Origin of the sequence: Streptomyces venezuelae (assembly GCF_008642315.1) — a bacterium.
GTDB lineage: Bacteria > Actinomycetota > Actinomycetes > Streptomycetales > Streptomycetaceae > Streptomyces > Streptomyces venezuelae_D.
This window is the reverse complement of record NZ_CP029192.1, coordinates 167,487-389,965: the sequence shown is the minus strand read 5'-3', so window position 1 is coordinate 389,965 and position 222,479 is coordinate 167,487. Positions and strand designations below refer to the sequence as shown.

208 protein-coding genes and 8 pseudogenes (1 of these 216 only partly in view) are annotated in these 222,479 nt (G+C 71.5%); 110 read left to right on the top strand and 106 right to left on the bottom strand.

Going from position 1 to position 222,479, the window contains the following annotated elements:
• A protein-coding gene (locus tag DEJ48_RS01810) for a hypothetical protein (RefSeq protein WP_150213827.1) crosses the window boundary here: on the top strand, positions 1-328 show its 3' portion. The gene continues 56 nt to the left of window position 1, outside the view; only the last 328 of its 384 coding nucleotides appear in the window; its start codon lies beyond the left edge, outside the window; it ends in the stop codon at positions 326-328.
• Between the two features lie 104 nt (positions 329-432).
• Here DEJ48_RS01810 and DEJ48_RS01805 read toward each other — a convergent pair whose 3' ends face one another.
• From DEJ48_RS01805 to DEJ48_RS01795, 3 genes are all read right to left on the bottom strand, one after another.
• The gene (locus DEJ48_RS01805) at positions 433-1,638 is read right to left on the bottom strand and encodes a cytochrome P450 family protein (protein ID WP_150220885.1); all 1,206 of its coding nucleotides are present in this window, start codon (positions 1,636-1,638) and stop codon (positions 433-435) included.
• Positions 1,639-1,771: 133 nt separating this feature from the next.
• Positions 1,772-3,292, bottom strand: coding sequence for a hypothetical protein (locus DEJ48_RS01800; protein ID WP_223831836.1), 1,521 nt, complete (start codon positions 3,290-3,292; stop codon positions 1,772-1,774).
• A gap of 187 nt (positions 3,293-3,479) precedes the next feature.
• Entirely contained in the window at positions 3,480-4,211 is a 732-nt protein-coding gene (locus DEJ48_RS01795; RefSeq protein WP_150213823.1) for a TetR/AcrR family transcriptional regulator, read from the bottom strand.
• 147 nt (positions 4,212-4,358) lie between these two features.
• Between DEJ48_RS01795 and DEJ48_RS01790 the strand changes: the two genes are divergently transcribed.
• From DEJ48_RS01790 to DEJ48_RS01770, 5 genes are all read left to right on the top strand, one after another.
• Positions 4,359-5,324, top strand: a complete 966-nt coding sequence (locus tag DEJ48_RS01790; protein WP_150213821.1) for an NAD-dependent epimerase/dehydratase family protein — start codon at positions 4,359-4,361, stop codon at positions 5,322-5,324.
• Between the two features lie 149 nt (positions 5,325-5,473).
• Entirely contained in the window at positions 5,474-6,979 is a 1,506-nt protein-coding gene (locus tag DEJ48_RS01785) for a helix-turn-helix domain-containing protein (protein WP_223831835.1), read from the top strand.
• Between the two features lie 135 nt (positions 6,980-7,114).
• Positions 7,115-7,465, top strand: coding sequence for a hypothetical protein (locus tag DEJ48_RS01780; protein WP_150213819.1), 351 nt, complete (start codon positions 7,115-7,117; stop codon positions 7,463-7,465).
• A 61-nt stretch (positions 7,466-7,526) separates the two neighbouring features.
• Positions 7,527-8,588, top strand: coding sequence for a mycofactocin-coupled SDR family oxidoreductase (locus DEJ48_RS01775; RefSeq protein ID WP_317850895.1), 1,062 nt, complete (start codon positions 7,527-7,529; stop codon positions 8,586-8,588).
• A 17-nt stretch (positions 8,589-8,605) separates the two neighbouring features.
• Positions 8,606-10,237: an amidohydrolase gene (locus DEJ48_RS01770; RefSeq protein ID WP_150213817.1), complete on the top strand. Its 1,632-nt coding sequence runs from the start codon at positions 8,606-8,608 to the stop codon at positions 10,235-10,237.
• Between the two features lie 3 nt (positions 10,238-10,240).
• On the opposite strand, the gene DEJ48_RS01765 is transcribed toward DEJ48_RS01770, so the two are convergent.
• From DEJ48_RS01765 to DEJ48_RS01740, 6 genes are all read right to left on the bottom strand, one after another.
• Positions 10,241-10,750, bottom strand: a complete 510-nt coding sequence (locus tag DEJ48_RS01765; protein ID WP_150213815.1) for a hypothetical protein — start codon at positions 10,748-10,750, stop codon at positions 10,241-10,243.
• Between the two features lie 126 nt (positions 10,751-10,876).
• Positions 10,877-11,086, bottom strand: a complete 210-nt coding sequence (locus DEJ48_RS01760) for a hypothetical protein (RefSeq protein ID WP_150213813.1) — start codon at positions 11,084-11,086, stop codon at positions 10,877-10,879.
• Positions 11,087-11,115: 29 nt separating this feature from the next.
• The gene (locus DEJ48_RS01755) at positions 11,116-13,215 is read right to left on the bottom strand and encodes an ATP-binding protein (RefSeq protein WP_150213811.1); all 2,100 of its coding nucleotides are present in this window, start codon (positions 13,213-13,215) and stop codon (positions 11,116-11,118) included.
• 148 nt (positions 13,216-13,363) lie between these two features.
• On the bottom strand, positions 13,364-13,882 hold the full coding sequence (locus DEJ48_RS01750) for a hypothetical protein (RefSeq protein WP_150213810.1): 519 nt from the start codon (positions 13,880-13,882) through the stop codon (positions 13,364-13,366).
• 79 nt (positions 13,883-13,961) lie between these two features.
• Positions 13,962-14,870, bottom strand: coding sequence for a PDR/VanB family oxidoreductase (locus DEJ48_RS01745; RefSeq protein ID WP_150213808.1), 909 nt, complete (start codon positions 14,868-14,870; stop codon positions 13,962-13,964).
• Positions 14,871-14,924: 54 nt separating this feature from the next.
• Positions 14,925-15,554 (bottom strand): MSMEG_1061 family FMN-dependent PPOX-type flavoprotein, encoded by a 630-nt coding sequence (locus DEJ48_RS01740; RefSeq protein ID WP_190537131.1) that lies wholly within the window; start codon positions 15,552-15,554, stop codon positions 14,925-14,927.
• 142 nt (positions 15,555-15,696) lie between these two features.
• Between DEJ48_RS01740 and DEJ48_RS01735 the strand changes: the two genes are divergently transcribed.
• Positions 15,697-16,344 (top strand): TetR/AcrR family transcriptional regulator, encoded by a 648-nt coding sequence (locus tag DEJ48_RS01735; RefSeq protein WP_150213806.1) that lies wholly within the window; start codon positions 15,697-15,699, stop codon positions 16,342-16,344.
• A 7-nt stretch (positions 16,345-16,351) separates the two neighbouring features.
• On the opposite strand, the gene DEJ48_RS01730 is transcribed toward DEJ48_RS01735, so the two are convergent.
• Positions 16,352-17,125, bottom strand: a complete 774-nt coding sequence (locus DEJ48_RS01730) for a response regulator (protein WP_190537129.1) — start codon at positions 17,123-17,125, stop codon at positions 16,352-16,354.
• A gap of 108 nt (positions 17,126-17,233) precedes the next feature.
• Between DEJ48_RS01730 and DEJ48_RS01725 the strand changes: the two genes are divergently transcribed.
• Both DEJ48_RS01725 and DEJ48_RS01720 read left to right on the top strand, forming a co-directional pair.
• Complete coding sequence (locus DEJ48_RS01725) at positions 17,234-18,841, top strand: sensor histidine kinase (protein ID WP_150213804.1); 1,608 nt, start codon at positions 17,234-17,236, stop codon at positions 18,839-18,841.
• Positions 18,838-20,037 (top strand): PP2C family protein-serine/threonine phosphatase, encoded by a 1,200-nt coding sequence (locus tag DEJ48_RS01720; RefSeq protein ID WP_150213802.1) that lies wholly within the window; start codon positions 18,838-18,840, stop codon positions 20,035-20,037. Before DEJ48_RS01725 ends, DEJ48_RS01720 begins: the two co-directional genes overlap by 4 nt.
• 48 nt (positions 20,038-20,085) lie before the next feature.
• Here the strand turns inward: DEJ48_RS01720 and DEJ48_RS01715 are convergent, their stop codons facing one another.
• Complete coding sequence (locus DEJ48_RS01715) at positions 20,086-20,520, bottom strand: ATP-binding protein (RefSeq protein ID WP_150213800.1); 435 nt, start codon at positions 20,518-20,520, stop codon at positions 20,086-20,088.
• 216 nt (positions 20,521-20,736) lie between these two features.
• On the opposite strand from DEJ48_RS01715, the gene DEJ48_RS01710 reads away from it, so the two are divergent.
• A complete protein-coding gene (locus DEJ48_RS01710; RefSeq protein ID WP_223832415.1) occupies positions 20,737-22,068 on the top strand; it encodes an APC family permease in 1,332 nt (443 codons plus the stop codon).
• Between the two features lie 9 nt (positions 22,069-22,077).
• On the opposite strand, the gene DEJ48_RS01705 is transcribed toward DEJ48_RS01710, so the two are convergent.
• Complete coding sequence (locus DEJ48_RS01705; protein ID WP_150213795.1) at positions 22,078-22,521, bottom strand: DUF2000 domain-containing protein; 444 nt, start codon at positions 22,519-22,521, stop codon at positions 22,078-22,080.
• 50 nt (positions 22,522-22,571) lie between these two features.
• Between DEJ48_RS01705 and DEJ48_RS01700 the strand changes: the two genes are divergently transcribed.
• A complete protein-coding gene (locus DEJ48_RS01700) occupies positions 22,572-23,423 on the top strand; it encodes a helix-turn-helix domain-containing protein (protein ID WP_150213794.1) in 852 nt (283 codons plus the stop codon).
• On the opposite strand, the gene DEJ48_RS01695 is transcribed toward DEJ48_RS01700, so the two are convergent.
• Both DEJ48_RS01695 and DEJ48_RS01690 read right to left on the bottom strand, forming a co-directional pair.
• The gene (locus DEJ48_RS01695) at positions 23,348-24,136 is read right to left on the bottom strand and encodes a VOC family protein (RefSeq protein ID WP_150213792.1); all 789 of its coding nucleotides are present in this window, start codon (positions 24,134-24,136) and stop codon (positions 23,348-23,350) included. The genes DEJ48_RS01700 and DEJ48_RS01695 overlap by 76 nt on opposite strands.
• Before the next feature lie 88 nt (positions 24,137-24,224).
• Entirely contained in the window at positions 24,225-24,482 is a 258-nt protein-coding gene (locus tag DEJ48_RS01690) for a DUF6199 family natural product biosynthesis protein (protein WP_150213790.1), read from the bottom strand.
• A 220-nt stretch (positions 24,483-24,702) separates the two neighbouring features.
• Here DEJ48_RS01690 and DEJ48_RS01685 point away from each other — a divergent pair, with 220 nt between their 5' ends.
• The 3 genes from DEJ48_RS01685 (at position 24,703) to DEJ48_RS01675 (ending at position 27,442) form a co-directional block, all read left to right on the top strand.
• On the top strand, positions 24,703-25,302 hold the full coding sequence (locus tag DEJ48_RS01685) for a flavodoxin family protein (protein WP_150213788.1): 600 nt from the start codon (positions 24,703-24,705) through the stop codon (positions 25,300-25,302).
• 4 nt (positions 25,303-25,306) lie between these two features.
• On the top strand, positions 25,307-26,290 hold the full coding sequence (locus tag DEJ48_RS01680; RefSeq protein WP_150213786.1) for an SDR family NAD(P)-dependent oxidoreductase: 984 nt from the start codon (positions 25,307-25,309) through the stop codon (positions 26,288-26,290).
• A 174-nt stretch (positions 26,291-26,464) separates the two neighbouring features.
• Positions 26,465-27,442: a phospholipase gene (locus tag DEJ48_RS01675; protein ID WP_150213784.1), complete on the top strand. Its 978-nt coding sequence runs from the start codon at positions 26,465-26,467 to the stop codon at positions 27,440-27,442.
• Between the two features lie 30 nt (positions 27,443-27,472).
• On the opposite strand, the gene DEJ48_RS01670 is transcribed toward DEJ48_RS01675, so the two are convergent.
• A complete protein-coding gene (locus DEJ48_RS01670; RefSeq protein ID WP_150213782.1) occupies positions 27,473-27,862 on the bottom strand; it encodes a VOC family protein in 390 nt (129 codons plus the stop codon).
• 125 nt (positions 27,863-27,987) lie between these two features.
• Between DEJ48_RS01670 and DEJ48_RS01665 the strand changes: the two genes are divergently transcribed.
• From DEJ48_RS01665 to DEJ48_RS01640, 6 genes are all read left to right on the top strand, one after another.
• Complete coding sequence (locus DEJ48_RS01665; RefSeq protein WP_150213780.1) at positions 27,988-28,860, top strand: LysR family transcriptional regulator; 873 nt, start codon at positions 27,988-27,990, stop codon at positions 28,858-28,860.
• 131 nt (positions 28,861-28,991) lie between these two features.
• Complete coding sequence (locus DEJ48_RS01660) at positions 28,992-29,174, top strand: hypothetical protein (RefSeq protein WP_150213778.1); 183 nt, start codon at positions 28,992-28,994, stop codon at positions 29,172-29,174.
• Complete coding sequence (locus DEJ48_RS01655) at positions 29,171-29,947, top strand: hypothetical protein (protein ID WP_150213776.1); 777 nt, start codon at positions 29,171-29,173, stop codon at positions 29,945-29,947. The genes DEJ48_RS01660 and DEJ48_RS01655 overlap by 4 nt, the downstream gene beginning before the upstream one ends.
• Positions 29,944-30,867, top strand: coding sequence for a DUF6895 family protein (locus DEJ48_RS01650; protein ID WP_150213774.1), 924 nt, complete (start codon positions 29,944-29,946; stop codon positions 30,865-30,867). Before DEJ48_RS01655 ends, DEJ48_RS01650 begins: the two co-directional genes overlap by 4 nt.
• A gap of 80 nt (positions 30,868-30,947) precedes the next feature.
• Positions 30,948-31,997, top strand: a complete 1,050-nt coding sequence (locus DEJ48_RS01645) for a serine hydrolase domain-containing protein (RefSeq protein WP_150213772.1) — start codon at positions 30,948-30,950, stop codon at positions 31,995-31,997.
• Positions 31,994-32,947, top strand: a complete 954-nt coding sequence (locus DEJ48_RS01640; protein WP_150213770.1) for an ATP-dependent DNA ligase — start codon at positions 31,994-31,996, stop codon at positions 32,945-32,947. Before DEJ48_RS01645 ends, DEJ48_RS01640 begins: the two co-directional genes overlap by 4 nt.
• Positions 32,948-33,011: 64 nt before the next feature.
• On the opposite strand, the gene DEJ48_RS01635 is transcribed toward DEJ48_RS01640, so the two are convergent.
• Positions 33,012-33,578, bottom strand: coding sequence for a hypothetical protein (locus tag DEJ48_RS01635; RefSeq protein WP_150213768.1), 567 nt, complete (start codon positions 33,576-33,578; stop codon positions 33,012-33,014).
• 105 nt (positions 33,579-33,683) lie between these two features.
• Here DEJ48_RS01635 and DEJ48_RS01630 point away from each other — a divergent pair, with 105 nt between their 5' ends.
• From DEJ48_RS01630 to DEJ48_RS01620, 3 genes are all read left to right on the top strand, one after another.
• On the top strand, positions 33,684-34,094 hold the full coding sequence (locus tag DEJ48_RS01630; protein ID WP_150213766.1) for a hypothetical protein: 411 nt from the start codon (positions 33,684-33,686) through the stop codon (positions 34,092-34,094).
• Between the two features lie 63 nt (positions 34,095-34,157).
• On the top strand, positions 34,158-35,138 hold the full coding sequence (locus tag DEJ48_RS01625; RefSeq protein ID WP_150213764.1) for a hypothetical protein: 981 nt from the start codon (positions 34,158-34,160) through the stop codon (positions 35,136-35,138).
• A gap of 154 nt (positions 35,139-35,292) precedes the next feature.
• Positions 35,293-36,303, top strand: a complete 1,011-nt coding sequence (locus DEJ48_RS01620) for a Ku protein (RefSeq protein ID WP_150213762.1) — start codon at positions 35,293-35,295, stop codon at positions 36,301-36,303.
• Positions 36,304-36,316: 13 nt separating this feature from the next.
• Here DEJ48_RS01620 and DEJ48_RS01615 read toward each other — a convergent pair whose 3' ends face one another.
• Positions 36,317-37,504, bottom strand: a complete 1,188-nt coding sequence (locus tag DEJ48_RS01615) for an epoxide hydrolase family protein (protein WP_150213760.1) — start codon at positions 37,502-37,504, stop codon at positions 36,317-36,319.
• A gap of 103 nt (positions 37,505-37,607) precedes the next feature.
• Between DEJ48_RS01615 and DEJ48_RS01610 the strand changes: the two genes are divergently transcribed.
• Positions 37,608-38,174 carry a CGNR zinc finger domain-containing protein gene (locus DEJ48_RS01610; RefSeq protein ID WP_150213759.1) on the top strand — a complete coding sequence of 189 codons (567 nt, stop codon included), beginning with the start codon at positions 37,608-37,610 and terminating at the stop codon, positions 38,172-38,174.
• 13 nt (positions 38,175-38,187) lie between these two features.
• Here DEJ48_RS01610 and DEJ48_RS01605 read toward each other — a convergent pair whose 3' ends face one another.
• The 6 genes from DEJ48_RS01605 to hemC form a co-directional block, all read right to left on the bottom strand.
• Positions 38,188-38,742 (bottom strand): GerMN domain-containing protein, encoded by a 555-nt coding sequence (locus DEJ48_RS01605; RefSeq protein ID WP_150213757.1) that lies wholly within the window; start codon positions 38,740-38,742, stop codon positions 38,188-38,190.
• The gene (locus DEJ48_RS01600) at positions 38,739-40,247 is read right to left on the bottom strand and encodes a sensor histidine kinase (protein WP_150213755.1); all 1,509 of its coding nucleotides are present in this window, start codon (positions 40,245-40,247) and stop codon (positions 38,739-38,741) included. The genes DEJ48_RS01605 and DEJ48_RS01600 overlap by 4 nt, the downstream gene beginning before the upstream one ends.
• Positions 40,244-41,008 (bottom strand): response regulator transcription factor, encoded by a 765-nt coding sequence (locus DEJ48_RS01595; RefSeq protein ID WP_150213754.1) that lies wholly within the window; start codon positions 41,006-41,008, stop codon positions 40,244-40,246. The genes DEJ48_RS01600 and DEJ48_RS01595 overlap by 4 nt, the downstream gene beginning before the upstream one ends.
• Positions 41,009-41,081: 73 nt before the next feature.
• Complete coding sequence (locus DEJ48_RS01590) at positions 41,082-42,350, bottom strand: acyltransferase family protein (RefSeq protein ID WP_223831834.1); 1,269 nt, start codon at positions 42,348-42,350, stop codon at positions 41,082-41,084.
• A complete protein-coding gene (locus DEJ48_RS01585) occupies positions 42,347-43,135 on the bottom strand; it encodes an SGNH/GDSL hydrolase family protein (RefSeq protein ID WP_150213752.1) in 789 nt (262 codons plus the stop codon). The genes DEJ48_RS01590 and DEJ48_RS01585 overlap by 4 nt, the downstream gene beginning before the upstream one ends.
• A 103-nt stretch (positions 43,136-43,238) precedes the next feature.
• Positions 43,239-44,174 (bottom strand): hydroxymethylbilane synthase, encoded by a 936-nt coding sequence (gene hemC, locus DEJ48_RS01580; protein WP_150213750.1) that lies wholly within the window; start codon positions 44,172-44,174, stop codon positions 43,239-43,241.
• Between the two features lie 318 nt (positions 44,175-44,492).
• On the opposite strand from hemC, the gene DEJ48_RS01575 reads away from it, so the two are divergent.
• Positions 44,493-44,966, top strand: coding sequence for a GNAT family N-acetyltransferase (locus tag DEJ48_RS01575; RefSeq protein ID WP_150213748.1), 474 nt, complete (start codon positions 44,493-44,495; stop codon positions 44,964-44,966).
• Between the two features lie 131 nt (positions 44,967-45,097).
• Here DEJ48_RS01575 and DEJ48_RS01570 read toward each other — a convergent pair whose 3' ends face one another.
• The 4 genes from DEJ48_RS01570 to DEJ48_RS01555 all read right to left on the bottom strand — a co-directional run bounded on the left by DEJ48_RS01570 (position 45,098) and on the right by DEJ48_RS01555 (position 49,692).
• Positions 45,098-46,621, bottom strand: coding sequence for an MFS transporter (locus DEJ48_RS01570; RefSeq protein ID WP_150213746.1), 1,524 nt, complete (start codon positions 46,619-46,621; stop codon positions 45,098-45,100).
• A gap of 12 nt (positions 46,622-46,633) precedes the next feature.
• A complete protein-coding gene (locus DEJ48_RS01565; RefSeq protein ID WP_411757412.1) occupies positions 46,634-48,166 on the bottom strand; it encodes an MFS transporter in 1,533 nt (510 codons plus the stop codon).
• Positions 48,167-48,286: 120 nt separating this feature from the next.
• The gene (locus DEJ48_RS01560) at positions 48,287-48,880 is read right to left on the bottom strand and encodes a sigma-70 family RNA polymerase sigma factor (RefSeq protein ID WP_150213742.1); all 594 of its coding nucleotides are present in this window, start codon (positions 48,878-48,880) and stop codon (positions 48,287-48,289) included.
• 83 nt (positions 48,881-48,963) lie between these two features.
• Complete coding sequence (locus tag DEJ48_RS01555) at positions 48,964-49,692, bottom strand: hypothetical protein (RefSeq protein WP_150213740.1); 729 nt, start codon at positions 49,690-49,692, stop codon at positions 48,964-48,966.
• A 272-nt stretch (positions 49,693-49,964) separates the two neighbouring features.
• Here DEJ48_RS01555 and DEJ48_RS01550 point away from each other — a divergent pair, with 272 nt between their 5' ends.
• Positions 49,965-50,804 carry an alpha/beta fold hydrolase gene (locus tag DEJ48_RS01550; protein WP_150213738.1) on the top strand — a complete coding sequence of 280 codons (840 nt, stop codon included), beginning with the start codon at positions 49,965-49,967 and terminating at the stop codon, positions 50,802-50,804.
• 97 nt (positions 50,805-50,901) lie between these two features.
• Here DEJ48_RS01550 and DEJ48_RS01545 read toward each other — a convergent pair whose 3' ends face one another.
• From DEJ48_RS01545 to DEJ48_RS01525, 5 genes are all read right to left on the bottom strand, one after another.
• A complete protein-coding gene (locus tag DEJ48_RS01545; RefSeq protein ID WP_150213736.1) occupies positions 50,902-52,161 on the bottom strand; it encodes a cation:proton antiporter in 1,260 nt (419 codons plus the stop codon).
• Between the two features lie 4 nt (positions 52,162-52,165).
• Positions 52,166-52,651 (bottom strand): cation:proton antiporter regulatory subunit, encoded by a 486-nt coding sequence (locus DEJ48_RS01540; RefSeq protein WP_150175229.1) that lies wholly within the window; start codon positions 52,649-52,651, stop codon positions 52,166-52,168.
• A gap of 85 nt (positions 52,652-52,736) precedes the next feature.
• Positions 52,737-53,135 (bottom strand): hypothetical protein, encoded by a 399-nt coding sequence (locus DEJ48_RS01535; RefSeq protein ID WP_150213735.1) that lies wholly within the window; start codon positions 53,133-53,135, stop codon positions 52,737-52,739.
• Between the two features lie 96 nt (positions 53,136-53,231).
• Positions 53,232-54,776: an ATP-dependent DNA ligase gene (locus DEJ48_RS01530; RefSeq protein WP_150213733.1), complete on the bottom strand. Its 1,545-nt coding sequence runs from the start codon at positions 54,774-54,776 to the stop codon at positions 53,232-53,234.
• 106 nt (positions 54,777-54,882) lie between these two features.
• On the bottom strand, positions 54,883-56,622 hold the full coding sequence (locus tag DEJ48_RS01525) for a sigma factor (protein ID WP_150213731.1): 1,740 nt from the start codon (positions 56,620-56,622) through the stop codon (positions 54,883-54,885).
• A gap of 253 nt (positions 56,623-56,875) precedes the next feature.
• Between DEJ48_RS01525 and DEJ48_RS01520 the strand changes: the two genes are divergently transcribed.
• Positions 56,876-57,289 (top strand): SsgA family sporulation/cell division regulator, encoded by a 414-nt coding sequence (locus tag DEJ48_RS01520; protein ID WP_150213729.1) that lies wholly within the window; start codon positions 56,876-56,878, stop codon positions 57,287-57,289.
• A gap of 48 nt (positions 57,290-57,337) precedes the next feature.
• Here DEJ48_RS01520 and DEJ48_RS01515 read toward each other — a convergent pair whose 3' ends face one another.
• The 3 genes from DEJ48_RS01515 to DEJ48_RS01505 form a co-directional block, all read right to left on the bottom strand.
• The gene (locus tag DEJ48_RS01515) at positions 57,338-58,351 is read right to left on the bottom strand and encodes a Gfo/Idh/MocA family protein (RefSeq protein ID WP_150213727.1); all 1,014 of its coding nucleotides are present in this window, start codon (positions 58,349-58,351) and stop codon (positions 57,338-57,340) included.
• Between the two features lie 57 nt (positions 58,352-58,408).
• Positions 58,409-59,608: a D-alanyl-D-alanine carboxypeptidase family protein gene (locus DEJ48_RS01510; protein ID WP_150213725.1), complete on the bottom strand. Its 1,200-nt coding sequence runs from the start codon at positions 59,606-59,608 to the stop codon at positions 58,409-58,411.
• 143 nt (positions 59,609-59,751) lie between these two features.
• Entirely contained in the window at positions 59,752-60,243 is a 492-nt protein-coding gene (locus tag DEJ48_RS01505; RefSeq protein WP_150213723.1) for a glutathione peroxidase, read from the bottom strand.
• A gap of 98 nt (positions 60,244-60,341) precedes the next feature.
• Here DEJ48_RS01505 and DEJ48_RS01500 point away from each other — a divergent pair, with 98 nt between their 5' ends.
• The gene (locus DEJ48_RS01500) at positions 60,342-60,521 is read left to right on the top strand and encodes a hypothetical protein (protein WP_150213721.1); all 180 of its coding nucleotides are present in this window, start codon (positions 60,342-60,344) and stop codon (positions 60,519-60,521) included.
• 141 nt (positions 60,522-60,662) lie between these two features.
• Here DEJ48_RS01500 and DEJ48_RS01495 read toward each other — a convergent pair whose 3' ends face one another.
• Positions 60,663-61,520 carry an ABC transporter permease gene (locus DEJ48_RS01495; RefSeq protein ID WP_150213719.1) on the bottom strand — a complete coding sequence of 286 codons (858 nt, stop codon included), beginning with the start codon at positions 61,518-61,520 and terminating at the stop codon, positions 60,663-60,665.
• A 143-nt stretch (positions 61,521-61,663) separates the two neighbouring features.
• Between DEJ48_RS01495 and DEJ48_RS01490 the strand changes: the two genes are divergently transcribed.
• From DEJ48_RS01490 to DEJ48_RS01480, 3 genes are all read left to right on the top strand, one after another.
• Positions 61,664-62,749, top strand: a complete 1,086-nt coding sequence (locus DEJ48_RS01490; protein WP_150213717.1) for an S-(hydroxymethyl)mycothiol dehydrogenase — start codon at positions 61,664-61,666, stop codon at positions 62,747-62,749.
• Positions 62,749-63,405 (top strand): MBL fold metallo-hydrolase, encoded by a 657-nt coding sequence (locus tag DEJ48_RS01485; RefSeq protein WP_150213715.1) that lies wholly within the window; start codon positions 62,749-62,751, stop codon positions 63,403-63,405. Before DEJ48_RS01490 ends, DEJ48_RS01485 begins: the two co-directional genes overlap by 1 nt.
• A gap of 129 nt (positions 63,406-63,534) precedes the next feature.
• A complete protein-coding gene (locus DEJ48_RS01480; protein WP_150213714.1) occupies positions 63,535-64,248 on the top strand; it encodes a DUF2470 domain-containing protein in 714 nt (237 codons plus the stop codon).
• Here DEJ48_RS01480 and DEJ48_RS01475 read toward each other — a convergent pair.
• Positions 64,213-64,500 carry a DUF1232 domain-containing protein gene (locus DEJ48_RS01475; RefSeq protein ID WP_150213712.1) on the bottom strand — a complete coding sequence of 96 codons (288 nt, stop codon included), beginning with the start codon at positions 64,498-64,500 and terminating at the stop codon, positions 64,213-64,215. The genes DEJ48_RS01480 and DEJ48_RS01475 overlap by 36 nt on opposite strands.
• A 54-nt stretch (positions 64,501-64,554) precedes the next feature.
• On the opposite strand from DEJ48_RS01475, the gene DEJ48_RS01470 reads away from it, so the two are divergent.
• A complete protein-coding gene (locus tag DEJ48_RS01470; protein ID WP_223831833.1) occupies positions 64,555-65,169 on the top strand; it encodes an isochorismatase family protein in 615 nt (204 codons plus the stop codon).
• Here the strand turns inward: DEJ48_RS01470 and DEJ48_RS01465 are convergent.
• On the bottom strand, positions 65,156-66,589 hold the full coding sequence (locus DEJ48_RS01465; RefSeq protein WP_150220878.1) for a HEAT repeat domain-containing protein: 1,434 nt from the start codon (positions 66,587-66,589) through the stop codon (positions 65,156-65,158). The two genes, DEJ48_RS01470 and DEJ48_RS01465, sit on opposite strands and share 14 nt — an antisense overlap.
• 25 nt (positions 66,590-66,614) lie before the next feature.
• Entirely contained in the window at positions 66,615-67,196 is a 582-nt protein-coding gene (locus tag DEJ48_RS01460; RefSeq protein WP_150213710.1) for a snapalysin family zinc-dependent metalloprotease, read from the bottom strand.
• A gap of 236 nt (positions 67,197-67,432) precedes the next feature.
• On the opposite strand from DEJ48_RS01460, the gene DEJ48_RS01455 reads away from it, so the two are divergent.
• Positions 67,433-68,206, top strand: coding sequence for an SDR family NAD(P)-dependent oxidoreductase (locus DEJ48_RS01455; RefSeq protein WP_223831832.1), 774 nt, complete (start codon positions 67,433-67,435; stop codon positions 68,204-68,206).
• 29 nt (positions 68,207-68,235) lie between these two features.
• Here the strand turns inward: DEJ48_RS01455 and DEJ48_RS01450 are convergent, their stop codons facing one another.
• Positions 68,236-69,474 carry a lactonase family protein gene (locus DEJ48_RS01450; RefSeq protein WP_150213708.1) on the bottom strand — a complete coding sequence of 413 codons (1,239 nt, stop codon included), beginning with the start codon at positions 69,472-69,474 and terminating at the stop codon, positions 68,236-68,238.
• 317 nt (positions 69,475-69,791) lie between these two features.
• On the opposite strand from DEJ48_RS01450, the gene DEJ48_RS01445 reads away from it, so the two are divergent.
• The 4 genes from DEJ48_RS01445 to DEJ48_RS01430 all read left to right on the top strand — a co-directional run bounded on the left by DEJ48_RS01445 (position 69,792) and on the right by DEJ48_RS01430 (position 72,991).
• Positions 69,792-70,424, top strand: a complete 633-nt coding sequence (locus DEJ48_RS01445; protein WP_150220876.1) for a TNT domain-containing protein — start codon at positions 69,792-69,794, stop codon at positions 70,422-70,424.
• 16 nt (positions 70,425-70,440) lie between these two features.
• The gene (locus tag DEJ48_RS01440; protein WP_150213706.1) at positions 70,441-70,674 is read left to right on the top strand and encodes a hypothetical protein; all 234 of its coding nucleotides are present in this window, start codon (positions 70,441-70,443) and stop codon (positions 70,672-70,674) included.
• A 149-nt stretch (positions 70,675-70,823) separates the two neighbouring features.
• Entirely contained in the window at positions 70,824-71,402 is a 579-nt protein-coding gene (locus tag DEJ48_RS01435) for a phosphoesterase (protein ID WP_150213704.1), read from the top strand.
• Positions 71,399-72,991, top strand: coding sequence for an alkaline phosphatase D family protein (locus DEJ48_RS01430; RefSeq protein WP_150213702.1), 1,593 nt, complete (start codon positions 71,399-71,401; stop codon positions 72,989-72,991). The genes DEJ48_RS01435 and DEJ48_RS01430 overlap by 4 nt, the downstream gene beginning before the upstream one ends.
• Before the next feature lie 118 nt (positions 72,992-73,109).
• On the opposite strand, the pseudogene DEJ48_RS01425 reads toward DEJ48_RS01430, so the two are convergent.
• Positions 73,110-73,202 (bottom strand): annotated as a pseudogene (locus DEJ48_RS01425) (IS5/IS1182 family transposase); the annotation flags it as partial.
• A 284-nt stretch (positions 73,203-73,486) separates the two neighbouring features.
• On the opposite strand from DEJ48_RS01425, the gene DEJ48_RS40995 reads away from it, so the two are divergent.
• Positions 73,487-73,879: a hypothetical protein gene (locus tag DEJ48_RS40995; RefSeq protein ID WP_411757411.1), complete on the top strand. Its 393-nt coding sequence runs from the start codon at positions 73,487-73,489 to the stop codon at positions 73,877-73,879.
• A gap of 373 nt (positions 73,880-74,252) precedes the next feature.
• Here the strand turns inward: DEJ48_RS40995 and DEJ48_RS01415 are convergent, their stop codons facing one another.
• Positions 74,253-74,945: a DUF4386 domain-containing protein gene (locus DEJ48_RS01415; RefSeq protein ID WP_223831831.1), complete on the bottom strand. Its 693-nt coding sequence runs from the start codon at positions 74,943-74,945 to the stop codon at positions 74,253-74,255.
• A gap of 26 nt (positions 74,946-74,971) precedes the next feature.
• Positions 74,972-75,607, bottom strand: coding sequence for a DUF4386 domain-containing protein (locus DEJ48_RS01410; protein WP_190537125.1), 636 nt, complete (start codon positions 75,605-75,607; stop codon positions 74,972-74,974).
• Between the two features lie 1,264 nt (positions 75,608-76,871).
• On the opposite strand from DEJ48_RS01410, the gene DEJ48_RS01400 reads away from it, so the two are divergent.
• The 8 genes from DEJ48_RS01400 (at position 76,872) to DEJ48_RS01365 (ending at position 87,882) form a co-directional block, all read left to right on the top strand.
• Positions 76,872-79,337 (top strand): hypothetical protein, encoded by a 2,466-nt coding sequence (locus DEJ48_RS01400; RefSeq protein ID WP_150213696.1) that lies wholly within the window; start codon positions 76,872-76,874, stop codon positions 79,335-79,337.
• Positions 79,318-80,589, top strand: coding sequence for a hypothetical protein (locus DEJ48_RS01395; protein WP_150213694.1), 1,272 nt, complete (start codon positions 79,318-79,320; stop codon positions 80,587-80,589). The genes DEJ48_RS01400 and DEJ48_RS01395 overlap by 20 nt, the downstream gene beginning before the upstream one ends.
• A gap of 40 nt (positions 80,590-80,629) precedes the next feature.
• Positions 80,630-80,947, top strand: coding sequence for a hypothetical protein (locus DEJ48_RS01390; RefSeq protein ID WP_150213692.1), 318 nt, complete (start codon positions 80,630-80,632; stop codon positions 80,945-80,947).
• Positions 80,948-80,960: 13 nt separating this feature from the next.
• Positions 80,961-82,049, top strand: a complete 1,089-nt coding sequence (locus DEJ48_RS01385) for a hypothetical protein (RefSeq protein WP_150213690.1) — start codon at positions 80,961-80,963, stop codon at positions 82,047-82,049.
• Positions 82,050-82,062: 13 nt separating this feature from the next.
• Positions 82,063-84,354, top strand: coding sequence for a DUF2272 domain-containing protein (locus DEJ48_RS01380; protein ID WP_150213688.1), 2,292 nt, complete (start codon positions 82,063-82,065; stop codon positions 84,352-84,354).
• 466 nt (positions 84,355-84,820) lie between these two features.
• Positions 84,821-85,048 carry a hypothetical protein gene (locus tag DEJ48_RS01375; RefSeq protein WP_150213686.1) on the top strand — a complete coding sequence of 76 codons (228 nt, stop codon included), beginning with the start codon at positions 84,821-84,823 and terminating at the stop codon, positions 85,046-85,048.
• Positions 85,049-85,198: 150 nt separating this feature from the next.
• Positions 85,199-85,465: a hypothetical protein gene (locus DEJ48_RS01370; protein WP_150213684.1), complete on the top strand. Its 267-nt coding sequence runs from the start codon at positions 85,199-85,201 to the stop codon at positions 85,463-85,465.
• A 266-nt stretch (positions 85,466-85,731) separates the two neighbouring features.
• Positions 85,732-87,882 (top strand): NACHT domain-containing protein, encoded by a 2,151-nt coding sequence (locus DEJ48_RS01365; protein WP_150213682.1) that lies wholly within the window; start codon positions 85,732-85,734, stop codon positions 87,880-87,882.
• A gap of 55 nt (positions 87,883-87,937) precedes the next feature.
• On the opposite strand, the gene DEJ48_RS39565 is transcribed toward DEJ48_RS01365, so the two are convergent.
• Together DEJ48_RS39565 and DEJ48_RS01360 are read right to left on the bottom strand one after the other, a co-directional pair.
• A complete protein-coding gene (locus tag DEJ48_RS39565) occupies positions 87,938-88,099 on the bottom strand; it encodes a hypothetical protein (RefSeq protein WP_190537123.1) in 162 nt (53 codons plus the stop codon).
• A 145-nt stretch (positions 88,100-88,244) separates the two neighbouring features.
• Positions 88,245-88,457, bottom strand: coding sequence for a hypothetical protein (locus tag DEJ48_RS01360; protein ID WP_150213680.1), 213 nt, complete (start codon positions 88,455-88,457; stop codon positions 88,245-88,247).
• Positions 88,458-88,947: 490 nt separating this feature from the next.
• Between DEJ48_RS01360 and DEJ48_RS01355 the strand changes: the two are divergent.
• Both DEJ48_RS01355 and DEJ48_RS01350 read left to right on the top strand, forming a co-directional pair.
• Positions 88,948-89,388: pseudogene (locus DEJ48_RS01355) on the top strand (transposase family protein); the annotation flags it as partial.
• Between the two features lie 139 nt (positions 89,389-89,527).
• The gene (locus DEJ48_RS01350) at positions 89,528-89,758 is read left to right on the top strand and encodes a hypothetical protein (protein WP_190537121.1); all 231 of its coding nucleotides are present in this window, start codon (positions 89,528-89,530) and stop codon (positions 89,756-89,758) included.
• Between the two features lie 7 nt (positions 89,759-89,765).
• Here the strand turns inward: DEJ48_RS01350 and DEJ48_RS01345 are convergent, their stop codons facing one another.
• The 3 genes from DEJ48_RS01345 to DEJ48_RS01335 are packed head-to-tail and all read right to left on the bottom strand — an operon-like array spanning position 89,766 to position 92,672.
• Entirely contained in the window at positions 89,766-90,782 is a 1,017-nt protein-coding gene (locus tag DEJ48_RS01345; protein ID WP_150213676.1) for a glutathione S-transferase family protein, read from the bottom strand.
• Positions 90,779-91,117 carry a hypothetical protein gene (locus tag DEJ48_RS40105; protein ID WP_317850894.1) on the bottom strand — a complete coding sequence of 113 codons (339 nt, stop codon included), beginning with the start codon at positions 91,115-91,117 and terminating at the stop codon, positions 90,779-90,781. The genes DEJ48_RS01345 and DEJ48_RS40105 overlap by 4 nt, the downstream gene beginning before the upstream one ends.
• Before the next feature lie 55 nt (positions 91,118-91,172).
• Positions 91,173-92,672 (bottom strand): cytochrome P450, encoded by a 1,500-nt coding sequence (locus DEJ48_RS01335; RefSeq protein ID WP_150213675.1) that lies wholly within the window; start codon positions 92,670-92,672, stop codon positions 91,173-91,175.
• Between the two features lie 108 nt (positions 92,673-92,780).
• Between DEJ48_RS01335 and DEJ48_RS01330 the strand changes: the two genes are divergently transcribed.
• A complete protein-coding gene (locus tag DEJ48_RS01330) occupies positions 92,781-93,389 on the top strand; it encodes a TetR/AcrR family transcriptional regulator (RefSeq protein WP_150213673.1) in 609 nt (202 codons plus the stop codon).
• Positions 93,390-93,392: 3 nt separating this feature from the next.
• On the opposite strand, the gene DEJ48_RS01325 is transcribed toward DEJ48_RS01330, so the two are convergent.
• Together DEJ48_RS01325 and DEJ48_RS01320 are read right to left on the bottom strand one after the other, a co-directional pair.
• Positions 93,393-94,025, bottom strand: coding sequence for an HAD family hydrolase (locus DEJ48_RS01325; protein WP_150213671.1), 633 nt, complete (start codon positions 94,023-94,025; stop codon positions 93,393-93,395).
• Between the two features lie 5 nt (positions 94,026-94,030).
• Positions 94,031-94,789, bottom strand: a complete 759-nt coding sequence (locus DEJ48_RS01320) for a DeoR/GlpR family DNA-binding transcription regulator (RefSeq protein WP_150213669.1) — start codon at positions 94,787-94,789, stop codon at positions 94,031-94,033.
• A 73-nt stretch (positions 94,790-94,862) separates the two neighbouring features.
• On the opposite strand from DEJ48_RS01320, the gene DEJ48_RS01315 reads away from it, so the two are divergent.
• The gene (locus DEJ48_RS01315) at positions 94,863-96,065 is read left to right on the top strand and encodes an MFS transporter (protein WP_150213667.1); all 1,203 of its coding nucleotides are present in this window, start codon (positions 94,863-94,865) and stop codon (positions 96,063-96,065) included.
• On the opposite strand, the gene DEJ48_RS01310 is transcribed toward DEJ48_RS01315, so the two are convergent.
• Together DEJ48_RS01310 and DEJ48_RS01305 are read right to left on the bottom strand one after the other, a co-directional pair.
• Positions 96,020-96,475, bottom strand: a complete 456-nt coding sequence (locus tag DEJ48_RS01310) for a hypothetical protein (protein WP_150213665.1) — start codon at positions 96,473-96,475, stop codon at positions 96,020-96,022. The genes DEJ48_RS01315 and DEJ48_RS01310 overlap by 46 nt on opposite strands.
• A complete protein-coding gene (locus DEJ48_RS01305; RefSeq protein ID WP_150213662.1) occupies positions 96,472-97,038 on the bottom strand; it encodes a hypothetical protein in 567 nt (188 codons plus the stop codon). The genes DEJ48_RS01310 and DEJ48_RS01305 overlap by 4 nt, the downstream gene beginning before the upstream one ends.
• 45 nt (positions 97,039-97,083) lie before the next feature.
• Between DEJ48_RS01305 and murJ the strand changes: the two genes are divergently transcribed.
• Positions 97,084-98,835, top strand: coding sequence for a murein biosynthesis integral membrane protein MurJ (murJ, locus tag DEJ48_RS01300; protein WP_150220875.1), 1,752 nt, complete (start codon positions 97,084-97,086; stop codon positions 98,833-98,835).
• 14 nt (positions 98,836-98,849) lie between these two features.
• Here murJ and DEJ48_RS01295 read toward each other — a convergent pair whose 3' ends face one another.
• From DEJ48_RS01295 to DEJ48_RS01280, 4 genes are read right to left on the bottom strand one after another with little or no spacing between them, the layout of a single operon-like run.
• On the bottom strand, positions 98,850-100,235 hold the full coding sequence (locus DEJ48_RS01295) for a GH1 family beta-glucosidase (protein WP_150213661.1): 1,386 nt from the start codon (positions 100,233-100,235) through the stop codon (positions 98,850-98,852).
• A gap of 29 nt (positions 100,236-100,264) precedes the next feature.
• Positions 100,265-101,104 (bottom strand): carbohydrate ABC transporter permease, encoded by an 840-nt coding sequence (locus DEJ48_RS01290; protein ID WP_150220874.1) that lies wholly within the window; start codon positions 101,102-101,104, stop codon positions 100,265-100,267.
• Between the two features lie 28 nt (positions 101,105-101,132).
• Positions 101,133-102,128: a carbohydrate ABC transporter permease gene (locus DEJ48_RS01285; protein WP_150213659.1), complete on the bottom strand. Its 996-nt coding sequence runs from the start codon at positions 102,126-102,128 to the stop codon at positions 101,133-101,135.
• 24 nt (positions 102,129-102,152) lie between these two features.
• Positions 102,153-103,475 (bottom strand): ABC transporter substrate-binding protein, encoded by a 1,323-nt coding sequence (locus DEJ48_RS01280; RefSeq protein WP_150213657.1) that lies wholly within the window; start codon positions 103,473-103,475, stop codon positions 102,153-102,155.
• Positions 103,476-103,670: 195 nt separating this feature from the next.
• Between DEJ48_RS01280 and DEJ48_RS01275 the strand changes: the two genes are divergently transcribed.
• A complete protein-coding gene (locus tag DEJ48_RS01275) occupies positions 103,671-105,080 on the top strand; it encodes an ROK family protein (RefSeq protein ID WP_150213655.1) in 1,410 nt (469 codons plus the stop codon).
• Between the two features lie 83 nt (positions 105,081-105,163).
• Here DEJ48_RS01275 and DEJ48_RS01270 read toward each other — a convergent pair whose 3' ends face one another.
• Positions 105,164-107,632: an ATP-binding protein gene (locus tag DEJ48_RS01270; RefSeq protein WP_150213653.1), complete on the bottom strand. Its 2,469-nt coding sequence runs from the start codon at positions 107,630-107,632 to the stop codon at positions 105,164-105,166.
• Between the two features lie 381 nt (positions 107,633-108,013).
• On the opposite strand from DEJ48_RS01270, the gene DEJ48_RS01265 reads away from it, so the two are divergent.
• The 4 genes from DEJ48_RS01265 (at position 108,014) to DEJ48_RS01250 (ending at position 112,229) form a co-directional block, all read left to right on the top strand.
• A complete protein-coding gene (locus tag DEJ48_RS01265) occupies positions 108,014-109,870 on the top strand; it encodes an ABC transporter ATP-binding protein (RefSeq protein WP_223832413.1) in 1,857 nt (618 codons plus the stop codon).
• A 113-nt stretch (positions 109,871-109,983) separates the two neighbouring features.
• Positions 109,984-110,796 carry a maleylpyruvate isomerase family mycothiol-dependent enzyme gene (locus DEJ48_RS01260; protein WP_150213649.1) on the top strand — a complete coding sequence of 271 codons (813 nt, stop codon included), beginning with the start codon at positions 109,984-109,986 and terminating at the stop codon, positions 110,794-110,796.
• Positions 110,797-110,844: 48 nt separating this feature from the next.
• On the top strand, positions 110,845-111,201 hold the full coding sequence (locus DEJ48_RS01255) for a hypothetical protein (protein ID WP_150213647.1): 357 nt from the start codon (positions 110,845-110,847) through the stop codon (positions 111,199-111,201).
• A gap of 107 nt (positions 111,202-111,308) precedes the next feature.
• A complete protein-coding gene (locus DEJ48_RS01250) occupies positions 111,309-112,229 on the top strand; it encodes an aminoglycoside phosphotransferase family protein (RefSeq protein ID WP_150213645.1) in 921 nt (306 codons plus the stop codon).
• 37 nt (positions 112,230-112,266) lie between these two features.
• Here DEJ48_RS01250 and DEJ48_RS01245 read toward each other — a convergent pair whose 3' ends face one another.
• Positions 112,267-112,884: an NADPH-dependent FMN reductase gene (locus DEJ48_RS01245; RefSeq protein ID WP_150213643.1), complete on the bottom strand. Its 618-nt coding sequence runs from the start codon at positions 112,882-112,884 to the stop codon at positions 112,267-112,269.
• 233 nt (positions 112,885-113,117) lie between these two features.
• Between DEJ48_RS01245 and DEJ48_RS01240 the strand changes: the two genes are divergently transcribed.
• Positions 113,118-113,981 carry an ABC transporter substrate-binding protein gene (locus tag DEJ48_RS01240; RefSeq protein WP_150213641.1) on the top strand — a complete coding sequence of 288 codons (864 nt, stop codon included), beginning with the start codon at positions 113,118-113,120 and terminating at the stop codon, positions 113,979-113,981.
• A gap of 35 nt (positions 113,982-114,016) precedes the next feature.
• Complete coding sequence (locus tag DEJ48_RS01235) at positions 114,017-114,346, top strand: DUF952 domain-containing protein (protein WP_150213640.1); 330 nt, start codon at positions 114,017-114,019, stop codon at positions 114,344-114,346.
• A 24-nt stretch (positions 114,347-114,370) separates the two neighbouring features.
• Here DEJ48_RS01235 and DEJ48_RS01230 read toward each other — a convergent pair whose 3' ends face one another.
• The 3 genes from DEJ48_RS01230 to DEJ48_RS01220 are packed head-to-tail and all read right to left on the bottom strand — an operon-like array spanning position 114,371 to position 116,275.
• Complete coding sequence (locus DEJ48_RS01230; RefSeq protein ID WP_150213638.1) at positions 114,371-114,895, bottom strand: hypothetical protein; 525 nt, start codon at positions 114,893-114,895, stop codon at positions 114,371-114,373.
• A 55-nt stretch (positions 114,896-114,950) separates the two neighbouring features.
• A complete protein-coding gene (locus tag DEJ48_RS01225) occupies positions 114,951-115,679 on the bottom strand; it encodes a MerR family transcriptional regulator (RefSeq protein ID WP_150213636.1) in 729 nt (242 codons plus the stop codon).
• Positions 115,679-116,275, bottom strand: a complete 597-nt coding sequence (locus DEJ48_RS01220; protein WP_150213634.1) for a CGNR zinc finger domain-containing protein — start codon at positions 116,273-116,275, stop codon at positions 115,679-115,681. The genes DEJ48_RS01225 and DEJ48_RS01220 overlap by 1 nt, the downstream gene beginning before the upstream one ends.
• Before the next feature lie 55 nt (positions 116,276-116,330).
• On the opposite strand from DEJ48_RS01220, the gene DEJ48_RS01215 reads away from it, so the two are divergent.
• Positions 116,331-116,717 (top strand): PPOX class F420-dependent oxidoreductase, encoded by a 387-nt coding sequence (locus DEJ48_RS01215; protein WP_150213632.1) that lies wholly within the window; start codon positions 116,331-116,333, stop codon positions 116,715-116,717.
• Here DEJ48_RS01215 and DEJ48_RS01210 read toward each other — a convergent pair.
• Together DEJ48_RS01210 and DEJ48_RS01205 are read right to left on the bottom strand one after the other, a co-directional pair.
• Positions 116,707-117,732, bottom strand: coding sequence for a tetratricopeptide repeat protein (locus DEJ48_RS01210; protein WP_150213629.1), 1,026 nt, complete (start codon positions 117,730-117,732; stop codon positions 116,707-116,709). The genes DEJ48_RS01215 and DEJ48_RS01210 overlap by 11 nt on opposite strands.
• A 110-nt stretch (positions 117,733-117,842) precedes the next feature.
• Positions 117,843-118,919 (bottom strand): hypothetical protein, encoded by a 1,077-nt coding sequence (locus DEJ48_RS01205; protein WP_150213627.1) that lies wholly within the window; start codon positions 118,917-118,919, stop codon positions 117,843-117,845.
• A gap of 184 nt (positions 118,920-119,103) precedes the next feature.
• Between DEJ48_RS01205 and DEJ48_RS01200 the strand changes: the two genes are divergently transcribed.
• Positions 119,104-121,071, top strand: coding sequence for a M13 family metallopeptidase (locus DEJ48_RS01200; protein ID WP_150213625.1), 1,968 nt, complete (start codon positions 119,104-119,106; stop codon positions 121,069-121,071).
• 18 nt (positions 121,072-121,089) lie between these two features.
• On the opposite strand, the gene DEJ48_RS01195 is transcribed toward DEJ48_RS01200, so the two are convergent.
• On the bottom strand, positions 121,090-121,935 hold the full coding sequence (locus DEJ48_RS01195) for an alpha/beta fold hydrolase (protein ID WP_150213623.1): 846 nt from the start codon (positions 121,933-121,935) through the stop codon (positions 121,090-121,092).
• Positions 121,936-122,124: 189 nt separating this feature from the next.
• Here DEJ48_RS01195 and DEJ48_RS01190 point away from each other — a divergent pair, with 189 nt between their 5' ends.
• From DEJ48_RS01190 to DEJ48_RS01180, 3 genes are all read left to right on the top strand, one after another.
• Positions 122,125-123,063 carry a VOC family protein gene (locus DEJ48_RS01190; protein ID WP_150213621.1) on the top strand — a complete coding sequence of 313 codons (939 nt, stop codon included), beginning with the start codon at positions 122,125-122,127 and terminating at the stop codon, positions 123,061-123,063.
• A 32-nt stretch (positions 123,064-123,095) separates the two neighbouring features.
• Positions 123,096-124,025 carry a SigB/SigF/SigG family RNA polymerase sigma factor gene (locus DEJ48_RS01185; protein ID WP_223831829.1) on the top strand — a complete coding sequence of 310 codons (930 nt, stop codon included), beginning with the start codon at positions 123,096-123,098 and terminating at the stop codon, positions 124,023-124,025.
• 198 nt (positions 124,026-124,223) lie between these two features.
• Positions 124,224-125,870, top strand: a complete 1,647-nt coding sequence (locus DEJ48_RS01180; RefSeq protein ID WP_223831828.1) for a metallophosphoesterase — start codon at positions 124,224-124,226, stop codon at positions 125,868-125,870.
• A gap of 62 nt (positions 125,871-125,932) precedes the next feature.
• On the opposite strand, the gene DEJ48_RS01175 is transcribed toward DEJ48_RS01180, so the two are convergent.
• Both DEJ48_RS01175 and DEJ48_RS01170 read right to left on the bottom strand, forming a co-directional pair.
• Positions 125,933-126,337 (bottom strand): rodlin, encoded by a 405-nt coding sequence (locus tag DEJ48_RS01175; protein ID WP_150213619.1) that lies wholly within the window; start codon positions 126,335-126,337, stop codon positions 125,933-125,935.
• 86 nt (positions 126,338-126,423) lie between these two features.
• Entirely contained in the window at positions 126,424-128,718 is a 2,295-nt protein-coding gene (locus DEJ48_RS01170) for an FUSC family protein (protein ID WP_223831827.1), read from the bottom strand.
• A 195-nt stretch (positions 128,719-128,913) separates the two neighbouring features.
• Here DEJ48_RS01170 and DEJ48_RS01165 point away from each other — a divergent pair, with 195 nt between their 5' ends.
• Positions 128,914-129,384 carry a peroxiredoxin gene (locus tag DEJ48_RS01165; protein ID WP_150213617.1) on the top strand — a complete coding sequence of 157 codons (471 nt, stop codon included), beginning with the start codon at positions 128,914-128,916 and terminating at the stop codon, positions 129,382-129,384.
• 9 nt (positions 129,385-129,393) lie between these two features.
• Here DEJ48_RS01165 and DEJ48_RS01160 read toward each other — a convergent pair whose 3' ends face one another.
• Entirely contained in the window at positions 129,394-130,134 is a 741-nt protein-coding gene (locus tag DEJ48_RS01160) for an SDR family oxidoreductase (RefSeq protein WP_150213616.1), read from the bottom strand.
• 127 nt (positions 130,135-130,261) lie between these two features.
• Between DEJ48_RS01160 and DEJ48_RS01155 the strand changes: the two genes are divergently transcribed.
• From DEJ48_RS01155 to DEJ48_RS01145, 3 genes are all read left to right on the top strand, one after another.
• Positions 130,262-130,753 (top strand): RrF2 family transcriptional regulator, encoded by a 492-nt coding sequence (locus DEJ48_RS01155; RefSeq protein WP_150213614.1) that lies wholly within the window; start codon positions 130,262-130,264, stop codon positions 130,751-130,753.
• Positions 130,754-130,828: 75 nt separating this feature from the next.
• The gene (locus tag DEJ48_RS01150) at positions 130,829-131,440 is read left to right on the top strand and encodes a PadR family transcriptional regulator (RefSeq protein WP_150213612.1); all 612 of its coding nucleotides are present in this window, start codon (positions 130,829-130,831) and stop codon (positions 131,438-131,440) included.
• Positions 131,441-131,499: 59 nt separating this feature from the next.
• Positions 131,500-133,224 (top strand): acyl-CoA dehydrogenase family protein, encoded by a 1,725-nt coding sequence (locus DEJ48_RS01145; protein WP_150213610.1) that lies wholly within the window; start codon positions 131,500-131,502, stop codon positions 133,222-133,224.
• A 10-nt stretch (positions 133,225-133,234) separates the two neighbouring features.
• Here the strand turns inward: DEJ48_RS01145 and DEJ48_RS01140 are convergent, their stop codons facing one another.
• Positions 133,235-134,125, bottom strand: coding sequence for a hypothetical protein (locus DEJ48_RS01140; protein ID WP_150213608.1), 891 nt, complete (start codon positions 134,123-134,125; stop codon positions 133,235-133,237).
• Between the two features lie 201 nt (positions 134,126-134,326).
• Between DEJ48_RS01140 and DEJ48_RS01135 the strand changes: the two genes are divergently transcribed.
• Positions 134,327-135,274, top strand: a complete 948-nt coding sequence (locus DEJ48_RS01135) for an SDR family NAD(P)-dependent oxidoreductase (RefSeq protein ID WP_150213606.1) — start codon at positions 134,327-134,329, stop codon at positions 135,272-135,274.
• A gap of 24 nt (positions 135,275-135,298) precedes the next feature.
• Here DEJ48_RS01135 and DEJ48_RS01130 read toward each other — a convergent pair whose 3' ends face one another.
• Genes DEJ48_RS01130 through DEJ48_RS01120 form a run of 3 tightly spaced genes read right to left on the bottom strand, consistent with a single transcriptional unit; the run spans position 135,299 to position 139,485 of the window.
• Positions 135,299-136,828 (bottom strand): aldehyde dehydrogenase family protein, encoded by a 1,530-nt coding sequence (locus DEJ48_RS01130; RefSeq protein ID WP_150213604.1) that lies wholly within the window; start codon positions 136,826-136,828, stop codon positions 135,299-135,301.
• Entirely contained in the window at positions 136,825-138,243 is a 1,419-nt protein-coding gene (locus DEJ48_RS01125) for a 2-oxoadipate dioxygenase/decarboxylase family protein (RefSeq protein ID WP_150220870.1), read from the bottom strand. Before DEJ48_RS01125 ends, DEJ48_RS01130 begins: the two co-directional genes overlap by 4 nt.
• A gap of 33 nt (positions 138,244-138,276) precedes the next feature.
• Positions 138,277-139,485 (bottom strand): NAD(P)/FAD-dependent oxidoreductase, encoded by a 1,209-nt coding sequence (locus DEJ48_RS01120; protein WP_223831826.1) that lies wholly within the window; start codon positions 139,483-139,485, stop codon positions 138,277-138,279.
• Between the two features lie 492 nt (positions 139,486-139,977).
• Here DEJ48_RS01120 and DEJ48_RS40100 point away from each other — a divergent pair, with 492 nt between their 5' ends.
• Positions 139,978-140,163 (top strand): hypothetical protein, encoded by a 186-nt coding sequence (locus DEJ48_RS40100; protein ID WP_223831825.1) that lies wholly within the window; start codon positions 139,978-139,980, stop codon positions 140,161-140,163.
• A gap of 18 nt (positions 140,164-140,181) precedes the next feature.
• On the opposite strand, the gene DEJ48_RS01110 is transcribed toward DEJ48_RS40100, so the two are convergent.
• Entirely contained in the window at positions 140,182-141,087 is a 906-nt protein-coding gene (locus tag DEJ48_RS01110; RefSeq protein ID WP_150213600.1) for a hypothetical protein, read from the bottom strand.
• A 163-nt stretch (positions 141,088-141,250) separates the two neighbouring features.
• Entirely contained in the window at positions 141,251-142,645 is a 1,395-nt protein-coding gene (locus DEJ48_RS01105) for a helix-turn-helix domain-containing protein (RefSeq protein ID WP_150213598.1), read from the bottom strand.
• 197 nt (positions 142,646-142,842) lie between these two features.
• Between DEJ48_RS01105 and DEJ48_RS01100 the strand changes: the two genes are divergently transcribed.
• On the top strand, positions 142,843-144,186 hold the full coding sequence (locus DEJ48_RS01100; protein ID WP_150213596.1) for a M64 family metallopeptidase: 1,344 nt from the start codon (positions 142,843-142,845) through the stop codon (positions 144,184-144,186).
• Positions 144,187-144,264: 78 nt separating this feature from the next.
• Here the strand turns inward: DEJ48_RS01100 and DEJ48_RS40095 are convergent, their stop codons facing one another.
• Positions 144,265-144,624, bottom strand: a complete 360-nt coding sequence (locus tag DEJ48_RS40095; RefSeq protein ID WP_223831824.1) for a hypothetical protein — start codon at positions 144,622-144,624, stop codon at positions 144,265-144,267.
• A 272-nt stretch (positions 144,625-144,896) separates the two neighbouring features.
• The gene (locus tag DEJ48_RS01090) at positions 144,897-145,634 is read right to left on the bottom strand and encodes a phosphotransferase (RefSeq protein ID WP_150213594.1); all 738 of its coding nucleotides are present in this window, start codon (positions 145,632-145,634) and stop codon (positions 144,897-144,899) included.
• Between the two features lie 170 nt (positions 145,635-145,804).
• On the opposite strand from DEJ48_RS01090, the gene DEJ48_RS39560 reads away from it, so the two are divergent.
• Together DEJ48_RS39560 and DEJ48_RS01085 are read left to right on the top strand one after the other, a co-directional pair.
• Positions 145,805-147,268, top strand: a complete 1,464-nt coding sequence (locus DEJ48_RS39560; RefSeq protein ID WP_190537119.1) for a glutamate--cysteine ligase — start codon at positions 145,805-145,807, stop codon at positions 147,266-147,268.
• Between the two features lie 112 nt (positions 147,269-147,380).
• Complete coding sequence (locus DEJ48_RS01085; protein ID WP_150213592.1) at positions 147,381-147,947, top strand: dihydrofolate reductase family protein; 567 nt, start codon at positions 147,381-147,383, stop codon at positions 147,945-147,947.
• Here the strand turns inward: DEJ48_RS01085 and DEJ48_RS01080 are convergent.
• The gene (locus tag DEJ48_RS01080) at positions 147,909-148,958 is read right to left on the bottom strand and encodes a LacI family DNA-binding transcriptional regulator (RefSeq protein ID WP_150213590.1); all 1,050 of its coding nucleotides are present in this window, start codon (positions 148,956-148,958) and stop codon (positions 147,909-147,911) included. The genes DEJ48_RS01085 and DEJ48_RS01080 overlap by 39 nt on opposite strands.
• 268 nt (positions 148,959-149,226) lie before the next feature.
• Here DEJ48_RS01080 and DEJ48_RS01075 point away from each other — a divergent pair, with 268 nt between their 5' ends.
• From DEJ48_RS01075 to DEJ48_RS01065, 3 genes are all read left to right on the top strand, one after another.
• Complete coding sequence (locus DEJ48_RS01075; RefSeq protein WP_150213588.1) at positions 149,227-150,174, top strand: nucleoside hydrolase; 948 nt, start codon at positions 149,227-149,229, stop codon at positions 150,172-150,174.
• Positions 150,171-151,628 (top strand): MFS transporter, encoded by a 1,458-nt coding sequence (locus DEJ48_RS01070; protein ID WP_150213586.1) that lies wholly within the window; start codon positions 150,171-150,173, stop codon positions 151,626-151,628. Before DEJ48_RS01075 ends, DEJ48_RS01070 begins: the two co-directional genes overlap by 4 nt.
• A gap of 173 nt (positions 151,629-151,801) precedes the next feature.
• Positions 151,802-152,392: a lytic polysaccharide monooxygenase gene (locus tag DEJ48_RS01065; RefSeq protein WP_150213584.1), complete on the top strand. Its 591-nt coding sequence runs from the start codon at positions 151,802-151,804 to the stop codon at positions 152,390-152,392.
• 3 nt (positions 152,393-152,395) lie between these two features.
• Here the strand turns inward: DEJ48_RS01065 and DEJ48_RS01060 are convergent, their stop codons facing one another.
• Positions 152,396-153,322, bottom strand: coding sequence for an SMP-30/gluconolactonase/LRE family protein (locus DEJ48_RS01060; protein ID WP_150213582.1), 927 nt, complete (start codon positions 153,320-153,322; stop codon positions 152,396-152,398).
• Between the two features lie 86 nt (positions 153,323-153,408).
• Here DEJ48_RS01060 and DEJ48_RS01055 point away from each other — a divergent pair, with 86 nt between their 5' ends.
• From DEJ48_RS01055 to DEJ48_RS01040, 4 genes are all read left to right on the top strand, one after another.
• Positions 153,409-153,852, top strand: coding sequence for an Lrp/AsnC family transcriptional regulator (locus DEJ48_RS01055; protein ID WP_150188709.1), 444 nt, complete (start codon positions 153,409-153,411; stop codon positions 153,850-153,852).
• A gap of 116 nt (positions 153,853-153,968) precedes the next feature.
• Positions 153,969-155,609, top strand: a complete 1,641-nt coding sequence (locus DEJ48_RS01050) for a PP2C family protein-serine/threonine phosphatase (protein WP_150213581.1) — start codon at positions 153,969-153,971, stop codon at positions 155,607-155,609.
• Positions 155,606-156,724, top strand: coding sequence for a B12-binding domain-containing protein (locus tag DEJ48_RS01045; RefSeq protein ID WP_150213579.1), 1,119 nt, complete (start codon positions 155,606-155,608; stop codon positions 156,722-156,724). Before DEJ48_RS01050 ends, DEJ48_RS01045 begins: the two co-directional genes overlap by 4 nt.
• Positions 156,721-157,089: an STAS domain-containing protein gene (locus DEJ48_RS01040; protein WP_150213577.1), complete on the top strand. Its 369-nt coding sequence runs from the start codon at positions 156,721-156,723 to the stop codon at positions 157,087-157,089. The genes DEJ48_RS01045 and DEJ48_RS01040 overlap by 4 nt, the downstream gene beginning before the upstream one ends.
• A gap of 161 nt (positions 157,090-157,250) precedes the next feature.
• Here DEJ48_RS01040 and DEJ48_RS40090 read toward each other — a convergent pair whose 3' ends face one another.
• Both DEJ48_RS40090 and DEJ48_RS40085 read right to left on the bottom strand, forming a co-directional pair.
• Entirely contained in the window at positions 157,251-157,697 is a 447-nt protein-coding gene (locus tag DEJ48_RS40090) for a hypothetical protein (RefSeq protein WP_223832566.1), read from the bottom strand.
• Positions 157,698-157,956: 259 nt separating this feature from the next.
• Positions 157,957-158,067, bottom strand: a pseudogene (locus tag DEJ48_RS40085) (SDR family oxidoreductase); the annotation flags it as partial.
• 1,451 nt (positions 158,068-159,518) lie between these two features.
• On the opposite strand from DEJ48_RS40085, the gene DEJ48_RS01025 reads away from it, so the two are divergent.
• Positions 159,519-160,448 (top strand): serine protease, encoded by a 930-nt coding sequence (locus DEJ48_RS01025; protein ID WP_150213573.1) that lies wholly within the window; start codon positions 159,519-159,521, stop codon positions 160,446-160,448.
• Positions 160,449-160,641: 193 nt separating this feature from the next.
• On the opposite strand, the gene DEJ48_RS01020 is transcribed toward DEJ48_RS01025, so the two are convergent.
• The 7 genes from DEJ48_RS01020 to DEJ48_RS00990 form a co-directional block, all read right to left on the bottom strand.
• Positions 160,642-160,884, bottom strand: a complete 243-nt coding sequence (locus DEJ48_RS01020; RefSeq protein ID WP_150213571.1) for a hypothetical protein — start codon at positions 160,882-160,884, stop codon at positions 160,642-160,644.
• Positions 160,885-161,284: 400 nt separating this feature from the next.
• Positions 161,285-162,049, bottom strand: a complete 765-nt coding sequence (locus tag DEJ48_RS01015) for an SDR family NAD(P)-dependent oxidoreductase (protein ID WP_150213569.1) — start codon at positions 162,047-162,049, stop codon at positions 161,285-161,287.
• A complete protein-coding gene (locus DEJ48_RS01010; RefSeq protein ID WP_150213567.1) occupies positions 162,046-163,032 on the bottom strand; it encodes an ornithine carbamoyltransferase in 987 nt (328 codons plus the stop codon). Before DEJ48_RS01010 ends, DEJ48_RS01015 begins: the two co-directional genes overlap by 4 nt.
• Positions 163,029-164,357, bottom strand: coding sequence for an APC family permease (locus tag DEJ48_RS01005; RefSeq protein ID WP_150213565.1), 1,329 nt, complete (start codon positions 164,355-164,357; stop codon positions 163,029-163,031). Before DEJ48_RS01005 ends, DEJ48_RS01010 begins: the two co-directional genes overlap by 4 nt.
• Positions 164,354-165,160: a hypothetical protein gene (locus tag DEJ48_RS01000; RefSeq protein ID WP_150213564.1), complete on the bottom strand. Its 807-nt coding sequence runs from the start codon at positions 165,158-165,160 to the stop codon at positions 164,354-164,356. Before DEJ48_RS01000 ends, DEJ48_RS01005 begins: the two co-directional genes overlap by 4 nt.
• A gap of 206 nt (positions 165,161-165,366) precedes the next feature.
• The gene (locus DEJ48_RS00995) at positions 165,367-165,633 is read right to left on the bottom strand and encodes a hypothetical protein (RefSeq protein ID WP_150213562.1); all 267 of its coding nucleotides are present in this window, start codon (positions 165,631-165,633) and stop codon (positions 165,367-165,369) included.
• A 76-nt stretch (positions 165,634-165,709) separates the two neighbouring features.
• Positions 165,710-166,696, bottom strand: a complete 987-nt coding sequence (locus DEJ48_RS00990) for a LysR family transcriptional regulator ArgP (RefSeq protein WP_150213560.1) — start codon at positions 166,694-166,696, stop codon at positions 165,710-165,712.
• 70 nt (positions 166,697-166,766) lie between these two features.
• On the opposite strand from DEJ48_RS00990, the gene DEJ48_RS00985 reads away from it, so the two are divergent.
• Positions 166,767-167,381 (top strand): LysE/ArgO family amino acid transporter, encoded by a 615-nt coding sequence (locus tag DEJ48_RS00985; RefSeq protein WP_150213558.1) that lies wholly within the window; start codon positions 166,767-166,769, stop codon positions 167,379-167,381.
• Positions 167,382-167,415: 34 nt separating this feature from the next.
• On the opposite strand, the gene thrS is transcribed toward DEJ48_RS00985, so the two are convergent.
• From thrS to DEJ48_RS00970, 3 genes are all read right to left on the bottom strand, one after another.
• Positions 167,416-168,684, bottom strand: coding sequence for a threonine--tRNA ligase (gene thrS, locus DEJ48_RS00980; protein ID WP_223831823.1), 1,269 nt, complete (start codon positions 168,682-168,684; stop codon positions 167,416-167,418).
• A 187-nt stretch (positions 168,685-168,871) separates the two neighbouring features.
• Positions 168,872-169,063 carry a DUF4236 domain-containing protein gene (locus DEJ48_RS00975; RefSeq protein WP_150175295.1) on the bottom strand — a complete coding sequence of 64 codons (192 nt, stop codon included), beginning with the start codon at positions 169,061-169,063 and terminating at the stop codon, positions 168,872-168,874.
• 77 nt (positions 169,064-169,140) lie between these two features.
• Positions 169,141-170,145 (bottom strand): aminoglycoside phosphotransferase family protein, encoded by a 1,005-nt coding sequence (locus tag DEJ48_RS00970; protein ID WP_150213556.1) that lies wholly within the window; start codon positions 170,143-170,145, stop codon positions 169,141-169,143.
• A gap of 175 nt (positions 170,146-170,320) precedes the next feature.
• Here DEJ48_RS00970 and DEJ48_RS39555 point away from each other — a divergent pair, with 175 nt between their 5' ends.
• The gene (locus tag DEJ48_RS39555; protein WP_157869117.1) at positions 170,321-170,494 is read left to right on the top strand and encodes a hypothetical protein; all 174 of its coding nucleotides are present in this window, start codon (positions 170,321-170,323) and stop codon (positions 170,492-170,494) included.
• 182 nt (positions 170,495-170,676) lie between these two features.
• Positions 170,677-170,964, top strand: a complete 288-nt coding sequence (locus DEJ48_RS00965) for a hypothetical protein (protein ID WP_150213554.1) — start codon at positions 170,677-170,679, stop codon at positions 170,962-170,964.
• Positions 170,965-171,078: 114 nt separating this feature from the next.
• Here DEJ48_RS00965 and DEJ48_RS00960 read toward each other — a convergent pair whose 3' ends face one another.
• Positions 171,079-174,081 carry a BTAD domain-containing putative transcriptional regulator gene (locus DEJ48_RS00960; RefSeq protein WP_150213552.1) on the bottom strand — a complete coding sequence of 1,001 codons (3,003 nt, stop codon included), beginning with the start codon at positions 174,079-174,081 and terminating at the stop codon, positions 171,079-171,081.
• Between the two features lie 134 nt (positions 174,082-174,215).
• On the opposite strand from DEJ48_RS00960, the pseudogene DEJ48_RS00955 reads away from it, so the two are divergent.
• The 6 genes and pseudogenes from DEJ48_RS00955 (at position 174,216) to DEJ48_RS00930 (ending at position 179,861) form a co-directional block, all read left to right on the top strand.
• Positions 174,216-174,868 (top strand): annotated as a pseudogene (locus tag DEJ48_RS00955) (class I SAM-dependent methyltransferase).
• A gap of 65 nt (positions 174,869-174,933) precedes the next feature.
• Positions 174,934-175,239 (top strand): helix-turn-helix domain-containing protein, encoded by a 306-nt coding sequence (locus DEJ48_RS00950; protein ID WP_150213549.1) that lies wholly within the window; start codon positions 174,934-174,936, stop codon positions 175,237-175,239.
• The gene (locus DEJ48_RS00945; RefSeq protein ID WP_150213547.1) at positions 175,236-176,729 is read left to right on the top strand and encodes a helix-turn-helix domain-containing protein; all 1,494 of its coding nucleotides are present in this window, start codon (positions 175,236-175,238) and stop codon (positions 176,727-176,729) included. The genes DEJ48_RS00950 and DEJ48_RS00945 overlap by 4 nt, the downstream gene beginning before the upstream one ends.
• Positions 176,730-176,861: 132 nt before the next feature.
• Entirely contained in the window at positions 176,862-177,959 is a 1,098-nt protein-coding gene (locus tag DEJ48_RS00940; protein ID WP_150213545.1) for a GNAT family N-acetyltransferase, read from the top strand.
• A 64-nt stretch (positions 177,960-178,023) separates the two neighbouring features.
• Positions 178,024-179,253, top strand: coding sequence for a DegT/DnrJ/EryC1/StrS family aminotransferase (locus DEJ48_RS00935; RefSeq protein WP_150213543.1), 1,230 nt, complete (start codon positions 178,024-178,026; stop codon positions 179,251-179,253).
• A 29-nt stretch (positions 179,254-179,282) separates the two neighbouring features.
• Positions 179,283-179,861, top strand: coding sequence for an SRPBCC family protein (locus DEJ48_RS00930; protein ID WP_150213541.1), 579 nt, complete (start codon positions 179,283-179,285; stop codon positions 179,859-179,861).
• On the opposite strand, the gene DEJ48_RS00925 is transcribed toward DEJ48_RS00930, so the two are convergent.
• Complete coding sequence (locus DEJ48_RS00925) at positions 179,785-180,639, bottom strand: alpha/beta fold hydrolase (protein ID WP_150213539.1); 855 nt, start codon at positions 180,637-180,639, stop codon at positions 179,785-179,787. The two genes, DEJ48_RS00930 and DEJ48_RS00925, sit on opposite strands and share 77 nt — an antisense overlap.
• Before the next feature lie 76 nt (positions 180,640-180,715).
• On the opposite strand from DEJ48_RS00925, the gene DEJ48_RS00920 reads away from it, so the two are divergent.
• Complete coding sequence (locus tag DEJ48_RS00920; protein ID WP_190537116.1) at positions 180,716-181,303, top strand: CGNR zinc finger domain-containing protein; 588 nt, start codon at positions 180,716-180,718, stop codon at positions 181,301-181,303.
• A 75-nt stretch (positions 181,304-181,378) separates the two neighbouring features.
• A pseudogene (locus DEJ48_RS40080) lies at positions 181,379-182,248 on the top strand (BTAD domain-containing putative transcriptional regulator); the annotation flags it as partial.
• On the opposite strand, the gene DEJ48_RS00910 reads toward DEJ48_RS40080, so the two are convergent.
• Positions 182,136-183,044 carry an ATP-binding cassette domain-containing protein gene (locus DEJ48_RS00910; RefSeq protein WP_223831822.1) on the bottom strand — a complete coding sequence of 303 codons (909 nt, stop codon included), beginning with the start codon at positions 183,042-183,044 and terminating at the stop codon, positions 182,136-182,138. The pseudogene DEJ48_RS40080 and the gene DEJ48_RS00910 sit on opposite strands and share 113 nt — an antisense overlap.
• Positions 183,045-183,382: 338 nt before the next feature.
• Between DEJ48_RS00910 and DEJ48_RS00905 the strand changes: the two genes are divergently transcribed.
• Positions 183,383-183,967 carry a TetR/AcrR family transcriptional regulator gene (locus DEJ48_RS00905; protein ID WP_150213535.1) on the top strand — a complete coding sequence of 195 codons (585 nt, stop codon included), beginning with the start codon at positions 183,383-183,385 and terminating at the stop codon, positions 183,965-183,967.
• Between the two features lie 11 nt (positions 183,968-183,978).
• Here the strand turns inward: DEJ48_RS00905 and DEJ48_RS00900 are convergent, their stop codons facing one another.
• Positions 183,979-184,425, bottom strand: a complete 447-nt coding sequence (locus DEJ48_RS00900) for a MarR family winged helix-turn-helix transcriptional regulator (protein WP_150213533.1) — start codon at positions 184,423-184,425, stop codon at positions 183,979-183,981.
• A 170-nt stretch (positions 184,426-184,595) separates the two neighbouring features.
• Here DEJ48_RS00900 and DEJ48_RS00895 point away from each other — a divergent pair, with 170 nt between their 5' ends.
• The 3 genes from DEJ48_RS00895 to DEJ48_RS00885 all read left to right on the top strand — a co-directional run bounded on the left by DEJ48_RS00895 (position 184,596) and on the right by DEJ48_RS00885 (position 188,040).
• The gene (locus DEJ48_RS00895) at positions 184,596-186,083 is read left to right on the top strand and encodes an MFS transporter (protein ID WP_190537114.1); all 1,488 of its coding nucleotides are present in this window, start codon (positions 184,596-184,598) and stop codon (positions 186,081-186,083) included.
• A gap of 121 nt (positions 186,084-186,204) precedes the next feature.
• Positions 186,205-186,564 (top strand): ArsR/SmtB family transcription factor, encoded by a 360-nt coding sequence (locus tag DEJ48_RS00890; protein ID WP_150213529.1) that lies wholly within the window; start codon positions 186,205-186,207, stop codon positions 186,562-186,564.
• A 96-nt stretch (positions 186,565-186,660) separates the two neighbouring features.
• Positions 186,661-188,040, top strand: a complete 1,380-nt coding sequence (locus tag DEJ48_RS00885) for an MFS transporter (RefSeq protein WP_150213527.1) — start codon at positions 186,661-186,663, stop codon at positions 188,038-188,040.
• On the opposite strand, the gene DEJ48_RS00880 is transcribed toward DEJ48_RS00885, so the two are convergent.
• A complete protein-coding gene (locus DEJ48_RS00880; protein ID WP_223831821.1) occupies positions 187,961-190,024 on the bottom strand; it encodes a hypothetical protein in 2,064 nt (687 codons plus the stop codon). The genes DEJ48_RS00885 and DEJ48_RS00880 overlap by 80 nt on opposite strands.
• A gap of 159 nt (positions 190,025-190,183) precedes the next feature.
• On the opposite strand from DEJ48_RS00880, the pseudogene DEJ48_RS00875 reads away from it, so the two are divergent.
• The 8 genes and pseudogenes from DEJ48_RS00875 to DEJ48_RS00840 all read left to right on the top strand — a co-directional run.
• Positions 190,184-190,396, top strand: a pseudogene (locus DEJ48_RS00875) (hypothetical protein); the annotation flags it as partial.
• Positions 190,397-190,577: 181 nt separating this feature from the next.
• Complete coding sequence (locus tag DEJ48_RS00870) at positions 190,578-191,189, top strand: hypothetical protein (RefSeq protein WP_150213525.1); 612 nt, start codon at positions 190,578-190,580, stop codon at positions 191,187-191,189.
• Between the two features lie 153 nt (positions 191,190-191,342).
• A complete protein-coding gene (locus DEJ48_RS00865; RefSeq protein ID WP_317850893.1) occupies positions 191,343-191,702 on the top strand; it encodes a hypothetical protein in 360 nt (119 codons plus the stop codon).
• Positions 191,703-191,777: 75 nt separating this feature from the next.
• Positions 191,778-193,232, top strand: a complete 1,455-nt coding sequence (gene argG, locus DEJ48_RS00860; RefSeq protein ID WP_150213523.1) for an argininosuccinate synthase — start codon at positions 191,778-191,780, stop codon at positions 193,230-193,232.
• Positions 193,233-193,603: 371 nt separating this feature from the next.
• Positions 193,604-194,743 carry an acyltransferase family protein gene (locus tag DEJ48_RS00855; protein WP_150213521.1) on the top strand — a complete coding sequence of 380 codons (1,140 nt, stop codon included), beginning with the start codon at positions 193,604-193,606 and terminating at the stop codon, positions 194,741-194,743.
• Positions 194,740-195,222: a GNAT family N-acetyltransferase gene (locus tag DEJ48_RS00850; protein ID WP_150213519.1), complete on the top strand. Its 483-nt coding sequence runs from the start codon at positions 194,740-194,742 to the stop codon at positions 195,220-195,222. The genes DEJ48_RS00855 and DEJ48_RS00850 overlap by 4 nt, the downstream gene beginning before the upstream one ends.
• Positions 195,223-195,287: 65 nt before the next feature.
• Positions 195,288-196,658: a hemolysin family protein gene (locus tag DEJ48_RS00845; protein ID WP_150213517.1), complete on the top strand. Its 1,371-nt coding sequence runs from the start codon at positions 195,288-195,290 to the stop codon at positions 196,656-196,658.
• A pseudogene (locus DEJ48_RS00840) lies at positions 196,655-197,707 on the top strand (hemolysin family protein). The gene DEJ48_RS00845 and the pseudogene DEJ48_RS00840 overlap by 4 nt, the downstream one beginning before the upstream one ends.
• Positions 197,708-197,739: 32 nt before the next feature.
• Here DEJ48_RS00840 and DEJ48_RS00835 read toward each other — a convergent pair.
• From DEJ48_RS00835 to DEJ48_RS00825, 3 genes are read right to left on the bottom strand one after another with little or no spacing between them, the layout of a single operon-like run.
• A complete protein-coding gene (locus tag DEJ48_RS00835) occupies positions 197,740-198,588 on the bottom strand; it encodes a hypothetical protein (protein ID WP_150213515.1) in 849 nt (282 codons plus the stop codon).
• Between the two features lie 9 nt (positions 198,589-198,597).
• Positions 198,598-202,740 carry a hypothetical protein gene (locus DEJ48_RS00830; RefSeq protein ID WP_150213513.1) on the bottom strand — a complete coding sequence of 1,381 codons (4,143 nt, stop codon included), beginning with the start codon at positions 202,738-202,740 and terminating at the stop codon, positions 198,598-198,600.
• A 2-nt stretch (positions 202,741-202,742) separates the two neighbouring features.
• Complete coding sequence (locus DEJ48_RS00825) at positions 202,743-206,501, bottom strand: hypothetical protein (RefSeq protein WP_150213511.1); 3,759 nt, start codon at positions 206,499-206,501, stop codon at positions 202,743-202,745.
• A 273-nt stretch (positions 206,502-206,774) separates the two neighbouring features.
• Between DEJ48_RS00825 and DEJ48_RS00820 the strand changes: the two genes are divergently transcribed.
• Positions 206,775-207,200, top strand: a complete 426-nt coding sequence (locus tag DEJ48_RS00820; RefSeq protein ID WP_150213509.1) for a pyridoxamine 5'-phosphate oxidase family protein — start codon at positions 206,775-206,777, stop codon at positions 207,198-207,200.
• Positions 207,201-207,219: 19 nt separating this feature from the next.
• On the opposite strand, the gene DEJ48_RS00815 is transcribed toward DEJ48_RS00820, so the two are convergent.
• Positions 207,220-208,035, bottom strand: coding sequence for an SAM-dependent methyltransferase (locus DEJ48_RS00815; RefSeq protein ID WP_150213507.1), 816 nt, complete (start codon positions 208,033-208,035; stop codon positions 207,220-207,222).
• A gap of 152 nt (positions 208,036-208,187) precedes the next feature.
• Positions 208,188-208,922 carry an SDR family NAD(P)-dependent oxidoreductase gene (locus DEJ48_RS00810; RefSeq protein WP_150213505.1) on the bottom strand — a complete coding sequence of 245 codons (735 nt, stop codon included), beginning with the start codon at positions 208,920-208,922 and terminating at the stop codon, positions 208,188-208,190.
• Between the two features lie 196 nt (positions 208,923-209,118).
• Between DEJ48_RS00810 and DEJ48_RS00805 the strand changes: the two genes are divergently transcribed.
• A complete protein-coding gene (locus DEJ48_RS00805) occupies positions 209,119-209,625 on the top strand; it encodes a MarR family winged helix-turn-helix transcriptional regulator (RefSeq protein ID WP_223832410.1) in 507 nt (168 codons plus the stop codon).
• 349 nt (positions 209,626-209,974) lie between these two features.
• Here the strand turns inward: DEJ48_RS00805 and DEJ48_RS00800 are convergent, their stop codons facing one another.
• The 4 genes and pseudogenes from DEJ48_RS00800 to DEJ48_RS00785 form a co-directional block, all read right to left on the bottom strand.
• Positions 209,975-210,445, bottom strand: a complete 471-nt coding sequence (locus tag DEJ48_RS00800) for a DIP1984 family protein (protein ID WP_150213502.1) — start codon at positions 210,443-210,445, stop codon at positions 209,975-209,977.
• 88 nt (positions 210,446-210,533) lie between these two features.
• Positions 210,534-211,091, bottom strand: coding sequence for a hypothetical protein (locus DEJ48_RS00795; RefSeq protein ID WP_150213500.1), 558 nt, complete (start codon positions 211,089-211,091; stop codon positions 210,534-210,536).
• Between the two features lie 259 nt (positions 211,092-211,350).
• Complete coding sequence (locus DEJ48_RS00790) at positions 211,351-212,517, bottom strand: hypothetical protein (RefSeq protein WP_150213499.1); 1,167 nt, start codon at positions 212,515-212,517, stop codon at positions 211,351-211,353.
• Positions 212,518-212,908: 391 nt separating this feature from the next.
• Positions 212,909-213,277, bottom strand: a pseudogene (locus tag DEJ48_RS00785) (VOC family protein); the annotation flags it as partial.
• A 169-nt stretch (positions 213,278-213,446) separates the two neighbouring features.
• Here DEJ48_RS00785 and DEJ48_RS00780 point away from each other — a divergent pair.
• On the top strand, positions 213,447-214,178 hold the full coding sequence (locus DEJ48_RS00780; protein ID WP_411757410.1) for a 2-phosphosulfolactate phosphatase: 732 nt from the start codon (positions 213,447-213,449) through the stop codon (positions 214,176-214,178).
• 628 nt (positions 214,179-214,806) lie between these two features.
• Entirely contained in the window at positions 214,807-215,232 is a 426-nt protein-coding gene (locus DEJ48_RS00775; RefSeq protein WP_150220866.1) for a cupin domain-containing protein, read from the top strand.
• 345 nt (positions 215,233-215,577) lie between these two features.
• Here DEJ48_RS00775 and DEJ48_RS00770 read toward each other — a convergent pair whose 3' ends face one another.
• Complete coding sequence (locus DEJ48_RS00770; protein WP_150213495.1) at positions 215,578-216,789, bottom strand: ScbA/BarX family gamma-butyrolactone biosynthesis protein; 1,212 nt, start codon at positions 216,787-216,789, stop codon at positions 215,578-215,580.
• A 657-nt stretch (positions 216,790-217,446) separates the two neighbouring features.
• Here DEJ48_RS00770 and DEJ48_RS00765 point away from each other — a divergent pair.
• Together DEJ48_RS00765 and DEJ48_RS00760 are read left to right on the top strand one after the other, a co-directional pair.
• Positions 217,447-218,097: an HAD family hydrolase gene (locus DEJ48_RS00765; RefSeq protein WP_223831820.1), complete on the top strand. Its 651-nt coding sequence runs from the start codon at positions 217,447-217,449 to the stop codon at positions 218,095-218,097.
• Between the two features lie 527 nt (positions 218,098-218,624).
• Complete coding sequence (locus tag DEJ48_RS00760; RefSeq protein ID WP_150213493.1) at positions 218,625-219,287, top strand: ScbR family autoregulator-binding transcription factor; 663 nt, start codon at positions 218,625-218,627, stop codon at positions 219,285-219,287.
• A 170-nt stretch (positions 219,288-219,457) separates the two neighbouring features.
• Here DEJ48_RS00760 and DEJ48_RS00755 read toward each other — a convergent pair whose 3' ends face one another.
• Positions 219,458-220,228, bottom strand: coding sequence for a glucose 1-dehydrogenase (locus tag DEJ48_RS00755; RefSeq protein WP_150213491.1), 771 nt, complete (start codon positions 220,226-220,228; stop codon positions 219,458-219,460).
• Between the two features lie 420 nt (positions 220,229-220,648).
• Positions 220,649-221,269, bottom strand: a complete 621-nt coding sequence (locus tag DEJ48_RS00750) for a ScbR family autoregulator-binding transcription factor (protein WP_150213489.1) — start codon at positions 221,267-221,269, stop codon at positions 220,649-220,651.
• A gap of 579 nt (positions 221,270-221,848) precedes the next feature.
• On the opposite strand from DEJ48_RS00750, the gene DEJ48_RS00745 reads away from it, so the two are divergent.
• A complete protein-coding gene (locus DEJ48_RS00745; protein WP_223831819.1) occupies positions 221,849-222,058 on the top strand; it encodes an acyl-CoA carboxylase subunit epsilon in 210 nt (69 codons plus the stop codon).
• The last annotated feature ends 421 nt before the right edge of the window (positions 222,059-222,479 follow it).

Here is a 222,479-nt window from a genome sequence, read left to right as displayed (position 1 = left end):
TTGCGTATGGCTGCTGGGGCGGCGGGCGAAGGTCGCCCACTGGATGCTCGCTGTGTTCGTGCTCGCCGGGTGGCTGACAGTGTTCGCCGGCTGGTTCCTCTGGCAGCGTGCGCAGCCGGGCCTGATGCCCGATACGTCGCCCTGCCATGGCATCAGCGCCGCCCCGGTCTCGCGATACTTCCCGCCCGACTCGTTCTGTCGCCACGCTGACGGGGAGTTGCGGACCGTCAACGGACCGGACGCCAGGTTCGTGTTCTGGACTGCCGCGGGCACCACCGTTGCGATGCCGATCGCTGCCGCCGTCGCGCGACGGCGTCGACAAGCCTGATCGCGCATGTCTCGTCACAGGCAGCCTGGATCGCAACGGCCTGCCGGAGCGCGGCTCGTCTCCGTCACGCCCGACGCCGTCCGGCTGAGCGCGTCCATGTCTCCTCAGCCGTGCGGCCGTACGGGCAGCCTCCGCACGCTGTTGCCCACGAAAGAGGCGTGGCGCGGCAGTTCGCCGTCCGGTTCGGCGAGGTCCAATCGCGGGAAGCGGGCGAAGAGCTGTTCGAGGGCGACGGTGGCCTCCAGGCGGGCCAGCGGGGCGCCCAGGCAGTAGTGCGCGCCGTGGCCGAGGGAGAGATGGCGGGCGGAACCGGTGCGGGTGAGGACGAATCTGTCGGCGTCGGGGCCGTGGGCCTTGGGGTCGCGGCCCGCGGCGGAGTATCCGGCGAGCACGGGGGTGCCCTTGGGGATGACCGTGCCGTCCAGCGTCAGGTCCCGGGTCGGATAGCGGAACGGGAAGTAGCTGACGGGGCTGTCCCAGCGCAGCGTCTCCTCGACCACGTCCGCCCAGGTCGCCCGGCCCGACGTGACCAGGTCGAGCTGGTCGCGGTGCGTGCACAGGGCGCGTACCGCGTTCGTGATCAGGTTCAGCGTCGTCTCGTGGCCCGCGACGATCATGAGCATCAGGGTGCCCAGCAGCTCGTGCGGGCCCAGCCGGTCGCCGTCCTCCTCGCGGGCGGCGATCAGGGCGGACGTGAGGTCGTCGCCGGGGTTCTCCATGCGGGCGGCCACGACGTCGCCCAGCACGTCCACCATCTCCCGGTTCGCGGCCAGCGCCTGTTGCGGGCCGATGTCCGTGGCGACGATCTGGTTGGAGAGGCGGTGGAGGCGGTCGTGGTGTTGGGCCTCCACGCCGAGCAGTTCGCAGATGACGCCCATCGGCAGCGGCAGCGCGAAGTGGGCGCGCAGGTCCACGACTCCGTCACTCCCGGCGGCCCGCCGGTCGAGGTCGTCGAGCAACCGGGACGTCAATCCGGCTATGCGCGGCGCGAGTTGCTCCACGCGGCGCGGGGTGAACGCCCGGCTCACCAGCGACCGCAGGCGCCGGTGGTCGGCCCCGTCCGCCGTGGTCATGCCGTGCACCGTGGCGAAGGTCCTGAGCGGCCAGCCGTCCGGTATCCCGCCGGACCGCAACGCGGTGAAGTGCGCCGCGTTCTTGGCGACGTCGGGGTGGGCGAGGAAATCCCGGAGCGCGTCGTGCCCGAGCACCGCCATGCCCGCCACCTCACCGGGCAGGACCACGGGAGCGACCGCGCCCCGCGCGAGCAGCCGGGCGTTGTCCGCGTGCGGACAGCCGCCGGAGGGGTCCATGCGGTGCGCGGGTGGCGCGGGCCGCTGGGAGAAGGGGGCGTCGCTCGGCGGTGTGGTGTCCAACGGGGCTCTCCAAAGAGGGGGAGTGGAGGTACGTCGTCCGTCCGGATCGTGGCCCAACCCTGGGCCCCATTCAGAAGCCGGTCAAGACGCGCCGGAACAAGTCCAAGGCCTCGTCGGCCCAGCCGATGACGCGCAGCGTCGAGTCCAGGTTCCCCGGCGGCCGGTCGACCAGGGTGTCGTGGCGGATAAGGCGCTCGAAGTCGACGTGCACCGGGTCGTCGCGGAGGGTCTCCCCGTCGGGGCGGAAGAACTGGACGCCGGCCAGCCGCATCACGTTGATCACCTCCTGGGCGAGGATGCCGTAGCCGACGGTCGTCGGGTGGACGCCGTCGAGCGAGAACAGCCCGCCGTCGGTACGACGCTCCGCCTCACCGGCGAGGAAGTGGGAGTTCGGGGGAGGCGTCAGGGCTTGCAAGGCGGGCGGCAGGTCGTACGGCCGCCACCACGACGGTTGAGCCGCCGGGTCCTCCGCGAACCGACGGGACGCGAGGCGGTCGAGCAGCCCGCAGGTCTCCAGCAGGTACCAGTCCTTGCCCGACCGCCGGGCGTCGCGGACCTCAGCCGTGATCGCGTCGTTGTAGTCGTCGATGGCGTCGTCGACCTGCCGCGCCTCGTCAGCGGTGATCTTCGGGTCCCGGCGGGGGTCGAAGTCGTCGTTGCCGATCCACGGACGGGTGTAGTAGGGGTAGTACCGCGAACCCCTCGCGACCTTGTCGTCGACGCCGCGCGCTATCGGCGCGATGGTGACGTGCGGAACCGTGCACCATATGACGTGCCGTGCCCTGATCCCGGCGACCCTCGCGGCCACCTCGCGCAGTTCCGCAACGAAGTGCTGCGGCTGCCAGACGGTGAAGCGTCCCTTGCGGGACAGGTCGGCGTACCCGCTCCCGCTCCATACGACCTTCAGCTCGGTCACCGCCTTCAGCGCGTTGTTCGCGCCGAGGAAGACGACCAGGGTCTCGATCCCGTGCTCCGAGCCGGTCCCGTCGGTCTCCTCCCCGAGCCGGGCCGCGGCGCCCAGTTGGGTCAGGGCCTTCGCCGCCGGGGGCCGCGTGGGCAGCACCCGCAGGGCGGCGCGCTCGCCCGCGTTCTGGACGAGCTGCTTGATCAGGTCGTCCTCGGGGGCCTCGATCAGGTCCTCGCACTCGGCCGCCGACTTCGAGAGCGCGTCCCTCAAGTCCCATCCGAAGACGGCGAGGTTGTGCATGATGGCGGTCGTGGACGGCACGGACCGCCCGGGCCCCCGCTCCCAGTAGTCCTCCACCCGGTCCATGAGGCTCCGGGCCCGGAACAGCGCGAACGGCGCCTCGCGCAGGTCCACGGTCCGCCCGTAGCGGGCGTCCAGGTCGCGCAGGAGGAGCTCGATGTTGAACGGCAGCCCGCCCATTCCCTCGTAGCGGGGATACCTGAACCGTTCGGCGCAGCCCAGCTCGTGGGCGACGATCGCCGGATACGACAGTGCGGTGTTGAAGATCGCCAGGCTCTGGAACCCCTGCGTCAGGGAGTCGCCGATCGCGACGAGCCGGTGCCTCGGCTCTCCCCGCCGGTCGGGGCTCACGTCGACCCCCACGGTGGGGTCGGCCTCGGGCACTCGTGGCTCCCGGCGGCGTGCGGAACCCTCCATGATGTCCCCCTGGCCCGCCACGGCGCACCGACTGTGCCCTCGTGGGGCCAGTTCCTGCATAGCGCAGCCCGGGTCGGGGCGGGACCTCGCGAACGGGGGATACGTAAAACTCGGTGCTCCTGGGGAGGGGCACCAGTGTTCAGGTCACCGGTGTTCAGGTCAGCCGGAACGAGTCCGCCAGCATGTCGACCTGTGCGGTGAGCAGTGACGCCGGCTGGTGTCCCATGCCACCGAACTGACCGGCCGCCTCCAGGCTGACGGTGCCGTGCAGCAGGGGCCAGGCGGTGATGGCGCCGGTCAGCGCGACGGCCGCCGCGGATTCTTCGGGCGGAAGCTCGGTCCACTGCTCGACCCACGCCGCCACCGCCGCGTCGTCCCGCAGCCAGCGGCCGAACTCGTCCACGAGCGGTTCCAAAAAGCCTGACGGCCGCCCCTCGGCGAAGACGCCGAGGAACGGGCCCAGGACTCCGCGGGCCTGCGCCACGGTCTCGTCCGGCGCGCGGAAGCCGGGGACCGGGGTGCCCTGGATGAGCAGGTAGAGGTGCGGCTGCGCCACGGCCCAGTCGCGGAGGGCGGTGGCCAGCGCGTGCAGCGCCGTTCGCCCGCCGGCCGCGGTGTCGACGGCGCGAATGCGGTCCGCGACCGCCTGATAGGCGTCGACGATCAGTTCGGTGAGCAGGTCGTCGCGGCTGGCGAAGTACCGGTAGAGAGCCGGTCCGGACATGCCGATTTCCTTGGCGATACGCAGCAGCGCCACGCCCTCCACGCCGCCCGCGGCGAGCTGGCCCACGGCGATCTGCTTGATCTCCGCGCGCGTCTGATCCCGGTACCGCTCCCGTGGGGTGCGGGCTCGGGGGGCCGGATTCGGTGTCGAGCTCGATGTCATGCGGTCTACCTCCTCTAACGAAGGTTACAGCGCATTACCTTCGCTACTCACCATTGCGTCACACCATCGCGATAGTTATGGTGTGTAACAGAAGGAACGGCTGCTTGAGCCGACTCCTGACTCCTGACTCCTGAAGGGATGTGGATCATGACCACCACGAACGCCACAGCATCCGAAGGCCTGCACACAGTCCTCGGCGCCGGCCCCGCGGGGTCGACGCTGGCCGGTGAGCTGGCCCGCCGCGGGCACGAGGTCCGCCTCGTCGACCGCTCCGGCGACGGCCCTGTGCCCGAGGGCGTCACCCGAATCACGGGCGACGTGGGCACGATCGACGGCGCCCGGGCTGCCATCAAGGGCGCCGCCGTCGTCTACCACTGCGTCAACGTGGCCTATCACCTTCAGGTCGAGGTCATGCCCGGCATCCAGGACGCGGTGCTCGGTGCCGTCGAGGCCGAGGGCGCCCGCCTGGTCGTGCTCGACACCCTCTACCCGTACGGCGAGACCCACGGGCAGGTGATGACCGAGGACACCGCCTGGCGGGCCACGGGTGCCAAGGGCAGGATGCGTGCCGAGCTGGACGAGAAGTACCTGATCGCGCATCAGGAGGGCCGTGCGCGCGTCGTCCTGGGCCGCTCGGCCGACTTCGTCGGCCCGCACGTCCTCAACTCCACCCTCGGCGGCGCCGTCTTCCCCGGCGCCCTGACGGGCACCGAGGTGTACGGCATAGGCGACATCGACCTGCCGCACAGCTACACCGACATCCGCAACGTGGCCGCCGGCCTCGCCACCCTCGGCGAGCACCCGGACGGCGACGGACGTGTCTGGCACCTGCCCACCGCGCCCGCCCTCACCACCCGCGAGGTCTTCCGGCTGATCGAGAAGAAGGTCGGGCAGCCGCTGAACACGGTCATCAAGCCGGAGCCCGTGCCCTTCGGCCCGTTCGACCAGGTCTTCATGGACTCCTATGCCGAGCTGTTCTACCAGCACACAGAACCGCAGGTCATGGACTCGTCGGCGATCCAGGAAGCGTTCGGCCTCAAGCCCATCGCCCTCGACACCACGCTCGACGACACGATCGCCTGGTACCGGAACTTCCTCGCCGCGCAGCGCTGACCGGCGTGGCTGTGTACGGCAGCTGCCGCCGATCTCTACTGCTCACTGACCCGGCACGGTCTGCGCCGAGGAGGCGAGGTCAATTACGACCGGTAGACGGCCCCGTGCCGGGGCAGCCTGCCGGTGGAACTGTGCAAGGAAGGGGGCCCGTGGAGAGCACGCGGACGCAGGTGGAGCGGCAGAGCGAGCAGCTGGACCGGCTGATGTGCGAGGTGCGGCGTCAACTGGCGCGCGGGACGGCCCCGGACGTGCGGAGAATTCTGGACTGGTTGCGTCGGCAGACCCATGCGCACGTCGCCCTCGTCGCGCATGACGTCCACGTCGTGGAAGCGGCCACTCCGGACTTCCCCCGGGCCGTGCTGCGGCCGCTGGCCGAGCTGCTCGCGCGCCTGTCCGACGGCCGGTTGGCGACGGCCGTCACCCACACCGGAGGCCTGCACGTGCGCTGCGAGGCGCTTGGCTTCCAGCGGCCACATCCGGTGCTGGTGGCGGCCGGGCGCCAAGAGCCGTCCCCGGAGACGGTCGCACTCCTCGCCCATACGGGAAGCGTCCTGACCCTGCTGCGCCAGGCCGGGGAGAGCGACCGGATCCGGCGGAACTACCAGGCCAAGGCACGGCAACTGCGCTTCGCCGTGCTCCAGGCGCTGCTGACGGGTCAGCCGACGCTGGCGCGCCGGATGACGGTCGGCGCGGTCCCGCCGCTGCTGGAGGCCGGCCGGCTGCGGCTGTATCTGTTGCACTGCCCGCCCGGGGAGCGCGACCGGATCGCACTGGCGCATCAGGACCCCTCCGGATACCACGGAGCGGACCTCCTGGTGCACTGCCCGGTGTTCCACGAGCACTTGATCTGCCTGCTCGCGGAGGAGTCGGAGGAGACGGAGATTGCGGTGGAGGCGCAGGGCGGGCTGGCGGCAACCTTGCGGCGTCTGGTGCACAGCGACCCCCGCTTCGCACTGGGCATCAGCGGAGCCCACCCCCTCGAGTCGACAGCGGGGGCTTACGGCCAGGCCACCCATGCCCTCGCTGCCGCCCGCCCCACGCCCGAGCGCATGGCGTTCTATCACGGCAGGACTCCGCTGGAGGGAATCCTGCTGCCCAGGGAGTCCGCCCTCGTGTGGGCCCACGGACTCCTCCACCCCCTGCGTTCGATTCCCGCCACCAGCGCCGAAGTGACGCGCTTGGCCGTGAACCTCTCCCGCTCGGCCGTCGCGCGGCTGCTGGGTCTGAGCCGCAATACCGTCTCCGCCCATCTGCGAAAGGCGGAACAGGCACTGGACGAGGATCTCCTGGACGTACAGGTCCGCGCCGATGTCCACTTGGCTCTCGCCCTGACCGGCTGCGGCGCCGCGCCCGTACCGCAGACCGGCGACCTGCCGCCGCACCTGGACGACCTGCTGGGCAACGAGCGCGCGGCCGCCTGGGCGCGCACCGTTCTGCGACCACTCGACGACCGGCATCGCCGCACCCTCCAGGCGTGGATCGAGGCCAATACCGACGCCCAGCGGGCGGCCCGCCGGGCCGGCGTCAGCCGCAACACGGTCCGGGCGCACCTGCGCGCGGCCGAAGGCGTCCTGGGCCTCGACCTCCTGACCGGCGGCACCGGCGTCCACGACGTCGTGCACGCGCTCCGCATCGCCGATATGCACGGCATCTGAGCGCTGCGCACCATTTGCTCAGAAATTCGCGCACCGTGCACATGGGCCGATCCGCGCGCCCTCTTCTACCGTTTCGGCATGTTCTCCCGGCCGACCAGAAGCACGGGAGAAAACGACACCGGATACGGGGAAAGCATGTTCACCAAAGCACGCGGACTGACCGTCCTGACCACCGCCACCACGGCGCTGCTCCTCGCGGTCTCCCATGCGGGAGCCACCGCGCAGTACTCGGACTTCGTCCAGTGGCAGCGGAGTTGCGGCACCGACTACGCCGGATCGGTCTCCAAGAAGAAGGCGGTCACCGGCAAGGCCGACAACGGCAACTGCGCTGGCTACGCCTGGGTCGGAGTCAAGTACAAGAACGGCAACTGGAGCAACTGGAAGCACGGAAAGCACGAGGCAGTCATCAAGAGCTCCGGAGGCAACATCGTCAAGGCCGTCCACAAGGGATGTGCCGACTGCAAGAAGTACTACACCAAGCCGTAGACGGCGCTGGCGGATGACCGGAGGGGCCGTGTGCAGTCCCGCAGGATCACCGCGGCGGGCTGTGCCGGTTCCCGGGCTCACCGCGTCGGCCGCACCCGGCAGCCCCCTGGAGCCGGCCCGCCACGACCCGGCCCCCGGCAACGAGCCGGAGGCCAGTGATTGGCTCCCGCCCGCCGAACCCTCGGCCGACGTCTACCACACCGATTCCTCCGCCCCGACGACCCCGCCCACTCCGTCCGATCCTGGACCCCAGTGCCCCCTGGCCAGGCCGACGACCGCGCGGTACACCACGAACATGACCCACGGAACGGGGCGTCTTGAGGGCAAGGTGGCCTTCGTGACCGGCGCGGCCGGCGGCCTGGGCCGCAGTTGTGTCCAGCGGATGGCGGAGGAGGGCGCCGACCTGGTCATTGTGGACATCTGCCGGTCGGTGGACACCGTGCCCTACCCGCAGTCGACCCCGGAAGAGCTGGCCGAAGTGGTCGCGGAGGTGCGGGAGTCGGGCCGCCGTGTCGTCGCCCGACAGGCGGACGTCCGCGACCGTGCCGCGCTCCAGGAGGCGTACGACGCCGGGCTCGCCGAGTTCGGACAGATCGACGTCGTCGTCGCCAACGCCGGAATCGCCCCGCTCCTGGTGAACGACCGGGTCCAGGCGTGGCACGACGCCATCGACATCAACCTCACCGGCACCTTCCACACCGTAGAGGCGGCCGTCCCTTCGATGGTCGACGCGGACCGGGGCGGCTCGATCGTCATCGTCAGCTCCACCGCCGGACTGGTCGGCATCGGCGGTGCCAGCAACGGCGGCCTCGGCTACGCCGCTTCGAAGCACGGTGTGGTCGGGCTGATGCGGACGTACGCCAACAACCTCGCCGCGCACAGCATCAGGGTGAACTCCGTGCACCCCACCGGCGTCGCCACCCGCATGGTCGCCGATCCGGCCATGGTCGAGTTCGTCGCCCAGGACCCGATCCTGTCCGAGGGCTCCCCCAACGCCCTGCCCGTGGCCACCGTCGAACCGGAGGACGTGGCCAACGCGGTCCTGTGGCTCGCCTCGGACGAAGCCCGTTATGTCACCGGCGTCACGCTGCCCGTGGACGCCGGATTCATCAACCGCCGCTGAGCCGGAGGTGGGGCGCCATGCCCGAGCCGTACGCGGATCTGATCCTCGTGGGCGGACACGTCAAGACGCCGTCGGGCTGGGCCGAGGGGCTCGCCGTGCGCGCCGGTGTCATCGAGACGGTCGGCACCCGCGCGGACGTACTGGGCCGGCGCGGGCCGAAGACGCGGGTGCGGGACCTGGCGGGCGACACCGTGCTGCCCGGCCTGCACGACCTGCACGTCCACCCGATCTACGCCGGGGTCCGCGAACGGCGCTGCAAGATCCCGCAGGGCTCCGACCTCGCAGCCACCCTCCGCATCGTCGCCGAGCACGTCTCCCGCGCCGCACCCGGCGCGTGGATCCTCGGCGGGCAGTGGGACGCGTACGCCCTCGGCGGCACCCCGGACCGTACGATGCTCGACGCCGTCGCACCCGGCCACCCGGTCCTCCTGGAGGACACCAGCGGACACAGCTCGTGGGCGAACAGCGCGGCGCTCCGGATCGCGGGCGTAGGCCCCGGCACACCCGACCCGGCGGGCGGCATCTTCGAGCGGGACGCGGCGGGCGCGCCGAGCGGTATACAGCGCGAGGCGGCCGTCGACCTGCTCGCCGCCGCGGCTCCCACGCCGGACGACGACGAGGTCGAGGCGGCGCTCGAGTGGGCGCTCGGGGAGATGTTGTCGTACGGGATCACCTCGTTCACCGAAGCCGCGGTCGGCTTCACCGCGGGGCCGCGGGCCGAACTGCGTGCCTACACGCGGCTCGCCGCGCGGGGCGCGGTCCGGCAGCGCGTACGTCTCAGCCTGGTGTGGTCGCCGTACGACCCGGCCTGCGAAGACGTGATCGCGTACCGCAATCTCCACGCGAGCGCCCGCATCAAGCCCGACTGCGTGAAGATCTTCCTCGACGGCGTACCGACCGACAGTCACACGGCCGCCATGCTCGAACCGTACGCGGACACCGTGGAGGGGCGCGGGGACGAGGCGGGCCGGCACGGCATGCTCGTGGTGGCGCCCGCCGTGCTCGACCAGGCGGTGACCCGGTTCGACCGGATGGGCCTGACGGTCAAGTTCCACGCGGCCGGTGACGCGGCGGCCAGGGCGGCGCTCGACGCCATCGAGGCCGCCCGCACGGCCAACGGCCCCAGCTCCTGCATGCACAACGTCGGCCACTGCTCGTTCGTGTCGAAGCCGGACATCGAACGGGCGACCCGCATCGGCGCGACCTTCGAGGTCTCGCCCTACCTGTGGCGGCCCTCGCCGATCTGCTCCGACATCGAGGCCGCCGTCGGCCGGGAAGCCGTCGAACGCGCCTGGCCGGTCCGCGAGATGCTCGATGCCCGCGCGCTGGTCGTGGCGGGTTCGGACTGGTGCGTCGTGCCCTCGGTGAGCCCGTGGGCGGCCATGGAGACGCTCGTCACCCGGCAGGAACCTGGAGGAAGCGCCGAACGCCTCGGCCCCTCCCAGGCCATCGGCCTGACGGAGGCCTTCGACCTGTTCACGGTCAACGCCGCCCGGCAGGAGGGCATGGCGCACCGCGTCGGACGCATCGAGCCCGGCATGCTCGCCGACGTCATCGTCGTCGACCGGAACCCCTTCGAAGTACCGATCACGCAGGTCCACGCCACCGAGGTCAGGATGACGTTCATCGAAGGGGTACAGGTCGCGTAGGGGTCAGCAGCCGCCGCAGTTGTAGTACAGGACGTCCCAGTGGTTGCCCTCGTCGGCGTAGATGTTGCCGGAGCCCGACTTGTACTGCGGGGCGCCGTCACCGCGCGGGCCGATGTAGGTGAAGGTGTTCTTGACGTAGTTCGTGATGCAGGTGTTCTTGCCGTAGTCGAGCTTGTATCCGTTCCAGTGCGAATACGTTCCGCTCGCGTGGCCGGTCTCCGTGCCGCCGGTGATGTTGAGACCGCACCCGCTGGCGCTCTTGAGGGTCTGGGCGCCCTGCGCGGTGGCGAGGTTGAGCTGCTCGAAGGACGTGCACGTCGGGTTGGAGCGGTCCGAGCACCCGCCGGACGACGACCAGGTGACACCGGCCGAGCGGAACATCGAGGTCGCGGTGGCATGACTGATCTTGGTGGCGGCGAGGGCGTCCGTCGCCGAGGTGAGGACGCCGAAGCCGGGGGCGATCAGGGCGCCGGTGATGAGCGCGAGCGCGGTGAGCGCGGAACGCGTGCGCATGGGGGTTCCTCCCTGCTGGTGACCGTGCTGACGGTGGGTCGGCTGTGGTGCAGGTGGAGCAAGGAGAGATGGTGCCCGCATCCGCGCTCCCGGGCCAGAGGACAAAGCGGAAGGAGCGGCGGGCGGCTACTTGCCGCGGTGGAGCAGGTCGTCCGCCTGCTTGTCGAGAGCGGGCGCGACGCTGTCGTTGAAGACGCCGAGCAGGTCCTTCGCCACGTCGCCCACCGGCAGCGGGTTCTGCCGGTCCGGAGTCTGGGCCTGCGCCACGCCGGAGAAGGACAGGGCGGCGGCGCCGGTGAGGGCGACGGCGGTCAGTACACGCGTCGTATTGTTCATGGTTTGCCAACGATCGCCCGGTTCGTGGGTCACGCGAGGAGGTAGGGCTGTCGCAGGTGCACCGGGACCTCGCCCGGTGCGGTGTCCAGAGTGAAACCGGCCCGGTGGTGATGCTCGTACACCGACGGGGGCAATGCGTCGCGGGTCCGCTGTTCGCAGGTCCTGCGCCGCTCAACCATGTCGGGGGAGCCCAGCTGGGGCACGCCGACCTTCCGCCACACCTGATCGCCCAGCCCCAGCAGCCACGCCGCCCACTCCACCTGCCCGTCGTCGACGGCCGCGAGAGCGAGGGTGTCGAGGGTTATGGCGATGCCGTAGGCGTCATCGAGGAGCCACTTCGCCTCCAGTGCCGTGCGCAGGGAGGGGATCGCGCGGGCGGGGTGTCCGTCGACCGTGTCGAGCGTGCCGATCACGTAGTGGCCGAAGGAGCGGGCCCAGATGTCCTCGGTGGGCGCGGCGCGGGCGATGACCCGCTCGGCGAGGGCCCGGGCCCGGTCGAGTTCGCCGAGCGCCATGAGGAGATAGCTGTGGGAGGCCATGCAGAGCAGCCCGGCGATCTCCTCGCCCGCGGTCTCGGCGAGGGGGAGGGCCACGGCGAACCGTTCCTGGGCGGGGCCGGTGTCCCCCTGGAGGGTGAGTGCCAGTCCCTGTGCGTAGGTGGCCCACGCCCGGGCGGGCTCGTCGTCGGTGCGCGTGGCCAGCTCCAGGGCCTCGGTGGCCCGCTCAAGCGCGACGCGGTGTTCGCCCTGGCAGGAGGAGACGACGGCGCACACCCACAAGGCCCGCGCTCTGCCGGGCTCGTGCTCCGGGTCCAGGTCCAGGGCGGCGTCGAGGAAGTGCCGTCCTTCGCGGAGGTTGCCGCACGCGAACCAGAAGTAGAACAGGTCGGCCGTCATGTGCAGTGCGGCCGACGTGTCGGTGAGCAGGCAGTGCTGCAGGGCCGCGCGCAGATTGGTGTGCTCGGCGGCCGCCTGCCGGTACACCTCGGGCTGTCGGGGGCCCAGCCAGCTCTCTCCGCCGGTCAGGGCCAGGTGACGGTAGAAGTCCCGGTGCCGCAGCCGCAGTTCGTCCTGCCCGCCGCAGCGTTTCAGCCACTCGGCGCCGTACTCGCGGATCGTGTCCAGCATGCGGTAGCGCCGGGCGCCCGGCGGCCCTTCGCGCAGCACGACGGACTTGTTCACCAGGGAGGCGAGGGTATCGGTCAGGTCGTACCCGAAGAGCGGCTTGATCGTGCAGACGAACTCCATCGCCGTCATCGTGAAGCTGCCCGGGAACACCGAGAGGCGGGCCCACAGCAGCCGTTCGTGCGGGGTGCACCACTCGTGGCTCCAGCCGATGCTGGTGCGCAGTCCCGCATGCCGCGGACGTAGGGCTGTCAGGTCGGTGTCGGACGGGGTGTCCGGCGACAGGAGGTCCAGGCGCTGGGCGAGTTGCCGGTTCAGCTGCCGTGCCGAGGCGGACCGCAGCAGCGGGGCGGCCAGCTCGATGGCGAGGGGGATGCCCTCCAACGCGTCGCAGAGAACGACGAGTTCGTCCGGCTCGTCGTGTGCGGGCACCCGGTTCGGCGAGGGCTCCGCCCGCCCCGCCTGCTCCAGACGTGCCGTGAGCAGGGCGAGCGCGTCGCCGTCGGGGCCGGTCGACATGGGCCCGACCGGCACGACGCTCTCCTGGCGCACCTCCAGCGGAGCCCGGCTCGTGGCCAGGATCCGCAGCCCGGGCAGCGCCGCCAGCAGCGCGCCCGCCAAGGACGCGCACTCGTCCAGCAGGTGCTCGCACGTGTCGAGTACGAGGAGTACGTCCTGGCCCGCGAGGCTCTCGGTCAGGACCGCCACCGAGGAGCGACCGGTCTGGTCCTGCAGCCCGAGCGCGGTGATGACCGCCTGCCCGACGAGCGCACCGTCGCGCACCGACGCCAGATCGACCCACCGGCTCCCGTGCGCCAGACCGGCCCGCGCGGCGACCTGCCACGCCATGCGCGTCTTGCCGACTCCGCCGGGGCCGTGCAGCGTGACCATCCGGTGGGACGCCAACCGGGTACGGGCGGCCTCCACTTCGCGCACGCGCCCCACGAACCCCGAGGGCTCCGCCGGCAACGACCCGCCCGTGTCCAGCCCCTGCACGTCTCGCATCGGTGGCGGAACCCCTCCCGTCCTCGTCACGGGCAGCGTCGCCCGTCACGAGGATGCCTCATGTCGGCGATCAAGACTCGGAAAGCGCGTGGAGACATCCGTTGGTGGGAGGGTTCAGGCCAGGACGGCCGACCGAGGACGGGGCGCCTCACGGGTGCGCCTCGTGGCCGTAGGGCCCGCGGACGGCGTCGGTGGAGGTGTCGCCGCTCCTCGGCCCGAGGAGGGAGGCCAGATGGGCCGCGTTGAGGTAGTGCCGGGGTCGCCAGCGCTCGTGGTCCGGGTGCGCCCGCCACTGCTGGGCGGCCCAGACCAACTGGTTGAAGTCGTGCCCGATGTCGCGCCGCAGGGTCTGGAGCAGGCCGGGCTCCTCGCCGCGTCCCTCGGCGAGTGCCTGGCGCCAGGTCGTGATCTCCTCGGTGAGCCGCATGGCCGTGGACAGCATCGCGCTGGTCAGGGCACGGGCGGCGAAGCGCTCGTCGCTGCCCATCGGCCACCGGCCCTCCAGCTCCGCCAGGCGGGCGCGCAGGAACTCCTGGAGCGGCAGCACGTCGGCCTCGACCAGGTCGTCGGAGTACAAGGGCGTCGGCCTCGGCGTGCGTTCGGCGAGTTCCAGCGCGCGACGGATGTCGTCCTCGGTCGGTTCGTCCTCGGTCGGCTCTCGGGACACGTTCCCGACCTCCTCCCCGGCCCTCCTGGGCAACGTACGCCCGTGCGCCCGCCCCGGCCAGGCACGCGCCGACCTGTCCTCAGAGGTCGAGGACGAGGCGGGGCGAGACGGCGCGGGACACGCAGGGGAACATCCGGCCCTCGGGCGCGCCGATGTCGTCGCGGTGCTCGGGCGTGCCGTCCAGCACGGTGATCTCGCAGCTGCCGCAGATGCCCTCGCGGCAGCCCGCGGGCAGGGGGCGCCCCGACAGGGCGAGGGCATCGAGCAGCGACTCGTCGGCCGGTACGGTGACGGTGTCCCCGGACCGGGCGCAGACCGCCTCGAACGCCGTGTCGGGCCCGAAGGTCCTGGCCACCGGCTGGAAGCGTTCGGCGTGCAGCCGTTCGGCGGGGAACGCCGCCTCGGCCGCCGCCAGCATCGTCGCGGGCCCGCAGCAGTAGACCAGCGCGTCGGCCGGCAGCGTGGCAGCGAGGGCATGGAGGTCCGGCCTGCCGTGCCGCCCGGTCTCCACGATCCGCACCCGGTCCCCGTAGGAGCGGAGCAGGTCGTCGGCGAAGGGCATGGTGGCCGGCGAGGGACCCACGTAGACCAGCGTCGCGGGGGCCCCGGCGGCCGCCGCCGCACGCATCATGGGAAGCAGGGGCGTGATGCCTATGCCGCCGGCGAGGAACAGGTAGCGCGGGGCGGGGACGAGCGGGAAGTGGTTGCGGGGGAGGGAGACCCCGAGGGCGCGGCCCGGGCGCAGGAAGCGGTGGACGTACTCCGAGCCGCCCCGGCTGAGCGGGTCGTACCGGACGGCGACGCGGTAGGCGTCCCGCTCGGCGGGATCCCCGCACAACGAGTACTGCCGGTCCAGCCAGTTGGGCAGGGACAGGTCGATGTGGGCGCCGGGGTCCCACGGGGCGAGGTCACCCGCGGTGGCACGCAGGGTGAGGGCGACGACGTCCTCGGCGACCCGGTCCATGTGCTCGACGACGGTCTGTTGCATCGGTGGTTCCTCTGTGGCTGTGGGGGCGGGTGTCGGTGCGGGCGGGCGGCGCGGTCAGTAGAGCTTGCGGTAGGCGTCCTCCAGGGACGCCTCCAGGAGCTTCGGGTCCACGTCGACACCGAACTGCGCGGCCGCCATCTCGCCCATCGACGGCAGGCCCTCGGCGAGCGCCTGGCTCGCCGGATCCCACAACCGGGAGCGGACCAGCGCCCGCCCGCAGTGGAAGTACACCTCGGCCACCTCGACGACGATCGCCAGGTCCGGCCGCTTGGCCTCGATGCGCATCCGGGCCAGCACGTCGGGCTCGTCTGTGACGTAACCGCTGCCGTTGACGCGCAGCACCTCACGGATGCCGGGGACGAAGAAGCACAGCCCGACGCCGTCGTTCTCCGCGAGGTTGCGGAAGGAGTCGGCGATCTTGTTGCCGGGGCGGTCGGGGAGCGCGAGGGTGCGCTCGTCGAGGACCTTCGCGAAGCCGGGGTAGTCGCCGCGCGGCGAGCAGTCGGCGCGTCCGGCCGCGTCCGCGGTGGCCATCGTCAGGAACGGCGAGTGGGCTATGAAGTGCCGTACATAGTCATCGATACGGTCCTTCACCTTCTCCTTGATCATGGCGTCGGGTTGCCCGAGCCGAGCCAGCACCTCGTGCGGAGAGACCCGTCGGGGGCGTGCGGGGGCATGCGTCATGGTGGCTTCCTCGGACGGACGACGACGGACGACGGTGTGCGGCCGCAGGGGCCTCCCCCGCATCGCCGCAGCTCATGCCAGTATTGTGAGCAATTACTCGGGTCCCCGCTACTCGCATTCACGGGCCCTCTCAGGAGGTGTGATGGCGTCCGACCGACGCGGCCTGCAGCCGCGTAAACAGCCTCGTCAGATCCGGGCGGAGCTGACCCGGCAGCGCATCCTCGACGCGGCTGCTCACGTTTTCGCCGAGTACGGGTACGCGGCGGGGACCACCAACCGGATCGCGGAGCGCGCCCGGGTCTCCATCGGATCGCTGTACCAGTACTACCCGAACAAGGACGCGATCCTGGTCGAGCTGCTGATCCGGCACCTGGACGCGGGGATGGCCGCCATCGACGCGGCCCAGCCGGACCTCGACGGACTGCGGACGCAATCCGTCGGGAGCATCATGCGCTCCTACGTCCGGAGCGTGATCGAGAGCCACCGCGACGACCCGCAGCTGCTCCGCGTGATGATGGAACAGGGCCCCCGCGCCCCGGAGCTGCTGGAGCGCGTGGCACAGAACGAGAGGCGCAGCATCGCCTACGCCCACAGGCTGCTGCGGAACCATCCCGAGGTGCGGGTCGCGGACGTCGACGTCGCCGCCCGGCTCGTCGTCTCCACGGTGGAGACGGTGGTGCACAGGGTGATGGCGGGGCCGGGCGACGTCGACCGGGCGCGGTTCGAGGACGAGCTCGTCACGATGCTCACCCGCTATCTGACGGGTGGCCCGGCCGCGTCGGCTCCGTGAACGACGGTCAGGGGCGGGGCCGGGTGGCGGTGTCGAGGTAGAAGGCGTCGATGCTCTGCACGGCCGTCTCGAACTCCTCCAGGTTGACGGGCTTCGTCACATAGGCGTTGGCGTGACTGCTGTACGCACCGGTCACGTCCTCCGGGGCGGTGGACGTGGTGAGGACGACGACGGGGATGGTCTGCAGGTCCTCGTCCGCCTTGAGGACCTTCAGGAGGTCCCGGCCGTTCATGCGCGGCATGTTGAGGTCGAGGACGATGAGGTCGGGCCGCGGGGTGCCCGGGGTGCGCAGGTGCTCGAGGGCGGCGACGCCGTCGGTGACCTGAACCAGGTTGCGGGCCCCGCGCTCGGAGAGTGCCTCCTCGATGAGCATCGCGTCGGCGACGTCGTCTTCGACCAGCAGGACGTCGAAGGGGCGGGCGGGGGTCGTCATCATGGAACGCTCCGTGCGTTTGTCGGGGGAGTGGTGAAAGAGCCCCGGCCAGCGACGCCGTGCGCCCTGGCGGGTCATGCCGCACGCGGCGCCGATCTGCGGGTAGCCGGCGCCCGCTTCGGCGGCGGCCCCGGCGGCCTCCCGCTGGAGCCGCTCGGTGGCCTGCTGCAACTGGTCGAGCACATGGAGCAGGAGCAGCGCCTGCGCCGGGTCGTCCGATGCCGCCGGGTGCTCGGGTCCGTCGAGGAGTTGCCAGGCGAGGCGTTGCGCGACAGCGCCGACCGCCGAGTCGGCGATGGCGGCCGTCTCCTGCGGAGTGGCTCGCAACTCGAAATTCATGCCTGACATGTGAGGCACTCTAGGTCCCCGTGACTGCTGGCGACAACAAGTGTTGTCAGCCTCTAGAGTATGCGGGCCGCAACCTCAATGCGGCTGTCGCAACTAGGAGTCCAGAGGATGACCGGCGAAGAAGGGCGGCCGCGCGTGGGAGCGCTCTCCACGTGGACGACACGGAGATGGCTCCGTGTCGGGGTGGCCTTGTCCCTGGCGATCCTGACGCTGCTCGGGGCCACGGGAGCGTGGGTCCTTTCGCGCACCGCCACCATCAGCAGAGACCTGGTCGATGTCCGTTCACCCGCGCTGACCACCGCGATCCGCCTGGAAACGGCCATCCTCAACCAGGAGACCGGAATTCGGGGGTACGGGCTCACCGGCACGCCGGAGTTCATCGCGCCCTACCGGCGCGGCCTCGTCGAACAGAAGGCGAGCACGGCCCGCCTCGCCGACCTGCTGGAGGACGACTCCGAGGGCAGGAAGAACCTGTCGGCCGTGCGGGAGGCCGTCGCGGGCTGGCAGGAGAGGTTCGCCCGGCCGGTCGCCGCGGCGCCGCCCGGCGCGCCCTCGTCGCTGGCCTCCGAACGGGCCGCGGAGGGCAAGAAGGCCTTCGACCGGGTGCGGGACGCGCTCGACGTCCAGCAGGAGCGGCTGCGCACCGAACGGGCCCGGGCGAGGGACGACCTGATGGCCACGACCACCCTGCGCAACTGGGTGTTCGTCTCCATCGGGGCCCTCATCCTCCTCCTCACCGCTCTTGTATTCGACGGGTTGCGCCGCGGCATCAACCGGCCGCTGGAGCAACTCGGCGCGGAGGCCCGGACCATCGCCGGGGGAGAGTTCGACCACGCCATCACCCCGACGGGCCCCGCCGACCTGCGCCGGCTCAGCGCCGAGATCGACTTCATGCGCCGGCGACTCGTGCGCGAACTGGCCTACAGCGAGGAGGCGCGCCTGCGCCTGGACGCGCAGGCCGCGGAACTGCAGCGCTCCAACGCGGAACTGGAGCAGTTCGCGTACGTCGCCTCCCACGATCTCCAGGAGCCGCTGCGCAAGGTCTCCAGCTTCACCCAGCTCCTCCAGCGGCGTTACGCGGGACAGCTCGACGCCAGGGCGGACCAGTACATCGACTTCGCGGTCGACGGGGCGAACCGCATGCAGGTCCTCATCAACGACCTGCTCGACTTCTCCCGGGTGGGGCGACTGCACAACGCCCAACAGAGCGTCGACCTCGACACGGTGCTGGACCGCACCCTGTCCACGCTGAGCGTCGCCATCGAGGAGTCCGGCGCGACGGTCACCCACGATCCGCTGCCGACGCTGATCGCCGACCCCACCCAGATGGGCATGCTCTGGCAGAACCTCATCGGCAACGCCGTCAAGTTCCGCCGGGCGGGCACACCGCCGGAGATCCGCGTGACGGCGGAGCGGGAGGGCGACCTGTGGCGCTTCACCGTCGCCGACAACGGCATCGGCATCGAACCGGACTACGCCGAGAAGGTCTTCGTCATCTTCCAGCGGCTGCACACCAAGGACGCCTACAGCGGCAGCGGCATCGGCCTCGCGATGTGCAAGAAGATCGTCGAATTCCACGGCGGCACCATCGCAGTGGACCCGGAGTACACCAAGGGCGCCCGTCTCGTCTTCACCCTGGCGCCCGAGCCCCCGGAAGTCATCGGCCCATCCACCCTGCCGGAAGCCACCCGCGCCGGCGCGGAGCACGCACCATGACCTCAATCGTCTCAGCCGTCCCTGACGAGCAGATGTACCGCGTCCTGCTGATCGAGGACGACCAGGGCGACGCCCTGCTCGTCGAGGAGCTCCTCCACGACACGGGACTGCGGTTCGAGCTGACCACGCGTACGACACTGGCCGAGGCGCGCGCCGAACTGTCCGGCAGCCCCATCGACTGTGTCCTGCTCGACCTGCACCTGCCCGACGTCTCCGGCATCGACGCCGTCACGGCGGTCCGGCACCTGGCACCGCACACCGCGGTGATCGTCCTGACCGGGCTCTCCGAGGCCCAGGCGGGCGCGAACGCGATGGCCGCCGGAGCCCAGGACTACCTGGTCAAGGGCAAGGTCGACGGGGACCTGCTGCACCGGACCGTGCGCTACGCGGTCTACCGCAGCAAGACCGAACGTACGAACGCCGAGGCCCAGGCCGCCCGGCTGCGGGCGGAGGAGAACGCACGCCTGGAGCGCGGCCTGCTGCCCCAGCCCATCCTCGACACCTCGACGGTCAGGGTCACCACGCGCTATCTGCCCGGTGCCGCTTGGGCGCTGCTCGGCGGTGACTTCCTCGACGTCGTGGAGGGCGACGACGGGCTGCTGCACGCCGTCGTGGGCGACGTCAGCGGGCACGGCCCCGACGCCGCCGCACTGGGTGTCTTCCTGCGCATCGCCTGGCGGTCGCTCGTGCTCGGCGGGCATCGCGGCAACGACCTGCTGCACCTGATGGAGCGCATCCTGATCGCCGAGCGCGGCAGCCAGCACCTGTTCGCGACGTGCACGCTCCTGACCCTCGACCAGAGCACCGCCACGGCCACGCTCCACCTGGCGGGGCACCACGAACCCCTGCTCACCACCGGGACGGGCACCCAGGAACTGGCGGCCGCGCACGGCATCGCCCTCGGCGTCGTCCCAGGACTGCGCAGGTGGCCCTCCACCGTCGTCCCGCTCCCGGCGTCCGGCGCCCTGACCCTCTACACCGACGGACTCACCGAGGGACACAACGGGGCCACGGGCGAACGGCTCGGCGTGGACGGGCTGCTCGAACTCATCGGGGGCCTGCCGACGGCGGACCCGGCCGAGCACGTCGACCGCCTCATCGAGGAGACGCACGCACTGAACGCCGGACGGCACTCCGACGACCTCGCGGTGCTGCGGCTGGACTGGGGGAGTGGCGGCACACCCGGCCGGGAGTAGTCGGAGGACCCGGTCCCCCGGGCGCAGCCGCGTGCCCGGCCCGGGGCATCAGAGCGGGGAGTTCTCCGCCAGCTCGATCACCGCGGTGATCCGCTTGCCCACCGGTTCGCGGTGCACCGTGAAGCTCCGGCTCAGTGCCATGACGATCTCCAGACCGTGCTGCCCGATGCGGCTCGGGTCCGGCGGCAGGATCGCAGGCAGCGCGGTGCTGCTGTCCCACACGCTGATCTCGACGGCGCCGGACCGCACGTCCAGGGTCAGCAGCGAAGGTCCGGGCGCGTACTTGCGGGCGTTGGTCACCATCTCGCTGACCACCAACTGCACCGTGCCCATCGCCCCGACCGAGACCGGCAGCCCGTGCACGGCCTGCACGTCCGTCAGAAACCTGCGGGCCAGATCACGGGCGGCGCCGATCTCCCCGCTCTCCTCGAAGGCCGCGGACACCGACAGGAACTCGCCCACCGACGATCGCTGGTCGCTCATACCCGCCGTCCGGCCGCGGTCCGCCTTGCCCACCAAACACTCCTGTTTCACAACGCCCGTCTACCCAGAAAAATCCGGAGCATCATCCCCGACACGACCGGATTTTGCCGTGCCCGCGCCCCGCCCGTCGACCGCGGTGCACGCCGGAGCGGGGCCAAACGGTGGCACCGTGGGTGTTTCGGCTGTTCAGGGGGCACACGTTGCGCCATGAACGACATGGCAGACACGTCGACGGAGCCCGGCACCCCGCTCCGGCGGACCCTCACCACCACGCTCCTTTACTTCTTCATCCTCGGCGACGTCCTGGGCGCCGGGGTCTACGTGCTGGTGGGGCAGGTCGCCGCGGAGTCCGGCCCCGCGGTGTGGCTGCCGCTCGCCGTGGCTCTGGGGCTCGCCCTGCTGACCGCCGCGTCCTACGCGGAGCTGGCCACCCGCTTCCCGCGCGCCGGAGGCGCCTCCCACTACGCCACGCTCGCGTACGGGCCCTTCGTGGGGTTCCTCGCCGGCTTCTGCATGCTCGCGGCCGGCGTCGTCTCGGTGGGGGCGCTGGCGCGCGGGTTCGCGGGAGACTATCTGGCCGAATTCGTCTCCCTGCCCGTCGCCCTGGTCGCGGTCGTGTTCCTGGGCGCCCTCGCGCTCCTCAATCTGCGCGGCATCAGCGAATCCACCCGGGCCAACGCCGTCGCCACCGTCATCGAGGTCGGCGGACTCGTCCTCGTCATCGGGCTCGGCGCATGGGTCCTGGCCCGCGGCGACGGTGACATCGGCCGCCTCGCCGACGTCGGTACGGAAGGCAGCGGCCCCACCGCGGCCGTGCTGAGCGGCGCCGTCCTCGCCTACTACTCCTTCGTCGGCTTCGAGACGTCCGTCAACGTGGCGGAGGAGACCCGCGACCCGCGCCGCTCCTACCCCCGCGCCCTGTTCGGCGCCCTGATCACCGCCGGACTGGTGTACGTCCTGGTCGGCTGCGTCGCCGCGGCGGCCGTGCCCACGCAGACCCTGGTGGACAGCAGCGGCCCGCTGCTCGAAGTCGTCAAGGAGGCCGGCGGCGTACCGCCACGCGTGTTCAGCGTCGTGGCCCTGGTCGCCGTGGCCAACGGCGCGCTGCTCACGGGCATCATGACCTCACGCCTCACCTTCGGCATGGCACGCGACGGTCTGCTGCCCCGCGCCCTGACCCGCGTGCTGCCCGGACGCCGCACCCCGTGGGCCGCGATCGCCGCGACGACCGCGCTCTCCCTGCTCCTCGCCCTGACGGGCAGCGTCGCCACGCTCGCCTCCACGCTGGTGCTCCTGCTCTTGGTCGTCTTCTTCATCGTGAACACGGCCGCGCTCGTCCTGCGGCGCACGCACCCCGGCCACGGGGAGACCGGCCGCGACCACTTCCGGGCCCCCGCCGTCGTGCCCGTGCTCGGCGCCCTGTCCTGCGTGGTCCTCGCGACACAGGTCGAGGCGGAGGTGTGGCTTCGGGGGCTGATCGTGTTCGCCGTCGGCTGCGTACTCGCCACCTGTGTCACCCTGCGCCGCCGATCGAGGAAGCAGGAGTAGCGCGCGGTCTCAGCCGTGCATACGGGCGCCCTTCAGCACCTTGTCGACCGCGTTGCGGGGGCCGTACACCGCCATGCCCACCACATCCAGCTGATCCGCGGGCACGGCCCGCACCGCGGCGCGGTTGTCCCGGTCGTTGCCGGTGGCGAAGAGGTCGGAGGTGAAGACCGACCGGGGCAGATCACGGCTCAGCGCACGGCGGTGCGCCGCCGTCACCACCTCCTTCGTTCCTTCGAAGACCATGACCGGCTGGCGGAACATCGGCAGGTACGGGGTGCCGTCGGCGTCCGCGTACGGCTCGCCGACCACCTCCGGGTTCCGGGTGCCCAGGCCGCTGACCAGGAACGCGGTGACGTTCAGCCGCTGCCAGGTCTCCAGGTCGTCGCGCAGCACCACGGCGATCTTGGTGTCGAAACGGACGGGTGCGTTCTGTGTGTCGGTGTTCGTCGTCATGCGGACCAGGCTGCCGACAGCACCGCGCGCGCGTCTTGTACGTTATTAGCGTGCCGTCGTCGCAGCAGGTCACAGCGTGGCGCCCGCGGGTCCCGGGCGTCGTGGAGGTCTTCCACGCCCACTTCACCGAGCACGCGTACCCGATGCACGTGCACGACGTATGGACGCTGCTCATCGTCGACGACGGCGCGGTCCGCTACGACCTGAACCGACGCGAGCGCGGCACCCCGGGCGACACCGTGTCCCTGCTGCCGCCGCAGGTGCCCCACAACGGTTCCCCCGCCACGGCGCACGGCTTCCGCAAACGCGTGGTGTACCTGGACGCGCCCGTTCTCGACGCGAGCCTCATCGGCCCCGCGGTGGACGACCCGGACATCACCGATCCGCTGCTGCGCCGCCGTATCGGCCAGCTGCACGGCGCTCTGGGCCGGCCCGGCGACGAGCTGGAGGCGGAGAGCAGGCTGGCCCTCGTCGGCGAGCGGCTCCGCGGGCACCTGCGGCCCCGTGCCCGGCTCCCCGTCCCGGAGCCGGGCCGGGGAGTGGCGCACAACCTGCGGGAGCTGCTCGACGCGCGCGTACTGGACGGCGTGACGCTGGGGGAGGCCGCGGAGGAAGTGCGGGCGCACCCCACCCACCTGGTGCGCGCGTTCAGCGCGGCCTTCGGCATCGCCCCGCACCAGTACCTGATGGCGCGCAGGGTCGAGCGTGCACGGCGGCTCCTCCTCGACGGCAGGCCGCCCGCGGCGGTGGCGACGGAGGTCGGCTTCTACGACCAGGCCCACCTGAACCGGCACTTCAAACGTGTCGTGGGCGTGCCGCCCGGCCGCTACGCCTCGGCTACGACGAAGCGCGCCCCGTCGGGATCACTGAGGACGGTCTCCGTCGACCCGGGCCCGCCCTGAAGGACCGTCCCGCCGTGCGCCTGCGCCGCCTCGGCGCACGCCGCCACGTCGGCGACCGTGAAGTGGACCTGCCAGTGCGGCCGGATCGCGGGGTCGGGGGCGGACTCCACCGCGCCCGAGTGGATGCGGGCCACCACGTCGCCCTGGTTGCGCAGCACGACCTTCTCGTCCTCGTAGTGGACCTCGCAGCAGCCCGCCTCGGACGCCCAGTCGAGCACTTCCGCGTAGAAGATGGCCGCGTCGAAGGCGTTGCGGGTGTAGAGCTCCACGAAGACCGGGGCCGCACGGCGCCACTGCTCCCAGTTGTTCACGAGCTGGCCCTCCCAGACGCCGAAGGCGGCGCCGTCACGGTCGGCAAGGAGCGCGGCCCGTCCGGGCGGGAAGGAGATGGGGCCCACGGCGGTCGTCCCGCCCCGCTCCTGGCTGCGGGCGACGGTCTCGTTCGCGTCGGCCGTGGCGAAGAAGGGGGTCCACGCCACCGGCGCGAGACCCATGGCCTCCACGACGGAGACGCCCGCCACCGGAAGCCCGTCCACGCTCGCGAACCTGTACTGATCGCCCAGCTTGCCGATGCGCCAGTCCCACCCCAGCACGGCGTGGTAGAACTCCTGCGCGGCGAGCAGATCGCGGGTGGTCAGGCTCACCCAGCAGGGCGCGCCGGCCACCGAGCCGCTGGCGACACGCTCCTCGGCAGGTGTCTCATAGCTGTTCATCTTTGTACCGTTCTGAGGTCGACCGGGCTGGTGTGTCCCTTCGGCTTCATCATCCCCACGGTCGGGCCCCGCGTCGCGCTGTGCCGGGTCAGACCTGCGCGACCAGCATCCACACGACGCCTGCCAGGAAGATCACCCCGATCGCCCGTTCCATCGCGTACCCCTTGGCGGTGGGTTCCGTCGCGTCGGGATCCTTCACCCAGCCCCGCTGGAGGTTCCTGTTGACCTTCCACAAGAGTTGCGGGCGTACCACCTGCACCAATCCCATGATCAGGAAGAGGCACAGCAGCGGGACGACGGCTGGATTTCCATCAGAAGCGGCTTGAACTACCCCATCGTGATTCATGGGGTCCGACTGCCCCGCCATCGACACGGAAAACGGTTCGGCCGGGCGTGCCGGGTGTGTGACGCGGAGGGGCCCTGGGTACCCGGGGACACCGCCGCCCCGAGTCGGTCCCATGGCGGTACGCGCGACAGTGTGCGCAGCCTGGGAGAGAACACGTACTCGATGTCCACCACGTGGCGGCCACCACCTCGTGGTCCGCCTCCTCGTAGAAAGAATCGTGATGCGCGCCCTGTCGTTGGTCTGCACCCTGAACTCGTCCCCCACGCCCTCCAGCAGCCAGCTGCTCTCGGACCAGGTGATGCGCGAGCTCGAAAAGCTCGACGTCACGACGGAGACGGTCCGCGTGGCCGACCACAACGTGCTCACCGGGATGGGCATCGACCTGGGGGACGGCGACGACTGGCCCGCCCTGCGGGAGAAGGTCCTCCAGGCCGACATCCTCCTGATCGCCACCCCCATCTGGCTGGGGCACCCCTCCAGCGTCTGTCAGCTCGTCCTCGAACGGCTCAACATGGAGTCGTCGGAAACCGACGACCAGGGCCGCCCGCTCGTCTTCGGCAAGGTCGCCGCCGTCGCCGTCGTCGGCAACGAGGACGGGGCCCACAAGGTCAGCGCCGACGTGTTCCAAGGACTGAACGACATCGGGTTCTCCCTGGCGCCCAATGCCGTCACCTACTGGGTCGGGGAAGCACAGCACGGCACCGACTACAAGGATCTGGACGAGACCCCCGAGGAAGTCGCGGACACCACGCACAGCCTCGCCGTCAACGCGGTGCACCTCGCCAAGCTGCTCAACGACAGCCCGTACCCGGCCGGCTGACGCCATGCCCACCTTCCTCCACGATAAGGAGCCGGCCGGACTCTCGGCGTGCGTCACGGGCGGCTCACGCGGCCTGGGCCTGCTGATCGCCGACCAGCTCGCCGCGCGCGGCTGCGCCGTCACCCTCGCGGCCCGCGACCGCGAGGAACTGGAACAGGCCCGGAGCAAGCTGCTGCGACGTCATCCACGGGCCGACGTCGACGTCGTGGTCTGCGACGTCAGGGACCAGGACGAGGTGCGGTCCCTGATGCGCGGCACGTACGCGCGGCGCGGCGGTCTCGACGTCGTCATCGCCGACGCGGGCGTCATCCAGGTCGCCCCGGTGGAGTCGATCGGCGCCGAGGAGTTCCGGAGCGCCATGGACACCATGTTCGAGGGGACCCTGCACACGGCCCTGGAAGCCCTCCCGTACCTGCGGAAGAGCCCCCACGGCGGGCGGCTCGGCATCATCTCGTCCGTGGGCGGCCTGCTGGGAGTGCCGCACCTGCTGCCCTACGCCTGCGCCAAGGCGGCGGCGGGCGTGCTCGCCGAGGGGCTGCACGCCGAGGCGGCGGCGGACGGCGTGAGCGTGACGGCGGTCTACCCCGGCCTCATGCGGACGGGCTCCCACCTGCACGCGCAGTTCGGCGGCGACCGAACGGCCGAGTACACCTGGTTCTCCGCGCTCGCCGGTGCGCCGCTCGTCTCCATGAACGCGCAGCGCGCGGCCGCCCGGATCACCCGTGCCGTGCTGCGACGGCGGGTCAGGCTCGTGCTGACTCCCATGGCACGGGCCGCGGACCTCGCCCACGGCGTGGCGCCCGGCCTCACCACGCGCGTCGGTTCGCTGGCCGCCAGGGCGTTGCCCGACGGCACCGGCAGGCGCGAACCGCTGGCCGAGGGCAAGGACACCCCGCCGCCGGCCCACCCCGTCGCGGCCCGGGTGCGGGCCTGGGGCAGCGCCATGAACGACAAGGTGACCCGCTCCTACAACCAGCGTCACCGCTGAGCCGCGCCAACTCTCCGACCAGCGCAAATGTTTCGCATGTGACGGTGTGGGCAGGTGCGGCAGCTGAGGCCGGATGCGAACGTACGTGTCCGGCACGCTCTTTCCCGCGGCGCCGTCACCTTCCCGTGCGGCGCCCGGGTGGAGCGGAGCACAGGAACGGACGGAGAAACAACCGTGAATCGTGGAGCCCGTACCCGCTCGACCGCCCGGGCGGCGACGTTCGCCGCCGCGAGCGGCGCCTTGGTCATGGGTCTGGCCGCCCCGCAGGCCGCCGCCGCCTCCGGCCCGACGGACAAGCGGCCGGTCTGGGCGATCGCGCACCGGGTGCTGACCGTCGACGGCGTCGACAAGGCACTCGACCACGGGGCCAACGCGGTGGAGATCGACGCCACCGCCTGGAAGAAGGGCTGGTGGGCGGATCACGACGGGCTCCCCACGAGCTCCGGCGACACCATGTCGGACATGTTCGACCGGATCGCGGAGCAGCGCCGCGCGGGCAAGAACATCGGGTTCGTCTGGCTGGACCTGAAGAACCCGGACTACTGCGACAGCGGCGACACCAAGTGGCGGCACTGCTCGGTCGCCGCCCTGCGCGACCTGGCCCGTACCAAGTTGGAGAGCGCCGGCGTGCGGGTCCTGTACGGCTTCTACGGCACCGCGGGCGGGTCCGGCTGGAAGGACGTCAGCCGCGACCTCACCGACCTGGAGGGCGTGGACATCAGCGGCGACCACGAGGACGTCCGGCGGCAGTACGACGAGTCCGGCGGGGCCATCGCCCACAATCAACGGGTCATGGACAAGGGCCTGTTCAACCTCAACCTGCCGACCGTCCTCGGGAACGTGAGCAAGCAGGTCCGCCTCGGCTCACAGGCGCGGGACCGCGGCGAACTGGCCCGTGTCTTCGGCTGGACGACGGCGGCCCATGACGGCGACGCCACCAACCGCCTCCTGGACGAGTCCGGCGGCAACGCCGACGGTCTGATCTACGGCCACCGGGCCTCCTGCTACCCCGACGGCGTCTCCGGCACCGGCGGCTGCGGCAAGGACGAGTCGGACGCGAAGCAAGCCCTCGCCCACATCAAGGAGTTCGTCCGGGCCCACGGCGACACCCGCCGCATGGCCACCGCGGACGACGTCCCCTTCGGCAGCTGAGAACGAGCCGGAGCCCGGGAGCGAGTCCCGTCAGGCGTCCTGCGGGTACCACCGCAGCTCCACCGTGTTGCCGTCCGGGTCGTTGACGTAGAGGGAGAGCGCGGTGCCCCGGGCGCCGAACCGCTTGCCGGGCCCGTCCACCACGGTGAACTCTCCGGAATCGATGACCTCTTGCCAGTCGAGGGGCTCGACGACCAGGCAGATGTGGTCGACGTTGGAGCCCGCCGGTGCGCCGTCGGGCCCTTCGATGAGGTCGATGATCGTGGTGGGGCTCACCCGCACGGAGGGGAAGGGGACCTGCCCGGCCCGCCACTCGTCCACCCGCACCGGGTCGAGCCCCAGCGGGCCGGTGTAGAAGGCGAGGGAGCGCTCGATGTCGGCGACGTTCAGTACGAGGTGGTCGAAGGCGATGACGCGCATGGCTGTCTCCGTGGGTCGAGAGGGTTTCCGGACTGTCTTCCGGGCTGACTTCAGGATGTCCGACCGGTGATCCATCGGTCCAACACATGCTTGTCATCCGATCCATCGTGTTTCACGATGGATCGATGGACCTTCAGCAGATGCGGTACGTCCTCGCGGTGGCGGAGACCGCGAGCTTCACGCGTGCGGCGGCGAAATGCCACGTCGTCCAGTCCGCGCTGAGCCACCAAGTGGCGAAGCTGGAGAAGGAGCTGGGCGCCCGGCTGTTCGAGCGGACCAGCCGCAAGGTGTGGCTGACCAGCGCGGGAGAGGCGTTCCTGCCCGCCGCGCGGGAGGCCCTGGAAGCGGCCGAGCGGGCCCGCGCCGAGGTGGCGGCGGCCACCGGTGAGGTGCGGGGGAAGCTGACCGTGGGGTCGATTCCCACCGTGGCGGCCGTCGACCTGCCAGCCGTGCTGAAGGGCTACCGGCTGCGCTACCCGCAAGTACGGATCACTTTGCGGGCCGGTTCCAGCGAACGGCTCGTGGAGCAGGTGCGCGAGGGTGTGGTCGACGCGGCGTTCCTCGGCGTACAGCCCGGTTTCCGGCCCCAAGGGGTCCGGGACCGCGAACTCGCTCACGGGGAGCACGTCGCCGTGGTCGCGCCGGACCACCCGCTGGCCGCGGAGGAGAAGGTCGATCTGCACCGCCTCGCGGACGAGACGTTCGTGGACTTCGCCGAGGGCAGTGCCGCGCGTTCTCAGTCGGACGAGGCGTTCGTGGCCGCAGGGGTGCCGCGTGAGGTCGCCTTCGAGGTGTCCGGCGTCGAGCTCATGTCCCGGATGGTCCGCCACGGCCTCGGCGTGGCCCTGCTGCCGGCGCCGTTCGCCGCGGAACTGCACGGGGTGCGGTGCGTACCGGTCACCGACGGGCCGGTACGGGTGGAGCGCCTCGTCTGGAGCCGCCTCACGCCGTCGCCTCCGGCCGCCGCTTTCCTGGCGCTGCTGGACGAACTCCCGTGAGAAGACGGGGAGTTGCGGTCGCCAGAGGGCGTCACGGTGCGTAAAACAGACATATGGGACTAATGGCCTTAGACTGGTCCGAGGGTGGGCGTCACCGGACTTGGTGACGACGTATCTATGAGGAGGCACTGATGCTTGCTCAGCACACACCGCTTCTTTTCACTCCGACGGACACCGAGGCGCTCAGTACCGCCATGGTGGAGCCAGAGGCGATTCTGAGCGACGCGCCGATCTACTCGCCGCGAGCGGAGGGCGTTCTCCTCGCGCTGATCCTTCTCTCGCCGAAGCAGCCGAAGGAGCCGAAAGGCAAGTGAGCCCCGATCAGTCGCAGACCGCGTACGCCGCGTCAGCGGCTGACCTGGCTCTCCGTGCTCTCGACGCCCTGCGTGGCGTCGGGGGCACCGCCATGTTCGCGGAACACGTCGAACGCGCCGAGGACCCCAAGGCCGCACTGGCCGCCGTCCGCGTCGTCGGAGCCGACGGCTTCGCCCCCTTCCTGCTGGGCGACGCGGTCTTCCACCCCCAGGACGCCGCCGCCGTCACCCAGTCCTTCGCGGTGTTCCCGCCCGCGGTGAGCACGCCGGCCCCGCCGCCCGACGGAGCCGCCGAACCGTGGCTCGTGGCGTGGCGCGACTGGGCGACGGCGACTCTGCTGGCCCGGTTCACCAAGGAGGCCGACGGGCAGCCGGACAGCGAGCTTCTCGCGCCACGGCCCGCGGGCTCTCCGGTCCTCGACGGCCGCCCGTCCGGCGGGCTTGCCGACACCGACTGGCAGCGCTGGTCCGTCCGTATGGGCCAGCTCTCACCGCTCGCACTCCCCGGTCTCGACGGCCCCGTCCATTTCTCTGCCCGCACCGGCGCCGCGCCGCTCGCTCTCGCCCGAGGCGCCACCCGCGCCGTGCTCCGCCGTGACTTCCCCACTGCCGCCCGCATCGCGCGCTGGCTCGTCCTGCTGCACACCGAAGGCGTGCCCCTGCCCCTCGATCCGGCGCCTCTCGTCGACCACCTCGGCCTGTACGGCGCCGGGCCGCGGCTCGCTCTCGACGTCGCGATCGCCCGGCGGCTGCTCGGACTGGAGGACGCATGACCACGCCCGTGACGCGCACCGCCCACGAGGTGAGCGCGCAGGCCCTTGCCTGGCTCCACACACACCGCGAGCGCGGCGCACTGCCCCCCGACACCACCGCCGACCTCGGCGACCCCAACAGCGTCTACAAACCCCTCGGGGAGAGCGCCGTGGCCGCCTCCCTCGTGCTGCGGGAGTCGGTCGCGGGCAGTACCGAGCAGCGCAAGGCGAGCGAGCTCCTGGACTTCTGCTGGGAACAGTTCGGCCGGGGAGACATGCTGTACGAACGGCTGCTGCGCTACCCGATGATGACCGACCCGCTGGAGACGTACGCGCCGTTCGCCCGCTGCGGCCTGCGCCACGAACCCCTGGAGCGGCTGGCCGGCCACACCGGCGCGCTGCGCTCGGTCCGCGGTTCCGAGTACCTTCCCAACCGTCGCCTCGCGGTGGCGAACGCGGCCCGCGTCGTCGGCCTGGACCGTGGGGAACGCGCGTACGACTGGGGCACGTTGACCCGCGCCACCTGGCTGGGCGCGACACCGGAGCCCTGGCTCATCGACTGGATGACCGGCTACTGCCTCACCCACACCGTCTTCCATCTCACCGACTGGGGCGGCACGCCCTCCGGTCTGCCCGCAGGTCTCGCCGCCTACGTGACCACCTGGCTGCCGGTCTGGATCGACATCTGGGCCGAGATCGAGCAGTGGGACCTGGTGGGCGAGCTGATGATCGTGGGCTGCTGTCTGGAGGAGCCGTACTGCGAGCCCGCGGACTGGGAGCGGTTCGCCGCGGCCCAGCATGCCGACGGGCTGATGCCGCGCGACGGGGAGCCCGTGGACGACGACCCCGAGCAGCGGTTCACCGACCACCAGCACACCGCTGTCGTCGCCGCCGTCGCCGGGACGCTGGCGGTGTCGCGGACGCTGGGCGGGGCGGGGTGAAGAGCCCGTGGGGCCTGGCGCAGACCACTGATCGGAGCGAAACAGGGGAGGCGGCGAGTGGGCCCCCTTGGGCGGTACGCATGCTCGACGCCCTGCGCGCCACCGCGCCCGGCGCGAGCGCGGTCACCCTCGCCGTACGACGGGGCCCGGACCACGCCCTGTTGACCACAGGCGCCACCGCGCTCGAAGGCGGCGCACCCGCCGACCCCGACACCCGCTTCGAGATCGGCTCCCTCACCAAGACCTTCACCGCGCTCCTCCTGGCCGAGACGGTGGCGCGCGGCGAGGTCGCGTACGACGACCCGATCACCCGCTTCCTGCCGCGCGCCGCCGCCCCCCGCTCGCGCGGCGCGCCCATCACCCTCCTCCACCTGGCCACCCACACCTCCGGCCTGCCCCGGCTGCCACCCGGCTTCCTGCGCACGGCCGCACCGGCCTGGTACAGCAACCCGTACGAGGGCTACGACACCACGTCCCTGCGTCGCGCCCTGCCCCGCACCCGGCCCCACGCCGCCCCCGGCACCCGCGTGCGCTACTCCAACTTCGGCGTCGGCCTCCTCGGAGACCTGCTCGCCCGCGCCGTCGGCGGGGGAGACTTCGCCCCGCTGCTCGCCGAACGCGTCCTGCGACCGCTCGGCCTCACGCGGACCACCGCCACCATCGACCAGCCCCAGGCCACCGGCTACTGGCACGGCAGGGCACGCCCGGCCTGGCGGATGTCCGCCCTGCCCGCGGCAGGCATGGTCCGGTCGACCGCACGCGACCTCCTGACCACGCTCGACGCTCTCCGCGATCCGGCCTCGGCACCCGCCACCGTCCCCCGCACGTTGCGCACCGCCCTCGCCGACGTCACCCGCCCCCGCATCGCCCTGCCCCGCACCGGCAGGCGTATCGCCCTCGTCTGGAACATCAGACCCCGTTCCGACCGGGACCTCTACCACCACTCCGGAGGCACCCGAGGCTTCACCGCCTTCGCGGGCTTCAGCCCACAGGCGGACGTGGCGCTGGCCGCCTTGGCCAACACCGGCCCCACGCCGTCCGGCGCGTTCATCCAGCGGGCCTACCTCGAACTGTGGGCGCTCGCCCAGCCCTCCGAACACGGCGACCCGGGCGAGGGTGCGGGCTCATGACCGCCCTGCCACGCATCGCCCCCATGCTCGCCACCCCGGGGGCACTGCCGACCCCGGCCGACGAGCACTTGTGGAGCACGGAGACCAAACACGACGGGCAGCGGGCCCTGGTGTACCTGCCCGGCGACCGCACCATGGTCATCCGGTCCCGCTCGGGCGCGGACATCACCGCCGCGTACCCGGAACTACGGGGCCTGGCCGGCGCGTTGGGTGATGCGCCGGCCGTGCTGGACGGGGAGATCGTCGTACTCGACGAGGCGGGCCGTTCGAGCTTCGAACGTCTCCAGCCGCGCATGGGTCTGTCAGGCTCTCCGGCGAAGGCGGCCCGCCTCGCCGCGCAGGCCCCGGCCCACCTGATCCTCTTCGACGTCCTCCACCTGGGCGGCAGGCCCCTGACCCGACTGCCCTACACCCGGCGGCGCGACACCCTGAAGGATCTCGTCGCGGGCGGCCCGGACTGGTCGGTCCCGACGGCGGTGACGGGGCACTGCCGCCAGGCGCTCGAACTCGCCCGGTCCCAGGGCCTGGAGGGGCTCGTGCTGAAGCGGCTCGACTCCGTGTACGAGCCAGGCCGGCGCTCCCCGGCCTGGATCAAGGTCAGGAACGTACAGACCGCGGATGTCGTCGTCGGCGGCTGGATGCCCGGGCAGGGGCGGCTCGGAGGACTGCCGGGAGCGGTGCTCGTGGGCGAGTACGTGGACGGGGTCCTGGTCTACCGCGGGAGCGTGGGCACGGGGTGGAACGAACGCGAGCGGGCCGACATCGCGCGCCTGTTGGATGTCGCCGCCGTCGAGGACTGCCCCTTCACGCCCGCGCCCGCGGTGCCGGGCGCGAGGTGGGTGCTGCCGCGGCTGGTCGCCGAGGTCCGGTACACCACCCGCACGCGGGCCGGTCTGCTGCGTCACCCCGTGTGGCACCGGTTGCGCCCGGACCTGGCCCCCGAGGTGTGACGCACCGGAGGCCGACGGCCGACGCGGGGCCCGCCCTCCCGACTGAGAGCCTGTGACACAGGCTCTAGTCCTCGTCGATCCCGTCGTTCGCACCGGCCGCCTCGTCCGCGCCCGCCAGGGTTTCGGCGACCATCCGGGTGGCGAAGTCGGGGTCGTCGGTGATGCGGTTGATGTGCTCCGCGAGCAGGAAGGCCGTCGCTTCCAGGGGGTTCATCTCGGCCTCGGTCCAGTCCCCGTACTGCTGGCGCCAGAGGTTGGGGCTCAGGCCGGTGCCCGCGGCGATGACCAGACCGGCCATGGTCGGGATCGCCTCGGACGGAATGCTCTTCGGCATCATGCGCATCGTCGCCACGAGCGTGGGCACCACGTACTCGATGACGTCCTTGCCGTGATCCTCATGCGCCTTCCGCAGCCACGACATGAACATGTAGATGAGCGTGCAGGCGCCGTTGAGCAGGTCGTCGGCTCCTCTCGGACCCAGTGACGCCGCGAACTGCCGGACCATCTCCTGCTGTTCGGGGTCGACCTCGGTCCTGCCCGCGTGAATGGTCTTGAGCCGCGAGTCGATCATCATGAGCGCCGTGCCCACATCGCCGACGGGGGCGTGTTCGGGATCGCAGGGCGATGACACAGGATTCCTCCTCAAGTCGCCACGGAGGGCAACAAGTTGTGTCCGTACAGTAGTCGCCCCATGGGGTGGCGGTCTGGCACATGGTCACTCCCGCCCAGGGGCGGATTGGCGTGGACCGAGGCCGACGGCGACGGTCCCGAATACTTCGGCCTGGTCTTCGGCCAGGGCGTGAGCCCCAGGGAGTTGGCGGTACGGCTCGGGGCGCCCGAGGACTCACCGGTCCTCGACCCGGCCACCATCGAGCGGATCGAGCAGGCCTGGCCGACACACCGGTACGACGACCCGAACATCGGGCGGATCGGTGACGCCGGGAACGGCTGGTCGTTCTGCCTGCTGCCGTGCGCCGCCATGGAGACGAGCGGCTCGGACAACCCCTGGGGTGAGGTGACCGGTCGCACGCTGCCGGGCATGGTGTGCGAACCACGCGAGTTCCGGAACGCCCGCCACGCACCCGAAGGACCGACCGAACGCAACCCGACGTGGGACCGCCTCCGGGCCCTCGGCTTCGACCTCTGACACGTCCGCCCGAGCCGACCGCTCGACGTGCGCGGCGGCCGGCCCCGGGGGACGCTGTAGCTGATGCGGCGCAAGGGCGGACGGGACAGCGGCGACGAACGCGACGTGGAGAGTCTCCTGGACGAGCTCTACGCCACGGCGCCGCCCCGGTTCGTCTCCCGCCGCGAGGAACTCGCCGCGCGGGCCAGGACGGGCGGACGCGCGGAGGACGCCCGACGGATCCGTGCCGCCCGCCGCCCCACCCTCGCGGCGTGGGCGGCGAACCTGCTGCTGCACGAGCAGCCCGCGGAGAGCCGCCGGTTCCTGGACCTCGGGCGGGAACTGCGCAAGGCGTACCGGACCCTCGACGCCGCCGAGATCAAGGAACTGTCCAAGCAGCGCACCAGCGTCGTCTCCGCCCTGACCCGGCAGGCCGCCACCCTCGCCAGGGACGCCGGTCACCGGTTGTCGGACGCGGCACAGCAGGACGTCGCATCCACCCTGCGCGCGGTACTCGCGGACGAGGACGCGGCGGACCAATGGGCGACCGGCCGCCTCGAAAGCACGCTCACCCCGCCGTCGGACTTCCCGTCCGCGTCCGGCGCGGGCTCGGGCTCGAACCCGGCATCGAAGGCGCGGGCCGCGGCCCCGGCGGCGAAGCGGGCGCCGCGTGAGAGCGCGGGGCCCAAGGGGCGGAAGGACGAGCTCGCCGAGCGCCGCCGCCAGAAGCAGGAGAGGCGCGCCCGAGAGGCCCGCGAGGCGGCCGAAGCGGCGGACCGGCAGCTCGGAGAGCTGCGCTCCGCACAGGATGACGCCGACGCCTCGCTCCGACAGGCGCACGACCGGCACGACCAGGCCCGCCGACAGGTGTCCGACGCCGAGACGGAGCTGGAGCGGGCACGCGAGGAGCTCCGGCGCGCCCAGCGGGAGCTGAAGGACACCGAGCGGGAGCAGAGAGAGGCCGAGAAGCGGAGCCGGGCGGCGGCGACCGCGACGGCGGAGGCCGAACGAGCGGCGCAGGAGGCCGGTGAGGAGTCGGAACGCCTCCGTAAGGAGCTCGATTAGCCGTGCCGCCCCGGCTCGGTCGCCGTCGTGCCCGGGGTCTCCGCCGCTCGGCCGCCTCCAGCGGGCGCGGTGCGCCCTGCGATGCCAGCGTGGGCAGCGGGGGCCCAGCAGAGGCCATCAGGACCAGTAGGGCTGACGACGGAAGTGGGCGTACATGGCACGCGCGATCTGGACCGGCGTGATCACCTTCGGGCTGGTCAGCGTGCCGGTGGGTCTGTACACCGCCGTCGAGAACCACACGGTCCACTTCCACCAGCTCCAGCGCGGCACCTCCGACCGCATCCGCAACCGGCGCGTCAACGAACGCACCGGGAAGGAGGTGCAGACCGAGGACATCGTCAAGGGGTACGAGGCGGCCGAGGGCGAGTACGTCGTCATCGAGCCCGACGAGCTGGACGAGGTCGCCCCCGGCCGGTCCCGGACCATCGACATCAGCGACTTCGTGGACCTGGACGCGATCGACCCGGTCTACTTCGACCGCACCTACTACATCGCGCCCCGCGGCAAGGACCACATCAAGGTGTACGGGCTGCTGAGGGAGGCGCTCGCGGAGGTCGGCAAGGCGGGCATCGCGACGTTCGTGATGCGCGGCAAGCAGTACCTGACCGCGCTGCGGGCCGACGAGAAGGTGCTCGTGCTGCAGACCCTGCACTGGGCGGACGAGGTCCGCGACCCGGGCCGGGAACTTCCCGAAGTGCCGTCCGCCCGGGCGGTCAAGGGCAAGGAGCGGGACATGGCGATCCAGCTGATCGACGCACTGGACGCTCCGTGGGAGCCCGCCAAGTACCACGACACCTATCAGGAGAAGGTGCGTGAGCTGGTGCGCGCGAAGGCGGAGGGCCAGGAGATCACGGCCGCCGAGGAGGCGCCGGAGGCCACCAACGTCGTCGACCTCATGGAAGTCCTGCAGGGCAGCCTCGACCGCGCTCGGGGCGGGAAGAGCGGCAAGGGCGGCAAGGCCGCAAAGAGAACGAACACGAAAGCGGCGAGCAAGAGCGCCTCGAAGGAGCCGAGCAAGAGCGACCTGAAGGAGCTGAGCAAGTCCGAGCTCTACCAACGCGCCACGGAACAGAACATCGAGGGCCGGTCCAAGATGACCAGGGACGACCTCATCGACGCACTGTCCCGTGCGGGACGCCGCGGCGGCAAGAAGAGCGCGGCCTGACCGCGCGGTGCCTTCACCCGCGCGCGGCCAGCACCGCCGCGAGCCCCTCCCGCAGGTCCTCGACGAAGAACTCGGGCACCTCCAGGGACGGGAAGTGCCCCCCGCGCCGGGGCTCGTTCCACCGGACGATCTGCCGGTACCGCTCCTGAGCCCAGGGGCGCGGCGACTTCTCGATGTCGCGGGGGTACATGGTGATGGCCGACGGGACGTCGACCCGCAGTTCGGGGTCGAGGGAGTTGTGGCTCTCGTAGTAGATGCGGGCCGCCGACGCGCCGGTCCGCGTCAGCCAGTACAGGGTGACGTCGTCGAGGACCCTGTCCATGGAGAGCGTCTCGAACGGGCTGTCCTCGGTGTCCGTCCACTCGGCGAACTTGTCGAGGATCCAGGCGAGCAGGCCGACCGGTGAGTCGACGAGCGCGTAGCCGATGCTCTGCGGCCGGGTCGCCTGCTGCTTCGCGTACGCCGCGCGGTGGCGCCAGAAGTCGCGGGTCTCCTCGGTCCACCGGCGCTCGGTCGCCGTCAGCCCGTCCGTCGTCAGACCGGGGGGCGCCTCGGCGAACAGCGTGTGGATGCCGAGGACGTGCGCGGGGAACCTGCCGCCGAGAACGGTGGTGATGTTGCCGCCCCAGTCGCCGCCGTGGGCCGCGAACTTGTCGTAGCCGAGCCTTCCCATCAGTTCCACCCAGGCGGCCGCGATCCTTTCCGTTCCCCATCCGGTGGCGGTCGGCTTGTCGCTGTAACCGAAGCCCGGGAGCGACGGGGCCACGACATGGAACGCCGGGGCGTCCGCGTCGTCCGGGTCCGTGAGCTCGTCCACCACGTCGACGAACTCGGCGATGCTGCCCGGCCAGCCGTGCGTCAGGAGGAGGGGAGTGGCAGCCGCGCGCGTGGATCGGCGGTGCAGGAAATGGATGCCCAGGCCGTCGACGGTCGTGCGGAACTGGCCGATCCGGTCGAGGCGCTCCTCGAATGCCCGCCAGTCGTACGCGGTGCGCCAGTAGTCCACGACTTCGGTGAGGTCGGCGAGCGGGACGCCCTGATCCCATCGGCGCGGGCCGGTCGAAGCTCCCTGGACCGTCTCGGCCTCCGGGAGGCGCGCCGAGGCCAGTCGTGCGCGCAGGTCGTCGAGGTCGGCGTCGGTCGCGCGGGCCGTGAAGACGTGCACGTCGGCGCGTACGCCGTCGCTGGTGGGGTGGGACATGAGACCTCCTGACCGTCGAGGAACCGGCTGCCATCGATCACGAACCGGCTAAGCCGGTTCTAGCAGGATTCCGAGGCGTGCCGCAACCGGCTAAGCTGGTTCCATGCGTACCGAGTTCCCCGGCTTCCGCCTCGGCAAGGTGCTGGCCACCAGCTTCACGGCGACCCTGACGGAACGTCAGGGAGACCCGGTGGAACGCATTCCCATGCCGTGTCGACTTGTCGACTGGCTGGCGGTGAATGGCCTCGCCGTCGACTCCTGCACCGCCGCCGAGTTCGACCTCGCCCGGGAGCTGAGGGAGTCGATCCACGCCGCCGCGGCAGCGGGCGCGCTCCAGGAGGCTCTTCCCGAGGGCGCTGTCCGAATCATCAACGACCGCAGCGTTCAGGGCCGGGCCGCGGCTGTCCTGACGGCGGAGGGTGAGCGGCGATGGCGGCTCGGCTCGCCCTCCCGCGTGGAGGACGCCCTCAGCGTGATCGCCGCGGACGCGATCGGCATCCTCGCGGGCGAGCGCGACGGAAAGCTGGCCCTGTGCGCGTCACCGACCTGCCGGGCCGCCTTCTTCGACACCAGCCAGAGCCGCAGCCGCAAATGGTGCGACATGAACACGTGCGGCAACCGTCAGAAGAAGGCACGCTTCAACGCCAACCAGCGGAGAAACGCCGACTAGCCGGCGACCGTCGTCACCTCGGCGCGCCCTCCGTGAGCGGGTGGGCGTTGCCGTCGGCGTCGCACCGTACCGTCCACGGTGCGGGGGAGCGGCCGAGGTTCTCGTGGAAGCGGATGTCGACGGTCGTGGGCGGCCTGTCGCCGGGGACGTCGGAGTAAGCGGCGGTGCAGGCGAGTTGGCTGACGGCGGCGATCTGCAGCTCCGCGACGGTCACGGGAAGGTAGATGTCGACGGTGCCCGCGGTCGCCGCGGTGGCCGTCAGGCGGCCGTTCATGGCAGGCACTTCGCTGATCAGGCCCCGTTGGCGTTCCGCTTCGGTGGGGCCCTCCAGGAGGAGGTCGATGGCCTGCTGGGGGAGCAGGGGGCGGTCGGTGGGGCGGGTGGTGGCGCGCAGGCCGTACGGGCCGACGAAGTAGAGGCGGGCGTGGTCCGCGCTGGTGCCGGGGCGCTGGATGCCGGAGGCGGGAGCGCCCGCCTCCTGCGGTGCGGTCGTGCTGACGCCGCAGCCGGTCGCCACCAGCAGCGGTACGAGGGCGAGCAGGGGGACGCACGGGTGCGGTGTCCTCATGGCCCTTCCTCCACTTCGGGTCGGGGGAGTGCGACGGGCAGCGTGAGGGTGAACTCCGCGCCGCCCTCGGGGGAGGTGGCGGCGGTGAGAGTGCCGTGGTGCAGGCGGACGTTCTCGGCGGCGATGGCGAGACCCAGGCCGCTTCCCTCGGATCGGGTGCGGGCCGCGTCGGCCTTGTAGAAACGGTCGAAGACGTGCGGCAGTACGTCATCGGGGATGCCGGGGCCGTGGTCGGTGACCGTGACGACGACCGTGCCGCCTTCGGGGTCCTCGGGACCGGAACCCGGCTCGTGCCGTGCCCGGACGACGACCGGAGGAGCGCCGTGGCGCAGTCCGTTGCCGATGAGGTTGGCCAGGACGACATCGATCCGTCTCGGGTCGACGGACACACGTACGTCGTCGGGCACCTCCACCACGACCCGGCCCGGCGGCACCTGCCAGCCGCGCAGGTGCACCGTCTTCTCGACGAGCGTGCGCAGCGCGACCTCGTCCAGGTGGAGAGTGGCGGCGCCCGCGTCGAAGCGGGACACCTCCATCAGGTCCTCGACCATCCGGGTCAGCTTGCGGGTCTCCTCGCTGACGAGGAGGACGGCGTCGGCGGTGTCCGCGGGCAGGGCCCCGCTGTGCGCGTCCTCGTCGAGCACCTCGGTCACCGCCGCCATCGCGGCGAGCGGCGTCCGCAGCTCGTGAGCCACGTCGGCGGCGAAGCGACGCGCGGTGGCCTCCATGCGGCGCAGCTCCGCGTCGTCCCGTTCCAGGTGCGTGGCCATGGCGTTGAAGGTCCGCGTGAGGTCGGACAGTTCGTCGTGCCCGGTCACCGGGAGCCGGGTCCCGAGGTCGCCCGACGCGAGCTGCTCGGCGCCGTTGCGCAGGCCGCGCACGGGGCGCAGGACGCGGCGCGCCGCGAACAGGGCCGGGGCCAGGGCGATGACGAGCGCGGGGACGGCGCCCGCCTGTGCGGCGGTGACCAGCGCGGCGATGTCGGCCTTGTCGCCGTCCAGTGAGAAGTCGGCGTACACCACCAGACCGGACGCGGCGGCCCGGTCCCCCTCACCGTCCGTGCCGTAGAGGACGGGCATGCCGATGACGAGCCACGGCGTGCCGTCACGTTCGACCCGCTGCCGCACGACCGCGTCCTTCCGCTGCCCTACCGCCTCGCGCAGGGCCGCGGGAATCGCCGTGCTCCGCTCCGCGCCCGGAGCGCTGACCGGTGGCCCGCCCCGATACGACGCGGCGGTCCGCCAGTCGCGGGACGTGCCCGCCCTGTCCAGCTGGAGGGTGAAGTTGCGCAGGTCCTGCGTGGTGGGCGGGAAGGGCAGGTCGGGGGCGAGGGAGTCGACCTGGGCGCGCAGTTCGTGGACGGCGTTGTCCTGCGTCCGGTCGAGGATCGCGGACCGCGCCTGACGGAACGTGAGCGCGGCGGTGATCAGCGCGCTGAGCGCCGAGACGAGGAGGAACGCGACGACGAGGCGGACGCGCAGGCCCCTGGGCGGCCGCAGCCTCACCGCTCGTCCTGACGCCGCTGCTCGCCGCCGTCCGGCCGGGGCACGGGCCCGAACCGGTACCCGAAGCCTCGTACCGTCTGGATGTACACCGGCCGGCGCGGGTCGTCCTCGACCTTGCCGCGCAGCCGCATGACGCAGGCGTCGACCAGCCGGGCGTCACCGTAGAAACTGTGCTCCCACACCTGTTCCAGCAGATGCTGGCGGCTGAAGACCTGCCCCGGCGCCGCGGAAAGGAAGAGCAGCAGCTTCAACTCGGAGGGCGCCAAAGACAGTTCGCGGCCCGCCTTGGACACGAGCAGCGCGCTGCGGTCGACGGCGAGATCGCCGTGGTCCTCCCGGCCGTGTGCACGGACCCGTCCGGTGGACCCGTCCCGGCCGGAGTCGGCGGCGGGATCCTGCGGCACGACACGTCGGAGGACGGCCTTCATCCGGGCTTCGATGACCTCACCGCTCGCGGGCTTGACGATGTAGTCGTCCGCGCCCGCCTCCAGGCCCACGACCAGGTCGATGTCGTCGCCCCGGGCGGAGAGGATGATGATCGGCAGCTGCATCGTCTCGCGGATGCGGCGGCAGACCTCCAGACCGGACATGCCCGGCAGCATCAGATCGAGCAGGACCAGATCGGGCCGGAACCGCTCCAGGGTGAGCAGGCCGGTCTCGCCGCTGGCCGCCACCTCCAGCTCGTGACCCCGGCGGCGGAGCGCCAGAGACACGCCCTTCTGCACCGCGGGATCGTCCTCGATCAGCAGAACTCGTGGCATGGCGATGTGCTCCCGTCGGTGATCTCTCTGCGATCTTCGCCCATCTCGCCCCGCTACGCCGTCGTACGTGGACTCAGCCGTCGGCGGAGAGTCGCGTGACGTCCACGGACCCGGCCCCGGCCCGCGGCACGGGCAGGGCGGCCCACAGCGCGACCAGCACGGCGAAGGTGGCGACGAGCGCGACCGCGCCCGAGCGGCCGTGTGCCCAGCGCGCCCGGAACCGCACGGGGTCCTCGACCAGGTACTTCGACAGGGCGGCGGCCGCGACGGACACGGCGACGATGAGCGCGGTCCGGTCCCAGCCCGTCCTGCCGAGCCGCTCCTCGCTCAGCAGGACGTAGACCGGCCAGTGCCACAGGTAGAGGCTGTACGAGACCGTGCCGAGTCTGCGCAGCGGGGCGCTGCCCGCCACCCGGCCGACGGGACCGTCCGGTGCCTGCGCGAGGCAGCCGATGAGCAGGGCGGCGGCAAGGGCGTGCAGGAACAGACCGCCTCGGAACAGGGCGGGCGAGTTCTGTCCGTCGGTCAGCGACCAGTACGCCGCGATGCCGCAGGCCAGGAACAGCGCGGCCCATGAGGCCCCCAGGGACCCGAGCCGCGCCACGGCGCGTGTGGCCGGAGTGGTCGCCATCAGCGCCCCGAGCAGTAGCGAGAACGCGCGGGTGTCCGTGCCCTCGTACACGCGCGTGGTGTCGACCGGCCCCGTGAGGGCGATCATGAGCGCCAGCGAGACCACCGCCCCGACGGCGGCGAGGGCGGCGACCCGCCCATCGATTCCGGACCCTGCCCGCCGCCCCATGCCCCGGCGCGACCGGAACCGGCCCCGCCCGAACGCGACCAGGTACAGGACCGGCGGCCAGACGAGATAGAACTGCTCCTCGACCGCGATGCTCCACAGATGGCTGAAGACCCGCGTGTCCGCCGAGTCCCAGTAGCCGACCTGGTCGGCGACGAAGTGCCAGTTGGCGAGGTTGCCCAGCACCCACGGGGTGTCGTCGAGCCCGAACCGCAACAGGGTCACCGAGCCGAAGGCCCACACCAGGAGCAGCGTTCCCGCCACGGTCACGGCGAGGGCGGGCAGCAGACGCCGGGCGCGGCGGCCCCAGAAGGCGAGCAGGTCGACGCGCCCGTCACGGGTGACCTCCTTCAGGAGCTGGCCGGTGATCAGGAACCCGGACAGCACGAAGAACAGGTCGACACCGAGGAAGCCGCCGTCGAACCGGCCCGCGTGGAAGAGCAGCACACCCAGGACGGCGAGGCCCCGCAGCCCGTCCAGGGGTGCGATGTGGCGCTTGGCCGGCGGACGCGGCGCGGTCGGGGCGGGCGCGGATGCGAGTGTCACTTGCAGCCCAGCGGTCCGTACACCTTGGAACCCGTCCACGAGCCGGTCGCCCACTGCTCCGCCGGAGCGGGCGTGAACGAGTACAGGCGGCCCAACTCCTTGGTCAGCCACTGCGCGAAGGCGGCCGATCCCTGCTGGCAGGAGTGGATGCCGTCCTTGCTGCGGTGCGCCTTGGGCGCGGTGCCGTCGGTGCCCCACAGGGCGGCGGAGTCGAGGAAGCGGACCTTGTCCTTGTGCCGGTCGGCCACGGACTTGGCGGACCGCGGGGCGGTCTTGATCTCGGCCGCGTGCGGCTTGTAGAACGCGTCGATCTTGAAGGGAGGCGCGGTGACGAGGACGAGGTCGGCGCCCGCGTCGCCGACCGTCTCGGCGAGCTTGTCGTAGGCCGCGCGCTGTTCGTCGGGCGTGCCCCAGTCGTAGGTGGTGATCTGGTACGCGACGACGTCCGGCTTGAAGGAGCCGAGCTCCTTCGGCAGCTCGTCCCAGGTCGGCCCCGCCACTTCGCCGACGACGCCACCGCCGCCGTCGGCCGCCATCGACTTGAAGGGGACGGCGCCCGCCTTCAGCGCCGCGCCGAGTGCCGGGGCCTCGGCGCCCGCAATGGAGTCGCCCATCCAGAGGACCCGGGGCGCGTCCGTGTTCGTGTGCGCGTCGGCGTTCTCACTCCTGCCGTCCGCGGTGCCGCCGCCGCAGGCGGCCAGGACGGTGACGCCCACCGCGGCGGCCAGCGCGAGTGCGGCGGAGCGCCGCAGGGGATTCCGGGAGGCAGTGTTCTCGTGGTTCATGCCGTCCAGCAGAACCCGTGAAACCGCCGCTCAGGACCGCTGTCATCGTTTCATCACACAGCGGGAGAACTCCCGTCATACGCGACGAGAGACGCGGTCACACTCAGTGGGCGATGCCGTCGATCAGCTCGCGCGCCCCCTGCCGGAGCAGCGCCACGGCGACGGACGTGCCGAGCGTCGCCGGGTCGAGCGGGCCCGCCCACTCGTGGGCGTTCAGCACCGTCTTGCCGTCGGGCGTGAACACGCAGGCGCGCAGCGACAGGTCGCCGCCCCGCTCCGAACGGGCGAACCCGGCGATCGGCGAGTTGCAGTGCCCCTGCAGGACGTGCAGGAACATGCGCTCCGCGGTCGCCTCCCGCCAGGCGTCCTTGTCGCCCAGGTCCGACACGGCGTCGATGGTCGCGGTGTCGTCCTCGCGGCACTGCAGGGCGAGGATGCCCGCGCCGATCGGCGGGCACATCGTCTCCACCGACAGGATCTCGCTGGCCAGCTCGGGGCGGCCGATGCGGTCGAGGCCCGACTGGGCGAGCAGCAGCGCGTCGGCGTCACCGGCCGCGAGCTTCGCCAGGCGGCGTCCGGCGTTGCCGCGCATCGGCACGCACTGCAACTCCGGGTGCGAGGCCGCGAGTTGCGCCACGCGGCGCACCGACGACGTGCCGATGCGGGTGCCGGCGGGCAGCTCGTCGAGGGTGAGACCGTCCGGGTGGATGAGCGCGTCCCTGATGTCGTCCCGCTTGAGGAACGCGGCGAACGTGGTGCCGGCGGGGAGCGGCCGGTCAGCGGGTACGTCCTTCACGCAGTGCACCGCGAGATCCGCCTCGCCGGCGAGCAGCGCCGCGTCGACCTCCTTGGTGAACGCTCCCTTGCCGCCGAGCGCCGCGAGATCGCCCATCCAGCGGTCCCCCGAGGTGGTGACCGGCACGACCTCGGTACGGATGCCGGGGTGCAGTGCGGCGAGTTCGGTACGGACGCGCTCCACCTGGGCGAGGGCCATGGGGGAGGAGCGGGAGACGATGCGGATGAGCTCAGGAACGGACATGCCGTCCACGATAAGGGCTCCCGAGGGGTGCCTCGGACACGCGTCCAACTGATCAAAGGGGCGCAGGATTGGGCGAGTTGGGGTGGCGGAGGCGGGTCGGGCGTCGGCCCGGCGCGTCGGGGTCGGCGTTTCGTTCGTCGCAGCCGAGGCGCCCCGGCGGGTACTGGGGCAGCCCCCGGCAGCCGCTCGCGCAATCCCCACGACAGCCACACGACAGCCACTCGCGCGGCCCTCGGGGCATGCGTGCGGCCCCGCCGCCTCATAGCGTGAGGTGCACGCAGCCGCGGCCCCGGCGCCGCACCGCCCCTGGGAGGCCCCATGACCAGCCCCGCCGCGCCGGCGCGCGAGACGGAGATCGTCCTCGAACCGATGCGGGCCACCCATCTGGCCGACGTGCTCGCGCTGGGCCGCCGCGTCTACGACACCTCGGTCAAGCCGTACACCTCCTGGTCCCTCTCGGCGATCGCCCGGCACATGGACGGCGACGCGTCCGCGTGCTGGGTCGCGCTCGCCGGGAACGACCTCGCCGGGTACGTCCTCGGCTCGATGGGCTTCGACCAGCGCACCGACTGGGGCAACCTGGAGTGGATCGCGAGCGCCCCCGAGTACCAGGGGCAGGGCATCGCGAGCCGCCTCGTGAAGGCCTGCTGCGCGACGCTCACGGAGGCGGGCGCGAGGGCCGTCGTCACCGACGTCGAGTCCCGCAACACCGCGTCGGCGGCGCTGATGCGGAGCAACGGCTTCGAGGCGAGCGTGTCGGTGACGTTGTTCGTACGGGAGGCAGCGCGGTAGCCGCCGCCCCCACAGCGTGCCGGCCCCGAGGTGAGCTTGCTCAACCTGGAGCTGATGTCTGTCTGCAACAGCCGGCGGGAGTTGTACGTAACGTCCCCTGCGCCACCAGGTATCGAGGGCGCCCCGGGCCATCACTCGCCGGTACGTCCGCCGGGCTCCAGCGGTGGCGCCTGCACCCCGCAGCACGTCCTGCACTGCGGCTCGCTGCCGTGCTCGCCGGGTTCGCCGTCCCAGGCCGCCGTCCGGCCGGGCCGGACGAACACCGCGGCGGCGGCCGCCGCGAGGACGAACAGCGCCGCGCAGCCCACCGCCGCCTTGCCGAAGGACGCGTTCAGCGCGTCCGGATCCGCGTACGCCGTGCCGGACAGGCCGACCGCGAGCGGCAGCCCGGCGACGACGAGCAGCTGGGCGATGCGCGCCGCCGTGTTGTTGACGCCGCTGGCGAGCCCCGCGCGGCTCGCGTCGACGGAGGCCAGCACCGTCGCCGTGAGCGGTGCCACGAAGAGGCTCATGCCGAGGCCGAGGACCACCACCGCGGGCAGGACTTCGGTGACGTACCCCGCGCCGGGCCGCACCCGCAGCATCAGGAGCACCCCCGCGGCCGCCACCAGCGGCCCGGCGACGAGCGGCAGGCGCGGGCCGAGGCGCCGGGCGAGGTCGCCCGCGGACGCGGACAGGAGCAGCATCAGGACGGTGATCGGAAGCGTCGCCGTGCCCGCGCGCAGCGCGTCGTAGCCGAGCGTCGTCTGCAACTGCACGGGCAGCATGAACAGGATGCCGCCGATGGCCGCGTACAGGCAGAGCGTCATCACGTTCGCCGCGCTGAACAGGCGCGAGCGGAACAGTTCGAGAGGAAGCATCGGGTTCCTGCCGCGGTGTTCGACCAGGACGAAGGCCGCGCCGGCCGCGAGACCCAGCACCGCCGGGAGGATCACTCCGGCCGCCGATGTGTCCCCGGACGCCCCGATCAGCGCGAAGCTGACGCCCGCGAGGAACAGCGCGGCGAGGCACGCGCCGGGCACGTCGAACGGCTGCTGTGCCGCCGTCTCGTCGCGGCTCTCCGGCACGTGCCGCACCGCGAACAGGACCAGCGCGGCCAGCGGCACGTTGATCAGGAAGATCCACCGCCAGCCGGGCCCGTCGATGAGCCAGCCGCCGAGGAACGGCCCGACCGCCCCGGCCACCCCGCCGAGCCCCGACCACGCGCCCACCGCGCGGGCCTGGTCGTCCGGTCGGTAGGAGGCGCGGACCAGCGCCAGCGAACCGGGCGTCAGCAACGCACCGCCGACGCCCTGGAGCGCGCGGGCCGCGATGAGTGTCCCGGCGTCCTGCGCGAGCCCGCACAGCGCGGAGGCCAGCGCGAACCACACCACGCCGATGACGAGCGTGCGGCGCCGCCCGATGCGGTCGCCGAGCGCCCCGCCGAGCAGCAGCAGCGCGGAGAGCGTGAGCATGTAGGCGTTGACGACCCATTGCAGCGCCGAGAGGGACGCGTCGAGGTCCTTGCCGAGCGTCGGAAGGGCGACGTTCACCACCGTGCCGTCGAGCAGTGCCATGCCCGACGCGAGCACCGCGCACATCAGCACCCAGCGGCCGCGCGCCGAGGCGAGGGCGACCCCGCCCCCGGCCTGCTCCGTGTCCGGGCCCGAACCCATCGCCCCACCGCCCTACATGTGGACCGCGCCGCCGTCCGTCGGTGTCGGTGCCGGCGCCCCTCTGCGGTACAGGATCACCGTAACGACCAGGCCGATCGCGAAGAAGAGGGCCGACCACCAGTACGCGGTCGAGTACGACTGCATCGCCGCCTGCGCCTGCACCTCCGGGCTCGGCTTCTTGCCGACCAGGTAGTTGGAGGCGGCCGTGGTGGCGAGCGTGTTCAGCAGGGCCGTGCCGATCGAACCGCCCACCTGTTGACTGGTGTTGACCATCGCCGAGGCGACGCCCGCGTCATGGGCCGCGACGCCGGCCGTCGCCATGCTCATCGCCGGCGCGAAGATGAGACCGAGCCCGAGTCCCGCGACCAGCAGCGGTGGCAGGACGTGCGCCGCGTAACCGCTGGTCACGTCCAGGGCGGTGAGCCAGGCCATACCGGCCGCGGAGAGCCCCATGCCCAGCGGCACGATCGGCTTCGCGCCCACCCGGGGCACCAGGTTGTTGGTGGTCACCACGGAGGCCACCACCATCACCGCCACCATGGGCAGGAAGGCCAGGCCGGTCTTGACGGGCGTGTACTGCAGGATCTGCTGCAAGTAGTACGTGAGGAACAGGAACACGCCGAACATGCCGGCGCCCGAGATGAACATCGCGAGGAACGACGCCCCGCGGTCCCGGTCGAGGACGACCCGCAGGGGCAGGAGCGGATGCGCGGCCTTGGTCTGCCACCACGCGAACAGCACCAGCAGCACCGCGCCGACGACAAGGAACCCCCAGGTCAGCACATCGCTCCAGGCGTGCGTCTCGGCGTTGGAGAAGCCGTACACGATGCAGAAGAGGCCCGCCGACACCAGGAGCGTGCCCGGCACGTCGAGCTTGGGGCGGTCCGGGGGAGCGCCCGCGTGCAGCAGCCGCGCGCCGCCGACCATGGCGATCAGGGCGAACGCGAGGTTCACGTACAGGCACCAGCGCCAGTTCAGATACTCCGTGAGCACCCCGCCGAGCAGCAGCCCCACCGCGCCGCCCGCTCCGGCGATCGCGCCGTAGATGCCGAACGCCTTGGCGCGCTCCCGCGGATCGGTGAACGTGGTCGTCAGCAGAGAGAGCGCCGCGGGCGCGAGCAGCGCGCCGAACACGCCTTGCAGGGCGCGGGCCGCCACCAGCATCGAGAAGCTCGTCGCAGCGCCGCCGATCGCGGACGCCACCGCGAACCCGGCGAGACCGGCCAGGAAGACGACCTTGCGGCCCACCAGGTCGGCGATGCGCCCGCCGAGCAGCAGCAGGGAGCCGAAGGCGAGCGCGTACGCGGTGACGATCCACTGGCGGTTGCCGTCGGAGAATCCCAGATCCTTCTGGGCCGAGGGCAGCGCGATGTTCACGATGGTCGCGTCGAGCACCACCATGAGCTGGGCGATGCCGACCACCGCGAGGATCAGCCAGCGATGCTCGTGCCGCCCGCCTCCCGTGTGCGGCACGGACGCTCCGGCCCGACGCGCGGGATCGGACGCCGGTGCGGGTTCCGGCGCTGGCATGGCTTCACGGTCCATGGCGACGACCTCCAGACACCCCCGCACCACGCTAAACGCCCTGCTCGGGGGCCGCGACCGGGGCCTTTCCGAAGGCCCCGGCCGCGGTGGGGGAGTGCCCGGGCTCCGCGGTGCGTACCGCTACGCGGCGTCGTCCGCCGCGAGCAGCAGCTCGCTCACCCGTTCCCTGGCCCGCGCCACGCGCGAACGCACCGTGCCGATCGGGCAGCCGACGGCGTCCGCCGCGTCCGCGTACGGAAGCCCGGCGAGCTGGGTCAGGACGAACGCCTCGCGGCGCGGCGCGTCGAGGGTCTCCAGGAGGTCGAGCAGCGCCACGCCCTCGTCGAAGCCGGGCAGGCCGTTCGGCTGGGCCCGTTCCGCGGCCGCCTGCCAGTCGCCGGTGTCGGCGATCCGGGGCCGGGCCGCCGCCGAGCGGAAGCGGTCGGCGACCACCCGCCGCGCGATGGAGAGCAGCCAGGTGCGGGCGCTCGACCGCGCGGCGAAGCCCGGCAGTGCGGTCAGGGCACGGAGATACGTCTCCTGGGTCAGGTCGTCCGCGCCGTGCAGGTCACCGCTGAGGTGGGCGACGAAGCGCCAGACGTCGCGGCGTGTGGCCCGGACGAACTGCTCGAACGCCTGGGCGTCGCCGTCGCGGGCCGCGAGCGCCCACTGGGTGGTGAGCTCGTCGCGGGTCGGGTCCACGCCGGGCCGGGACCGCAAAAGGGCAGGAGTCATCGCAAAAGGTCCTTCGGTGAAGGGAGTTCGGGAATCGGCGCGAACGCCGACGATCCGCCCGGCACCGAGGGGCGCGGGCGGTTTCAGGAACAGACCGGAAGGACCGGCGGACCTCTGCGCGATACGACGTGCTGGAGAAGGACCCCGCGCAGCCGCGGCACGGGCACGCGCGTGCCGACGTGGGGCGGCGTCGGGGGAAGGGCCGCGACGACGACCGCGAGAACGAACCGCAGCGGCACGAACACGGCTGCCGCGAGCGCACGTCCCGTGCGGAAGACGGCGGCCTCGCCGCGCCAGAGCCACAGGGCACAGATCAGCGCCGCGGCGACGTGGGCGAGGAACATGCCGAAGCCGCTGTGCCCGAAGACGGACATGATCCAGTGGGACAGGCCCTCGTCGGGCATGGCGCCGGAGTGCATCGAAGCGGCGGACGAGCCGCCGCCGGAGGAACCGGGCGACGGCACGGACATCGGCATCGGATGGTTCATGTGGTTCAGGCCGTCGTCGGGGTGACTCCGCGCGAGGGCCGGAGCCCCGCCCCCGCCCGACGGGCCGGCCATCCGCTGTGCCAGACCGAACAGTTCGTGCAGACACAGCTGCGCCGCGACCGTGGCGCCGATGACCGCGACCGCCCCGCGCTCACGCCCCGTCAGCCACCACGCGGCGGCGGCCGTGGCGGCGAACGCGTACCCCACGGCCCACCAGGGCAACGGGGCACCGGACATGATCGCGTGACCGAAGGCCGTCGCCACCACGCAGACGGCCGCGAACATCGCGGCTCGTGCGAGGCGGAACACCGGCCCAGTGGTCATGGAGAGCATCGTGCCAGGCCGGGGTGTGCTCGTGGGAGGCGAGTCCGCGAACTGCCCGAACTGCCCGTATGCCGCCGAACGATCGGAACGATCTGTTCCGCGCAGGAAGCGCCTGTACCGGTCGGTAACCCCCTTGACAGGGTGTGTTGACACCGAAAATGATCACGTCCAGCGGTCGACATTGTCGAACTGCGTTCGTCCATGCGCCACGCGCTATCCATCTCACGTCACACGCCATGCGCCACACGTCATCCAACGTTGGGAATGATCCGATGCACCTGCGTCCCGCCGCCCGGTCCCTGCTGACCGCCGCGGCCGCCCTCGCCCTCGCCTGCGTGGGCCTCGCCGCCCCGGCCCGTGCCTCCTCCGTGCCCGCCTCGGTCCTGGACATCCCGCCCCGCGGCGCCAACGACTGGTCGTGCAAGCCTGACGCGGCGCACCCGCAGCCCGTCGTCCTGGTCAACGGCACGTTCAAACTGATGGCGGAGAACTGGGCCGCGCTCTCGCCCAAGCTGAAGAGGGCGGGTCACTGCGTCTTCGCGTTCAACTACGGGAAGCTGGCGACCGCTTCGGTCCCGCGGTCGGCCGAGGAGCTCAAGGACTTCGTCGAGGCCGTCCGCGCCGCCACGGGGGCGGCGAAGGTCGACCTCGTCGGGCACAGCCAGGGCGGCATGATGCCCCGTTACTACGTGAAATTCCTCGGCGGCGCGGACAAGGTCGACGACCTGGTCGGCATCGTGCCGTCCAACCACGGCACGTCCAACCCCCTGGCCAAGCCCCTCGGAGACATCGCCTGCCCGGCCTGCCTCGACCAGATGACGGGCTCCGAGCTGCTCGCGAAGCTCAACGAGGGGACCGAGACACCGGCCGGGCCCGACTACACCGTGGTCACCACGCGGTACGACGAGGTGGTGATCCCGTACACCAGCGCCCTCCTGAACGGCCCGAAGGAGTACGTCACGAACGTGGTCCTCCAGGACCGCTGCCCCTTGGACCCGTTCATGCACGACCAGGCGACGAAGGATCCGGTCGTCGCCCAGTGGGTGCTGAACGCGCTGGACCGCGAGGGGCCGGCCGACGCGGCCTTCCGGCCCAGATGCGCCGGCCGGTAATCCGGCGGCGGTCGGCCGACGCATCGGGCGGCACGGGGAGTCCTGCCTCCCGCGTGCCGCCCGGCGCGACGACGACCTCGGTCCCCGTGTACCGGCCCTAGGACCGGTCGCCCGCGTCCCGCCCGTCCAGGGCCTCGACCTCGACCGGGTCGCGGGGGGCGGGCACTTGCACGGCCTCGGCGGCCGGCGCACGACGCCGCGCCAGCACGCCACCCACGTAACCGGCGATGGGCTGCGTGTAACGGGCGGTCAGCGGGCCGACGATCACGAGGATCAGGACGTAAGCCGTGGCCAGCGGGCCGAGCGAAGGCTCGATGCCCGCCGCGACCGCGAGTCCCGCGATGACGATGGAGAACTCGCCGCGCGCCACCAGCGCGCCGCCCGCCCGCCAGCGGCCCTTGACCGAGACGCCCGCACGGCGGGCCGCCCAGTAACCGGTCGCGATCTTCGTCAGGGCGGTCACGACGGCGAGCGCGAGCGCGGGCAGCAGCACCGGCGGGATGCTCGACGGGTCGGTGTGCAGCCCGAAGAAGACGAAGAAGACGGCAGCGAAGAGGTCACGCAGCGGCGCGAGCAGCGAGTGCGCGCCCTCGGCGACCTCGCCGGACAGCGCGATGCCGACCAGGAACGCGCCGACGGCCGCGGACACCTGGAGCTGCTGCGCGATCCCCGCGACGAGGATGGTCAGACCAAGCACCACCAGGAGCAGCTTCTCCGGGTCGTCGCTGGAGACGAACCGCGAGATGAGCCGTCCGTACCGCACCGCGATGAAGAGCACGATGCCGGCCGCGCCCAGCGCGATCGCGAGCGTGAGGCTGCCGGCCGCGAGACCGACGCCTGCCAACAGGGCGGTGATGATGGGCAGATAGACGGCCATCGCCAGGTCTTCGAGGACCAGGACGCTCAGGATGACGGGCGTCTCGCGGTTGCCGAGCCGGCCGAGGTCGCCGAGGACCTTGGCGATGACACCGGACGACGAGATCCAGGTGACACCGGCGAGCACGACGGCGGCGACCGGGCCCCAGCCCATGAGCAGCGCGGCGATGGCGCCGGGCAGCGCGTTGAGGGTGCAGTCGACCAGACCGGCGGGGTACTGCGTCTTGAGGTTGCTGACGAGGTCGTTGGCCGTGTATTCGAGGCCGAGCATCAGCAGCAGGAGAATGACGCCGATCTCGGCGCCGATGGCGACGAACTCCTCGCTGGCGCCCAGCGGCAGCAGGCCGCCCTCGCCGAACGCGAGTCCGGCGAGCAGGTACAGCGGGATCGGCGAGAACTGGAATCGACCCGCGAACCGGCCGAGCAGGCCGAGCGCGAGGATGATCGCGCCGAATTCGATCAGAAAGACAGCGGAATGCATACGGTCACTCCCGCCCGAGTATCGTCGCGGCGGTCTCGACGCCTTCGCGCGTCCCGATGACGATCAGGGTGTCCCCGCCCGCGAGGCGGAAGTCGGGGGCGGGCGACGGAATGGCGTCGGCCCTCCGCAGCACGGCCACGATCGACACACCCGTCTCGGTCCGCATCCGGGTCTCGCCGAGGAGCCGGCCGTTCCAGTGGGAGGTCGCCGAGAGCAGGACGCGCTCGGCGACCAGACCCAGGTCGGTGGTGTGCAGGAGGGTCGGGCTGTGGTGCGAGGGCATGAGGGCGTCGATGAGTGCGTCGGCCTCACCGGAGCTCAGTCGCGTCGAGAGCGCGCACTCGTCCGGGTCGTCGGACCGGTAGGCGCTCAGCGTCCGTGCTCCGTCCCGGTGCGCGATCACCGAGAGGCGCTGCTGTTCTCGGGTCGTGAGGTCGTACCGGATGCCGATGCCAGGAAGCGGCGTACGGCTGAGTCGTGAGGCGGGCACAGCTTCTCCCCTTGCGTAATGGATGGATCTCCCCCGGCCCGTCACCCTATCGGGGCCAAGGATTGGCAAAATCCACCCGGGGAGATCAGGCGGTGAGGGTCACGCAGGGCAGCCCCACGCTCGACCCGCCGCGGAAGCCCTCCGCGCAGAGCCGGGTGCCCTCGGGAAAGTGCCGCTGGGGGTACGCCTGATCGCGGTAGGTCCTGAACTTGGCGACGTCCTCCACCTTCGTGTTGGCGCTCCAGCCGTTCGTGGTCCACACGCGGGCGCTGATGCGGTTCGGCTGGTTGGTGTTGGTGACCGACACCTCGACACGGCCCAGGTAGGTGCCGGAGTCGTACGTCTCGATGCAGACCGAGTGGTTGCACCACTTGCCGTCGGCGACGGCCGAGGGCCCGGTGGCGATGAGGCAGCCGAGCGCGGTGGCGAAGGCGGCGACGACCGCGGCGAACTTCTTGGTGAGGGTGCTGCTGATGGTGTGCATGCGTGAGACAACGCGGCACAAGATCACGAGTTACGCCCGTTACACCCGTTACGCCGGTCTGATCCGCCGGTCACGCCCAGCCGTTGGGCATGCCCGTCACGCCCCGGCGGGGCCGTTCCGCAGCACCGTCTCCACGGTGTCCGCCTCCTCCGGGGACTTGTCCTCGCGGTAGCGCAGGACCCTGGCGAACCGGAGCGTGACGCCCGCCGGGTAGCGCGTGGACTTCTGGAGTCCGTCGTACGCGATCTCCACGACGAGTTCGGGGCGCACCTTCACCACGTACCCGTTCTCCTCGACCGCCAGCCCCTGCAGATGCTCGGTCTGCCAGGCGAGCATCGCGTCCGTCATGCCCTTGAAGGTCTTGCCCAGCATGGCGAACGTGCCGTCGGGCTGCCGCGCGCCCAGATGCAGGTTGGACAGCTTGCCGGTGCGGCGGCCGTGCCCCCATTCGGCGGCGAGCACCACCAGGTCCAGGGTGTGCACGGGCTTGAGCTTCAGCCAGGACGCGCCCCGGCGCCCCGCGCTGTAGGAAGCGTCGAGCCCCTTCAGTACGACCCCCTCATGGCCGCGCCCCAGCGTCGCCTCGAAGAACTCCTGGGCCTCGGCGCGCTGCCGCTCGTCGTCCGGGTCGGTGACGAGCGTGCGCCGCACCCGCATGGGCTCGGGCACCAGCGCCGCCAGTTCGGCGTGGCGCTCGCCGAACGGCAGGTCGAGCAGGTCGCGCCCCGCCACGGACAGGGCGTCGAAGAAGACGGGGGAGAGAGGCAGCTCCGCCGCTGCCGCCGACACGTCGACGCGGGACCCGACGCGCCCCGCGATCTCCTGGAACGGCCGGGGCCGCCCGTCCGCGCCCAGCGCGATGACCTCGCCGTCCAGGATGAAGTGCGAGCCGTCCAGACCGAGCGCGGCGGCGGTCAGCTCGGGCAGGCGGTCGGTGATGTCGTCCAGGGTGCGGGTGTAGACGCGGACGTCGTCCCCGTCCCTGTGGACCTGTACGCGGATGCCGTCCAGCTTCTCCTCGACCGCACACGCCCCCAACTTGTCGATGCCCTCCGCGACGGAACCGGCGCTGTGGGCGAGCATCGGCAGGATCGGCCGGCCCACGGTCAGCCGGAACTCGTCCAGAGCCTCCGCGCCGTCCGCCAGCAACGCCTGGGCCACGGGGCTCACGGACCCGGCGAGCATCACCGCGCGCCGCACCGCGTCCGCCGGGATCTCCGTGGCCACGGCGAGGCCCTCCACCGCGACCGCGTCCAGAGCGCCCTGTCGGACCTCGCCGGTCAGCAGCCCGATCAGGAACCGCTGTTCGTCCTCGGTCGCCGCACCCATCAACTCACCGACGAGCCGTTTGCGTTCCCCCTGCGACCCGGCACCGGCCACCGCCCCGATCGTGGTGAGCGCCTCGTCCACACCACGCACCGTCAGCGTCGGCTCGTCGGCGGGCGGCACCGCGTGCTTGAGCGTGCTCCACCCGATTCCGAGCCGCCCCTGGGGCAGCCGTCCCGACAGGTAGGGAATGGCGATCGGCACGTCGTCCGGCTCGGCGGTCCGGAACAACTCGGCGAGCAGCGCGATCTTCCGGGACCGCGCCGAGGTGGCGGCCACTTCCTTGGACACGTGAGCGAGCCGGGCGAGCAGCATGAGGCCATCCTGCATCGGGGGCGGGCGGGGCGCATGGGCGGGCGGGGGCGTGCCGGGGCGGTGCGGGTGTGTTCGTTCCGCGCCTCGGGCGGTCGACCGCGGCGGATCAGGGCCGGTGGCAGATGTGGATCGGGCCGATCCAGGGCTCGCAGACGGAGTCCGGGTCGCTGGGGTGGGGGTCTACGGGTGTGGGGTCCACTGGCGGCCGGGGTTCGGTGGGGGTGGGAGTGGGGGTGGGGGTCGGCAGGGGTGGATGTGTCGGTGTCGGCGTTGGCGTGGGTGTGGGTGGGACTGGAGGGGGCGTGGGCCGGGGAGTGATCGGCTCCTGTGGGGTGGGGGTCGCTTCGCCGTCCGGTGCGGGGCGGGTGGGTGCGGGGCGGTCGGGGGTCTGGGGCCGGGGCTGGCCCGGACCCGCCGACTGGTCGGCTGTCGTGCGGGGAGGCGAGGACGGGTCCTGCGTCTCCTGCCGGTCGGCAGAGGCGTCCGAGCCGGCCGAATCACGGGTGCGGTCCGAGCCGTCCGCCTGATGAGAACCTTCCGACTCACCCGTATCGCCCAAACCGTCCGCCGCACCCGCATCGCGTGAGCCGTCCGCCGCACCCGCATCGCGCGAACCGTCCGACGCGTCTGCATCGCGCGAGCCGTCTGACTCACCCGTGCCGCGCGAGCCGCCCGCATCGCCCCCACCACCCGACTCGCCCGACGTTTCCTCGCCCTTCCCCTCCGGCGCTGCCTGCCACGGCGGGGCCGGCCGATGAGGCAGGGCGGTCTCCGCCGGCGCGGCCTGGGGTTCCGGCGCCGCCGACTGGCTCGTTCCGCCGGTCAGGGCCAGACCCGCCGCGACCACGACCCCCGCCACGGTCACTCCGATCGCTCCGGATGCCGCGACCGACAGCTTCCCGCCGCCGGTGAGGACGTGCCGTACCCCGTGTCGCAGCGCACTGGCGCCTCCGTGAACCGCAGGCCCGGCCCCCGCGCCGGACCCCGACCCGGCCCCCGCGCCCACAGCCACCATCGGAACGAGGAACTTCCCCGAACCGCCGAGGACGAAGATCAGAAGAGCGGGGCCCGTGAGCGCCGGGAGGCGGTCGTTCGCGCGGGTCAGCAGGGCGAGGCGGGCGCGGCAGTCCGTGCATCCGGCCAGGTGGGACAGGAGCCGCTCCGACTGGCGCGGTGACGCCTCGCCCCGGACGTGAGCGGGCATGCGGTCCCAGTGGCCCTCGCACGAGGGGTTCTCCGGGGTTCCCGGGTGCGCGCGGAGGAACGCCTGACGCATGCCCTCGCGCGCCCGGTGCAGCAGTACGGCCGTCGCACCTCGCCCGGCGCCGATGCGTCGGCCGATCGTGTCGAGCGGCTGCCCCTCGGCCTCCGCGAGCCACAGCGCCTGCACCCACCGTTCGGGCAGCTGCCCGAGGACGCGGGTCAGCAGGTCGACGGAAGAGACGCGCACGGCAGGATCCGGTTCCGTGCCGTTCCCGCCGAAGGGGGAGTCCTCCACACCCATCGCGCGGAGGGACTCCGGTGCCTGCGGGTCGCGCGGTGTCTCCCGGCCCGCGGCGCCACGGCCGACCGTCGCCGCCAGATGTCGCACGGTCGTCATCAGATACGCGGGTACGTTCTCGATCTCGTGCCCGGCGGACAGCCGCCGCCACACCCGGAAGTGCGCCTCCGCGACGAGATCGTCCGCGAGCCAGGCGTTGCCGGTGAGCGAGCGCGCGTACGCCAACAGGCGTGACTGATGTGCCTCGAAGACACGCGTGTAATCGCCTGTGGTGGGCACCCGGGCGGGCGTGACGGCAGGCTCCGCGGATATGCCCGAGGGGACGTCGGCAGGGACGTCGGTCATGGCAGGACACTCTCCCGTTCCCACTGCGGGGGGTTCGGACGAGTTCGCAACTCTAGGTCACTAATGTCCGAGTAAGGGAAGTCGAGTGGCGTAGGTCACATGGGAATCTCGACAGATTGGCGTAATAACGCCCCCGCTTAGGGGGTCATAAGGGCACAGGAGTCCCCGCAACCGCAGAACCTCCGCAGTCGCAGCACAGCACCGAGACACCGAGATACAGAGCGCCAGAAACACCAGAAGTGGAGCCCCGCTCATGGCCGTCACCCTCGAACAGCCCGCACGTGCCCGTCTCATCACCCCCGAGGGTCGCGAACGCGCTCTGCCCGTCGTCCTGCGCTACTCGGCGGAGGACCCCCTGGCCATCCAGATGATCTTCCCTTCGCAGGCTTCGCTCGACGGTGCGGAGGTCACGTGGATCTTCGCCAGGCAGCTCCTGGAGGAGGGGATGAGTGCGCCGGCGGGCAGCGGTGACGTGCACATCTGGCCGTGCGGGCGGGCCCGGACGGTCCTCGAGTTCCACTCGCACCAAGGGCTGGCCCTGGTGCAGTTCGACAAGATGGTGCTGCGCAGGTTCCTGGTGCGGTCGTACGCCGTCGTGCCCGCGGGCGGCGAGGGGGAGGGCCTGGACCTCGACCAGGGACTCTCGCGCCTGCTCGGCGGTGTCTGAGAAGAGCGGCGATCTGCTGGATCGAAAGCCTGGAAAGTCGGCGACTCCTCAGCCGTACAGCGCGGGCCGCTCGGCCAGCTCCACGTCCGCACGCGCCCCGGTCCGCAGCGCGGTGACCCCCGCCTCGGCGACGGCAGCCGCCGCGTACCCGTCCCACGCGCTCGGCCCCGTGACCCCGCCCTCGCGGGCGGCGGCCACCCATGCCCGTACCTCCCGGTCGTACGCGTCGGCGAACCGCACCAGGTAGTCCTGGGCCACGTCCTCGTACGCGCGGCCCGGCGTCCTGACGACCATCGTGTGCGCGTCCCCGATCTGGGCGCTGCCCCGTTCGCAGACCGCCTCGCACCGCACCTCGTAGCCGAATCCGCTGTTGACGAAGATCTCCACGTCGACGACCGCGCCCCCGGACGTCTCGAAGAGCACCAGCTGCGGATCGAGCAGGCCCTGGGGCGCGCCCGCCGACGGCCTCGGCCGTACCACCGTCACCGCCGTGATCTCCTGCCCCAGCAGCCACCGCGTCGCGTCGATCTCATGGGAGACGGAGCTGCTGATCAGCATCGACGACGTGAAATGGGCGGGCGACGACACGTTCCGGTGGCGGCAGTGCAGCAGCAGGGGGCGGCCCAGGTCCCCGGAGTCGAGGAGCGATTTCAGCGCCGCGTACTCCGTGTCGTACCGGCGCATGAACCCCACCTGGATCAGCCTGCGCCCGAGGCGTGCCTCTGCCTCCACCACCCTCAGGGCCGACGCGGAATCGGGGGTCAGCGGCTTCTCGCAGAGGACCGGGAGACCCAGCGCGCAGGCCGCGAGCAGGGCCTCCTCGTGCGCGGCCTCCGGCGAGGCCACCAGGACCGCCTCCACCCCCGGCGCACGCAGCGCGTCCTGCGCCTCCCGGTGGACGGACACCCCCGCGCGCCCCGCCACCGCCGCCTCGGCCCGCGCCGTGTCGGGGTCCGCGACCGCCACCACGCGGGCCCCGCCCACCGTCCCACCGATCCGCCGCACGTGGTCGGCGCCCATGTGGCCCGCCCCCAGCACGGCCACCCCCAGCAGCTCACTCACCGGACGACCTCCCCGCATCCCGTGCCCGCCAACCGCCCGAGCGACCGGGTGCACGCCTCATTCGATGACGCGTCGTGCGTCCCTGCGTCGGGCCACCGTAGCCCTCCGCCGCCGGACGGCCATGACGCAGCCCGCCAGGATGACGGCCGAGCCCGCGGCGACCAGCAGCACCGCCGGCCATTCGGAGTCGTCGGGCTGCACGGCCAGGTCGGTCTGCCCGCCCGCGTGCGCGGGGCTGGGAGCCGGGCGGCTCTCCTCCGGCGGCACCAGCGAGCCCACCGGCTGCACCTTCCCGGCCGCCGCGAACCCCCAGTCGAGCAGCGACCGCGCCTCCTCGTACACGGCCCGGCCACCACCCGTCTGCGGGTTCATCACCGTCACGACGAGCGTGCGCCCGCCGCGCTGGGCCGCGCTGATGAGGGTCGAGCCCGCATGGCTGGTGTAGCCGTTCTTGACGCCGAGGAGCCCCGGGTAGGCCGTCACGCCGTCGGCGCCGGTCAGCAGCCGGTTGGTGTTCTGGATGGGGTACGACCAGCCGCCCGCGGGGAACTGGGCGACCCGGGTCGAGCAGTACCGGGCGAACTCCGGGTCCGCGAGCCCGGCCCTGCCGAAGACCGCGAGGTCGTACGCCGACGAGACCTGTCCGTCGGCGTCATAGCCGTCGGGCGACACGACATGGGTGTCGCGCGCGCCCAGCTCGCGGGCCTTGGCGCGCATCTCCTGAACGGTCTTGCGCAGACCGCCGTTGAGCCCCGCCAGGACATGGACGGCGTCGTTCCCCGAGCTGAGGAACACGCCCCGCCACAGGTCGGCGACCCGGTAGGCGCGCCCTTCCGCGACCCCCACCATGCTGCTGCCCTCGCCGACCCGGTCGAGCTCGTGCTGCGCGACCACGTGCCGCGTGTCGGCGTCGAGGCGGGGGAGCGTCGCCAGGGCGAAGAGCGACTTGAGCGTCGAGGCGGGCGGCAGCTTGCGGTGCGCGTTCCGCGCGCCGAGCACCTCGCCCGTGTGGGCGTCGGCCACCACCCAGGCGAGCGCGGACACACCGGCGGGGGCGGCGGGGGCGCCGGGGCCGAGCCGGACCTGGGTGCCCGGCCGGTCGAGGAGGGCCGACGAGTACGCGGGGACGGGCCGCGGCGGCGCGGGTTCGGCCGGAGCCTCGGTGGCGGCGGCAGGTGAGGACAGGAGGACCAGAGCACCGAGGGCGAGAGCCACGGTGCGGAAGGAGGAGGGGCGCGAAAGGTACCTGATGACCATTCAGCCACCGTATGAGCGCCGCCCGGAGTCCGCAGATCGGCTTGGCCCGGTAGGAGGTATCGCTGCTCCGGGCGGAGGTGAGGGACCCCCTCCGCCCGGAGGTGTCACCCCGTCACATCACTTGCGCGGCCGCTCACGAGGCGTCAGGCGGGCAGGTGCTTCTCGATGGCGCCGACGAGCTCGGGGGCGTCGGGTTCGGTCTGCGGCGAGAAGCGGGCCACGACGTTGCCGGACGGATCGACGAGGAACTTCTCGAAGTTCCACCTGATGTCGCCGGTGTGCCCCTCCGCGTCCGCCGTGTCGACGAGCCGCGCGTACAGCGGGTGCCGGTTCTCGCCGTTGACGTCGACCTTCTCCGTCATCGGGAAGGTCACGCCGTACGTCGCCGAGCAGAATTCGGCGATCTCGTCCGACGTGCCGGGCTCCTGGCCCATGAACTGATTGCAGGGCACACCGAGCACGCTGAAGCCACGCGCCGCGTACTGCTCGTGGAGGCGCTCCAGGCCCGCGTACTGCGGGGTGAGCCCGCACTTGGACGCCACGTTGACGACCAGCACGGCCTTGCCCTCGTACTGACGCAGGTCGGCGGGGCCGCCCTGCAGGTTTTCGATTTCCACCGCTTCGTAGACAGACATGATCCGGAGCATACGCTCCGGCTTCCGCCCAATCCCCGGCCCCCGGAGCCACGAATCCTGGGGGGAGTACGTATTCGGGTACGGCCTGAGGGGGAGACGTGGCGACCGTCGCAGAACTGGACCTCACGGACGAGGAGCGGGAACGGCGCATGCGGGACGGTGAGGCGGCCGAGATGCGGCATCTGCTGCACGACGCCGACGCGGACAGTGTGGTTCCGGCGTTCGTGTGCCTGCGGAAAGGCCTGAGGAAGGGCCTGCGGAAGGGGCGGCGTTCATGAGCCGCCGAACCGTGCGGCTCAGCAAGAGCAAGAGCAAGAGCGTGCGGCGCCGCGCGGAGCCGGAGGCCGATATCGGTGCCGATGCCGGGGGAGTGGACGACCGGGACCGCGCCTCGGACGCGTCGCGCAGGGCGCGGCGGATCACCGCGGCTGCGGCGGGCTTCCTCGCGAAGGAGCGGAGGGACCAGAGGGAGCAGAGGGAGTGGAGGGAGCAGGGGGCGTAGGGGGCGTTCTGTGCAGGCGGCCGTGCGCGACCAGTTCCACCGTCAGTGCCACCGCGATCGCCTGGACCGCCATCAGGGCGATGAGCACGAAGAGCTGCACCGCCCCGGCCATCGCCGGGGACGCGCCGCCCAGGAGCATGCCGACGAACGCGCCGGGCAGGGTGACCAGGCCCACCGTGCGGGTCTGGTCGAGGCCGGGCAGCAGCGCGTCCGACGCGGCGGGGCGGATCACCTCGATGCGTGCGTCGTGGTCGGGCAGGCCGAGGGCGATGCCGGCCTCGAACTCGCCGTACCGCGTGTGCAGTTCGTCGAGCGCGCGGCGGCCCGCGAGGACCGTCGCGGTGAGCGCGCCGCCGATGAGGATGCCGGTCACGGGGATCATGGCGACGCCCCGCACCGGGAGCAGGCCCGCGAGGGTGAGTCCGGCGACGATCGGGACGACGGGTCCCGCGACGGGCAGGGCCGCCCACCACCAGGTGGAGTTCGTCGTGACGCGCCGGCCTGCCGTGCGGGTGGCCACCGCGAACATGAGGAGGAGGAAGGCGTAGAGGGCGGCCGTGTGGTGCACGACCCAGGCGATGACGAGGGACGCGGCCGCCAGCTGCGCGGTTGCGCGGACGCCCGCGATCACGATCTCCCGCGCCCGGCCGTGCGAGCCGTCCGGGGCGAGCCGGAAGACGGCTGCCGCCGTCGCGGCGGCCAGCAGCAGCACGAGCAGGGAGACGGCGAGCGCCGTGTTGACCGGCAGCAGGGTCTGGGCGGCGAGGGTGCGCACGGACACACCCTAGATCGCGGGACGCGTGGTCCACGGAATCGGTGCCCTGTGGTCTCCGAAAGGGGCGGAGGGAGTGCTGTGTCGAAGCGCTCGACCTGTAACGATGTGGGAGTAAGACGAGTGGACAGAGAAGGGCTGTAGTCATGGCGCAGCAGGTGCAGGGCGTGATCGCACGCGCGAAGGGCGAGCCGGTACGGATCGAGACGATCATCGTCCCGGATCCGGGGCCGGGAGAGGCCGTCGTGAAGATCCAGGCGTGCGGGGTCTGCCACACCGACCTGCACTACCGCGAGGGCGGCATCAACGACGACTTCCCGTTCCTGCTCGGACACGAGGCCGCGGGCGTCGTCGAGTCGGTCGGCGAGGGCGTCTCCGAGGTCGCGGTCGGCGACTTCGTGATCCTGAACTGGCGCGCGGTGTGCGGGCAGTGCCGGGCGTGTCGGCGCGGCCGCCCCCAGTACTGCTTCGACACGCACAACGCGAAGCAGAAGATGACCCTGACCGACGGCACGGAGCTGTCGCCCGCGCTGGGCATCGGGGCCTTCGCCGAGAAGACCCTCGTCGCCGCCGGGCAGTGCACCAAGGTCGACCCGGAGGCCTCGCCCGCCGCGGCCGGACTCCTCGGCTGCGGCGTGATGGCGGGCATCGGCGCCGCCATCAACACCGGTGACGTGGGCCGCGGCGACTCGGTCGCGGTCATCGGCTGCGGCGGCGTCGGCAATGCCGCGGTCGTGGGCGCCCGCCTCGCGGGAGCCGCGCGGATCATCGCCGTGGACATCGACGACAAGAAGCTGGAGACCGCGAAGGGCCTCGGCGCCACGCACACCGTCAACTCCCGCTCCGCCGACCCCGTCGAGGCGATCCGCGAGCTGACCGGCGGCAACGGAGCCGACGTCGTCATCGAGGCGGTCGGCCGCCCGGAGACGTACGAGCAGGCGTTCTACGCCCGCGACCTGGCCGGCACGGTCGTCCTGGTCGGCGTCCCGACCCCGGAGATGAAGATCGAGCTGCCGCTGCTCGACGTGTTCGGGCGCGGCGGCGCCCTCAAGTCGAGCTGGTACGGCGACTGCCTGCCGTCCCGCGACTTCCCGATGCTCATCGACCTGTACCGGCAGGGGCGCCTGGACCTGGACGCGTTCGTCACGGAGACGATCGCCCTGGAAGGCGTGGAGAAGGCCTTCGAGCGCATGCACCACGGTGACGTCCTCCGTTCGGTGGTGATGTTCTGATGGCGGCCGAGACCGAGCGCGACGCGTCCGGCGTGCGCATCGACCACATCGTCACGTCGGGGACCTTCTCCCTGGACGGCGGCACCTGGGACGTCGACAACAACGTGTGGATCGTGGGCGACGACAGTGAGTGCGTCGTCATCGACGCCGCGCACGACGCGGACGCGATCGCGGCCGCCGTGGGGGAACGGCGGCTGGTCGCGATCATCTGCACGCACGCCCACGACGACCACATCGACGCGGCCCCGGCGCTCGCCGCCCGCACGGGTGCGCCGATCCTGCTGCACCCGGCGGACACGGAGCTGTGGAAGCAGACGCACCCTGACCGCGCCCCGGACGGCGAGCTCTCCGACGGACAGGAACTGGCCGTCGCGGGAGCGGTCCTGAAGGTGCTGCACACGCCGGGCCACTGCCACGGCGCGGTCAGCCTGCACGCGCCCGCCCTCGGCACGGTCTTCACCGGCGACACGCTGTTCGCCGGCGGCCCGGGCGCCACGGGCCGTTCGTTCAGTGACTTCCCGACGATCGTGGAGTCCATCAAGGAGCGGATCCTGACGCTGCCGCCCGCGACGGTGGTGCGCACTGGGCACGGTGACAGCACGACGGTCGGCGCGGAAGCGCCCCATCTGGAGGAGTGGATCGCCCGGGGCCACTGACCTCTGGTTCCTCTTCTGTACGTACGTCTCTTGGCCCCGCGCGGTTCGCCGCGCGGGGCCAAGACGCGTACTGGCCCTGTTCAGGAATCTTCGATAAGTTAGGCAAGGCTTACCTAATGGAGGTTGAGGATGGGTGTCCGTCACAGCAGCACGACCGTGCCCACAGCGGCGGCACGCGCTCGTTCAGTGCTCGCCACCGCGTGGTCCTGCGCGGTGACCACGGAGATCGGCAGGGACGAACTCGTGGGCGCGCACACCGTGACCGAGGACGGCAGGATCCTGCTGTCACCGCCCGAGGACAGCGCGCTCGCCGCCGCCGTCATCTGCGCGCCGCGCGGCGAACCGTCCACCCTGGTCGAGTTCGCCGACGTCTCGCCGGTGCCGCTGCGGGACCGCATCCGCGCGCGGCTCTGGCTCTCCGGAACGCTGGGGTACGACGGTGAGCACCTGGTCTTCGAGCCGACGTGCGCCGTGCTGCACGACTCCACCGGGGAGCGTCAGGGCGTGGAGCTCGACGAATTCGCCCTGACCGTCCCGGATCCGCTGGCCGAGGCGGAGTCGCGCCTGCTCACGCACCTCGCCGACGCCCACCCGGAGGCCGTCGAGCAGCTCACCCGCCTCATCAGCCCCGACAGCCTGCAAGGAGTGGTGCGGGTCCGCCCGCTCGCCATCGACCGGCACGGGATCTCCCTGCGTCTCGAACGCGCCCGCGGCCAGGCCGACGTACGCCTCCCGTTCCACCAGCTCGTCGAGGACGTCACACAGGTGACGGAGTGCATGCATGCCCTCCTCATGAAGGCCCGCCTCTCAACCACGCGGCGCGGGCGGCCCGTCGGAGGCTGACCGCATCGACCGCAGTGCCAGCAGCAGCACCCCGATGTCGTCGAGATAGACGGGGTCGGGCACCAGGTCGGCCGGCAGCACGAGGTAGGCGACGGCGGCCCAGAACACCCACTGCCGCTCGACGGGCAGACCGGCTCTGCGCAGCGCGCGGCGGGTCCGGACGAGGCGTACGAGCAGGGCGACCGCGACGGCGAGGGTCGCGGCGACCAGGACGGCGGCGACAACGAGAAGGACGGTCAGGTCCGTGCTCATACCCCCGTACGTTAATCAAGTTGAGGTCTGACGTCTCGTAGGGATGATGACGGGGTGACGAACCAGCCGAAGCCCACGCACCCCACACCGCCCCACGCCCCCACCGAAGCGGTCGCGCCCGTCCAAGCACTGATCATCGTCGACATGCAGAGCGCGTTCGCCGCAGGTGACGGCGCCGTGCCCGACGCGGAACGCCTCCTGGACCGCGTGCGGGGTCTATTGGACCGGGCGCGCGACAACGGCGCGTTCGTCGTCCAGCTGCAGAACGACGGCGAGCCGGGCACCTCCGACGAGACGGGCACCCCCGGCTGGCAGCTCCACCTGCCCGCGGACACGGACCGGGGCGAGGTCGTCCTGCGCAAGACCGTCGACGACGGCTTCGAAGAGACCCCGCTCGAATCGCTGCTGAAGGACGCCGGCGTGCGGGAACTCGCCGTCTGCGGCGTGATGTCGGAGATGTGCGTCAGGGCGACGGCGAGCACCGCGCTGGAGCTCGGCTTCCGCGTGGTCCTCCCGCACGACGCCCACGCGACCTATGACATCCCGGCCGCCGAGGGCATCAGCGACGTGGTGCCCGCGGCGACGGTCTCGCGTGTCGCCGAGTGGACGCTCGGCGACGAGGTCGAGATCGTGGCGCGGGCGGCAGACGTGGTCTTCACGAAGCCGTAGCGGAGGCCGCGGCCTCGGCGTCCTGCTTGCGCCACTTGAAGTGCAGGAGCTCACCGGCCCGGTGGTCGTGCTCGAACCCCGGGCCTAGGGGACCCACACGTTCGTACGCCTCCTCGGTGCGCGGATCGTCGCGGCGGGCGAGACCCCACGCGGCCTCCAGGCGGACGAGCTGGTCGTCCGCGTCCAGCATCGCCGTCAGCGCGTCCGCGACGGCCGGTGTGCGGTCCGGGGAAGCGGCCAGGATCTCGGTCGCCCGGCGGCGCACGGCGGGGTCCGTGTCCTCGGTCATGGGGAGCAGCGCCCGGGTGACGTCGGGGCGGAGCGTCTCATCGCCCCCGCTCACCCAGCAGGCCCTGAGCCGCACTTCCGTGTCCGGGTCGCAGACGAGGGCGAGCAGCGCCTCCCGGCCTGCCGGGGAATGCGGACCACCGTTCGTCAGGAACGCGTACGGCACCTCGCGTCGCACGCGCGGATCCGGATGTCCGGCGTGGCGCAGCCCCGCGGCCTCCAGGGCGGGATGCTCGTACTCCGTGAACGCGCCCAGCACCTTGGCGAGAACGCCGCTGTCCGTCTCCTCGGCGGACCAGGCGGCGAGGACCTCGGTCTCGCGCTTCCCGTACTGCGGGTGGTCGACGTCGCAGAACGAGCGCGTTCGCAGATAGTCGGCGACGAACCTGCGGTGCACCGGGTCCGGGTGGTGGCGGTGGGCGACGACGGCCGACCAGGACGCGTCGTCACGTCGCCGGACGAGGAGCCAGCGGACCGCCGACCAGTCGACGTGCTCCTCGTCCGGCTGCCGCACGGCACGGGCGATCAGTTCGTCGACAAGGGTCGGAACGCGGCAGGCCGCTTCGAGGGTGCTCAGGATGGCGCCGTGCCCGGCCCGCACGATGAGCCCGCCGAGCGAGACCTCGTCCACCCAGTCGTACCCGTCGTCCTCGACCCGGACCGTGGTGACGGGCCCCGTCGCACCGGTCCTGCGCCGCAAGACCTCGGTGACGCCCGTCCGGTACCAGTCCGAGGCCAGCGCGATCAGCGCCGCGCAAGACGCTTCCGGGAGCCGCAGCGAGGCCTCCGGGCCGAGCACGGCCTCGAAGACCGCGTGCGAGCCAGCGTCGACCGCCCGCCACAGAGGCGTCGTCCCGTCGGGCAGCACACGGTCCGCAGTGGCGCCGCCCTCCATGAGGGCTCGGGCGACCGGCGCGTCGTGGGCCGCGACCGCGACGCACAACGCGGGCAGCCCGTCCTCGTCCACGGCGTCCGGATCCGCCCCTTCGCCGAGCAGGTCCCGCACCCTCTCGACATCCCCGGCCCGCACCGCCGCGAGAAGCCGCACCCCCGGTCCGCCGTTGACTTCCACCAGTCCGTACTCCGTATCCCCCGTCGCGGATGCCCGGCCGAGGGTGTCACGGCCGGGCATCGACACGCAGGGGATTTTCGGGTGGCTACGGCGCGTCAACCACCAGGTGGCCGACGGCCGGTACGTGTGAGGCGACGCCGTTGGCGTAGTAGGACTCGACGCGGGCCTGCTCGGCCGCGTTCGGCAAGGCGTTCTTGCAGCTGACGCCTCCGGTGGAGCCCGACATCAACTGGGAGCACGGGCCCGGCTTGGTGTCGGGCAGCCCCAGGTTGTGGCCGATCTCATGGGCGGCGATGCGCGTCTTGTCGTACCCCTGGCTGACGGCCTGGCTGCCCAGTTCGACGCGTCCGCGACCGCCCGGCCTGACCGGGCCGATCGTCGCCTGCGGCCAGCCGCTGGTGGCCACGATCTGGATCTCGGCCCGGGTGCCGGGCTGGGCCTTGGCCAGCTTGACGTTGTCCACGTTGGTGTTCCACGAGGCGACTCCGGCGGCGATCGCCGTCTCCCAGCCCCTGGCCTGGCTGTCGTCGTAGCGAAGTGTCACCACGGCGGTGGTGCGCTTGGCCGCAACCGTGTCCGGGGTGGACACGGCGTTCGCCGCGGGTGCCGCGGTGAGGGCGGCCGCTGTAGTCGCGATGGCTATGACGAGGCGTCTGAAGTGCTGCATCGTTGTCCTTTCGGGTGCGTGGGGGGCTCGCTGACGATGCTCGCTCGCGCGTGACAGTACATCGTCAAGTGCGAGCTGTGTTGCCTCTGGCCATGGGTTGGGGGGAGGTCCGCACCATATCCAGCCACACCGAGTGCGGCTGTGGGAGCGCGTCCTTGACCCGGCGGTGGTGGCTGTGGGGCATCTCATGATCTTCGAGGGGTGTGAACCGGCCCCGCACGGGCTTTACTCACGGAATGACCGACACGAATGGAATGCTGGCCGGCAAGGCCGTCATGATCACGGGGGCTTCGAGCGGGATCGGCGAGGCCGCCGCACGGCTCTTCGCCGCCGAGGGGGCCGCGGTCCTGCTGATGGCCCGCCGCGAGGACACACTGAAGCAACTCGCCCAGGAGATCAACGAATCGGGAGGCCGAGCGGCGGTCAGCGCCGGAGACGTCGCGAGCGCCGAGGACGTGCGGCGCGCCGTCGACGCGACGCGCGAACACTTCGGCGCCCTGGACGCGGCCTTCAACAACGCGGGCTACGCGGGCTCGCAGATGCTGCCGCTGCACGAGCTCGACCAGGACGTCTTCGAGCGGACGATGGACGTCAACGTCCGCGGCACCTGGAACTGCCTGCGCTCACAGATCCCCGTCATGCTCGAAGCGGGCAAGGGCGCGATCGTCAACACCGCGAGCACGGCGGCCATGGTGGCCACCGGGGCACCCGTGCCCTACGTCGCTGCGAAGCACGCGGTGCTCGGCATGACCAGGGCCGCCGCGGCCGAGTACGCCGCGCACGACATCCGCATCAACACGCTGGTCGTCGGCACCACGCGGACGGAAATGATCAGCCAGGCGGTCGAGGCGCACCCGGAGCTCGAGCACGCCTTCGTCGCCCGCCAGATGCAGAAGCGCATGGCGGACCCGGTCGAAATCGCCCAGGCGGCCCTGTGGCTGTGCAGCGACCGCGCGTCGTTCTCCACGGGGACCGCCCTCGCCGTGGACGGCGGGCTGACGTCCAACTGAGCCGCTGGTGACGCCGGGGTGCCGGGACGTCAGAGGGGCAGCGCACACACCGCGATCGGCGAGGCGAACGGCTTGCCGGTGAGGCGGAGTGCGCCGCTGCCCCCGTCGACCTGGAAGACGCTCACCGAGCTCGACTTCTGGTTCGCGGCGAACAGCAGCCGCTGGGACGGCGAGAACGCGAGCTGCCGAGGGAAGTCCCCGCCGACGGGCACCGTGTCGAGGAGCCGCAGCCGGGCGCCGTCGCCTTCGATCGCGTACCGCGTGATGCTGTTGTGCCCGCGGTTGGCGAGGAAGGCGAAGCGGCCCTCGCGCGTCACCACGATCTGGGCCGGATAGCTGGTGCCCTCACCCGTGCCGGTCGACTGCGGCTCACCCGGCGTGAGGCGGCCCGAGGCGGGGTCGTACGCGCAGACGACGACCGTGTTGTCCAGCTCGTCGGCGACGTACGCGAAGCGGCCCGACGGGTGGAAGGTGAGGTGGCGCGGGCCCGCGCCAGGCCGCAGGCTCGCGTACGACACGCGGCTGAGCCTGCCCGCCTTCTCATCCAGGCGGTACGTGTAGACCGTGTCGTTGCCGAGGTCGACGGCCAGGACGTGGCGGCCGTCCGGAGCCGTGACGATCTGGTGGGCGTGCGGCCCCTGTTGGCCGGGGCCCGGGGGCGGCGAGGAGTGCGTGACCAGGTCCGTCCGCGCACCGAGCGCCCCCGACGCCTCGATGGGGTGCACGGCCACGCTGCCCGATCCGTAGTTCGCGCTGAGCAGCCAGCGGCCGCCCGGATGCACGGAGAGGTGACACGGGCCGTTGCCGCCGGTGTCGCGCGTGCCGAGGACGTCATGCCGGCCGTCGGGGGAGAGCGCGACGGCGGTCACGCCGCCCTTCTCCCGCTCGTTGACGGCGTAGAGCGTGCGGCCGGACGGGTGCAGCGCCAGATAGGAGGGGTCGGGGACTCCGTCGAGCGTGCCGGTGCCGGTGACGCGACCCGTCACGTCGTCGTACGTCGCCAGGCCGATGCCCTTGCCGCCGCCTTCCTGCGAGGTGTACGTCCCCAGGAACAACCGTCCCTCGCGGCGCCGCTGGTGCGCCGCGGAGGAAGCCGTACTGCGTCGGGTGAGGTCGGAACGCTCGCGGCTCGCCGGGCCGGGCGATCCACAGGCGGAGGTGGCGGCAAGTGCCCCGGCGGTCGCGGCCCCCACCAGCGCACCGATGAACCGACGCCGCCCGGGGCCGCCGCTCTCCGAGTCCGTGCCCGGCTCTGCTCCGCTGTTCATACCTGCACCTCGTGCGTCGGTAGTGACGGATGTGGCAGACACACACAGTGCCCCGTGGAGGAGCGGGCGGACAAGAGCCGCACACGTCGGCGCGCCGACTCGCCGGGCGGAGGGCCGCGGAGGACGCCCGGAATCGGCCAACGGGGGTGTACATCGCGGCGAGTTGATCAGGAAGGACAACGCAGAGGCACGGCTCGGATACGGTGTGCGAGCGATCGCTGCCCACTGCACACAGATGCCCGAGGAGTTGCCGAGTGGACCACAGCCGTGTGATCCGGATCCGTACCGTCCTGGCCGCGCTCGCCGCCGCCGGCGCCATGGCGGCCGCACCCGCCGCGAGCGCGGCGGTTCCGGCCGCCCCCGCGCCTCCGCTGACCGCCGGTGCGGCCCACGAGCCGTGCACCGGGAAGTTCCAGGGCGACGCCCGCCTCGGCCCGGCCTGGCTGCCCAAGAAGTGGCAGCGCCCCGTCGGCCCGCTCCTGAAGAACTGGAAGCGCACCGGCAAGCTGTCGCCGAAGGCCTTCCTGAAGAAGTACTGGGAGGGCCCGGCGGACACCGGCAGCTGGAAGTACCCGCCCAACGACGGCTTCGACACCGTCAACGGCCAGGTCGACAAGCACCGTGAGCTCCTGGAGAAGGGCGAGGAGCTGGACCGCTTCGGCTCGGAGTTCGGCGGGTACCTCGCGCCCGCGGGCGACCCGTACGCGAAGCGCGCCCTGCCCCCGCAGAACCTCAACACCCGCGACGCCGCCGTCGCCTGCGACTACCGCGTCTACGAGGTGAGCAAGCCGTTCCACGTCTGGCAGGGCAGCATCGCCCCCTGGTTCGAACAGCCGGGCCGCGGCCAGCAGATCAAACTGGACCCGGCCTTCCTCGACCCGGGCGAGGGGCAACGGCTCAACGTGAAGTGGCTGCTCGACCACGGGTACCTCGAGCCCGCGGACGACTAGCGGAGGAGGCACGTCCGTGGACGTCCGTGAGGCGGCGGTGGCGCTGCGCGCGGCCGGGATCGCCGACGGCTACTACTGGATCGACGGCGTCCACGAACCGTCCCCCACGCCCCCCGACTTCGTCTACCTGCGCGGGGTCGGGGGCGGGGAGTGGGAGGTCGGGACGTACGAGCGGGGCGTGCACCAGCCTCTGGCCCGGCACGTGGACGAGGCGGCGGCCTGCGCGCACCTGCTGCGCCAACTGATCTGACTCCGGCTGATCCGACTCCGAGCAGTCGTCGTACCGCACCCGCGCCCGGAACAGGTGCGTGCGTAACAGAATTCGCCGGGACGCTTCTCCTGGTTCACGCGTGGCTGGTGGGCTGACCGCGCTCGATCCAACGATCACAGGAGGCGCGCGTGAATCTGGTCGTCAACGGCGACGCGGAGGGCGGGGCGGGCGGCACCGCCGACCCCGTGACGGAGGTCCGCGGCTGGCGGGTGGCCCAAGGGGCGCCGGCGCTCGTCGCCTACAGCCTCGGCGGCGGCTATCCGACCCCGGCGGATCCCGGTCCTGCCCGGCGGGGGAGCCGCTTCTTCTCGGGCGGCAACAGCGCCCGCACCGCCCTGGTCCAGGACGTCTCCCTGCCCAGGACCGGCCGGACGGGACGCCGGGCCGTCGACGCGGGGCGGGTGCGCTACACCCTGTCGGCCTGGCTCGGGGGCTACGCCGGACAGGAGGACGGCGCCCGGCTCTCCGTGGAGTTCCGTGACGCCAAGGGCACGCCCGTGGCCCTCAGCGTGCTCGGCCCCGTCGGCGCCGCGGACCGGGGCGGCCGCACGGGCCTCGTGGAGCGCACCGCCGAGGCCGCCGTGCCGCCCACCGCCCGCTCGGCACGGCTCCTCCTCGTCTTCACCCGCAGCGGCGGCGGCACCTCCAACGACGGTTACGCGGACGCCCTCTCCCTCACCCTCAGCGCCGACGGAGGCCACCGATGACCGTCAACCGTCGTGATCTGCTGAAGGCCGCGGCGGCCGCCGGTGCGCTGAACCTCGCCTGGCCGCTCGCCGCGGGACTCACCCCGGCGCAGGCCCGCGAGGCCGCCGAACGCCTCGGCGCCGAGTACGACCGGGCGCCCTTCACGCTCGGCGTCGCCTCCGGCGATCCGCAGCCGCACTCCGTGGTCCTGTGGACCAGACTCGCGCCCGAACCCCTCGCCGCCGAGCAGAGACTTCCCGAGGTCGTGGAGGTCGACTGGGTCGTGGCCAGGGACTCCCGACTGCGGCACGTCGTCGCCCGCGGCACCGCGCCGGCGTCCGCGACGCTCGGGCACAGCGTGCACGTACCGGTGAGCGGTCTCGCGCCCGGCCGTCACTACTGGTACGCCTTCAAGGCGCTCGGCAGGACCAGCCGCGTCGGCCGGACGAGGACGGCGCCGGGCGGCCGGGTCTCCAAGGTCACCTTCGCCGCCGCCAACTGCCAGGCCTTCCACGACGGGTTCTACGCCGCGCACCGCGGCATCGCCCGCGAGAACGTGGACTTCGTCATCCACCTCGGCGACTACATCTACGAGCACGGGCAGGTCGGCGGCGTTCCGGAACAACACGTCCGTGACCACGACGGGCCGGAGATCCTCACCCTCGCCGACTACCGCAAGCGGCACGCCCTGTACAAGGGCGACAAGTCGCTGCGCGAGGCGCACGCCGCCCACCCGTGGTTCCTGACCTGGGACGACCACGAGGTCGTCAACGACTACAGCGGCACCGGGGGCGGCGCCCCGTTCATGCGCCGCCGGGCGGCCGCCTACCAGGCGTGGTTCGAGCACATGCCGCACCGCGACTCCTTCGGCGGCACGGCCCTGCCCGACCCCGAGATCCACCGCGTACGCCGCTGGGGCGACCTGGTCGAACTGAGCATCCTCGACCTGCGGTCGTACCGCTCCGCGCAGAACCTGCCCGACGGCACGATCCTCGGCGCCGAGCAGAAGGCCTGGCTCAAGCGCACCGTCGACCGGGCCCCGGACTCCTGGCACGTGTGGGCCAACTCGATCATGCTGAGCCAGCTGCGGGGCAGGCCGGGCGGCTCGTACATGTTCACCGACCAGTGGGACGGCTTCCTCGCCGAGCGCAAGGAGGTCCTCGGGCACGTGCACAAGAGCGGCCTGGAAGACCTGGTCGTCATCACCGGTGACTGGCACTCGGCCTTCGTCGACGACGTCCGCACCGACTTCGACCAGCCCGATTCACCGCTGGTGGGCACGGAGTTCACGGCCCACTCGGTGACCTCCGGCGCCTACTCGCCCGAGTGGAACGCCACCAACGGCCCCCTCATGGGCCGGGCCAACCCGCACCTGAAGTACTTCGAGGGCAACCGGTACGGCTACGACGTGTACGAGGTGACGCCCCGGCGCTTCACCGCCCACATGCGCGTCATCGGCGACCGGCGCGACCCGGACTCCGCCGTGGCCACCCTGACGAAGTTCCACGTGGAACGGGGCAAGGCCGGCTCGTACGAGGACGAGGCGACCAAGGGATCGCCCGCGCAGTACCGCAGGGACGACGCGGAGTCGACCTCCGGTCGACGTTGACCCTCACGCTAAACCTGAGGTTGAGGGTGCGCCCGGTCGGCCGCTCGGGTTGAGGGTTGAAGAGTGTTGCACAAGGCCGTGTCTGGTCAGGTCAGAGCCTGTGGGTGGGGTCTTGCGGTCATGATGTGAGGGCGAGGTTGTGCATGTGGGCGACGGCCTTGACCGCATGGTGGAGGCCGTCGCCGTGCTGTCGGCAGTCGCGGAGGATCTTGCTCGCCCTCGGTGCGCGGATCGTCGCGGCGGGCCAGCCCCCACGCGGCCTGCCCGGGGCACCGCACGGGCGGCCGACCGGAGATGCTACGTACCCGTCGGCTGGGCGCCGAAGAAGTGCATCGGCGGGGACATGGGACCTCCCAACTGATGGCATTGTGCTATCGGATGTGCACCCGATACCACCTCAGCGTCCCGCACGCCGACACCGTCACTATGGCCTGCCGAGATCGATCACATACTGAAGCCGGTCCAGGGAAATCCGGTCGTTCTCGAGGCGGACGCGTGCGGCTGTATGCCGGGCTGCACCTACTGCTCGCGCACATTTCGTTGCGGGATCCCGTTCCCGCCACCCGCTCCGTCGATACTGACCGGGCGATCACAGAACGGCGGGGGCGGCGGTGGACCGCATTAGGCGCACTGTGGCGCTACCGCCGCGACGGCGCTCTGCGCGGCGCACTCGCCCGGCGCCTCGTCGCCAGGACCCTGCCCGGCGTCATCGCTTGCGCCGCCGTCCGCGTCTTCGCTCTCCCCGGCTCCGACGCCTTCCGCGTCCTGGCTACCGCCTTCCTGTTGCCGCTCGGCGCGTGGCTGTGCCTGCGCACTCTGCGCCCCACGGGCGGCGGCCGGGCACCGCCGAAACGCCAGCACGCGCTCTCGCCGCCGCTCTCGCCATGACTGTCGGGCAGCGGTGCAGCCAGCAGCAGCCCGTCTTCCGGCTGCAGTCCAGCTCCGGGCAGCACTGCGTACCTCGGCCTCGCCGTGTTCTCCGGCGCTGTCTTGAACTTCGACGCGGCAAGTGGCCCCGCTTCGATGGGGCTCCTCGCGGCAGTCGGCGCTCCAGTGCCACCCGAGGTGCGTCTGCGCACCGACTGGCATCCTGCGGGGCCATAAAGCAAGAGGGGCCAGACGAGTCCCTCCACTGGCGGCGGGAAGCCGCGACAGAACACCACCTACCGCCTGGACGGGCGCAACACGCGTGGACTCAGTGTTACGCAGATCGGCAAACGATCACTACCGCGACCACAACGGAGAGCACAGAGCCCCCCTCTCAAGGCATCCTCTCGGCCTGTATCGGCAGCCGTGAACCGACGTTCCTGCCTGCGGTCAAGAGCCAGATCATAAGCAGAAGCTCACCCACACCGGTGAACACGGCTGCCTCGACCGAATATCCAGAGGAGAGGGACGCACCGAAGCTGTCTGCGAGATAGCCGAGCCCCGCGGCAGCCAGCAGGACTCCCAGCACTCTAGGTACATAGCCCGACTGGAAGGCGAGGAACCCCAGCAACAGCAGATGGACTCCGAAGAATATGAGCCCGGCGTCCCAGACGTCGTAGAAGGCATCAATGCGCATGAGCGCTTCGGCATCCAGCTGATCCGCGCTGTACGCCTCCAGCGATTCTGCGTTCTTGGCCGGGGGCAACGCCCCAACGAGCTGGGTGACGGCGACGAGGAGCACTCCCGCGTAGGCGAGCCTGAACCAGGCCGCGAGCGTCGCGATTCCCTTGTGCGCAGGCTGGAAGAAGACCATCAGCGCCCAGGCCACCACCACGTCCAGGACAGCGACCAGGAACAGGGCCACCGCGCCGAAGCGGAAAAGCGCCTCGGAATGACGGATGTCCCGGGCGGTGCGTGTCGCGTCATCCTCGGTGATCAGGTTGTCCAGCACGCCGAAATTGGCGAAGACCGCCAACGGGGCCATGACCAGGATCCCCGCTCCCGCGACCAGACCGGCCTTGCGCACGGTTCGCGAGGTCTCCCCGGGCGGGGTCATCCGCGGGCCCCCTCCGATGCCAGCCGCCCGCCACGGCCGCACGCGTCGGGCGCCGGTACGACAGGACGGAATCCCTTGAAGATCAGCAGCAACGGAAGCAGCACTTCGAACAAACCACCGGGAACATAGAACAGCACCCCGGCACCGGAGTTGATGTCCACGAGCCCCAGCAGGTCACTCCCCACTCCCGCCAGCAGAACGGCGTAGCCCACCAGCCCGAGTACCGAAAGCCACCGTGCGACCAGCCCGGCACACAACAATAGGTACGACAGGGCCAGACCGCCGGCACCGGAGAACGCGTAGACGAGCAGAGCGTAATCCGTCAACTCGTTCTTGCTCGCAAGGAAATAGCACCCCACCGCAACGATGGCGGCACATTCCGCACATCTAAGAATCAGATACCAGGCCGAGAGGCGCCTTCCGTGCGGCTTCAACACGGGGAACAGGGCGACACCGATCCCGGCAACCGCAAAAGCTGTGTACCCCTCCAGCAGCACACCCACGAGCAGCCCTCCCTCCCCGGAGTCCGGGTCGGAAAAGTAGTCCCCCACGAGCGAGCTGCCGAGGGCGAAGGTCAGCGTCGACGAGAGGAACAGCAACCCCACCAGCACAGCGGTCTTCCTGTACGGCATGCGTCCGCCCCTTCCGCCCCGGCCTGCCGAGGGCATGGAGCCTGAGCCTTGCCGCGCCCAGACCACGAGCCGAGCAGCCGCCGAGCGATCAAGCGACGGCCTGCCACCCGAGGTATGTGCGCCTGAGCCCCAACTATCCTCCCTTTGCAGCCGTACGCACCGCCCGCGCGGCAAGGAATCACCCAGGGCCCGCGGATGACACACCAACGGGGCCGATCGACAGCGCGGGCACGCGGCCACCCGGGCGATGGCGAGGACGGTCCCGTCAACGGCAGGAATCCAGGGGCGCTCCGGGTCGTACGGCTCGAACCTCTTGACCTTGACATTTTCCAGTTCTTGGAGCTCCACCAAGGGGATACGAGATCAGCTCAATGCGCCCCACCGAGACCGGGGTCGTGCCGTCGTTGGAGAACCGCAGAGTGAGCCTTCTCCAACCTCACGTCTGTGCTGGTCAAAGGCGTGCCAGTAAGCGACCGTGGCAGCCGGTCACGGGCCTGTGACCAGCAGGTCCACGGACAGCCGCCGTGCTGCGAACGCTCCTCCGGGCATGGTCGGCGGAGCGGACAGCCAGGTTGGAAAAGGCTCCATGTCTGAGGTCCCGCGTTAGCGGGGTACTCGGCAGCTGAAAGGCAGTGAGCTGCGGCCGCCGCCGGGCCCCTCCGGGCAGCGGCGGCCGCACAGGCGCGGGGCTGTGGCCCCCCACCCCCCCCCGCCGGCGTCCTCACGGACCTGGGGATGCGGGAGCCGGCCCCGGACCAAGACATGAGGACGTCCAGGCCGGGGCTGCATTCGCTGCAGAACGTTGCACCGGCCGCACAGGGTCTTGCCTCACTGCGGGCCCGGGGGCTGGGGGAGCGGACGCTGGAGCCGTACTCGGCGATGTGGCTCCGGCCCGCCTCGGTGGTACCACCTGGTCTGACGATAGAAGGAAACGGCTGACCGGTCGCCGGAAGGTGCGCTTTGGCTCCAGCTACCCGATGGTCACGCCTTCTCAGGCCCTGGAACACCTCGGCGATCTCGACCTGGACAAGGAGGCCGCCGAGCTGTTCCTGTCCGGCAACGCGCGGCGTGTCTTCAAGGTCTGACCGCACACCGGCCCGGCCGGAACCGCGCCCGTGATCGTGTGGCCAGTTGTCGCTGCCGCCGCACCGCATGCGTAAAAAGACGTGTTGACCTCGCTCGGCGGGCCGCAGAACGATGAGCCAGCCTCCGGAACGGGTCCGGCGGTGGCAAGTCCATCGGCGCCCCCGGGGGGTGGCTGTACATGTCCGTGCTCGGCTCTGGTTCCAGCAGCCCGTTTCTCGCTGCCGACAGCTTCGAGATGCTCGACGAAGGGGAGAGCCCGGCCGCGTCGGCGCCTCCCGGCCCGGCGGCGTACGAGAGCCCCTTCCTCAGGAGCTATCTCCGCGACGGTGCGGACCCGGCGGTGGATCCGGAGGCCGAGGAGTTCGCCGCCTTCCTCGCCGAGCTCTATGAGCCGGGGCTCGACGACGCCCTGCTGCGGCTGGCCGGTGAGGCCGCCGCGGAGCATGCGGAGCTGGAGTCGGGGGACGGTGGGGCGGTTTATACCGATCCGGCGGCTGTGCGGCAGTTGATGGATGACCGTTATGCCCCGCTTGTACGAGAGTTGGAATCGGCCATAGATGCGGTGGCCGAGGCGGGCGGCGAGCGTGCGCTGCACGCGATGGACGAGATCGAAGTGGACACGCTCTTCGAGGCCTTCGCCGCGCCGCCGGGCGGCCATCCGCCGGGATCGCCCTCCTTCGAGTTCCTGTTCGGCATCGGCAACGTGCTGAAGAAGGTCGCCAAGGGCGCGGTCGGCCTCGCCAAACGCGGGCTCAAGGTCGTCGCGAACCTCGCCCTCGGCCCACTGCTGGCCAAACTGAAGCCGATCGCCGTCGCCCTGCTCCGCAAGGCGGTCGCAGCCGGGCTCAAGTGGCTGCCGGAGGGGCTGCGCCCGTACGCGCAGAAGCTCGCCGAGCGACTGCCGCTGCTGGGCGCGGGCGAGAGCGAGACCGGCGACGACACCGGCCGGGAGACGGTCGATGCCACCGGTGATGTGCGCGAGCTGCAGGCCGAGTTCGGAATGCGCGCGGCCGACACGGTGTTCGCCGACACCGAGGCGGCCATGGACCGGCCGGGCGCCGAGTACGCCCGGGAGGCGGACCGGGCCGCGGTCCGGCCCGACCCCGTCGCGGAACTCGACCGCGCCCGCGAGCGGTTCATCGCCGAGCTCGGCGCGGCCGAGGACGGTACTGATCTGACGCCGCAGCTGGAACAGTTCCTGCCCGCGGCGCTGCCGGTGCTGAAGCTCGCGCTGAAGCTGACCGGCGGGCGGTCCATGCTCGTGAAGACCCTCGCCAAGTTCGTCGCGCCGCTCATCCGGCGGTTCGTCGGGCCGACCGCCGCCGCGGCGCTGTCCCGGGCGCTGGTGGACGCCGGGCTGCGCCTGATCCACCTCGAAGCCGGCCCCGAGGACGAACGGCAGGCGGCGGGGGCGGCGATGGCGTCCGTCGTGGAGGACACGGTGCGCGGCGTGGCCGCGCTGCCCGAGCACATCCTCGCCGACGACACCCTCCTCGAAGGCTTCGTCCTGGAGGCCTTCGAGCAGGCCGCCGCCCGCAACCTCCCGCAGATCCTCACCGAGGCCACCTACCAGGACCGCCCGGAGCTGCGCGAGGACCTCACCCTCCACGGCGCCTGGCTGCCGAAGCCGCTGCGCGGCCGGCACCGCTACCGCAAGTACACCCGCATCCCGTGGGTGACGGTCTCGCCGTACCAGGCGGCACACATCGGCACCTTCTGCGGCCTCGATCTCGGTGACACGCTGCGGTCCACGCTCGGATACGCGCCCGGCGCACCGGTCCGCGCCCGCCTGCATCTCTACGAGGCGGTGCCCGGCACCACGCTCGACTCGATCATGCGCGGCGAAGGACTGGAGGACCCCGGAGGCGAGCTGTCCGAGACACCCGCGCTGCACCCTCTGACCCCGGACGCGGCCGCGCTGCTGCTCGGCGAGCCGGCCCTCGGGGAGGAGGCCGAAGCGCGGTACATGGACGGGCAGTTGCTCGGGGTGGGGCAGCGGCTCTACTACCTGGAGGCCGCGGACGCAAGCGCCGCCGCGGCGGCGGACCCCGGCGCAGCCCTGGCGACGCAACCCGTCGCGGCCCCCGCCCCCGCAGCCCGCCACACCCGCGCCCCCGCGTCCCGCCCCGGCCGGGTCCGTATCAACCTCGGCTGCACCGACGACACCCTGCGGACCGAGCTCTACCTCACCGAAGCCGAGGCGCAGCGGCTCGCCGCCGGACTGCGCCAAGGCCGGCAGGCCGGACAGCTCCTGGCCCCGCTGATACGGCCGTTGCGCCGCCGGATCAGGGCCGCCCTCACCGGCCACCGGCTCCGCATCGTCCACGGCGCCGTACCGCCCGGCGCCGGTGCCGCGGCGCTGCGAACACTGCCGGCGGGCGCGCTGAACCAGCTCGCCGTGACGGTCGAGGAAGCGCTCACCCGTGGGCTCGCCACGCTGCTGAAGGACCACCGGGAGGCGTTCACCGCCGCCACCGAGGCGCCGGAGGACGGAGCGACCGTACGGGTCGTGCTCAAGGCGGCGCCCGTACTTGCCCGGGTGCGCTCGGTCCTTGACGGCCGGCCCGAGCGCCCCGGCAGCCCCGCGGCGCCCGCGACCATGAACGTCACCGTGACAGCCGGGCATGCAACGCACCGCCGCTGACGCCACGCGGACCCAGCTCGCCCGCCAGCTCGGCCACTGGACCGCGGCGGCCGACCGGCTCGGCGCCCTGGACGACCTCGCCGCGCCGGCCGCCTGGGCGGGCCTGGAGCAGTACCTCGGCGTCGCGGTGCGCCGCGCCCTGACCGAGGCGGTCAGCGGCCTGCGCACTCGCGGGCACATCCTGCGCACGGCCCTGCGCGCGGCCCACTCGCCCGCCGAACTCGACGCCGTCCGGATCCGCTTGCTCGAATTCCGGCAGGGCTATCTACGGGCCGAGACCAGCATCGAGTTCTACGCCGACGCCGTGAACACCCGCACCAGCCCGCACATCGCCGCCCTGCTGCGGGCCTGCGACAGCCTCGCCCAGCGCAGCATGGCGGCCGTCCTCGACCCGCTGCTCAAGCCCGTACCGGCGGTGCTGACCTACCTCGACAACGGCGTCGGCGCCGCGATCCTCAAGGCGGGACTGCGGTTGTGGGACGGCAACACCGAGAGCCCGGCCGCCACCATCAAGGTCACCCGGCACAGCCTGCTCTGCCCGACCGCCGTCCTGCACGAGTGCGGTCACCAAGTCGCCTTCCAGACCGGCTGGAACGAGGAGGCTGCCACGCTCCTCGCCCGCGCCGCCGCCCCCTCGGGCCCCGACGTCGCCGGGCTGTGGGCGGGCTGGTCCTCCGAGATCACCGCCGACGTCTTCGCCTTCGCGCACGCGGGCTTCGGCGCCGTCGCCAACCTGCACGACGTGCTCTCGGGCGGCCCGGCGTACGTCTTCCGGTTGCTGCCCGGCGACCCGCACCCGGTCGCCTGGCTGCGCGTGCCGCTCAACACGGCGCTGTGCCGACACGCCTACGGACCGGGGCCCTGGGACGCACTGGAGCGGGAGTGGCTCGCGGCGTATCCGCTCGCCGACTGCCCGGACCCCCAGGCCCGCGAACTCCTCGCCGCCTCACTGCCGCGGCTCCCCGCCCTTGCGGCCGCCGTGCTCGACGAGCCGCTCGCGGCCTTCGCGGGGCGCCCGCTGACCGCGCTCGTGCCACCGCAGCGGGTGTCCCCGCAGGCCCTGCGGGAGCTGGCCGCCCGGCTCGGCCCCGCGCTCTACACCTCGCCGCACTGGATCTGGAACGAGGGGCTGCGGCTGCTGGCGCTCACCGGCTGGCGGGCGGCGACAGAACCGGAGCCGGCGGCCGGCCCCGCCGCCGGACAGGAGGCCTGGCTGCTGCGGCTCGGAGGAGGCGCGGCGCCCGCTGCCTGACGTAACCGACCGACCCACCACGACCAAGGGGGATCACCAGATGCCCGAGGAAAAGGCGTCCCGGACCACCGAGAAGCCACCAGCGCAGGCGCGCCACGCCACCGTCACGGCCACCGGCTCGGGGGATGACTTGCCCACCGACCCCGGCCCCGTACTGCCCGACCCGCTGCAGGAGATCCGCGACCGCTACCGGCGCATCCGCGACGACCTGCGGGTGGCCACCACCCAAGCGCCGGACGCGGACCGCAAACTGTGGTGCCTGCCCGGCCTGAGCTGTCTCGCCCGCAACCCCGGCGTCGACGGGCTGGATGCCGCGCGGGACGCGAACGACGCACTCTGCGGCCAGAGTTTCGAATGACGAGGAGCCCGCGATGTTCCGACAACTGACCCGGCAGATCCCGGGTGGTGCCGAGCTCCTCTTCCGGCTGCACCCCATTGAGCTGACCTCCCTGTTGGAGCAGGCCTGGACCTTCCAGCGCAACGACCTCAGCCAGCCGGTCGGCCACCCCGACCACCGCAGCGACATCCCCGGCCTGCCGGTGCGGCTGCAGCAGCTCTTCGAAGGCTTCGACCGCAACCAGCGCGTCTTCTCCAGCACCTCCCCGGACGACTGCCGCCCCGGCCATGTCCGCTGGGAGCACCTCAGCTACGCGTACATGCTCGAGAGCACCCGGCTCATGGAGATCTTCCGCCGCGTCGTCGCCCTCTACCGCGAGGGCGAGGAGCTGGGGGTGCCCTCGAACGGCGCCGAGCACTGGCTGCGCAACACCGAGGAGCTCTTCTTCCGGGAGTCGGCCCCCTTCTTCATCACGGCCCTCTCGAGCTTTGTCCGCCCGAACGGCGACACCATCCGGCGCAACGCCTACTACCGCATGTTCGGCATGGATCTCACCCACCCCGCAGCGGATCCGTATCCGAAGCCGACCGCCGCCAACACCCAATTCGTCTCCGTCTTCGAGGAGTTCCTGCGCGAGACCTGGGTCGGCATCATCAACGTCCGCAACACCATCGGGCCCAACCCCACCGACCACGCGAAGATCGCGGACCTGGCGGAGCGGCTGTCCGACATGCTCACCACGCGCAGACTCGCCTCGAACCTCTCCCGGGAGGAGTTCTGGGCGATCTCGACGATGGCGTGGTTCCATCTGACGCTCGACTTCAACTCGCCGATCGTGAGTTCGCTCCGCGCCGAGGCGACCAGCCCCGAGCAGCGGCTGTTCCGCATCGCGGAGCGGGTGCGGATACCCGCGCATGCGATGTCGAAGAGCTTCTTCGACGTCGCCGACGCGATCTCGCGGCTCCTGATCAGCATCGAGACCCGGGCGTTCGCCGACGCGGCGAACGTCCCGGTGCTCTTCAACGACCCGCTGGTCACTCCGGATGTGCAGACGGTGATCACGCACTGGTCGATCACCACCGGGCGGGACCTGAAGGCGCCGAAGGTCGCCCCGAATCCGTAGAGGGGAGCAGACCATGCCGTATGAGACGGGTGCCCCGTCGCCCTTCGCGGACGAGGGCGCGCTGGAGCTGCCGGAGGGTGCGGCGGGGCCGCCGGCGCCAGCCAGTGGGCCGTTCCAGGCGGAGGGGGAGTGGTATGGGGGCGAGGCGTACGAGGGTGACGCGTATGCGGGCGAGAGCTACGCGGCAGAGCCGTACGAGGCGGAGTCGTACGCGGCTTCGTCGTACGAGGCGGAGTCGTACGCGGCTTCGTCGTACGAGGCCGATGCCGTCGAGCCCGCCGAGCAGGAGTCCGGCGAGGCCGTCGATGAGCCGGTGTCGGAGGCGGAGTGGCAAGTCGCCCAGTGGGAGGCGGAGCTGGAAGACGCCGCCGAGGAGGGCGAAGGGCCGGACGACTTCGCGGGCGAGGAGCCGGACTTCTACACGGCCGAGGAGCCGGACGCCGCCCCGGCCGGCGAGCACGAGGAGCCGGCGCGGCCCGCCGCCGCCCTCGGTGCCCGTATCGCGGCGGTCGCGGAACAGGAGTGCGGCCGGTGGGGCGACGGCGTCCGGAAGGAGACCGACCCGCAGCTGACGGCGGTGCTGCAGGACTACTACCGCACAGGCGTCCGCCGCACCGTCGCCGCGCCGGATCTGCAGAGCGTCGCGTGGCAGGCGCACGAACCGTGGAGTGCGGTCTTCGTCTCCTGGGTGATGGCGACGGCCGGCGCCGCGACCTTCCCGCGCAGCAGCGCCCACCGCGGCTACATCAGCGCCATCAAGCGCCGCACCGCGCAGGGCGACACGACCAGCGAGTTCTGGCTGCACCGGCTGGAACGTGCCCAGCCGGAACCGGGCGACATCCTGTGCGCCGACCGGCCATGCGGTCCGAACAAGCCGTGCAACGGTGCCACGTACGACAACATCGACAACGGCCACGGGTGGTGCACGCACGGCGACATCGTCACCGCGGTCGACCTGGACCGGCGGACGGTCCGGGTGGTCGGGGGCAATGTCAGCCAGTCGGTGAAGGCGCGCACGTACCGGCTGGACGCGCAGGGCTTCGTACTGCCGAAGCAGGGCGGGTGCGGGCACTTCGCCCTGATCAAGGTCCGGGCACCCGGCGGGGCCGGTGCCTCCGGACTCGGCTCGGTGTTCCGGCTCTTCGGGCTGCTTCCCCCGGACGCCCTGGCCAAGGCGATGCGGCTGAACCGCTCGTACGGCGAAGGGCTCGGCTGGCGCGGCCGGATCGACGCCGTCGCGCGGCTGCTCGGCGACCCGCAACTGGCTGTGGACGAAGTGCGCTTCGCGCATGCGGTCGCCCAGTGGCAGGGGCAGCACGGGATGGCGAAGGACGGCATCGTCGGCCCCGACACGTGGGCGGCGCTCCGGCGGCTTCTCGACGTCGGGCGGCCGGCGGCGCCTGCTACGGGACCCACCCCGGCCCCTGGCGCGCCCCCGTCCCCCGCGCTGCCCGTGACCGCGCCCGGCGTGCCGCCGCTGGGCGGGGACAGGCAGCCCAGCAAGGCCTACCGGATCGTGTATCACGGCGAGGGCGCCGCGCGTACGGCCCGAGGGCTGGCCCGGTACTCCGCGGACCGCCCGCTCGCCGCAACGCTCAACGACCTGCGTAGACGCGGCGTCGTCACCATGTCCGAGGACATCCTCGACACCTTCGTACGCGTGTCACAGGTGGAGACCGGCGGGGCCGTGCAAGCCCTCAACACCTGGGACAGCGCGGTGGTCAGCATCGGCTTCCTGCAGCTCACCCTGCAGCACGGGAAGGTCCAGAAGTGGATCGACGCGGGGCCCGAGGCGTTCCGCCGTTTCGGGATCGAGGTCGACCGGGGCCGCACGTACCGGTGGGGCAAGAGCACGCAGCAGGCGATCGTCGGAGCCGCCACCAAGGATGAGCTGCGCTGGGACGGCTGGGCCGAGCGCTTCTACCTGGCCGGGCTCGACGAGGCGGTGATCGTCGCCGAATGCGCGGTCTCCGTTCGGTGGTTGGAGGCACATCTGGCGGGCATGAACGCGAGGTTCACCAGGGAGCGCATGGGGTGGGCCGTGAACGCCTTCCGGGCACACTACGACCGGTCGCCCTATGCGCGGGGGATGTTCCAGTCCGCGTACAACAATCTCCCGGCGGTCGCCCAGCGAGCAGTGGTCAACGCGATGCACGCGGACCACAAGGCCGGTGGCCTGTCCACGGACCGCTTCCTCCCGGTCCTCGCGCAGGCGATCAAGGCGGCGTTCGCGTCGTGGAAGACGCCACTGCCGGAGCGCGGGGTCCACGTCGTGGAGAAGACGCGGAAGGGGCTGCACGACTGACTGACTCCTGCTGAGCTTTTCGTTGGCCCTGTGGATGCGAGAGCTGTGGTGGTGCCAGCATGTGGGTGTGTCTCATGAGTCACAGGCCGCTGCTGCAGATGTCTCTTTGTCCCGCCCTACGGGCAGAACACGTCCAGCAAATCGGCGAGGGTGAGGTGAGCTGCGCGGCTGTTTCCTCCACTGCTTGGGCAGCCTCTCGCTGCTGATCCGGAGTGCCCCGTCGAGGTCGGTGATGACGACCTGGGCGGTGCGTTCGGCGATGTGGCAGGCCGCAGCAAAGCCGAGGACCCGGTACTCCCATCGTGAGTGCTTGAGATCGCACCTACTGCCCTCGCTCAAGTACCCGTACAGCCGAGCGCGCCCCGCCCACAGTTGAGCAGCGACGTTGCTTCTGTATGCCCCTTGATCACTTCTGGGCGCCTTCGAACCGGGACACGGAAACGGTCTACCGGAGATGCTGACGTGGGTGGCGGAGAAGGTCGAGAATCCGGAGGCGAAAGGTGAGTGCTTCAACCTCAAGGAGGTCGAGGGGAAGCCCGAGGTGTACGGCATCGGGCCCGGGAACGACACCGAGGCGGGCCTCTTCGTCTACGAGGGCGAGGCCTGCACGGGGAAGGCGACAGAGGTGCCGGAGTTCACGAAGGCGCCCAAGACCGTCATCTTCAAGTCGTACATCCACGACGCCTCGGCATGAGCTGACCGCGGCGGTCGCGAGCCAAGGGACAGCACCAGCAGGGCCCAGTTCCTTCTGCTCCCGGCCCGGCCGCCGTACTCCGCCCCCTCGGGCAGGCAGCCCGGCGTGCCGCACCCCGCGACGGCATCAGCAGATGATGGCCGCGGTGACGTGGCACAGATCGGACACCTGCTCGCCGGAGCGGCCCGGGCAGTCGTCGACGAGGTGTGCGCCGGCGCGGCCCGCCCTGACGAAGACGACGGGCATCGGCTGTTCGCCGAGCTGATCCTGCAGGAGGCCGAGGGGCGGCCGTCGCAGCCTCGCACCAGCCAACCCCGGTTGCACAGCCGGGCCCGGCTGGTCCGCGCGCTGTACGAACGCCTGAACCGGCTCCGGCTCGCTGCGCCTGCCGAGCAGACCGCAGCCTCCTCGTCCTGAGCCGCCTCGCTCCGCTCCGCCGCGACAAGGAACACCCCCTTGCAGGAGGGCAGATGTCAGCGGATATCAGGTAGTTCAGGCGGCACGGTACTCCTGGACGCGGGTGGAGGAATGCACCAGCGTAGGCCCGGCCTGAACTCGTCGCAGTCGACGCGTTTACGGAGGACGTTCAACTCGCAGGCCGAGAAGGCGAGCACGACAACAAGCGTGAAGCGTTTCTTGGACCCGCTCGCTTTCACTTCGCACCCGTTGCATGCTCTGAGGTCATGGGCATGCAGAGAGGCGTCGCATGGTTTTGGGTGCTCGTGTGCGCGGTGGCGCTGGGTTTGGCAGCTGTGTGGGGCCTGCCCGCGGTGAAGCGGGGCGATGCGGACCCGGTGGGGGCATGGGTCGGCCTGGCGGGGCTCATGGTCGCCGGCTGGTCGGGGTGGATGTCCTGGCGGGCGCTGCGCCACCAGGAGCGTGACGCGGTGGCCATGGCGGGCCTGCTGGCTCGTGCGGTGCTCCAAGGTGAGAGCCGTGCACGGGCGCAGTTGCTGGGGCAGGACAGTACGACGATCGATGTGCGCTTCGGCGCCCGTCCCGCCACGACGCGCAATGCCGCGGGCGCCGCCGAGGAGGGGCGGCTGAGCGAGGTGGCGAGCTACTACCAGCGGCTACGTCCGGGACGCCTGGTGATCACCGGCGGTCCGGGGGCGGGCAAAACCGTCCTCGCAGTCGAGCTCATCCTCGCCCTGCTGGAGAACCGCAAGCCCGAGGACCCCGTTCCGGTACGGCTGTCACTGACCTCTTGGACCACGTTGCCTGCCTCGCCCCGCGGCGTCGGGCGCGTAGCCGCGAACCGTGATCCGGGCGTGGCAGCCCAGGCTGTACGAGCGTGGATATGCCGACACTTGGTGGACACCTATGCGGGGATCTCCCCGACGACGGCCGCCGCGTTGATGGACGCTGGGCTCATCCTTCCGGTACTCGACGGGCTGGACGAGATGGCCGCCGAGGACACACCCGGATACGGCTCCCCGGCCCGGCAGGCGCTGTCAGTGCTGAATGCCTTCCAGCAAGGCCGATCAAAGGCCCCCATGGTGCTCACCTGCCGCAGCGAGCAGTACGAAGCGTTGGCGGCCGTCCAGGTGTGGGCTCAGGACGCCGCCCGGATCGAGATCACTCAGGTCAGCCATGCCCAGGTCCGTCAGTTCGTCCACGAGCGCGTCGAGAGCACGGCACGTTGGGAGTGCCTGCTGGACGCCCTCGACCGGGCGCCGTCTTCGGCACTGGTGCGGGCGCTGTCCACCCCGTGGAGGCTGACCATGGCCGTCACCACCTACGAGCAGCGTGACGCAGCCACGGGTGAGTACTTACGAGAACCTGAGGATCTGCTCACCCCCGCTCTGGGCACTGACCACGCAGTCCGCGATCACCTGCTCGGGCTGTTCCTCCAGGACGCCATCACTCGGCGCCGCGCTCCGCGAGGCGGAACTTACGCGCCTGGACAAGTCCGGGCCTGGCTGGGTGTCCTGGCCACCTACCTCCGGAGCAACACTCTCACCGGCCGCACGGTGGCCGGCCGGCCGCTCTCCGGCACTGACCTGGTCCCGCACGAACTGTGGCCCCTGATCGGTACTCGCCGCCCCCGTATGGTCGAGGCTGCCCTTGTCGCCGTGACGCTCTCGGGAGTCTGCACCCTGGGCATGTGGGTGTCCGACTGGGGGTTCGCTTCCGCGCCCGTTTTCGTCGTGCTCATCCTGCCCGTGTTCATCGCGCTGTTGAGGGGGAACGGGCACCACTGGATCCAGGCGTGGCCGGAACGGCCACGGATCGGCCCGAGGCAGCTACGTGCTCCGCAGGCTCAGCGCAGAACAGCCGTGCTGCTGGCCTTTGTGCCCTTGGTGGGGCTCGGGTACCCGCTCCTGGTGAAGGTCCAGCCCGGCATGGCGCTGGGGATCTCCTTCTGCCTGCTTTTCGGTTTCTTGGTCTGGCTCGTGGCCCGGCCCGGAGGCAGCGTGGACACGCTCGACATCATGGACTCGCCGCGCACCGCCGTGCGTGCCGAACTCATCGCCGCGCTCTTGTTCGGGCTCCCGGTCGGCGTCCTGTACGGGGCCATGGTGCGGCCCGTGTTCGGACTCCTGGCCGGGGCAGCGATCGGGTTGCTGTGCGGCCTCGGAGGGACAGGAACGCGCTATATCGCTCTTCTGGTGTGTACCCGCCGCGGTCGTCACGCCCTCCCGTGGCGCCTGCGCCGGTTCTTGCACTGGGCGACTGAAGCCGGCCTGCTGCGAGTTGCCGGTACCGCCTACCAGTTCCGCCACCGAGAACTGCAGGACTGGCTCGCCGCCGCCCCACCAACCACCCCGGACGACACACCTTGCCCCGGCCAAACGGGAAGGAGCCCCCGATCCTCCTTCACCGCTGGGTGAGACCACGTGCCCGAACCGGCGTGCCGGCACCACAGCCGACGACGGCGACCGACGACTAGGAAGGCCGTGTCGATGGTTGTGTCCACCTGCTGGACGAACGTGTCGCCGTCGAGCTGAGCTCGTACCGGGTGGGCAGGGCCTCGCCGTTGGCGTCCTGGGACCAGGACGCGTCGATCGACCCGACGGCCGTGCCGGTGCCGTCCGCGTTGCTGCGCACGAGGTCGAAGCCTCCGGCGTCGGTGGGGACGACCTCGGTGCCGGAGGGGAGGTTGAGCTCGTAACGCTGGTCGGTGGGCGCCCTGGAGTCCTTGAGCGTCGTCAGGGCGCGGGCGCCGCCGTCGTTGGTGAGCTGGACGGTCGCCCTAGGACGGGGTGGCCGCCTTGGCCGACTCCCCGGGGGTGGTGGCCGTGTGGGCGAGGTCGGTGGTCCCGGTGGCCTTCTCCACCGTCGCCGCGGTCTGCCGTGCCTGTGACGGCTCCGCACTGGCTGCGGCGGACAGTGCGAGTCCTCCCACCAGAGCACTCGTGGTCACGACGGCGACGACGCCGCTGGCCATCCGGCCAGGGCGCTTCATCGGTTACGTGTCCTCAAGGGTGGACGCGCGCCGCCTGCGTCACGGCCGTCTTGCCCCGACAGCTGCGCGGTGGAGTTCCTGCGCGTGCCACCGATCTGAGTCCCTTTTCGAAGGGAAGGAAACGATTAACGGTAATTTGTCCTACTGTGAGGTCCTCTTCACTGACCTGGCGCCCGGTGAGCAGTCGGATCGTTTTACGACTAGGACAACGTCTGGCACTGGGGGGGCTGGCGTCGTACTGGTTCGAAACCGTGGCTGCGGGCAGTGAGGCGGGCGGGGTCCCGCCAGCCACGGGCAAGTCGGTGGAGGGGCACCGGCTGGCAGCCGGTGCCCCTCCGGCAGCCGAAGTCCATGACGGCCCTGGCTGCCGGGATCGGCCGACGGGTCCTTTGCTGAGGCGGCGTTGAATGCTGGTCCGGGGTGACACCGCAGTTCTGCTGCGCCTGAGTACTCGTAAAGGGCCTTGATGGCTTTGTATGGACAAGTTCGGCGGCCGTGGGGGCTTCCGCTGGCCGAGCGGGTCCTGGTGGTGGCCGTGTATTCCCGCACGAACCTGACGATGCGGCAGCTCGGACCGCTGTTCGGGATCTCGTCCTTGACGGTGTGCCGGTGACCCGCGGCTCGGTCCGCTGCTTGCCCTGGAGCCGGTGTCCCGGCCGGCCGACGTGGCGGAACGTCTGTGGATCGTGGACGGCACCCACATCCCGGTGCGTGACCGCGGGGTCGGATCGACCTCGCGCACCTACCGGTTCTCGGCGGACGTGCAGGTCATCGTTACGACGCGCACCGCAGGGTGCGCGCGAGGGCGGAGCATGTGATCGGCCGGATGCAGAACTGCAAGATCCTCCGCGACTGCCGGCAGCACGGCAACGGCCTCCACTATGCGGTCAAGGCCGTCGCCCGCATGCACAACCTCGTGCTCACATCATGACCGCAAGACTCCACCCACAGGCTCTGACCTGCCCAAACACGGCCTTGTGCAACACCCTTTAGCCCGAGCGGCCGACCGGCGAGGCGGGGTCCGGGGGCGCCGTGGCAGAGTTCCAGACATGACCGAAGGCTTCCTGTACATGGCAGATCCCCGAATCACGGTCCTCGGGGTCCAGCCCGGCCACCCCCCGTTCCGCATCGTCGAGATCGACGGTGAGGTGGTGGGCAAGGCGAAGACCGTGACGGACGTCCTCGACGCGGCCGCCATGGCAGGCATCACCGTGCACGACCTCGACGACCCGGACACCGTGCGCTGGGTGGGCGGTGACAAGTTCACCTGGAAGCCCGACAAGGAGCCGACGCGGCCGTGACCGACGCTCAGGGGCGTCCTGTCGCCGCCACCTCCTCTTCCAAGGGCACGGGCCCCGGAGCCGTACCGTCCCCGAAGGGGCGGCCGCCCAGCTCCTCCCGGTGGTGCGGCGTCAGCCACCCCGAGAGGTCAGGGCCGAGCGGCACGATGCCGGTCGGGTTGATGCCGGTGTGCACCTGGTAGTAGTGCCGCTTGATGTGGTCGAAGTCGATGGTGTCGCCGAAGCCGGGGGTCTGGAAGAGATCCCTTGCGTACGCCCACAGGACCCGGTTCTCGGAGAGTTTCCGTACGTTGCACTTGAAGTGGCCGTGGTAGACGGCGTCGAACCGCACCAGCGTGCAGAAGAAGCGGATGTCCGCCTCGGTGATCGTGTCCCCGACGAGATAGCGGCGGCTCGACAGACGCTCGGAGGCCAGGTCGAGACGGTGGAAGAGATCGCGGCACGCGGTCTCGTAGGTCTCCTGGTCCGGGGCGAAACCGGTGCGGTACACCCCGTTGTTGACGTCGCGGTAGATGCCGTCCATCACGGTGTCGATCTCGTCGCGCAGCGGCTCGGGATACAGGTCCGGCGCCCCCTCGCGGTGGAGCGCCGTCCACTCGGTGGCGAAGTCCAGCGTGATCTGCTGGAAGTCGTTCGTGACCAGCTTGCCGCTCTCCACGTCGACGAGGGCGGGAACGCTGACGCCACCCGGATAGCCGGTCTCCCGTGCCTCGTACGCCTCGCTCAGATAGCGGATGCCGAGCACCGGGTCGCGGTCGCCCGGGTCCAGCGTGAACCGCCAGCTCCGGTCGTCCTGGATCGGGTCCGTGACGGCCAGGGAGATGGCACTCTCCAGGCCCAGGAGCCGCCGCGAGACGAGGGATCGGCCCGCCCAGGGGCAGGCTCGGCTCACCACCAGACGGTACCGTCCCGCCGCCACGGGCCAGCCGTCCCTGCCGTCCGCCGTGACGCGGTCCGCGAAGTGGCTCTTCGAGCGCTTGAACTCCTTGTGCCCGTACGAGGCGTTGCCCTGGTCCGTGCTCATGACTGGCTGCCCTCTCGCGCGCAGGAGCGGGACATCCGCCGGCGTTCCTCGGGCAGCGGGCCCGGATCGGCGGAGCGCGGGGGAGGCGGCGCGAGGTCGTAGATCCGGTCGATGAGTGCTGCCTCATTGCCCGCGAGACCCGCGCGGCGCAACGCCTCGTCGGCCTCCGCGATGGGCCCCGCGAGCAGCGTCGCCGCCGCCACGGGGGAGACCGACGAGGAGTCGGAGAGCGTGGCGCGCGCCGTGTGCAGCAGGCGCAAGCAGGCCTGGGCGGCGAGCAGTTCCTCGGACGTCGTGCCGGTCATGTCGAGCGACTCCTCTGCGCTGGATGGCATGGTGGCATCGGGGGATGCCACCTCCACTCTTGCGCACGGGTCTGACAATGACGCTCTACGCGGCCCGGGCGCGGCGCGACAGACGCAGCGTCAGGCCGTCCGGCATCAGGGTGAGACGCTCGGCTACGCGCAGCCGGTAGCCCGGCTCCGCGTGCAGGTCGTAGCGGCGCAGCAGCAGTCCGAGCACCAAGGTCGCCTCGTGCAGCGCGAACTGACGTCCGATGCAGGCGCGGGCTCCGGTGCCGAACGGCTTGAAGACATGGGCGGGCCGCCCACGTACGGCCGATGGGGCGAACCGGTCGGGGTCGAACTCCTCGGGATGGTCGCCCCACGCGGTCGGATCGCGGTGCAGCATCGTCGCGAGGACCAGCGCCCACGCGCCGCGCCGCATCGGATGCTTGCCCCCGAGGACGGTGTCCGTACGCGCCTCGCGGGCGAAGCCGGGAGCGGTCGGCCAGAGCCGGAGCGACTCGTCGAGCACCCGGCGCAGGTAGCGCAACTTGGCGACCTGCTCGTACGCGGGCTCTCCCTCCGCGCCCCACACCTCGTCGACCTCGGCCCGCGCGCGGGCGAGCACGTCCGGGGAGCGCGACAAGTAATGCAGCGCGAACGACAGCGCGCCGGACGTCGTCTCGTGCCCGGCGACCAGGAAGGTGATGACCTGACGGCGGATGTTCTCCGGAGTGAGCCGTTCCCCGGTCTCGGGATGGGCCACTTGCAGCATGCGCTCGAGCAGGTCGCCGCTGCCGCCCGCCTCCGAACCGCCCTCCGCGCGGCGGGCCGCGATCACCGCGTCGACCGTGCGGTTGAGGTAGGCCATGTCCGCGTCGTTGCGCCGGTCCGCGCCGCGCAGCACGAGCGGGGTCAGCAGCGGTGGCACGACGTTGCGCCGCTGGGCGTAGGAGAGCGTGCCGACCATCGCCGACACGAAGGGATGCGGCGCGGACCGTTCGAAGGAGCCGAAGTCGTGCCCGAAACCGGTGCGGGCGATGGTCTCCAGCGTCAGCTTCGTCATGTCGCCCGGCACGTCCACCGAGCGGCCCGCCGCTTCCCGCTCGTCCCAGCGCGCGGTCAGCTGCCGCGCGACGTCCAGCATCAGCGGGTGGTAGCCCGCCATCGCGTCGCGGCTGAACCCGGGGGCGAGGATGTCGTGCGCCAGCTGCCAGTTGGGCTCGTGGTTGTACGCCGTGAAGAGGCCGTCGCCCGCGACCGGCCGCAGGTTGGCCACGCCCAGGCCCACGTGTTTGGCGAACCGCGACTCGTCGGCCATGTCCGCGGCGAGCTCGGCGCCCCACACGAAAACGAACTCCTTGCCGAACGCCTTGCGCCGGAAGATCGGCCCGAGCTGCGCCGCCATCTTCATGGAGTCCTGCAAGGGCGTGCGGACATTGGCGCCCAGGATGTCGCCGAGCACGGGTAGCCGGCGCGGCGGATGCGGTATCCGGTGCAGCTCGGGCCAGCCGAGCTCGGCGCTGCGGAAACCCTTCGGGGGAGGGGCCGGCGCACGCTGCCCGTCAGGCCCGTTCGACGCCGCGGACCTCGTCGTCTGCGCCATGTGCCCATCTCCCTTGTCCGACGGGCCCGTTGGGCCTGTTGTACGTGGATTCAATAGGAGATCCCAGTCTGCTGCCCGTACTGAATTCGCGTCAAGTAAGGTGCTGCAATGGCCGCGAATCCCCAGGAGCGCACGCGCCGCAGACTGAGCACCGAGGAGCGGCGTGAGCAGCTGCTTTCGGTCGGGGCGCGGCTCTTCGCGCAGAAGCCGTACGACGACGTGTGGATCGAGCGGGTCGCGGAGATCGCCGGTGTCTCGCGGGGGCTCCTGTACCACTACTTCCCGACGAAGCGGGACTTCTTCGCCGCCGTGGTGCACCGGGAGAGCGAGCGGATGCTGCGCCTGACGGCGGCGGTTCCCGGGCTGCCGGTGCACGAACAGATCAGCACCGGCCTCGACGCCTTCCTCGGCTACGTGGAGAGCCACGCGCAGGGTTTCCGCGCCTTCCACCGGGCCGAGGCGGCGGGCGACCCGCTGGTCCGCGAGGTCTACCGCAACGGTCTCGCCGCGCAGGAGCGGCAGATCCTCGCCGCCCTCGCCGCGGATCCGGCGGCCGCCGACATCATGCAGGACCTGCCCGCGCTGCGGCTCGCGGTGCGCGGGTGGCTCGCGTTCATGGTGGCGGTCTGTCTGGAGTGGCTGGAGGAGCCGGACCTGTCGCGGGAGCAGGTCCGGGACCTGTGTGCCAAGGCGCTGCTGGGCGCGATCACGCGCTGAGGATCACGCGCCGAGGCGGAGCGCCTCGCGCAGCCGGGTGGGCGTCGTGAAGAGATGGCCGCGCACACCGGCGTCCTCGGCGGCGCGGATGTTGTCCTCGCGGTCGTCCACGAAGAGGACACGTCCGGGCTCGGCGCCGAGCGCGTCCAGGCACCAGCGGTAGGCGCCGGGTTCGGGCTTGGCGTGGCCGATGCGGCAGGAGGAGGCGCACACCTGGAAGAGCTCGAGCCAGGAGTGACGCTCTTCGTAGTGGGCGGCCAGCTCCTCGGGGATGTTGGAGAGCAGCGCGATCGGCTGCCGGGCGGCCGCCAACTCCTCGACGAGGGCGACCATCGTGTCGTCGACGGCGCTCCAACTGGCGAGGTCCGCTTCGACGAGCCGCGCGACGCGGGCGTCGTCGAAGGAGGTGCCGAGGGAGTCGGCCACCTGCTTCCAGTACGCGACGCCGTTCACGTCCCCGCGGTCGTACGGCTGGCGCAGCCCCCAGTAGGCGTCCCAGAAGGCCGCAGCGGGCCCGCCCGCGATGGCCGCCAGACGTTCCTTGCAGGCCTCGGACTGGTGGCGTGCGATGACGCCGAACATGTCGAACAGGACGATGTCGGGCGCGGTGGCACGGGTGGGGTGGCTCTCGTTCATGGGGGTCATACCTTTCGTACGGTCACGCCCGCCGCGGTCAGTGAGTCGGTCTCCGCGTCCGGTGCCGCGTCGTCCGTGACGACGGCGTGCAGGGCATCGGCGGGGGCGACGAAGGCCAGAGCGGTACGGGAGAGCTTCGACGCGTCCGCGACGGCGATGACGCGGCGGGCCGAACCGATCGCGGCGCGCTTCACGGCGGCGTCGTCCAGGTCGTAGGCGGTGAGGCCGTCCGCGGCGGTCAGACCGCAGCAGCCGATCACGGCGGTGTCGAAGCGCAGGGCGGCCAAGGAGGCCGTGGTCAGCGGTCCGGTGAGGGCCAGCTCGCCGGGGCGCGGCCGCCCGCCCGGCACGAGCAGCGTCACCTGCGGCGCGGCCGACAGAGCGTTCACCGCGTGCAGTGACAGCGGCGCCACGGTCAGACGGCGGTGCTCCAGGGCGCGGGCGACCTCCAGACAGGTCGTACCGCTGTCGATCACCACGGACTCCCCGTCGGCGATCAACTCGGCCACGGCTGCGGCGATGCGCCGCTTGGCCGCGAGGCCCTCCTGCTCCCGCAGGGCGAACGGCGGCTCCTCGCCGCGCAGCAGAAGGCTCCGCGCACCCCCGCGATACCGCTCCAGGACACCCTGTTCCGCCAGGGCCTCGAGGTCGCGGCGGATGGTCATCTCGGAGGCGCCGGTGAGCTCGGCGAGCTCCGCGACACCGAGCCGCCCCGCCTCGCGCACGGCGTCGCTGATCTGCCTCAGTCGGTCTGCACTGGCCACGCACACATCAAACAACAAACTCGTGCGCAGATCAACCTTTCGAACATGGTCCATGTTCGTTATGTTCGAAGTCATGGAGAGAACACTGCGAGCCGGCCGACTGGCCACCTTCGCCTACTTCGCGCTGAACGGTTTCCTCATGGGGATGTGGATCGTCCACATCCCCGCCGTCGAGGAGCGTGCCGGGATCAGTCACGCCGTGCTCGGCTGGCTCCTGCTGCTGCTCGGCGCCGGCGCCTTCGTGGGCATGCAGATCGTCGGCCCGCTGACCGACCGGCTCGGCGCCCGCACCGTGGTGCCCGTCAGTGCCGCCCTGTGCGCCGCGGCCGTGGTGCTGCCCGGCCTCGCCACGAACGTCTGGACACTGGGGGCCGCGCTGCTGGCCCTCGGCCTCGGCAACGGCTGCCTCGACGTCAGCATGAACGCCCACGCCGTGCAGGTCGAGCGCGGCTATCGACGGCCCGTCATGTCCGCCTTTCACGCCACCTTCTCCATCGGCGGTGTCCTCGCCGCGCTGGTCGGCGCCCGCACGCTCAGCTGGGGCTGGAGCCCGGCGGCGACGCTCGGCGCGGTGGCCGCGCTCGGTGTCGCGGCCGCCGCGGCGTCCGCTCCCGCGCTGCTGCGCCCCGAACCCGTGGACGCGGCGACGCCCGAATCGTCGAAGTCGCCCGCGGCGGCACGGCGCGCGACGCCGCGCCGGATCTGGGTCCTCGCCGCCCTCGCCCTGATGCTCATGCTCTGCGAGGGCGTGGCGAACGACTGGAGCGTCCTGCACCTGCGCGACGTCCTCGACGCGCCCGCCGCGAGCGCGGCCCTCGCCTACGGCGCATTCGCGACGGCCATGACCGTCGGCCGCCTGCTCGCCGACCGGGTGGCCGCGCGGTACGGCCCGGTGGCCATTCTCCGGTACGGCGCGGCTGTGGCCGCGGTGGGTCTTACGGTGGCGGCACTGTCCCCCTGGGTTCCGCTCGCCCTCATCGGCTGGACCGTGTTCGGCGCGGGGCTCTCCGGCTGCATCCCCCAGCTCTTCAGCGCCGCGGGCCACGCGGATCGCGAGGCCGCCGGGGCCAACGTCTCGCGCGTCGCGGGGCTCGGCTATCTCGGCATGCTCGCGGGCCCCGCCGTCATCGGCCCGCTGACCCACTTCATGCCGCTCAACCTGACGTTCTTCCTGCCGGTGGCGTTCTGCGCGGTCGCGGCCTGTGCGGCGGGCATCCTGCGGGAGGCTCCTCAGGTGGCGGGGAACCCCGCCCGGAAGTGCTCCAGCAGCGTCTGACGCGCTGCGGCGGTCGCGAGCCGGTCCGCCACCCAGAGGAAGAAGTCGTCGGCGAGCTCGTCCAGCCAGTCGTACGCCGGGTCGAAGGGGCCGGAATCCGCTGCCGGGTAAGGGAGTTCGAACTCCGGGGCGCCGCCGGAACCGGTCACGGCGAAGTGCCGCGCGCCGTCCGGCAGTGAGGCCTGCCGGACCGAGACCGACGCACAGTCCCAACGCCGCGCCCCGAACTGCAGCCACAGCGTTCCGGCGCCCTCCCCGGCACCGTACAGCGCGGCCGCCGCGTGCTCGCCTTCTCCGGGAAGGTGGACGAAGCCGTGGCAGCTGCCGCCGGGTGCGGGGGAAAGGAGCCCCGAAGCGGGGTCCAGGTCCCACACCCGGCCGTGCCGGTCGTAGTCCGACAGACGTGTCATCGGCCGCGCGGCTCCAGGCCGAGCTCCCGGTCCACGGCCGCGCTGCTCCGCGTGGCGGCCGCGATGACCGCGCTCCAGCTGCCGTACTTGGCGTACTGCTGGTCGGCCGTCGGGCCCAGCGGGTTGCCGTACTTCTTCATGTTGCGCGCCTCCAGGGCCTGTACGGCCTCGGGTGACATGCCCGCGCGCGTGATGTCCTTCGCCTCGTTGCGCATGTCCACGAGTGTGCGGGCGATCTCCTCGTCCGAGCGGCCCGCTGCGTGCATCTCGTCGGCCGTGCGCTCCATCGAGTCGAGCAGCTGGTGATAGCGGATCCGGGTCTCGCGCGCCTGTGCGCGCTGCTCCGGGGTCATCTCCCGGATCATGCAGACGGCGGCGTCGCTGCTGGTGCACGACTCGTCGACGACGACGGCCGCCGCGTGGACGGCCGCGTGAGCCTGCCCGGGGGCGACGAGGAAGCCGTTCGCCGCGGTGAGCAGGGCGAGCAGGAAGAGGACGGCGAAGCGGGTCGGGGAAGCGCCGCGGTGGACCGGTGCCGTGGGGGCGGGCACGGATGTCGACATCGGGGAGGGGTCTCGCTTTCTTGTCTGCGGGGCGTGCGAATCGGGATGAAACGGACGTTACGGCGGCAGGCCGGGGTCACGCGCGCGTGGCGGCGATGCGTTCGGGTGACCGTGAGCTGTCACGAGGCCGTGCGAAGATCAAGTGCATGGATCTCGAAGACATATCCGCCGAGCCGCACACGAGGTGCCGCTGACGTGGCGACCCTCGCACGCTCCTCACTCCTCATGGCCTTCGGGACCGTCGTCTCCCGCGCCACCGGCCTGATCCGGCAGGTCCTCCAGGGCGCCGCCCTCGGCACCGGCCTCCTCGCCGGCACGTACAACACCGCCAACACCGTCCCCACCAGCCTCTACACCCTGCTCATCGGCGGCGCCCTGAACGCCGTCCTCGTGCCCCAGCTGGTGCGCGCCCGCGCGAACGACCCCGACGGCGGCACGGCGTTCGAACAGCGCCTGATCACCCTCGTCGTCTGCGTGCTCGGCGCGGGCACGGCCCTCGCGGTGTGGGCGGCCCCGCAGATCGTCGGCCTCTACATGCGGGACACCGCCGAGAACCACGAGGCGTTCGAGCTCACCGTCGTCTTCGCCCGGTTCCTGCTGCCCCAGATCTTCTTCTACGGGCTCTTCGCGATCCTCGGACAGGTCCTGAACGCCCGCGAGAAGTTCGGCGCGATGATGTGGACCCCCGTCCTCAACAACGTCGTGCTCGTCACCATGTTCGGCGCCTACCTGGGCCTGATGACCGTGCCCGACGACGTGCGGGACATCACCGCCGAGCAGGTCAGACTCCTCGGCATCGGCACCACCCTCGGCATAGCCCTGCAGGCCCTCGCGCTCGTGCCGTTCGTGCGCGCCGCGGGCGTGCGCTTCAGGCCGCGCTTCGACTGGCGCGGCACCGGCCTCGGCAAGAGCGCACGCGCCGCACGCTGGACATTGCTGCTCGTCCTCGCCAACCAGGTCGCGCTGACCGTCGTCACGAACTACGCCAACGCCGCCGACCGGACCCTGCCGAAGGACGGCGTCGGCTACACCGCGTACTCCTACGCGCAGACCATCTGGCTCCTGCCGCAGTCCATCGTCACCGTCTCCCTGGTGACCGCGCTGCTGCCCCGCATGAGCAAGGCCGCGGCCGAGGGCAGGACCGCCGACCTGCGCGGCGAACTGTCCCGCGCGCTGCGCGTCACCGGCACGGTGATCGTGCCCGCCGGATTCTTCTTCCTCGCCTTCGGACCGCAGACCGCGCAGCTCCTCTTCGCCCACGGCGCGTCCGACGCCGCGGCCACCGAGCCCCTCGGCCACATGCTCCAGGCGTTCGGCCTCGGCCTCATCCCGTTCTCCGCGCAGTACCTCCTGCTCCGCGGCTTCTACGCCTACGAGGACACCCGCACCCCGTTCTGGATGGCGGTCTGGGTGGCGGGCGTGAACATCGGCCTCGCCACCGCCTGCCATCTGCTGCTGCCCGCGCGCTGGGCGGTCACCGGCATGGCCGCCGCGTACACGCTCTCGTACGCCGTGGGCCTGCTGCTCACCGCCCGGCTCATGCGCCGCCGCCTCGGCGGCTACCTGGACGGCCGCCGACTTGTCCGTACGTACGGCAAGTTGATCCTCGCGTCCGCCCTGGCCGGGGCCCTCGGCTGGGCCGCCGCCCGCGCCGGGACCGAGGTGACCTCGTCCGGCACGGCCGCGACGGCCCTGGCGCTGACGGCCGGCGCCCTGACGATGGCGGTCGGCTATCTCGTCCTCGCGCGCCTGCTGCGGATAGGTGAGATGCGGATGCTGCCCGGCCTGCGCCGCTGACACGGGTTCCGCGGTCAGGCGGCCCGCGCGGTGCGGTGGCGGTGGGTCCGGACCAGGTCCGCGTAGTGGCGGCCGCTGCCCTTGACCGTGCGGCGCTGCGTCGCGTAGTCGACGTGGACCAGACCAAAACGCTTGTCGTAGCCGTACGCCCACTCGAAGTTGTCCAGGAGCGACCACGCGTAGTACCCGGCCAGCGGTGCACCCCTGTGCGCCGCACGGGCGCAGGCCGCCAGGTGCTCGCCCAGATAACGGGAGCGCTCCACGTCGTGGATCGTGCCGTCCGCGCGAACCACATCGGGGTACGCGGAGCCGTTCTCGGTGACGTAGAGACGTCGCGCCCCGTACTCCTCCGTCAGCCGCATCAGCAGGCTCTCGATGCCGTTCGCGTCGATCTCCCAGTCCATGCCGGTGTGCGGCACTTCGGGCCGGTACAGCTGGCGTGCGAACGGCGCGGGACCCGCCGGGTCGTCGGCGACGACCGCCGGGAAGTAGTAGTTGAGCCCCAGCCAGTCCAGCGGCTGCGCGATGGTCGCGAGGTCACCCGCGCGCTCCGGCAGGTCGACGCCGTACACCTCCCGCATGTCGGCGGGGAAGCCGCGCCCGTGCAGCGGGTCGAGCCACCAGCGGTTGGTGTGCCCGTCCACCCGCCGGGCGGCGGCGACGTCCTCGGGCCGGTCGGAGGCGGCCTCCACCGGCGAGAGGTTGTTGACGATGCCGACCTCCGCGCCGGGCGCCGCCGCACGGATCGCCTGCGCGGCGAGACCGTGCCCGAGCAGCAGATGGTAGGACGCGCGCACGGCGGCCGTCAGATCGGTGAGCCCCGGCGCCATGCGGCCCTCCAGGTGGCCGATCCAGGCGGAGCACAACGGTTCGTTGAGCGTCGCCCAGAGCGGCACCCGGTCGCCGAGCCGCTCGGCCGCCACCGAGGCGTACACGGCGAAGCGCTCGGCGGTCGCGCGCTCGGGCCAGCCCCCGCGGTCCTGCAGCGCCTGCGGCAGATCCCAGTGGTAGAGGGTCGCGTTCGGGGTGATGCCCGCTTCCAGAAGGGCGTCGACGAGCCGGTCGTAGAAGTCGAGGCCCGCCGCGTTGACCGGCCCGTCGCCGCCGGGCACGATGCGCGGCCAGGCGAGCGAGAAACGGTAGGAGTCGACGCCGAGCTCCCGCATCAGCGCGATGTCCTCGGGCCAGCGGTGGTAGTGGTCGCACGCCACGTCGCCCGTGTCGCCGCCGTCGATCGCGCCCGGCGTGCGGGCGAACGTGTCCCAGATCGAGGGGGCGCGGCCGTCCTCGTCGACGGCTCCTTCGATCTGGTACGCCGAGGTGGCCACGCCCCATGCGAAGTCCCGGGGGAGCGCGGAGAGGTCGGGGGAGGGGACGGCCGGGGAGGAGGGGTCGGTCACGGAGTTCCTTTCGGGCAGGGGCGGGAGGGTCACTTGACGGCTCCGGCGGTCAGTCCGGCGACGAGGTAGCGCTGCAGGAGCAGGAAGCCGGCGACGACGGGGATGCTCACGACGAGGGAGGCGGCCATGACCTGGTTCCAGTACACGTCGTTCTGCGTCGCGTAGCCCTGGAGGCCCACGGCGAGGGTGCGCGTGGTGTCGTTGGTCATGACCGAGGCGAAGAGCACCTCTCCCCACGCGGTCATGAAGGCGTAGACGGCGACGGCGACGATGCCGGGGATCGCGGCGGGCACCACGACCCGGAACAGCGCACGCAGCGGCCCGCAGCCGTCGACCAGCGCCGCCTCGTCCAGCTCGCGAGGCACCGAGTCGAAGTACCCGATGAGCATCCAGATGGAGAAGGGCAGCGAGAACGTGAGGTAGGTGAGGATCAGACCGGCGCGCGAACCGAACAGCGCGATGCCGGTGGCGTTGCCGACGTTGACGTAGATGAGGAAGAGCGGCAGCAGAAAGAGAATGCCCGGGAACATCTGCGTCGACAGGACGGTCACGGTGAACACCCGCTTGCCGCGGAAGCGGTAGCGGCTGACCGCGTACGCGGCGAACACCGCGATGACCACCGAGCACACCGTCGCCGCGCCAGCCACGATCAGCGAGTTCATGAAGTAGTCGGCGAGCGGCACCGTCTTCCAGATGTCGAAGTACGGCCGCACGGTGAACCCGCTCGGCATCCAGCGGAACGAGCCGGACACATCCTGCAAGGGCTTGAGGGAACTGCTCACCATCACGTACACGGGCAGCAGCACGAACCCGGCGAGGAGCGTCAGGAAGATCCGACGCGACCACAGGAACGAACGCGGCGCGGCCATCGGTGAGCGGCTCGCCCCCGGTGCACGGCTAGACATCGGCGGTCTTCCTTCCCCGCGAGGTCACCAGGAGATAGCCGGCCGTCACCAGGAGAAGGAAGAGCAGCAGCAGGACCGACATGGCGGATCCTGTGCCGAAGTTCCAGGTGACGAACGACGACTGGTAGATGTGGATGGAGATGAGGTCGGCGGCCTCGGGCGCCGACTTGCCGAACAGGACGTACGGCGTGTTGAAGTCGTTGAACGTCCACAGGAAGAGCACCAGGACGAGGACCTGGTTCACGGGGCGCAGCGACGGCAGCGTGATGCGCCGCACCTGCTGCCACATCCCCGCACCGTCGATCGCCGCGGCCTCGTACTGCTCCTTGGGGATGTTCTGGAGCCCCGCCATGACGATGAGGAAGGCGAACGGCCAGCCCTTCCACACCGACACGGTCAGCAGCGCGACGAAACTGTTGTCGCCGATGAGCCAGAACGGGCGGCTGTCGGTGAGCCCCAGCTGGTCGTGCAGCACGTGGTTGATCAGACCGGTGTCGCGCTGGAACATGAACGACCAGGTGATGACCGCCGCGTACACCGGCAGCGCGTACGGGATCAGGAAGACGGCCCGCAGCAGACCGCGGCCGCGGAAGTGCTCCTGCATGAAGACGGCGGCGGCCGTGCCGATCAGCCAGCACAGGCCCACGGACAGCACGGTGAACGCGACGGTCACGAAGAACGAGTGCAGCAGCGCCTCGCCGACCGGGGCGTCGAAGTCCACCGACAGCTTGTAGTTGTCCAGGCCGGTCCAGGGGGCGGCGCCCCAGTCGCGGATGAAGAACTGCGTGAGCTCCTTGAAGCTCATCACGATGCCGACGCCCATCGGTATGAGGTGGACGACGAGTTCGAGGAGCAGGGCGGGGAGCAGCAGGAGGTAGGGGAGCGAGACGCGGCGCAGGCGGGCGGGCAGGCGCAGTCGTGAGGGGCGCTTGCCGGCGGGCGGCGCGGCCCGCTCCTTGGAGGGCGGTGGTGTGGTGAGGGTGGTCACGGGTCGGCTCTCGACTCTCGGCTCTCAGCTCTTCGGCATCTGCTGCTGCGCCTTGGACAGCTCGGACTTCACGGACTCCGTGGTGACCGGCCTGCCCGCCGCCGCGTCGGCGAACAGCTTCTTGATGGCCGTGCCCACCGACGTCTCGAACTGCGATTCGTTGGGCACCTGCGGCAGCGGCGCCGCGCTCTTGCGGAGCGTGTCGCGCAGCACAGCGGTGTCCTGGCGGTCGAAGGCGGCGTCCTTCTGCGCGGCGGTGACCGGCGGGATCGACCCGTACGCCTTGTTGAGATGGGCCTGTTCGGCGTCGCTCGTCATGAACTTCACGAACTTGCGGGCGCCGTCGAGGTTGTCGGTGTTCTTGAAGACGGCGAGATTGATGCCCGCGACCATCGAGTTGACCTGCCGCTCAGCACCGGGCTTCCCGGAGGCCACGGGCACGGGGGCCACTCCCCAGTCGTCGGGCTTCATGCCCTGCGCCTCGAACGTGGTCGCCGCGGCCTGCCACAGCACCATCGCCGTCTTGCCCTGCGCGAAGTCCCGCAGCGACTGGTTCTGCGCGTACTCGGCGTTGCCCGGTGCGATGATCTTGTCCTTGGCCATGAAGTCGACGTACTGCTTCACGGCGGACACCGCACCGTTCGAGGTGAAGGTCGGCTTGCCCTGCGCGTCGAAGAAGTCCGCGCCGTGCTGTTTGCCGAGGGCGAAGGCCTGGTGGATGTTGTTCACCAGGTTCGAACCCTCCGCGCCGAGCGCCCACTTGCCGTCCTTGGAGAGCTTCTTGCCGACGGTGACGAGGTCGTCCCAGGTGGCGGGCGGCTTGCTGATGCCCGCCTCCTTGAACATGGCCTTGTTGTAGTAGAGGGCGTACGACAGTGAGTACAGCGGCACCGCAGCCGGGTCCTTGCCCTCGGTGCCCGTCGAGCCGAGCGCCGCGTCGACGAAGCGGTCCTTGCCGCCGATCGCCTTGAAGTTCTCGGCGTCCCAGGGCAGCAGGGCGCCGGTGGCCTGGAGCGAGGACGACCAGGTGTTGCCGATGTTGAGGACGTCGGGGCCCTGCCCCGACGTGGTCGCGGCGAGGATCCGGTTGAGCAGGTCGGACCAGGGGATGACCTCCAGCTTGACCTTGATCCCCGTCTGCTGCTCGAACTTCTTCAGCTCGGGCGTGAGGATCTTCTTGTCCGCCGCGATGTTCGGCCCCTGGTTGGAGGCCCAGTAAGTGAGCGTCTTGGGCGAGGCGTTGCTGCCCTCGCCGCCGGTGCTCGTGCCGCCGCCGCAGGCCGTGAGGGTGGCACCGGAGAGAGCGGTCACGGTGGCGAGAGCTGCCAAGGCTCGGAGTCTGCGCATGACGGATCCGTCCCTTTCGTGGTGGATGAACGGGAATGAGGAGTGAGGAGAACAGGCGTGCAGAGGCGCCGACTTCGTCTTCGACTTCGACGTCTGAACGGATTCACGACTTAATTTAGGACGTGAGTTAAAACCTGAGAGAAAGTCGCGTCAAGGGGTCGCGCACGGGTATGTTGCCGATCGGAGAGGAGCCACATGGCCGAGCGGAGCAGTCGAACGGTGCGCGACCTGCGAGTGGGCAACCGGGCGTCGGTGTTGCAACGGTTGTATTTCGGTGGGCCGATGAGCCGGCAGGCGCTTGGCCCCGCGACCGGACTCAGTTCGGGTTCCGTGAGCAACGTCGTCGCCGAACTCACCGCGGACGGCATCCTGGAGGAGGCGGGGAGCGTCGAGTCCGACGGCGGCCGCCCCCGCACGCTGCTGCGCGTCGCCCCGTCGAGCGGCCGCCTCATCGGCGTCGACGTGGGGGAGACGCGGGTCCGCGTGGAGGCGTTCGACCTCGCGCTGACGGAACTCGCGCGCACGGAACGCCCGTTGACGGACTCGGGGCACGATGTGGAGACGGTCGTCCGCCACATCGCGGAAGGCGTGGCGGAGGTCGCGGCCGAGGCGGGCATCGAACCCGGCGCGCCGGACGGTTCCACGACGACCGGCGTGCCGCACGGGGGCCTGATCGGCGTGGGGGTCGGCGTGCCGGGCATCGTCGACCGGGACGAAGGGGGCGGCGGTGCGGGCGGCGGGGGTGGCGCGAGTGGCGTGGGTGCCGCGGTTGGTGTGGGCGGCACGGTGGTGCACGGCCAGACCATCGGCTGGGACGCGGTCCCGCTGGAACGCATGCTGCGTGAGGCGATCGAACTCCCGCCGGACACGGCCTACTTCGTGGACAACGGAGCCCGCGCCCTCGGCCAGGCCGAGATGTGGTTCGGCGGCGGCCGGGGCGCACAGGACGCGGCGATCGTGCTGATCGGTTCCGGTGTGGGCGCGTGTGTCGTCACCGGGGGCGTCATCCACGGCGGGGCGCGTGGCGGCCCCGCCGAGTGGGGCCACCTGACCGTGAACGTCCGTGGCCGCCGCTGCCGGTGCGGGGCGCGCGGCTGCCTGGAGGCCTACGCGGGCGCCGAGGCGCTGCTCGCGCGCTGGCAGGAGGCGGGCGGTGTGCTGCCGTCCGGCGCGGACGAGGAGACGGGGGTGAGCGCGCTGCTCGCGGCGGCGTATCCGCGGGAGGGCGGCACGCCCGATCCTGTCGCGGTCGCCGTGCTCGACGAGACCGCGGAGTACCTCGGCGCGGGCATCTCCGACCTCATCAACCTCTTCGGTCCCGAACGCGTTCTCGTCGGCGGCTGGGCCGGCCTCCAACTGGGCCCGCACCTGCTGCCCGCCGTCCGCCGGTACGCCGAGTCGTACGCGCTCCGCCACCCGGCGGCCCGCGCGAAGGTCGACCTCGGCCAACTGGGCCCCGACGCCGTCACGGTGGGCGCGGCGACGCTCCCCCTGGCCGACTTCTTCACCCGAGGCGGCCGTCGCGCGACCCCCTCACGCACGGAGGCGACGACGCCGGGGGTACCGGACTGGCAGGTGGTGTTGGAGGGGCGGGGGGTGCGGTGAGGGGGTGTCGGGCGGGGTGCTTGGCGGTGCGGTAAGGGTGAGTCGGGGCGGGGCACTGGGAGCACTTGGGCCGCTCGGGGTTCTTATAGCGGGCCCGATGCGGGTACGTCGGGTGGGTGTGAGCCGCACCGCGACGAGGTGCCGTCGGGTGCGTCCTCCTGGCCTACCGTCGCGGGCTGGGGCGCCGACCGCGTCGGCGGTGGGCCCGACTCGATGTCGGCGATCAGCTGGTGGATGAGCGCGGCGCCGGGCGGCCCGGTCATGGCGACTACGGACCGCTCGGCCGCCGGGCTCTTTCCGGACGCGGGGCCTTCCCCGGACGCCGGATTCTCCCCGGGCTGCCTGGATGCGGGGCTTTCTCCGGGCTGCTTGGATCCGGGCCCTTCTTCGGGCTGCTTGGGCGCGGGGCCTTCTTCGAGCTGCATGCACGCCGGGTTTTCCCCGGCCCGCTCGGACGCAGGACCTTCCCCGGATCGCTGGGGCGCCGTGCCTTTGGCGGCGCGGTGGAGTGCAGTGTTTCCCTCAGCCGCTTCGGACGCCGCGCCTCCCACTCCCACCGCCCCGGCCAGCGCCTTGTGCGCCCTGCGCCATGCGCGGCTGCGGCGGCCTCGGAAGTGGTCGACGAAAGCCTGCGCGTACTGCGTCATCGACCGGGTCCAGACGTCATGGCGGGCCTGCGGACCCGCCGAGGCGCGCCGGATGCTGCGTCGCGCGTCGCCCGGCCTGATCTCGGCCTGCGCCACCGCCAGCAGCGCCCAGCTGACAGCCGCCGGGGGCCCGTGCTCCGCGTGCACGGGAATCGTGTCGGCGGCCGCCCGCAGGTGGGCGATGGCCCGCTCGGTCCGCCCGTCCGCGAGGGCCATCGCGCCGAGCACGTGCGAGACCCGCCCCACGGTCGCGTCGTCCCCGGCGAACATGGCCACCCGCCAGGCCTGGCCCAGCAGTTCGGCCGCCTCCGGTGCCGGGGAGCCGGCGCACACGGCGAGCCAGCCCGCCAGCCACATCGCCTGCCCGCACACCCGCGTGTCGGACCGGACGAGCGGCAGCAGGCGGCGCAGCAGCGCGCGGCCCTCTTCCGCGTGACCGCACACCGCCCACCAGAACCACAGGTCCACGGCGACCGCCAGCGTCGTCGACGCCGGGTCCGTGACGCTCGGCTCCCTGGCCAGGGCCGCGCGCAGGTCGGCCTCGTCGTCGCGGACGAGCGCGGCGGCCTCCTCGTGCAGCCCGCTGCTCCACAAGTGGTGTGCGGTGGAGGCGACATGGCCGTACCAGTACAGGTGACGGCTGACCGCCGCGGCCGTCTCCCCGGCCGACTGCAGCCGCTCGGCGCCGAACCCGCGGACCGCGGCGGACATGCGGTAGCGCGGGGAGAGGACGCCACCGGGGTCGCGGACCGGTTCCAGGACCGAGGCGAGCACCAGGCGGGCCAGCGACGCCGGTACGTCCTGGGCGTCGAGGCCGCCGCCCGAGCACACGTACGCGGCCGCGTCCTCGTCGAAGTTCCCGGCGAACACGCTGAGCCGGGCCCATACGGTCCGTTCCGCCGAGCCGCACAGCGCGTACCCCGCTCCGACGGCCGCGCGCAACGACCTGTGCCTGCGCAGCCGCGCGTCCGCCACGCCGAGCCAGCCCTGCGCGGTCTTCAGCATGAGGGCGAGCTGGGGCAGCGAGTACTGCGCTGCCTGCGCCGCCGCCAGCTCGATGGCCAGCGGTGTCCCTTCGAGCCGCCGACAGATGTCGTCCGCCAGCCGCACCTCGTCCACGTGGTCGCCGGGCGTGTGGCGGGAGCCGCCGGGACGGCCGCGGGGAGGCGTGTCGTGGCCCGCGCGGCGCCTGGCGTCCCGCATCCGCGTGAGGAAGAGCGTGGCGGCGGGACCGGCGGTGACCGGGGTGAAGTCGGCAGAGTCCGCGTCGTCGGCTCGGCCGGTGCGCTCGGTGTGCTGGGCGTGCTCGATGTGCTCGGTGTGCTCGGCACAGGCCGCGTCGGCGTCAACCTGGGCCGCAGCGTCAGCGTTCTCAGCCGCGCCGACGCCCACGTACTCCGCGGCGTCGGTAACACCTCCACGCACCCCACCCCCCAGTGGCCCTAGCCGCAGCACCGCCTCCTCGCCCAGGCCCAGCGGATGACGCCCCGCGGCCAGGATCCGCACGTCCGGGGCTCCGTCGAGGAGTGCCCGTACGACACGTACACACTCACCGCGTACCGGATCGAAGTCGTCCAGCACCACGAGCATCCGCCGCGACCGCAGGCGGTCCGTGAGCGCGACGACACCGTCGGACCCCGACACGCCCACCCCGTCGGCCGTCCGCTCCCTCCCACCGTCCACCGCCTCCACGACCGCCTCCGCGACCGACCGCCGCCGCGCGGGGATGCCGTCCCACCACCGCACCCGCACCACACCGTCCGGCATCGAACTCCCGACCGCGGCGGCCGCGTGCTCGGCGAGCAAACTCTTGCCGATGCCAGCGCCGCCCACGACGGTCACGAGTCGGCCCCGGGCGAGCATCCCGCGGAGCGCGCCCAGCTCCTCGGCCCGTCCGACGAGCACTCCGACGCCCTCCTCATGACCGCGTCCTCGCGCCCGCCCTTCTCCGCGTCCTCGCCCTCGCACTCCGGACCACCACTCCCGCTCGCGTGTCTCACACCGCGAGTCCCTGTGCAGAATCGTCTCTGCACCGCATGCGGCTGATCGACTAACTCCCCTCCGGCGGCCCGGGTAGTGACGTGCGGACCGAATCATGCGGGACGGCGACTCCTCGCATCCCTGTTCGATGGTGCCTACATCTCAGTCAGGTGGATCAGCCGCAGCCGCGTCCTGTCCGACGTGACCGACGCAGCTCCCACCCCCAGACCCACGTCCCCCGCAGGCGCCGAGGCCCCGGCCCCCGAGAAGCCGGAACGACTCCCCGCGAAGGAGACCTGGCGCGCCCTGTACCGCCACTTCCGCCCGCACCGGGGCGCCGTCGCGCTGGGCGCCTTCCTGACGCTGATCGGCTCGGCGACCGGACTCGCCCAGCCGCTGGCGGCCAAGTCACTGGTGGACCGGCTCGGCGGCGACGACTCCATCGCCGGAATCCTGATCCTGCTCACCGCGCTGGTGGTGCTCGGCACCGCGATCGAGTCCGTCGGGGCGTACGTACTGGAGCGCACCGCCGAGTCGGTGGTGCTCGCCGCCCGACGGACCCTCATCGGACGGCTGCTGAGACTGCGTCTCGGGGAAGTGGAGCGGACCCAGCCGGGTGATCTGATGTCACGCGTCACCTCGGACACGACGCTGCTGCGGGCGGTGACGACCCAGTCCGTGGTGTCCGCGGCCTCCGGAGGACTCACCTTCGTCGCGACGATCGTGATGATGGGGCTGATGGACCCGGCGCTGCTCGGCGTCACGCTCGGTGTGATCGTGCTGATCGGCGGCGCGGTCTCCCTGGTCATGCCGAAGATCGCGCGGGCGACGCAGCGTGCGCAGGAGGCGGTGGGGACTATCTCCACGGCGCTGGAGCGGGCGTTCGGCGCCTTCCGTACCCTGAAGGCCTCCGGTGCCGAGGAGCGCGAGTCGGCCGCGGTGGAGGCGGCCGCGCAGGAGGCGTGGCGGCACGGGGTGCGGTCGGCCAAGTGGCAGTCGGTGGCGTGGAGTTCGGTCGGTCTCGCGGTGCAGGTGTCGTTCCTTGCGGTGCTCGGGATCGGCGGCGCGCGGGTCGCGTCGGGCGCGATCTCCGTCTCGACGCTGGTGGCGTTCCTGCTCTTCCTCTTCTATCTGATCGACCCGGTGTCGCGGCTGGTCGAGGCGGCGTCGCAGTACCAGGTGGGGTCGGCGGCCATCGCGCGGATCGTACAGGCGGAACGCCTGGAGACGGAGCGGACGGAGAGCGGCCCCCTTGACGGGGCGCGGCGACCCGCACCGACGACGGCAGCCCCCGACGGTGACGCCGACGTCGAGGCCGACGCCTTCGCCGTCGCCGCGTCCGTCGCCTTCGACGACGTGACGTTCCGCTACCGCGACGACCTCCCGTACGTCCATCACGGCGTGAGCTTCGACGTGCCAGGGCCGGGCATGACGGCATTCGTCGGACCGTCGGGCGCGGGCAAGACGACCGTGTTCGGTCTGATCGAGCGGTTCTACGAGGTGACGGGCGGCCGGGTCCTGGTCGACGGCACGGACGTACGGGAGTGGCCGCTGGCCGAACTGCGGGCCGCCATCGGATACGTGGAGCAGGACGCGCCCGTACTCGCGGGCACCCTGCGCGAGAACCTCCTCTTCGCGGCGCCGCGCGCCACGGAACCGGAGATCCGGGACGTGCTGGTGCGGGCCCGGCTCGACGCGGTCGTGGAGCGGTTGCCCGAGGGCCTGGAGACGGTCGTCGGCCACCGGGGCTCCAAACTGTCGGGCGGCGAGCGCCAGCGGGTGGCGATCGCGAGGGCGCTGCTGCGGAAACCCCGCCTGCTCCTGCTCGACGAGGCGACCTCACAGCTGGACGCGGTCAACGAACTGGCGCTGCGGGACGTGGTGGCGGAGGTGTCGCGCGAGGTCACGGTCCTGGTGGTGGCCCACCGCCTGTCGACGGTGACGCTGGCCGACCGGATCGTGGTGATGGACGCGGGAAAGGTGCGCGCGGTGGGCACGCACGCGGAACTGGTGGCGGCGGACCCGTTGTACGGGGAACTGGCGGCAACCCAGTTCCTGGCGACGACGGCCGGACCGGTGGTAGGGGAGACGTCCGTGGGTTCGGCCGCGTCCACGGGTGCGGAGACGGCGGCGAGTTCGCCGGCCTCGGTGAAGTCCGCATGACCGACGACCGGGCGATGACCTCGCCCCCTGCGCCGGCCCCCGCCCCCTCACCCGTCCTCACGAGCCCATGGTTCGTGCCCGGCACGTTGCGGTCCGTGGTCTACCGTGACGCCATGACGCGTCCGAGCCTTCACGCGGTCCACGACCGCTACGCCGACCGAATCATCGACCAGACCGCCCAGTTGACGTCGACCATCGCGGGTGCCGACGCCACCGCGCCCGTGCCCGGCTGCCCCGGCTGGACCCTCGCCCACCTGCTGCGCCACGTGGGCGGCGCGCACCGCTGGGCCGAGACGGTCGTCCGGACGCGGGCCACCGGACCCGTGCCGGACGAGCAGGTCAACCTCGTCACGCCCGAAGCGGACGACGACGTCCCCGCGCTGTCCGCCTGGCTCACCGAAGGCGCGGCCCGGTTCGCGGACACGCTGCGCGAGGCGGGACCCGAGGTGCGGGTCTGGACCGTCGCGCCGGGCGGCACGCCCCTCTTCTGGGCGCGCCGCATGACGTACGAGACGGTCGTCCACCGCTTCGACGCGACCGCCGCGGTCGGCGGAACGTACACCCTCGACCCCGACGTCGCCCTCGACGGCCTCGAAGAGTGGCTGGAGTTCAGCACGCTGCCCCAGGCCTACGCGTCGGAGGACGAGATGCGGGCGCTGCTGCGTCCAGGCCGCACGCTGCACTTCCACGCCACGGACGCCCCGGAAGGGACGGGGGAGTGGCTGATCGACCTCACCGGGGCGCCGATCACCGTCTCGCACGCCCACAAGAAGTCGACCACGGCCGTGCGCGGCCCGCTCACCGACCTTCTGCTCCTCCTCTACCAACGCCGCACCCCGACGCCCGCCGACGGCATCGAAGTCCTCGGCGACGAGGCCCTGTTCGCCGACTGGGTGCGGGGCGCGGGGGACTGGCTGCGGAGCTGAGCCCGGGCGGCGGTCCGTTCCTTGATCGTCGCGGCTAGGGTGTCCGCCATGTCTCGTGTACTTGTTGTGGGTTACGACCCGAAAGCGCTGCCCGGCACCGATGCCGAGGCCGTCATCGCCGCGTTGGACGCGGAGTCGGCACGGTTCCGGGAGCGCGGCATCGATGCCGGCGTCGCCCTGGTGACGTTCGACGCGGCGACCGAGGAGGCGCTCGTGGCATCGCTGTCCGAGCGTGCCTGGGACGTGGTGGTCATCGGCGGGGGCATCCGCAAGACGGAGCAACTGGTCCCGCTCTTCGAACGGATCGTTAACCTCGTCCGGCGGCATGCCCCGCAGGCGGACCTCGCGTTCAACAGCGGGGTCGGCGACAGCGTGGAGGCGGCGGAGCGCTGGCTCCCGGCGTGAATGCCCAGGGGGAGGGGGCGGTGTGAGCACCGTGGGAGGTGTGTTGCCGCACGCCGGGCCCGGGAAAATGCTTTGCCGCCCGCCCGCCCCGGCGCGATGATTCCCGGATGGTTTCCACCCCCGCACCCGACGGACGCGCCGGCATCGACGCCGCCTTGGTCCGACGGCTGATCGCCGCCCAGTTCCCGCAGTGGAGCGAGCTGCCCGTGACGCCGGTCGAGGTCGACGGCTGGGACAACCGGACGTACCGCCTGGGCGACGACAAGACGGTCCGGCTGCCCACCGCCGCCGGATACGTGCCCGCGGTGGCCAAGGAGAACGCCTGGCTGCCGCGCCTCGCGCCGTCGCTGCCCGTCGACGTTCCTCCGGTGCTCGCCAAGGGCGAGCCGGGGGAGGGCTACCCCCATCCGTGGTCCGTACGCGGCTGGCTGACCGGTGAGACGGCGGCGCGCGGGCACATCGACGACATGCCCCGATTCGCCGTGTCGGTCGCCGAGTTCCTCCTCGCGCTGCAACGCTGCGACACCACCGGCGGGCCGCTCGCCGGCGAGCACAGCTGGTACCGGGGAGCGTCACCCGCCCATTACGACGACGAGACCCGCCGGTGCCTCGCCGCGCTCGAAGGCAGGGTCGACACCGTCCGGGCGGCGGCCGTGTGGGACGCCGCCCTGGCCGCCGAGTGGCGCGGGACCCCCGTGTGGTTCCACGGCGATGTCGCCCCCGGGAACCTGCTGGTGGAGGGCGGCAAGCTCACCGCCGTCATCGACTTCGGCACGTCGGGCGTCGGCGACCCCGCCTGCGACCTCGTGGCCGCGTGGGGCATGTTCGACGGCGAGAGCCGGGAGGCGTTCCGTGCGGCCGTCGGCCAGGACGCCGGGACCTGGGCGAGGGCCCGCGGCTGGGCGCTGTGGAAGGCGCTGCTGGTCCTGTCCGCGTGCATCGACTCGGACGAGGAGCAGGCTGCCGTCAACCGTCGCATCATCGACGCGGTCCTCGCGGACCACGACCTCCACGCACAGCTGTCGTAGGTGCGCGGGCGCACCGTGCCGCGGTGTGAGCGCGGGCTCAAGCTGTATACGGGTGCACCGTCCTGCCTGCCCGCAAGGTGCGGCCCCACCACGCGAGCTGGTCGAGCATCGTCTTGGCCGCGGTCTCCGGGCCGGTCGGATCGAGCGGCTCGCCGGCCCCGTCGAAGCAACTCCGCGCGCCGTGGAAGCTCACGGTGTCGCGCACCGTCACCGCGTGGAGCTCCGCGAAGATCTGCCGCAGGTGTTCGACGGCGCGCAGGCCGCCCGACAGGCCGCCGTAGCTGACGAAGCCCACCGGCTTGGCGCGCCACTCCGCGTAGTGCCAGTCGAGCGCGGTCTTGAGGGGTGCGGGGAAGCTGTGGTTGTACTCGGGCGTGACGATGACGAACGCGTCCGCCGCGTCGATGCGCGCGGCGACGCGGGCGGCCTCCGGGCCCGGCCGTCCGGACAGGTCTTCCGGCAGGCGCGCCTCCGCGAGGTCGATCACGTCGACGTCCAGATCGTGGCGGTGCGCGGCCTGGCGCAGGAACCAGGCGGCGACCGTCGGCGCGAAGCGGCCCTCCCGCGTGCTCGCGACGACGACGGCCAGCTTGAGGGCCTCCGCGTTCTCGTCGCGCCTCTCCCTGACGGTCCCCTGCGTGTCGTGCGTGTTCATGATGTGCCTCCCCGGCTCGGTGCGCGCTGGCGCCTGACACCGACGAACCTACGAACCCGCATCCCGCCTCCGCATCTGTCGCTCGACCGGGATCGGTACCTGCGCGAGGCCTAGGCCCACCGGCGGAGCGAGGGGGTCGACCCGTGTACGCCGGGGTGCGCCCGGGCAGGTAGCAGCGGGACGGCCACGGCGGGACAGGCCACGGCACGGGACGGCAGGAGGAGTCGGAGATCATGGCACAACACACGGCCAGCGACTGGGAGTTCACCGACGACAGGGACCACCTGGTGAGGACCGCGCGCCGCCCGTCCCGCCTCGTCGCCTACGTACCGACCGGCGCGGCCCTGCACGACCACGGCATACGCCCCGTCGGCGTCTTCGGTTCCGCGCACGACGACCCGGCCCTGCCCGACCCGGCCAAGACGGGCAGCCTCCCCCTCGCCGGCCTCCCCTACTTCGGCGCGGGCCCCGCACTCGACCTCGACGCCCTCCTCGCCGCGAGGCCCGACCTGGTCGTGGCGCTCACCTACGGCGGCGGCCAGGTCTACGGCATCGACCCGGAGGCCGCGAAACACCTGGAGGAGCAGATCCCGCTCGTCGTGCTCGACGTCGGCGGCGGCCGCAGCCTCACCGGGATCAGAGACCGTCTCACCGCCCTCGCGCGCAGCCTGGGCGCCGAGCCGGACCCCGAGGCGGACGCCGAACTGGCCGTCGCCGAGCGGCGGTTGACCGCCTCCGCCGTGGGACCCGTGCGTTCGCGCGTGCTCGCCCTCTCCCCGGCGGGCCCCGACTCCGTCCACCTGGCGAGGCCGTACGCGTGGCCCGACCTCGCCGCGCTCGCCGGGCTCGGCGTCGGCCTCGTGGACCCCGAGCCGGGGCAGGGCGCGAACTGGTCCACGACGACCTGGGCCGAGGCGGCCGCGCTGGAGCCCGACCTCGTCCTCACCGACGTACGGGGCAACGCGGCGCCCCTCGGGGACGCCCTCGGGTCGCACGTCCCCACCCTCTCCTGGAACCCCGAACTGCCGCCGAGCGCGAGGGAGCACGCCCGCTTCCACACCGCCGTCGCCGACGCGCTGAAGGCCGTCCGGCCCTGACGTCGACGTACGCGCCGTCCACGTACCGTGGCTCCATGACACGACTGCTGCACATCACCGAGCGCGCCCTGTGGGACGCCGCGCGGAGAACCGGGACGTACGAAATGTCGACCCGCGGCAAGACGCTGGACGAAGTGGGGTTCATCCACTGCTCGCTGCCCGAACAGCTGCCGGGGGTCGCCGCGTTCCTCTACGGGGGGTACGACGGGCCCGACGAACTGGTGGTCCTCGGCATCGACAGCGAACGTCTCACCGCGCCGGTGCGGTTCGAGGCGCCTCGGCCCGGCGGAGTGGAGTTCCCGCACCTCTACGGGCCGTTGCCGGTGGACGCGGTGGTCGAGGTGTCCCCGTGGAGTGCGGCGTAGCCGCCGGGCGTCGCACCATGATGTTCAGGGGAGGTCGAAAGTGATCACGGTGCGTGCCGGGCTGCGCAGGAGGTCCGGGGCGATGGGCGAGGTCTCGACCGTGACGCTGACGGCGTGGCCCCCGGGGCCGGTGGGGTGGAAGTCCCGGACCGGGCCGCGCAGAGATGACCCGCACAGGCCCTCGGGGAGCTCGATCTCGTCGGCGGCAACACCCTTCTCGCCGTACTTCTCGTCGAACAGGTCCCCGTCCTCGGGGAGGATGCCGGTGCGGTGGAGGTAGTCCGGTACCCGGTCGCTCGTGAAGGTGACTTCGACGGTGCCGCCCTTCGTGTAGTAGTGCACGTCGGAGGCGTCGGCGGGGAGCGTCGCGCCCCCTGCGACGATCACGCCGGGCAGTTCCGCATCGCTTCCCTCGCATGCCCGCACGTCACCGAAGGGGTGGAACAGCTCGTCGCGGAACAGCCAGGCGACACTGCCGCCCAGGAGGATCAAGGCGAGCAGTGCGACCCCGAGACACGACAGTCTCCGCCGCCGGTCGACTCGCTCCATGAAGTCCCGCCCCCGATCTTCCGCGTCTCCACGCATCCGGAGCATACGCCGCTGGTCAGCGCGGCTCCGCGGCGGATTCCGGGTTGGTGAGACAGCGGTGCAGATGGGCCGCTCCCTCCAGCATGGCCCGGGACCGCAGGTCCAGCGCCGCTTCCCGCTGCGCCAGGGCCGTGCGGAGCGCGCCGACGCCGCCGCTGCGGCGCAGGTCGTCCAGGACCGGGCGGATCTGCGCCAGGAGGTAGTGGCTCTGCCGCAGCATGTGGATGATCCGGGCGTCGCGCACGTCGGCCGGAAGGTACGAGCGGTAGTGCGTGACCGGGTCGCGGGAGGGCGTCAGGAGACCGGCCGCCTCCCAGACCCGCAGGGCCGAGGTGCGCACGCCCAGATGGGCCGCCACCTCCCCGATGCGCAGCCGGGCGCGCGGCAGGGCCGGAGCGGAGGGCGCGTCCTCCGCCACCGCCGCCAGAGCCTCGCCGGTCGTCCGCAGGGAGGCGCGCTGCTCGTGCAGGAGCGCGTGCCCGGCGTCGACGAGCGCGAGCGCCCGCGGCACCTCTCCCGCGTGGACCGCCCGCATGACGTCCCGGGCCGTACCCGGACCGTGGCCGCGCGCCAGGGCCCGGTACGCGTACAGGGCCTGCAAGTGAGCGGCGTCGAAGGTGCGGTACCCGGCGGGGGAGCGCGGGACGGACGGCAGGATGCCCGCGTCGGCGTAGACGCGGATCTGCTGCGGGGAGACGCCGACAGCGCGCGCCAGATCGACCGGCCGCAACGGGCGCACCGGCATCAGCTCTCCTCGGAGCGGCGCGCACGCAGTGTCCGCACCTTGTGGCGGTTGCCGCAGTGTTCCATCGAGCACCAGCGCCGACGGCCGGGGCGCGAGGTGTCGACGTAGACCAGGGCGCAGTCCCCGGCCGAACAGGTGCGGATGCGGTGGGCGAACGGTCCCGTCAGCAGGTCCACCGCGTCCCGCGCGACGGTGGCGAGGAGCCGGGTGCCGTCCGCGGGGCCGGCCCAGGCGCGCCCGCCGTCCGGGCCGACGGCGGGGACCAGCGGCGCGTGGGCCGCCGCCGCGTTGACGGTCGCGATGTCGGCCGGGTCCGCGGCCTCCTCGTGGGCCCGCGCGGTCGCCACGCGGAACAGCGCGTCCCGCAGCCGCCGCGCGTCCGTCACCTCGGCGTCGGAGACCTGGAGGACCGGGGTGGGCGTCAGCCGTGACCGCCCTGCCCAGTCGGTCAGGTCGCCGGGCGCGTGCAGCACCTCGTACCGCCGGAACTCGCCCGGGCCGCCGGTCGGCAGGAGTTCCAGACAGAGCGCCCCGGGGTCGAAGCGGTAGGTGGACCCGCTGTGGGAGCGCAGCACGAGACCGGGGGACTGTTCCATGTAACCAATATAAGGAGTTACGCGACCCGCCCGCCGGGCGCCCTAGACTCTCGGCATGCCCGACACCTCGCTGGCACAGCTCAGCTCCGGAAAGTACCTGCTGGTCAGCACCTACCGGAAGGACGGCACCCTGGTGCCGACCCCCGTCTGGGTCGTCGAGGACGGCGACGCCCTCGGCATTTGGACGCCCGGCGAATCCTGGAAGGTGAAGCGCATCCGCCGGCGCGCGGACGTCATGGTCGGTCCGTGCGACGTACGGGGCAGGCCGACCGGCGAGCAGGTGCCCGCCACCGCCGAGATCTGCCCGCCCGACGTCACCGCCCGCTACCGCACCCTCATCCTGCACAAGTACGGGGTGATCGGCTTCCTCACGCTCTTCGGCAGCCGGGTCCGGCGAGGCCTGAAAGGCACGGTCGGGATCCGCATCACGCTCACACCGTGACGGCGGGCGCCTCCTCGGCCCGGAACGCGACGACCATGTCGCGGGCGTGCCGCAGTCCCATGCGGTCGAAGTCCGCCTCAAGGGTCGCCAGTTCGGCGAGCGTCGCCTCCCGGTCGCGCCCCAGCCGCGCCCGGCACTTGGCCAGGCCGAGCCGGGAGAGCGCGGTGCCGCGCGGCTCGCGCATCGCGGTGAACTCGTCGAGGGCGCCGGAGTACGTCTCCAGAGCCGCCTCGTAACGCCCGGCGCGGTACAGGACGTTGCCGCGCATCTTGTGGTTGTAGGCGAGCGCGCTCGCCAGGTCCATGGCCCGGCACACGGTCTCCGCCTCGGAGAGCAGCTCCAGGGCGCGGTCCGGATCACCCCGCAGGGACAGCACGTCGGCCACGCCCCGCAGCGACCAGGCGCGTCCCCGCGCGTCGTCCGCGTCGGTCGCGATCCGCACCGACTCCTCGAACAGCTCCAGGGCCTTCGCGTGATCGCCGCGGTTGCGGTGCATCTGCGCGATGCCGGTCATCGCCCACACCATGTGCCGCGCCTCGCCGCGCGCCCGCCCCTGTTCGAGCAGTTCCTCGTGGAGCGCTGCGACGGCCGCGTAGTCCCCCTGGATGCGTCCCGTCTCGGCGAGACCCGCGAGCGCGTAACCGTGGGCGAGCCGGTCACCGCTGCCCGATGCCAGCTCCACGGAGTGGGCGAGCAGCCGCCGCGCGAGCCGCAGCGCCCCGCACTGCCGCGCGAGCGTGCCGCCACTCCACAGCGCCCACGCCATGGCCCCCGCGTCCCCGGCGGCGCGGGCGCTGCGGTAGCTCTGCCGCCACGCGGCACCCGCGTCGTCGACCCGGCCCAGCCGCCTGCTCGCCTCCGCGAGCGCCAGCGCCGCGCGCGCCCGCTCGGCCGCGCCGTCCGCCCGGGACAGCGCACGGCCGGCCGACGCGCGCACGTCCTCGTAAGAGGAGTTCACGCTCAGCTCCGAGCCCAGCTCGCCCTGGTACTCCGGGGCGAATGCCTTGACGTACATCGATGCGAAGCCTTTCGATCGTTCGGCAAACCGACATGATCAAAAAGCTACGAGCGGGGCCGGGGCTGGCGAATCCCTCCCGATAGGGGTCCTCGCGTACGACTCGAGTGCTACGAGCGGGGCTCCTGATCAGCCTCGGGACGTACGGGCATCGCCGTCTGAAGAGCCGAGATGCACGCGCCGATGGCCTGCTGGAGGTCCTCCAGGCGCTTCACCATGTCGTCCTCGTAGATGTCGTCGATGTCATCGACGTCGTCGAACGTCAGCTCCTCGAACACCTTCGTGGCCTTCTGCAGACTGCTGTAGAACTTCGCCCGCCGCTCCTGCACCCGCAGCTCCGGGTCGCTCTGGACGGTCTGCGCCACCAGGTCCCGCACGGTGTCGTACGCCTCGCGCGCCCACTCGCCGGACTCCTCGCCCTCGTCCAGCTCGTCGATGAGGGACAGGTGGCGCTCGGCCTCCTCGCGCAGCTCCGCCGGAACGTCGATCATCTGTCCGGCCGGCGTCTTGACCTGACCCTTCTCCACGATCTGGCGGACGTAGTCGACGCGGTCGCCGGCCTTGGACTCGGCCGCCACGGCCTTCTTGAGGTCGTCGGTGCGCACGATGTCGCGGACCAGCTCGGTGCGGAGCGCCGGGTCCTCGTCCAGGCGGTCCATCAGAGCCTTGCGTGCCGCCTCAGCGGTGCCGGGGTCGGCGAGGATCGCGGCGCGCAGCGCGGTGGGGTTCTCCGCGACCTCCAGGGCCTTGGTGGGGCGGATGCCCTCGGCCTCGGCGGCCTCCGTGATCGCCTCGCCGCGCTGGGTCAGGGCGCTGGAGCGTGCGCTGTAGTACGACAACCAGACGTCGGCGTCCGGCAGTTCCACGTCCATGCCGGGGGAGAGCGCCTCGAAGTGCGGCACCATCCCGTCGTCGGCGGCCTTGTCCCACGCCTTGTAGTACCGCATGACGCGGTCGGCCGAGCAGCCCGCCAGCTCCGCGAACTCCTTCGCGGAGACCTTCGGCGTCTCGCCCGCGCTCTGCCCGCCGGGCCGCACGCTGCGGGCGACCTTGAGACCGAAGGCCCAGCCGCCGGTGCGCGCGTAGACCCCGAAGTCGCGGGCGTCCTCGGCGATCAGGGCGGCCGTGTCGGCGGTGGCCTCGGCGGAAGCGGCGTCTTCCTGGGACGGGACGATGGCTACGGTCACAGGGGTGCTCCTGGGTGTCACAGTGGTACGAAGGTTGACGCGATACTTTATCGCTCCTATTGAGATGTTTTGCGCGCGAGTTGGCGTGCCGCGGGGCCGCCCGGAGGCAGCTCGCTGTTCGCTCCTCGCCGAACGGCCCCCGCAGCCCCTCTTGCCGGGGCGACCCCTCGCATAGGCTGCCTGGATGAGCATTCTGGATGACGCCCGCCCGGGCATGAACCCCGAGATCCGGCCGCAGGACGATCTCTTCGGCCACGTCAACGGCGTCTGGCTGGACACCGAGAAGATTCCCGACGACCGCTCCAGCTGGGGCCCCTTCGTGGAGCTGGCCGACACCGCGGAGCAACAGGTCAAGACGATCATCCAGGAGCTGGCCGACGAGGTCGCGGCCGGCCGGGGCGAGGTCTCCGAGGACGCCCGCAAGATCGCCGCGCTGTACGCCTCCTTCATGGACGAGGAGACCATCGCCGCCCGTGGCCTCGCCCCGGCCGAGCCCCTGATCGACGAGGCCCTCGCCGTGTCGGACACCCGGGAGCTCGCGGCGTTCATCGGCCGCTTCGAGCGGATCGGCGGCTCCGGCCTCTTCGGCGCGTACGTCGACACGGACGACCGCGACTCCGACCGCTACCTCTTCAACATCCTCCAGGGCGGACTCGGTCTCCCCGACGAGTCGTACTACCGCGAGGAGAAGTTCGCCGAGATCCGCGAGAAGTACGTCGCGTACCTCACCGAGCTGCTCACCCTCGGCAAGCACGCCGACCCGGCGGCGGCCGCGCGGACCGTCCTCGCGCTGGAGACGAAGCTCGCCGCGGGCCACTGGGAGCGCGCCGAGACCCGCGACGTCCTCAAGACGTACAACCTCACCACCGTCGACGAGCTCACCGCGCTGGCGCCGGAGTTCGACTGGCACGGCTACGCCACCGCGCTCGGCGGCTCGGACGCCACCATCGCGGAGACCTGCGTCCGCCAGCCGTCCTACCTCACCCACCTCTCCGGGCTCCTCGCCGAGGTGCCGATCGAGCAGTGGCGCGACTGGCTGCTGACGCGCGTGCTGCGTGCCTGCTCGCCGTACCTCACGGACGCGTTCGTGCGGAACAACTTCGAGTTCTACGGCCGCACCCTCAACGGCACCCCGGAGATGCGGGCCCGCTGGAAGCGTGCCGTCGCCTTCGTGGAGGGCTCCATCGGCGAGGCCGTCGGCAAGCAGTACGTCGCGCGGCACTTCCCGCCGGCCTCCAAGGCCAAGATGGACGACCTCGTCGCCAACCTCCTGGAGGCCTACCGCCAGTCGATCGCCCGCCTCGACTGGATGACCGACGAGACGAAGGAGCGCGCGTACGAGAAGCTCGCCACCTTCCGACCCAAGATCGGCTACCCCGACACCTTCCGCGACTACTCCGCACTCCAGGTCTCACCCGACGACCTCCTCGGCAACGCGCAGGCGGCGGCTGCGTTCGAGTCCGACCGCGAGCTCGGCAAGATCGGCTCGCCGGTCGACCGCGACGAGTGGTTCATGCTGCCGCAGACGGTCAACGCGTACTACAACCCGGGCACCAACGAGATCTGCTTCCCCGCGGGCATCCTGCAGAAGCCGTTCTTCTCGCCCGACGCCGACCCGGCGGAGAACTACGGCGGCATCGGCGCGGTCATCGGCCACGAGATCGGCCACGGCTTCGACGACCAGGGCGCGCAGTACGACGGCGCGGGCAACCTGAACGACTGGTGGACCGCCGACGACAAGACCGCGTTCGAGGCGAAGTCCAAGGCGCTCGTCAAGCAGTACGACGCCTTCTCGCCCCGCAACCTCCCCGGCGAGTTCGTCAACGGCTCCCTGACCGTCGGCGAGAACATCGGCGACCTGGGCGGCCTGACCATCGGGCACACGGCCTACCTCATCGCCCTCGACGGGGCGCCGATGCCCGAGAGCGACGGCATGACCGGCTCGCAGCGGCTCTTCAAGAACTGGGCGTACTGCTGGCGGACCAAGCGCCGCAAGGAGCAGGAGCAGCAGTACCTCACGATCGACCCGCACTCGCCGCCGGAGTTCCGCGCCAACATCGTCCGCAACCTCGACGAGTTCCACGAGGCCTTCGGCACGGCCGAGGGCGACGGACTGTGGCTCGACCCCTCGGAGCGCGTCCGCATCTGGTGAGGCAGGGACCAAAGTCCCTCAGCCGATGAACGACCCGGCCGCCGTCACGAACGCGGCCGGGTCGTCCAGCCAGGGGAAGTGCGCGGCGCCGGGCTGCACCACCAGCTCGGCGTCCGGGAACAGCCCCGTGAGCTCGGCCATCGCGGGCGGCGGCGAGTTCAGGTCGGCCTCCCCGGCGAGCACCAGCACCGGGCACCCCAGCCGTGCGAGCGCGGCCCGCGTGCCCTCCGGGGCGTAGGCGCCCTCGGCCCCGAACACGGCGGCCGCCTCGGCGTTGCGCTGCCCGTCCTCGGCGGCCCGATGGGCCCGTGCCGCCTCGTCCCAGCGGCCGTAGGCGAACGGCGCGATCGCCTCGAAGGCCCCGGCCGTCGCCCGGCCGGCCACGATCTCCTCCAGGGCGGCGAAGGCCGCGGGGAACCACGGCTCCTTCCGCCGCAGCAGCGCCGTCTCGCGCCGGACGGAGCCGTCGACCGCGATGCCCACGGCCATCACGCTCGGCGTGATCAGTACCAGCCTGGCGACGCGCTCCGGATGCCGGGCCGCGTAGAGCACCGCGAGATTGGTGCCCCCGGAGTGCGCCAGCAGATCCATCGCCTCCAGACCGAGGTGCGCGCGCAGCGCCTCCACGTCGTCCACGAGACGGTCGCAGCGGTACGAGGAGCGGTCCTCCGGCACGGCGGAGCGGCCGGTGCCGCGGAGATCCAGCATGAGCAGCGGCCGACGCGCGGCAAGGCCCCCGAGATCGCCGAGGTACGCGGAGTCCTGCATCGGACCGCCCGGCAGACAGATCACGGGGGAGCCCCCTCCGTCCCCGACGACGCGATAGGCGAGCTCGGTTCCGTCGGGCGCGGCAAAGGTCGGCATGGCCGTGACCATGTCAGCAGCGCGAATCCGGAGCAATCGAATTACGGGGTCTTTCGCGCCACCGAACGCAGGGCCTAAGTCCCAGAGGTCGATGCGGAAGGTCCCGGTACGTGAGGTTCCGTTTGCGGAACCACTCGCGGGACCGCACATACCGGGTGAGAAGAGAGCGTTGTGCAGAGGGACATCGACATGGAAAGAGACCAAGAGCGGCGGGCGGCGGCCGAGGAACCGGCCGCGGGAGCGCACGGCAGGGACCGGTCGGCCCGACGCGTGTGGATCGGCGACGGTCCGGCGCGTAGGACCGGAGGCACCCGCCTGATCCCGACCGGCGCCCGCAAGCCCGCCCTGTCCGGCGGAAGCCTGCCGCCGACCCTGGGGAAGGCCCGCGGCGCCCCCTGTTGGCTGAGCCTCGCCTCGCGGGACATCCGGGCCGCCGAGGAGTTCTACGGCCGGGTCCTCGGCTGGTGCCACGTGCCACTGCTCGGCTCGCCGCGCCGGCCGCGGTCCCTCGCCCTGCAGAACGGCAGGCCGGTCGGCACCATCAGCGAGACCGCCTCCGACCTGGGCGTCTACGCGGGCTGGATGCCGTACTTCGCCGTCGAGGACGTGGACGTCACGGTGGCCAGGCTCCACGAGCGCGGCGCCACCGTGGCCGTCGGCCCGCTGACGACCGGTGCCGGACGCGTCGTGGTGGCCGCGGGCCCCGACGACGCCGTGTTCGGACTGCGCGAGGAGGCTCCCGACCAGCACTGGACGGTGGGCGAGGGACCGGTCGCCCGGCTCGAACTGCTCACGCGGGACATCTTCGCCGCGGCCCTCTTCTACGGGGGCGCGCTCAACTGGGCGGACTCCTCCTGCGACTGCTGCGAGGTGGAGTACGTCGACGGGCAGATCCTGGTCCGCGACGGGCTGCGCACCGTCGCGGCGCTGCGCGACGGCACACCGCCGGGGTTCGAGGGCCGCCACCGCTGGCACGCCTGCTTCCGCGTGGCCGACGTCGACTCGGCCGCGGCTGCCGCCGTGGGCTGGGGCGGCCGCGTGATCACCCCGCCACAGGGACGTGGGCATCGGCGCGAGGCGGTTCTGGCGGACCGCGAAGGCATCCCCTTCACGGTGGTGGCGAGCTGAGTCAGCGAGCCGACACGCCGAGGAGCCGAGCCATGGAAGTCGAGAACGTGGAGAACCAGACGATGTTTCTTCGGCAGAAGGGCGTCGCCGACGCCGTCGACGACGCCGTTGAGCCGATACGGCGGACGCGGGACGAGATCGTGGGACTGCCCCGCGTCGTCGCAGCCGATCAGGTCGCACCGAAGGACGCCCGCGAGCTGTCGAAGCTCTTCTTCGACCGGCTCCAGACCCTTGAGAAGGGATCGGCCGACTACCTGTACGCGCGCAACACACTGATCGAGATGAACGTCTCCCTGGTGCACTATGTGGCCGGCCGGTTCCGCAACCGCGGCAACGGGCAGCTGGAGGACATCGTCCAGGTCGGGATGGTGGGGCTGATCAAGGCGATCGACCGGTTCGACAGGAGCCGCGGATTCGAGTTCGTGTCGTTCGCCGTCCCCTGCATCCTCGGGGAGATCAAGCGTCACTTCCGTGACACCAGCTGGGCCGTCCACGTACCGCGCAGGCTCAAGGAGCTCCGCACCGAACTGGTCAAGTCCCGGGAGAAGCTGTTCGCCGTGCTCGGCCGTGAGCCGACCGTCCGTGAACTCTCCGAGGACCTGTCGGTGACCGAGGAGCAGGTCCTCGAGGTGATCGTGGCCGCCAACGGCTATGCGGCAGGCTCCCTGGACTCCCAGCACGGGGGGAGCGAGGACGGCACCACGCACAAGAACAACCGCTCGCTCGCCGACGTGCTGGGCGAGCCCGACCCGGCCATCGAGGTCGTCGAGAACATCCACGCCCTGGCCCCGCTCCTCGCGGAGCTCGACGAACGGGAGCGCCGGATCATCGAGATGCGCTTCGGCCAGGAGATGACGCAGGCCGAGATCGGCAACGTCATGGGCATCTCGCAGATGCACGTCTCACGGCTGCTGTCCAAGACACTGGCCCGTCTGCGCTCGGGAATGCTCGCGCACGAGTAGGGCGGACGCCGCGTGCCGGGTGCGCCGGTCCCACGGGCGCGCCCGGCACGTCGCACGCCGACGGCAGTGGTTCACGGGTGAGTCACCAGGAGGTAACTGGTCTGGCCTCGTTACCTCATCAACGGGTTCTAACGTCGCGGGAGTTCACGCCGGGCGGCACGCACCGTAGGCCCGGCCAGAGGCAAGGATCCGGACCCCGTGAGACGTACCCCCTTCGTGATCACCGCTGCGTCCCTGGCGCTGCTGCTCCCGGCCGCCGCCCACGCGACCGCCCCGACCGCCTCGCCGGCCGGGGTGGCGCCCCGCGCCACCGCCGCGCACACCACCCCCGCGCCGCCGACGTTCGCCACGACCGGCGGCCGGTACGAACGCCCCGTCTCCCTGACCCTGCGGGCCGAACGCGGCACCACGGTCCGCTACACCCTGGACGGCACGACGCCCACCCGCACGGACCGTGCCTTCGTGCCGGGCCGGCCGCTGCGCCTCACCAAGGACACCAACGTCACCGCTGTCGCGTTCCGCGGTGGCCGGTCGAGCGTCCCGGTGTCGGCCGGGTATCTCGTCCGGGGCAAGGAGAAGCCCGTCGCACGCCTCGTCGTCATGTCCGACGTGCACATCGGGGACCACGCGAAGAGCGACAAGAAGTACGAGAGCTTCTTCGACACCATCGGGTCGGTCTTCCCCGAGCCGGACGCGATCCTCTCCAACGGCGACATGATCAACGACAACGGCGACGGCCGCGGCGGCGACCACCGCATCGTCTCCGAGATCTTCCGCGCCAACCTGAAGCGCAAGGGCATGGACGGCACCCAGGTCCTGCTCTCCCACGGCAACCACGACGCGAGCCTCGCCGACATGCGCGCCCACTATCCGCGCGCCTGGTTCCCCGACTCGGGCGGCGGTTACTACGAGTCGACCGTGCGCGGCCTGCACCTGTTCACCGTGAACACGGAGACGTACGAGTCGGACCGCGCCCAGCGCGCCTGGCTCAGGAAGCGGCTCGCCGAGATCACCGCGGACCCCGCGAACGCCCGCACCCCCGTCCTCGTGCAGGGCCACCGGCCCGCCCCCGGCACCGCGATGGACGGCCAGCAGGCCTCGAACCCCCGGCTCACCGAGGACCTCGCCGCCCACCCGCAGGTGATGTACTTCTCCGGCCACTCGCACCTGAACATCAACGACGAACGCTCCGTCCACCAGCGCGACTTCACCGCCGTGAACGACGGCTCGATGTCGTACGTCGAGATGGACCACGGCTACCGGGCCGTCACGGAGACGGGGCTCGCGGACCGCTTCGAGGCACCGACCGCGCAGGCCCTGTTCGTCGAGGTGTACCGCGACCGCACGGAGATCGCGCGGGTCAACATGGCCGCCGACAAGCACGACATCTACACCGGCGGCACGTGGTCGGCCGACTGGCAGCCCCCGTACGCCAGCGCGGGCACCCTCAGCGGGCCGACCTGGACCGTACGCCTCAAGGGCGACAGCCCGCAGCAGATCAAGGACGGCTTCACCTACACCGACGCCCGACGGAACAAGACCGCACCGGAGTTCACGGACCGCCACCCGCTGGCCCTCGTCGACGGCGGCCGGGCCCTGCGCGTCCGGCAGGCCCGCGACGACCAGATGGTGCACCACTACCGCGTCGACGTCGAGAACACGGCGACCGGCACGAAGCTGCTCTCGTCGAAGGTCCTGTCCGAGTACTACTTCATGCCCCGCCCCAACTCCCTGGACATCCCCCTCCCCGCCGCGAAGAAGGGCGCACGCTACGTGGCGAGGGTGCGCGCGGTGGACGCGCACGGCAACGCCTCGCCGGAGCGGACGCTCAGGTTCAGGGGCTGACGCACCGCGGGGCCGGGCAACAGTTGTTGCCCGGCCCCGCAGTACGTGATGAAGCAGACGGCTCAGTGGTTGTTCACGCCGTTGCCGGACAGCGCCGGGATGTCGCTCAGGATGTGCGACAGCGGCTCGTCGCCCTTGGCCTGCGTCGAGTTCTCGACACACTGCTGGTTCTGCGGCGCCGACAGGACCGGGATGTCCTGGACGGCGATCGGCACGAGACCGACCAGGGCGCCGACGTTGGCCTTGACCGGGATGCCGGCACAGACCTTGTTCAACGAGCCGTCGACCAGCCGCGCCTGCGGGCTGAGGTCCCCCTGGGTGGCGCTGTTGCCGAAGGCCTGCTCGGCGCCGTTGCCGCTGACACTTTGAGTGCCCGTGTCGTCGCCGATGGCGGCGGCGGTACCGGCGCTGCCGGCGAGCGCGGCGGCGGCGAGGCTCAGGGCGAGGGGGAGATTACGGGTACGCATGTCACTCCAGTACGGAAATCAGGAACTCAGGTGCCAGAAAGGGCGAGGCCCAGTACATCCGGCAAAGGCCCGAAACCGAAACTTATTCACCCATTGGCGGAGTGTCGGCGGACCGGGGCTGACGCGGTGCCACCCTCTTCGGGCGGCGCGAGCGGCACTCCGAGGGGCCGGGCGAGACCGACGATGCCCTCGTCGAGCCGCTGCAGATGCCGCAGCACGCGGAACGCCACCGAACCGGTCCGCAGCACCTCGTGGCGGCCGCTGTCGAGCATCGAGGCGATGCTCGACCCGGACTGGATGATGCCGTCGGGCTCCTCGTCGCGCACCTGGGCGGCGATCAGATCGATGTTGTGGGTGATGCGCCGCCCCGCGAGCGCGAGACGCGCGTCGGCCGCGACGCTCTTGCTGGAGGGCACCAACTCGGCCGTCGCCGCCAGCGAACGGGCGTGATAGGCGCAGGTCTCCAGGAGCGCGACGATGTAGCGGGCCGTCTGCCTGCGGGCCCGCAGCGGGGCGATCGGGTGCGTCAGCGGCTTCGTGGAACTGCGCAGGTCGTCCAGCGCGGTGTCCAGGTCGCGCGCCAGGTCCACGAGGTCGACCGCGGGCCCGCCACTGAGCTGGGACACGGCCGCCGACACGACGTCCCGCAGCCGCGCGAGGACCGTGCCGAGCTCCTCGTCGGTCCGGTGCGAGGTCCGCACCGGAAGGACCAGGACCGCCGCGATGATGCCGCAGGCCGCACCGAGCGCCGTCTCCTCGATGCGCAGCACCAGGACGTCCAGGCTGTATGTGTTCAGCAGGGTGTAGAGCAGGCCCAGCATCGCCGTGACGAAGAACGACATCAGCGCGTAGGAGAGCGGCGCGGTGAAGAACATGCCGAAGACACAGAGCACGACGAGGGCGAACGCCGCCCAGGTGTGGTTGCCGACGGCGCCGGCCAGCGCCACCCCCGCCACCACACCGAGCACCGTGCCGAGCAGGCGACGGTAGCCCTTGACCATGATCTCGCCCGTGGACGCCGTGTTCAGGAACACCACCCAGCAGGTCAGCACCGCCCAGTACCACCGCTGCGTGGACAGGAACTCGCCGCCGACGATGGCGAGCGCGGACCCGACCGAGACCTGCACGGCCGCGCGGGTGGTCGGCCGCCGCAGCCCGGTCTGCTCCTCCTCCGCCTCGGCGGCCTCACCGGATATCGAGATCTCCTCGGCCTCGAACTCCTCACGGGACCGCATGACTTCCGGACTGTCGTACTCCTCGTCCGGCGCCCCGTCGGTCGCGAGCCGCAGACCCAGAATGGCGCGCGCCGCCTCACCGATCGCACGGAAGCAGTCCTGGATCGCCGGGGAGCCCTGCGGCAGGCCCTGCTCCTCGCGGTAGCCGAGCAGCCTGTTGCGCACGTACGGCAGTGCCGTGCCGCGGTCGTCGGGCACCAGGCGCACCACGAGCAGGTGCAGGGCGCGCAGGTCCCTGCGCAGGGCGGTGCCCGCGTCGGGCCCGATGCGGCCGCGCCGTGTCAGCGGGACGGGGGCGCTCGGCAGATGCAGGGTGAGCGTCTCCACGCGCTCCGCGCTGCGCGCGTTGAGCAGCAGCATGCCGAGGCGCTCCGCGGCGATCTCCGCGTCCGCCACCCTGCGCTGCAACAGCGCCGCGGCCGCCGCGTCGCGCGAGCCCTCGTCGAGCCGGCCCTGGATCATCAGCGCCGCCTCGTGCAGCCGGGCGGTGCTGCGCCGCAGGTCGTCGAGGACCTTCTCCGGGCCCTCGCCGGAGTCGGCGTCCATGTCGAGGAGTTCGATCTGGTGGGCGATCAGCTGGGCGAGCCGCGCCCGGAACGCCTCGCGCAGCCGCGCAAGGGTGCGCTCAGGGGTCTCCGGCACCACGGCGAACCGTACGACCGCGCTGCACGCGAAGGCGATGGTCAGGGTCAGATAGAGCGTGGGCAGCGACGATGTGGACGCGTTGACGAAGAGCGAGACGAAGTAGACCTGGAAGCCGATGAGCCCGAGCGTGGTGCCGCGGTCGCCGAACCGGCGGCAGTAGACGGCCCCGAAGATCAGGACGATGAAGAACACGTCCCCGGCGATGACGCGGGAGTTGAGGAGCGCCCCCAGCGAGATGGCCGCGAGCGCGACCGGCAGGCCGAGCGCCAGGGTGATCGCCTGGCCCCGCACCTCCTTCTCCTGGATCGCGAACGTGGCGACCATCGCCGTCATCGCGCCCGCGACGAGGTGCGTCACCGACGTGCCGAGCGGCGCGAGCACGGCGAGCGCGAGGAGGATCGCCCCGACCGTGCGCAGTCCCGCCATGAGCCGCAGGAGCCCGGGGTCGGATGCCGAGTAGCGGTCCCAGATGCCCTTCGCCGTCCGTCGTACCAGTGCCATCGTTCTGCCCGTACTCCCCGTCGTTCGCTCGGTGCCTCCCGCTGATCCCCAGCATCGCACGATGTCGTTTCAGGAGGTCAAGGGCGGTGGGACGGGCTGCCGACGGCCGGTTGCCCACAGTCGAGTAGGGTTTCGCTCCCGCACTCGAGGAGGCACCGTGGCGCCGATGGACCGCACGTCGCACAGGACCCGGGCATGACGGCGCGCGTGGCGGTGGGCGACACCGTCGAGGACTTCACGCTGCCGGACGAGACCGGCACCGCGCGTCGGCTCACCGAACTCCTCCAGGACGGCCCGGTGGTGCTGTTCTTCTACCCGGCGGCCCTCACGCCCGGCTGCACGGCCGAGGCCTGCCACTTCCGCGATCTCGCCGCCGAGTTCGACGCCGTGGGAGCGCGGCCCGTGGGCATCAGCGGCGACGAGGTCGACCGGCAGCGGGAGTTCACGGAGCGTCACACCCTGGGCTTTCCGCTGCTCGCGGACCCCGAGGGCGTGGTGCGCGCCCGGTTCGGCGTGACCCGCGGCTTCTCGCTCGCGCCCACGAAACGGGTCACGTTCGTCATCGGCAAGGACCGGACCGTCGCCGAGGTGGTCCGCAGCGAGTTCCGTATGAGCGCACACGCGGACCGGGCGCTGGCGGCGGTGCGCCGTCTGGCGGCAGGCTGAGGGAGCGGCTCACCGCGAGGTGTCGAGCCAGTCCTTGTAGTGGGTGGGGGCGAGGCGGGCGTCCGGGCCGCCGATCAGGACGTCGCCCTCGACCGCGGCGAACATGCCCGCCTTCTCGTCCGTGACGACGGTCCGCGGATCCTGCCGGGCCGACAGCGTGAACCGTCCCAGCTCGTCCAGGCGGAAGACCTCGGGACCCGCGACGTCCAGCGTGCCGTTCAGGGGCGCGCCGGTCGCGACGTCGGCGAGGGCCGCGACGACGTCGGCCGTCGCCATGGGCTGGATGTGCGTGGCGGGCAGCCGGACGGTGGTGTCGTCGGACGTCCACGACATGACCGCGTCCATGAACTCGAAGAACTGCGTGGCGCGCACGATCGAGTACGGGGTGGGGCCCTGGCGCAGCAGGTCCTCCTGGAGCGTCTTCGCGCGGTAGTAGTCCAGCTGCGGCACCTGGTCGACGCCGACGATGGAGAGGATGACCTGGTGCCGTACGCCGGCGCGCTCGCCCGCGCCGAGCAAGTGCCCAGAGGTGGTGCGGAAGAACTCCGGTGAGGCCTCGTCGAACGTGGGGGAGTTCGTCACGTCGACGACCGTGTCCGCGCCGTCGAGCGCCTCGTCGAGGCCCGCGCCGGTGAGCAGGTCGACGCCGGTCGACAGGGACGAGGCGACCACGTCGTGACCGGCCCCGCGGAGCCTGCTGACGAGCTGCGAACCGATCAGTCCGGTGCCGCCGATGACCGTGATCCTCATGATCGAGCCCTTCGCTCCGACCGAGTGCCGTCTCCGTGGGCGGGGGTGCCCCGGGGGATCAAACTCGGATACCTGATGTCCGAGATGATACTCGGATACTCTGTGTCCGAGTCAATCGGGAGGGTGTATGAAACTGTCCGGCGGCGTCGAGTGGGCGCTGCACTGCTGTGTGGTCCTGACGGCGGCGATCGAACCGGTCCCCGCCGCCCGTCTCGCGCAGCTGCACGACGTCTCGCCCAGCTACCTGGCCAAACAGCTGCAGGCCCTCTCCCGCGCCGGACTCGTGGAATCCGTCCAGGGCAAGACGGGTGGCTACGTGCTGACCAGGGCGGCCACCGACATCACGGTCCTCGACGTGGTGCAGGCCGTCGACGGGGCGAGCCCGGCCTTCACCTGTACGGAGATCCGGCAGCGCGGACCGTTCGGCACCCCTCCCGAGGACTGCACGAAGCCGTGCCCCATCGCCCGCGCGATGGCGGCCGCCGACGCCGCGTGGCGGGCATCGCTGCGGGAGGTCGCCATCGCCGACCTGGTCGGGTCGGTGCGCCGGGACAGCGGGCCCGAGGCGCTGCCGCGTATCGGCGCGTGGCTCAACTCGTCGGCCGCCGCGGACCACTGATCGTGCAGGTGAGCCGCGTCTCACCTGGCCTGTGCCGCTTGTCTATGCAACGAGTTGCATAGAAGGATTCGAGGCATGGCGCTCGAGCACGCGATCCTCGTCTCCCTGCTGGAGAAGCCGGGCTCCGGATACGAACTCGCCCGGCGGTTCGACCGGTCCATCGGTTACTTCTGGGCGGCCACCCACCAGCAGATCTACCGCGTCCTCAAACGCATGGAGGGCGACGGCTGGATCGATGTCCGTGAGGTGGTCCAGCAGGACCGGCCGGACAAGAAGGAGTACTCCGTCGCCTCCCTCGGACGGGACGCGCTCTCCCGGTGGCTGCACGCGCCGATCGAACCCGAGAGCGTCCGGCACGAGCTCGCCGTGAAGATCCGCGGCGCGGCCTTCGACGACCCGGTGGCGCTGATCCACGAGGTGGAGCGGCACCGCCAGGCACACGCCGACCGTCTCGCGCACTACCTCGCGGGGGAGCGGCGTGACTTCACCGGACCCGACGCACCGACCCGCGAAGCATCCGGCGCTCCCGATCGCGCGGAGCCCGAAACCCCCGATCGCGCGGAGCTCGACGCCGGACAAGAGCTCCAGCACGTCGTGCTGCGCGGCGGCATCGCGTACGAGCGGATGACGCTCGCCTGGCTCGACGACGTGCTCGCCACGCTCCACCGCCTCAACCCCGAGCGCTGAACGCGCTCCCCGCACCTCTTTCGTCCCCGTTCCCCCCCGAGCCGGAAAGGCGAACCGCCATGGCCGACCCGCTGCTGTTCAACCCGAACACCTACGACCCGACCCACTTCGACCCCGAGACCCGCAGGCTGCTGCGCGCCACCGTCGACTGGTTCGAGGCGCGCGGCAAGCGCAAGCTGATCGAGGACTACCGCACCCGCGCCTGGCTCGCCGATTTCCTGGAGTTCTCCGCCAAGGAAGGGCTGTTCGCGACCTTCCTCACTCCGGCGTCCGCTGCGGGGGAGGGGCAGGCCGACAAGCGCTGGGACACCGCCCGCATCGCCGCCCTCAACGAGATCTTCGGCTTCTACGGCCTCGACTACTGGTACGCCTGGCAGGTCACGATCCTCGGCCTCGGCCCGGTCTGGCAGAGCGACAACGCCGCCGCCCGCACCCGCGCCGCCGAACTCCTCGACCAGGGCGAGGTGTTCGCCTTCGGCCTGTCCGAGAAGAGCCACGGCGCCGACATCTACTCCACCGACATGCTCCTGGAGCCGGACGGCGACGGCGGCTTCCGGGCCACCGGCTCCAAGTACTACATCGGCAACGGCAACGCCGCCGGACTCGTCTCCGTCTTCGGCCGCCGCACCGACATCGAGGGCCCCGACGGCTACGTCTTCTTCGCCGCGGACAGCCGCCACGACGCGTACCACCTGGTCAAGAACGTCGTGGACTCGTCCAAGTACGTCAGCGAGTTCCGTCTGGAGAACTACCCGGTCGGCCCCGACGACGTCCTGCACACCGGCCGCGCCGCCTTCGACGCCGCCCTCAACACCGTCAACGTGGGCAAGTTCAACCTCTGCACCGCCTCGATCGGCATCTGTGAGCACGCGATGTACGAGGCCGTCACCCACGCCACGGGCCGCATCCTCTACGGGCGTCCCGTCACCGCCTTCCCGCACGTGCGCCGCGAGCTGACCGACGCCTACGTCCGCCTCGTCGGGATGAAGCTCTTCAGTGACCGCGCCGTCGACTACTTCCGCTCGGCGGGCCCCGACGACCGCCGCTACCTCCTCTTCAACCCCATGACGAAGATGAAGGTGACCACGGAGGGCGAGAAGGTCATCGACCTCATGTGGGACGTCATCGCGGCCAAGGGCTTCGAGAAGGACAACTACTTCGCGCAGGCCGCCGTCGAGATCCGCGGTCTGCCCAAGCTGGAGGGCACGGTCCACGTCAACCTCGCCCTGATCCTCAAGTTCATGGGCAACCACCTCCTGAACCCGGCCGAGTACGCGCCCGTGCCGACCCGCCTCGACGCGGACGACGACGCCTTCCTCTTCCGGCAGGGCCCGGCCCGCGGCCTCGGCGCCATCCGCTTCCACGACTGGCGCACCGCCTTCGACGGCTACGCCGAGGTGTCCAACGTCGCCCGCTTCCGCGAGCAGGCCGACGCCCTCTGCGAGTTCGTCAGGACGGCCGCCCCCGACGAGCGGCAGAGCCGCGACCTCGACCTGCTCCTCGCCGTCGGCCAGCTCTTCGCGCTGGTCGTGCACGGCCAGCTGATCCTGGAGCAGGCGCGTCTGACCGGCCTGGACGAGGACGTGCTCGACGAGCTCTTCGCCGTCCTCGTACGCGACTTCTCCGCGCACGCCGTCGAGCTGCACGGCAAGGACTCCGCCACCGCGGACCAGCAGGCGTGGGCGCTCGGCGCGGTCCGGCGTCCGGTCGTCGACGACGCCCGTTCCGCGCGCGTCTGGGAGCGCGTCGAGGCGCTTGCGGGAACGTACGAGATGGCGCCGTAGCGGGCGATGGTCATGGCGTGATGCCGCGCATGCCCTTGTAGAGGACCGGTCGGCCGGTGAGCGCGTCGAGGACGACGCGGTCGCCGACCGGCCGGCGCAGTTCCACGGTCACCCGCTGCATCTCCGCCTGACTGGTGCAGAGACCGTCGTCGTCGTTCCGCTTCTTGACGGAGGGGAGCAGCACGACACTTCCGTCGGTTTCGAGTGGCCTCACGAACGCTCCGTCGTCGCAGGCGCCGTGGAGGGCGATCACGGTCACCGCCCGTCCGTCCGCGGCTGTCCCCACGAGCCGGTCGAGCGGGAGGCCGGGGACGTCGCGGGCTCGGCCTATCGGTGGCCGGGGAGGGTCCGACGGCAGAACCGCGGCTTGCTTCAGGGGTGAGGCGTAGCCGTCCAGTGTGTAGAGCCAGGCCGGGACCTTCGCAGGACCGCGGCTCGTGGTCACGCGCATCTCGCCCCGCTTCACCCCGGTGACCGTGAGGCGCGGCTCCCCGGCCGCCGTGGAACGGGCGAGGGCCCTGTACGACTCGCCGGCCCCCATCAGCGGCCGAGTGAGTGCCGGACCATCGGGCCAGGTCACCTCGGCGTTCTTCGGTCCCGGCCCGGGCAGCTCGGCGCGCAGCACGAAGCGCCCGGCCTCGAAGGCCCGCTCGTCGGCTGCGCCGCGCAGCCCGCCCCGCGGCGGCTGCACCGTCTCCCCGGCGGGGTGATAGCCGGTGCGCCACGCGGCGGCCGCTGCGGAACCGTCCCAGGCCTCGGCGACCTGCCGGGCACGATCCGTGAGCGAGGAGGAACCCGCGCCGTCGGCGGAGGCATCCTCACTGCCGCACCCGGACATCGCCGCCAGGACGGCGCCGGACACGGCGACCGCGGCGAGCGCGCGGAACGGACGGGTGAGCATGTGACCCCCTGAGTGAAGCCCTGACGCGACCGCCCCTGTGACGCGGCTGTCCCTATGACGTGGCGGGCACGGGAAACGTTCACCGTGTCGGAGGGATGTCGGTGGTCCGCTTCGACCCCCCGCTCCCTGTCGGCGATGTGTCGGTGACCGCTGACACCCTGAGGTGACGAAGATCCGCACCACCAAGGGAGCCCCGCCGCCATGTCGCCCGCATCCTCCAGCCCGCCCTGGAACGTCAAGCGCCTGCCGCGCGCCGACGGCAGCGTCTTCCTGGTCACCGGCGGCAACGCCGGCATCGGCTACTTCGTCGCCGAGCAGCTGTCGGCGACCGGTGCGACCGTCGTGCTCGGCAGCCGCAGCCCGGCGAAGGCCGAGGCGGCCATGGACGCGATCCGTGCGCGTGTCCCCGACGCCCGGGTTCGGGCCGTACGCCTCGACCTCGCCGACCTCGCGTCGCTGCCGTCGGCCGTGGAGTCCCTTGCCGTGGACCGGCTCGACGCGGTCGTGCACAACGCGGGCGTCGCCCTCGACGATCCGCCGCGCCAGGAGACAGGCGACGGCCACGAGCTCATGTTCGGCACGAACCACCTCGGGCACTTCGCGCTGACCCGACAGCTGATGCCGCTGCTGTCGGCGGCGCCCGCGGCCCGCGTCGTGACCATGGGCAGCTTCGCGGCGAAGACTGAACGGCTCGACATCGACGACCTGCAGTCCCTTGCGGACTACCGCGCCAAGCGCACGTACGGCCGCTCCAAGCTGGCCCAGATGTACTTCGGCATGGAACTCGACCGCCGTCTGCGCGCCTCCAAAAGCCCCGTCGTGAGCGTGGTGGCCCACCCCGGCGGAGCCCTCGACTCCCTCACGCCTGCACGGCCGCCGGTCCACGTGCGGACGGCCGGCGCACGGCTCGGCGCGGCACCGGCGGCCCTTCTCGTCCAGGGCAAGGACGCCGGAGCCTGGCCTGCTGTCCGCGCCGTGCTCGACCCGGCCGTGCGGGGCGGCGAGTTGTGGGGCCCGCGCGTCTTCGGTCTGCGCGGGAAGCCGCGACGCGAGCCGGTGTGGGAGCACCTCGCGGACTCCTCCGTGGCGGCACGCGTGTGGGACGCGAGCTGCGAACTGACCGGCGCCACCTGGGATTGCTCGAAGTGACGGCGCGCAGGGGGCCGGAGAAGGTCAGAGGAAGCTGACGTTCTGGGCGAGGGAGAGCCGGCCCGAGTAGTTGATCGTGTTTGTGGCCGACCGCATGTACGCGCGCCAGGCGTCCGACCCCGACTCGCGGCCGCCTCCCGTCTCCTTCTCGCCCCCGAACGCGCCGCCGATCTCCGCGCCGGACGTCCCGATGTTCACGTTGGCGATGCCGCAGTCGGAGCCCTCCGCGGACAGGAAACGCTCCGCCTCTCGCTGGTCGCGGGTGAAGATGCTCGACGACAGGCCCTGGGGCACGTCGTTGTGGAGGGCGATCGCCTCGTCGAGGGTGTCGTACGTCATGACGTACAGGAGCGGCGCGAACGTCTCCTCGCGGACCACGTCGGACTGCCGGTCGACGCGCACCACCGCCGGTTCCACGTACGCGGCGTCCGGCGCGGACGGCGTCGGACGACGGGCGCCGCCCGCCAGCACCTCGCCGCCCTCGTCGCGCACCCGGTCCAGCGCGCCCCGCATCTCCGTGAGCGCCCGCGCGGAGATCAGCGGGCCGACCAGCGTCGCCCGGTCGAAGGGGTCGCCGACGGGCAGCTTCCCGTACGCGGCGGTGAGGCGCCCCACGAGCGTCTCCGCGATGTCGCGGTGCACGATGAGGCGGCGCAGCGTCGTGCACCGCTGCCCGGCGGTGCCGACCGCCGCGAACACGATGCCCTGCACGGCGAGGTCCAGGTCGGCGGACGGGGCGACGACCGCCGCGTTGTTGCCGCCGAGTTCCAGCAGCGAGCGGCCGAAGCGGGCGGCCACGCGCGGGCCGACCTCGCGGCCCATACGGGTCGACCCGGTGGCGCTGACCAGCGCGACCCGCGGATCGTCCACGAGCTGCTCGCCCACCGCGCGGTCGCCCAGCAGCAGCCGGTGCACGTCGCGCGGTGCGTCCACGTCGTCGGCGGCCCTGGCAAGCAGCCGGTCGCAGGCCAGCGAGATCAGCGGGGTCAGTTCGGAGGGCTTCCACACCACGGTGTCGCCGCAGGCCAGGGCGACGGCGGTGTTCCACGACCACACCGCCGCCGGGAAGTTGAACGCGGAGATGACACCGACGACACCGAGCGGATGCCAGGTCTCGGCGAGGCGGTGTCCCGGACGCTCGGAGGCGATGGTGCGTCCGTAGAGCTGCCGGGACAGCCCCACCGCGAAGTCGCAGATGTCGATCATCTCCCGCACCTCGCCGAGCGCCTCGGAGCGGATCTTGCCCGCCTCGATGGTGATCAGGTCGGCCAGGTCCTCCTGGTGTTCGCGCAGCAGGTCGCCGAGGCGGCGGACCAGTTCGCCCCGGCGCGGGGCGGGGGTGGTGCGCCAGTCGAGGAAGGCGGCACGGGCCGCCGCGAGGGCTGCCTCTGTCCCGGCCGGGCCGGTCGTGGCCAGACCGAAGAGGTCCTCGCCGGTGATCGGGGTACGGGCCCGCAGACCGTTGCCTTCGGGGACGGTGACACCGACGCGGTCGAGCGCGGTGCGGGCGCGGGCGCGCAGCTCGTCGGTGGCGGGCAGGGCGATGCCGGTCATGACGCTCCCTGGGGACGTGGTGCGCGGGTGGGACGCAGTGCGCGGGGGAGGAGGGCGAGGGAGCGGTCCCGCTGCCGCTCGTACAGTGCGAAGGGGTCGAGTACCTCGCGGCCCATGGCCACGGCGAGCCGGTCGGCGTCGTACGCGCCGCCGTCCCGTTCGCGGTCCCGGGCGCCGTCTCCGGACCCGGTGCGGTCGAGGTTGGACCGGAAGATGCCGGCGGCCGACCGGGGGAGGAAGTCCTCGTACACGATCGGCTCGGCGCGCAGCCAGCCTCCGGCCAGGAGTCCGTCGAGGTCGCAGGGCGGTCGACCGCCGTCCGCGGGCCGGTCGGGGACGGCGTGGTACGTGAAGAACCCCAGGTCCCGTGCGGCGAGTTCGTGTTCGGTCGGAGGCAGGTGCTCGGTCCACACGGCGCGGGCCACGGCGTCCCGCTCGGCGGCCGGGCGGGACGCGGCCCGTGCGTCGACGAGGCCGAGCATCCGGTCGTACAGGACGCGGCCTTCGCGGGTCAGGGCGATGCCGCGGGCCTCGACCTCGCCGAACCGCACCCGCAGCGCGCCGTGCCGTACGACGCCGCCCGCCGAGCGCAGGGCGCGCGGTTCGGCCAGCGCGCGGAACGAGGTCTGGCGCAGCAGCACGTCCGGCCCTGCCCAGCGCGGCGGACCCTGAATGGTGTCGATCATCTCGATGCCGCGTTCGGTCATGCGGCGGTAGAGCTCGTCGATGTCCAGGACGCGCGGGGTCAGATGGTTGATGTGGGTGCTGCGGACACCGCCGATGTCCGCTGCGACGGCGGAGACGCGCTCCAGGGACGCGTACCAGTCCTCGTCGATGGGTTCGGCAGACAACTCGAAGGCGCGTACCGCCAGTTCCAGGAACCGATCGGCGTCCGTGTCCGACAGTTCCCGCTCCGCCTCCGCCCGGTCGGCCAGCGCGAGCAGCTCCGGCGGGAACAGCTCGCGGCCCGCGAGGAACGTGCCGAGACGGGAGCGCAGACCGTCGTCGAAGAAGCGGGTGTCGGACACGGTGAGCATGGACGTGAAGACCCGGAACGGGTTGCGGGCCAGCTCGTCCTCGTCCACCGGCCGGAACGCGGTCGACACGATGGGCAGAGCACTGGCCGGGGTGTCGCGCAGGTCGTAGAAGCCGACCGGGTGCATGCCCAGCGCGCCGAACACGCGGCCCACCTGCCGCAGCTCCTCAGGGGTGCCGACGCGGATGGCGCCATGCCGTTCGGCGGTGACGCGGCCGATGGACCCGAGGCGCTCGGCATCGGAGCCGCGCTTGCGCAGAACGTCCTCGTTGACCTCGCGGGATACGTCCACCAGCGTCCTGTACGCGGGGACCTCGCGCCCGTACATCCGCGAGAGCCGCTCGGCGAACCCGGCACGCAGCTGCCACTGCTCGATCATCGACATGTCGTCCTTTCGGCGTTCTTGCCCGAGTCACACCACGTGGGCTTCCGGGCGGCTCTCGGACCCCGTGCGGAATCGCTGCGCGCCGAGCGGCTCGACGTCGACGCACGGCCGCCGCCCCAGGTACAGGTCGCGGACGATCTCGCCCACCGCGGGAGCCTGGAGGAAGCCGTGGCCGGAGAAGCCGGTGGCGTAGAGGAAGTTGACCGGTGCGTCGGAGCGGCCGATGAGCGCGTTGTGGTCGGGCGTGACCTCGTACAGGCCTGCCCAGCCGCCGGACGTCTCCATCTCCGCGAGGGCGGGCGCCCGTTGCCGCGCCACGTCCCGGAACAGCTCCAGCCAGCCGGGCGTCCACGTGGTGTCGAAGCCCTCCGCCTGGCCGGGGTCGGCGAGGCCGAGGAGCAGCCCGTCGTCGCTGTTGTGGAAGTACGCCGACGACGCGAAGTCGATGGTGAACGGGATGCGCGGCGCGGCGGGCACCAGCGGCACCGTGAAGGCGAGTTGGCGGCGGATCGGCCGGACCGGCAGTCCGACGCCCGCCATGGCGCCGATCCGCGCCGACCACGCCCCGGCGGCGCAGACGACCGTCGAGCAGGAGACCGGCCCCCGGTCGGTGTGGACGACCGCGACGCGCTCGCCGGTCACGTCCATGCCGGTGACCTCGGTTCCGGTGGCGAACACGGTGCCGGCGCGTGCCGCGGCACGCGCGTATCCGCGCACGACGAGCGCGGGGCGTGCGTGCCCGTCGTCGGGGGAGTGCGCGGCCGCCACCAGGCCGTCGGTGGTGAGATAGGGGCAGAGTGCCCGTGCCTCCGAAGGCCCGATCATGCGGCTGGGCACGCCGAGGGCGTTCTGGGTCCGCACCGCGGCCTCGAAGGCGGCCACCTGCACCGGGTCGGTGAGCAGGAAGAGGTAGCCGACCGTGTCCAGGCCGATGTCCGTGCCGGGCCGGCGCGGAAAGTCCCGGAAGGCGCGCAGACTGCGCCGCCCCAGCTCGATGTTGAGCGGATCGGAGAACTGCGCGCGCACCCCGCCGATCGGCTTGCCTGAGCTGCCGCCGCCCAGTTCGCCGCGCTCGACGACGAGGATGTCGCGTACGCCCGCCTCGGCGAGGTGGAACGCGATGCTCGTCCCCATCACTCCACCCCCGACGATCACGACGTCGGCGGTGGACGGGACGGACACGGCGCGACGGGCGGACGCGGACGGTGACGGGGGCGCGGACGGTGAGGAGGCCAAGAGGCGGCTCCCTTCCGGGCATCGGCCCGGACTGTCGTGGCACGAACAGCGGTCTGGCCCGCCCATGGTGCAGCACGTCGCCCACGGCGTCCATGAGGCGTATCCGGGCCGCGCCCGGATCGCGACGACCGCCTCAGTCCGCCAGCGCGAGGAGATCGGCCCGGTGTGGCTGGAGCGTCCGGGACCGCCGAACCCGCTCGACGAGGTGCTCCTCGACCGGCTCGCCATCGCCGCCGCGGCGGCCGTCGAGCGGTACGGCCCCGCCCGCACCACCATGGCCGACCCCGCCCTGGTCGAGCTCGCCATCAGCGCGGACAGCGAGGAGGCCGCCCGGGCGCGTGCCCTGCGGCTGCTCGGCTTCGCCGCCGACCTGCCGGTGCGCGTGGTCGCCGTACGCACGCAGGTGCCGCTCGACCGGATCGGCGCCCCGACCGTTCGTGGCGGCAGGCGCGCACGGCCCTGCGCTTCGTCGCCACCGAGGGCCGGCCGGTCGTGCCGTACGACGAACTCGGGGCATTGGCGCTGCTCGCGCACATTCCTCAGGAGGCCGTACGGGACAACCCCGATGTCGTCGCCGTCTCGGCGCTCGCCGAGCGCCCGGAAGACCTGGAGACGCTGGACGCCTACTGCTCCACCGGCTCCCTGCGGCGGGCCGCGGACCTCCTCCACCTGCACTGAGCCGGGCGCGGCTCGCGCTCACCGCGTGGCGGCTGCTCGACGACTGACCGAGCCGACGCCCGCCGCCGACGGCGCGCCCCCACGCCGCCTCTCCGTCCACCGCCACGCCGCGAACCCGGCCATGGCCACCAGCAGATAGACCGGTACGAGGAGTTCCACGTCCGGGGACGACAGGTGCACGGACCAGCCCGCGTCGCGCTCGTCCCCCTCGAACACGACCCGGTTGACGGTCAGGAAGGCCAGATGCGCCCCGATGCCCGCGCACAGCGGGGCGCGCCGCACCGCCGTGCGGGCCGTGACGAGCATGAGGCCGAAGAAGACCAGCAGGATCAGGTAGTCGAGCGGGTTCTGTCCGCCCGGCGCGAGGCCGACGGGTCCGGCCGCACGCCCGACCAGCGGCGCGACCCCGGCCTCCACGACGGTCGACAGGCCGGGCACCACGAGGAACACGGCCGTCGTGCCGAGCGCGGAGACGACACCGCCGAACCGGCCGCGCAGCGCGGTCCACGTCTGCCCCCGCAGCGTCGTCTCCTCGGGCAGCGCCTCCAGGAGCAGAGCGACCGCGCCGTTCGTCACCAGGAATCCGGCGAGCTCGGGCACGTCCGGACGCGACCAGCTCAGCAGCCCGGCGGCCGTCGCCGCGCCCAGCACGAGTGCGGCGGCGCCGGAGGTGACCCCCGCTCCGATGGCCAAAGCCCGCAGATTCCCGCCCCGCTCACCGAAGCCGATGTCGCGCAAGGAGCCGCCCCGGCGGCGCAGCGTGAACACGACGAGCGGCACCGCCACCGCGCTGACCAGCGCGGCAGGAACGAGCCGCGCCGCGAACCCGGTGAGGCCGAGACCGTCGGCGAGCGCCGGCCCCACTGCCGTACCCGCGCCGAGCGCCACGCCCATGATGAGGCCGCCGCCGAGTGCCCGTCCCACAACCACTGTCTCTCCTCGATGCCGTTCGCCTCCGCCTCCTCACAACTGGGGCAGGGCGTACTCACCATCCTGGGCGTCCCCGCGATCACGGGAGTCGTGACGGTGGAGGAGATCGCCGTACATCTTTCGATGCAGCGACTGGGCACGTCGGAGGAAGGGCAGGTCACATCGGGGGAGTGGCGGGCGCGGGGCCCAGCGTGGTGGTGCCGGGCGCGGCCCGGTGGCCGAGGCCCGTGCGGTACGCGTCCATCGCGGCCTCCACGCGCCCCGTGCGCCGCAGCAGATCTCCGAGGAGGCGGCAGAGGTCGGCCAGATCGCCCACCGCACTGGAGCGTTCGAGCAGTGAGAGCGCGGCGCAGTAGTGCTCCTCGGCGCGCTCCGTGTCGCCCCGCTCCTCGGCGATGAGGCCGAGCAGCCGGTGCGCGCCGCCCGCGTGCACCGCGCCGCGTCCGGCGCCGAGCGGCCCGGCACGCCCTTGCTCGTCGTCGCCCGCAGTGAGCAGGGGCCGCAGCAGCGCCTCGGCCTCGTCGGTCTTGCCGCGCCGCCGCAGCACGTCCGCCAGTTCGACCTCGACCTGCTCGGTGAAGAGCGCGGCCCGCTTGGAGGCGAGGATGTCGCGGGCCGTGCGCAGCTCGTTCTCGGCATGGCCCAAGTCGCCGTCCTGGGCGTGCACATAGCCGCGCATCCAGTGGCAGTGGGCGAGTTCCGTGCGGATGTGCAGCTGGCGGTAGAGCTCCTGGGCCTTGGCGAGCGACGCGTCGGCCTCGGCGATGCGGCCCTCCGCGATGAGCGTACGGGCCACCCCGCGGTGCATCCCCGCCACCAGCGCGGGGTCGCCCACGCGCGGGGCGAGCGCGAGTGCCAGCTCGGCGGCGTGTGCGGCACGCGCGTGGGCGCCCATGTCCATGTAGGGCGCGATGGACGCCGTGTAGAGGAGCAGCAGGGCCTCGGGGTCGTGCAGCCCGGCTGCGTCGAGCTCGTCGAGGGCTCTCTCCAGGAGGTAGCAGGCGTACCGCAGTTCACCGCTGAGCAGGTGCGCGGTGGCGCGTCCCCGTACGGCGGGGACGCGGCGCGGCAGCGGCTGTTCGGCGAGCAGCCGTTCGGCGGCGGCGAACCGGTCGCGGGCGTCGGTGAGTTCGCCGGACTCCAGGAGGCAGTCGCCGAGGCCGAGGAGCGCGTCGGCCTGCTCATCGGCCAGGCCGTGCGTGACGGCTTCTTCGTGGGCGGTGCGGAAGAGCTCGGCCGCGTCCTCGGGGGCGCCGGTGGCCAGGGCGCGGCGGGCGTCGGTGAGGCGCAGGCGCAGCTCCGCGGCGAGGTGGGCGGGGCGGCCGGTGGCCAGTTCTTCGTAGCTGACGCCGAGGCGGTCGGCGAGGTGGCGCAGGGCGGCCTCGGAGGGGCGCACCTTGCCGGACTCCAGCGTGGAGACGTACGCGGCGGTGTAGGCGGGTTCGGCCAACTGGCGTTGTGTGAGCCCGCGTTCGCCGCGCAGGCGCAGGACGCGCCGTCCGATCTCGGCCGGGTCGTCGACGGGCACGCCGTCGGAACTCCTGTGCGTCACTGCGTCCTCTCTCCGGGAGGCTTGGCTCTTCGTACGAGGAGCCGGGCGGATCCGCTCATTCCGTCGGCGTGAACTCACCCACCCCACCGGCAAATTGAAGCTCACCCATTGCCTCGAATCCCGGGAGCCTCTACGTTGAGCCGCGCCTTAACTCTGCTTAACCCACCATTTATATCGTGGACTTCGGAAGGACGCCCATGCCCCCCACGCATCGAATATCCATCCGCACCAGACGCACCCCGCTACGGGTGGCGCTCGCCACGGGCATCGCCCTCGCCGCGGCAGCCGCGGCCACCGGGCCCGTCGGCACGGCAGCGGCCGCGAACCCGGCCCCGGAGCCGGGCGCCGCCGCGCAGTCCCAGCGCGTCGAGTACTTCACGGGACCCGACGCCCACCCACGCCACACCGACGTCCCCGCCTCCCCGACGCTCTCGCCGAGCGCGCGCGAGAAGATCAAGGGGGACGGCGACGTCGTCCCGATCGTGCAAGCGGGACCGACCGGCACCAAGCTCGACGTCGTCTTCATCGGCGACGGCTACACCGCCTCTCAGCAGGCGGACTTCCACGCCGACGTGCGCGCCAAGTGGGCGAAGGTCTCGGCCGTCGAGCCCTACGCGTCGTACAAGAGCCTCTTCAACGTCTGGGCGGTCGACGCGGTCTCCCGCCAGTCCGGCGTCTCCAACGACCCGGCGAACGGCACCGTGAAGGACACCGCACTCGGTTCGGCCTTCTTCTGCGACGGCATCGAGCGGCTGCTGTGCGTGGACACCAACAAGGTCGAGACGTACGCGAAGAAGGCCGCGGACCCCGACCTCGTCATCGTCCTCGCCAACTCCACGAAGTACGGCGGCGCGGGCTACAACGACATCACCTCGCCGTCCGGCTACGACGGCATCGCCACCGCCTCGTCGGACAACGCCCAGTCCGACCAGGTCGTCGTCCACGAGACCGGGCACTCGCTGGGCAAGCTGGCGGACGAGTACTGGTACGAGGAGTACGGCACGTACACGGGCGCCGAGCCCTGGGAGAGCAACACCAGCAAGCTCACGGCCGCACAGCTCACCGCCCAGAAGAAGAAGTGGTACCGCTGGATCGGCCAGACCTCACCGGACGGCGGCAAGGTGGGCGCGTACGAGGGCGGCGGCTACTACCCCCGCGGGCTCTACCGCCCCACCACGGACTCGATCATGCGCACGCTCGGCCGCGAGTTCAACCTCCCCGGCCGCGAGGCGATGATCGCGGGCTTCCACCGGCACGCGTCGGTCGTCACCGCGGAAACGGCTACAGACCGCGCGGTGCGCCGTGACGACAAGGTCCGCGTGCGCGTCGCGGACGGCGTCCGGCTGCGCTGGAGCGTCGACGGCCGCGAGGTCCGCGGCGCCCGGGGCGACCTGGTGGTCACGCCCCGCTCCCTCGGCGTCCCGGCCGACGGCCGCAGCCACAAGCTGACGGTCCGCGCCACGGACCCGACGGACGCGGTCCGCGCCCCGGACCTGCGCGTCCTCCTGACGGACTCGCTCACGTGGCGGGTCGCCCGCTGAGCCGAGGCGGTGAGCGTCCCGCCGTCGCGCGGCGGCGGGACGGACCGCGAACGGTCGCCGTGCGGAACACGGCACCGATCACGCCGCCCGGCCCACGAGTACGGAGACCTCAATCGTCTCGAGATACGGACCGGGCGGGAGCGACCGGCGAATCCGTTCGGCGAACGCCGCCCGGTCGTCCGGCAGTTCGTCCGCGGGGATCGCGGAGCAGACGCCGCCGATGAGCTCGTCGAAGCCCAGCTCGTCGCTGTAGTCGATCACCGTGTCCCGCACCTCGGTGTACCCCGCGGACCGAAGCGCCTCCGCGTACCGACGCCGGTCACGCGCGCTGGTTCCGCAGGTCGCCTCCAGGCTCGTGCCGAAGTGATCCTCGAGACCGGCCCGCAGAGCGCGCGACCAGGCACTGTCCTGCAGCCACAACGGGGTGCCGTTGGCCACCACCGCGATGCCCCCCGCCCGCGCGGAACAGCGGCCGCAGAGTGCGGAACAGCTCTTCGTGCCGCATCCAGTGCAGTGCCTGCCCGACCACCGCCATCGCCAGGGACTCGCGCCCCACCAACGCCCCCACCACCGGAACGACGGCGTCGGAGCCCAGCACCCATGTCACGTTGCGGACGCCCTGCTCAGCCGCCGTTCGGCCGGCGAGCCGAAGCATGTCCGGTTCCGGATCCATCCCGACTGAATCCCAGCGTCATCTCCCTCACCTACCCTCACATCCGAGCCCTGAGTACGTCGATCTCGCACCCCGGAGCGGTCGGGTCGAAGCCGTGCTCCACCAGCCAGCGAATGGCGAGGAGGCTGCGCAGGGACCACCACGCGCGGATCACGTCGACATCGACGTCCGTGCCGTAGCCCGTGAGCAGGTCGTCGAGACGGTCCTCGTGTCCGAGCGTCAGGACGGCCAGGTCGAAGTGGGCGTCGCCGCGGGCAGCCTCGGACCAGTCGATGATGCCCGTGACCTGGTCTGCCTCGACGAAGACATGGGCGATCTGCAGGTCACCGTGGGTGAAGACCGGCTTCCACGGCCGGAGCGCGGCCTCGGCCACCCGGCGGTTGTGGGTGACGAGGTCGGCAGGCAGGACGTCGTTCGCCACGAGCCACGCGCATTCGGCGTCGAGCTCCGCGGCCAGCTCCTCCGGGCCGCGACCGGTCCGGGTGGGCAGCGGCGCGTCGTGCAGCTCGCGGACGGCTGCGCCCGCCGCGGCCCAGGCCGCGGGCGACGCGGTCGACGGTTCGCCGAGCCGGCCGAGCGCCGCCCCCCGCACCGCGGCGATGGCGAGCACGGACGGCTTGTGCCACAGGACCTCAGGGGTCGGGACCGGCACCAGTGCCATCGCCTCGACCTCGGCCTCGAGGCGCTGTGGATCGGCGTCCACCTTCAGGAACATGTCGCCGACGCGCAGGGTGGTGCGCTCGGAATGTGCGACGACTACCTCGACATCGTTCATGGCGGCCAGTATTCAGGCCGTATCGCGCGGCGCCGGGCCTGGCCTCCGTCATCTCGGGGCGCCGAGGACGGGTAATCGCCACATACTGCAGTTAAACGACTCCAAACGGTGGGTCGCCCTCGTCGGGGGCAGGAAGCCGTCGTCTCGATGCGTCGGACTAGGAGCAGGCCATGGGTCGCGAACTGCGGCAGACCGTGTTCACGGATGAGGACCACCAGCTCTTCCGCACGAGGCTGGAACAGTCGCTCGGTGTCCTCGACGACACTCTCACCCGGTCCTCCTTCGGCCTCCCGCAACCGATGCTCGGCGCCGAACTGGAGATGTTCCTGGCCGACCCGGACGACGGCCTCCCCGTCGCGCGGAACGAGGAAGTCCGCCTCGCCGCGGCCGACCCGCGGCTCGTCCTCGAGGTCAACCGGTACAACCTGGAGGGGAACCTCACCCCCGTCCCCCTGCGAGGCTCCCCTTTCACCGCCCTGCACCAGGAAACACGCGACCTGCTCAACGCGGTCGCGAAGGCCGCCCTGCCGCACGACGCGGTGCCGTACTGCTCGGGCATCCTGCCCACCCTGCGCCCCGGCGACCTCACACGGCACAACGTCTCCCCGAAGCGCCGCTACAGCCTCCTCGACGACGCCCTCGGCCGCACACCGCGCGACCTGAACGTCCACGTCCACGGAGAGCAGAGCTGCCGCCTCCGCTCCGACACCGTGTGCGCCCAGGGAGCGGTCAGCTCCTGGCAGATTCACCTGACCGTCCCGGCGTCGGACTTCGCCCGCTTCTACAACGCGGCGCAGCTCGTCATCGCCCCGGTGCTGGCGGTCTGCGCCAACTCTCCCGTGCTCCTCGGCCGCCTGCTGTGGGACGAGAGCCGCATTCCGTGGTACGAGCAGGCGTTCGGCACGCCCCGCTCGCCCGCATCCGGCTCGTTCGAACGTACGGGCTTCGGCGAGGGATGGGTGCGCGACGGGGTCGGCGAGCTCATGGAGGCCGCGTGCAGGCACCGCCCGCTCCTGCCGATGTGCGCCGACACGGCGCCGACGGAGGAAACGGATCACGGGGGACCCGCGGAGCTGGAAGAGCTGCGGCTGCACATGGGCACCGTCTGGTGGTGGAACCGTCCCGTGTACGACCCCATCGGCGACGGGCACCTGCGGATCGAGATGCGCGCGCTGCCCTCCGGCCCCACCCCCGCCGACATGGCCGCCAACACCGCCCTGCTGATCGGCCTCGTCCTGGACCACGCGGCCGACCACGAGCCGGTGGTGCCCGCCCTGCCCTTCACCCACGCACGCGCCAACTTCTACGCCGCCGCCCGCCAGGGACTGAACGCCACGCTGTGGTGGCCGCAGGCACGTGGTGCGCCGGCGCAGCGGAACGCGCACGACCTGGTCCGATCCCTCCTGGGGCGCGCGGCCCGCGGTCTGGCCGGGGCCGACGTCGCGGACGACGAGATCCAGCGATGGCTGGGCGTCATCGAGGCCCGCGTCGCCTCCGGCGGTTCCCCCGCGCACTGGCACCGGCACGCCCGCCGAGCCGGCGCCTGCGACCGTGACATCTTCCGCCACTCCCTGAAACAAGCGACGGAGGATGTCCCGGTCCACGCGTGGACGGTGCCGGGATCCGTCGGCTGAGGGGCGTGTCCAGCTGGTCCGCGCCACACTGAGGTCGAAAGCCAAGTGCCTTTCCTCAGGGCCCGTCCAGTCTCATGTCGGCGCCCGACGCCCGTCGGCGGGAGGACTTGCCATGCGCAGCGTGACCTACTCGATGAGCCTTTCGCTCGACGGTTACATCGTCGGGCCGGACGGCGGCTTCAGCTGGTCGGTGCCCGACGAGGACGTCTTCCGTCTGGCCACGGAGGAGGTGGGCGGACTCGGCGCGCACCTACTGGGACGGCGGCTGTACGAGACGATGCTGTACTGGGACACCGCCGACCGGGACCCCTCGCTCGACGCCCCCACACGCGAGTTCGCCGCGCTCTGGAACGCGCTCCCCAAGGTGGTCTTCTCCACCACGCTGACGGAGGTGCGGGCGAGCAACACCCGCCTTGCCTCGGGCAGTCCGGCGCAGGAGATCGAGCGGTTGCGGGCCGAGCCGGGGGAGGGGGACATCGCGATCGGCGGTGCGGGCCTCGCCGCCGACGCGGCCACGCTGGATCTGATCGACGAATACCGCGTCAGGACCTATCCGGTGCTGGTCGGCGGAGGAACTCCGTTCTTCGCCCGGAACGAGCGCCGAGTGGGTCTCGACCTCATCGAGCACCGCTCCTTCGGCTCAGGCGTCCTCTACTCGCGCTACCGCGTGAAGCGTTGACCCGAGCGCCTCCACCCCGCTCGACTCGCGCACCACCAGCTCAGGTGCCAGTCGTATCGCCTGCCGGGGGCGGCCGTCCTCGCCGCCCGCGAGACGGCGGCCGAGCAGCCGCGCCGCCTCCGCCGCGAGCTCGGCCACCGGCTGGCGGACCGTCGTGATGCCGGGCGCCGAGAGCGCCGCCATCGGGATGTCGTCGAAGCCCGTGACGGCGACCTCGCCGGGTACATCGACGCCGAGCTGCTGCAGGCGCTGGAGCGCGCCGATGGCGATCAGGTCGTTGGCGCAGACGAGGGCGTCGGGCCGGGTGGGCCACACCTCGTCGACGGCGGCCCTGCCCCATTCCACGGAGAAGTCGCCGAGGGCCACCCGGTCCGGCGCGCCGGGATCGATGGCCGCCGCACCCGCCGCGTAGGCGCCCCGGCGTTCCGCGGCGGCAGAGGCGGTGCCCGTCGCGCCGAGGAAGCAGACGCGGCGGCGGCCCGTGGCGGCCAGGTGGTCGAGGACGAGCGCCATGCCCGCGGTGTTGTCCACCGCCACGGAGTCGGCGACGGCGGGCCCGCAGCCGCGGTCCATCAGGACGAGCGGCACCCGGGCCGCCGCCGCGGTCACCGCGTCCCGGCTGCGCTCCTCGTGTGCCGGGATCACCAGGAGCGCGTCGACCTGCCGACCCAGCAGATCGGCGATGTACTCCGCCTCGGCCGCCGGGTCGTCGTCGCAGTCGGCGAGCAGCACGGCACGGCCCTCGGCGTGCAGGGCGTGCGTCAACTCCCGCACCAGCGTCGGGTAGAAGGGGTTCGTGATCTGCGGCAGGACGAGCCCGACCGTGCCCGTGGTGCGGCTGCGCAGGGCGCGCGCCGCGTGGTTCGGCCGGTAGCCGAGCGTCTCGGCGGCAGCGCGGACCCGGCGCGCGGTCTCGGCGCCGACGGGGCGCGTGCCCGCGAGGACCCGGGAGACCGTGGCGACGGAGCAGCCGGAGGCCCGGGCCACGTCTCTCAGCGTTACGTCGGCCACGCCGCGCCCACCCTTCGATGCGTTTCGGCAAACGTTATCAGCGGGCTACCACCGCCACCAGGCCCGATTTTCCGGGCGTATTCTCCCTGTTGGACCAATTCTGTGGGTGCCGATGCGCTCTGGCCCACTGTCCGTTCCGGGCGAGTTTGCCAGTTTGTGTCGTTGACCATTGACATAATTCGCGCCGGTGCACACAGTCTTGGGAGAACGTTTTCCCGAGCGTCGCCGCACGCGCGGCGCCCGCTCAGCCGAACAAAGAGGTTCCGCGATGCCCCGAAAGATCATCCTGGACTGCGACCCCGGACATGACGACGCGATCGCCATGCTCCTGGCGCACGGAAACCCGGATGTCGACCTGGTAGCCGTCACCACCGTGGTGGGCAACCAGACCCTGGAGAAGGTCACCCGCAACGCCCTGTCGGTGGCCCGCATCGCGAACATCACCGGCGTCCCCTTCGCCGCGGGCTGCCCCCGCCCCCTCGTACGCGACGTGGAGACCGCCCCCGACATTCACGGCGAGAGCGGCATCGACGGCCCCGTCATGCCCGAGCCGACCCTGGCCCTGGACGAGCGCCACGCCGTCGACCTCATCATCGACACGGTCATGGCCCACGAGCCCGGCGAGATCACCATCGTCCCCACCGCCGGACTCACCAACATCGCCCTGGCCGCCCGCAAGGAGCCCCGCATCGTCGAGCGCGTCCGCGAGGTCGTCCTCATGGGAGGTGGCTACCACACGGGCAACTGGAGCCCCGTCGCCGAGTTCAACATCAAGATCGACCCCGAGGCCGCGCACATCGTCTTCAACGAGAGCTGGCCCGTCACCATGGTCGGCCTCGACCTGACCCACCAGGCCCTCGCCACCCCTGAGGTCATCGAGCGCATCGCCAAGGTAGGCACCAAGCCCGCCCTCTTCGTCAATGAGCTCCTCGACTTCTTCGGCGCCATGTACCTGGAGGCCCAGGGCTTCGACGCCCCGCCGGTCCACGACCCGTGCGCCGTCGCCTACGTCATCGACCCGAGCGTCATGACCGTCCGTAAGGCTCCGGTCGACATCGAGCTCACCGGAACCCTCACCCTCGGCATGACCGTGACGGACTTCCGCGCCCCGGCCCCGGACGACTGCACCACCCAGGTCGCCGTCGACCTGGACCACACGCGCTTCTGGGACCTCATCGTGGACGCCCTCGAGCGGATCGGTGACGTCAGCGCATGAACGCCCTCACCGAACCCGCCGCCGCTCCGGGCGGCGCCCGCGGCTCCCGACCGGTGCGCATCGGCGTCCTGGTCACCGCGCTCCTCGCGGCCTGCTTCGCGTTCCAGCTCAACGCGAGCATGCTCAGCCCCGCCCTGAAGAACATCGAGGACTCCCTCGGCGCGACCTCCGCCGAGGTGGGCCTCACCCAGACCGCGTTCTTCACCTCGGCCGCGCTCTTCTCGCTCTTCCTTCCCCGCCTCGGCGACCTCGTCGGACGGCGCAAGGTGCTCGCCGGGATGCTCGCCCTCATGGTCGTCGGCTGCGTCGTCGCCGCACTCGCCGAGAGCGTGCCGATGCTCTTCGCGGGCCGCGTCATCCAGGGCGTCTCAGGCCCCACCGTGCCGCTCTGCCTGATCATGCTGCGCAACGAGGTCCACGAGCCGAAGAAGTACGGCACGCTCCTCGGTGTCATCACCGCCGTCAACGGCGGCATCGCGGGCGTCGACTCCCTGGCCGGCGGCTACCTCGCCGACCACCACGGCTTCCAGTCCGTCTTCTGGGCCATGGCCGGCGTCGCCGCGATCGCCACGCTCCTCGTCGCCACCCTCACCCCCGAGTCGAAGGCCGCCCCCTCCACCGACAACGCCGACTCCCGCATGGACTGGCCCGGAGTCACCCTCCTGGTCATCTCGGTCGGCGCGGCGCTGATCGCCCTCAACGAGGCGGGCAAGCTCGGCGACGCGAACTGGCCGCTCGTCGTGGGCCTCTTCGTCGTCACCGCCATCGCCTTCGCCCTGTTCTGGCGCATCGAGGACCGCAGCAGCCACCCCCTGGTCGCCACCCGCCACCTGCGCCGGCGCTCCACCTGGGCCCTGCTGCTCACCACGGTCCTCACCATGACCGGCGTGTTCGCCGTGATGAACGGCATGATCCCCGCCTTCGCGCAGGACGCGCAGGCAGGGTTCGGCATGAGCGCCGAGCAGTCCGCCTGGTGGACCCTGACGCCGTACGCCCTCGCGGGCCTCGCCATGGGCCCCCTCGCGGGACGCCTCGCGGCCACGTACGGCTACGGGCGCATCCTGCGCCTCGGACTCATCGGCTCGGCCGTGACGGTCGCCCTGATGCTGTTCACGCTGCACGCCGACTCGCGGCTGCTGCTGCTCGCCGCGTCGATCCTGATCGGCGTCACCTACGCGGGCGTGGGCAACATCGTCCTCAACGGGCTCGGCATCGTGCTCTCCCCGAAGGAGAACCCGGGCTTCCTGCCCGGTCTGAACGCGGGCGCCTTCAACCTCGGCGCGGGCCTCAGCTTCGCGGTCCTGTACGCCGTGCAGACCGCCGCCGCCCCGGCCGACAAGTCGTCACCCGCCGGGTACACGGCAGGCATGATCGCCGGAGTCGTCCTCATCGCGCTGGCCTTCGCGACGTCCTTCCTCATCCCCAAGCCGGTGGAGGCGGAAGCCACGGACTGAGCGGTGCCGGTGGCCCCGGTGGATGGAGCCCGAAAGCCGACGGCTTTCGGGCTCCATCCACCGGGGCTTCATTGGTATGGACATGCCCAACTCGTCGGACTAGCCTCTGACTTGGTCTAGACCGCACCGAACGTGAGACACAACCGCATCCTCTCGGACCACGGGAGCACATCATGCGCAAGAAGCTCACCTCGTTACTCCTGGGCCTCGGCCTCGCCGGCTCGGCCATGCTGGCCACCAGCGGCAGCGCCCAGGCCCACGGCTACACCGACTCGCCCGTCAGCCGCCAGCAGCTGTGCGGCAACGGCACCGTCCGCAACTGCGGACAGATCCAGTGGGAGCCGCCGAGCGTGGAGGGCCCCAAGGGATTCCCCGCGCGCGGTCCCGGCGACGGCCACATCTGCTCGGGCGGCATCGGACGTTTCTCCGAACTGGATGACCCCCGGGGCGGAAAGTGGCCCACCACCAAGCTGACCGCGGGCCAGAACCACACCTTCCTCTGGCGCATCACCGCCCGCCACGCCACGACCGACTTCCGCTACTACATCACCAAGGACGGCTGGGACCCGACCAAGCCGCTGACCCGGGCCGACCTGGACCCGCAGCCGTTCCTCGCGGTGCCCTTCGGCGGCCGCCAGCCCGGCTCCACGGTCACCCACAGCGGTGTCCTGCCCCAGAAGACCGGCCAGCACATCATCCTCGGCGTGTGGACCATCGCGGACACCGGCAACGCCTTCTACGCCTGCTCCGACGTCCGTTTCTGACGCTCAGCCGCGCACGCGCGGCAGCCCGGTGACGGACATGACCAGGGAGTACAGCGAGCTGGTCGCCGTGATGAAGAGCCGGTTGTTCTTCGGGCCGCCGAAGGCGATGTTGGAGACGGGCTCCGGCACCCGCAGTCGCCCGATGAGGGTGCCGTCGGGGTCGTAGCAGTGCACCCCTCCCTCGATGGCGGCCGCCCACAAGCGGCCGCCGTCGTCGAAGCGGATGTTGTCGAAGCGGCTGACGTCGTCCTTCGCCTCGGCGAAGACCTTCCCGTCGGAGAGCGTGCCGTCCTCGCGCACGTCGAAGACGCGGATGCAGCCGCCGCGCGTGTCGGACACGTACAACTGCCGCTCGTCGGGCGAGAAGACGAGCCCGTTCGGCGCCCCGAAACCGTCCGCCACCAGACGCACCTCACCCGTCGACGGGTCGATCCGGTACACGTTCAGGCCGTCGATCTCGGGCTCGGCGCGGTGTCCCTCGTAGTCGCTGGTGATCCCGAAGTCCGGGTCCGAGAACCACACGGAGCCGTCCGAGCGGACGACCGCGTCATTGGGGCTGTTCAGCCGCTTGCCCTCGTACCGCTCGGCGAGCACCGTGATCCTGCCGTCCGGTTCCGTGCGCGTGACCCGCCGGTTGCCCTGCTCGCAGCTGATGAGGCGGCCTTCCCGGTCGAGGGTGTTGCCGTTGACGTGCCCGGCGGGGGAGCGGAAGACGGAGACCGCGCCCGTCGACTCGTCCCACCGCAGCAGCCGGTCGTTCGGGATGTCGCTCCAGACGAGCTGGCGCCAGGCGGGGAGGTAGAGCGGGCCCTCGGCCCACCGGCAGCCCCCGTACAACTGCTCCAGCCGGTCGTCGCCGTTCGCGCACCGTCCGGTGCGGAACCGCTCGTCCAGGATCTCGTACAGGGAAGTGCTGTCACTGCCGGACATGGATACCCCTTTGGCGGTCCGAAGGTGAATGCTGTTCGGTTGATCGCGACTATGCCAGAACGCTGTATGGTTGCGCCATGGTGACCGTGGATGACATCGACCGCCGGCTGATCGCCCTCCTCCAGGAGGACGCGACCATCTCGTACGCAGCGCTCGGCAAGGGGGCCGGTCTCTCCGCGGGCGCTGCCCACGAGCGGGTGCGCAAGCTCCGCGAGCGCGGAGTCATCCGGCGCACGACCGTCGAGGTGGACCCGGCGGCGCTCGACCGCGGGGTGCTGGCCTTCGTCATGGTCGACTCCACGGCGTGGATGGGGGAGTCCGCCGACGCGTTCGCGGCCATCGCCGAGATACAGGAGGCCCACGTGATCGCGGGCAGTGCGTCGGTTCTGGTGAAGGTCCGTACGTCGACGACGGAACAGCTCCAGGACGTGCTGCGTCGCCTCTACGCGATCGACGGCGTCAGCGGCACGCAGGCCACGGTCTCCCTCGAGACGTTCTTCGAACGCCCTGTCTCACCGCTCACCGGCTGAGCGGGTTGCCAGGAAGGTGTCCCGTGCGGGATCGTTGCCGCAAGGCAACAATTCCGTACGAGTTGGTGAGGTGAGGGACTCGCCCAGCGGGTCCTCGATATTTGGTCTCCCCCCACATGCAGACCGCCGCAGTCACGGAGCCGGACTTCCCGTGGAGCTGTGCCCCCTACCCGGTCCTGGTCGTCGACGCGGCGGGTTTCGTCGAGCAGTGCAACGCCGCCGCACGGGCGCTGCTGCCCGCGGCCCGCTCCGGGATGCGCCTCGACGCCGTGGTCCCGGCCTGGCTGGCCGCCGCCCACGACGCGACGCGCCTGCCCGGACCACGCGCCGTACAGGAGTCCGACGCCCCACTCTCCGGGGTGATCGAGGGACGCCACTTCGAGGCACACCCGAGCGTGCGGGACGACGGCACCGTCGCCTGGTGGCTGGTGGACCAGACGGACCATCGGCTCGCCCAAGAGGCCCTGCACATGGAGAGGGAGCGGACCGCCTTCCTGGCCAAGGCGTCGAGCACACTGCTCTCCTCCCTCAACCTGGGGCGCTGCATGGACGTGACCGCGCAGATGGCCGCCGAGAACCTGGCCGACGCGGCACTGGCCATCGCACCGGCACGCGGCCACCGCCTGCCCGTGGTGACCTGCCTGCGCGGCGGCAGCCCCACCACGTCGGAGCGGCCCGTCGACCCCGACGAGGTCCCCGGCCTCGGCGAAGCCCTGCGCGGGTTCCCGCCGGTCCCCTCCCGGTGGATCGACCCGTCGGCCGCGCCGGAGTGGATGATCCCCGAAGGCTTCGGCCCCGTCGGAGCCATAGTGATCACTCCGCTGCCCGGGCACGGCGTCCCGGCCGGTGCGCTGGTCCTGCTGCGCAAGGAGGGCGGCGTCGGCTTCACCGAGAAGGAAGAGGTCTTCGCCCGCCTCTTCGCCGCACGGAGCGGAGCGGCCATGTCGGCCGCCCGTCTCTACGCGGAGCAGACGGCCATCACCGAAGTGCTGATGCGCGAGCTGCTGCCCCCCACCCTGCAGCAGATCTCCGGAGTGGACTTCGCCGGCCGCTACCGCCCCTCGGCCGACCACGAGCGGATCGGCGGGGACTTCTACGACGTCCACCCGGCCGCCGTCGAGGGCGAGCCCTCGTTGGTGACGCTGGGCGATGTGTGTGGAAAAGGGCTTGAGGCCGCCGTCCTCACCGGCAAGATCCGCAACACCCTGCACGCGCTGCTGCCGATGGCGGACGACCACCAGCGGATGCTCACCCTGCTCAACACCGCGTTGCTCAACTCCCACCACACCCGGTTCGCGACGCTGGTCCTCGCCTCCGCCGTGCGCAAGGAGGACGAGGTACACCTGCGGCTGACCAGCGCCGGTCATCCGACCCCGCTGATCATCCGCGCGGACGGCACGGTCGAGGAGGCCGACACCCGCGGCACCCTGGTCGGAGCCATGCCGAACGTTCCCGCCCGCACCACCGCGGTCACGCTCGCCCCGGGGGAGACGTGCATCCTGTACACCGACGGCATCACCGAGGCCCAGGGCGGCCCCATGGGCGACGCGCAGTTCGGAGAGGGACGCCTGCGGCGTGCCCTGGCCGGATGTGCCGGGATGCCCTCGGAAGGCATCGTGGACCATGTCCAGATGCTCGCTTCCCAGTGGCTCGGCAGCCGTCGGCACGACGACATGGCCGTCGTCGCGATCTCCGCGCCACGCACTCACCCCCAGAGTGCCGTGAACGGCCGTACTCGGGGCAGGCGCACCGCATGAGCACCAGCACCCCGTCCCGCGTCCATGCCCTGTCCACGTCCCCGGCCGCGTCCTCGGTCGCGTCCCCGGAAATGGCCGACCAGCTGTGGGAAGCCGTGGCGGTCGGCGACGAGTACACGGCCACGGACGTCGTCCTGCGCGCCCTGGACGACGGCGCCGACCCGGAATCCGTCCTCGTCGACGTGATCGCCGCCGTGCAGAGCAGAGTCGGCGAGGAGTGGGCCGCGAACCGCCTCAGCATCGCCCAGGAACACGCCGCCACCTCCATCAACGAACGCGCCGTCGCCGCCCTGGCCCTGCACCCCGCCGCCCGAAGACACCCCGACCGGGGCCGCATCACGGTGGCGTGCGTCGACGGCGAGTGGCACGCCCTGCCCGCCCGGCTCCTCGCCGAAGTGCTGAAACTGCGCGGCTGGCGCGTCGATTACCTGGGCGCCCAGGTTCCCGTACCGCACCTGATCTCCCACCTGCACACCACACAGGCCGACGCGGTCGCGCTGTCCAGCTCGATCGCGACCAGGCTCCCCACGGCGCACGCGGCGATCACCGCGTGCCAGGCCGTCGGCGTCCCCGTCCTGGTCGGCGGCGCCGCGTTCGGACCCGGCGGACGCTACGCGCACCTGCTCGGCGCCGACGCGTGGGCGCCCGACGCCCCGGCCGCCGCCGACCGCCTCGCCGAGGGGCCACTTCCCCGCCCGCAGGCCGACCACCAGCAGATGGACGACCTCCCGCACCTGGCCGACCAGGAATACACGATGGTCACCCGGAGCGGCGACGCCCTGGTGCGCACCGTCTTCCGCGCCCTGGAGGACGCGTTCCCCGCCATGCGCGGCTACGACGAAGCGCAGCGCGAACGCACGGCCGAGGACCTCGCGCACATCGTGGAGTTCCTCGCCACGGCCCTCTACCTCGGCGACGAGGACCTCTTCAGCTGGTTCATCACCTGGACCGCCCGGATCCTGGAGGCCCGCGGGGTGCCCGCACGGTCCCTGCCCCCGGCCCTCGACCTCTTCCTGCACGAGCTGAAAGACTTCCCCCGGGCGTCCCGTATCCTCCGACGCGGACTCGAAGCCCTCACCACCGATCACCCCACCGCGCCTGGAACGCCCGTATGACCACACTGCCTCCCGCACTCCGCCTGGCCACCGCGGGCACTGCGGACACCGTCCACATAGAGATCACCGGCGATCTCGACTACGACAACGCCGAGTTCCTCCTGACCGAGGTCACCGAGCAGCTCGCCGCCCGGCCCCGCCTCCAGGATCTGCACCTGCACTGCGCGGGCGTCGCCAACGTCGACTCCATGGGCCTGTCCATCCTGCTGATGATCGGCCGCCGCACCGAAGAGACCGGGACCCGGCTCCACCTGGACGACCGGCCCCCGAACCTGGAACGGCTCCTCGACCTCACCGGCACGCTCGAATACTTCACGGGAGCGCCCACCATCGACGCGGGGCCCGGACCCGACGGCGCCCCCTAGGAGACCTCAGAGCCTGTCTTTGGACCCCCGCCTGCGCAGCGACGCCCGGCAGGCACGCACGCGTCAGCGACTGTCGTCCGAACGGGACGAGCGGCCCTTGCCCTCCTCCTTCCCCTTGCTCTCCGCCTTCTCCTTGCCGTCCTCCTCGTTCTCGGTGCTGTTCAGCACCCCCCGAGGAGTCTGCTGCGGGTGTGGTCGCGTGCGTCATGGGTGTGCACCGGGCGGGTACGGGGGCGGCGGGAGGATGCCGCTGTCACCCAGGGCGCGGATGGGGGCACCCGGTACTCGGGCTCGGTGATCATCGAGTAGCGGGTGAGGTCACGCAAAGCGGCCTGGGGCGAGCTGGCCGGATCGGCGGCGTGGTCGTCGATGAAAGACCACCACTGTTCGGCGTCCACGCCGTCCAACGGGTATCCAGCTCGGCGCATGGCGGCGAACACGTCGGTCAGCGGCACGGGATCCGGGTGAGTCAGATGGTACGTACCGCCGGCCGCGTCCGGTTTGCGGCACAGTTCCACAAGGGAACGGGCCACCACGTCCACCGCGTCGACGGGGACCGTGCCCACCCCCAGCGGTACACAGCCGAGAGCAGCCGAGGCGCGGAGCATCGGTACCAAAAGATCGGAAGCGCCGGTACTGTCCGTCCGGCAGTGCCCGGTGACCACTCCGGGCCGGAAAACCGGTCAGCGGCGTGCCGCGCCCGGCCGCGGCGCGCAGGTCGTGCTCCGGCCTGACCTTGGTCAGCGAATAGCCCAGGGGGCCCGCCGTGGCGGTGGTGGCCGGGGTCTGTTCGTCGACTTCGGTTCCGGCGAGGTTGACGTGGGCCGCCCCCCCCGGGGGGCGGCCGAGTCGGGCCAGCCGGTGCTGGGTGCGGTCTGCTGCGCCGCGGGGCAGGCAGTAGACGGTGGCCGGGGTGCGGTTGAGGAGTTCCGTGCGCAGGTGTCCGCCGAGGCTTCCGGTGACGCCGGTCAGGAGCACGGCGTGAGGCGGTCGACCAGTGGCTGCGTCTGGTCTTTACCGCGGCCGCGCTCGTCGATGAAGCCTGTCTGATCGGGATCGAGCTGCCGGGTGGGATCGGCGGCCGCGGGGCAGTCCCACGGCTCCGGCAGCCGTGCTTCTGGGGCGGCTGGATGATGCAGGCCGGCTGTAGTTCGCCCCCGGAGCACCGCGCTGTCCCGCACTGCGGCCAGAGTGCTGGCCGCGCAGCCGGCACCGTCGGCAGGGACGCATCCGTGGGAGGGCGGTCCTTCTCTGCCGGGTGGGGCAGCAAGTAGCAGCTGACGGTGCGCCTGGTCGAGCCGCCCCTGTTCGCCGAAGTCGCCGCCGATGTCTCTATGGACTCTGCGGGCCGCTGGCGTCATCCGGTGCGGTTGGTGCGCGTGCGGGACGACCTGACGCCTGCCGAAGTGCCCCTGTACGGCGGCCGTGGCTTGGCGTAACCGGGTCCGGGCTTGCCGAGTGCGGCCGCTGCTGGAAATACCCCAGCGGATTCCTGGTCAGCCCGGCTGGCAACAGCCCGGCTGGCAATCGAAGGTGTTGCCGTCGCGGCGGCTCGGCGAGGAGCTGGACGGCGGCGCGATCCATCGACTATTCGCCACAGTTCGCCAGGGTGCGCCACATGGTCTGCCACCAAGAGTCCGGGGTCAGATAGACCCGGACGCCCAGTGCGCATGCTGGGCGCGCCCCGTCTTGAGGGAGGGGGTGAACATGCACAACCGGAAGAAGCGGTCGGACCAGCGGATACGGCTCGCCCCATCCGTCCGAGCCCAGGTGATCATTGCCGTGCTCGGTGCGGTCTCCGCGGTTGCAGGATGTGTGGGAGAGATCGTGCGCTGAGCACGGTCGAATGAGACGCCCGGACGGAAAGTCGAGCCCGCGTGAAACGGGCCCGACCGGAACGTGATCGGCCGGCCCCGTCTCAACGCCCGCACCGGCCGGGGTTCTGGAGGCAACCAGAACCCCGGCCACTCTGCTGTGCGGCCTCTGTCGAAACCAGAGGGGTTCGCAGTCCATCATCGGGCCTTGGAGCCCTGGCGTCCCCCTGGCGGAAACCGGCTATGGGTGGCGCGGCCGTGGCGATTCAATTGATCACGCCTCTGATCTGGAAACTTCGCCACTAGCGGCCCACGGTAAAGATCACTTGGCAAACGGTGAAGATCGGCTGTCGAGGGACAGCTGGGTTCTTGAGATCGCCCCGTCCGTCAGCGTGCAACTCCGCGACCTGGAGCGCACCCGGGAATGGATCGCGGACGAGGAGTGGCGTGAAACCGAGCGGCTCCGCGGTCGGTGAGCCCGGCTGCCGACACCGGAGTGGGTCGTCGAGTGTGCTTGACCGCATGCGGTCTTGCTCCTGCGATGGGTTGCCCCAAAAATGCACATGACAAAACCGAAGGACCTTCGGTCACACAGTCATCAGAGGGGAACCCCACATGAACAAGCCTCTCGTCGGTGCCGTCTGCACCGCGCTGCTCCTCGGCGCGACGGCGATACCCGCGTCCGCCGTGACCAACGGCGCGCCGGTGTCCGACAAAGGCACGGCCGCGGCGCAACCCGCCGCGGTGACCCAGGCGAAGGTGAAGACGAAGGCTGTGACCTTCGCCGGTACCGTGGCACTGAGCAACTGCTCGGGCTCCGTGGTGCGCGTGCCCAGCTCGCAGCCCACGGACAAGGCGCTCGTGCTCTCCAACGGCCACTGCCTGGAGACAGGTTTCCCCAGCGCCGGTCAGGTCATCGTCAACCGGGCGTCGAGCCGCAGCTTCACGCTCCTGAACGCCGGTGGCGGCAGCCTCGGCACCGTTCGCGCCAGCAAGATCGCGTACGGCACGATGACCGACACCGACGTCTCTGTGTACGAACTGACCAGCACCTACAGCGACATCGAGAGCCGCTACGGCATCAAGGCCCTCGACCTGGACGCCGCGCACCCGCAGACGGGCCGGGCCATCACGGTCGCCTCCGGCTACTGGAAGCGGATGTACCGGTGCAACACGGACGGTTTCGCGTACCGCCTGAAGGAAGGCCAGTGGACCTGGAAGGACTCGCTCCGCTACACCCAGCCCTGCCAGGTCATCGGCGGCACCTCGGGATCGCCGGTGATCGACGACGCCACCGGCAAGGTCGTCGCCGTCAACAACACCATCAATGAGAGCGGCCAGCGCTGCACAGACAACAACCCGTGCGAGGTCGACGAGAACGGCAAGGTCACCGTCCGGCCCAACATCGGCTACGCCCAGCAGACCTACATCATCGTTCCCTGCGTCGGCGCCGGGAACAAGATCGACCTGAACCGCCCCGGCTGCACCCTGCCCAAGCCCGCCCTGGCGGAGAAGCACCGCTCGTCCGTCGATGCGAAGAATTAGCAGGTCCGCTCGCTGAGGTCGTCCGGCGACCGCACATGAGTGAGGGCTCCCGAACCCGAACAATCCGAGAGCCTGCTCCCGCGCTGTCCGAGGTCGGAACTCACCCGTGCCCGCCTTCCGCACCCGCGGGGTACGGAAGGTAGGGGACCGGCGAACGCCCCGGCGAAGCCGCCGGGGCGTTGGGCGGGGAGCGTCAGGTGGTCGCCGTGATGTTCTCGGCGAACTCGGTAGTGCGCTGTGCGGTGACGGTGAAGTCCGGCGAGGCGCTGAGGGTGTCCATGAACTTCTGGAAAAGCACCTCGACTTCGGGTGCCATCATGTTGTCGGTCTCGGCGCGGCAGGTCACGGTCAGCCGGTACTCACCGATCTGTTGCTTGCTGACCGCGCGTGCGGTGTAGGTGCGGACGCCAGACTCTTCAGGGGTGCCGTACGACATGGAGTTCTCCTGACCTGGGATGGGAGCCGCCTGGTGGGGCGCTAGTCGTAAGACTACCTCCCAGAGGGGAACATGCATTCGAATATTCGGGTGGGCGAAAACGGTAGCTCTGTACGTAGCGCGGCGTGCCCTACTCCGGGAAGCCACAACGGGGCCCAGGCGTGGCCAGTCGGCACGATCGGGAACACGGGGGAGGCCGCATCCGCCACCGGGCGTTCAGGGCGTACTGGGCGGCGCCCCGCGCGAGTTCACCGCATACGTCCGCGAGGCAGCCGCAGCGGGCTCCTTCCGTGCACAGCACGACCTGACCCAGCCTCCGCCCGGCGGCAACGGCGGTGACGGTGACACCGCCCGAGTGCGCTGCTGGCCCCAACGTAGCCGCCGACCGTGAGGAACAGGCTCAGACGCTCCCCCCGCCATCGACCGAGAGCACGCTCCCCGTGACGAAGTCGGCGTCGGGACCGGCGAGGAACGCGACAGCGGCAGCTATGTCCTCGGGCGTGCCGATGCGGCCCAGCGGCCGGTTGGCGGCCTCCGCGAGGAAATCGGCGTCCGACTGGCCCAGCTGGCGCGCCTCTCGGGCGAGCATGGGCGTGCGCGTGTCACCGGGGGCGACGCAGTTGACCCGGACACCCCCGGGGCTGTGGTCCAGTGCCATCGCCTGCGTCAGCATCACCACACCGGCCTTCGCCGTGCAGTACGCGGCCGCCTTCTCCCCGGCGCGCAGCCCCCACCCGGAGGCCACCGTCACGATGCTGCCGCGGCCCGCCCGCTCCATCAGCGGGAGCACCGCCCGGCAGACGAGGAACACCGAGTCCACGTTGTCCGCGAACGACCCGTGCCAGTCCTCCAGGGACAGGTCCCGCACCGTACCGCGCCGGATGCTCCCCGCCACGCAGCACGCGTCGGTGATGTCGCCGAGCCGCCCCACGACGTCCTTCACGAGGGCCGGCACCGCCTCCTCGTCGGAGACGTCGCACAGGAACGCCTCGGCGCGCCCGCCGTCGGCGCGGATGCCGCGGGCCACGGTCTCCGCCGCGTCGTCCCGGTCGACGACCGCGACGGCGGCGCCCTCGTCGGCGAGCCGTCGCGCGACGGCGCTGCCGATGCCTCCGCCGCCGCCGGTGACCAGCGCCACCCGGGTGCCGGACCGTGACGCCCTCATCGTCCGCCGCCCGTGAGTGTTCCGTCGAACAGCTGGGTCAGCAGGGCCTTCTGCGTGTGCAGGCGGTTCTCCGCCTGCTGGAAGATCCGTGACCGCGGTCCGTCCTTCACGTCGGCGTCGACCTCCTCGCCCCGGTTGGTGGGCATGCAGTCGAGGAACACGGCCTCGTCCCCGGCCAGCCGCATCAGCGGTTCGGTGATCCGCCACCGGTCCGCGAGCCGCGTCCGCGCCTGGATCTCCTCCTGGCCCGCGAGGGTGGGGGACTTCCAGCTGAGGGTGTACACGGCGGCGCAGCCGCGGACGGCGTCCTCCAGGTCGTGGGTGAGCTCGATGCTCGCGCCGGTGCGGGCGGCGGCGTCACGTGCGGCGCGGGTCACGCGCTCCTCGGGGGCGAAGCCGGGCGGATGGGCGACGGTGACGCGGTGGCCGAGGAGGGCCGCGGCCATCATGGAGGAGTGCAGGACGCCGGGGGTCTTCTGCCGCGGGGAGTACGACCAGGCGTACACGACCCGTCGGGCCGGAACCTCCCCGCCGTACAGTTCGCGCAGCGTCATGAGGTCGGCGAGGACCTGGCAGGGGTGCTCCTCGTCGTCGAGCGCGTTGATGACGGGGATCGTGGCCTGCTCGGCCATCGCGCGCAGCCTGCGGTGCCCGGCGCCGTAGTCGTTCATGTCGTACCAGCGCACCACGAGGGCGTCGAGGTAGCGGTTGAGGACGCCGATGGTGTCCTCGATCGACTCGCGGTTGGCGAGCCGCAGCTCCTCGACCCCGTACGGGTAGCTGTCGGCGCCGAGTTGGGAGGCCGCGACCTGGAACGAGACCCGGGTCCTGGTGGACGGCACGTTGAAGAGCAGGCCTATGCAGCGGCCCGCCAGATGGGCGCTCGTGTCGTCGCCGCGCTTCATCGCTTCGGCGAGGTCGAGCAGGGAGCACATTTCCTTGGCTGAGAGGTCCTGTATCCGCAGGATGTGTCGCGCGGTCACGTGAGTACTCCTGAGTCGGTGGACGGGGGGACGCGCTTGCGCAGCCGGCGCTCGGCGACGACGGAGAGGAGCAGCATCGCCAGGGCGATGACGACACTGACGCCGAAGAACGGCAGTATCACGACGGTCGTCGCGATGAGCAGCAGGTTCAGCCGGGAGGTGCCGCCCGGGGGCAGGAGCCGGGCGGCGGCGAGGAAGGCCATGAGGAAGATGAGCAGGTAGGTGGCCGACGATGCTTTGATCAGCGTCGTCTCGCTGGAGTCGGTGGCCAGGAGCAGCAGCACCGACACGGCGTAGCCGGGCAGGAGTGCGAGGACCGCGCGTGCGGGGACCCTGCCGTGCCGGGAGAGCCGGCTGAGCCGGACCGGCAGGATGCCGTCCCGGGCGAGGGCGAAGACGACGCGCGAGGTGCCCAGGCACCAGGCGTTGGTGGTGAGCAGCAGCAGGACGCCCGCGACGAGGTAGCCGGTGCTCTCCAGCCCCGAGCCCGTGGCGACCTGGAGGAGCCTGACGAACGCCGTCAGATCGGACTGGCCCGCGGTGGCCTCGGGCAGGGCCACGGAGACGGTGAACGCCATGGCGAAATACAGAAGTCCCACGCAACTGACGGCGTAGAGAATCCCTTGGGGAAAGGTGCGTTCGGGGTCCCGCACCTCCTCGGCGACCGGGGCCGCGTTCTCCCAGCCGATGAATCCGAAGAAGCAGATGAGCACCGTACTGCCGAGGGAGCTCCAGCCGTGCGGGGCGAACGGGGTGAGGCGTCCGTAGTCCCCCTCGGGCAGGGCCAGGACGATGACGACGGCCAGGAGCAGTACCACGGAACCGAGCACCACCATCTGAGCGCGGGTACTCACCCTGATTCCCCACAGGTTGAGCGCGACGCAGAACACGATGACGGCGGCGCCCGCGAGGAGCGACGCCCGGTTCGACGCCGCGGGATCGACCGCCGCGAGCAGATAGCGGCCGGCCGCGAGCCCAAGCACCGGATTGCCCGCGAGCAGCGTGAGGAGCAGGAATACGGCGGCGATCCGGCCCGCCCTCGCGCCGAACGCCGCTTCCACGAACTGCGCGACGCCCTTGCTCGTGGGATGCCGCACGGACAGCTTCGCGAAGACGAGCGCGAAGGGATAGCTGTAGAGGATCAGCACCCCCCACGCGACGAGGGACAGCGGCCCGGCCTCCGCCCAGGCGAGGGCGGGGATCAACAGCACGCCCGCGCCCATCACCGAGGTGACGTAGTGCGCGACGAGCCCCGATGTGCCCAACTGTCTGACCAGTCGAGGGGGCCCGGGCGCTGCCGCCGTGGCCCCCTCCACTGGGGTCATACGGTCTGCTCCGCCTGATCTGTGTGGTCCATCCGCTCAGTCTGGTCCTCGCGGGAGCCGTTCCAGAGCCCGTCCATGGTCTCGTGGCTGATCGGCTTGTGCAGGTCGGCGCGGGACGCGTACCCCATGTTGATGATGAGGCGCCGCCCGCTGGTGAGCGGGTAGACGCGGTGCAGGGTGGTGTCGGTCCGCATCAAGTAGAGGTCGCCGGGCCGCAGTTCGAAGGAGTGGATGGGCTGCGAGATGAACTGGCGGTGCAGCTGCGGATCCTGCTTGTTCCAGTACGTGCGGGGCACGCACTGCACGAACCCGCCGTGCTCGGCGGGCGGACAGGCGACCACCCATACGAGCGCGAAGCTGTAGTCGTCCCAGTGCCACCCGTGCGTGTCGCCGGACTGCTCCAGCTCGGTGATCACGTACCGCTCCGGCTCGTAGGGGCACGGGAGCACCGGCTCACCGGCGACCCTCCCCAGCGCATCGAGCAGATCGGTGGACGCATACACGTGCGGGATCACGGTCCCGTGCTCGCTGATCTCCCGATGGCGCACATTGCGCATCTGTCGCGGCGTGCCGCCGGTTTCCTTGAAACTCATCCCGCGCCGCACGCCGTGTTCGGCGACGAGATTCTCTATTTCGTCCGCGACCGACGACTTGACCCGGTCGGGCACCAAGAAGGGTAATTTCGTGAATCCGTTCTGCAGAAAAGCGCGGCGCGCGCCCTCCAGCAGATGTTCCTCGACATTGCTGACGAGGTGTTCCGAGAGGGACTGAACGAGGCCCCCGATCCGCTCGCCCGGTCGCATGACCAGCTCCCCACGTGGTCGGCAGGAGGAATACTCATGTCGGTCTTTTGGAAACCGAAGCCTACCCGTTCAACCTGTGGGTCCCCCGGAAAGCGATGCGTTCAAGCCAGCATGAATGATTTGTGTTGCGGAAATCCGCATAATTAGTTGCGGCGGAATTCTTGACGCGACGCGTCCTCTTGTCACCCTGCCGGTCCTGCTGTTCGTCACCCCGCGGGGGCGACCCGTACCGATAGGCCGTAATCCAGTTCGGCCCCGTCGACGAGCACCGCCTCGACGGCCCGGGTCTCCGGGTCGATGTCGGCCTCCATGCCGTCGCCCACGTACCGCGGATAGCCGGAGGCGCCGGTCCTGCCGGTGGCCACCACGAGCGCCGAACGCAGCGCCCCGGCGGTGCCGCCCTCCGCCGTTCCGTCGCCCTCGGTGAACTCGGGCACCAGCAGCAGCTCGTAACTCTGCGGATCAGTGTTCATGCCAGTGACGCTAGACAGGACTGGCGAGTGCCGCACGTTCTGTTCGCCCCGAGTCGCCGGTCCGGTGGTTCCGGGGTCACTGGTCCAGGGCCGTCGCGGCGGTGGTCATCACCGCGTCCGCCAGCGCGGCGAGCGCCGGGGAGTCCAGCTTCCACTGCTGCCAGAACAGCGGTACGTCCACCACCCGCTCGGCATCGAGCAGGACCAGCGTGCCCGCGCGCAACAGCGGCTCCGCCTGCTCCCGCGGCACCACACCCCAGCCGAGGCCGGCCTCGATCGCCTCGACGAACCCGCGCGACGAGGGGACGTAGTGCCGCAGCGGGCTCGCCCCGCGCCCGCCCGTCACCTTGCGCGCGAAGTCGTCCTGCAGACAGTCGCGGCGGTCGAAGAAGATCACAGGAGCGTCCGCGAGGACGTCCCCGAGCGGCACGCGCGGCCAGTCGCCGAGCCGCCGCGCCACGAACTCGGGCGAGGCGACCGGCAGATACCGCATCCGGCCGAGCCGCCGCACCGTACAACCCGACACCGCGTCCGGCGACGACGTGACCGCCGCCATCACCGAGCCCTCCCGCAGCAGCGACGTCGTGTGGTCCTCGTCCTCGCGGCGCAGCTCGAAACAGATCCGCGGCTCGTCCGGGACCCGGGCCAGCGCGGACAGGAACCACGTGGCGAGCGAGTCGGCGTTCACCGCGACCGGGAGCACGGCGGTCTCGCCCGCGTCGCTCATGCCGAGCTCGGCCCGCGCGTCGCGCTCCAGGCGGGCCAGCTGCCGCGCGAACCGCACCACGACCTGCCCCGACTCGGTGGGCCGCACCGGCTTCGTCCGCATCAGGAGGACGCGGCCGGTCCGGCGCTCCAGCGCCTTCACGCGCTGGCTGACCGCAGGGGGCGTGACGTGCAGCACGGCCGCGGCGGCGTCGAAGGTGCCCTCGTCGACGACGGCGAGCAGCGTCCGCACGTGGTCCAGAGGCAGCTCGGACAGCGCGCCCGGCTGCAGTTTCGGGCTCGTCACCTGCAGTTTCGGGCTCGCCGACGACCGCTCCGCACCAGCTGGCTCTGACATCACGATTACTTAAGCTACATCAGAATCTTTACCTGTACTTAGGGCGCCAAAGATCCTTAACGTCGACGCCATGGGAACAGCACTGACCGCCGCGGCCGCCGGATTCGGCACCGGGCTCTCGCTCATCGTCGCCATCGGATCACAGAACGCCTTCGTCCTGCGCCAGGGCATCCGACGCCAGTCGGTGCTCAGCGTGGTCACCATCTGCGCGCTCTCCGACATGGTGCTGATCGCGGCGGGCGTGGCCGGAGTCGGCACGGTGGTCACGGCCTGGCCGCCCGCGCTGACCCTCGTCGGCCTGATAGGCGGAGGCTTCCTCCTCTCGTACGCCGTGCTCGCCGCACGCCGTGCCCTGCGCCCCACCGCCATGACGGCGACGGGCGCGACGGCCGGGTCACGGCGCGGCGCCCTGCTCGCCTGCCTGGCCATGACCTGGCTCAACCCGCACGTCTACCTCGACACCGTCCTCCTCCTCGGCTCGGTCGCCGCGGGACACGACGCGCTCCGCTGGGCCTTCGGGGCGGGCGCGATGCTCGGCAGCGTCTGCTGGTTCGCCGCGCTCGGGTACGGCGCGCGGCTGCTCAGCGGCTTCTTCGCGCGGCCCGCCTCCTGGCGCGCGCTGGACTTCCTGATCGCCGCGACGATGACGGTCATGGGGCTCACGCTGGTCATCGGCGCATTCTGACTCTCGCCCGCTCGCCCGCTCGCCCGCGGCCCGGTTACTCGCCGTCCCCGCTGTCCCCGCCGTCCCACAGCTCGGTGCGGTGTGCCCCGACGAGTTCGCCGATCCGGGCGAGGGCGTCGGCGGCCGGCATCGCGTCGATGCGCCGACCGTCGCGCAGCCGGAGCGCGACCAGGCCTTCGGCGTCCTCCTTGGCGCCGATCACGACCTGATAGGGCACGAGGCGGGCGGCCCGGACGCGCGCGCCCAGACTGCCGAGCTCGGGGCCGGCGAGCTCGGCCCGCAGACCGACCTCGGCGCACCGCCGCAACAGATCCTCAGCACCCGGCAGTTGGGCCTCGGACACCGGCAGGACCGCCAGCTGGACGGGCGCGAGCCAGGCGGGGAAAGCGCCGCCGTGCCGTTCGACGAGATGCGCGACCGCTCTCTCGACGCTGCCGATGATGCTGCGGTGGACCATCACCGGGCGGTGCTTGGCGCCGTCCGCGCCGATGTAGTGCAGATCGAACCGCTCGGGCTGGTGGAAGTCGACCTGGACGGTGGAGAGGGTGGACTCACGGCCCGCCGCGTCCACGACCTGCACGTCGATCTTCGAACCGTAGAACGCCGCCTCGCCCTCGGCGGCCTCGTACGACAGCCCGGAGCCGTCCAGCACTTCGGTGAGCAGGGCGGTGGACCGCCGCCACTTCTCGGGATCGGCGACGTACTTGCCGCCGGGGCCCGGCAGGGACAGCCGGAAGCGGGCGGGCCGGATGCCGAGCGCGTCGTATGCGCGACGGATCATTTCCAGGGCGGCCCGCGCCTCGTCGGCGACCTGGTCCAAGGTGCAGAAGACGTGGGCGTCGTTGAGATGGATGGCGCGGACGCGGTTCAACCCGCCGAGCACACCGGAGAGTTCGGCGCGGTACATGCCGCCGGTCTCGGCCATGCGCAGCGGCAGCTCGCGGTAACTGTGGGAACGGGAGCGGTACATCACCGCGTGGTGCGGACAGAGGCTCGGCCGCAGCACCACTTCCTCGCCGCCCAGCTGCATCGGCGGGAACATGTCGTCGCTGTAGTGCGACCAGTGCCCTGAGATCTCGTACAGCTCCCGCTTTCCGAGCACGGGCGAGTACACGTGCCGGTAGCCGGCGCGCCGCTCGGCGTCGCGGATGTACTCCTCCAGGGCGTGCCGCACGGCGGCTCCGTCCGGCAGCCAGTACGGCAGTCCCGCGCCGATCAGCGGATCGGTGCCGAACAGGCCCAGCTCACGGCCGAGTCTGCGGTGGTCGTGGCCGGCGGCGCGGTCTCTCATGGCGGTGTTCATGGGGGTCTCCTCGCGGACGTGAGGCGAGTGACCACAAGCCGAAGCCCCGGGGCACTCGCCCCGGGGCTTCGGACTGAGACATCGGTCAGCGCGCCGGGACACTCTCCGGCGTCGTCGTCATCGCAGCGCGCTTGTTCATGTCGGGGACCGTAACAGAGGGCGATCCGCCACGGCACGTGCTTTTTCGTCATCGACGCTTCGTGGTGCGGCGCCAGCCGAACGGGCCGGGCAGGTCCATCGATGTCGTGCGGCGGCCGGTGCTGCTGTGGGTGCGCCGGGGGCCGTGCCTGCCGCCCGTGGTCAGGGACCACGAGCGCTTGTTGATGTTCAGGCGCACCCCGGGAAGGATCCGGAGACTCTTGCGGAAGGTGAGTGGCATGGACGCCTCCTTGGGCCCGTGGGCGAATCCGTCTGCGAGTGCTCCGGGTACCCGAATGCGCCAGTCCCTCACGCCCGCTACGCGCCCACGTCTCCGTCTCCGTCTCCGTCTCCGTCTCCGTCTACGTCTACGTCCGCGAGGATCTCCGCCGTCGCGAAGTACGGGCGGCTCGGCGCCTCCGCGCCGTGGGCGAGGAGGTAGAGCGCCGTCGAGACGCGTTCGAGGTAGCCCCACTCCCAGACGGCCGTGGCGTCGGCCCCGCTCTCCTCGGCCAGCAGCGCGCAGTAGCGGCGGGCCAGCCGTCGCGCGTCGCCGGACAGAAGCTCGGCGCACCAGTCGCGGAGGACGACACCCAGGTCGTACGCGGGGTCCGCGAGGAAGCCGTCGGGGTCGACGAAGACGAAGCCGCTCTCCGCCCCCGCTCGCGGCGTCCCCGAAGCGGGAAGCCTGAGCAGGTTGCCCGGGTGCGGGTCGCCGTGGACGACCACGGCCCGGGACGCGCGGTGGGCGCTGGCGCGGCGCTCGGCGTACGTCATGGCCCTGTCGTACGCGGCGACGGAGCACGGACGGTCCAGGTCCCTCCACAAGCGCTCGACGAGCACGGCGAGACCGGTGGCCTTGTCCTCGTCGGCGGCCTCCGTGAGCAGATCGGGGGAGCGCGGGACCTGCCAGACCCGGCGCAGCGTCGCGCACAGGACGGCGATCTGCCGCTCGGGCGGGAGCGCGAGCTCCGACAGCGGTGCGCCGAGGTGCTCCATGAGCAGCGCGAAGCGGTCGGCGTCGTGGTCGAGCACGCGTACGTAGCCGCGTCCTCCGGCGCGCAGGAGGGTGGCGATCTGCCCCGCGCTCCCGGGCTCGGGCAGCGCCAGCTTGAGGACCAGGGCCGTGCCGTCCTCGGCGCGGGCCCGCGCCACGTAACCGCCCGCTCCCGCACGGAACGGCGCCCCGACCGTCACGGACCACCGGCGCGCGAGGTCGGCGACGAGCGCGGGCAGCCCCGCCAGCCACTCCTCACCGGCCGCTCCGAGCAGCTCGGCCCGGCGCCGCACGACGGGCGACACCACGATGCTCTCCTCGCGCACACGGTCACCCTAGGCTTCACCGGCCCCGACCGCCCCTCGCGTGTGAAGGTGGTCACAAGCAGCCGTCTCATGATCGGGGTCGGGTCCCACCGGGGGACCGAGTTCGCGTAAGGTCGCGGGTCGGCCGCCCACGGCCGACCAGTTCAACCCGTCACCGAACAAGGAGCCGCAGGTCATGCCGGCCAATGACGCCACCCAGGCGCCGATCTACCACACGCTCATCCAGGAACACGGCGACGTCGTCGCCACGGCCCGCAAGGCTGCGGAGGAGACCCAGCAGACGGCCGAGGACCTGTTGGACTTCAGCACGCCCGCCCGGGCCGGTACGCCCGCGGCGCCCACGTCCTAGCGGGCGGCGGCGCGGAGGCGCGGGAGTGCGGGAGCGCGAGCGCGGGGACGGGCACTCGGGGGCCCTCCCGCGACCGGATGCTCCGGCGGTTCGTCCCCAACGTCTCGAACACCTAGCACACACACTTCGGACGTCTCGGCCGCCGTTCGCGTCGGTGCCTGCCGATCGGCCAAGATGGCGCGATGGATTACGAGTTCTGGAAAGAGATCCACGAGCGCGGCGGCATCCCCGCGGTCAAGACCGCGCTTGAGGCGCTCCCCGGCGATCTGCCGCCGCAGGACGCGGACGCAGCGACCGAGATGGCCCTGAAGGTCATCGAGGACGACATCGCCCGCATCAACGCACGGGCGGACCGCGCCGAGGAGCGGGCCCGCCGGCTCGCCGAGCAGACCCGCGAGGTGAACGAGCAGCTCACCGAGCACGCCACGCGCGGCGAGCGGGAGACGCCGCCCGGGAGTGCCGCGGAGTGAGACGTGGGGACGGCCCCGACTCGACATGCGGCGCCGGCCCGACTCGGCGCGCGGGCTCAGACCCCACAGGGCGTGCGGGCCCGACATGCCCACCTGAGCGCCGTCGCCCCGCCCTCACGTACGAGCCATCAGCCGCACCATCGCCGTGTCGTGCCGCGCCTGGAGCCCTGCGTCCGCCGACACCCGCAGCAGCGCGCCGAGTGCGCGGACCGCGCCGTCGTCGTAGCCGGACGACTCCGCCTCGCGGGCCGCGCTCTCCAGCCGCCGGATGCCCTCCGCCTCGTCGCCCATGCCGAGCAGCGCCTCGCCGATGACGGTCCGCAGGAGCACCCGGGCGGCCGCCGACGCCTCCGCAGGGGCGTCGAGGTCGAGTGCGGCGACCGCCGTCTCGAAGGCAGGCTGCCACTCCCGTGCGTCGAGGCGGTGCCGGGCGAGGTGGTACAGCGCGAGGCGTTCGGTGTTCCGGTCGCCGACACTGTGCGCGAGCTCCGCGGCCTGCGCGCAGCCCTCGGCGGCCTCCTCGGGGCTGCCGAGCTCGGCTTGCGCGAGCGACAGGTTGATCAGCGCGGTCGCCTCGCCCCGCCGGTCACCGGCCCGGGCGGCGAGCACGGGCGCGGCCTCCAGATGCGCCAGCGCCTCGGAGGTACGGCCCTCCTCCGTGAGAACCCACCCGAGCAGCGCACGCACCCGCGACTCGGCCCGCGCGTCCCCGTCGGCCTGCGCCGCCTCAAGTGCCGTACGCAGCAACGGTGTCCAGTCGTCCCGCACCCGCCACACGATCTGCGGCCACAGCGCGAGGACGATCCGCCACGTCCTGCCGTGCAGCCCCGCGGCACGCGCGGCGGCCGCGGCCAGTGCCAGGTCGTCGCGCTCGGCCGCGTACCAGGCCATGGCCTGCTCGCGGTCGGCGAACTCCCGCGTGGTCTGCGGCGTACGGAAGTCCGTGGGCAGCGTGAAGCACGACTCGTCGCCCGGCTCGGCCGCGTCGGCGGCGGCGAGCGCTGTGGCCACGCTGTGGTCGAGACCGCGCACCAGGGCATCGGGGCCGGCCTCCAGGCCCCGCGCGTACAGGCGTACGAGGTCGTGCAGCGTCCAGCGGTCCGGCGCGGTCCGGATCACGAGGTGCGCCGCGGTGAGCTTGTCCAGCGCGGCGGCCGCCGTGTCCGGGTCCGTCCCCGCGAGGGCCGCGGCCGCGTACCGGTCGACGTGCGTACCCGGATGCTGTCCGAGATGCGCGAAGTGGTGCGCGGCGTCGTCCGGCAACCGTCGTACCGTCAGCCGCAACGCGGCGCGGACACCCGTGTCCTCCACGTCCAGGAGGCTCAACCGGCGTGACTCGTCGGACAGTTCGGCACTCATGGAACTCAACGGCCAGTCCGGCTGGTCCGCGAGCCGGGCTGCGGCGACCCGCAGGGCGAGCGGCAGACCGCCGCAGAGCTCCGCGAGGCGCCGGGCGGCCACCTCCTCCGCGAGCACCCGCTCCTGGCCGAGCACCGCGGCGAGCAGTGCGGTGCTGTCCTCCGGTTCGAGTACGTCCAGGGGGACGGGCCTGGCCGCGTCGGAGGCGATGAGTCCGCGCAGCCGGTACCGGCTCGTCACCACGGTGACGCACTCCGCGCCACCCGGCAGCAACTCTCTGACCGGCTCGGCCGCCCGCGCGTTGTCGAGTACGACGAGGATCCTGCGGTCGGCGCAGAGGGAACGGAACAGCGCGGACGCGCCGCCGACCGACTCCGGTATGCGGCGCGGCGCGACGCCCAGCGCGAGCAGGAACTCCCGCAGCACTTCGAGGAGGGCCGGCTCACCCGTGTCGCTGAAGCCGCGCAGGTCGGCGTAGAGCAGGCCGCCGGGGAACTGTTCACGGTTCCGGTGCGCCCAGTGCGTCACGAGCGCCGTCTTGCCGACGCCCGCGGGGCCGGTGACCAGGCACACGGGCGCCTCGCCGGCGGCGGCCCGGGACAACGCGGTGAGCTCATCGGCACGACCGTGGAAGCCGCGGGGCATGCGGGGGAGAAGGTCGACCGTGGGGAACGGGTGGGCGACGGGGGAGGGCGGTGCGGGTGGGGCCGGAGGCGCGGCCGGGGTCAGGGTCGGGGCGGGGGTGGCGGCGCTCGTCGGTTGGCGGGCATTGCCCGGGGGTGCGGCTGAGGTGGCCACCGAGGCTGAGGGCGAGGGAGAGGCCCACGGTGAGTCGGAGGCTGAAGGTGAGGTCGAGCCTGAGGGTGAGACCGGGGTTGGAGGAAGGGAGGAGGCCGGAGCGGGGGCAGAGGCCGGGGTCGTCGGGGCTGATGCGGGACCTGAAACTGACCCGGCTACCGGCCCGGATACCGTCACAGCGGCCGAGCCGAACCGCCGCCGCGCCGCACCACCCACCTCCCCCTCCCCACGCAGCACATCGGTGTACGCGTCGGCCAGCTCCCGGCCCGGGTCGACCCCCAGCTCGTCGGCGAGCAGCCGCCGCGTGCGGTGGAACCAGTCGAGGGCCTCCGAGCGGCGCCCCGCCCGCTGCAGCTCCCGCACGAGCGAGGCGGCCAGCGACTCGCGCAGCGGGTGGACGCTCGCCTCCGCACGCAGGACCGCGGCGGCACGGGCGTGCTCTCCCATCCGCGAGTACGCCGTCGCCAGCGACTCCACGGAGGCGAGGCGGAGTTCCTCCAGCGCCTGCGCGGCAGCCTGCAGCGGCTGACTCGGATACGCGCCGGTCAACGCGTGGCCCTGCCACAGCGACAGCGCCTCCTGATACATCGCCACCGCGTCGGCGGGCTCCCGCTGGCTGCGGGCCAGCGTCACCAGCTCCTCGAAGCGGTGGGCGTCCAGGAGCGACTCCGGCATCCGCAGGACGTACGCAGTGCCCTGGGTGAGCAGTTCGACGCCGAACATGTCGGCGTCCATGCTGTTGAGCAGCACCCGCAGCCGCGACACATGACCCTGGATGACGCCGCGAGCCCGCGCGGGCGGTTCGTCGTCCCACAGCGCGGCCGTCAGCTGGTCCACCGGGACCGGATGGTTGGGTCTGAGCAGCAGGGCGGCGAGCAGGCTGCGCCGCTTCGCGGGGCCGAGGGGCAGCACGCCGACCTCAGTGGCGACGGAGACCGCTCCGAGCAGCCGAAACTCCACTGATGAAACTCCTCTTGCGGGTACCCGCGGGCATCTTGCGGGCAAAGATCCGGATGAGCGAAAAGAGTACGTTCTGTGTGCGGCCCCGAGCGACGGGGGAGCGCGATACGGCGCGGGAGAGTCGGCGGACGGGCATGGCGGCTGGTTGGGAGTGGGACGAGACCCTGTTCGAGGGCGCGGCGGCCCACTACGCGCGCGGACGCCTTCCCTACGCGCCGGGCCTGGCCGCCGCACTGGCCGAAACCCTGGAGCTCGACGGCAGCGGGCGCCTCATCGACGTGGGCTGCGGACCGGGCACGCTCGCCCTGACATTGGCCCCTCTGTTCCACGAGGTCGTGGGCGTCGACCCGGACGACGGGATGATCACCGAGGCGGCGCGTGACGCCGCAGGGCGGGGAGTGTCCGGGCGGACGCGGTGGGTGCGGGCCAGGGCTGAGGACCTGCCCGCAGACCTGGGCACGTTCACCGTTGCGACCTTCGGCCAGTCCTTCCACTGGATGGATCAGGAACGCGTGGCGGCGACGGTAAGGAGCTCCGCCCCGGCGGAGTGGTCCCGGGCGGACAAACCTTGGAACGCTCGATCGACGACGTCGTAGCGGGTGTGTTCTCGATGTCGAGCTCGGCACCGCACCTGTTCGGCAACCGCCGGGACCGCTTCGAGTCCGACCTGCGAACACTGCTGCGGGAGGCCTCCGCGTCGGCCCTGTTCTCCGAACGCGCCCCGAGCACTGAGGTGTTCATCTGGCGCAACGATGCGTGCGGACGCGCTGCCGTACCAGCACGCTGACCGCGCCGAATGCGTAATCCGCGTGCCATGTGCGAATATCGCGCACGCTTGGTTAGGCTGCGGTCATGGGGATGTCTTCCAGCGAGCGACTGCGGGCCGCCGTGGCCGCGCTCATGCAGCTCACCGGCGACACACAGGCGAGCCTCGCCGCCGTGCTCGGCGTCGACCAGACGCAGGTGTCGCGCCGTCAGTCCGGTAGCGCGGCCTGGGATCTGGACGACTGCGACGCGATCGCCGCGCACTACGGCATCGACGTACTCGACCTCCTCGCCGGTCCCACGCGCGCGTGCGACGCGCTCTCCGCCGACCGCCGCCGCACCGTGCCGAATCGCCGTACCGCGGCCGACGAGCCGACGGGAGCCCGGCGGTGAGCGACTTCGACGCGATCGACGCGCTGCTGGCCGCGTCCGGACCCGAGGCGGAGCTGCCCCCCGTCGAGGAGCGCCGAGCCCTGCGTGACGCCCTCAACCTGTCCCAGGCGCAGGTGGCGCGGGCCATCGGCGTCAGCCCGACCACGGTCGGCGGCTGGGAGTCGGGGCGGGAGCCGACGGGAGCGGTACGGGAGAAGTACGCGTACTTCCTGGAGTCGGCCCGCACGAGGCTCGACCCGCAGCCGACGGCCGAGGCGGAACCGGTCGGTGAGCCGGAACCGGAGGCGGACGAGAAGCCCGAGCCCGGGCCGGAGCCCAAGCCGTGCGTCCTGTGCGGTCAGCCCGCGACCGACCAGCTCGAAGGCTTCACGCAACACCTGGACCCCGCCGAGTGCGGCCAAGCCGACGCCGCCCCGCTCCCACCGACACCCGCACCAGCCCCCAACCCCGACCCCCACCCCATCCCCACCCCCGCCCCCGCCCCTGGCCCCACTCCCGCCCCCGTGAAGCTCGCCCCCACAGGCCGCCGCGCCGCGCCCGCCACTGGCGAGGCCCCTGGCACCCCCGACGCCATCACCCGCGCGGTGAAGGACGCACTGGCCGCGAACGAAGGTGACGTGGACGCCGCCACCGCAGCCCTCGTGAAGCGGGCCATCCCCGACGCGATGGCTCTGCTGGACGAGACCCGCAAGGGCGGCCGCTACGACATCGTGGCGCATCCCTGGATCCCCGACATCCTCCGCAAGCAGACCTCGCGCGGCCCGGACCAGATCTGGGAGGCACGCCCGAAGTGGACCCGCCCCGAACTCCCGCAAGGCGCACACGAGGTGACGGCTCTCGACATCAACGGTGCCTATCTCTCCGCGCTCAAGACGCACCTCCCGATCGGCCAGCTGGAGCACTCCACCGGCTTCGGCCACGACCGGCGCCGCGCCGGCGTCCACCTCGTCACGCCTCCCGCCTGGGAGCACGAAGACGTGCTGCCGAACCCGATCGGCAACCGCGACGAGCCGGGCCCGCTCTGGATCACCGAGCCCACACTGCGCCTGCTCCTTCGTCTGTCGTCGCCGAAGTACGGGCTGTGCGACCCGCCGACGATCCACGAGTCGTACACCTCGGGCGCCACCGAAGGGCTCCTGGAGAAGTTCCGCATCGCCCTCAAGGAAGCCCGTGACCAGGCGATCGGCGAGGGCGACGAGGTGACGCTGGAGTACGTGAAGGCGATGTACTCCAAGTTCGTCGCCACGATGGGGGAGTCGAACTACAACCGTGAGCTCTACCGCCCGGACTGGATGCATCTGATCCGTTCGCAGGCGTTCTCCAACCTCTGGATGAAGGCCTACAAGGCGTACGACGAGGGCCTCACCGTCGTCCGCGCGATGGGCACCGACGAGCTCCACGTGATCGGCGACTGGCAGAACGTCTTCCCCGAAGGGCGCTCGGTCGCCGAGGTGAAGGTCAAGGACCGGTACACCGTCGGCCAGGACTGAACAACCCCGTCGCGCGGGATGCGGCCACGCGATGTCGGCGCTCTTGACACATGCGTACGCTTTCGCGACCTTTTAGCCTCGCAGGGCAGGGGCGGGGGAGCGGTCAGCTCGCGGAAGGGCGGTCGGCCTGAGATGGACATCACGATCCACCGGCTCGACGGACTGAGCGCGTCGCTGCGCGGGGCCTGGCACCGGGCGATGGACGAGTCGCCGCAGTTCGCGAACCCCTTCCTGGCACCGGAGTTCGCGACGGGTGTCGCCAGACACCGGGGCGGGACGCGCGTGGCGGTGCTGCGAGAGGAGGGGCGGGCCGTCGGCTTCCTGCCCTTCGAGCGCAACGCCTTCGGCGTGGGTCGGGCCATCGGACTTGGCCTCAGCGACTGCCAGGCCCTCGTGCACCGGCCCGGAGTCACCTGGAACACACGCCAGTTGCTGCGGGCCTGCGGGCTCTCCGTCTTCGAGTTCGACCACCTCGTAGAGGAGCAGAAACCATTCGGCGCGTACGTCACCGGCACCTTCGCCTCCCCGGTCCTCGACCTGAAGGTCGGCGAGGCGGAGAGCTATGCGGAGTGGCTGCGCGGCGCCTACCCGGGTCTGGCCAAGACGACGCTGAAGAAGGAGCGCCGCCTCGGCCGCGACGTCGGCGAGATGCGGTTCGTCCACGACGAGCGCGATCCGGAGATGTTGCGCACCCTCATGCGCTGGAAGTCCGCCCAGTACCGCAGGACGGGCCGCATGGACCGCTTCGCGCGGCCTTGGATAGTCGACTTGGTGCACGACCTCTTCCAAGTCCGCGAGGACCACTTCACCGGCGTGCTGTCCGTGGTGTACGCCGGTGACCGGCCGGTCGCCGCGCACTTCGGGCCGACGTCGCGCACCGTGTCCGCCGCCTGGTTCACCGCGTACGACCCCGAGCTCGGCTACTACTCGCCGGGCCTCATCATGCATCTGCGGATGGCGGAGGCGGCGGGCCGCGGCGGGGTGCGGATCATGGACATGGGCCGGGGCGACAAGGAGTACAAGGACTGGCTCAAGACCCGTGAACTGCGCGTCGGGGAAGGGTTCGCGACCCGCCCCCATCCGGTGGCGACCGCCCACCGGCTGTGGCGCAGACCGGTGCGGGGCCTGCGCAACACGGTTCTGGCCCACCCTCGGCTCAGAGAACCGGCCGACCGGCTCCTGAAGACCGTCGGCTCGATGCGCACGTCGCGGCCGGGTGGCGGGTACTGAGAGCCGCTCGGACGGGTGGCGGTACGGCAGGGGTTCGTTCAGGAGCGGGACGGAAGAGGTGAGGATGCCGTACGGAACGGGGCTCGCCACGACGATGGCGCGACGGCTCGGACGTCCCTGCGTCTACACGCCCTCGGCGCGGCTCGCGCTCTACCTGGCGCTGCGGCACTGGTGCAGGCCAGGCGCGCGCGTCCTGATGTCGCCGGTGAACGACGACGTGATCCTCTTCGTGGTCCTCGCGGCGGGACTGCGCCCGGTGCAGGCCCCTGTCTCCGTCTGGGACGGCAACATCGACCCGGCGGCCGTGCCGGAACAGACCTGGCGGAACGTGGACGCCGTCCTCACCACGAACCTGTACGGAATCCCGGACCGCGTCGTCGAGCTGCGCCGTCGCTGCGACCAGTTGGGCATACCCCTGTTCGAGGACGCCGCCCACGCGATCGGGACGCGCGTGGACGGGCAGCCGATCGGGACGTTCGGGACGGCGGCGGCGTTCAGCCTCTCCAAGCATGTGGCGGCGATGGCCGGCGGCTTCCTCGCCGTCGAGGACGATGCCACCTGCCGCACACTGGAGCGGCTCCGCGACGAACTCCTGCTGCCGCGCAGCCTCCGCGCCGACCTGTCCACCACCCTGCGGCCCCTGGCCCGTTCGGCCGTGCGGGGCCTGCACGTGGTGCGTCCCGTATGGCGCACGCTGCAACGCTTCGGGTTGCTGGAGCGCGACACGTTCCGCATGGACCTGCACGGGCCCCGTCTCACGCGCTGCGCGGCCGCGGCGCCGAGCCTCGCCGCCTACGATCCGTGGGTCCGCGTCGACCTGCACGGCTACCGGTCCCGCCACGGGGCTCTGGTTCGTGGGCAGTTGCGGCTGCGCACCGCCCGGCTCGACGCCGACCTCGCTCGGCGCAGGGCGGGCTTGTCGCTCCTGGCGGGTACCGGCTGGGCGACCCGGGCGCTCCAGGGTCGGCCCGCGGACGACGGTCCGCCGCCGCTTTTCCGCGTACCGCTCCTGGTGCAGGACCGGGACCGGCTGGTGGACCGTCTGGTGCGGCACGGGGTGGTGACCGGATACATCTACGATCCCCCGCTCGACGACTACGCGGGCGCCGAGTTCGTCGAGCCGTCCCCCGACCCGTCGGCCGCCCGCTGGTTCGCCGCGCACACCCTTCCGGCCGACCCGCTCCTGGCCCGGAAGATCACCAAGGCGCTGACGAGGGAGCGGGCCGCACCGGCGCATCCGCCGCTGGGGTCCCGCGATGATCGGGCGCTTCCGGTTGGACCTACTGGCGGGTAAGGTCGGGGGCCGAGGAACGGAGCATTCCCATGGCCCGCACGTTCACCGTGTCCCGCAGCATTCTGGTCCAGGCGTCCCCGTCGGAGGTGTACGCGCAGGTCAGCAGGCCCACACAGATGGGCCGCTGGAGCCCGGAGAACCTCGGCGCGACTGTGCCGGGCCCGGACGAACCGGCAGAGAAGGGCCTGGTCTTCCTCGGGCACAACAAGCGCGGAGCGTTCCGCTGGACCACCCGCTGCACGGTGACCGCGGCGGACCCGGGCAGCCGCTTCGCCTTCCGGGTGCACGCGATCGGCCTGAAGCGCCCGCGGCTGAGCGCACCCATCGCCACCTGGGAGTACCGCTTCGAAGAGGTGGAAGTGGCGGCGGAGGCCGGTGGAGAGGGGACGGTGACGCGGGTGACCGAGACCTGGACGGACGACCGGCGCTCCTGGCCGGACTTCGTGGCGAACGCCTTCGACCGGATCGCCACGCGGGGCCAGACCTTCGCCGCCTTTCAGGTGGGCAACATCGACCGGACCCTGCGCAACCTCAAGAAGGAAGTCGGTGGCGGCCGAAGAAGCCCACCAGGGCCTCAGCCGTCTCGAGGGGACGGTCCTCCGCGATGAAGTGACCCGCGCCCGCGACGGTGTCGAAGCGGGCGCCGGGAATGGCCGCCGCCAGCCGCTCGCCCGCGGCGGGCGTGAGCCACTGGTCCTCCTGTCCCCACAGCACGAGGGTCGGCGCGGTCACGTGCTCCAGACGGTCGACGACCTCCCGCGTGTCCTCGAAGGTGACGGCGCAGACCTGATCCATCCACCGCTGCCGCCCCTCGGCCCCGCTCCAGGGCGCGAGATACGCCGCTGCGTCGGCCTCGGGCATCGGACGGTGTGTCGCGGTCCGCAGCCGGCCCTCGACGATGTCGGCGAACACGTGCGGCGGCATCGAGCGGTACGCCTCGGCGTACCGCTGCTGGTGCTCGGTGAACGGCGTGTTCCACGGGCCGATGACGGCCGCGTCGAGCAGCGCGAGTCCGGTGGACGGAACCCGTTCGACCAGATGGGCGCGCATCACGACCCCGCCGCCGATGTCGTGCCCCACGAGGTGCGGCGCCGTCAGCCCCCAGTGCGCGACCAAATCCGCGAGCGTACGGGCCTGCTGGGCGATGGAGGGCCGGACGCCGGACGCGACACGGGACGCGCCGAACCCGAGCAGGTCCCATACGTGCACGGTGTGGTGGCGGGCGAGTTCGGGCACGGCGTCTCGCCAGAGGTAGGAGGAGGCCGGCGTGCCGTGGACCAGGACGAGCGGCGGGCCGTCGCCGAAGACGTCGGCCGCGACCTCGCCTCCCGTGACCTGGATCCGCTGACGGAGCTGCCACGGCGCGGACTCGGTGGACGTGCTCACGCGACCCCCCTGGGGTAATCGGTGTAATGTGATTACTCCGATTACGCTAGCAGGGGTGAGGCGGTAGGAGTAAGGCGTGAAGTCCTCCTTTTCCGATTACGCGCTCGGAGCCGGTGTGGCGACCGATCTGGTCAACACCGCTGCCCTGGTGCGAAGAAGTACGGGTGAAAGCCTCGTGGACGCGGCGGCTCTGGGGCGGTTCCTCGCCGGACACGACCTGTCTGCGGAGGCCCTGCCGTCGGGCCGCGATCCGTCCCCCGAGGATCTGGAGGACGTGCTCGCACTCCGCCACGAAGTGCGCACCCTGCTGGAGTCCACGGACGAGGACGCCCTCGCCGTCGGCGCCAACGCGCTCGTCGAACGCGCGGGCACGCGACCGGTGTTGGAGCGGGACGCCGACGGCCACTGGCATTGGTTCACGACCGCCGGGCCCGGTGCCGCGCTCGCCGACGAGCTCGCCGCACTGATCGGCACCGGCCTGCTCGGCGTCCTGCACACGCTCAGCGGCGACCGCGTCCGGCACTGCGCCTCACCCACCTGCGACGGCATGTTCGTGGACACCAGCAAGGCCGGCCGCCGCCGTTACTGCACGCCGGGCCTCTGCGGCAACCGCCTGAACGTCGCCCGACACCGCGCCCGACAGCTCGCGGAGGACACCGGGTGACCGTCGACCTGACCCTGCTCACCCAAGTCGCCCACCGAGGCCAGGAGATCACCGCCCCCCCGGCTCCGCGGCCTCCTCGCCCTCGCCCGCCTCGGACGGCATGCGGAGGCCACCGCACCGCTCGCCGCTGCCGCCCGGCTCCCGCGCGACGAGGAGGTGCTCACCGAACTCCTGCGCGGCGAGTCGGCGACGGCGGGCCCGTCCGCCGCACTGGCGCGCTACGAGACGTACCGACGCGGCCTGCGCGACGAACTCGGCACGGAGCCCGGCACCGGACTCAAGGCCGTACAGCGGGAGTTGCGGCGCGGCGGGACGCCCGCCGTCCGTCACGGAGTGCTCCTCGAGCCGAACCAACTCCTGGGCAGGGAGGAGGACATCACCGCGGTGCTGCGACTGCTGCGCACCGCGCGTGCCGTCACCGTCGTCGGCCCCGGAGGCCTCGGCAAGACCCGCCTCGCCCACGCCGTCGGCCACCGCGCCGAACAGCGCGTCGTGCACTTCGTGCCGCTCGCCGGCGTCACCACGGACAGCGACGTGGCCGCGGAGGTGGCCGCCGCGCTCGGCGCGGGTGAGCGACGGCCCGGTGGCGTCGGCGGCCACGCCCCGGCCGACCCGGTGGCCGCCGTCCGCGCCGCGCTCGGCACCGGCCCCGCCCTCCTCATCCTCGACAACTGCGAACAGGTCGTCCGGGGCGCGGCCGACCTCGCACGCGGCCTCGTGTCGGCCTCCAAGGACCTGCGGGTTCTCGCCACCAGCCGCGCTCCGCTGGACCTCACGTCGGAGGCGCTGTACGCCCTGCCGGAACTCGGCCCCGACATGGCGGCCGAACTCTTCACCCAGCGGGCCAGGGCGGCCCGCCCCGACGTGGACCTGCCGCCGCACGCGGTGGCTGAACTCTGCCGCCACCTCGACGGACTTCCCCTCGCCGTGGAGTTGGCCGCCGCAGGACGTTCAGGGTGAGGGACGGATAGCGCCGTACGTGCAGGAGGTTGCGGCGCAACATGGTGGACGAGTCGCGCAGAGCGGCGGAGGCCGACCGAAACGCGCCTGGATCGTCGAACCGCAGCCGTACGTGCCCGCCCGGCACGAGCCTCTTCAACTCGTTGGCGCTCCCCGCCGCGGCGATCTTCCCGTCGTGGAGGACGGCGATGCGGTCGGCGAGCTGATCGGCCTCCTCCAGATACTGCGTGGTGAGGAAGACGGTGACGCCGTCGGCGACCAGCTCACGGACCACGCCCCACATGGTGTGCCGCGAGCGTGGGTCCAGGCGGGTGGTCGGTTCGTCGAGGAAGATGATCCGTGGTCCGCCGACCAGTGTCATGGCGATGTCGAGCCGCCGCCGCATGCCGCCGGAGTAGCCGCCGGCGGGCTTTCCGGCCGCCTCCACGAGGTCGAACCGCTCCAGCAGTTCCGCGGCGACGCGACGGCCCTCGCGGTGGGTCAGGTGCCGCAGATCCGCCATGAGCCGCATGTTCTCCTCCCCGGTGAGCAGACCGTCGATCGCACTGAACTGCCCGGTGACACCGATCGCGGCGCGGACCGCCTGCGGTTCGCCGACGAGGTCGAATCCGCCGACGCGAACCGCGCCGGAGCCCGGCCCGGGGGAGACGAGGGTGGAGAGGATCTTGACGGCGGTGGTCTTCCCGGCCCCGTTCGGCCCGAGCAGGGCGAAGACGGTCCCGTCCGGCACGGCGAGATCGACACCGTCCAGGACGGTCCTGTCGCCGTAGGCCTTGCGCAATCCGCGTGCGGTGATGGCAAGTGCGGTCGTGTGTGCGTCGGTTGCAGCCGGCGCCGACGGGTGGGGCGGCTCCGCCTGGCGGGAGGGGCGCGCCAGGGAGTGTGCGGCCCCACCCGTCGGGGCGGTCCCCGGTGGCGGGCAGGTGGCCGGGATCTCCCGCGTCGGCTGCCCTGCCGGTTGGTGAGCACACCGGGACCTGTGGTGGTGCTGGGGGCCTGTGGTGCTGGGAGCGGAAAGCCGTGATCGGCTCGGGACCAGAAAGACCGGTCTGTCTTGTGCGTCTCTGTCTCGACCATGGCAGCGGGCGGCGCCCGTGTCCAGGACTATTCTGGTCGGTGATGGGCAGTCAATCGCCGCTCTCGACGAACCGGTTGAAGCCCCGGGAGCGGATACTGAGGACCGCGTACGAGCTCTTCTCGCAGCGCGGCATCCGCGATGTCGGCATCGAGGAAGTCGTCGCGCGTTCCGGAGTCGCCAAAGCGACGCTCTACCGGCATTTTCCCTCGAAGGACCAGCTCGTCCTCGCCTTCCTCGCCCGCAGGGAGCGGCAGTGGACCCTGGGTCGGGTCGTCGCGGGCGCCCGCAGCCGGGGCAGCACCCCGGAAGACAGGCTCCTGGCCATTTTCGACGTCTTCGACGAGTGGTTCCGGGCCGACGACTTCGACGCCTGTACGTTCATCAACGTACTGCTGGAGATGGGCTGGAAGCATCCGTTGGGGCGGGCGTGCATCGAGTACCTGGAGAACATCCGCTCCCTCGTGCGCGGCATGGCCGAGGAAGCGGGGCTGCGCGACGCCGACGGGTTCGCCCGGTCCTGGCACATCCTGATGAAGGGGTCGATCATCTCGGCGGCTGAGGGCGACCGGGACGCGGCGCTGCGGTCCAAGGAGATGGCGCGCATGCTGATCGCCCGTCACCGCTGACGGTCAGCCGCTCAGTCACGCGGCCAAGGGCGCCCGTCGAGCCGTTCGATGTCGCGGTTGAGGCGGGCGAGGCAGGCCGCGAGCTGCGCTGCCTCGTCGGGGGACCAGTCGGCCAGGACCTTGCCGAGGCCCGTGACGTTCTCGGTCCTGTCGTCGTCCAGACGGCGCTCGCCCTCCTCGGTGATGGCGAACTTGCGGGCGATGCCGCCGTCGGGGTCGGGGATGCGTTCGACGACGCCGGCGCGGAGCATCGCGGCGGTCTGCCGGTTCAGCGTGGACGTGTCGAGACCGAACGCGTCCCTCAACTGCCCGATGGACATGGGGCCTTCGACGCGGATCCGGCTGAGGATGATGTAGGCGCTGCGGTCGAGCCGCCCGCCGCCCCGCGACGTGAGCAGGCTCATGTGGCGGCCGAGGAGCATCGTCTCGAACTCGATCTGGTCCAGCGGCTTGTCCATGCGAGCAGATATATCACGGATTGTATGCATGTTGCACATCGTGTGCATGCAGCATGCGGTATGCATTGTGCATATCTAGTGTACGGTGCACATCGTCTCCGTGGTGTTCGTGCCACGGCACGTCGGCCTACGGCAACGACGTCGACCTACGGCAACAACAGGGAGCACCCGTGGACAGTGCACAACCAGCGACCCGGCCGGGCGCGGTGATCGGCATCCTCGCCTTCGCGGGCATCGTGGCCGCGATCACACAGACCTTGGTCGTGCCGCTGATCGCGGAACTCCCCGACCTGCTCGGCACCTCCGCGTCCAACGCCTCATGGGTCATCACGGCGACCCTGCTGGCCGCCGCGGTCGCCACCCCCGTCGCCGGGCGCCTCGGCGACATGTTCGGCAAGCGGCGCATGCTGCTCGCCTCCCTGATACCGCTGGTCGTGGGCTCCGTCGTGTGCGCCCTGTCCTCGTCCGTCGTGCCGATGATCGCCGGTCGCGGACTGCAGGGCATGGGCATGGGCGTCGTACCCCTCGGCATCAGCCTGCTGCGTGACGTGGTGCCCGCGGAGCGCCTCGGCTCGGCCATCGCCATCATGAGCGCCTCCATGGGCGTGGGCGGCGCGCTCGGCCTTCCGCTCGCCGCCGCCATCGCCGAGAACGCCAGCTGGCGCGTGCTGTTCTGGGTCGTCGCGGGCCTGGCTCTCGTCGTCGGCGCCCTGATCCTGGCCCTCGTGCCCGCGGAACAGCGGAACGACGCCCGCGGCGGCTTCGACGGGCTCGGCGCCGTCGGCCTGGGAGTCGGCCTGATCTGTCTGCTGCTCGGCGTCTCCAAGGGCGCCGACTGGGGCTGGGGGAGCGCCACCACGCTGGGCCTGTTCGCCGGCGCCGTCGTCACACTGCTGGCCTGGGCCTGTTGGGAACTGCGCCTGACCGACCCCCTGGTCGACCTGCGCGTGACCGCCCGCCCCCAGGTCCTGATGACGAACGCGGCCTCGATCCTGGTCGGATTCTCCATGTACGCCCAGTCGTTGGTCGTACCGCAGCTCCTCCAGCTCCCCGAAGCCACCGGATACGGCCTCGGCCAGTCGATGGTCGCCATGGGCCTGTGGATGGCTCCCGCCGGACTGATGATGATGGCCATGTCACCGCTGGGCGCCAAGCTGTCCGCGGCCCGCGGCCCCAAGGTCACCCTGTCCGTGGGCAGCCTCGTCATCGCCGCGGGCTACGGCCTCGGCCTGCCCCTGATCAGTTCCGGCTCCACGTGGAGCCTGCTGGTCGTGACGATCGTCTGCAACACGGGAGTCGGCTTCGCCTACGGAGCGATGCCCGCCCTCATCATGGGCGCCGTGCCCCCGTCGGAGACCGCGTCGGCCAACAGCTTCAACACCCTGATGCGTTCGATCGGCAGCTCTGTCTCCGCGGCCGTCATCGGTGTCGTCCTGGCCCAGCTGACCACGGACTTCGGGGGCTACGCCCTGCCCTCCGAGAACGGCTTCCGCGTCGCCATGGCGATCGGCTGCGGCGTGGCCCTGACGGCCGCGGTCGTCGCCGCCCTCATCCCCGTACGCCCCGCGACCGACCGCGTCGAACCCGTCGCGGCCCCGGCGCCCGACACCGGGGCACCGGAGTCGGCCGTGCGGCGGCCCCGTACCGCGCAGGATTGAGAACGACGGCATCATCGGGCCCAAGACCTGGGCGCGTCCGCGGGGCTGAGTCCCAGAACGCGGCACCGGAACAGCAGGACCGTTCCGGTGCCGTCGCAGCGTACGGCCCTACGATGGGGCCATGCCGGAGCGCACGGAAACCTCACCTGCACATCATGGGCACCAACGGAGGCCGGGCAGGGAGCAGTTGGAGACCGCCACGACCGTGTTCGCGCTGCTCGCCGACCCCACCCGGCTGCACCTGCTGTGGCTGCTGGCCGGGGGAGAGGCCGACGTGACCGAGCTGGCCGCGGCGAGCGAGGCGGCCCGGCCGGCCGTCAGCCAGCACCTGGCCAAGCTGCGGCTCGCGGGCCTGGTCCAGTCCCGCAAGGACGGGCGCCGGATGGTGTATTCGCTGCGCGACGGCCATCTGCGGCGTCTGGTCACCGAGGCGCTGAGCCACGCCGACCATCAGGTCACCGGCGCCCCCTGGCACGCGTGATCGTGTACGCGCAGTTCCTTACGTCGACGTGTGCGCATCTGCGCACACGTCGTCTACCGTGAAGGTGTCCGGGCCCTCAACCCAGGGGACGCCGTCATGCGCTCAGTGCTGCAAAACCGCACGTATCGCCGCCTGTTCACCGCCCAGTTCGTCGCCCTCACCGGCACCGGCCTCGCCACCGTCGCCCTGAGCCTCCTGGCGTACGACCTCGCGGGAGCCGACGCCTCCGCCGTCCTCGGCACCGCACTGGCGCTCAAAATGGTGGCGTACGTGGCCCTCGCCCCGTTGATCAGCGCCCTCGCCGACCGCGTGCCCCGCCGCGCCCTGCTGGTGACGATGGACGGCCTCCGGGCCGGGATCGCACTCGTCCTGCCCTTCGTGGACCAGGTGTGGCAGGTGTACGTCCTCATCTTCCTGCTCCAGGCCGCATCGGCCGCCTTCACCCCCGCCTTCCAGGCGACGATCCCCGAGATCCTGCCCGACGAACGCGACTACCTGCGCGCCCTGTCGCTCTCCCGGCTCGCGTACGAACTCGAGAGCCTCCTCAGCCCGGTCCTCGCCGCCACGCTGCTCGCGACGGTCACGTACGACTGGCTGTTCGCCGGTACGGCTCTCGGTTTCCTCGCCTCGGCGGTCCTGGTCGTATCGGTCGCGCTGCCCGCGCCGCGCCCGGTCGAGCACGCCGGCGGCGTTCACGTCCGGGCGACGTTCGGCATCCGTCTCCACTGGGCCACGCCCAGGCTGCGCGCCCTGCTCGCGCTGGACCTCGTGGTGGCCGCCGCGGGCGCCATGGTCATCGTCAACACAGTGGTGCTCGTCAGGGAGCACCTGCGGCTCGGGGCGGGCGAAGTGTCGCTGGCCCTGGGGGCGTTCGGAGCCGGATCCATGGTGGCCGCCCTGCTCCTGCCGCGCGCCCTCGAACGCTTCGGCGACCGCCGGGTCATGCTGGGCGCCGGGTTCTTGCTCGGCGCCGTCCTCACCGCCCTCACCGCGGGCCTCGGGCACGGCACCCGGGCCTGGGGCTGGCTGCTGGCCGCCTGGATGCTTCTCGGCGCGGGCTCGTCCATGGTCGCGACCCCGGCGGGCGGCATCGTCCGCCGCTCCGCCGCGCCCTCCGACCTGCCGGCCGCGTTCGCCGGCAGGTTCGCGCTCAGCCACGCCTGCTGGCTGCTCACCTACCCCCTCGCGGGGTGGCTGGCCGCCGCCGCGGGAATGACCGTCGCGGCGGCGGCGCTCGCCGGCCTCGCACTCGTCGCCGCGACCGCGGCCGCGCTGCTCTGGCCGACCCACGACCCGGCCCGCCTCCCGCACCTCCACACCGCCCTGCCCGCCGACGACCCGCACCTCGTCGACGCGTACGCGGGCCCGCACGGCTGGCGGCACGCGCACGACTACGTCATCGACGTCCGCCACCCGAAGTGGCCGACCCCCGGTCACCCCCCGGGGCGCTTTCCTGGCCGGGCCGGTTCGTACTAGCGCCCACCTCGGCCAGCTCCTCGCCGTCCGCCAGGCGTGCCCGCACCGTCACGCGGGCGTCCTCGGGAGCCCGGACGGCCAGGGTGCGGCCGCGTCGCTCCGTGTCGACGTCCCCGGTGACCGTGAGCCGGGTGACGTCGCGGCTGCCGGCGGCCAGCACGTACCGGTGCCCGGATCCGGCCGTCCACCGCGTACCGGCCACGACGTGCTGGCCGAACCGGCTGCAGGCGGCCGTCGTGCGGGCCCGTCCGACGACCTTCGCCGGGGCCGTCGCGGACTCGGTGGACGTACGGAACTGGAGCAGGACGCTGCCCGGCCCGCGCCAGGTCGAGGCGCGCGTACAGGACCACACGGCCCGGCCGCCGTCCTCGGGCAGCTTCTGATCGGCGTAGTCCCACTGGTTGACGGCCCGCACGCCGTGCCCGCGCAGTTCGGCCAGGCGGCACGCACCGCGGGCCCAGCTCCGCAGGGCGGTGCCGCTGGTGGCCTCGCGCGGCTGGCGGGCGGGCGCGCCGGTGCCGGGCAGCGGGGTGTAGCTGAGGTGGGCGGGGGCGAGGTCGCCGAGGTCGGTGACGAGGAAGGCGTGCTTCTCCACGATGCGGGCGGACGAGCGCAGTTGGAGCACGGGCAGGCTGTCGCAGGGGCCCGCCGCCGATGGCGCGTCGACGGCCGCGGTGAGGCCCTGGCCGGACACGTCGAGGGGCCGCCCCGGGGAGTTGGGGCTCAGCAGATCGCGCGTGCGGGCCTCCGCGATCCACGGAGCGGTGAGATAGCGGATCTTGCCGTCCTCGCGGCCGACGGCGAGTGCCGCCGCCGTGGTCACGTCGGAGTCGTCGGCGCGCGAGAAGTCCAGGGACGCGGGCTCCGTCGGGGACGCCGGTTCCACGTACCGGACCACGCGCCTGCCGTCGTGGAACAGGACGACCGCCTCGCCGTCCACGTCATCGGCGTACAGCAACTGGGTTCCCCGGGGCGGAGGTTCGGTGGTCGTCGCCGGGGCGGCGCCGACGCGCGTGCCGGGTGGGGGGTCGGTCCAGGCGGCGAGGGCGCGGGTGAGCAGCTCTCGGTCGTCGGTGCGGGAGCCGCGCGCGGGCCAGGCGCTGAAGTCCACCCGCGAGGTGTCCGCCCACACGTCGGAGGAGGTGCGGAGCAGCGCGTCGGCGCTGATCGCGGGGCGTCCGCCGGTCTGCCGTGTCGGCTTGTCGCCCGGGACGGGGACGGGGCCGATCGTAAGCAGCGCCGCGCAGCTGATCGCGGTGACGCCCGCCGCGCACCAGACGAGCCGGAAGCGGCGTCGGCGGCGCAGCAGATCGGTGGGCCGGGTCTGCACGGAACAGGCGTCGAACTCCTGCGAGTGCAGCAGCCTGCCTGCCGCCTCGCCGACCGTCTCTTCGACGCGGCGTGCGGCGCGCAGCGCTGCCTCCGGATCGGGGACGTCGGCGGCGGCGAGCAGATCCACGACCTCGGGATGCGCCAGCCCGTCCAGCCTGCACAGCACGAACGCGGCGCGCGCGGGTGCGGGGAGCTCGGAGAGGACCTGCGCCAGAGCGATCTCCTCCGTGCCGCCTGCGCGGGGGAACAGCCGCAGCCCCCAGACCACCGGGAGCGCCGGGCGCAGGGCGCGGGGCGGCGGCAGACGGTCCGGCCAACCGCGCGGCCGCCGCTCGTGGGCCAGCGCCGCGCACAGCACGCGCGCGGTCATGTATGCCGTCCCCGTCCTGGCGGGTTCCGTCCCCGCCGCATCCGCACTTCCCGAACGCGGCAGCGGAACCCGGGCCGTCGCATGCCGCACCCGGAATCCCGGCAGGGCGCGCTGTACCAGAGAATGCGCGGCGAGGACGCGGCGGTGCCGGCTGAGTCTGCCGGGCAGCGTGAGGTAGGCGAGGCGTACGAGGCGGGTGTACTGGTCGACGATGACGGCCTCGGCATGGTCGAGGGCCACGGGCTCGAACGCCTTGGCCCGGCGCCTTTGCGATGTGCTCATCGATCGGGTGACCTTCCGAAGGCTGACGGTGTTACGTCCTGACCTCCGTCAAACGAGTGAATGGTGCGATGGTCACAGGCGGGCGGTGAACAGCGAAAACGACTACGCCGTCACGGCGACCCCGGACCGGTAGCGTGACGCCGTGCCCAGCCCGCAACGCAACTGCCGCTGGTGGACCGGCCGGAACCGACGGGCGAGGACGAACGAGGCGGCCTGCACTGGAAGACCCGCACCATCGCCGTACACGCGGCGGGGCGGCCCTTCGTGTGGGGGGACGACGAGATCGCCGCGGCGGACCGGGCCTGGGTGGCGGACCACCATCCGGGGCGCGCCCTGCTGCACCGCGTGGACGCGCGGCTGCGCGCGCGGTGACTTCCCGGTCGTGGACCGCTGTTGCCGTTCGGTGACACCGGGGACGGAGCTGTGACGTGGCGGAGGGCAACGGGCGTGGGGGGTCGCGGGTCGTATGGAGCGTGGGATCAAGGGAGCGGTCTCCTGACGTACACCTGGTCCCGGACCAGCACGCCGACGTACATCCGATGGGGGAAACACAATGCAGATGAACAAGCGCGTCAACAAGGGACTGCTCGCCATGGGAGCCGCGATCGCCGCGGCAGGCGTCGCCGCGAGCACCGTACCGGCCGCCGCGGCCGGCACCCCCCGCTTCCTTTCGCCGGGCGAGCTGCCGCCGCACGCCTCGTCCTCCTGGACCGCGGGGCCGGTCACGGCGGGTCAGCCCGACCCGCTGCCGATGTGCGTCGGCGAGGCCCTGCCGTCGATCTCGGTGCACCGCGCGTACCACACCGACCTCGACACCACCGCACTTCAGGTGACCGTGGTCGAGCGCAGCGAGCAGCGGGCCAAGGACTTCGCCGCCCTGCTGCGCAAGAACCTCGACGGCTGCGCGAAGTCGGTGATGGAGCAGTACCCCGACATCACCGCGAAGCAGAAGTACTACGGCAAGGTGAACGCCGAGGAGGGCGCGCACGTCTACGGCGTCCACACCACCGCCACGTGGGGCGCCTCGGACATCAACATGTTCTCGGTGGGCCGCGACGGCAACACGGTGACGCTCGTGAGGTGGGGCCAGATGGGCAACTTCGCGAACGCTCAGGTGGCCGACTTCAAGACCACGACCGCCACCGCAGTGAACAAGCTCTACTGATCCGACCTCGGCTTTCCCGCCACGGGGTGGGACAATCGGCCGACCGGGGAGAGGCCGGGGGCCGGTGTGGCGCCCGGCACCCGGTGGTGGGGAGGAACGACGGTGGTGGAGTGGCGGTACATCGCCAAGGGCGCAAGGGCCGTCCCTGAACCCATGGCGACGCCGTTCGTGTGGACGACGGCCTGTTCGGGCTCCCTGGTGCTGGTCATCGCGTTCGACCTGCTCGGCGCACTCGACCGCACGGGCCTCGCCCTCGCGGCGCTCTCCGTGGTGGCCGCGCTCGTCGGGACGCTCGGCAGGTTCGTCGCGGCGCCGGGCACGGCCCTGCTCTGCTGGGCCCTGCTGAACGTCTTCGCCGCCCACCCCACCGGGGAACTCTCCTGGGCCGGGCACCGGGACCCCGGCTGGGTGGCGTGCCTGCTGGCCGCCGCCCTCATCGGAACGGCGACGGCCCGGGTGTGGTACGCCCGGGCCGCCTACCGCCGCATCACGCCGTTCGACGGCGCCGCCTGACCCTCGTACGCCACGGGACCAGGGCCTCACGCACCCGTCTTTGCATGACCATGCGCGATGATGCATACTCTTCCCATGTCTAAGGTCCTCACCTCCCTCCCCGCCGGCGAGCGCGTCGGCATCGCCTTCTCGGGCGGTCTCGACACCTCCGTCGCGGTCGCGTGGATGCGCGACAAGGGCGCCGTCCCGTGCACCTACACCGCCGACATCGGGCAGTACGACGAGCCCGACATCGCCTCGGTGCCCGGCCGCGCCAAGACCTACGGCGCGGAGATCGCACGCCTGGTCGACTGCCGTGCCGCGCTGGTCGAAGAGGGCCTTGCCGCGCTGACCTGCGGGGCGTTCCACATCCGCTCCGGCGGTCGCGCGTACTTCAACACCACGCCGCTCGGCCGCGCCGTCACCGGCACCCTCCTGGTGCGCGCGATGCTCGAGGACGACGTCCAGATCTGGGGCGACGGCTCGACCTTCAAGGGCAACGACATCGAGCGGTTCTACCGGTACGGCCTGCTCGCCAACCCGCAGCTGCGGATCTACAAGCCCTGGCTGGACGCCGACTTCGTCACCGAGCTCGGCGGCCGCAAGGAGATGTCGGAGTGGCTCCTCGCCCACGAGCTGCCCTACCGCGACAGCACGGAGAAGGCGTACTCCACCGACGCCAACATCTGGGGCGCCACCCACGAGGCCAAGACGCTGGAGCACCTGGACACCGGCGTGGAGACCGTGGATCCCATCATGGGCGTGCGGTTCTGGGACCCCGAGGTCGAGATCGCCGCCGAGGACGTCACGATCGGCTTCGACCAGGGCCGCCCGGTCACCATCAACGGCAAGGAGTTCTCCTCCGCCGTCGACCTGGTGATGGAGGCCAACGCCATCGGCGGCCGCCACGGCATGGGCATGTCCGACCAGATCGAGAACCGGATCATCGAGGCCAAGAGCCGCGGCATCTACGAGGCGCCGGGCATGGCCCTGCTGCACGCCGCGTACGAGCGCCTCGTCAACGCGATCCACAACGAGGACACCCTCGCCCAGTACCACAACGAGGGACGGCGCCTCGGCCGGCTGATGTACGAGGGCCGCTGGCTCGACCCGCAGGCCCTGATGGTGCGCGAGTCGCTGCAGCGCTGGGTCGGCGCGGCCGTCACCGGCGAGGTGACGCTGCGGCTGCGGCGCGGCGAGGACTACTCGATCCTCGACACCACGGGACCGGCCTTCAGCTACCACCCGGACAAGCTGTCCATGGAGCGCACCGAGGACTCGGCGTTCGGCCCGGTGGACCGCATCGGCCAGCTCACCATGCGCAACCTCGACATCGCCGACTCGCGCGCCAAGCTGGAGCAGTACGCGGGCCTCGGTCTCATCGGCACCGCCAACCCGTCCATCGGCGCCGCCCAGGCGGCCGCCACCGGTCTGATCGGCAGCATGCCGGAGATGCCGGAGGGCGGCGCCGAGGCCATCGCCTCCCGCGGCCAGGTCTCCGGCGAGGACGCGGCGCTCGACCGCGCCGCGATGGAGTTCGGCACGGACTGACCCGCGGGCAAGCGGGGCGGCAGCCACCGACGGCACATGAGGCCGGCGCGACACCAGAAGGTGTCGCGCCGGCCTCATCCGTTTCGGGAGCGCTTCTGATTCGTTGACGTTTTTGTGGGTACCCGGGGGCAGTCGGCGTACGGCACCTGTCCCTCGGGACGCCCGATCCACGTGGTGAAGCCCACGACCAGTGGGGTTTTACGCGACTGTAGAAGTATGGCTAGGGTGCCGGAGATGTTCTGCGACGGCGTATCACCCGCATTCAGAGCAAGACGTGATTTCGCAGGCCCAGGTTCACTGTGGGAGGCATCTTGAGTGAGACCGCACGGCCAACGGGCCGTCATACGTTGGCGTTGCCTCCCCAACGGCCCATGACGCGCCCGCTCGCCGCCGCGAGCCCGGCCCCGGGCGCGGCGAAGCCGGCCAAGCAACGGGACTCGTTCTTCGACAACGCCAAGTACCTGGCGATCGTCCTCGTCGCCATGGGACACGCGTGGGAACCACTGCGCGGCGACAGCAGGGCGGCCGCCGCGCTGTACATCACCGTCTACACGTTCCACATGCCGGCGTTCATCGTCATCTCCGGCTACTTCTCCCGCAGCTTCGACGCGAGCCCGAAACGCATCCGCCGCCTGGTCACGGGGATCGCCGTGCCCTACGTGATCTTCGAAGTGGCGTACACCTTCTTCAAACGGTGGGCGGGCGGCGACCCGGACTACCCCATCAGCCTGCTCGACCCCTGGTACCTGACCTGGTTCCTGGCCGCGCTCTTCATCTGGCGGCTCACGACCCCCATCTGGCAGCGCGTGCGCTGGCCCCTGCCGATCGCGCTCGCCATCGCCGTCCTCGCGTCCGTGTCGCCGGACATCGGTGACGACCTCGACCTGCAGCGCGTCCTGCAGTTCCTGCCCTTCTTCGTCCTCGGCCTCGTCCTGAAACCGGCCCACTTCCAGCTGGTGCGCCGCCGCGAGGCGCGCATCCTGGCCCTGCCGGTCTTCGCCATGGCCCTCGCCTTCGCCTACTGGGCGGCCCCGCGCATGAACGCGGCGTGGTTCTACCGCCGTGACAGCGCACAGGAACTGGCCGCGCCCGGCTGGTCGGGCGCCGTCATGACCATCGGGCTCTTCGGCTGCTCGCTGATCCTCGTCGCCTGCTTCTTCGCCTGGGTGCCGGGCCGCAAGCTGTGGTTCACCGCGCTGGGCGCCGGCACGCTGTACGGCTACCTGCTGCACGGCTTCCTCGCCAAGGGATCCCGGTTCTGGGACTGGTACGACGCCGACTGGATCCACCGGCCCCTCGGCGAGATCACCGTGACGCTCCTCGCCGGAACGGTGATCACGCTCCTGTGCACGCCACCCGTGCAGCGCATGTTCCGCTTCGCGATGGAGCCCAAGATGACCTGGGCCTTCAAACAGGACGCGACCTCCCTCGCCCAGGGCAAGGGACTGGCGCAGGCGCAGGCGCAGGAACGGGAACGGCAGGACGAGAGACAGAAGGAACCGGCCGAGTGAACCCTCCGGCCCGGCCTCCCGCGGTCCACTACGACAGCGTCGTCGAGACGCTGCCCGCGGGACGCCGGGCCGTCGTCGTCCTCGACCGTGACGACCGACAGGTCGGCAGCCTCGAATACCAGGTCTGCCACCCCTGCCGACGCGGATACATCGGCAGTGTCTCCGTCGCCACCCACTGGCAGGGCCAGGGCATCGGACGGCACGCCGTGCACCTGGCCCTCGCCGCCGGCGCCGGATACGCCTGGTCCACCTCACGCCAGTCGTCCGCCGGGCGCCGCTTCTTCGCCGCCATGGAGGACGAGACGGCGACCGCCTTCCCGTCCGGCGGCACGCGGTGCCCGCACATGGACCCGCGCATGACCCCCGGCCCCCTCGCCGACGGACCCGACCGACGCATCGGGTGGCACGCCGCGCTGCGGCGGCGGAAAGTGATCAGGGAACCCGGAGATGACCAGGACCGTTGTCCTGAAACACCCTGAACGAGGAGCACCGCATTGTCCGCCCCACCGACGGACCCCCCACCGCTTTCCCCACCGGCGCGCCGATGAGCGCCGCCCTCGGTCTGCTGGCCGTCTTCGTCCTCACCGCCGGCACCGGATACTTCGTGGCGCAGGAATTCGCGTACGTCTCCGCGGACCGCCTCGCCCTGGCTCGCGAGGCCGCGGCGGGCGACAAGCGCGCGGCCCGCGCCCTGCAGGTCCTCGGACGGCTCTCCTTCATGCTGTCCGGCGCACAGCTCGGCATCACCGTGACCGGCCTGGTCGTCGGCTTCATCGCGGAACCCTCCGTGTCCGCCCTGCTCAGACCCGCCCTCACCGGCATCGGCATCCCCGAAGGCGCCGTCGGCGGCATCTCCGTCGTCCTCGCCTTCGTCCTGGCCACCGTCGTCCAGATGGTCCTGGGCGAGCTGGCCCCCAAGAACCTCGCGCTCGCCGTGCCCGAGCGCCTCGCCAAATCCCTCGCGGTCTCCACCCTCGCGTATCTGAAGGTGGTCGGACCCGTCGTGCGGATCTTCGACAGCGCCGCCAACCGGCTGCTGCGCCGCGTCGGGATCGAACCCGTCGAGGAGCTCCACCACGGCGCCACGCTGGAGGAGCTCGGCCACCTCATCGGAGAGTCCCACGAGCGGGGAGAGCTGCCCAAGGACACCGCGACACTCCTCGACCACGCGCTCGAATTCTCCGACCGCACCCTCGACGAAGTCATGGTGCCGCGCGCCGACGCCGTCTTCGTCCGCAAGGAGGCCAGCGCGGCCGACGCCGTCGAACTGGTCGCCCGGCACGGCCACTCGAACTACCCCGTCCTCGGCGACCACCCCGACGGCATCGGCGGTGTGCTGGGCGTGCGCGAGCTGACACGGCTCACCGCGGGCAGCCTGTCCGGCACGACCGCGGGCGCGATCGCCCGTCGGCCGCTGCTCCTGCCGGACACGCTCGAACTGCCCGACGCCGTCGAGCAGATGCGGCAGCGCGACGACGAGTTCGCCGTCGTCCTGGACGAGCACGGAGGCGTGGCGGGCATCGTCACGTACGAGGACATCGCCGAGGAACTCGTCGGTGACATCGCCGACGAGAGCGACACCGTCGTCGAACTCGCCGTCGCCGACGGACGGGGCTGGCTGGTGGACGCGGGACGCCGCCTCGACGAGGTCGCCGAGGCCACCGGGATCGAGCTGCCCGAGGAGGAGGACTACGACACCGTCTCCGGATTCGTCGTCGACCGGCTCGGCCGCTTCCCGTCCGTGGGCGACAGACTCCTCGTGCGGCTGCCCGACGGGGACACCGTGGTGATCGACGTACGCACACTGGAGCGGCACGTCGCGGAGCAGGTGCGCATGGAGAGGCTGCCCGAGGCCGTCCCTGATGCTCCCCTCGCCGGCAGGGGCCGGTCGAACGCCGAGGAGCCGAGCGCATGAGCTTCCCGATGGTGCTCTTCCTGACCGTCCTGCTGCTGATCGGCAGCGGCTTCTTCGTGGCCGCCGAATTCGCGCTCGTCGCCGCCAAACGGCACCGCATGGAGAAGGCCGCGTCCGAAGGCCGACGCGGCGCCAAGGCGGCACTCGCGGGCATGCGCGAGCTGTCCCTGATGCTCGCCGGCGCGCAACTCGGCATCACCGTCTGCACCCTGGGCCTCGGCTCGATCTCCAAACCCGCGATCTCGCACGCACTTGACCCGCTGCTGCACCGCTGGGGCCTGCCCAGCGGCCTCAGCTACGGAGTCTCCTTCGCCCTCGCGATGATCGTCGTGGTCTTCCTGCACATGGTCGTCGGCGAGATGGCGCCCAAGTCGTGGGCCATCGCCCACCCCGAGCGCTCGGCCATGCTCCTCTCCCCGGCCTTCCGCGCGGTCGTCAAGGTCGTCCGTCCGCTCATCGGACTGCTCAACAGGGTCAGCAACGCTCTGGTACGGCTGTGCCGCGTCACCCCGCGCGACGAGCTCGCCCCCGTCCACGACCGCGAGTAACTCACCCACCTCGTCACGGAGTCCGCACGCCTCGGCCTGATCAGCGAGCACGACTCGGAGCTGATCACCAACTCCCTCACCGAACCGGACTCGCCGGTCGGCGACCTCCAGACACCCGCCGGACAGATCACCTCGGTCCCGGCCGCCGCGGGCATCGACGCCATCCTCACCACGGCCGCCGCGCACGACCGCAGCCGCCTCCTCGTGTTCGACGGCCCCCTGATCGTCGGCTCGGTGCACGCCCGCGACGCCCTGATCGCCCGCGCCAGGGACCGCACCGACGTGACCGCGCGCGAGCTGGCCCGGCCCGTACCGGAGCTGGCCGCGAAGGACACCATCGGTCACGCCATCGAGCAGCTGCGCAGGCACCGCGCCTCCCTCGCCGTGGTCAGCGACGACACGGGCCGCCTCACCGGCATGGTCACGCTCGACGACCTGCTGGCCCGCCTGATGCACGCCGCGCCGAGGGACTCCGGCGCACCGCGGACCCCCGACGGTTGAGGCCCCTCAGCGAGGTGCCCCACTGAGGGGAGTCAGTCCGAGATCGGGCAGTCCGCCCGGGGCGACCTCGGTGCGGTGCCGCGCGCCTGCGTGTCCGCCGTCGTCAGCACCTCCACGGTCAGGGCGCACTCGACCTGCCTGACGGTATGGAACGTCACGAGATCCTCGGGACCACCCTGACGCCGCGGCCCGCCGCCGATCAGCATGCCGACGAGCCTGGCCCCGAACACCATGTGCCCGTCGACCTCCTTGTCGACCGGCACGAACACGGGAGCGCCCGAGTCGCCCTCGTCCACGATGTCCACGCCCTCCTTCCCCGCGAGCACCAGGCCCCGGGTGCACACGATCGGCTCCTCGTCGCCGCAGGACTCACCGCCGGTGAGGTTGTACACCTCGATGTCGCAGACCAGTTTGGTCACCTTCCCGCTGACACACACCTTCTGCCCGCGCACGGGACCGTCCACCTTCTCCAGGACGCGACGCGCGACGGGTGTGCTCGGCGTACCGCCGTCCGTCCAGAGGGTCGTCGCGTACACCTGCGGCTTGATGCGAGTGCCGCTGATCATCGCGGCGTCCATCGTCTCCGTGTTGTACGACTCGAAGAACGTGCCGAACCTGAACTCTCCCGAGGTCGCATCCGTCCCGGTCGGCGCGCAGTGCCCGGCCGTTGCCATGCCGCGCTTGCCGCTGACGACCTTCCGCACGGCGAACCCCGACGAACAGGCGAACGTCCGTCCCCCGTATGTCACGCGGTACTCGGCACCGCCGCGGTGCGGCTGCGGATCGTTGAACCTGCTCGCCGGAGCGCCGGATGCGGGAGAGGACCACGTCAGGACCAGCAAGAGGGCCACCAGGCAGTAGGCGAAAGGTCGTCCTGACATCCGAACCTCCTAGAGCTCGAAGTCGATCCGCCCGAGCACGCCGACACTCAGCCCGAGGTAGTCGGCATGCACCGGACGCCGGGCCGCGGGCACCGAGGCGCCGTTCACGGTGAGGGTGTCCGTGGCGGTGTCCGCGTCGGTGCGGTAGAGCTCGTACTCCTGCACGAGCAGCCGGTACGAGGTCAGCAACTGGACGTCCGGCACGGCGATGCTCCCGTCCCACACGAACGAGCCGCCGTCGGCCCGGCACGTCAGCTCCGCCGGAGCACCCGCCTGCTGCCAGTCCATCTCGTCCGTCTGCAGGGTCGCCCGGCTCTGCAGGGTCACGACGACCCGGCGGCTCGCGGCCGCGGCGACCACTCCCGTGCCGCTCAGCTCGCCGAGTTCGTTGTACGTCGCCGGACCCACGAGCCGCACGGTGAGCCGATCGCCTTCCCTGCGCCCGGTGACCGAGCGGGGCGGCACCAGCTGGGCGAACTCCGCGCGCTCGACCTTCGACAGGTGCAGCGTGTCGACCGAGTACGGCTGATAGCGGGCCAGGGCGAGCCGCACGTAAGGGAAGTACGACGTCGCGGTGGCGGCCGTGTCACGGAAGTCCACATCGATGTCGACGTACCAGAGCCGCCGCTCCGCATGGAACGCCGGAGCGAACGCCACCGCGTCGACGACCACAGGCGCCGCGTCGGGGGACTCCGCCAGACGCAGCCCCGCCAGTCTCTTCGCCGCGTTCGGGAAATGCGCGGCGGCCGGGTTCGGCAGGACCGTCGGATCGGCCCAGACGGGGTCCACACCCCAGCGGGTGACGAAGGTGTCCGGCAGGGCCGCGCCGGCCGGATCGAGCAGGACGGCCAGCATCTCGTCGTCCCCGGAGGAGAACCACGGCCGGTTCAGATAGACGCGCAGGCCCGCGGGGCGGCGGTGCCGGGTGACGGCGCGGCGCTCCTCGTCGACCGTCTGCTGCCAGCGGAAGGTCGGCACGACGTAGGCCACCGCGGGCGGCTCGGGACGGCGCGAACTGGGCACCGGCAGGGGAGCGGCGGCCGGGCCGACCCGGGTGACGCTGGCCCGGTCCTGCGTGATGCTGGGATGGAAGTACTCGCGGAACCGGGTGACGGCGGTGGGCGTGTAGCGGACGTTGCGGTGCCTGGTGTCACCGAACTCGTGCGCACGGTCGACGTGTTCCTCGTCGGCGGTGTAGGCGAGGGTGATGTCCTCCAGATGCGTGTGGCCGTCGATCCGGACCGGCTCCGGCCTGGTGACGTCGTCCAGCCACTCGCTCCAGTGCGCGTCCAGCTCGACGTGACCGCTGCTCTCGGCGTGGCTCGTCAGCGTCCCCGTCAGCCGGGCCGCGGTCTGCTCCGCCGTGCGGTGGGAGGCCAGTTCGCCGAGCTCGGGGCGGAGCACCGGCTTCTCCACCGCGTGGACCAGCGTCAGCTCGACCCACGGGGTCAGCATCCAGTTCTCGCCGTCGGCGCTTGCCCGCATGACGAAGGCCTTGTCCGCGGCGGGCAGGCCGGCCCAGAACGGCGAGTCGGTCAGCAGGCTCCACTGCCGTAGCAGCGGCAACTTGGCCGCGTGGAGATAGCAACTGAGCCGGACCGTGGCGATCTCACCCTTGGTGAGGAACACCTCAAGCACCCGTTCGCGCACGCCGTCGCGCCAGTGCGGTTCCCCGTCGCCTTCCCTCACGCGCAGCTTGAACGGCTTGGCCTGCGGCCACGGGCCGGGGAACGGAATCTTCCGGTTCTCCGTGTCGCCGGGCAGACCGCGCAGCATGACTCCCTCGGCCAGGACGTCCGGCAGATACGGGAGGAGTAGCTGGTCGGCGCTGTGCACCACGAACTCGCCCTGCTCCAGGCAGGCGCCGCGGCGGGGGAGGGGCAGCCGGGTGAGCGGCAGCGGATCGTGCACGTCGTGCTTGGCGATGTGGATGTCGCCCTCGCGCAGCAGATCGTGCTCCAGGTGCGGCCACTCGGGGTCCCGCACCTTCGTGTCCAGGAAGGACCCGGCCTCGCGGGACGCGACGGCGACGTACTCCTCGCGGACCTCGGCGGAGGTGCCGGGACCGAAGACCGCGTCGAACACGCCGTGCTCCTCGGCCATCTGCAGGGCGGTCTTCGGCGGCGCCACGTGGCGTTCCGCGATCGGCTTGTACCGCCGGTCCAGACCGTCGACCTCCGAACGCGCCTCGTGGTCGGGGACGTCGGAGCGGCGCAGGGCGTACTCGTCGGTGGAGATCGCGCGGCCGTCGTCGGTGACGGTGCTGCGGATGACGAGGCGCTCGGTGGACTCGCCCTCGTTGAACGGCAGGAGCGGCATCACCACGGGCTGGGGGACCGGCTCCCAACGGCCGTACGTGATCGCGTCGGAGTGGACGGCGTCCGGTGTGCTCGCCGTGTGGTCGAGGCCGTTGCCCGCCAGGTCGACGACCCTGGCACGCATCCGGTAGGTGCGGCCGAACCGCAGGGCGGGCAGTGAGCCCGGCTCGGCGGCGAACTTGGTGTCGAGCGGCACGTCCGGCGAGACGGGCGGCGCCGGTGCCTCCGGCTGGTCGTCCAGGCCGATGGTGCGGCCCGGGCGCGGCGCCGCGAGACTCCAGCCGTGCCAGCCGAACACGGCCTGGTGCCCGTACAGCTGCCGGTCGTCGGCCGCGTCGACGGTGACCGCGCTGGCCCGCACCACACCCTCGTCCGGCCGCACCCCCTGGATCTCGACGGGCTGCTGACCCGGACGACGGACCGTGTAGCGGCCCCGGCGGCGCAGCAGCGAACGCCATTGCGCGATCCGGCCGGTGGCGGGATCGACGACCCCGATGTCGACGCGGTACCCCCGCAGCAGGTCCACGGCGGTCAGCACGGTCTCCGCCGCGTCGACCTGCCGGCCCACGTCGGCGCCGATGAGCCCGGCGAGGTGCCGGTCGCGGTCGGTGTGCAGCAGCGTGATCCCGGCGCCGCGGGCCGCCGGGGTGCCGGTGCCCGTCACCTGCTGCGCCACCGCCCGTGCGCCCGACGGCAGGCGGTCGCCGTTCCACAGGGTGTCGATCGTGCGGGCGTAGTCGACGTGCTTGAGGGCCGCTCCGTCCACGTCGAGTTCGGTGAGATGCCACAGCTCGGGATCGCCGAGATCCAGCATGCGGTCCTTGATCACGCCGCTGTCCCCGACGGCCGCCTCGAAGACACCGCCCCGCGTGTAACGGATGCGCGTCCAGGGGCACTTGCCCGGAGCGTTGAGCACGCCCGCCTCCGGCAGCGCGTCGTCGAAGTGCACACGCACCTGCGCCCCGTCCCCCACCCCCGCCGGCATCGCGAAGCTCAGATCGAGCACCAGCCCGAACCGCCGCTGCAGCTCCGGACAGTCGCCCAGCAACCCGCACGCCTCATGGAAGTCGATCCGGTGCGTCGGCTCCTCCGCGACCCCGGGCGCGGACGGCGCCTTGCCCCGGTCGTAGAACCTGGAGGCCTCGGCCAGCGGCAGCATCCGCTTGTCGTCGGAGTACGCCCCGCTCGTTCGGTCCATGAAGCGTGGCGTGCGACCGTCGTCGACCGTCGCACCGGAGCCACGCGGATGCAGCACATCCTCCAGAACCGCGTATCCCGTCTTCGGGTCGCGCCCCAGTTCGAGCACCCGGTCCGGAATCAGATCGGCCACCCGGAACAGCGCGGGCAGCTCCCAGCCGCGATGGTCCGTCGGCGGCTCCTCGCACAGCGCCCGCTCCTCCCTGGCCCAAGCGGTACGCAGCCTGCTCTCCGTCGTGTAAACGGCGATCGCCTCGTACAACCCGGTGACCTCGTCGTGCACCAGCTTGCCCGGATAGGAGCGCAGCGTCCGCCGCTCGTCCGCCGCGAGCGCGGTGGGCGGCGGCTGAGGGCGTACGAAGGTGGAGTCGTCGAACAGGGTCCGCCACAGGCCGAGATCGGCGGCCGGATAGCGGCCCGTCGGCCGCAGCGCGGTCACGCGCGTGTTCGCCAGGTCGTTGAACTCCAGCCACAGCGAGGGCAGGAGAGCGGCCAGCCGCTCCGGCCACTTCGCGAAGTACGGGGACTGGCCGAGTGCCCCGATGCCGGTGAGGCGCGGGCTGACGAGCACGGACACGCGTACCGTGTCCGCGTCGGCGACGCCGTCGGGAAGCACGGTCCAACGGATGCTGTCCATGGTCAGTCCACCTCCGCGAACGCGGTGCAGTAGTCGAATACCGGGTCGATCAGGGCGCCGGTCACCGGGTCGGGGTACGGGGACATCAGATCGACGAAGGTGGGCGGGGCGATGGCGGGACAGGGCGTGCCCCCGGCCGACGCGGCGAACGCGCCGGCTCCGGTGCCGCTGCCCGCGAACTTCTTCTCGCAGCTGATCGTCACCGACGTCTCGAAGAAGCCGATCTCGATGCTGATCGTCAGGGTGGCCCGGCCGATCGCGTATCCGTCCTTGTAACCCAGCTCCATGTACAGCTCGATGGAGGCGGAGACGATGCCGAGGACGTCGACCTCGCCGCGCGCCCGCAGATAGCCGACGAGCGTGACGCTGTTCTGCGCCAGGTCGAGCCGGAAGTAGATGCCGGCCATCACCGACAGGCTGCCGCTCGCCACCCCGAAGTTCATCGACACGGCGGCCCCGAACTCCAGGGCCGCGTCCAGCACCGCGATCTCTTTGGGGTTCAGGACGATCCCGAAGTAGCCCCCGCCGCCCAGCATCGACACCGTGAGGCGGAACGGCGCCTCGCGGCGGCAGAACGCGAACCCGGCCTGAAGCGGCGTGTCACCGATGAACGGAACGGACAGCACCGCGTTGAGGGAGAGGTTCTCCAGGCTGAAGACGCCGACGGCCGCGTTCGGCAGTTGCATGGAGTAGTTGGCGTGGATACCCGACCCGTCGACCGTGATGGCCGGCGGGTCGCTGAAACCGTCGAGCGGAATGATGTTGCGCAGGGTCTGGACGAAGTCCAGGTTCCCCACGAAGTCGACGCCCCCGAACTTCACCTCGACGTCGGGCTTCTGCCCGGCCCGCATGCTGAACCGGATCTCGTCGAAGTGCAGCACGACCGCGTCGAACCCGGGCACCATGCGCAGGTCGAACTTGCCCAGCGTGCAGGTGACGTCCGCGGCCTGCGGCACGTCCGGGCGCAGCGAGCCGCGCAGGTCGGTGACGAGCGTCAGCTTCCCCGTCGGCCAGAACACGGCGTCCTCGGCCCTGGTCGGCGTCGGCTTGCCCGGGGTCCACGCCTTGATGTCGGGCTGCCACTGCAACCGGGAGTTGACCACGTCGGGCAACTTGGCACCGAGGGCGGCCAGCTCGATCGCCTTCTTCAGGGCGAGTGCCTGGCCCACGGCACTGTCCCAGGTGGCGGCCTGGTCGGCGATCCGGCCGAGCACCTGCCGTACGCCGGTGTCGACCCCGGCGGGCAGCGCGACGCGCAGCGCGGCGAGTGCGTCGGCGAACGCGTTGAAGGCGTTCTCGACCTCCTCGATGGTCGTGGGATCAGGTGCGGCCTCCGGCATGGAGGCATCCGGAGACCCCTCCAGCACCGTGGCATCCGCGATCCCCTCCAGCTGCCCGACGATGTAGTCCACGAGGGTCTGCGCGAACAGCGCCGCGGCATCGGTCACGCGAATGACCGCGTCCACGGTCTCCGGGAACTGTTCCTCGACGGACGTGAGCAGATCGCGCAGCCCCCGGAGGTCGCCCAGGAAGCCGGTGACCGCGTCGACCGTCGCCGAGAAGAAGTTCGGCGCCTTGAGGTTGTCGAGGCCGATCTCGCTCAGGATCTCCGTGAGCGGGAACATCCCGAACAGCTTCGCCCCGGCCAGCTCCCCGAAGTAGTCGAGGGGGTTGAACCGTCCCTGGGCGAGCTTGGCCCACTTGTCGACGGGCGCGGCACCCGCGGAGGTGCCGGTCGCCGTCCCCTGTGTCGCGGCGACGGGGCCGGTGAGCCGCGAGAGCCCGGCGACGGGAAAGTTGGGTTGGGCAAGGGCCCCGGAGGTCTGCCCCGAACCGCGGAACGTCAGGTCCACGGGCGTGACGAGCTCGACGAAGACCTGCCCCTTGTTCGCCTCGGTGAAGGCGTCCCGCACATACGGCTCGGGATAGAACACCGACTGCGGCTGGTCGGCGCCGAAGCCGCCGAACTGACCGAGCGCCGGGATCACGGCCCGGGCCCAGCGCACGGTCGGCACGAACCGCGGATGCTCGGTGGGATCCAGCCCCAGGATGGCCTCGGTGGTCGCGGCGCCCCAGACCAACTGCCCGGTGGAGAGCGTCGTGTCGCCGGGCTTGCGGCTCGGCGCGTACGCGATGGACTGACCGCGCACGTCCGCGACGACGCGCCGGACCGCGGGATCGCCCGTGTTCGGTGGTCCGGAGGACGGCTCGGGGACGAGGCTCCGGTAATGGTCGACGATGGCCCGCACGTCGGCCTTGTTCTCGTGGACGAGCTTGCCGACGAACGCCATCGGCGTACGGAACTCCAGCAGACGCCCCTCCAGATCGACCATGCTCACCTGGAACTGGAAGGGATCCTCGGTCGCGGAGACCGGGAAGAAGGCGAGCTTCTCATCGGGGTGACCGCCGATCGAGGAGAGCCCGGGGATGGTCTGCGGCTGCTCCAGGTCGGGTGTGACCAGGGTGAGCAGCCGGACGCTGCTGAACGGGAACAGCCGGCGCAGCCGCCGCTGGTCGTCGATGTCCTCCGGCGCTCCGTAGTTGCGCACGGGCTCGCGCACCATGATGAAGAACCGCTGATTCAGATAGGCGGCCCGGTCCGGGCGCGTGTGGTCGAACTTGCGCTCGGTGACCTTGACCAGGTCCGCCAGATGCCCGAACGGCCACAGCCGCCCGCGGTACATGACGCGCACGTAGTGATCACGGCCCAACGCGGCACGGTGTCGCCACTGGGTGACGTCGAAGCCGGTCGGGGGGCTGTCCCAGCGGCCGAGCGAGTCGAGCCAGCCGCCCATGGCCGACAGGACGAGGTGGTCGACGTCGAGGGGCGCGGGCGTGAAGCCGCCCGGCAGGTTCCGGTTGGAGCTCAGGTGCACGACCGAGGACCGGTCCTTGCGGTCCAGCGCCATCGTGAACTCGTTGCCCCCGGCGGGCAGCGCGTGCGGGTCGGCCGGGTCGAACCCGGGGTCACGCGTCCAGACCGCACGGGCGTGACCGGCGGGCATCCGGGTGTGCCAGAGCTCGACGCGGCCTTCGGGGTCGGGGAGCGAGGTGGCATGCGTCCAGGCCGCGGTCTGCGGCGGGGAGAGCAGCAGCCGGTAGGGGAGTTCGATGCCGGTACGGGGGTTGGCGGGGTCGGCCAGGGGGTTCTCGGGACCAGGGTCGGGGCCGGCGTCGGCGAGTGCGTGCCGGGGCTCGGTGGTGAGGAGCCGGGCGGCGAGCGGCCCGCTCGGCCCGTGTCGCGCGGCCAGTTCCGCTGTGGTCCGGGCCAGCCGCAGTGCCTGGAACACGTCGACGGGCCGGCCGGTCACGGTGTGCGCGAGACGGGCCGCAGAGGCGGGCTCCCGCGCGGCGTCCACGACATGGAGCGGCAGGGTCCGCATGGCGGTGAGCAGCCCCGCTTCGGTGTACTCGACGACGACGTCGGCCGCGACGGCGAACACCAGGAGGCTGCGTCCGCCGATGCGCGAGGCGACGGGCGGCGGCTTGTGCGGCTCGCTTCCGGCCCGTGTCGCCGTTGCCGCCGCGCCGGCCGCCGTCTCCGGCAGACCGGGGCTGACCTCGAAGAAGGCCTGCTCGGCGACGTGCTGAGGGCCGAAAGTGACCACGAGGAAGGCGGGCTGCGCGGGCTCCTTGCGCACCAGTCGCCGCGGCCCGAGAAGGGGGCGTTCCAGGCGCAGGCCGAGGAACGCGAAGTGGAGATCGAGCAGGTCGGTCGCCCGTAGCAGCCGGTATGGCTCGGGCGGTGGGGGCGCGGCCATGTGACTCTCCTGTCAGACGAGTCAGGGAACTCGTACGAGTCAGGAATCCCGTACGGGTGTGGCGCCGATCCTCAGTGGAACCCCAGGCTCCCGAACCCGCCCGGCCCCGTACACGGAGCCGCCCCCTCCACCACCCGAACGAGTGAACAGGGCGGCTGGTGGGGCGCACGGAAGCGGCTCGCGGGGAGACGGAATACGCCTGACGGCGGACGAGTTGATGACAATTGCCACACCTTGCGCTGCTACTCCGTACCGCTCGACAAGGAGACCCGCATGCCCCTGAGTGTCGAAGAACGTGAACTGTTCCTGGCCGAGCCGCACATCGGAGCGCTGGCCGTGACGGCGGAGGGCGGACGGGCGCCGCTCACCCTGCCGATCTGGTACCAGTACGCCCCGGGCGGCGAGCTCTGGGTGATGACCGGACGTGACTCCAAGAAGGGCCGGCTGATCGCCGCCGCGGGACGCTTCTCGCTGATGGTCGACCGCCTGGAGCCGACCATCCGCTACGTCTCCGTGGAGGGCCCGGTGGTCCGCACCGAGGAGGCGACCATCGAGCAGCTGCGAGAGATCTCGGCGCGCTATCTGGCGCCCGAGAAGGTCGAGCCGTACGTGGAGTTCGCCTCCAAGGAGCACGGCGAGCAGGCCGTCTACTACCTACGGCCCGAACACTGGTACTCGTCGGACCTCGGAACGGTCTGAACGGGGCCGCGAACGCCTGCTACGGCTTCCGGGCGAGCCCTCCGTGCTCACCGATGGGCTCCGCGGCGGGCGTCCCCGCCTCCGGACGCCACAAGGGCACCGAGACGACGCCGGGCTCCAGGAGTTCGAGCCCGTCGAAGAACGCCGCGATCTTGTCGACGGGCCGCAGGAAGTACGGGACGGCGCCGGTCTCGTTGTAGGCGTCCTGGGCCCGTTCGTAGGCGGAGTCGATGCCGCGTGAGCCGTCGTTGATCGAGAGGTAGCTGCCGGAGGGCAGACCGTCCAGGAGCCGGGCGACGATCGCGCGCGCCTGGTCGTAGTCGGCGATGTGCCCCAGGATGTTGCTGAGGATCAGGGCGGTGGGACGGGCGAGGTCGAGCGTCTCCGCGGCGGCCGCCAGGATGCGGTCGGGGTCGGAGAGCTCGGCGTCGACGTAGGCCGTCGCGCCCTCGGACGTGGAGGTGAGCAGGGCGCGTGCGTGCGTGAGGACCATCGGATCGTGGTCCACGTACACGATCCTGGCCTCCGGGGCGAGCCGCTGGGCGACCTCGTGGGTGTTGTCCACGGTCGGCAGTCCGGTCCCGATGTCCAGGAACTGCCGGATGCCCGCCTCGGTGACCAGGTGCGTGATGTTGCGGCGGAGGAAGGCACGGCTGCTGCGGGCCACGGTGACGATGCCGGGGAAGACGGCGCTGTACGCGTCACCGGCCGCCTCGTCGACGGGGTAGTTGTCCTTCCCTCCCAGCCAGTAGTTCCAGATCCGGGCCGAGTGCGGCACCGAGGTGTCGATCTTCTGGTGCGCCGCCGGACCGGGCGTCGTGGCGTGGTCGGTCATGGGTACCGTCCGTCTTTCAACCGTGGCGTGGACTGTTCAACGCACAACCTACGCCGCAACGCCGCTTTTCCGCACACAAGTTCACGGCATCGGTGTACGCCGAGGGGGTCGGCGCGGACACCGGGTTCCGTCGGTCGACCTGGGGTGCGCACTCAACTGGTCATGTACGCGCCGCCGTTGACGTGCAGCACCTGGCCGGTGATGTGGCGAGCGCCGGGGGAGGCGAGGAAGGCGACCGTTTCCGCGATGTCCGACGGTGCCCCGGCGCGACCCGTGGACGTGGCCGCCACGAGTTGCTCGCGCCGTTCGTCGGGGAGTCGGTCCCGGAAGAACTCGGTGTCCGCGATGTAGCCGGGCGCGACGACGTTGGCGGTGATGGCGCGTGGGCCGAGTGCCTGGGCAAGGTCCAGGTTCCAGGAGGCGAGCCCTGCCTTGGAGGCGCCGTAGGAACCGGCACCGGACCCCCGGGACGCGGCGATCGACCCGATGTGGACGACCGCGCCGCCGTTCGCGAGTCGTCCGTCCAGGGCCCTGGTGGTCAGCGCGGCGCTGACCAGGTTCGCGTCGAGGTTGGCGCGGAAGGCCTGCGCGTACGCGTCGAGGTCGGCCGGCTCCCGCTTCTGGTCGCCGTCGAAGTCGGTGTTGCCGCCGGCGTTGTTGACGAGGACGTCGACCTGTTCGGGGAGTGCGGAGAGGAGGGCGATGAGCGCTTCGGGGCGGGTGTGGTCGCAGACCAAGCCGCGAACGCCGATCTCCGCCGCCAGCTCGTCGAGGGGCTCGCGGCGGCGCCCGGTGACGTACACGGAATCGCCCTGCCCGGCGAAGAGGCGGGCGGTGGCGCGGCCGATGCCGGTGCCGCCGCCGGTGATCAGGATGGTGCGTGCCATAAGCTGAACTCCAACATCCGTTGAGGTCTAAATTTAGGGCTAAACGTTAATGTATCATTGGAGCCGAGTGCTGGAGGCGGGCGTGGGCGCGGAGAAGAAGACGGGCGGGGCGGCGGGATCCGAGGCGAAGGTCGGGGGAGGGGCGGGTGGTGGCAGCGATCCCGCGGCCGGGACCGCCGCGTACACGGCACGGGACATCGCGACCGCCTGGGAGCGCGAACGTCCCGGCACACCCGCCACGTCGATCGGCATCGTCACGCCGATCTGGCAGCTGGCCAAGCTCTTCGGCGACGACCGGAGGCGGGTCCTTGCCCGGGCCGGGGTGGACACGGCGACGCTGGACCTCCTCAGCGTGTTGCGCCGCAGCGGTACGCCGTACACCCTGACCACCCGCGAACTGGGCCGGCTCTCCATGGTCACGGCGGGAGCCGTCTCGCAGCGTGTGGCCCGCGCGGAACGCGAGGGGCTGGTCAGCCGCCGTCCCGGGGAGGGCAGGCCTCGTACGGTCGAGGTCACCCTGACCGAGGCGGGCCACGCACTCGTAGAGGCGACGGTGGACCAAGTGCTGGGCCGGGAGGCCGACTTGATCAGCGGCCTCACCGCCGAGCAGCAGAACCTGCTCACCGAACTGCTCGGCGTCCTGCTGGAGGACGTGCAGCGGAGTCTCGGGGACGAGCGGATCACGCAGGTGGGCCAGCTCTGAGGTGAGGTCGGCGGACGAGGAAACGGCCGGCTGCACCAGAGAGCGGCCGACCACAGAGGGTCGGCCGCTCGGCGGAAGGCTGCGATGACAGGGGTGCCCCGAACCCGCCCTCACTGCCCGGATCTGCACGTGGTGATGTGCTGTGCATGGTGCACTGTCACCTGTACGCGGTGCTGAGCTGCACTGTTACCGGGGAGTCGAACCCCCGCGTTGCTCTTCACGCGCCAGGAGTGGGCCGGAACCGCCGGCCCTCGGTGTGTGCACGCCTCCGGAACAGCTACCTGCTCCCCATCATCTGCCGCGGTATCGCCAGCTGCGGTGATGCTTTTTGCAGCCCGCAGAACCGGACTCAGTCCAGCAGGTCGACCTCCCAGTTCGCGCGCTGGATCCGTACGTCGATCTCGCGGATGTCACGGGCGAGCGCGTCCGCCTGGCCGCGCAGCTCCGCGACGGGGAGGGCGGAGAGCATCACCAGCTCGGACCGCAGCTGCCGTCCGTACCCCCGCTCGCCCGAGCCCGCCGCCGCGTCCGCCGCCGCGGTGACCACGGAGTGGCGCAGCCGCAGCACGTCCCGGCGCGCGAGCGCGTCGGTGAGGGTGCCGTACTCGCCCAGGTCCGCGGCGGCATTGGTCCGGTTGATGCGCCGGATCAGCGACTCCAGGCTGTCGAGCGTCTCACCGGCGTCGGCCAGCAACTGGGCCGCGTCCTCGGGAGGCGTCTCGCCTTCCTGATAGCGCGCGCTGCTGACGACGCGTGATCGCAACTGCTCGACGCGACGTGTCGCTTCAGCACGCTCAGCCAATGCTTCGGCAAGCTTCACTTCGTTCCCCCTCCCGTTCCTGCTCTCCGATCCAGTTCTTCGAGCTCGGACGATTATATGGATCTTTGGAGCTCCATACGCACGGGATTTATGTGCCTTGGTCCGGCCCCACCAGCCGCTGGATCGCCTCCCGCGGGACGACCGAGGCGAGAGGTGCGTACCCCGTGATGATCGCCTCGCGTTCGGACCGTTCACAGCCGTACAGCGCGGTGATCAACGCGTTCACCAGGTAGCTGAGGGTGTATGCGCGGTCGTACGTCCGGTGCTGGGCGAGGAAGGCGGACTCCGCCGGGGAGAGGTCGAACCGGGCGGAGAGGGCCAGGACGAAGTCGGCGAAGTACAGGTTCCGGCCGTCCGTCAGGATGTCGCCGATGCGTATCTGCTCGGCGAGGTCCTCGTGGAGGGACTCGCCGGAGTCGGGGCCGGGCACGAGGCGCCAGTGATAGAGGAGAGGGAAAGCGTGGTGTTCCCCCTCAAGGACCCAGTTCGTGGTCATCGTGTGCGCGGCCACTTCCCGCCATACGCCGAAGCCCGGGCTTCCGACGCCGTGGTGACAGTAGGCCGGCAGTCCGAACACGTTCGCGGTGGACCGTACGTGGTCGGGTGCCGTTTCCTCGTCGGTGACGGGGATTCGCTTCGCGAACACGGGACTTCGACGACCGTCAGGAGGGGCGAGCTGCCGCCGATGCCGATCCCGCTGCCGAGGGGCGGAGCGGAGGCGAGTAGGTCGCGCAGTTCGCGGTCGCTGTGCTCGGTGAGGGCGGCGGAGGCGGCAGCGTGAGCGGCGAGTCGGCCCGGGCGTCCGTCCGTCATCCTGTCCCCGAACCTGCTGCCGCTTCCCTCTTCGATTCCCGCGACTTCGCCGATTCCGCCACTTCTTCGATTCCGCTACTTTTTCGCCTCCGCTACTTCTTCGGTTCCCGGAAGCGGCCGAACGCCTTGCTGAAAGCGCTCAGCGGCGAGCCCGCGCCCCCGTCCGTCCTGCCCTGGCCCGGCGCGGCCGTCGCGACCGGCGTACCGTCTCCGCCCGTCACCTCGGCCAACGCGGCCTGCGCTGCCTCGGCCGCCTCCCGGTACAGATCACGCGAGGTCGTCATGGCGTCGAGGGCCTCGGCGTACTTGGTGACCATGTCCTGGGCGTGGGTCAGCTCCTCGTCCTCGGTGAGCAGGTGCCAGCCCTGGCGCAGCCGCGTGAGGGCCTGCTCGGCCTCGGCGGGCAGCGGGCGGGGGAGGGCTGCGAACTCCTTGATCCGGTCGAGGAGTTCGGTCGGCTCCGACCCGTCCAGGAAGACCGTGCGCACGGTGAACCGCTCCGCGTCGTACTCCGGGTTCGGCGGTGCCGTGGGCAGGACGACGCCGCCCCCGCGAGGCATCCGCACGCTCAGTTCCCGCTTCATCGCGAAGTCGGCGATCTGCGCCTGCTCCGGCGTGCCCCGGTGCTCGACGACCTGGTGGCGCAGGCTCGGCGGCAGGAACGTCGAGACCGGCCGCTGCCCCTTCGCGTCAGGCGTCATCGCCTCGTGGACGACGACATGGATGTACCAGCTCTGACGAGTGCAGTCCCGCAGCAGGTGACGCAGCTCGTCGTCGTCCTTCGGCAGGTGGTTCGTCACCCGAAGACGAAGGTCGGACGGCACGTCGTGGTCCCACGGAACCTGCTCGCTGTCGGGCCAGAACATGGTGGCGGGCGAGGGCCAGTGCGCGTCCCACACCTGGTCTGCCTCGGCGGCCAGGACCCAGGTGACACCACCCTCGCCGTCCTTGCGCCGGGTCTCGGCGTCGAATGTGGTCAGCTGGGCGCGCACCGTGACGTCATCGGCCACATGCCACCGGGCCTCGAAGAGCCGACGGGCCGAGGGCCCCGGATCGGCGGACTCGTCCCGCGGATGCAGGATGGTGGAACGGGCCGCCTCCACGGGGTCGAGGTCCAGGAAGTCGTCGAGCACCCCGGCCGCCTTGAGGGCGATCAGGTTGCGCCGGACGTCCTGCTCGGGCTCGGGCCCGAGATGGCGCCCGCGCCCCAGCCACGCGGTGTCGGGGGCGGTGGTCGAGGAGCTGCTGTTCTTGGCCATGGATTCGTTCTGTAGGGGATCGGAGCCCGATCAGTATGGTCCGTGATCCTGTCAAGGGAAGAGGGGCAGGGAGAGCTGTGTCACGGTACAGGTGCTGTCGCTCGGTTTCTCCTGCCCCACAACGGCTGACCAATGCGGGCCGAGGAGGGAGGGGCGGTTGCGGTTGCAGATGCGGTTGCAGATGCCGTTGCGGTTGTGGGCTTACTGGGTGTGCCCAGGCCTCTCCGTGTCCGGCCCGTCAGGGCGAGGTGGAGGGCGTCTGAGCCGCGGTTGCCGTGGTCGCCGCTGTTGACGTGGTCGACGTGGTCGACGTGGTCGACGTGGTGGCGGGTCGGTCGGAGCAGGCTCGCTCGGACGCGGCGAACTCGGACGCGGCCAGGTCGTCGGGCACGGCCCGGTCGGACTCGCTTCGCAGGACGCAGAACTCGTTGCCCTCGGGATCCGCCAGCACGGCCCAGCCCGACCCGTCCGGTTCCCGACGGTCGACGACCCACGTGGCACCGAGCCCGAGGAGCCGTTCGACCTCCGCCTCACGGGACGTCTCCGGACGCAGGCACAGATGGAGCCTGTTCTTCGACGTCTTCGGTTCGGCCACCTGATTGAAGAACAGGACCGGTCCCTCCGGCAGCATCACCTCCGTCTCCAGGTCGCCGGGCCGGTCCTCCGGGTGCATCGGACGACCGGTCACCGCGCTCCAAAAACGGGCCAGCTCATAGGCGTTGGCGCAATCGACAGCTACGTTCTGCAGAACCGAAACCATGGAAGGAGCCTGCCCCACCCTCATCGCGCGCGGCAAGCAGGCACGATCATCAGTTATGAATTACGGGCATATGAATGACTGGCCTCTGCAGAGGCCCCACGGGGTCCGGTTCGACTGGGGTCCCACCGGAGCGGAACGGCTGGCGTCGGACGCCGCCTGCCTTGTGGTGGTGGACGTACTGTCGTTCACGACGGCGGTGACGGTCGCCGTGGAGGCGGGCACGCGGGTGTTCCCCTACCACTGGCGGGACGAGACGGCAGCCGCCTTCGCCGAGCAGATGGGCGCGGTCCTGGCGGTCGGCCGCCGTATGGCCACGCCGACAGCGCCCTGGTCCCTCTCCCCGGCGGCACTACGCCGAGCACCGTTCACGCCCCGCCTCGTACTGCCCTCACCCAACGGCTCCGCGATCGCCGCGTCGGCCGGCGGCATACCCGTGGTCGCCGGCGCCCTCCGGAACGCGACAGCCGTAAGCCGCTGGCTCGCCCGCGAGGGATACGGGACCGCAGAACGTCCCCTAGCGGTGATCGCCTCAGGGGAACGCTGGCCGGACGGAAGCCTGAGGCCCGCGATGGAGGACATGTTGGGAGCGGGGGCGATCATCGGCGCGTTGGAGGAGTCGTACGGACGGGACCGCGGCGACGTCCTGGGCCGGGCCCAGGGCTGCGACAGTTTCGACGGCGCAGGCACGCTGTCGCCGGAAGCAGCAATGGCGGCAGCCGTCTTCCGGACGACGCCGGACGTCGCCACCGCCGTGGCCGAGGTCGCCTCAGGGCGCGAACTCATCGGCGGAGGCTTCGCCGACGACGTCGCCGTCGCGACGGAAGGGGACCACTGCCTGGCGGTCCCTGTGATGGCCGATGACGGTGCGTTCGTACGGGCTGTCGGCGCCCTGGGTGGGTGACCGGCGATCGCCAGTAGAGGGATAAGGCTCAGTGGCCAGTGGGGTGAGACGTCGATGGTCAGTGGCGTGAGACGTCGATCTCGTGGCGTACGAGGGTTGTACAGCGTGACCGTTTCCCCGGAATTGCCTCCGTCCTGTAGCCCTGTGAGGCCGTACGCGCTCCAGACGGCGGAGGAGATCACCGCCTTGGCCGTCCCCAGGTACGCCCTGTTGAGCTGAAGCGCGTCCGTGAATCGGCTCTCGTCCTCTCAGGGCCCCTCGCCACCGTCGACGGACGAACGCGTCCGTGAGTCCTTGAGGCCACCGATGCACGACGCAGACGCGGATACTGCCCCCGGCGCCGATACCGCCCCTGGCGTCGCCACGGTGGCGCTCGCGGGCTGCGAGGCGGCCGGGACGAGGGGGAGAGCGAGAACTGTCGCGGATAGCAGAGCGGAGTGCGGGCGGATGGAGGTGCGCGGGCGGCCTCGCCGTCCGGATTGCTTGCAGTTCCGGCAAGTTGGATTGCCGAAAAGCTCCAACGTCAGCAGGGTGTTGTGCAGTCAAACGAGCCCGCCACAAAGGGAGTTGCAGCATGAACACCGACACAGGCGCCAACACACCGCAAGGCAGGTACGGCGCGGACGGCATGGTCGGCGTGGGCAGTACGGGCAGCACGGGACCGCTGAACAACCGCGTCCACCATGTCCGAGCCGACGAGCTGGACGGCTACGCGGCCATCAGCGGAGGCACGGTCGGTTCCAAGAGGCTCTGGATGGGCCTGGTGGAGAATCCGCCGTTGAGTGCGACGGACAACCACCACCACGGCGCGTCGGAGGCGGGCATCTATGTGGTCAGCGGCCACCCCGTGTTCGTGTACCACGACGGCACGAAGGAGGTTCGTGTCGCCGCGGACCCCGGAGACTTCTTCCTTGTTCCTCCGTTCGTCCCGCACCGCGAGGAGAACCCCAGCCCGGACGAGCCGGTGGTGGTCGTGATAGCCCGGACGACGCAAGAGCCGATCAAGGTATCCGTGCCGGACCTGTACCAGTTGTCCGGGGAGATGGAGGAGTAAAGCGCGCAGATCGCAGAGCTGATGGCGGGCCGACCGGGGGTCGGCCCGCTTTCGTCCTCCCTATTTCGATGCCGCTCGTGAAAACGAACGCAATGGCTGAGGGCAGCGGAATTGCACTGGTGAACTGATCAATTTCCGACGCCTGAGTTACGGATCTTCATCGATGGCTGAACCGTAGGTGAACCGAACGGCAGGCGCATGAAGTGATCAGACCTGCTGGGCAGCAGTGGCAGCAGTGGCAGGACACGCACGTCTGCGGCACATTCCGCTGGTTCTCGCCGGGTTCTGGCCGGGTTCCCGCTCGTTCCCGGTTGCGCTCCCGAATTCGGTGTCGGGACCGCGTGATCAGAGGCGGGTGTGAATGAGGGTGGTGGTGTGGGTGGGGCGGTCGTTCTGGTGGCTGGTGACGGTGTGCGTGGTGGTGTTGTGGGTGTGCGTGGGCGGGGTGGTGACGACGGTGGTGGGAGTGGTCAGTTCGACGTAGTGGTGGAAGGTGGTGTGCGTGTGGGTGAGCTGAGTGGTGGGCGGGTGCGGATGGGTGGCTTGGCGGGCGGCCTCTATGAGGACCATGCCGGGGAGGTGGTCACCGTCGTGGTCGAAGAGGACGGGGTGCTCGGGGTGGGCGTTGAGCAGGTAGGTGCGGGGTTGGTGGGTGGGGGCGAGAACCAGGTCGCGGGAGTCAACGCGGCCGAAGACATAGGGGTCTTGATTGGTGGGGGTGTGGACCAGGGCCTTGAGGGTGTGGGTGGTGGGATCAGTGGCGTTGTCGGGGTTGCCGGCGCTGCGCATGCGGCGGTAGACGGCGGGCGAGATGCAGGTGAAGTGGCCGTGGCCGGTGGCGAGGGTCTGGTCTTGCGGGTTGGTGATGGTGAACGCGATGGTGAACTGAGGGCTACGGGTGGGCCGGGAGAGGGTGGTGTGCAGCGTGAGGTTGGTGGGGGTGCTGCCTATGGTGAGGTGCTCGGGGTGGGTGGTGACGGTCATGTCCTGCATGACGAAGTGGTGGCCGAGGGGTATGCCGTGCTCGGCGTGGGCGAGGTAGATGCCGGTCTGGCGGAGGGTTTCGCAGGCCTGGAGGTGATCGTGCCGACCGTCGAGGGTGGTGAAGAAGGTGTGGGCGCGGGGCCATTGCCCGGTGAGGACGTAGGTCTCGGGCCCGGTCTTCTCGCAGCCGGTGAGGAAGACCTCGGCGAGGGCCGCGCGGTGCACGTACTCGGCGGGGACGGTGGTGGTGAGGCGGGGCGGGGCGGTTGCGGCCTTGGCGGACCCGGCTCGAGGCGCACGGGCGGGTGTGGCTGGGCCGTCCGTGGAGGGCCTGTCCGTGGTGCCGACGGAGTGATCCGTGGCGCCGTCCGCTGTGCCGACGGCGGTGCTGGAGTCGGCGGTGCTGCCGTGGGTGGGGTTCTGCGTGGTGACGGGGGCGGTGTCGCCGGTGGTGGTGCTGGCGGCGGTACTGGCGGTTGCGTCGCCCCTTGTGTCGTCCGTTGTGGTGCTGGTGCTGGTGCTGGCGACACGGGCGCCTTGGGCGTCTTTCGACAATACGAGACTGCTGATCATGGACCTCTCCCCCGGAGGTGAAATGAAAGCGACGCCATAACATACATACCTACCGGTTTCCTTTTCAAGGGTTCGTGGTAATTGCACGGAGTGCGTCAAGGGGTATTCGGATTCCTGTATTCCGCTGTAGCGGTATCTCGGCGTGGCAACGAGTTTCGGGATTTCGTGACGCTGGGTAGTTGCGTTCCTGGTGAGGGGGTGGCGCGGACTCGGGGTGTGAAGTCCCGAGTGTGCGGGGGCGGGCTGGGGGCTCGCTTTTCATGGTTAAGGGGAATTTCTAAGTCCGTTTATCCGGATGGAAAACAGGGCGTCCGGTTCTCTTGTTATGCTTTCGCGCCTGTTGACTTGGCGGGGTGGGCCTCGCGGTGCCGAAAGCCAGGCCGAGGGCCTCGGTCGAGGTTGAGGCGGGGTTGGGGGCCGTGGGCCGAGGGCCGGTTGTTCGGCGGTTTGTGCAGGTTCGGTTCTTGTCGGGTTCGTTGTTGATGTGAGGGCGGGGTCGTGATGGCAAGTCGTGGGGGATCGCTCGGCGCGGGTACGGGCGAGGCCGGTTCGGTCGAGCCGGGTGTGGGTGTGCGTGTGGACGTCGGCGGGGACGCAGGCGTGGACGGGGGTGGGGGATTGGGTCATGTGCGGTTGGTCGCGGTGAACATCGACGGGGTGCTGCTGAACGACAGTTTCGGCCCGGTGATCCGGCGGCTCGTGGAGTCCCGGGGAGGGGAGTACGGGCCGGAGTTGGAGCAGGCGCTGTTGTCGCAGTCGCAGATGGTGGCGGCGCGGGCGGCCGCGGATGTGCTGGGGGGCAGCGCGGAGGAGCTGTTGGCGGCGTACTTCGAGGAGCGGGAACGGTACGTGGCGGAGCACCCGGTCCGCGTGCTGCCGGGGGCGAGTGAGTTGCTGGAGCGGCTGCGTGGACTGGAGGTGGCCACGGTCTGTTACGGAGGCTTGGAGCGGAAGCACTTCGACCGCTACCTGGGTGATGTGGCCGGTTTGTTCGACGCGCCGGGGTACGTGTGCACGAACGATTTCCGCCCGGGGATCCGTGAGATCACCGAGGGCGTGTTCGGGCTGCGCCTGGACCAGGTCGTTTTCATCGACGACGTGGCGCGGGTCGCGGAGGCGGCACGGGAGTTGGGGGTGGCGTTCATCGGGCACCCCAGTGATTACGAGAACGGGTACCAGCGGCCGTTGATGGAGCGGGCAGGGGCACGGCATGTGGTGCGCTCGCTGGGGGAGATCGACGAGGACTTGCTCAGGCGGGTGGATGCGGAGGCGGCGGCCGGTCGCAGTTGGCCCGAGCGGGGTTTGTAGGAGGCGGGTCATGCGCGGTGAGCCGGCGCGGGCGGTGATCGGCTCGGGCGATGGCCGACTCGGTCCCGTACGTGAGGGGGATGCGTCGGCGTAGGTAGGGGGCGGGGGCTGTCTGCGATGCAGACGGCCCCCTTTGTGGTGTTCTGCTGCGCGTGAGCAGTTGATGTGGTCGTGCTCGGCGGGGCTGCTGGGTTGACGGGGGTGGAGGGAGGCCTCAGGCTGCCGTCACCTCTGCATGGCACGACATGCGACTTAACGGCTCATCAGAGCTCAGGCTCTGTGAGTGTTTTGCGCGGTTGGTGGTCGGTGGTGGGCGGTGGGTGGTATGCGGTCGCAGGCCGGTGCCTTGGGTGGCAGCTGCGATCCGACCTGCCGGTTGCGGTCCGGCCTGTTGTCCACTGTTGGGCTGCGGTGATGTGTGGTGGCCGGGGGGTGTGCTGGGGTGGGGTGGGTAAGGTACGTGCACGGCGGTTTCTTTTCGGGCCCGCTGCGTTTTTGGTGTGGGTTGTGGTGGTGGGAGGTTATGGGTGGCGCAGCAGGAGCGTGCTGTTCGGACGCGGCGGGCGGTGTTGGAAGCGGCGGCCGTCGTGTTCGCCGAGCATGGGTACTCGGCGGCGACGGTGTCGGACATTTTGCAGGTCGCGGGGGTGACCAAGGGGGCTTTGTATTTCCACTTCGACTCGAAGGAAGCGCTGGCCCGGGGAGTGCTGCAGGCGCAGGTGGCGTTTGCGGGGCCGGCGCAGGAGTTGAAGGTGCAGGAGTGGGTGGACGCTGGGCTGCTCCTGGCGCACCGGTTGCCGCGGGATCCGGTGGTGCGGGCGGGGGCGGTGCTTTCGTCGGACCCGCAAGGGCGTGAGCATTACGGGAGTGCGTGGCCCGCATGGATTGAGTTGTCGGCGCAGACATTGGCCGAGGCGAAAGAGCGGGGAGAGGTTCTGTCGCATGTGGTGCCGCGGCAGACGGCGGAGCTGATCGTGTCGTCGTTTCACGGGGTCCAGTTGTTCTCGCAGCTGGAGTGTGGTCTCGCGGACGTGGAGCGGCGGATCTCGGTGTTGTACGACCACGTGATCCCGGCGATTGCGGTCCCGGCGGTGTTGGCGCGGCTGGATTTGGCGCCGGATCGGGGTGCGCGGTTGTACGCGCAGGCGGTGTCGGTTCCCCAGCCGTCTCTGGTCCCCAGCACTGGCTGAGGTTCACGGGTCCTGACTCCCGGGGCCAACGAGGTGCAGACAGGCCAATCCTCCTACGCGCCCCCTGCGGAAACCGACCTCCTCCGTAAGGCGCCACACCGGCTGAGCCGCTGAGCCGTGGAGCCGTGGAGCCGTGGAGTGTTGGGGACGGTGGGTGATGGGTGTGGCGGTTACCAGGTGGTGGCGCCCCCGTCGACGGGAAGGGTGGCGCCGGTGACGAAGGAAGCGTGGTCGCTGCAGAGCCAGGCGGCGGCTTCGGCGATCTCTTCCGGTTCGGCCATGCGGTTCTGGGGGGAGGACGCCTTGCTCTTGGCTTCCTGGGCGGGGAAGCGGGTGAACCAGTCCTCGACCATCTCGGAGCGCGCCAGGCCGGGGGCGATGGCGTTGATGCGTATGTTGTGGGGGGCGTATTCGACGGCGGCGACTTTGGTGAGGCCGACCACGGCGTGCTTCGCGGCGATGTAGGGAGCGGCCACGGAGGTGGCGACGAGACCGGCGACGCTGCTGGTGTTGACGATGGCGCCGCCGCCGACGGTGAGCATGGCGCTGATCTCGGGACGCAGGCAGTTCCACACGCCACGTACGTTGGTGTCCATGATCAGGTCGTAGGTGGCGTCGTCCATGAGGTGCAGGGGGCTCTTCTCGGCCGCAGCCCCGGCGTTGTTGAAGGCGACGTCCAGGCGCTGGTAGGTGTCGACGGTGTGGGCGACGGCGCGGCGCATGTCGGCGGCGCTCTGCACGTCGGCGGTGCAGTAAGAGGCGTCGGCACCGGCCTCGCGCAGCTCTTTGGCCAAGGTTTGCAGCCGGTCCTCGCGCCGGGCGACCAGGACCACGCGGGCGCCCTCGCGGGTGAAGACGTGAGCAGCCGCCGCACCGATCCCGCTGCTGGCTCCGGTGATCAGGGCGACCTTGCCGGCGAGGGATCCGGGGTGCTGGGTCATGTGCCGGTTGCTCCTTGGCTGGGGCGGCGTGCGCCGCGGGGTGCCGCTCCCGCCCGGGGGTGGGATGATCTGCCAGTAGCTTAGCGTGGGCGTTCGATAACTCGCCCTGTGTTCCCGTTTGTTGATCGTCTGCTTTTCCGGGCGGGGCTGCCGCCGCCTTGCTCCGGCTGGCCCCGTCTCGTTCCGGTTCACCCTGTCTTGTTCCGGCTGTCCCCGTCTCGTTTCGGCTGGCCCGGGCTGTCCCCGGTTGGTCCCGAGTGCGATGACCGCGACGGGCGACGTTCCGGCGGTCGGCCCCGACATTGCCCCGGCTGTGGTCCACGACATCGCCACCTGTCCAAGGCTGGGACAAGGCGGGCGAGTCGCTCTGTTTGGCCGGGGCCGCGCGGCTTGTGGTAACGGCGGGCGGTCCCAATTGGGCTAGGGGGCGTGGGTGTTGGCGGGTTCGTGGGTGTCGATGGTGGGCGGGTGAGTGATGGAGGGGAGGAGGAGTTGCCAGAAGTGGGTGAGGGGCGTGGGGGTGAGCCAATTGTGGTTGGTTCGGCTGAGGACTTCGAGGCCGGTGGTGGTGGCGACGATGGTGGCAGTGAGGTGATGGGGGGTGATGTGAGGGGCGAGGGTTTGTTGGTTCGCGGCTTGGGTGACGTGGTGATGGACGTGGGCTTGCCATTGCTGGTGGAGGTTGAGGGGGGTGCGGGGGCCGGGGTCGCAGTTGAGGCGGAATCCGGCGCGGACGATCGTGTCGTGGTGGAGGAGGTGGACCATGCGGTGGGAGAGGTCCATGAGGGTGTGGAGGGGACTGGTGGGGTTCGGGGGTGTGCTTTCGGCGGTTTCGCGGATGGCGTGAGCGGCCGCGTGTTCGACGGCGTCGGCGAGTGCTGCCTTGTTCTCGAAGTGGAAGTGCAGGGCGCCGCGGCTGACCTGTGCGCGGGTGCTGATGTCTTCCAGGCTGGCGCGTGTGTAGCCGTGCCGTTCGAAGAGTTCGGCGGCGGCTTGGATAAGGGCGTTGCGGGTGCGCGTGGCCCGTTCCTGCTGGCTCACTGGTGACTCCCGTCACGAAGGGTGTCCGGAACACATATAAAACCAACTTGCCGGTTTGATATCCAGAGGTGGGCGGTTCTCTCCTGCGGGAGAGGGGTGAGGTGACGCATTCCGTTTGCCTGCCTCTGGGTGTTGCGAGGTGTTCACCTCGGCGAGTGTCGGTGGCGTGAGTCGGGGATGGGTGGGGGTGCTTTGGCCGGAAGCCGGGGGTTCCGTTCGGGGGTGTTTGGCGGACCGGTTGGGGTGGGGTCGGTGGGGAACATGCCCGTGACATTAGCTCGTTAAAAACCGTACGAGCGGTTTTTAATGAATCTGTGGGTTACCTCTGCTCTTTTCGGGCCGAGCCGTTTGGTCTCGGCGGGGGTCTGGGTGACCCGGGCTGGGTGGCCGGGGCCGAGTGGTGGGGCCTGGGTGGCTCGGCCCGTTTGGTGCGGGCCGGGGGCAGGGGTCGTACTCCTGACGGGGGTTGGGGGTTGCGGTTTGGAGTCTGGGGTCTGGGGGTTGGGGGTTGTTCGAGGCGGGCCCGAGCCGGTGTTGAGTGTGGGGGGCGACCGTTGGCGGCTGAAAGGGAGGTGGCTCGTGGACGCTACCGATGGTGGGACCGCGCTGCTCAGAGTCGAGCGTGGGCGGGCCAGCGATGAGGAGCTTGCTGCTGTGGCGGTGACGCTGTTCTCGCTGGTGGCGGGCCGGCCGGTGGGCGAGGCGCACAGCGGGCCGCCCCGTCGGGTCGAGGCGTGGCGGCCGTTGGAGTCGGCCCGGGTCTACCGGGCACCGCACAGTTGGCGCTGACGCGCACACGTACACATCGCTCCGGCTGCCTTCAGGTGCGCTGGCCTGCTGGTGCCCCCTCTCCTGGAGGCGGCGGCGCCGGCTGTGGAACCGAGACACCGACGGGTCGCCGGAGGTGGTGGTCGGGGCGGCCGGGCTGGACCCCTGAACCAGGGGCGGCAAGTGACTGGCTTCCTCGGGCCCGAAGGTCGGCAGCGGGGCTGGGTTCGGGAACGACATTCGGGACCGGACATGACTGGCACCCGCTCAGTGGCACCCGCTGGCACCTCGTGGAGACGGGTGCGGGAACGAGGACTGCGTCCGAGAACGGGGACGCGGGTCAAGAACGAGAACCGTGACCGAAGCCGGGGCCGGCCGGGAACGGAGTTGGGCCCGGGCCGGGAGCCGAATCGGGCAGCCGACGCCCGGAGACGAGAGCCGG

Excerpts from the sequence above, each read along its gene's own strand:
- DEJ48_RS01805 (WP_150220885.1), bottom strand. The coding sequence starts at position 1,638 with ATGGACCCCTCCGGCGGCTGTCCGCACGCGGACAACGCCCGGCTGCTC.
- DEJ48_RS01795 (WP_150213823.1), bottom strand. The coding sequence starts at position 4,211 with ATGACATCGAGCTCGACACCGAATCCGGCCCCCCGAGCCCGCACCCCA.
- DEJ48_RS01790 (WP_150213821.1), top strand. The coding sequence starts at position 4,359 with ATGACCACCACGAACGCCACAGCATCCGAAGGCCTGCACACAGTCCTC.
- DEJ48_RS01780 (WP_150213819.1), top strand. The coding sequence starts at position 7,115 with ATGTTCACCAAAGCACGCGGACTGACCGTCCTGACCACCGCCACCACG.
- DEJ48_RS01770 (WP_150213817.1), top strand. The coding sequence starts at position 8,606 with ATGCCCGAGCCGTACGCGGATCTGATCCTCGTGGGCGGACACGTCAAG.
- DEJ48_RS01765 (WP_150213815.1), bottom strand. The coding sequence starts at position 10,750 with ATGCGCACGCGTTCCGCGCTCACCGCGCTCGCGCTCATCACCGGCGCC.
- DEJ48_RS01760 (WP_150213813.1), bottom strand. The coding sequence starts at position 11,086 with ATGAACAATACGACGCGTGTACTGACCGCCGTCGCCCTCACCGGCGCC.
- DEJ48_RS01755 (WP_150213811.1), bottom strand. The coding sequence starts at position 13,215 with ATGCGAGACGTGCAGGGGCTGGACACGGGCGGGTCGTTGCCGGCGGAG.
- DEJ48_RS01745 (WP_150213808.1), bottom strand. The coding sequence starts at position 14,870 with ATGCAACAGACCGTCGTCGAGCACATGGACCGGGTCGCCGAGGACGTC.
- DEJ48_RS01740 (WP_190537131.1), bottom strand. The coding sequence starts at position 15,554 with ATGACGCATGCCCCCGCACGCCCCCGACGGGTCTCTCCGCACGAGGTG.
- DEJ48_RS01735 (WP_150213806.1), top strand. The coding sequence starts at position 15,697 with ATGGCGTCCGACCGACGCGGCCTGCAGCCGCGTAAACAGCCTCGTCAG.
- DEJ48_RS01730 (WP_190537129.1), bottom strand. The coding sequence starts at position 17,125 with ATGTCAGGCATGAATTTCGAGTTGCGAGCCACTCCGCAGGAGACGGCC.
- DEJ48_RS01725 (WP_150213804.1), top strand. The coding sequence starts at position 17,234 with ATGACCGGCGAAGAAGGGCGGCCGCGCGTGGGAGCGCTCTCCACGTGG.
- DEJ48_RS01720 (WP_150213802.1), top strand. The coding sequence starts at position 18,838 with ATGACCTCAATCGTCTCAGCCGTCCCTGACGAGCAGATGTACCGCGTC.
- DEJ48_RS01715 (WP_150213800.1), bottom strand. The coding sequence starts at position 20,520 with ATGAGCGACCAGCGATCGTCGGTGGGCGAGTTCCTGTCGGTGTCCGCG.
- DEJ48_RS01710 (WP_223832415.1), top strand. The coding sequence starts at position 20,737 with ATGGCAGACACGTCGACGGAGCCCGGCACCCCGCTCCGGCGGACCCTC.
- DEJ48_RS01705 (WP_150213795.1), bottom strand. The coding sequence starts at position 22,521 with ATGACGACGAACACCGACACACAGAACGCACCCGTCCGTTTCGACACC.
- DEJ48_RS01695 (WP_150213792.1), bottom strand. The coding sequence starts at position 24,136 with ATGAACAGCTATGAGACACCTGCCGAGGAGCGTGTCGCCAGCGGCTCG.
- DEJ48_RS01690 (WP_150213790.1), bottom strand. The coding sequence starts at position 24,482 with ATGAATCACGATGGGGTAGTTCAAGCCGCTTCTGATGGAAATCCAGCC.
- DEJ48_RS01685 (WP_150213788.1), top strand. The coding sequence starts at position 24,703 with ATGCGCGCCCTGTCGTTGGTCTGCACCCTGAACTCGTCCCCCACGCCC.
- DEJ48_RS01680 (WP_150213786.1), top strand. The coding sequence starts at position 25,307 with ATGCCCACCTTCCTCCACGATAAGGAGCCGGCCGGACTCTCGGCGTGC.
- DEJ48_RS01670 (WP_150213782.1), bottom strand. The coding sequence starts at position 27,862 with ATGCGCGTCATCGCCTTCGACCACCTCGTACTGAACGTCGCCGACATC.
- DEJ48_RS01665 (WP_150213780.1), top strand. The coding sequence starts at position 27,988 with ATGGACCTTCAGCAGATGCGGTACGTCCTCGCGGTGGCGGAGACCGCG.
- DEJ48_RS01660 (WP_150213778.1), top strand. The coding sequence starts at position 28,992 with ATGCTTGCTCAGCACACACCGCTTCTTTTCACTCCGACGGACACCGAG.
- DEJ48_RS01650 (WP_150213774.1), top strand. The coding sequence starts at position 29,944 with ATGACCACGCCCGTGACGCGCACCGCCCACGAGGTGAGCGCGCAGGCC.
- DEJ48_RS01645 (WP_150213772.1), top strand. The coding sequence starts at position 30,948 with ATGCTCGACGCCCTGCGCGCCACCGCGCCCGGCGCGAGCGCGGTCACC.
- DEJ48_RS01640 (WP_150213770.1), top strand. The coding sequence starts at position 31,994 with ATGACCGCCCTGCCACGCATCGCCCCCATGCTCGCCACCCCGGGGGCA.
- DEJ48_RS01625 (WP_150213764.1), top strand. The coding sequence starts at position 34,158 with ATGCGGCGCAAGGGCGGACGGGACAGCGGCGACGAACGCGACGTGGAG.
- DEJ48_RS01620 (WP_150213762.1), top strand. The coding sequence starts at position 35,293 with ATGGCACGCGCGATCTGGACCGGCGTGATCACCTTCGGGCTGGTCAGC.
- DEJ48_RS01615 (WP_150213760.1), bottom strand. The coding sequence starts at position 37,504 with ATGTCCCACCCCACCAGCGACGGCGTACGCGCCGACGTGCACGTCTTC.
- DEJ48_RS01610 (WP_150213759.1), top strand. The coding sequence starts at position 37,608 with ATGCGTACCGAGTTCCCCGGCTTCCGCCTCGGCAAGGTGCTGGCCACC.
- DEJ48_RS01605 (WP_150213757.1), bottom strand. The coding sequence starts at position 38,742 with ATGAGGACACCGCACCCGTGCGTCCCCCTGCTCGCCCTCGTACCGCTG.
- DEJ48_RS01595 (WP_150213754.1), bottom strand. The coding sequence starts at position 41,008 with ATGCCACGAGTTCTGCTGATCGAGGACGATCCCGCGGTGCAGAAGGGC.
- DEJ48_RS01585 (WP_150213752.1), bottom strand. The coding sequence starts at position 43,135 with ATGAACCACGAGAACACTGCCTCCCGGAATCCCCTGCGGCGCTCCGCC.
- hemC (WP_150213750.1), bottom strand. The coding sequence starts at position 44,174 with ATGTCCGTTCCTGAGCTCATCCGCATCGTCTCCCGCTCCTCCCCCATG.
- DEJ48_RS01575 (WP_150213748.1), top strand. The coding sequence starts at position 44,493 with ATGACCAGCCCCGCCGCGCCGGCGCGCGAGACGGAGATCGTCCTCGAA.
- DEJ48_RS01570 (WP_150213746.1), bottom strand. The coding sequence starts at position 46,621 with ATGGGTTCGGGCCCGGACACGGAGCAGGCCGGGGGCGGGGTCGCCCTC.
- DEJ48_RS01565 (WP_411757412.1), bottom strand. The coding sequence starts at position 48,166 with ATGGACCGTGAAGCCATGCCAGCGCCGGAACCCGCACCGGCGTCCGAT.
- DEJ48_RS01560 (WP_150213742.1), bottom strand. The coding sequence starts at position 48,880 with ATGACTCCTGCCCTTTTGCGGTCCCGGCCCGGCGTGGACCCGACCCGC.
- DEJ48_RS01555 (WP_150213740.1), bottom strand. The coding sequence starts at position 49,692 with ATGACCACTGGGCCGGTGTTCCGCCTCGCACGAGCCGCGATGTTCGCG.
- DEJ48_RS01550 (WP_150213738.1), top strand. The coding sequence starts at position 49,965 with ATGCACCTGCGTCCCGCCGCCCGGTCCCTGCTGACCGCCGCGGCCGCC.
- DEJ48_RS01545 (WP_150213736.1), bottom strand. The coding sequence starts at position 52,161 with ATGCATTCCGCTGTCTTTCTGATCGAATTCGGCGCGATCATCCTCGCG.
- DEJ48_RS01535 (WP_150213735.1), bottom strand. The coding sequence starts at position 53,135 with ATGCACACCATCAGCAGCACCCTCACCAAGAAGTTCGCCGCGGTCGTC.
- DEJ48_RS01530 (WP_150213733.1), bottom strand. The coding sequence starts at position 54,776 with ATGCTGCTCGCCCGGCTCGCTCACGTGTCCAAGGAAGTGGCCGCCACC.
- DEJ48_RS01525 (WP_150213731.1), bottom strand. The coding sequence starts at position 56,622 with ATGACCGACGTCCCTGCCGACGTCCCCTCGGGCATATCCGCGGAGCCT.
- DEJ48_RS01520 (WP_150213729.1), top strand. The coding sequence starts at position 56,876 with ATGGCCGTCACCCTCGAACAGCCCGCACGTGCCCGTCTCATCACCCCC.
- DEJ48_RS01510 (WP_150213725.1), bottom strand. The coding sequence starts at position 59,608 with ATGGTCATCAGGTACCTTTCGCGCCCCTCCTCCTTCCGCACCGTGGCT.
- DEJ48_RS01505 (WP_150213723.1), bottom strand. The coding sequence starts at position 60,243 with ATGTCTGTCTACGAAGCGGTGGAAATCGAAAACCTGCAGGGCGGCCCC.
- DEJ48_RS01490 (WP_150213717.1), top strand. The coding sequence starts at position 61,664 with ATGGCGCAGCAGGTGCAGGGCGTGATCGCACGCGCGAAGGGCGAGCCG.
- DEJ48_RS01485 (WP_150213715.1), top strand. The coding sequence starts at position 62,749 with ATGGCGGCCGAGACCGAGCGCGACGCGTCCGGCGTGCGCATCGACCAC.
- DEJ48_RS01480 (WP_150213714.1), top strand. The coding sequence starts at position 63,535 with ATGGGTGTCCGTCACAGCAGCACGACCGTGCCCACAGCGGCGGCACGC.
- DEJ48_RS01475 (WP_150213712.1), bottom strand. The coding sequence starts at position 64,500 with ATGAGCACGGACCTGACCGTCCTTCTCGTTGTCGCCGCCGTCCTGGTC.
- DEJ48_RS01465 (WP_150220878.1), bottom strand. The coding sequence starts at position 66,589 with ATGCCCGGCCGTGACACCCTCGGCCGGGCATCCGCGACGGGGGATACG.
- DEJ48_RS01460 (WP_150213710.1), bottom strand. The coding sequence starts at position 67,196 with ATGCAGCACTTCAGACGCCTCGTCATAGCCATCGCGACTACAGCGGCC.
- DEJ48_RS01455 (WP_223831832.1), top strand. The coding sequence starts at position 67,433 with ATGACCGACACGAATGGAATGCTGGCCGGCAAGGCCGTCATGATCACG.
- DEJ48_RS01450 (WP_150213708.1), bottom strand. The coding sequence starts at position 69,474 with ATGAACAGCGGAGCAGAGCCGGGCACGGACTCGGAGAGCGGCGGCCCC.
- DEJ48_RS01445 (WP_150220876.1), top strand. The coding sequence starts at position 69,792 with ATGGCGGCCGCACCCGCCGCGAGCGCGGCGGTTCCGGCCGCCCCCGCG.
- DEJ48_RS01430 (WP_150213702.1), top strand. The coding sequence starts at position 71,399 with ATGACCGTCAACCGTCGTGATCTGCTGAAGGCCGCGGCGGCCGCCGGT.
- DEJ48_RS01410 (WP_190537125.1), bottom strand. The coding sequence starts at position 75,607 with ATGCCGTACAGGAAGACCGCTGTGCTGGTGGGGTTGCTGTTCCTCTCG.
- DEJ48_RS01400 (WP_150213696.1), top strand. The coding sequence starts at position 76,872 with ATGTCCGTGCTCGGCTCTGGTTCCAGCAGCCCGTTTCTCGCTGCCGAC.
- DEJ48_RS01395 (WP_150213694.1), top strand. The coding sequence starts at position 79,318 with ATGCAACGCACCGCCGCTGACGCCACGCGGACCCAGCTCGCCCGCCAG.
- DEJ48_RS01390 (WP_150213692.1), top strand. The coding sequence starts at position 80,630 with ATGCCCGAGGAAAAGGCGTCCCGGACCACCGAGAAGCCACCAGCGCAG.
- DEJ48_RS01385 (WP_150213690.1), top strand. The coding sequence starts at position 80,961 with ATGTTCCGACAACTGACCCGGCAGATCCCGGGTGGTGCCGAGCTCCTC.
- DEJ48_RS01380 (WP_150213688.1), top strand. The coding sequence starts at position 82,063 with ATGCCGTATGAGACGGGTGCCCCGTCGCCCTTCGCGGACGAGGGCGCG.
- DEJ48_RS01365 (WP_150213682.1), top strand. The coding sequence starts at position 85,732 with ATGGGCATGCAGAGAGGCGTCGCATGGTTTTGGGTGCTCGTGTGCGCG.
- DEJ48_RS01360 (WP_150213680.1), bottom strand. The coding sequence starts at position 88,457 with ATGAAGCGCCCTGGCCGGATGGCCAGCGGCGTCGTCGCCGTCGTGACC.
- DEJ48_RS01350 (WP_190537121.1), top strand. The coding sequence starts at position 89,528 with ATGGCAGATCCCCGAATCACGGTCCTCGGGGTCCAGCCCGGCCACCCC.
- DEJ48_RS01345 (WP_150213676.1), bottom strand. The coding sequence starts at position 90,782 with ATGAGCACGGACCAGGGCAACGCCTCGTACGGGCACAAGGAGTTCAAG.
- DEJ48_RS40105 (WP_317850894.1), bottom strand. The coding sequence starts at position 91,117 with ATGCCATCCAGCGCAGAGGAGTCGCTCGACATGACCGGCACGACGTCC.
- DEJ48_RS01335 (WP_150213675.1), bottom strand. The coding sequence starts at position 92,672 with ATGGCGCAGACGACGAGGTCCGCGGCGTCGAACGGGCCTGACGGGCAG.
- DEJ48_RS01330 (WP_150213673.1), top strand. The coding sequence starts at position 92,781 with ATGGCCGCGAATCCCCAGGAGCGCACGCGCCGCAGACTGAGCACCGAG.
- DEJ48_RS01325 (WP_150213671.1), bottom strand. The coding sequence starts at position 94,025 with ATGAACGAGAGCCACCCCACCCGTGCCACCGCGCCCGACATCGTCCTG.
- DEJ48_RS01315 (WP_150213667.1), top strand. The coding sequence starts at position 94,863 with ATGGAGAGAACACTGCGAGCCGGCCGACTGGCCACCTTCGCCTACTTC.
- DEJ48_RS01310 (WP_150213665.1), bottom strand. The coding sequence starts at position 96,475 with ATGACACGTCTGTCGGACTACGACCGGCACGGCCGGGTGTGGGACCTG.
- DEJ48_RS01305 (WP_150213662.1), bottom strand. The coding sequence starts at position 97,038 with ATGTCGACATCCGTGCCCGCCCCCACGGCACCGGTCCACCGCGGCGCT.
- murJ (WP_150220875.1), top strand. The coding sequence starts at position 97,084 with ATGAAACGGACGTTACGGCGGCAGGCCGGGGTCACGCGCGCGTGGCGG.
- DEJ48_RS01290 (WP_150220874.1), bottom strand. The coding sequence starts at position 101,104 with ATGGCCGCGCCGCGTTCGTTCCTGTGGTCGCGTCGGATCTTCCTGACG.
- DEJ48_RS01280 (WP_150213657.1), bottom strand. The coding sequence starts at position 103,475 with ATGCGCAGACTCCGAGCCTTGGCAGCTCTCGCCACCGTGACCGCTCTC.
- DEJ48_RS01275 (WP_150213655.1), top strand. The coding sequence starts at position 103,671 with ATGGCCGAGCGGAGCAGTCGAACGGTGCGCGACCTGCGAGTGGGCAAC.
- DEJ48_RS01260 (WP_150213649.1), top strand. The coding sequence starts at position 109,984 with ATGACGCGTCCGAGCCTTCACGCGGTCCACGACCGCTACGCCGACCGA.
- DEJ48_RS01255 (WP_150213647.1), top strand. The coding sequence starts at position 110,845 with ATGTCTCGTGTACTTGTTGTGGGTTACGACCCGAAAGCGCTGCCCGGC.
- DEJ48_RS01250 (WP_150213645.1), top strand. The coding sequence starts at position 111,309 with ATGGTTTCCACCCCCGCACCCGACGGACGCGCCGGCATCGACGCCGCC.
- DEJ48_RS01245 (WP_150213643.1), bottom strand. The coding sequence starts at position 112,884 with ATGAACACGCACGACACGCAGGGGACCGTCAGGGAGAGGCGCGACGAG.
- DEJ48_RS01240 (WP_150213641.1), top strand. The coding sequence starts at position 113,118 with ATGGCACAACACACGGCCAGCGACTGGGAGTTCACCGACGACAGGGAC.
- DEJ48_RS01235 (WP_150213640.1), top strand. The coding sequence starts at position 114,017 with ATGACACGACTGCTGCACATCACCGAGCGCGCCCTGTGGGACGCCGCG.
- DEJ48_RS01230 (WP_150213638.1), bottom strand. The coding sequence starts at position 114,895 with ATGGAGCGAGTCGACCGGCGGCGGAGACTGTCGTGTCTCGGGGTCGCA.
- DEJ48_RS01225 (WP_150213636.1), bottom strand. The coding sequence starts at position 115,679 with ATGCCGGTGCGCCCGTTGCGGCCGGTCGATCTGGCGCGCGCTGTCGGC.
- DEJ48_RS01220 (WP_150213634.1), bottom strand. The coding sequence starts at position 116,275 with ATGGAACAGTCCCCCGGTCTCGTGCTGCGCTCCCACAGCGGGTCCACC.
- DEJ48_RS01215 (WP_150213632.1), top strand. The coding sequence starts at position 116,331 with ATGCCCGACACCTCGCTGGCACAGCTCAGCTCCGGAAAGTACCTGCTG.
- DEJ48_RS01210 (WP_150213629.1), bottom strand. The coding sequence starts at position 117,732 with ATGTACGTCAAGGCATTCGCCCCGGAGTACCAGGGCGAGCTGGGCTCG.
- DEJ48_RS01200 (WP_150213625.1), top strand. The coding sequence starts at position 119,104 with ATGAGCATTCTGGATGACGCCCGCCCGGGCATGAACCCCGAGATCCGG.
- DEJ48_RS01195 (WP_150213623.1), bottom strand. The coding sequence starts at position 121,935 with ATGCCGACCTTTGCCGCGCCCGACGGAACCGAGCTCGCCTATCGCGTC.
- DEJ48_RS01190 (WP_150213621.1), top strand. The coding sequence starts at position 122,125 with ATGGAAAGAGACCAAGAGCGGCGGGCGGCGGCCGAGGAACCGGCCGCG.
- DEJ48_RS01185 (WP_223831829.1), top strand. The coding sequence starts at position 123,096 with ATGGAAGTCGAGAACGTGGAGAACCAGACGATGTTTCTTCGGCAGAAG.
- DEJ48_RS01175 (WP_150213619.1), bottom strand. The coding sequence starts at position 126,337 with ATGCGTACCCGTAATCTCCCCCTCGCCCTGAGCCTCGCCGCCGCCGCG.
- DEJ48_RS01170 (WP_223831827.1), bottom strand. The coding sequence starts at position 128,718 with ATGGCACTGGTACGACGGACGGCGAAGGGCATCTGGGACCGCTACTCG.
- DEJ48_RS01165 (WP_150213617.1), top strand. The coding sequence starts at position 128,914 with ATGACGGCGCGCGTGGCGGTGGGCGACACCGTCGAGGACTTCACGCTG.
- DEJ48_RS01160 (WP_150213616.1), bottom strand. The coding sequence starts at position 130,134 with ATGAGGATCACGGTCATCGGCGGCACCGGACTGATCGGTTCGCAGCTC.
- DEJ48_RS01155 (WP_150213614.1), top strand. The coding sequence starts at position 130,262 with ATGAAACTGTCCGGCGGCGTCGAGTGGGCGCTGCACTGCTGTGTGGTC.
- DEJ48_RS01150 (WP_150213612.1), top strand. The coding sequence starts at position 130,829 with ATGGCGCTCGAGCACGCGATCCTCGTCTCCCTGCTGGAGAAGCCGGGC.
- DEJ48_RS01145 (WP_150213610.1), top strand. The coding sequence starts at position 131,500 with ATGGCCGACCCGCTGCTGTTCAACCCGAACACCTACGACCCGACCCAC.
- DEJ48_RS01140 (WP_150213608.1), bottom strand. The coding sequence starts at position 134,125 with ATGCTCACCCGTCCGTTCCGCGCGCTCGCCGCGGTCGCCGTGTCCGGC.
- DEJ48_RS01135 (WP_150213606.1), top strand. The coding sequence starts at position 134,327 with ATGTCGCCCGCATCCTCCAGCCCGCCCTGGAACGTCAAGCGCCTGCCG.
- DEJ48_RS01130 (WP_150213604.1), bottom strand. The coding sequence starts at position 136,828 with ATGACCGGCATCGCCCTGCCCGCCACCGACGAGCTGCGCGCCCGCGCC.
- DEJ48_RS01125 (WP_150220870.1), bottom strand. The coding sequence starts at position 138,243 with ATGATCGAGCAGTGGCAGCTGCGTGCCGGGTTCGCCGAGCGGCTCTCG.
- DEJ48_RS01100 (WP_150213596.1), top strand. The coding sequence starts at position 142,843 with ATGCCCCCCACGCATCGAATATCCATCCGCACCAGACGCACCCCGCTA.
- DEJ48_RS01090 (WP_150213594.1), bottom strand. The coding sequence starts at position 145,634 with ATGAACGATGTCGAGGTAGTCGTCGCACATTCCGAGCGCACCACCCTG.
- DEJ48_RS39560 (WP_190537119.1), top strand. The coding sequence starts at position 145,805 with ATGGGTCGCGAACTGCGGCAGACCGTGTTCACGGATGAGGACCACCAG.
- DEJ48_RS01085 (WP_150213592.1), top strand. The coding sequence starts at position 147,381 with ATGCGCAGCGTGACCTACTCGATGAGCCTTTCGCTCGACGGTTACATC.
- DEJ48_RS01075 (WP_150213588.1), top strand. The coding sequence starts at position 149,227 with ATGCCCCGAAAGATCATCCTGGACTGCGACCCCGGACATGACGACGCG.
- DEJ48_RS01070 (WP_150213586.1), top strand. The coding sequence starts at position 150,171 with ATGAACGCCCTCACCGAACCCGCCGCCGCTCCGGGCGGCGCCCGCGGC.
- DEJ48_RS01065 (WP_150213584.1), top strand. The coding sequence starts at position 151,802 with ATGCGCAAGAAGCTCACCTCGTTACTCCTGGGCCTCGGCCTCGCCGGC.
- DEJ48_RS01060 (WP_150213582.1), bottom strand. The coding sequence starts at position 153,322 with ATGTCCGGCAGTGACAGCACTTCCCTGTACGAGATCCTGGACGAGCGG.
- DEJ48_RS01050 (WP_150213581.1), top strand. The coding sequence starts at position 153,969 with ATGCAGACCGCCGCAGTCACGGAGCCGGACTTCCCGTGGAGCTGTGCC.
- DEJ48_RS01045 (WP_150213579.1), top strand. The coding sequence starts at position 155,606 with ATGAGCACCAGCACCCCGTCCCGCGTCCATGCCCTGTCCACGTCCCCG.
- DEJ48_RS01040 (WP_150213577.1), top strand. The coding sequence starts at position 156,721 with ATGACCACACTGCCTCCCGCACTCCGCCTGGCCACCGCGGGCACTGCG.
- DEJ48_RS40090 (WP_223832566.1), bottom strand. The coding sequence starts at position 157,697 with ATGCTCCGCGCCTCGGCTGCTCTCGGCTGTGTACCGCTGGGGGTGGGC.
- DEJ48_RS01025 (WP_150213573.1), top strand. The coding sequence starts at position 159,519 with ATGAACAAGCCTCTCGTCGGTGCCGTCTGCACCGCGCTGCTCCTCGGC.
- DEJ48_RS01020 (WP_150213571.1), bottom strand. The coding sequence starts at position 160,884 with ATGTCGTACGGCACCCCTGAAGAGTCTGGCGTCCGCACCTACACCGCA.
- DEJ48_RS01015 (WP_150213569.1), bottom strand. The coding sequence starts at position 162,049 with ATGAGGGCGTCACGGTCCGGCACCCGGGTGGCGCTGGTCACCGGCGGC.
- DEJ48_RS01005 (WP_150213565.1), bottom strand. The coding sequence starts at position 164,357 with ATGACCCCAGTGGAGGGGGCCACGGCGGCAGCGCCCGGGCCCCCTCGA.
- DEJ48_RS01000 (WP_150213564.1), bottom strand. The coding sequence starts at position 165,160 with ATGCGACCGGGCGAGCGGATCGGGGGCCTCGTTCAGTCCCTCTCGGAA.
- DEJ48_RS00995 (WP_150213562.1), bottom strand. The coding sequence starts at position 165,633 with ATGAACACTGATCCGCAGAGTTACGAGCTGCTGCTGGTGCCCGAGTTC.
- DEJ48_RS00990 (WP_150213560.1), bottom strand. The coding sequence starts at position 166,696 with ATGTCAGAGCCAGCTGGTGCGGAGCGGTCGTCGGCGAGCCCGAAACTG.
- DEJ48_RS00985 (WP_150213558.1), top strand. The coding sequence starts at position 166,767 with ATGGGAACAGCACTGACCGCCGCGGCCGCCGGATTCGGCACCGGGCTC.
- thrS (WP_223831823.1), bottom strand. The coding sequence starts at position 168,684 with ATGAACACCGCCATGAGAGACCGCGCCGCCGGCCACGACCACCGCAGA.
- DEJ48_RS00975 (WP_150175295.1), bottom strand. The coding sequence starts at position 169,063 with ATGCCACTCACCTTCCGCAAGAGTCTCCGGATCCTTCCCGGGGTGCGC.
- DEJ48_RS39555 (WP_157869117.1), top strand. The coding sequence starts at position 170,321 with ATGCCGGCCAATGACGCCACCCAGGCGCCGATCTACCACACGCTCATC.
- DEJ48_RS00965 (WP_150213554.1), top strand. The coding sequence starts at position 170,677 with ATGGATTACGAGTTCTGGAAAGAGATCCACGAGCGCGGCGGCATCCCC.
- DEJ48_RS00950 (WP_150213549.1), top strand. The coding sequence starts at position 174,934 with ATGGGGATGTCTTCCAGCGAGCGACTGCGGGCCGCCGTGGCCGCGCTC.
- DEJ48_RS00940 (WP_150213545.1), top strand. The coding sequence starts at position 176,862 with ATGGACATCACGATCCACCGGCTCGACGGACTGAGCGCGTCGCTGCGC.
- DEJ48_RS00935 (WP_150213543.1), top strand. The coding sequence starts at position 178,024 with ATGCCGTACGGAACGGGGCTCGCCACGACGATGGCGCGACGGCTCGGA.
- DEJ48_RS00930 (WP_150213541.1), top strand. The coding sequence starts at position 179,283 with ATGGCCCGCACGTTCACCGTGTCCCGCAGCATTCTGGTCCAGGCGTCC.
- DEJ48_RS00905 (WP_150213535.1), top strand. The coding sequence starts at position 183,383 with ATGGGCAGTCAATCGCCGCTCTCGACGAACCGGTTGAAGCCCCGGGAG.
- DEJ48_RS00900 (WP_150213533.1), bottom strand. The coding sequence starts at position 184,425 with ATGGACAAGCCGCTGGACCAGATCGAGTTCGAGACGATGCTCCTCGGC.
- DEJ48_RS00890 (WP_150213529.1), top strand. The coding sequence starts at position 186,205 with ATGCCGGAGCGCACGGAAACCTCACCTGCACATCATGGGCACCAACGG.
- DEJ48_RS00885 (WP_150213527.1), top strand. The coding sequence starts at position 186,661 with ATGCGCTCAGTGCTGCAAAACCGCACGTATCGCCGCCTGTTCACCGCC.
- DEJ48_RS00880 (WP_223831821.1), bottom strand. The coding sequence starts at position 190,024 with ATGAGCACATCGCAAAGGCGCCGGGCCAAGGCGTTCGAGCCCGTGGCC.
- DEJ48_RS00870 (WP_150213525.1), top strand. The coding sequence starts at position 190,578 with ATGCAGATGAACAAGCGCGTCAACAAGGGACTGCTCGCCATGGGAGCC.
- DEJ48_RS00865 (WP_317850893.1), top strand. The coding sequence starts at position 191,343 with ATGGCGACGCCGTTCGTGTGGACGACGGCCTGTTCGGGCTCCCTGGTG.
- argG (WP_150213523.1), top strand. The coding sequence starts at position 191,778 with ATGTCTAAGGTCCTCACCTCCCTCCCCGCCGGCGAGCGCGTCGGCATC.
- DEJ48_RS00855 (WP_150213521.1), top strand. The coding sequence starts at position 193,604 with ATGACGCGCCCGCTCGCCGCCGCGAGCCCGGCCCCGGGCGCGGCGAAG.
- DEJ48_RS00845 (WP_150213517.1), top strand. The coding sequence starts at position 195,288 with ATGAGCGCCGCCCTCGGTCTGCTGGCCGTCTTCGTCCTCACCGCCGGC.
- DEJ48_RS00835 (WP_150213515.1), bottom strand. The coding sequence starts at position 198,588 with ATGTCAGGACGACCTTTCGCCTACTGCCTGGTGGCCCTCTTGCTGGTC.
- DEJ48_RS00830 (WP_150213513.1), bottom strand. The coding sequence starts at position 202,740 with ATGGACAGCATCCGTTGGACCGTGCTTCCCGACGGCGTCGCCGACGCG.
- DEJ48_RS00825 (WP_150213511.1), bottom strand. The coding sequence starts at position 206,501 with ATGGCCGCGCCCCCACCGCCCGAGCCATACCGGCTGCTACGGGCGACC.
- DEJ48_RS00820 (WP_150213509.1), top strand. The coding sequence starts at position 206,775 with ATGCCCCTGAGTGTCGAAGAACGTGAACTGTTCCTGGCCGAGCCGCAC.
- DEJ48_RS00815 (WP_150213507.1), bottom strand. The coding sequence starts at position 208,035 with ATGACCGACCACGCCACGACGCCCGGTCCGGCGGCGCACCAGAAGATC.
- DEJ48_RS00810 (WP_150213505.1), bottom strand. The coding sequence starts at position 208,922 with ATGGCACGCACCATCCTGATCACCGGCGGCGGCACCGGCATCGGCCGC.
- DEJ48_RS00790 (WP_150213499.1), bottom strand. The coding sequence starts at position 212,517 with ATGGCCAAGAACAGCAGCTCCTCGACCACCGCCCCCGACACCGCGTGG.
- DEJ48_RS00775 (WP_150220866.1), top strand. The coding sequence starts at position 214,807 with ATGGTCGGCGTGGGCAGTACGGGCAGCACGGGACCGCTGAACAACCGC.
- DEJ48_RS00770 (WP_150213495.1), bottom strand. The coding sequence starts at position 216,789 with ATGATCAGCAGTCTCGTATTGTCGAAAGACGCCCAAGGCGCCCGTGTC.
- DEJ48_RS00755 (WP_150213491.1), bottom strand. The coding sequence starts at position 220,228 with ATGACCCAGCACCCCGGATCCCTCGCCGGCAAGGTCGCCCTGATCACC.